Annotated in this window: 241 protein-coding genes, 1 tRNA gene, 5 pseudogenes, 3 riboswitches and 1 other annotated feature (2 of these 251 cut by a window edge); of the genes and pseudogenes, 99 read left to right on the forward strand and 148 right to left on the reverse strand. The window is 44.6% G+C overall.

Annotated features, from left to right (window positions below):
- A protein-coding gene (locus tag H7F27_RS14210; protein WP_185848056.1) for an N-acetylmuramoyl-L-alanine amidase crosses the window boundary here: on the reverse strand, positions 1-340 show its start. The gene continues 608 nt to the left of window position 1, outside the view; 340 of the gene's 948 nt are visible here — the first part of the coding sequence; it begins with the start codon at positions 338-340; its stop codon lies beyond the left edge, outside the window.
- A 109-nt stretch (positions 341-449) separates the two neighbouring features.
- On the opposite strand from H7F27_RS14210, the gene H7F27_RS14215 reads away from it, so the two are divergent.
- Complete coding sequence (locus H7F27_RS14215; RefSeq protein ID WP_024121048.1) at positions 450-704, forward strand: YciI family protein; 255 nt, start codon at positions 450-452, stop codon at positions 702-704.
- 41 nt (positions 705-745) lie between these two features.
- On the opposite strand, the gene phrA is transcribed toward H7F27_RS14215, so the two are convergent.
- Both phrA and rapA read right to left on the reverse strand, forming a co-directional pair.
- Positions 746-880 (reverse strand): phosphatase RapA inhibitor PhrA, encoded by a 135-nt coding sequence (phrA, locus tag H7F27_RS14220; protein ID WP_024121047.1) that lies wholly within the window; start codon positions 878-880, stop codon positions 746-748.
- On the reverse strand, positions 870-2,006 hold the full coding sequence (gene rapA / locus H7F27_RS14225) for a response regulator aspartate phosphatase RapA (RefSeq protein WP_081638280.1): 1,137 nt from the start codon (positions 2,004-2,006) through the stop codon (positions 870-872). The genes phrA and rapA overlap by 11 nt, the downstream gene beginning before the upstream one ends.
- A 203-nt stretch (positions 2,007-2,209) precedes the next feature.
- Here rapA and H7F27_RS14230 point away from each other — a divergent pair, with 203 nt between their 5' ends.
- Positions 2,210-2,674, forward strand: coding sequence for a DinB family protein (locus H7F27_RS14230; RefSeq protein WP_101860768.1), 465 nt, complete (start codon positions 2,210-2,212; stop codon positions 2,672-2,674).
- A gap of 337 nt (positions 2,675-3,011) precedes the next feature.
- Entirely contained in the window at positions 3,012-3,776 is a 765-nt protein-coding gene (locus H7F27_RS14235) for a sulfite exporter TauE/SafE family protein (RefSeq protein ID WP_044156273.1), read from the forward strand.
- A 38-nt stretch (positions 3,777-3,814) separates the two neighbouring features.
- Here H7F27_RS14235 and H7F27_RS14240 read toward each other — a convergent pair whose 3' ends face one another.
- The 13 genes from H7F27_RS14240 to H7F27_RS14300 form a co-directional block, all read right to left on the reverse strand.
- Positions 3,815-5,308, reverse strand: a complete 1,494-nt coding sequence (locus H7F27_RS14240) for a UxaA family hydrolase (RefSeq protein ID WP_185848057.1) — start codon at positions 5,306-5,308, stop codon at positions 3,815-3,817.
- Positions 5,305-6,744 (reverse strand): tagaturonate reductase, encoded by a 1,440-nt coding sequence (locus H7F27_RS14245; protein ID WP_185848058.1) that lies wholly within the window; start codon positions 6,742-6,744, stop codon positions 5,305-5,307. The genes H7F27_RS14240 and H7F27_RS14245 overlap by 4 nt, the downstream gene beginning before the upstream one ends.
- Positions 6,745-6,822: 78 nt before the next feature.
- Entirely contained in the window at positions 6,823-7,824 is a 1,002-nt protein-coding gene (locus H7F27_RS14250) for a LacI family DNA-binding transcriptional regulator (protein ID WP_024121041.1), read from the reverse strand.
- 87 nt (positions 7,825-7,911) lie between these two features.
- Positions 7,912-9,180 carry an MFS transporter gene (locus H7F27_RS14255; RefSeq protein WP_185848059.1) on the reverse strand — a complete coding sequence of 423 codons (1,269 nt, stop codon included), beginning with the start codon at positions 9,178-9,180 and terminating at the stop codon, positions 7,912-7,914.
- 45 nt (positions 9,181-9,225) lie between these two features.
- On the reverse strand, positions 9,226-10,062 hold the full coding sequence (locus H7F27_RS14260) for an SDR family oxidoreductase (RefSeq protein ID WP_095713512.1): 837 nt from the start codon (positions 10,060-10,062) through the stop codon (positions 9,226-9,228).
- On the reverse strand, positions 10,059-11,138 hold the full coding sequence (gene uxuA / locus H7F27_RS14265) for a mannonate dehydratase (protein ID WP_185848060.1): 1,080 nt from the start codon (positions 11,136-11,138) through the stop codon (positions 10,059-10,061). The genes H7F27_RS14260 and uxuA overlap by 4 nt, the downstream gene beginning before the upstream one ends.
- Before the next feature lie 23 nt (positions 11,139-11,161).
- Complete coding sequence (locus H7F27_RS14270; RefSeq protein ID WP_185848061.1) at positions 11,162-12,181, reverse strand: zinc-binding alcohol dehydrogenase family protein; 1,020 nt, start codon at positions 12,179-12,181, stop codon at positions 11,162-11,164.
- A 4-nt stretch (positions 12,182-12,185) separates the two neighbouring features.
- Positions 12,186-13,199, reverse strand: a complete 1,014-nt coding sequence (allD, locus tag H7F27_RS14275; RefSeq protein ID WP_185848945.1) for an ureidoglycolate dehydrogenase — start codon at positions 13,197-13,199, stop codon at positions 12,186-12,188.
- 105 nt (positions 13,200-13,304) lie between these two features.
- On the reverse strand, positions 13,305-14,684 hold the full coding sequence (locus tag H7F27_RS14280) for an MFS transporter (RefSeq protein WP_095713516.1): 1,380 nt from the start codon (positions 14,682-14,684) through the stop codon (positions 13,305-13,307).
- Positions 14,685-14,762: 78 nt separating this feature from the next.
- Positions 14,763-16,184 (reverse strand): glucuronate isomerase, encoded by a 1,422-nt coding sequence (gene uxaC / locus H7F27_RS14285; RefSeq protein WP_185848062.1) that lies wholly within the window; start codon positions 16,182-16,184, stop codon positions 14,763-14,765.
- A gap of 200 nt (positions 16,185-16,384) precedes the next feature.
- Entirely contained in the window at positions 16,385-17,563 is a 1,179-nt protein-coding gene (locus tag H7F27_RS14290) for an NAD(P)/FAD-dependent oxidoreductase (RefSeq protein ID WP_024121033.1), read from the reverse strand.
- Between the two features lie 39 nt (positions 17,564-17,602).
- Positions 17,603-18,019: a helical membrane plugin domain-containing protein gene (locus H7F27_RS14295; protein WP_010333866.1), complete on the reverse strand. Its 417-nt coding sequence runs from the start codon at positions 18,017-18,019 to the stop codon at positions 17,603-17,605.
- A 374-nt stretch (positions 18,020-18,393) separates the two neighbouring features.
- A complete protein-coding gene (locus H7F27_RS14300) occupies positions 18,394-18,906 on the reverse strand; it encodes a cupin domain-containing protein (RefSeq protein ID WP_373271218.1) in 513 nt (170 codons plus the stop codon).
- A 129-nt stretch (positions 18,907-19,035) separates the two neighbouring features.
- On the opposite strand from H7F27_RS14300, the gene H7F27_RS14305 reads away from it, so the two are divergent.
- The 3 genes from H7F27_RS14305 (at position 19,036) to H7F27_RS14315 (ending at position 21,633) form a co-directional block, all read left to right on the forward strand.
- Complete coding sequence (locus tag H7F27_RS14305; RefSeq protein WP_095713517.1) at positions 19,036-20,007, forward strand: DMT family transporter; 972 nt, start codon at positions 19,036-19,038, stop codon at positions 20,005-20,007.
- A gap of 121 nt (positions 20,008-20,128) precedes the next feature.
- Complete coding sequence (locus H7F27_RS14310; protein WP_024121030.1) at positions 20,129-20,881, forward strand: ABC transporter ATP-binding protein; 753 nt, start codon at positions 20,129-20,131, stop codon at positions 20,879-20,881.
- On the forward strand, positions 20,881-21,633 hold the full coding sequence (locus H7F27_RS14315; RefSeq protein ID WP_185848063.1) for an ABC transporter permease: 753 nt from the start codon (positions 20,881-20,883) through the stop codon (positions 21,631-21,633). The genes H7F27_RS14310 and H7F27_RS14315 overlap by 1 nt, the downstream gene beginning before the upstream one ends.
- Before the next feature lie 76 nt (positions 21,634-21,709).
- Here H7F27_RS14315 and H7F27_RS14320 read toward each other — a convergent pair whose 3' ends face one another.
- The gene (locus H7F27_RS14320; RefSeq protein WP_095713520.1) at positions 21,710-22,528 is read right to left on the reverse strand and encodes a uroporphyrinogen-III synthase; all 819 of its coding nucleotides are present in this window, start codon (positions 22,526-22,528) and stop codon (positions 21,710-21,712) included.
- Positions 22,529-22,706: 178 nt separating this feature from the next.
- Between H7F27_RS14320 and H7F27_RS14325 the strand changes: the two genes are divergently transcribed.
- Entirely contained in the window at positions 22,707-22,892 is a 186-nt protein-coding gene (locus tag H7F27_RS14325; protein WP_024121027.1) for a DUF8096 family protein, read from the forward strand.
- Between the two features lie 67 nt (positions 22,893-22,959).
- Here the strand turns inward: H7F27_RS14325 and H7F27_RS14330 are convergent, their stop codons facing one another.
- The 3 genes from H7F27_RS14330 to H7F27_RS14340 all read right to left on the reverse strand — a co-directional run bounded on the left by H7F27_RS14330 (position 22,960) and on the right by H7F27_RS14340 (position 25,955).
- Entirely contained in the window at positions 22,960-23,499 is a 540-nt protein-coding gene (locus tag H7F27_RS14330; RefSeq protein ID WP_101860776.1) for an AAA family ATPase, read from the reverse strand.
- 63 nt (positions 23,500-23,562) lie between these two features.
- Entirely contained in the window at positions 23,563-24,741 is a 1,179-nt protein-coding gene (locus H7F27_RS14335; protein WP_095713521.1) for a macrolide family glycosyltransferase, read from the reverse strand.
- Positions 24,742-24,764: 23 nt separating this feature from the next.
- Positions 24,765-25,955, reverse strand: coding sequence for a monooxygenase YjiB (locus H7F27_RS14340; RefSeq protein WP_095713522.1), 1,191 nt, complete (start codon positions 25,953-25,955; stop codon positions 24,765-24,767).
- A 389-nt stretch (positions 25,956-26,344) separates the two neighbouring features.
- On the opposite strand from H7F27_RS14340, the gene H7F27_RS14345 reads away from it, so the two are divergent.
- Positions 26,345-26,623, forward strand: coding sequence for a hypothetical protein (locus H7F27_RS14345; protein ID WP_101860777.1), 279 nt, complete (start codon positions 26,345-26,347; stop codon positions 26,621-26,623).
- A gap of 31 nt (positions 26,624-26,654) precedes the next feature.
- Here the strand turns inward: H7F27_RS14345 and H7F27_RS14350 are convergent, their stop codons facing one another.
- From H7F27_RS14350 to fdhF, 4 genes and pseudogenes are all read right to left on the reverse strand, one after another.
- Positions 26,655-27,281, reverse strand: a complete 627-nt coding sequence (locus H7F27_RS14350; RefSeq protein ID WP_101860923.1) for an NUDIX hydrolase — start codon at positions 27,279-27,281, stop codon at positions 26,655-26,657.
- A gap of 76 nt (positions 27,282-27,357) precedes the next feature.
- Positions 27,358-27,999, reverse strand: a complete 642-nt coding sequence (locus H7F27_RS14355) for a DUF4352 domain-containing protein (protein WP_101860778.1) — start codon at positions 27,997-27,999, stop codon at positions 27,358-27,360.
- Between the two features lie 197 nt (positions 28,000-28,196).
- Positions 28,197-28,758, reverse strand: a pseudogene (locus tag H7F27_RS14360) (DUF1641 domain-containing protein).
- Entirely contained in the window at positions 28,751-31,708 is a 2,958-nt protein-coding gene (gene fdhF, locus H7F27_RS14365; protein WP_101860780.1) for a formate dehydrogenase subunit alpha, read from the reverse strand. The pseudogene H7F27_RS14360 and the gene fdhF overlap by 8 nt, the downstream one beginning before the upstream one ends.
- A 146-nt stretch (positions 31,709-31,854) precedes the next feature.
- Between fdhF and H7F27_RS14370 the strand changes: the two genes are divergently transcribed.
- Together H7F27_RS14370 and H7F27_RS14375 are read left to right on the forward strand one after the other, a co-directional pair.
- A complete protein-coding gene (locus H7F27_RS14370) occupies positions 31,855-32,421 on the forward strand; it encodes a YjgB family protein (RefSeq protein ID WP_101860781.1) in 567 nt (188 codons plus the stop codon).
- A 101-nt stretch (positions 32,422-32,522) separates the two neighbouring features.
- Positions 32,523-32,915 carry a ribosomal maturation YjgA family protein gene (locus H7F27_RS14375; protein WP_185848064.1) on the forward strand — a complete coding sequence of 131 codons (393 nt, stop codon included), beginning with the start codon at positions 32,523-32,525 and terminating at the stop codon, positions 32,913-32,915.
- Positions 32,916-32,929: 14 nt separating this feature from the next.
- Here H7F27_RS14375 and H7F27_RS14380 read toward each other — a convergent pair whose 3' ends face one another.
- Positions 32,930-33,829, reverse strand: coding sequence for a DUF2268 domain-containing putative Zn-dependent protease (locus H7F27_RS14380; RefSeq protein WP_185848065.1), 900 nt, complete (start codon positions 33,827-33,829; stop codon positions 32,930-32,932).
- A gap of 125 nt (positions 33,830-33,954) precedes the next feature.
- On the opposite strand from H7F27_RS14380, the gene H7F27_RS14385 reads away from it, so the two are divergent.
- Together H7F27_RS14385 and H7F27_RS14390 are read left to right on the forward strand one after the other, a co-directional pair.
- Positions 33,955-34,122 (forward strand): YjfB family protein, encoded by a 168-nt coding sequence (locus tag H7F27_RS14385; protein WP_101860783.1) that lies wholly within the window; start codon positions 33,955-33,957, stop codon positions 34,120-34,122.
- Between the two features lie 127 nt (positions 34,123-34,249).
- Positions 34,250-34,723, forward strand: coding sequence for a YjfA family protein (locus H7F27_RS14390; RefSeq protein WP_059336143.1), 474 nt, complete (start codon positions 34,250-34,252; stop codon positions 34,721-34,723).
- A gap of 50 nt (positions 34,724-34,773) precedes the next feature.
- On the opposite strand, the gene H7F27_RS14395 is transcribed toward H7F27_RS14390, so the two are convergent.
- Positions 34,774-36,174, reverse strand: a complete 1,401-nt coding sequence (locus H7F27_RS14395; RefSeq protein WP_101860784.1) for a polysaccharide deacetylase family protein — start codon at positions 36,172-36,174, stop codon at positions 34,774-34,776.
- A gap of 276 nt (positions 36,175-36,450) precedes the next feature.
- Here H7F27_RS14395 and H7F27_RS14400 point away from each other — a divergent pair, with 276 nt between their 5' ends.
- A complete protein-coding gene (locus tag H7F27_RS14400; protein ID WP_024121014.1) occupies positions 36,451-36,687 on the forward strand; it encodes a hypothetical protein in 237 nt (78 codons plus the stop codon).
- 125 nt (positions 36,688-36,812) lie between these two features.
- On the forward strand, positions 36,813-37,799 hold the full coding sequence (gene cyoE / locus H7F27_RS14405) for a heme o synthase (RefSeq protein WP_101860924.1): 987 nt from the start codon (positions 36,813-36,815) through the stop codon (positions 37,797-37,799).
- Positions 37,800-37,825: 26 nt separating this feature from the next.
- Here the strand turns inward: cyoE and H7F27_RS20925 are convergent, their stop codons facing one another.
- Positions 37,826-37,948 (reverse strand): hypothetical protein, encoded by a 123-nt coding sequence (locus H7F27_RS20925; protein WP_257963045.1) that lies wholly within the window; start codon positions 37,946-37,948, stop codon positions 37,826-37,828.
- 349 nt (positions 37,949-38,297) lie between these two features.
- Between H7F27_RS20925 and H7F27_RS14415 the strand changes: the two genes are divergently transcribed.
- A complete protein-coding gene (locus H7F27_RS14415; protein ID WP_101860785.1) occupies positions 38,298-38,606 on the forward strand; it encodes a YjdJ family protein in 309 nt (102 codons plus the stop codon).
- Between the two features lie 326 nt (positions 38,607-38,932).
- Complete coding sequence (locus tag H7F27_RS14420) at positions 38,933-39,127, forward strand: DUF4177 domain-containing protein (protein ID WP_024121010.1); 195 nt, start codon at positions 38,933-38,935, stop codon at positions 39,125-39,127.
- A gap of 182 nt (positions 39,128-39,309) precedes the next feature.
- Here H7F27_RS14420 and H7F27_RS14425 read toward each other — a convergent pair whose 3' ends face one another.
- The 3 genes from H7F27_RS14425 to H7F27_RS14435 all read right to left on the reverse strand — a co-directional run bounded on the left by H7F27_RS14425 (position 39,310) and on the right by H7F27_RS14435 (position 41,336).
- Positions 39,310-40,077 carry a MerR family transcriptional regulator gene (locus tag H7F27_RS14425; RefSeq protein ID WP_095713534.1) on the reverse strand — a complete coding sequence of 256 codons (768 nt, stop codon included), beginning with the start codon at positions 40,075-40,077 and terminating at the stop codon, positions 39,310-39,312.
- A 126-nt stretch (positions 40,078-40,203) separates the two neighbouring features.
- Entirely contained in the window at positions 40,204-40,347 is a 144-nt protein-coding gene (locus tag H7F27_RS14430) for a YrzO family protein (RefSeq protein WP_024121008.1), read from the reverse strand.
- 17 nt (positions 40,348-40,364) lie between these two features.
- Positions 40,365-41,336 carry a DMT family transporter gene (locus H7F27_RS14435; RefSeq protein ID WP_101860786.1) on the reverse strand — a complete coding sequence of 324 codons (972 nt, stop codon included), beginning with the start codon at positions 41,334-41,336 and terminating at the stop codon, positions 40,365-40,367.
- 128 nt (positions 41,337-41,464) lie between these two features.
- Here H7F27_RS14435 and H7F27_RS14440 point away from each other — a divergent pair, with 128 nt between their 5' ends.
- Together H7F27_RS14440 and H7F27_RS14445 are read left to right on the forward strand one after the other, a co-directional pair.
- Positions 41,465-42,331 (forward strand): LysR family transcriptional regulator, encoded by an 867-nt coding sequence (locus H7F27_RS14440; RefSeq protein WP_185848066.1) that lies wholly within the window; start codon positions 41,465-41,467, stop codon positions 42,329-42,331.
- A 312-nt stretch (positions 42,332-42,643) separates the two neighbouring features.
- Positions 42,644-43,150: a GNAT family N-acetyltransferase gene (locus tag H7F27_RS14445; RefSeq protein WP_024121004.1), complete on the forward strand. Its 507-nt coding sequence runs from the start codon at positions 42,644-42,646 to the stop codon at positions 43,148-43,150.
- Between the two features lie 51 nt (positions 43,151-43,201).
- Here H7F27_RS14445 and H7F27_RS14450 read toward each other — a convergent pair whose 3' ends face one another.
- The 7 genes from H7F27_RS14450 to H7F27_RS14480 form a co-directional block, all read right to left on the reverse strand.
- Positions 43,202-43,615 carry a YjdF family protein gene (locus H7F27_RS14450; RefSeq protein ID WP_024121003.1) on the reverse strand — a complete coding sequence of 138 codons (414 nt, stop codon included), beginning with the start codon at positions 43,613-43,615 and terminating at the stop codon, positions 43,202-43,204.
- A gap of 432 nt (positions 43,616-44,047) precedes the next feature.
- Positions 44,048-44,335, reverse strand: a complete 288-nt coding sequence (locus H7F27_RS14455; RefSeq protein WP_101860788.1) for a YozQ family protein — start codon at positions 44,333-44,335, stop codon at positions 44,048-44,050.
- A gap of 89 nt (positions 44,336-44,424) precedes the next feature.
- Positions 44,425-44,547, reverse strand: coding sequence for a biofilm-forming protein (locus H7F27_RS14460; RefSeq protein ID WP_095713538.1), 123 nt, complete (start codon positions 44,545-44,547; stop codon positions 44,425-44,427).
- Positions 44,548-45,044: 497 nt separating this feature from the next.
- The gene (gene csn / locus H7F27_RS14465; RefSeq protein ID WP_095713539.1) at positions 45,045-45,881 is read right to left on the reverse strand and encodes a chitosanase; all 837 of its coding nucleotides are present in this window, start codon (positions 45,879-45,881) and stop codon (positions 45,045-45,047) included.
- A 349-nt stretch (positions 45,882-46,230) separates the two neighbouring features.
- Positions 46,231-46,950 (reverse strand): NPP1 family protein, encoded by a 720-nt coding sequence (locus tag H7F27_RS14470; protein ID WP_101860789.1) that lies wholly within the window; start codon positions 46,948-46,950, stop codon positions 46,231-46,233.
- Positions 46,951-47,286: 336 nt separating this feature from the next.
- Positions 47,287-47,553 (reverse strand): hypothetical protein, encoded by a 267-nt coding sequence (locus tag H7F27_RS14475; protein ID WP_024120997.1) that lies wholly within the window; start codon positions 47,551-47,553, stop codon positions 47,287-47,289.
- Between the two features lie 370 nt (positions 47,554-47,923).
- Positions 47,924-48,364 (reverse strand): DUF805 domain-containing protein, encoded by a 441-nt coding sequence (locus tag H7F27_RS14480; RefSeq protein ID WP_024120995.1) that lies wholly within the window; start codon positions 48,362-48,364, stop codon positions 47,924-47,926.
- A 283-nt stretch (positions 48,365-48,647) separates the two neighbouring features.
- On the opposite strand from H7F27_RS14480, the gene H7F27_RS14485 reads away from it, so the two are divergent.
- On the forward strand, positions 48,648-49,043 hold the full coding sequence (locus H7F27_RS14485; protein WP_024120994.1) for a hypothetical protein: 396 nt from the start codon (positions 48,648-48,650) through the stop codon (positions 49,041-49,043).
- 411 nt (positions 49,044-49,454) lie between these two features.
- Positions 49,455-49,682 carry a spore coat protein CotU gene (locus H7F27_RS14490; protein ID WP_185848067.1) on the forward strand — a complete coding sequence of 76 codons (228 nt, stop codon included), beginning with the start codon at positions 49,455-49,457 and terminating at the stop codon, positions 49,680-49,682.
- A 357-nt stretch (positions 49,683-50,039) separates the two neighbouring features.
- Here H7F27_RS14490 and H7F27_RS14495 read toward each other — a convergent pair whose 3' ends face one another.
- A complete protein-coding gene (locus H7F27_RS14495; RefSeq protein ID WP_223203927.1) occupies positions 50,040-50,327 on the reverse strand; it encodes a putative quinol monooxygenase in 288 nt (95 codons plus the stop codon).
- Positions 50,328-50,603: 276 nt separating this feature from the next.
- Between H7F27_RS14495 and H7F27_RS20930 the strand changes: the two genes are divergently transcribed.
- Positions 50,604-51,239: a response regulator aspartate phosphatase gene (locus H7F27_RS20930; protein WP_260627274.1), complete on the forward strand. Its 636-nt coding sequence runs from the start codon at positions 50,604-50,606 to the stop codon at positions 51,237-51,239.
- Between the two features lie 53 nt (positions 51,240-51,292).
- Positions 51,293-51,748 (forward strand): hypothetical protein, encoded by a 456-nt coding sequence (locus H7F27_RS20935; RefSeq protein WP_257963047.1) that lies wholly within the window; start codon positions 51,293-51,295, stop codon positions 51,746-51,748.
- 279 nt (positions 51,749-52,027) lie between these two features.
- On the opposite strand, the gene H7F27_RS14505 is transcribed toward H7F27_RS20935, so the two are convergent.
- Positions 52,028-52,100 (reverse strand) — tRNA-Val (locus H7F27_RS14505).
- Positions 52,101-52,272: 172 nt separating this feature from the next.
- Between H7F27_RS14505 and H7F27_RS14510 the strand changes: the two genes are divergently transcribed.
- Together H7F27_RS14510 and H7F27_RS14515 are read left to right on the forward strand one after the other, a co-directional pair.
- Positions 52,273-53,463 (forward strand): DUF819 family protein, encoded by a 1,191-nt coding sequence (locus H7F27_RS14510; protein ID WP_101860792.1) that lies wholly within the window; start codon positions 52,273-52,275, stop codon positions 53,461-53,463.
- A gap of 57 nt (positions 53,464-53,520) precedes the next feature.
- A complete protein-coding gene (locus H7F27_RS14515; RefSeq protein WP_101860793.1) occupies positions 53,521-54,066 on the forward strand; it encodes a GNAT family N-acetyltransferase in 546 nt (181 codons plus the stop codon).
- Positions 54,067-54,098: 32 nt separating this feature from the next.
- Here the strand turns inward: H7F27_RS14515 and metC are convergent, their stop codons facing one another.
- Both metC and metI read right to left on the reverse strand, forming a co-directional pair.
- Positions 54,099-55,271, reverse strand: a complete 1,173-nt coding sequence (gene metC, locus H7F27_RS14520) for a cystathionine beta-lyase (protein WP_101860794.1) — start codon at positions 55,269-55,271, stop codon at positions 54,099-54,101.
- A complete protein-coding gene (metI, locus tag H7F27_RS14525; protein WP_095713630.1) occupies positions 55,264-56,385 on the reverse strand; it encodes a cystathionine gamma-synthase/O-acetylhomoserine thiolyase in 1,122 nt (373 codons plus the stop codon). Before metI ends, metC begins: the two co-directional genes overlap by 8 nt.
- Before the next feature lie 67 nt (positions 56,386-56,452).
- Positions 56,453-56,573, reverse strand: a riboswitch (SAM riboswitch).
- A 166-nt stretch (positions 56,574-56,739) separates the two neighbouring features.
- On the opposite strand from metI, the gene H7F27_RS14530 reads away from it, so the two are divergent.
- Genes H7F27_RS14530 through H7F27_RS14540 form a run of 3 tightly spaced genes read left to right on the forward strand, consistent with a single transcriptional unit; the run spans position 56,740 to position 58,433 of the window.
- On the forward strand, positions 56,740-57,462 hold the full coding sequence (locus tag H7F27_RS14530; protein ID WP_024120954.1) for an esterase family protein: 723 nt from the start codon (positions 56,740-56,742) through the stop codon (positions 57,460-57,462).
- Between the two features lie 28 nt (positions 57,463-57,490).
- Positions 57,491-58,006 carry a YjcG family protein gene (locus H7F27_RS14535; protein ID WP_010333788.1) on the forward strand — a complete coding sequence of 172 codons (516 nt, stop codon included), beginning with the start codon at positions 57,491-57,493 and terminating at the stop codon, positions 58,004-58,006.
- Positions 58,007-58,010: 4 nt separating this feature from the next.
- On the forward strand, positions 58,011-58,433 hold the full coding sequence (locus tag H7F27_RS14540) for a GNAT family N-acetyltransferase (protein WP_024120953.1): 423 nt from the start codon (positions 58,011-58,013) through the stop codon (positions 58,431-58,433).
- 71 nt (positions 58,434-58,504) lie between these two features.
- On the opposite strand, the gene H7F27_RS14545 is transcribed toward H7F27_RS14540, so the two are convergent.
- Positions 58,505-58,759: a hypothetical protein gene (locus tag H7F27_RS14545; RefSeq protein WP_024120952.1), complete on the reverse strand. Its 255-nt coding sequence runs from the start codon at positions 58,757-58,759 to the stop codon at positions 58,505-58,507.
- A gap of 115 nt (positions 58,760-58,874) precedes the next feature.
- Between H7F27_RS14545 and H7F27_RS14550 the strand changes: the two genes are divergently transcribed.
- Positions 58,875-61,154: an ATP-dependent helicase gene (locus H7F27_RS14550; RefSeq protein WP_185848068.1), complete on the forward strand. Its 2,280-nt coding sequence runs from the start codon at positions 58,875-58,877 to the stop codon at positions 61,152-61,154.
- 65 nt (positions 61,155-61,219) lie between these two features.
- Here the strand turns inward: H7F27_RS14550 and H7F27_RS14555 are convergent, their stop codons facing one another.
- The 4 genes from H7F27_RS14555 to H7F27_RS14570 form a co-directional block, all read right to left on the reverse strand.
- Positions 61,220-61,474 (reverse strand): sporulation-specific transcription regulator SpoVIF, encoded by a 255-nt coding sequence (locus H7F27_RS14555; protein ID WP_024120950.1) that lies wholly within the window; start codon positions 61,472-61,474, stop codon positions 61,220-61,222.
- A 163-nt stretch (positions 61,475-61,637) separates the two neighbouring features.
- A complete protein-coding gene (locus H7F27_RS14560; RefSeq protein WP_024120949.1) occupies positions 61,638-61,778 on the reverse strand; it encodes a YjcZ family sporulation protein in 141 nt (46 codons plus the stop codon).
- Between the two features lie 81 nt (positions 61,779-61,859).
- A complete protein-coding gene (locus H7F27_RS14565; RefSeq protein ID WP_024120948.1) occupies positions 61,860-62,066 on the reverse strand; it encodes a hypothetical protein in 207 nt (68 codons plus the stop codon).
- A gap of 285 nt (positions 62,067-62,351) precedes the next feature.
- Positions 62,352-62,708: a DUF1360 domain-containing protein gene (locus H7F27_RS14570; protein ID WP_010333781.1), complete on the reverse strand. Its 357-nt coding sequence runs from the start codon at positions 62,706-62,708 to the stop codon at positions 62,352-62,354.
- A 155-nt stretch (positions 62,709-62,863) separates the two neighbouring features.
- Between H7F27_RS14570 and cotV the strand changes: the two genes are divergently transcribed.
- From cotV to cotZ, 5 genes are all read left to right on the forward strand, one after another.
- Complete coding sequence (cotV, locus tag H7F27_RS14575; RefSeq protein ID WP_185848069.1) at positions 62,864-63,250, forward strand: spore coat protein CotV; 387 nt, start codon at positions 62,864-62,866, stop codon at positions 63,248-63,250.
- Positions 63,251-63,290: 40 nt separating this feature from the next.
- Positions 63,291-63,608 carry a spore coat protein gene (locus H7F27_RS14580; RefSeq protein ID WP_185848070.1) on the forward strand — a complete coding sequence of 106 codons (318 nt, stop codon included), beginning with the start codon at positions 63,291-63,293 and terminating at the stop codon, positions 63,606-63,608.
- Positions 63,609-63,707: 99 nt separating this feature from the next.
- Entirely contained in the window at positions 63,708-64,217 is a 510-nt protein-coding gene (gene cotX, locus H7F27_RS14585; RefSeq protein ID WP_101860797.1) for a spore coat protein CotX, read from the forward strand.
- Positions 64,218-64,367: 150 nt separating this feature from the next.
- The gene (cotY, locus tag H7F27_RS14590; protein WP_003239243.1) at positions 64,368-64,856 is read left to right on the forward strand and encodes a spore coat protein CotY; all 489 of its coding nucleotides are present in this window, start codon (positions 64,368-64,370) and stop codon (positions 64,854-64,856) included.
- A gap of 127 nt (positions 64,857-64,983) precedes the next feature.
- A complete protein-coding gene (gene cotZ / locus H7F27_RS14595) occupies positions 64,984-65,433 on the forward strand; it encodes a spore coat protein CotZ (RefSeq protein WP_185848071.1) in 450 nt (149 codons plus the stop codon).
- Between the two features lie 86 nt (positions 65,434-65,519).
- Here cotZ and cotO read toward each other — a convergent pair whose 3' ends face one another.
- The 10 genes from cotO to H7F27_RS14645 all read right to left on the reverse strand — a co-directional run bounded on the left by cotO (position 65,520) and on the right by H7F27_RS14645 (position 74,558).
- Positions 65,520-66,245: a spore coat protein CotO gene (gene cotO / locus H7F27_RS14600; protein WP_081638279.1), complete on the reverse strand. Its 726-nt coding sequence runs from the start codon at positions 66,243-66,245 to the stop codon at positions 65,520-65,522.
- A gap of 100 nt (positions 66,246-66,345) precedes the next feature.
- Positions 66,346-67,122: an enoyl-ACP reductase FabI gene (gene fabI, locus H7F27_RS14605; protein ID WP_024120941.1), complete on the reverse strand. Its 777-nt coding sequence runs from the start codon at positions 67,120-67,122 to the stop codon at positions 66,346-66,348.
- Positions 67,123-67,258: 136 nt separating this feature from the next.
- Positions 67,259-68,074: a bifunctional hydroxymethylpyrimidine kinase/phosphomethylpyrimidine kinase gene (gene thiD / locus H7F27_RS14610; RefSeq protein WP_185848072.1), complete on the reverse strand. Its 816-nt coding sequence runs from the start codon at positions 68,072-68,074 to the stop codon at positions 67,259-67,261.
- A gap of 18 nt (positions 68,075-68,092) precedes the next feature.
- Positions 68,093-69,103: a thiazole biosynthesis adenylyltransferase ThiF gene (gene thiF / locus H7F27_RS14615; RefSeq protein WP_185848073.1), complete on the reverse strand. Its 1,011-nt coding sequence runs from the start codon at positions 69,101-69,103 to the stop codon at positions 68,093-68,095.
- A complete protein-coding gene (thiG, locus tag H7F27_RS14620; RefSeq protein ID WP_185848074.1) occupies positions 69,100-69,870 on the reverse strand; it encodes a thiazole synthase in 771 nt (256 codons plus the stop codon). The genes thiF and thiG overlap by 4 nt, the downstream gene beginning before the upstream one ends.
- Positions 69,867-70,067, reverse strand: coding sequence for a sulfur carrier protein ThiS (gene thiS / locus H7F27_RS14625; protein WP_185848946.1), 201 nt, complete (start codon positions 70,065-70,067; stop codon positions 69,867-69,869). The genes thiG and thiS overlap by 4 nt, the downstream gene beginning before the upstream one ends.
- On the reverse strand, positions 70,067-71,176 hold the full coding sequence (gene thiO, locus H7F27_RS14630) for a glycine oxidase ThiO (RefSeq protein WP_024120936.1): 1,110 nt from the start codon (positions 71,174-71,176) through the stop codon (positions 70,067-70,069). Before thiO ends, thiS begins: the two co-directional genes overlap by 1 nt.
- Complete coding sequence (gene tenI / locus H7F27_RS14635; protein ID WP_185848075.1) at positions 71,160-71,777, reverse strand: thiazole tautomerase TenI; 618 nt, start codon at positions 71,775-71,777, stop codon at positions 71,160-71,162. The genes thiO and tenI overlap by 17 nt, the downstream gene beginning before the upstream one ends.
- Positions 71,755-72,462: a thiaminase II gene (gene tenA / locus H7F27_RS14640; RefSeq protein WP_185848076.1), complete on the reverse strand. Its 708-nt coding sequence runs from the start codon at positions 72,460-72,462 to the stop codon at positions 71,755-71,757. The genes tenI and tenA overlap by 23 nt, the downstream gene beginning before the upstream one ends.
- A gap of 80 nt (positions 72,463-72,542) precedes the next feature.
- A riboswitch (TPP riboswitch) is annotated at positions 72,543-72,651 on the reverse strand.
- Positions 72,652-72,713: 62 nt separating this feature from the next.
- Positions 72,714-74,558, reverse strand: coding sequence for a monovalent cation:proton antiporter family protein (locus H7F27_RS14645; RefSeq protein WP_024120933.1), 1,845 nt, complete (start codon positions 74,556-74,558; stop codon positions 72,714-72,716).
- A gap of 162 nt (positions 74,559-74,720) precedes the next feature.
- On the opposite strand from H7F27_RS14645, the gene prpE reads away from it, so the two are divergent.
- Positions 74,721-75,479, forward strand: coding sequence for a bis(5'-nucleosyl)-tetraphosphatase PrpE (gene prpE / locus H7F27_RS14650; protein ID WP_101860803.1), 759 nt, complete (start codon positions 74,721-74,723; stop codon positions 75,477-75,479).
- Positions 75,480-75,496: 17 nt separating this feature from the next.
- Here prpE and H7F27_RS14655 read toward each other — a convergent pair whose 3' ends face one another.
- The 4 genes from H7F27_RS14655 to H7F27_RS14670 are packed head-to-tail and all read right to left on the reverse strand — an operon-like array spanning position 75,497 to position 78,263.
- A complete protein-coding gene (locus H7F27_RS14655) occupies positions 75,497-76,396 on the reverse strand; it encodes an RluA family pseudouridine synthase (protein ID WP_185848077.1) in 900 nt (299 codons plus the stop codon).
- 14 nt (positions 76,397-76,410) lie between these two features.
- On the reverse strand, positions 76,411-77,211 hold the full coding sequence (locus tag H7F27_RS14660; RefSeq protein ID WP_010333761.1) for an NAD kinase: 801 nt from the start codon (positions 77,209-77,211) through the stop codon (positions 76,411-76,413).
- 19 nt (positions 77,212-77,230) lie between these two features.
- Positions 77,231-77,866: a GTP diphosphokinase gene (yjbM, locus tag H7F27_RS14665; RefSeq protein WP_024120930.1), complete on the reverse strand. Its 636-nt coding sequence runs from the start codon at positions 77,864-77,866 to the stop codon at positions 77,231-77,233.
- Positions 77,867-77,894: 28 nt separating this feature from the next.
- The gene (locus H7F27_RS14670; RefSeq protein ID WP_095713617.1) at positions 77,895-78,263 is read right to left on the reverse strand and encodes a UPF0738 family protein; all 369 of its coding nucleotides are present in this window, start codon (positions 78,261-78,263) and stop codon (positions 77,895-77,897) included.
- 123 nt (positions 78,264-78,386) lie between these two features.
- Here H7F27_RS14670 and H7F27_RS14675 point away from each other — a divergent pair, with 123 nt between their 5' ends.
- From H7F27_RS14675 to H7F27_RS14695, 5 genes are all read left to right on the forward strand, one after another.
- Entirely contained in the window at positions 78,387-78,959 is a 573-nt protein-coding gene (locus tag H7F27_RS14675; RefSeq protein WP_024120928.1) for a CYTH domain-containing protein, read from the forward strand.
- 14 nt (positions 78,960-78,973) lie between these two features.
- Entirely contained in the window at positions 78,974-79,705 is a 732-nt protein-coding gene (locus H7F27_RS14680; RefSeq protein WP_255238335.1) for a bifunctional muramidase/murein lytic transglycosylase, read from the forward strand.
- 256 nt (positions 79,706-79,961) lie between these two features.
- Positions 79,962-80,360, forward strand: a complete 399-nt coding sequence (locus H7F27_RS14685; RefSeq protein ID WP_010333756.1) for a globin domain-containing protein — start codon at positions 79,962-79,964, stop codon at positions 80,358-80,360.
- Positions 80,357-81,256: a protease adaptor protein SpxH gene (gene spxH, locus H7F27_RS14690; protein WP_024120926.1), complete on the forward strand. Its 900-nt coding sequence runs from the start codon at positions 80,357-80,359 to the stop codon at positions 81,254-81,256. The genes H7F27_RS14685 and spxH overlap by 4 nt, the downstream gene beginning before the upstream one ends.
- A 313-nt stretch (positions 81,257-81,569) precedes the next feature.
- Complete coding sequence (locus tag H7F27_RS14695) at positions 81,570-81,737, forward strand: hypothetical protein (protein ID WP_024120925.1); 168 nt, start codon at positions 81,570-81,572, stop codon at positions 81,735-81,737.
- A 35-nt stretch (positions 81,738-81,772) separates the two neighbouring features.
- On the opposite strand, the gene pepF is transcribed toward H7F27_RS14695, so the two are convergent.
- The 4 genes from pepF to H7F27_RS14715 all read right to left on the reverse strand — a co-directional run bounded on the left by pepF (position 81,773) and on the right by H7F27_RS14715 (position 85,890).
- The gene (pepF, locus tag H7F27_RS14700; protein WP_185848078.1) at positions 81,773-83,602 is read right to left on the reverse strand and encodes an oligoendopeptidase F; all 1,830 of its coding nucleotides are present in this window, start codon (positions 83,600-83,602) and stop codon (positions 81,773-81,775) included.
- A gap of 229 nt (positions 83,603-83,831) precedes the next feature.
- Positions 83,832-84,983 carry a competence protein CoiA family protein gene (locus H7F27_RS14705; RefSeq protein WP_185848079.1) on the reverse strand — a complete coding sequence of 384 codons (1,152 nt, stop codon included), beginning with the start codon at positions 84,981-84,983 and terminating at the stop codon, positions 83,832-83,834.
- 158 nt (positions 84,984-85,141) lie between these two features.
- Positions 85,142-85,798: an adaptor protein MecA gene (gene mecA, locus H7F27_RS14710; RefSeq protein WP_024120921.1), complete on the reverse strand. Its 657-nt coding sequence runs from the start codon at positions 85,796-85,798 to the stop codon at positions 85,142-85,144.
- Complete coding sequence (locus H7F27_RS14715; RefSeq protein ID WP_120698858.1) at positions 85,765-85,890, reverse strand: hypothetical protein; 126 nt, start codon at positions 85,888-85,890, stop codon at positions 85,765-85,767. Before H7F27_RS14715 ends, mecA begins: the two co-directional genes overlap by 34 nt.
- 186 nt (positions 85,891-86,076) lie before the next feature.
- Between H7F27_RS14715 and H7F27_RS14720 the strand changes: the two genes are divergently transcribed.
- A complete protein-coding gene (locus tag H7F27_RS14720; protein WP_044156385.1) occupies positions 86,077-86,733 on the forward strand; it encodes a TerC family protein in 657 nt (218 codons plus the stop codon).
- A gap of 42 nt (positions 86,734-86,775) precedes the next feature.
- Here the strand turns inward: H7F27_RS14720 and spx are convergent, their stop codons facing one another.
- The 8 genes from spx to oppA form a co-directional block, all read right to left on the reverse strand.
- Positions 86,776-87,171: a transcriptional regulator Spx gene (spx, locus tag H7F27_RS14725; RefSeq protein ID WP_024120919.1), complete on the reverse strand. Its 396-nt coding sequence runs from the start codon at positions 87,169-87,171 to the stop codon at positions 86,776-86,778.
- Positions 87,172-87,350: 179 nt separating this feature from the next.
- The gene (locus tag H7F27_RS14730; protein WP_010333747.1) at positions 87,351-87,929 is read right to left on the reverse strand and encodes a GNAT family N-acetyltransferase; all 579 of its coding nucleotides are present in this window, start codon (positions 87,927-87,929) and stop codon (positions 87,351-87,353) included.
- A gap of 165 nt (positions 87,930-88,094) precedes the next feature.
- Positions 88,095-89,312 carry an MFS transporter gene (locus tag H7F27_RS14735; RefSeq protein ID WP_185848947.1) on the reverse strand — a complete coding sequence of 406 codons (1,218 nt, stop codon included), beginning with the start codon at positions 89,310-89,312 and terminating at the stop codon, positions 88,095-88,097.
- A 106-nt stretch (positions 89,313-89,418) separates the two neighbouring features.
- Positions 89,419-90,336: an oligopeptide ABC transporter ATP-binding protein OppF gene (gene oppF, locus H7F27_RS14740; RefSeq protein ID WP_024120917.1), complete on the reverse strand. Its 918-nt coding sequence runs from the start codon at positions 90,334-90,336 to the stop codon at positions 89,419-89,421.
- A 1-nt stretch (position 90,337) separates the two neighbouring features.
- Positions 90,338-91,414: an oligopeptide ABC transporter ATP-binding protein OppD gene (oppD, locus tag H7F27_RS14745; RefSeq protein ID WP_081638274.1), complete on the reverse strand. Its 1,077-nt coding sequence runs from the start codon at positions 91,412-91,414 to the stop codon at positions 90,338-90,340.
- 4 nt (positions 91,415-91,418) lie between these two features.
- Positions 91,419-92,336, reverse strand: a complete 918-nt coding sequence (oppC, locus tag H7F27_RS14750; RefSeq protein WP_024120915.1) for an oligopeptide ABC transporter permease OppC — start codon at positions 92,334-92,336, stop codon at positions 91,419-91,421.
- Positions 92,337-92,339: 3 nt separating this feature from the next.
- A complete protein-coding gene (gene oppB / locus H7F27_RS14755) occupies positions 92,340-93,275 on the reverse strand; it encodes an oligopeptide ABC transporter permease OppB (protein WP_024120914.1) in 936 nt (311 codons plus the stop codon).
- 107 nt (positions 93,276-93,382) lie between these two features.
- Positions 93,383-95,020: an oligopeptide ABC transporter substrate-binding protein OppA gene (gene oppA / locus H7F27_RS14760; protein ID WP_024120913.1), complete on the reverse strand. Its 1,638-nt coding sequence runs from the start codon at positions 95,018-95,020 to the stop codon at positions 93,383-93,385.
- Between the two features lie 471 nt (positions 95,021-95,491).
- Positions 95,492-95,703 (forward strand) — a binding site (T-box leader).
- 58 nt (positions 95,704-95,761) lie between these two features.
- On the opposite strand from oppA, the gene trpS reads away from it, so the two are divergent.
- Positions 95,762-96,754, forward strand: coding sequence for a tryptophan--tRNA ligase (gene trpS, locus H7F27_RS14765; RefSeq protein ID WP_185848080.1), 993 nt, complete (start codon positions 95,762-95,764; stop codon positions 96,752-96,754).
- A gap of 38 nt (positions 96,755-96,792) precedes the next feature.
- Here the strand turns inward: trpS and H7F27_RS14770 are convergent, their stop codons facing one another.
- From H7F27_RS14770 to fabH, 9 genes are all read right to left on the reverse strand, one after another.
- The gene (locus tag H7F27_RS14770) at positions 96,793-97,545 is read right to left on the reverse strand and encodes a YjbA family protein (protein ID WP_024120912.1); all 753 of its coding nucleotides are present in this window, start codon (positions 97,543-97,545) and stop codon (positions 96,793-96,795) included.
- Between the two features lie 203 nt (positions 97,546-97,748).
- A complete protein-coding gene (gene appC / locus H7F27_RS14775; RefSeq protein WP_024120911.1) occupies positions 97,749-98,660 on the reverse strand; it encodes an oligopeptide ABC transporter permease AppC in 912 nt (303 codons plus the stop codon).
- A gap of 16 nt (positions 98,661-98,676) precedes the next feature.
- On the reverse strand, positions 98,677-99,627 hold the full coding sequence (locus H7F27_RS14780) for an ABC transporter permease (protein WP_024120910.1): 951 nt from the start codon (positions 99,625-99,627) through the stop codon (positions 98,677-98,679).
- A 74-nt stretch (positions 99,628-99,701) separates the two neighbouring features.
- Positions 99,702-101,330, reverse strand: coding sequence for a peptide-binding protein (locus tag H7F27_RS14785; protein ID WP_095713625.1), 1,629 nt, complete (start codon positions 101,328-101,330; stop codon positions 99,702-99,704).
- An 88-nt stretch (positions 101,331-101,418) separates the two neighbouring features.
- Complete coding sequence (gene appF / locus H7F27_RS14790) at positions 101,419-102,408, reverse strand: oligopeptide ABC transporter ATP-binding protein AppF (RefSeq protein WP_024120908.1); 990 nt, start codon at positions 102,406-102,408, stop codon at positions 101,419-101,421.
- Positions 102,405-103,391: an oligopeptide ABC transporter ATP-binding protein AppD gene (gene appD / locus H7F27_RS14795; protein ID WP_185848081.1), complete on the reverse strand. Its 987-nt coding sequence runs from the start codon at positions 103,389-103,391 to the stop codon at positions 102,405-102,407. Before appD ends, appF begins: the two co-directional genes overlap by 4 nt.
- Before the next feature lie 190 nt (positions 103,392-103,581).
- Positions 103,582-104,367, reverse strand: a complete 786-nt coding sequence (locus H7F27_RS14800; RefSeq protein ID WP_185848082.1) for a DUF2268 domain-containing putative Zn-dependent protease — start codon at positions 104,365-104,367, stop codon at positions 103,582-103,584.
- A 79-nt stretch (positions 104,368-104,446) separates the two neighbouring features.
- Positions 104,447-105,685, reverse strand: a complete 1,239-nt coding sequence (gene fabF / locus H7F27_RS14805) for a beta-ketoacyl-ACP synthase II (protein WP_185848083.1) — start codon at positions 105,683-105,685, stop codon at positions 104,447-104,449.
- A 22-nt stretch (positions 105,686-105,707) separates the two neighbouring features.
- Positions 105,708-106,646 (reverse strand): beta-ketoacyl-ACP synthase III, encoded by a 939-nt coding sequence (gene fabH / locus H7F27_RS14810; protein ID WP_185848084.1) that lies wholly within the window; start codon positions 106,644-106,646, stop codon positions 105,708-105,710.
- A 165-nt stretch (positions 106,647-106,811) separates the two neighbouring features.
- On the opposite strand from fabH, the gene H7F27_RS14815 reads away from it, so the two are divergent.
- A complete protein-coding gene (locus tag H7F27_RS14815) occupies positions 106,812-107,042 on the forward strand; it encodes a spore coat protein YjzB (RefSeq protein WP_081638273.1) in 231 nt (76 codons plus the stop codon).
- A 29-nt stretch (positions 107,043-107,071) separates the two neighbouring features.
- On the opposite strand, the gene comZ is transcribed toward H7F27_RS14815, so the two are convergent.
- From comZ to H7F27_RS14835, 4 genes are all read right to left on the reverse strand, one after another.
- A complete protein-coding gene (comZ, locus tag H7F27_RS14820) occupies positions 107,072-107,263 on the reverse strand; it encodes a ComG operon transcriptional repressor ComZ (protein ID WP_003224559.1) in 192 nt (63 codons plus the stop codon).
- A 14-nt stretch (positions 107,264-107,277) separates the two neighbouring features.
- A complete protein-coding gene (locus tag H7F27_RS14825) occupies positions 107,278-108,231 on the reverse strand; it encodes a BMP family ABC transporter substrate-binding protein (protein WP_024120903.1) in 954 nt (317 codons plus the stop codon).
- Between the two features lie 90 nt (positions 108,232-108,321).
- Positions 108,322-108,885, reverse strand: a complete 564-nt coding sequence (locus H7F27_RS14830; protein ID WP_185848085.1) for a hypothetical protein — start codon at positions 108,883-108,885, stop codon at positions 108,322-108,324.
- A gap of 82 nt (positions 108,886-108,967) precedes the next feature.
- A complete protein-coding gene (locus tag H7F27_RS14835; protein WP_095713629.1) occupies positions 108,968-109,705 on the reverse strand; it encodes a hypothetical protein in 738 nt (245 codons plus the stop codon).
- Between the two features lie 258 nt (positions 109,706-109,963).
- Here H7F27_RS14835 and H7F27_RS14840 point away from each other — a divergent pair, with 258 nt between their 5' ends.
- The gene (locus tag H7F27_RS14840) at positions 109,964-110,149 is read left to right on the forward strand and encodes a YjzD family protein (RefSeq protein WP_010333727.1); all 186 of its coding nucleotides are present in this window, start codon (positions 109,964-109,966) and stop codon (positions 110,147-110,149) included.
- Between the two features lie 45 nt (positions 110,150-110,194).
- Here H7F27_RS14840 and H7F27_RS14845 read toward each other — a convergent pair whose 3' ends face one another.
- The 13 genes and pseudogenes from H7F27_RS14845 to H7F27_RS14905 all read right to left on the reverse strand — a co-directional run bounded on the left by H7F27_RS14845 (position 110,195) and on the right by H7F27_RS14905 (position 123,463).
- Entirely contained in the window at positions 110,195-110,374 is a 180-nt protein-coding gene (locus tag H7F27_RS14845; protein ID WP_003239319.1) for a YjzC family protein, read from the reverse strand.
- Positions 110,375-110,458: 84 nt separating this feature from the next.
- Positions 110,459-111,416: pseudogene (gene argF / locus H7F27_RS14850) on the reverse strand (ornithine carbamoyltransferase).
- A 2-nt stretch (positions 111,417-111,418) separates the two neighbouring features.
- Positions 111,419-114,511 (reverse strand): carbamoyl-phosphate synthase (glutamine-hydrolyzing) large subunit, encoded by a 3,093-nt coding sequence (locus H7F27_RS14855; protein WP_185848086.1) that lies wholly within the window; start codon positions 114,509-114,511, stop codon positions 111,419-111,421.
- The gene (locus H7F27_RS14860; RefSeq protein WP_103672311.1) at positions 114,504-115,565 is read right to left on the reverse strand and encodes a carbamoyl phosphate synthase small subunit; all 1,062 of its coding nucleotides are present in this window, start codon (positions 115,563-115,565) and stop codon (positions 114,504-114,506) included. The genes H7F27_RS14855 and H7F27_RS14860 overlap by 8 nt, the downstream gene beginning before the upstream one ends.
- Positions 115,566-115,635: 70 nt before the next feature.
- On the reverse strand, positions 115,636-116,793 hold the full coding sequence (locus H7F27_RS14865) for an acetylornithine transaminase (protein ID WP_103672312.1): 1,158 nt from the start codon (positions 116,791-116,793) through the stop codon (positions 115,636-115,638).
- Complete coding sequence (gene argB / locus H7F27_RS14870) at positions 116,790-117,566, reverse strand: acetylglutamate kinase (RefSeq protein ID WP_024120896.1); 777 nt, start codon at positions 117,564-117,566, stop codon at positions 116,790-116,792. The genes H7F27_RS14865 and argB overlap by 4 nt, the downstream gene beginning before the upstream one ends.
- Positions 117,567-117,580: 14 nt before the next feature.
- Positions 117,581-118,801: a bifunctional ornithine acetyltransferase/N-acetylglutamate synthase gene (gene argJ / locus H7F27_RS14875; RefSeq protein ID WP_024120895.1), complete on the reverse strand. Its 1,221-nt coding sequence runs from the start codon at positions 118,799-118,801 to the stop codon at positions 117,581-117,583.
- Between the two features lie 19 nt (positions 118,802-118,820).
- Entirely contained in the window at positions 118,821-119,858 is a 1,038-nt protein-coding gene (gene argC / locus H7F27_RS14880; protein ID WP_185848087.1) for an N-acetyl-gamma-glutamyl-phosphate reductase, read from the reverse strand.
- A gap of 204 nt (positions 119,859-120,062) precedes the next feature.
- Complete coding sequence (locus H7F27_RS14885) at positions 120,063-120,557, reverse strand: MFS transporter (RefSeq protein ID WP_081720795.1); 495 nt, start codon at positions 120,555-120,557, stop codon at positions 120,063-120,065.
- Between the two features lie 44 nt (positions 120,558-120,601).
- Entirely contained in the window at positions 120,602-122,032 is a 1,431-nt protein-coding gene (locus tag H7F27_RS14890) for an FAD-binding oxidoreductase (protein WP_185848088.1), read from the reverse strand.
- A gap of 58 nt (positions 122,033-122,090) precedes the next feature.
- The gene (locus H7F27_RS14895) at positions 122,091-122,261 is read right to left on the reverse strand and encodes a YqaE/Pmp3 family membrane protein (RefSeq protein ID WP_003224527.1); all 171 of its coding nucleotides are present in this window, start codon (positions 122,259-122,261) and stop codon (positions 122,091-122,093) included.
- Positions 122,262-122,323: 62 nt separating this feature from the next.
- Complete coding sequence (locus H7F27_RS14900; protein WP_185848089.1) at positions 122,324-122,632, reverse strand: metal-sulfur cluster assembly factor; 309 nt, start codon at positions 122,630-122,632, stop codon at positions 122,324-122,326.
- A gap of 63 nt (positions 122,633-122,695) precedes the next feature.
- Positions 122,696-123,463, reverse strand: coding sequence for a prolyl oligopeptidase family serine peptidase (locus H7F27_RS14905; protein ID WP_024120892.1), 768 nt, complete (start codon positions 123,461-123,463; stop codon positions 122,696-122,698).
- 119 nt (positions 123,464-123,582) lie between these two features.
- On the opposite strand from H7F27_RS14905, the gene H7F27_RS14910 reads away from it, so the two are divergent.
- The 3 genes from H7F27_RS14910 to H7F27_RS14920 all read left to right on the forward strand — a co-directional run bounded on the left by H7F27_RS14910 (position 123,583) and on the right by H7F27_RS14920 (position 124,850).
- A complete protein-coding gene (locus tag H7F27_RS14910) occupies positions 123,583-124,395 on the forward strand; it encodes a Cof-type HAD-IIB family hydrolase (protein WP_103672314.1) in 813 nt (270 codons plus the stop codon).
- A gap of 104 nt (positions 124,396-124,499) precedes the next feature.
- Positions 124,500-124,652 (forward strand): hypothetical protein, encoded by a 153-nt coding sequence (locus H7F27_RS14915; RefSeq protein ID WP_024120890.1) that lies wholly within the window; start codon positions 124,500-124,502, stop codon positions 124,650-124,652.
- Positions 124,653-124,850 carry a DUF3813 domain-containing protein gene (locus H7F27_RS14920; protein WP_003224518.1) on the forward strand — a complete coding sequence of 66 codons (198 nt, stop codon included), beginning with the start codon at positions 124,653-124,655 and terminating at the stop codon, positions 124,848-124,850.
- 31 nt (positions 124,851-124,881) lie between these two features.
- Here the strand turns inward: H7F27_RS14920 and H7F27_RS14925 are convergent, their stop codons facing one another.
- The gene (locus H7F27_RS14925; RefSeq protein ID WP_024120889.1) at positions 124,882-125,337 is read right to left on the reverse strand and encodes a BsuPI-related putative proteinase inhibitor; all 456 of its coding nucleotides are present in this window, start codon (positions 125,335-125,337) and stop codon (positions 124,882-124,884) included.
- An 18-nt stretch (positions 125,338-125,355) separates the two neighbouring features.
- A complete protein-coding gene (locus tag H7F27_RS14930) occupies positions 125,356-126,198 on the reverse strand; it encodes a YitT family protein (protein WP_024120888.1) in 843 nt (280 codons plus the stop codon).
- A gap of 138 nt (positions 126,199-126,336) precedes the next feature.
- Here H7F27_RS14930 and H7F27_RS14935 point away from each other — a divergent pair, with 138 nt between their 5' ends.
- Positions 126,337-127,191 (forward strand): DegV family protein, encoded by an 855-nt coding sequence (locus H7F27_RS14935; protein WP_185848090.1) that lies wholly within the window; start codon positions 126,337-126,339, stop codon positions 127,189-127,191.
- 42 nt (positions 127,192-127,233) lie between these two features.
- Here H7F27_RS14935 and H7F27_RS14940 read toward each other — a convergent pair whose 3' ends face one another.
- The 4 genes from H7F27_RS14940 to H7F27_RS14955 form a co-directional block, all read right to left on the reverse strand.
- A complete protein-coding gene (locus H7F27_RS14940) occupies positions 127,234-128,856 on the reverse strand; it encodes a M4 family metallopeptidase (RefSeq protein ID WP_101860821.1) in 1,623 nt (540 codons plus the stop codon).
- A 136-nt stretch (positions 128,857-128,992) separates the two neighbouring features.
- The gene (locus H7F27_RS14945) at positions 128,993-129,286 is read right to left on the reverse strand and encodes a DUF3784 domain-containing protein (RefSeq protein WP_101860822.1); all 294 of its coding nucleotides are present in this window, start codon (positions 129,284-129,286) and stop codon (positions 128,993-128,995) included.
- 19 nt (positions 129,287-129,305) lie between these two features.
- Complete coding sequence (locus H7F27_RS14950) at positions 129,306-129,893, reverse strand: HAAS signaling domain-containing protein (protein WP_101860823.1); 588 nt, start codon at positions 129,891-129,893, stop codon at positions 129,306-129,308.
- Positions 129,890-130,237: a PadR family transcriptional regulator gene (locus H7F27_RS14955; RefSeq protein ID WP_010333707.1), complete on the reverse strand. Its 348-nt coding sequence runs from the start codon at positions 130,235-130,237 to the stop codon at positions 129,890-129,892. The genes H7F27_RS14950 and H7F27_RS14955 overlap by 4 nt, the downstream gene beginning before the upstream one ends.
- 181 nt (positions 130,238-130,418) lie before the next feature.
- Between H7F27_RS14955 and H7F27_RS14960 the strand changes: the two genes are divergently transcribed.
- From H7F27_RS14960 to H7F27_RS14970, 3 genes are read left to right on the forward strand one after another with little or no spacing between them, the layout of a single operon-like run.
- A complete protein-coding gene (locus H7F27_RS14960; protein WP_024120883.1) occupies positions 130,419-130,955 on the forward strand; it encodes an SdpA family antimicrobial peptide system protein in 537 nt (178 codons plus the stop codon).
- Positions 130,940-131,875 (forward strand): sporulation-delaying protein SdpB family protein, encoded by a 936-nt coding sequence (locus tag H7F27_RS14965; protein WP_024120882.1) that lies wholly within the window; start codon positions 130,940-130,942, stop codon positions 131,873-131,875. The genes H7F27_RS14960 and H7F27_RS14965 overlap by 16 nt, the downstream gene beginning before the upstream one ends.
- A complete protein-coding gene (locus tag H7F27_RS14970) occupies positions 131,872-132,456 on the forward strand; it encodes a sporulation delaying protein family toxin (RefSeq protein WP_024120881.1) in 585 nt (194 codons plus the stop codon). The genes H7F27_RS14965 and H7F27_RS14970 overlap by 4 nt, the downstream gene beginning before the upstream one ends.
- Before the next feature lie 53 nt (positions 132,457-132,509).
- Here the strand turns inward: H7F27_RS14970 and H7F27_RS14975 are convergent.
- Positions 132,510-133,408 (reverse strand): annotated as a pseudogene (locus tag H7F27_RS14975) (S1 RNA-binding domain-containing protein).
- 98 nt (positions 133,409-133,506) lie between these two features.
- Here H7F27_RS14975 and H7F27_RS14980 point away from each other — a divergent pair.
- From H7F27_RS14980 to H7F27_RS15010, 7 genes are all read left to right on the forward strand, one after another.
- Positions 133,507-133,998, forward strand: a complete 492-nt coding sequence (locus H7F27_RS14980; RefSeq protein WP_044156433.1) for a YajQ family cyclic di-GMP-binding protein — start codon at positions 133,507-133,509, stop codon at positions 133,996-133,998.
- Between the two features lie 107 nt (positions 133,999-134,105).
- Positions 134,106-134,224: riboswitch (SAM riboswitch) on the forward strand.
- Between the two features lie 90 nt (positions 134,225-134,314).
- Complete coding sequence (locus H7F27_RS14985) at positions 134,315-136,153, forward strand: bifunctional homocysteine S-methyltransferase/methylenetetrahydrofolate reductase (protein WP_185848091.1); 1,839 nt, start codon at positions 134,315-134,317, stop codon at positions 136,151-136,153.
- 98 nt (positions 136,154-136,251) lie between these two features.
- The gene (locus tag H7F27_RS14990) at positions 136,252-136,701 is read left to right on the forward strand and encodes a GNAT family N-acetyltransferase (RefSeq protein WP_101860826.1); all 450 of its coding nucleotides are present in this window, start codon (positions 136,252-136,254) and stop codon (positions 136,699-136,701) included.
- 4 nt (positions 136,702-136,705) lie between these two features.
- The gene (locus H7F27_RS14995; protein ID WP_185848092.1) at positions 136,706-137,557 is read left to right on the forward strand and encodes a GNAT family N-acetyltransferase; all 852 of its coding nucleotides are present in this window, start codon (positions 136,706-136,708) and stop codon (positions 137,555-137,557) included.
- 88 nt (positions 137,558-137,645) lie between these two features.
- Positions 137,646-138,914: an MFS transporter gene (locus H7F27_RS15000; protein WP_101860828.1), complete on the forward strand. Its 1,269-nt coding sequence runs from the start codon at positions 137,646-137,648 to the stop codon at positions 138,912-138,914.
- 8 nt (positions 138,915-138,922) lie between these two features.
- The gene (locus H7F27_RS15005) at positions 138,923-140,038 is read left to right on the forward strand and encodes a mandelate racemase/muconate lactonizing enzyme family protein (RefSeq protein WP_101860829.1); all 1,116 of its coding nucleotides are present in this window, start codon (positions 138,923-138,925) and stop codon (positions 140,036-140,038) included.
- 95 nt (positions 140,039-140,133) lie between these two features.
- Positions 140,134-140,763 carry a YitT family protein gene (locus H7F27_RS15010; protein ID WP_010333695.1) on the forward strand — a complete coding sequence of 210 codons (630 nt, stop codon included), beginning with the start codon at positions 140,134-140,136 and terminating at the stop codon, positions 140,761-140,763.
- Positions 140,764-140,808: 45 nt separating this feature from the next.
- On the opposite strand, the gene H7F27_RS15015 is transcribed toward H7F27_RS15010, so the two are convergent.
- Positions 140,809-141,567 (reverse strand): phosphosulfolactate synthase, encoded by a 759-nt coding sequence (locus tag H7F27_RS15015; protein ID WP_095713651.1) that lies wholly within the window; start codon positions 141,565-141,567, stop codon positions 140,809-140,811.
- Positions 141,564-142,247 carry a 2-phosphosulfolactate phosphatase gene (locus H7F27_RS15020; RefSeq protein WP_024120871.1) on the reverse strand — a complete coding sequence of 228 codons (684 nt, stop codon included), beginning with the start codon at positions 142,245-142,247 and terminating at the stop codon, positions 141,564-141,566. Before H7F27_RS15020 ends, H7F27_RS15015 begins: the two co-directional genes overlap by 4 nt.
- Positions 142,248-142,447: 200 nt before the next feature.
- On the opposite strand from H7F27_RS15020, the gene H7F27_RS15025 reads away from it, so the two are divergent.
- From H7F27_RS15025 to cysC, 3 genes are all read left to right on the forward strand, one after another.
- On the forward strand, positions 142,448-143,158 hold the full coding sequence (locus H7F27_RS15025) for a phosphoadenylyl-sulfate reductase (protein WP_024120870.1): 711 nt from the start codon (positions 142,448-142,450) through the stop codon (positions 143,156-143,158).
- 134 nt (positions 143,159-143,292) lie between these two features.
- Positions 143,293-144,462: a sulfate adenylyltransferase gene (gene sat, locus H7F27_RS15030; RefSeq protein WP_185848093.1), complete on the forward strand. Its 1,170-nt coding sequence runs from the start codon at positions 143,293-143,295 to the stop codon at positions 144,460-144,462.
- Positions 144,459-145,058: an adenylyl-sulfate kinase gene (gene cysC, locus H7F27_RS15035; protein ID WP_185848094.1), complete on the forward strand. Its 600-nt coding sequence runs from the start codon at positions 144,459-144,461 to the stop codon at positions 145,056-145,058. Before sat ends, cysC begins: the two co-directional genes overlap by 4 nt.
- 25 nt (positions 145,059-145,083) lie before the next feature.
- Here the strand turns inward: cysC and H7F27_RS15040 are convergent, their stop codons facing one another.
- A complete protein-coding gene (locus H7F27_RS15040) occupies positions 145,084-145,887 on the reverse strand; it encodes an alpha/beta fold hydrolase (protein ID WP_059293068.1) in 804 nt (267 codons plus the stop codon).
- A 207-nt stretch (positions 145,888-146,094) separates the two neighbouring features.
- Between H7F27_RS15040 and H7F27_RS15045 the strand changes: the two genes are divergently transcribed.
- Positions 146,095-146,733: a pentapeptide repeat-containing protein gene (locus H7F27_RS15045; protein ID WP_024120865.1), complete on the forward strand. Its 639-nt coding sequence runs from the start codon at positions 146,095-146,097 to the stop codon at positions 146,731-146,733.
- Between the two features lies 1 nt (position 146,734).
- Here the strand turns inward: H7F27_RS15045 and H7F27_RS15050 are convergent, their stop codons facing one another.
- The gene (locus H7F27_RS15050) at positions 146,735-148,192 is read right to left on the reverse strand and encodes a MocR-like pyridoxine biosynthesis transcription factor PdxR (protein WP_185848095.1); all 1,458 of its coding nucleotides are present in this window, start codon (positions 148,190-148,192) and stop codon (positions 146,735-146,737) included.
- A 116-nt stretch (positions 148,193-148,308) separates the two neighbouring features.
- On the opposite strand from H7F27_RS15050, the gene H7F27_RS15055 reads away from it, so the two are divergent.
- Positions 148,309-148,917 carry a LysE/ArgO family amino acid transporter gene (locus tag H7F27_RS15055; protein WP_185848096.1) on the forward strand — a complete coding sequence of 203 codons (609 nt, stop codon included), beginning with the start codon at positions 148,309-148,311 and terminating at the stop codon, positions 148,915-148,917.
- Between the two features lie 56 nt (positions 148,918-148,973).
- Positions 148,974-149,483 carry a DinB family protein gene (locus H7F27_RS15060; RefSeq protein WP_101860838.1) on the forward strand — a complete coding sequence of 170 codons (510 nt, stop codon included), beginning with the start codon at positions 148,974-148,976 and terminating at the stop codon, positions 149,481-149,483.
- Between the two features lie 51 nt (positions 149,484-149,534).
- Here H7F27_RS15060 and H7F27_RS15065 read toward each other — a convergent pair whose 3' ends face one another.
- The 3 genes from H7F27_RS15065 to H7F27_RS15075 form a co-directional block, all read right to left on the reverse strand.
- On the reverse strand, positions 149,535-150,563 hold the full coding sequence (locus H7F27_RS15065) for a scyllo-inositol 2-dehydrogenase (protein ID WP_185848097.1): 1,029 nt from the start codon (positions 150,561-150,563) through the stop codon (positions 149,535-149,537).
- Between the two features lie 204 nt (positions 150,564-150,767).
- Positions 150,768-151,790 (reverse strand): LacI family DNA-binding transcriptional regulator, encoded by a 1,023-nt coding sequence (locus H7F27_RS15070; RefSeq protein ID WP_185848098.1) that lies wholly within the window; start codon positions 151,788-151,790, stop codon positions 150,768-150,770.
- A 17-nt stretch (positions 151,791-151,807) separates the two neighbouring features.
- Positions 151,808-152,671: an AraC family transcriptional regulator gene (locus H7F27_RS15075; RefSeq protein ID WP_095713660.1), complete on the reverse strand. Its 864-nt coding sequence runs from the start codon at positions 152,669-152,671 to the stop codon at positions 151,808-151,810.
- 123 nt (positions 152,672-152,794) lie between these two features.
- On the opposite strand from H7F27_RS15075, the gene H7F27_RS15080 reads away from it, so the two are divergent.
- Entirely contained in the window at positions 152,795-154,162 is a 1,368-nt protein-coding gene (locus tag H7F27_RS15080) for an MATE family efflux transporter (RefSeq protein ID WP_059293074.1), read from the forward strand.
- A gap of 28 nt (positions 154,163-154,190) precedes the next feature.
- On the opposite strand, the pseudogene H7F27_RS15085 reads toward H7F27_RS15080, so the two are convergent.
- Positions 154,191-155,020 (reverse strand): annotated as a pseudogene (locus tag H7F27_RS15085) (phytoene/squalene synthase family protein).
- Positions 155,021-155,306: 286 nt separating this feature from the next.
- Here H7F27_RS15085 and H7F27_RS15090 point away from each other — a divergent pair.
- Positions 155,307-155,786 (forward strand): DinB family protein, encoded by a 480-nt coding sequence (locus H7F27_RS15090; RefSeq protein WP_024120855.1) that lies wholly within the window; start codon positions 155,307-155,309, stop codon positions 155,784-155,786.
- Between the two features lie 144 nt (positions 155,787-155,930).
- Here H7F27_RS15090 and asnB read toward each other — a convergent pair whose 3' ends face one another.
- Positions 155,931-157,775 carry an asparagine synthase (glutamine-hydrolyzing) gene (gene asnB / locus H7F27_RS15095; RefSeq protein ID WP_024120854.1) on the reverse strand — a complete coding sequence of 615 codons (1,845 nt, stop codon included), beginning with the start codon at positions 157,773-157,775 and terminating at the stop codon, positions 155,931-155,933.
- 174 nt (positions 157,776-157,949) lie between these two features.
- Here asnB and H7F27_RS15100 point away from each other — a divergent pair, with 174 nt between their 5' ends.
- Complete coding sequence (locus H7F27_RS15100; protein ID WP_101863829.1) at positions 157,950-158,507, forward strand: DUF2777 domain-containing protein; 558 nt, start codon at positions 157,950-157,952, stop codon at positions 158,505-158,507.
- A gap of 29 nt (positions 158,508-158,536) precedes the next feature.
- Here the strand turns inward: H7F27_RS15100 and H7F27_RS15105 are convergent, their stop codons facing one another.
- From H7F27_RS15105 to H7F27_RS15115, 3 genes are all read right to left on the reverse strand, one after another.
- Positions 158,537-161,221: a S8 family peptidase gene (locus H7F27_RS15105; RefSeq protein WP_185848100.1), complete on the reverse strand. Its 2,685-nt coding sequence runs from the start codon at positions 161,219-161,221 to the stop codon at positions 158,537-158,539.
- Between the two features lie 168 nt (positions 161,222-161,389).
- Positions 161,390-161,746: a YisL family protein gene (locus H7F27_RS15110; protein ID WP_044156468.1), complete on the reverse strand. Its 357-nt coding sequence runs from the start codon at positions 161,744-161,746 to the stop codon at positions 161,390-161,392.
- A 114-nt stretch (positions 161,747-161,860) separates the two neighbouring features.
- Positions 161,861-162,766, reverse strand: coding sequence for a fumarylacetoacetate hydrolase family protein (locus H7F27_RS15115; protein WP_044156469.1), 906 nt, complete (start codon positions 162,764-162,766; stop codon positions 161,861-161,863).
- Between the two features lie 157 nt (positions 162,767-162,923).
- On the opposite strand from H7F27_RS15115, the gene H7F27_RS15120 reads away from it, so the two are divergent.
- The 8 genes from H7F27_RS15120 (at position 162,924) to H7F27_RS15155 (ending at position 166,618) form a co-directional block, all read left to right on the forward strand.
- Complete coding sequence (locus H7F27_RS15120) at positions 162,924-163,880, forward strand: CotH kinase family protein (protein ID WP_185848101.1); 957 nt, start codon at positions 162,924-162,926, stop codon at positions 163,878-163,880.
- A gap of 152 nt (positions 163,881-164,032) precedes the next feature.
- The gene (locus tag H7F27_RS15125; RefSeq protein WP_024120848.1) at positions 164,033-164,197 is read left to right on the forward strand and encodes an aspartyl-phosphate phosphatase Spo0E family protein; all 165 of its coding nucleotides are present in this window, start codon (positions 164,033-164,035) and stop codon (positions 164,195-164,197) included.
- Positions 164,198-164,683: 486 nt separating this feature from the next.
- Positions 164,684-164,905: a spore germination protein gene (locus tag H7F27_RS15130; RefSeq protein WP_010333672.1), complete on the forward strand. Its 222-nt coding sequence runs from the start codon at positions 164,684-164,686 to the stop codon at positions 164,903-164,905.
- Between the two features lie 14 nt (positions 164,906-164,919).
- Positions 164,920-165,153, forward strand: coding sequence for a spore germination protein GerPB (locus tag H7F27_RS15135; protein WP_105953769.1), 234 nt, complete (start codon positions 164,920-164,922; stop codon positions 165,151-165,153).
- A 24-nt stretch (positions 165,154-165,177) separates the two neighbouring features.
- A complete protein-coding gene (locus H7F27_RS15140; protein ID WP_105953770.1) occupies positions 165,178-165,795 on the forward strand; it encodes a spore germination protein GerPC in 618 nt (205 codons plus the stop codon).
- Entirely contained in the window at positions 165,792-165,974 is a 183-nt protein-coding gene (gene gerPD / locus H7F27_RS15145) for a spore germination protein GerPD (protein ID WP_024120844.1), read from the forward strand. The genes H7F27_RS15140 and gerPD overlap by 4 nt, the downstream gene beginning before the upstream one ends.
- Complete coding sequence (locus H7F27_RS15150) at positions 165,967-166,368, forward strand: spore germination protein GerPE (RefSeq protein WP_105953771.1); 402 nt, start codon at positions 165,967-165,969, stop codon at positions 166,366-166,368. The genes gerPD and H7F27_RS15150 overlap by 8 nt, the downstream gene beginning before the upstream one ends.
- Before the next feature lie 31 nt (positions 166,369-166,399).
- On the forward strand, positions 166,400-166,618 hold the full coding sequence (locus H7F27_RS15155) for a spore germination protein (RefSeq protein ID WP_095713669.1): 219 nt from the start codon (positions 166,400-166,402) through the stop codon (positions 166,616-166,618).
- Positions 166,619-166,651: 33 nt separating this feature from the next.
- Here H7F27_RS15155 and H7F27_RS15160 read toward each other — a convergent pair whose 3' ends face one another.
- The 5 genes from H7F27_RS15160 to addB form a co-directional block, all read right to left on the reverse strand.
- Positions 166,652-166,954 (reverse strand): HNH endonuclease, encoded by a 303-nt coding sequence (locus H7F27_RS15160; RefSeq protein WP_185848102.1) that lies wholly within the window; start codon positions 166,952-166,954, stop codon positions 166,652-166,654.
- 13 nt (positions 166,955-166,967) lie between these two features.
- Entirely contained in the window at positions 166,968-170,360 is a 3,393-nt protein-coding gene (gene sbcC / locus H7F27_RS15165; RefSeq protein ID WP_185848103.1) for an exonuclease subunit SbcC, read from the reverse strand.
- Complete coding sequence (sbcD, locus tag H7F27_RS15170) at positions 170,357-171,535, reverse strand: exonuclease subunit SbcD (RefSeq protein ID WP_185848104.1); 1,179 nt, start codon at positions 171,533-171,535, stop codon at positions 170,357-170,359. Before sbcD ends, sbcC begins: the two co-directional genes overlap by 4 nt.
- A 71-nt stretch (positions 171,536-171,606) precedes the next feature.
- Complete coding sequence (gene addA, locus H7F27_RS15175; RefSeq protein WP_185848105.1) at positions 171,607-175,311, reverse strand: helicase-exonuclease AddAB subunit AddA; 3,705 nt, start codon at positions 175,309-175,311, stop codon at positions 171,607-171,609.
- Positions 175,298-178,798 (reverse strand): helicase-exonuclease AddAB subunit AddB, encoded by a 3,501-nt coding sequence (gene addB, locus H7F27_RS15180; protein WP_185848106.1) that lies wholly within the window; start codon positions 178,796-178,798, stop codon positions 175,298-175,300. The genes addA and addB overlap by 14 nt, the downstream gene beginning before the upstream one ends.
- A gap of 183 nt (positions 178,799-178,981) precedes the next feature.
- Between addB and H7F27_RS15185 the strand changes: the two genes are divergently transcribed.
- Complete coding sequence (locus H7F27_RS15185) at positions 178,982-179,419, forward strand: ferritin family protein (protein ID WP_044156482.1); 438 nt, start codon at positions 178,982-178,984, stop codon at positions 179,417-179,419.
- 128 nt (positions 179,420-179,547) lie between these two features.
- Positions 179,548-179,862: a four-helix bundle copper-binding protein gene (locus tag H7F27_RS15190; protein WP_185848107.1), complete on the forward strand. Its 315-nt coding sequence runs from the start codon at positions 179,548-179,550 to the stop codon at positions 179,860-179,862.
- 33 nt (positions 179,863-179,895) lie between these two features.
- On the opposite strand, the gene H7F27_RS15195 is transcribed toward H7F27_RS15190, so the two are convergent.
- Positions 179,896-181,626 carry an SgrR family transcriptional regulator gene (locus H7F27_RS15195; protein ID WP_185848108.1) on the reverse strand — a complete coding sequence of 577 codons (1,731 nt, stop codon included), beginning with the start codon at positions 181,624-181,626 and terminating at the stop codon, positions 179,896-179,898.
- Between the two features lie 115 nt (positions 181,627-181,741).
- Here H7F27_RS15195 and H7F27_RS15200 point away from each other — a divergent pair, with 115 nt between their 5' ends.
- Together H7F27_RS15200 and H7F27_RS15205 are read left to right on the forward strand one after the other, a co-directional pair.
- Entirely contained in the window at positions 181,742-182,944 is a 1,203-nt protein-coding gene (locus H7F27_RS15200; protein WP_185848109.1) for an MDR family MFS transporter, read from the forward strand.
- A 107-nt stretch (positions 182,945-183,051) separates the two neighbouring features.
- Positions 183,052-184,206 (forward strand): AbrB family transcriptional regulator, encoded by a 1,155-nt coding sequence (locus H7F27_RS15205; protein ID WP_185848110.1) that lies wholly within the window; start codon positions 183,052-183,054, stop codon positions 184,204-184,206.
- Positions 184,207-184,617: 411 nt separating this feature from the next.
- Here the strand turns inward: H7F27_RS15205 and ntdR are convergent, their stop codons facing one another.
- The gene (gene ntdR / locus H7F27_RS15210; RefSeq protein ID WP_024120832.1) at positions 184,618-185,607 is read right to left on the reverse strand and encodes an NTD biosynthesis operon transcriptional regulator NtdR; all 990 of its coding nucleotides are present in this window, start codon (positions 185,605-185,607) and stop codon (positions 184,618-184,620) included.
- A gap of 103 nt (positions 185,608-185,710) precedes the next feature.
- Between ntdR and H7F27_RS15215 the strand changes: the two genes are divergently transcribed.
- The 4 genes from H7F27_RS15215 to glcP all read left to right on the forward strand — a co-directional run bounded on the left by H7F27_RS15215 (position 185,711) and on the right by glcP (position 190,200).
- Positions 185,711-187,036 (forward strand): 3-dehydro-glucose-6-phosphate--glutamate transaminase, encoded by a 1,326-nt coding sequence (locus tag H7F27_RS15215; RefSeq protein WP_185848111.1) that lies wholly within the window; start codon positions 185,711-185,713, stop codon positions 187,034-187,036.
- Entirely contained in the window at positions 187,008-187,856 is an 849-nt protein-coding gene (gene ntdB / locus H7F27_RS15220) for a kanosamine-6-phosphate phosphatase (RefSeq protein ID WP_185848112.1), read from the forward strand. Before H7F27_RS15215 ends, ntdB begins: the two co-directional genes overlap by 29 nt.
- Before the next feature lie 14 nt (positions 187,857-187,870).
- Positions 187,871-188,923: a glucose-6-phosphate 3-dehydrogenase NdtC gene (gene ntdC, locus H7F27_RS15225; RefSeq protein ID WP_185848113.1), complete on the forward strand. Its 1,053-nt coding sequence runs from the start codon at positions 187,871-187,873 to the stop codon at positions 188,921-188,923.
- 71 nt (positions 188,924-188,994) lie between these two features.
- Positions 188,995-190,200 carry a glucose/mannose transporter GlcP gene (gene glcP / locus H7F27_RS15230; protein WP_103672334.1) on the forward strand — a complete coding sequence of 402 codons (1,206 nt, stop codon included), beginning with the start codon at positions 188,995-188,997 and terminating at the stop codon, positions 190,198-190,200.
- 231 nt (positions 190,201-190,431) lie between these two features.
- Here glcP and H7F27_RS15235 read toward each other — a convergent pair whose 3' ends face one another.
- The 4 genes from H7F27_RS15235 to H7F27_RS15250 all read right to left on the reverse strand — a co-directional run bounded on the left by H7F27_RS15235 (position 190,432) and on the right by H7F27_RS15250 (position 193,858).
- Positions 190,432-190,959 carry a MarR family transcriptional regulator gene (locus H7F27_RS15235; protein WP_185848114.1) on the reverse strand — a complete coding sequence of 176 codons (528 nt, stop codon included), beginning with the start codon at positions 190,957-190,959 and terminating at the stop codon, positions 190,432-190,434.
- A 76-nt stretch (positions 190,960-191,035) separates the two neighbouring features.
- Positions 191,036-192,535, reverse strand: coding sequence for a monooxygenase (locus H7F27_RS15240; protein WP_185848115.1), 1,500 nt, complete (start codon positions 192,533-192,535; stop codon positions 191,036-191,038).
- Positions 192,536-192,735: 200 nt separating this feature from the next.
- Positions 192,736-193,236 (reverse strand): signal peptidase I, encoded by a 501-nt coding sequence (lepB, locus tag H7F27_RS15245; RefSeq protein WP_105953786.1) that lies wholly within the window; start codon positions 193,234-193,236, stop codon positions 192,736-192,738.
- A 1-nt stretch (position 193,237) separates the two neighbouring features.
- Positions 193,238-193,858, reverse strand: coding sequence for a TVP38/TMEM64 family protein (locus tag H7F27_RS15250; protein ID WP_024120823.1), 621 nt, complete (start codon positions 193,856-193,858; stop codon positions 193,238-193,240).
- A 155-nt stretch (positions 193,859-194,013) separates the two neighbouring features.
- Between H7F27_RS15250 and H7F27_RS15255 the strand changes: the two genes are divergently transcribed.
- From H7F27_RS15255 to H7F27_RS15265, 3 genes are all read left to right on the forward strand, one after another.
- A complete protein-coding gene (locus H7F27_RS15255; protein ID WP_024120822.1) occupies positions 194,014-194,376 on the forward strand; it encodes a YhjD family protein in 363 nt (120 codons plus the stop codon).
- Positions 194,377-194,601: 225 nt separating this feature from the next.
- Positions 194,602-194,802 (forward strand): DUF3311 domain-containing protein, encoded by a 201-nt coding sequence (locus H7F27_RS15260; RefSeq protein WP_010333642.1) that lies wholly within the window; start codon positions 194,602-194,604, stop codon positions 194,800-194,802.
- Positions 194,799-196,268, forward strand: coding sequence for a sodium:solute symporter family protein (locus H7F27_RS15265; protein WP_185848116.1), 1,470 nt, complete (start codon positions 194,799-194,801; stop codon positions 196,266-196,268). The genes H7F27_RS15260 and H7F27_RS15265 overlap by 4 nt, the downstream gene beginning before the upstream one ends.
- Positions 196,269-196,308: 40 nt before the next feature.
- Here H7F27_RS15265 and H7F27_RS15270 read toward each other — a convergent pair whose 3' ends face one another.
- Positions 196,309-196,578, reverse strand: coding sequence for an excalibur calcium-binding domain-containing protein (locus H7F27_RS15270; protein WP_010333640.1), 270 nt, complete (start codon positions 196,576-196,578; stop codon positions 196,309-196,311).
- A 202-nt stretch (positions 196,579-196,780) separates the two neighbouring features.
- Here H7F27_RS15270 and H7F27_RS15275 point away from each other — a divergent pair, with 202 nt between their 5' ends.
- Complete coding sequence (locus H7F27_RS15275; RefSeq protein WP_101863809.1) at positions 196,781-197,680, forward strand: SDR family oxidoreductase; 900 nt, start codon at positions 196,781-196,783, stop codon at positions 197,678-197,680.
- A gap of 45 nt (positions 197,681-197,725) precedes the next feature.
- Here H7F27_RS15275 and comK read toward each other — a convergent pair whose 3' ends face one another.
- On the reverse strand, positions 197,726-198,304 hold the full coding sequence (gene comK / locus H7F27_RS15280) for a competence transcription factor ComK (RefSeq protein ID WP_024120818.1): 579 nt from the start codon (positions 198,302-198,304) through the stop codon (positions 197,726-197,728).
- Between the two features lie 292 nt (positions 198,305-198,596).
- Here comK and H7F27_RS15285 point away from each other — a divergent pair, with 292 nt between their 5' ends.
- The gene (locus H7F27_RS15285) at positions 198,597-198,830 is read left to right on the forward strand and encodes an IDEAL domain-containing protein (RefSeq protein ID WP_010333637.1); all 234 of its coding nucleotides are present in this window, start codon (positions 198,597-198,599) and stop codon (positions 198,828-198,830) included.
- 28 nt (positions 198,831-198,858) lie between these two features.
- Here the strand turns inward: H7F27_RS15285 and H7F27_RS15290 are convergent, their stop codons facing one another.
- Entirely contained in the window at positions 198,859-199,716 is an 858-nt protein-coding gene (locus tag H7F27_RS15290) for an SDR family oxidoreductase (protein ID WP_059293097.1), read from the reverse strand.
- A 111-nt stretch (positions 199,717-199,827) separates the two neighbouring features.
- Between H7F27_RS15290 and H7F27_RS15295 the strand changes: the two genes are divergently transcribed.
- From H7F27_RS15295 to H7F27_RS15320, 7 genes and pseudogenes are all read left to right on the forward strand, one after another.
- Positions 199,828-201,357 (forward strand): FAD-dependent oxidoreductase, encoded by a 1,530-nt coding sequence (locus H7F27_RS15295; protein WP_185848117.1) that lies wholly within the window; start codon positions 199,828-199,830, stop codon positions 201,355-201,357.
- A gap of 257 nt (positions 201,358-201,614) precedes the next feature.
- Positions 201,615-201,992 (forward strand): annotated as a pseudogene (locus H7F27_RS21155) (protoglobin domain-containing protein); the annotation flags it as partial.
- A 9-nt stretch (positions 201,993-202,001) separates the two neighbouring features.
- Entirely contained in the window at positions 202,002-202,796 is a 795-nt protein-coding gene (locus tag H7F27_RS21160; protein WP_373271219.1) for a methyl-accepting chemotaxis protein, read from the forward strand.
- 134 nt (positions 202,797-202,930) lie between these two features.
- Entirely contained in the window at positions 202,931-203,488 is a 558-nt protein-coding gene (locus tag H7F27_RS15305) for a biotin transporter BioY (RefSeq protein ID WP_101860863.1), read from the forward strand.
- A gap of 6 nt (positions 203,489-203,494) precedes the next feature.
- Positions 203,495-204,934 carry an acyl-CoA synthetase gene (locus H7F27_RS15310; RefSeq protein WP_185848118.1) on the forward strand — a complete coding sequence of 480 codons (1,440 nt, stop codon included), beginning with the start codon at positions 203,495-203,497 and terminating at the stop codon, positions 204,932-204,934.
- Positions 204,931-206,025 (forward strand): acetyl-CoA C-acyltransferase, encoded by a 1,095-nt coding sequence (locus tag H7F27_RS15315; protein WP_185848119.1) that lies wholly within the window; start codon positions 204,931-204,933, stop codon positions 206,023-206,025. The genes H7F27_RS15310 and H7F27_RS15315 overlap by 4 nt, the downstream gene beginning before the upstream one ends.
- A gap of 71 nt (positions 206,026-206,096) precedes the next feature.
- Positions 206,097-206,678, forward strand: coding sequence for a histidine phosphatase family protein (locus H7F27_RS15320; RefSeq protein WP_024120811.1), 582 nt, complete (start codon positions 206,097-206,099; stop codon positions 206,676-206,678).
- A 29-nt stretch (positions 206,679-206,707) separates the two neighbouring features.
- On the opposite strand, the gene H7F27_RS15325 is transcribed toward H7F27_RS15320, so the two are convergent.
- From H7F27_RS15325 to H7F27_RS15335, 3 genes are all read right to left on the reverse strand, one after another.
- A complete protein-coding gene (locus H7F27_RS15325) occupies positions 206,708-207,679 on the reverse strand; it encodes an ABC transporter substrate-binding protein (protein WP_024120810.1) in 972 nt (323 codons plus the stop codon).
- Positions 207,680-207,904: 225 nt separating this feature from the next.
- Positions 207,905-208,897 (reverse strand): NADPH:quinone oxidoreductase family protein, encoded by a 993-nt coding sequence (locus H7F27_RS15330; protein WP_024120809.1) that lies wholly within the window; start codon positions 208,895-208,897, stop codon positions 207,905-207,907.
- Positions 208,898-208,968: 71 nt separating this feature from the next.
- Positions 208,969-209,418, reverse strand: coding sequence for a GNAT family N-acetyltransferase (locus tag H7F27_RS15335; RefSeq protein WP_024120808.1), 450 nt, complete (start codon positions 209,416-209,418; stop codon positions 208,969-208,971).
- Positions 209,419-209,859: 441 nt separating this feature from the next.
- On the opposite strand from H7F27_RS15335, the gene aprE reads away from it, so the two are divergent.
- Positions 209,860-211,005 carry a subtilisin AprE gene (gene aprE / locus H7F27_RS15340; protein ID WP_024120806.1) on the forward strand — a complete coding sequence of 382 codons (1,146 nt, stop codon included), beginning with the start codon at positions 209,860-209,862 and terminating at the stop codon, positions 211,003-211,005.
- A 40-nt stretch (positions 211,006-211,045) separates the two neighbouring features.
- Here the strand turns inward: aprE and H7F27_RS15345 are convergent, their stop codons facing one another.
- Positions 211,046-212,338: a M48 family metallopeptidase gene (locus H7F27_RS15345; protein WP_024120805.1), complete on the reverse strand. Its 1,293-nt coding sequence runs from the start codon at positions 212,336-212,338 to the stop codon at positions 211,046-211,048.
- A gap of 142 nt (positions 212,339-212,480) precedes the next feature.
- Between H7F27_RS15345 and H7F27_RS15350 the strand changes: the two genes are divergently transcribed.
- Positions 212,481-212,876 (forward strand): YhfM domain-containing protein, encoded by a 396-nt coding sequence (locus H7F27_RS15350; protein WP_024120804.1) that lies wholly within the window; start codon positions 212,481-212,483, stop codon positions 212,874-212,876.
- Between the two features lie 41 nt (positions 212,877-212,917).
- Here H7F27_RS15350 and H7F27_RS15355 read toward each other — a convergent pair whose 3' ends face one another.
- The 4 genes from H7F27_RS15355 to H7F27_RS15370 form a co-directional block, all read right to left on the reverse strand.
- The gene (locus H7F27_RS15355; RefSeq protein ID WP_185848120.1) at positions 212,918-214,459 is read right to left on the reverse strand and encodes a fatty acid--CoA ligase family protein; all 1,542 of its coding nucleotides are present in this window, start codon (positions 214,457-214,459) and stop codon (positions 212,918-212,920) included.
- 118 nt (positions 214,460-214,577) lie between these two features.
- Positions 214,578-215,222 carry an SDR family oxidoreductase gene (locus H7F27_RS15360; RefSeq protein WP_101860868.1) on the reverse strand — a complete coding sequence of 215 codons (645 nt, stop codon included), beginning with the start codon at positions 215,220-215,222 and terminating at the stop codon, positions 214,578-214,580.
- Positions 215,223-215,285: 63 nt separating this feature from the next.
- On the reverse strand, positions 215,286-216,281 hold the full coding sequence (gene lplJ, locus H7F27_RS15365) for a lipoate--protein ligase (RefSeq protein WP_185848121.1): 996 nt from the start codon (positions 216,279-216,281) through the stop codon (positions 215,286-215,288).
- 12 nt (positions 216,282-216,293) lie between these two features.
- On the reverse strand, positions 216,294-217,028 hold the full coding sequence (locus tag H7F27_RS15370) for an MBL fold metallo-hydrolase (protein ID WP_095713699.1): 735 nt from the start codon (positions 217,026-217,028) through the stop codon (positions 216,294-216,296).
- 157 nt (positions 217,029-217,185) lie between these two features.
- Between H7F27_RS15370 and yhfH the strand changes: the two genes are divergently transcribed.
- On the forward strand, positions 217,186-217,320 hold the full coding sequence (gene yhfH, locus H7F27_RS15375) for a protein YhfH (RefSeq protein ID WP_024120799.1): 135 nt from the start codon (positions 217,186-217,188) through the stop codon (positions 217,318-217,320).
- Positions 217,321-217,589: 269 nt separating this feature from the next.
- Entirely contained in the window at positions 217,590-218,879 is a 1,290-nt protein-coding gene (gltT, locus tag H7F27_RS15380) for a glutamate/proton symporter GltT (protein WP_024120798.1), read from the forward strand.
- A 41-nt stretch (positions 218,880-218,920) separates the two neighbouring features.
- On the opposite strand, the gene H7F27_RS15385 is transcribed toward gltT, so the two are convergent.
- The 4 genes from H7F27_RS15385 to H7F27_RS15395 form a co-directional block, all read right to left on the reverse strand.
- Positions 218,921-219,328 carry an ASCH domain-containing protein gene (locus tag H7F27_RS15385; protein WP_024120797.1) on the reverse strand — a complete coding sequence of 136 codons (408 nt, stop codon included), beginning with the start codon at positions 219,326-219,328 and terminating at the stop codon, positions 218,921-218,923.
- 14 nt (positions 219,329-219,342) lie between these two features.
- Positions 219,343-220,383, reverse strand: a complete 1,041-nt coding sequence (locus H7F27_RS15390; RefSeq protein ID WP_106020612.1) for a M42 family metallopeptidase — start codon at positions 220,381-220,383, stop codon at positions 219,343-219,345.
- A 133-nt stretch (positions 220,384-220,516) separates the two neighbouring features.
- Positions 220,517-220,699 (reverse strand): hypothetical protein, encoded by a 183-nt coding sequence (locus tag H7F27_RS20940; protein WP_081638270.1) that lies wholly within the window; start codon positions 220,697-220,699, stop codon positions 220,517-220,519.
- 96 nt (positions 220,700-220,795) lie between these two features.
- The gene (locus tag H7F27_RS15395) at positions 220,796-221,572 is read right to left on the reverse strand and encodes a YhfC family intramembrane metalloprotease (protein WP_095713702.1); all 777 of its coding nucleotides are present in this window, start codon (positions 221,570-221,572) and stop codon (positions 220,796-220,798) included.
- A gap of 121 nt (positions 221,573-221,693) precedes the next feature.
- Here H7F27_RS15395 and fabHB point away from each other — a divergent pair, with 121 nt between their 5' ends.
- The gene (fabHB, locus tag H7F27_RS15400) at positions 221,694-222,671 is read left to right on the forward strand and encodes a beta-ketoacyl-ACP synthase III FabHB (RefSeq protein WP_185848122.1); all 978 of its coding nucleotides are present in this window, start codon (positions 221,694-221,696) and stop codon (positions 222,669-222,671) included.
- Positions 222,672-222,713: 42 nt separating this feature from the next.
- Here fabHB and H7F27_RS15405 read toward each other — a convergent pair whose 3' ends face one another.
- From H7F27_RS15405 to hemE, 5 genes are all read right to left on the reverse strand, one after another.
- Positions 222,714-225,041 carry a YhgE/Pip domain-containing protein gene (locus tag H7F27_RS15405; protein ID WP_185848123.1) on the reverse strand — a complete coding sequence of 776 codons (2,328 nt, stop codon included), beginning with the start codon at positions 225,039-225,041 and terminating at the stop codon, positions 222,714-222,716.
- Between the two features lie 70 nt (positions 225,042-225,111).
- On the reverse strand, positions 225,112-225,687 hold the full coding sequence (locus H7F27_RS15410) for a TetR/AcrR family transcriptional regulator (RefSeq protein ID WP_010333611.1): 576 nt from the start codon (positions 225,685-225,687) through the stop codon (positions 225,112-225,114).
- Positions 225,688-225,837: 150 nt separating this feature from the next.
- Complete coding sequence (gene hemY, locus H7F27_RS15415; RefSeq protein ID WP_101863793.1) at positions 225,838-227,250, reverse strand: protoporphyrinogen oxidase; 1,413 nt, start codon at positions 227,248-227,250, stop codon at positions 225,838-225,840.
- A 14-nt stretch (positions 227,251-227,264) separates the two neighbouring features.
- Positions 227,265-228,197 carry a ferrochelatase gene (gene hemH, locus H7F27_RS15420; protein ID WP_010333609.1) on the reverse strand — a complete coding sequence of 311 codons (933 nt, stop codon included), beginning with the start codon at positions 228,195-228,197 and terminating at the stop codon, positions 227,265-227,267.
- A gap of 74 nt (positions 228,198-228,271) precedes the next feature.
- On the reverse strand, positions 228,272-228,440 hold the final stretch of the coding sequence (gene hemE / locus H7F27_RS15425; protein ID WP_106022384.1) for a uroporphyrinogen decarboxylase. It continues 893 nt past the right edge of the window; 169 of the gene's 1,062 nt are visible here — the last part of the coding sequence; its start codon lies off the right edge, out of view; it ends in the stop codon at positions 228,272-228,274.

Genomic DNA, 228,440 nt, shown 5'->3' on the forward strand with positions numbered 1-228,440 from the left:
AAGAGATCGCCAATGCCTCGGCTGCCTCGTACTTTGGGCCTCCCGATTTGCTGTAGCAAATTTCAACGCCAATCGACTTGCGGTTTCCTGTACCGTTTGTGCCGTCACCAGTATGCCAAGCGTTACGGTTAAGCGGCAATCCCTGAATCACCTCTTTATCATCAACCGCGAAATGAAAGCTTGTCGAGCTGGTGTTCCCAATCATGTAGCTAATTTCGTTGGCAGCGGACGCGTCGTTTGCCGTGTTGTGAATGGTAATGTATTCAGCGGACATCGCATTCGGGCATTTCAGCGCGTACTTCGCCTCAGAAACCACATTTTTCTTCACTTGAATGCTCACCTATCATCTCTCCTTTTTCTTTTTTCATCAATAGGTGGCATTCGTAGGACGAAAAGCACCGCTATATGGATAATTGTGCTAAGCTAAAGTTCAAAAGGGGGAGACATTCTTGAATACGTACTTAATGCTGACTACGAGAACAGATCAATTCAATCAGGAGCATGCAGCCGGACACTATGAATTTTTGGACCGCCTGCAGGCAGAAAAACGCTTAAAAATGTTCGGGCCTTTCAGCGATGCCACAGGCGGAGCATACGTCATCAAAGCGGGCTCACTGGAAGAGGCGCGCGAAATCGGACAAGCTGATCCATTGGTGTTCAGCGGGTCCTCTGAGCTGACCATTAAGGAATGGAAGCTGAAATAAAAAAGACCCTTCCGCAACCGGAGGGTCTTTTTTTGTCATCATCATGTTTGATTGCGTGCCGCAATATGAAATGTTTTTCCCTCTGTATCTGCTGTTTCTCCTGCATGGACCATCACCTGAGTAAAGCTGAACCCGACCGCAACGAGCAACAAACCTGTCATCCATTTAGATTTCATATAAACAATCTCCTCTCTGGATTTGTTTTTGTGCGTGTACCATTTTCTCATAAAAGGAAAGTGCTTTTTCAGGCTGTCCATTCTCTATATAGTATTGGGCAGCATCATGCGCCAGCTCTTCAATGTAAGGATACAGCATATGTTCTTCAAGAAATTGAAAGGTGTGTGAGACTGATTCTGTGTCAATGTTTTTTCCGTATAACGCATGTAAAAATTGAAAAAGCTCCACGAATAATTCATCACTATACTGACGGGCGATTTCCAATCCTTGACGATATTGCTTTTGCGCTTCGGCATCATTTTTTTGTTTATACAGAACTTGTGTTAATGAGTAGATAGAATGCGGAAGATTATCGAACTTTTCCGACTTGCAAATAGAAACAGATTTCTCAAAGTATTCGGCTGCCTTTTGCAGTTCACCCATTTTCTCGTAACAGTTCCCGAGATTGTAAAGGGCCGAACTGATCAGGCGGGGATTGCCTTCTTTCTTTGCAAGATCTAAAGCCAGTTCTAAATGGGGCAATGCTCTTTCTGGATACTGCATATCATCATAATTACCTGCAATAACGAATTCACATTGGATTCTGCGGACAGTGTACGTTTCATACATCTGATACGTTTCTAACGCCTGAACGGCATAGCTCATAGAGACATAAGTCTGCTTTAAATTGTAAAAGATCTCAGCCATTTTAAAAGCAAATTCAGCTTTTTCAATGTCGTCTGACACAAGGGCAAGGTTCTTTTCTGCCCTCTTATAGTACATCATGGCACTGACAAACATTTTCTGCTTAAATTCATACATCCCGCGAAAAAAGTTAAAGTAGTATTCGAGCAGTCCTGTCAGCTTGTACTGATTCCCCTCGATGTCTTCTAATAATTCTGAAAACTCCAGCTGCGAGGTGTCCTCTCCCAAAGGCTTAATGTAATCCAGCATAACACGGTGCCTAAATTCCATTAAAGAATAATACAGCAGCAAATCTTGATCTTCTTCCATATCCTCGATTTCTCTTTCTACTTCGAGCTTGACCCGTTCGGCTTCAGCTACGTGAAACTGCCGGATATGGGTATACCATTCATTAATTTTAAGCCCGACATAAGAGGACGGAATAGTCTGCTTCATCCTCAATTAATCCCCCCTTTTATATACCCGAGATATGTCATATTTTATCATATTTACAAGAAAAAGAAGAACGCAAAAAGACCGCAATTGTCGAATTTCGGCTAACCGCAAAAAAATACAATCACTTCTCAGCATATTGCTTGTTAATTTATGCCCATTGATATAGGATTTCATTGCACCATTTATTTTTACATATGGAGGAGATTCTATTGAGCCAATCCACTCAAATTGTGAGTCACTTTTTGTCACATCGCAATGTGACGATTGAGCTGACAGAAAAAATCAGCAAAAATCATTACAGCTACAAACCGACGGAAACATCAATGTCAGCAGAAGAGCTTGTCAAGCACATCCTGACGACTTTCCATCTGTTCGCAAATGTCATTAAAGAAGGCAATGCCTCACCTTTTCAAAACCAGCAGGAAGAAACGGAAACAGATCTCAATGTTTTGGCTAAAGCGTTTACAGAAAAAACGGCTGCCATCCTTGAGCAGCTCACTGAGGAACACCTTGACAGAGAAATTGACCTGACAGCCACTTTCGGAAGAAAAGTCACTGGCAGCGCATTGCTTCAGCTTGCGATGGAGCATGAAATTCACCATAAAGGCAACCTGTTTGTTTATGTAAGAGAAATGGGCCATACGGAGCTGCCGTTTTATCAGCAGCGTATGTAACCTAAAGAAAAGATACCTGATCTAAAGGTATCTTTTTTTATTGCCTTCAGTTCACTACCGTATCCAACACACCGCGATTCCCAGTGACAGCCGATATTTGCATATAGCTGACTGGTTGACCTCATTCAGCCAAATACCGACCGGAATTACCTGTTTTAACCGGTCAAACTCAATCCCATCTCGTCCTGACACTCATTATAGGGCAAATGAATAAAGATATTGAGCATACAAAAATCAATGAAACACACGTACAAATATTCAAAAAATTTAATTGATTAAAGCGACCTAATCATATATAATCTGATAAAAATAGTCGGGTTTTCAGGAGGCCTTTATCATGAGTGTTAGCATCATTTTGATGGGTTTGTTAGTCGGTGTCTTAGTCGGATTGACAGGTGTAGGCGGAGCTGCGCTTTTAACTCCTCTTTTAATAGTGCTTGGAATCAATCCTTCCATTGCAGTCGGTACGGACCTTGTCTATAACTCGATCACCAAGCTGTTTGGTGTTGCGTCCCATTGGCGGCAGAAAACAATCAATTTTAAATTGGTAAAATACTTAGCCATCGGCAGTATTCCGAGTGCTTCTATAGCCATTGGCATACTTCATTTGTTTCCCGCCTTCCACCAGCATCAGGAAGAGATTATTAAACACGCTCTTGGTTATGTGTTGACCCTAGTTGCCATTTCGATCATCGTCCGCCTGTTTCTGGACAAAAAACTTCGCCCGAACCGCTGGCAGCTGATGCCGCTCGAAGACAAGCGAATGCTTACGATTCTTATCGGTGTCGTGTTTGGGTTTATCGTCGGCTTAACGTCGATCGGTTCCGGCTCGTTGTTTGCGATTGCTATGCTGTACTTATTTAAAATGAAAACATCCGACATTGTCGGAACAGATATTGCGCATGCTTTTCTGCTCGTTACTGCGGCAGGTATTTTAAACGCAAGCTTCGGGAGCGTTGATTATTTGTTAGCGGCCAATTTGCTTATCGGTTCCATTCCGGGGGTGCTGGTTGGCAGTCATCTCTCACCTAGATTTTCACCCCGTCCGCTGCAATTTATTATGGCATCCATTATCTTAATCAGCGGTTTGAAGCTGATTTAACCAAGAAGGCTATCCTGAACAGGATAGCCTTTCTTGGTTTATAGCGTCACACCCGATTTAAAAATGGCAAGCTCTCTGAAGTCATTTTTTTCGTGATTCACTAGCTCTCCGCTTGCAACCTTCGTGATATAATCGATAAACTCACGAAGCACAAATTCCTCATGAACATCATCCTCTGCTAAGAGACCTGCGTTAAAATCAATCCAGTGCGGCTTCGTCTCGTACAGCTGTGTATTCGTCGCCACCTTTACCGTTGGAACAAAAGTGCCGAACGGCGTGCCTCGCCCCGTTGTAAACAAAACAATGTGGCAGCCGGCTGCAGCCAATGCGGAGGAGGCGATTAAATCATTGCCGGGTGCGCTCAATAGCGTCAGTCCGTTTGTCTGAAGCACTTCACCGTATTTTAATACATCTGAGACAGGAGAAATCCCCGCCTTTTGCGTGCAGCCCAGCGATTTATCCTCAAGGGTGGAAATGCCGCCTGCTTTGTTTCCTGGCGAAGGGTTTTCGTACACCGGCTGATCATGCTGTATAAAATATTGTTTAAAATCATTGATTAAATCGACAATCTTATGGAATACCTCTTCATTGGCAGCCCGCTGCATCAGCAGCGTTTCCGCACCGAACATCTCCGGCACCTCCGTCAGCACCGTGCTGCCTCCCTGCGCAATGATATAATCAGAAAATCGTCCGAGCAATGGGTTCGCTGTGATGCCGGAAAAACCGTCAGACCCCCCGCATTTCAACCCTATTTTCAGTTCAGAAAGCGGGATGTCTTCCCGTTTATCCCCTTTGGCCGCTTCATGGATGTCCTTCAGCAATGCGACACCTGCCTCCATTTCGTCTGTCACCGACTGGGATTCAAGAAACTTCACCCGATCCTTGTTGACATCCTGAAGCGCTTTTTTCATTGCTGCCAGCTCGTTATTTTCACAGCCGAGCCCCAGCACCAAGACACCGCCGGCATTTGGATGGCGAATGGCGTTCAGCAGGATTTGCCTAGTATTTTCGTGATCATCGCCAAGCTGTGAGCATCCGTATTGATGTTTTAGCACTAATACGTTGTCAAATGGGGCAATATCCCCCGTTTCTCTGACAAACCGCTGAAGCATTTTTTCGGCAATTCCATTGACACAGCCGACGGTTGGCACGATCCACAATTCATTGCGAACACCGGCATTGCCGTTTTCTCTTCTATATCCTTTAAATGTCCGATCCTCATGTGTGTATGGATTTTGTTCAAATCTCGGTGTATAACTGTACGTTTGGATATCAGATAAATTTGTTTTTGCATTATGAACATGAATATGCTCCCCAATAAAAATATCTTTTAACGCATGCCCGATCGGAAACCCGTATTTGATGATGCTGCCGTTTTCCTTTATATGCTGCAATGCAATCTTATGGCCTCTTTTAATATCATCTTTTACTTCAATCGATATGCCGTCCGCGTTCAGCAACTCCCCCTTCTGAATATCACGCAGAGCAAGCAAGACATTATCCTGTCTATGAATTTTTATAAATGATTTCACAGCACTTTCCCCCTTTGCAGACAGCATTGTTCAAGAGCCCGCTCCATTCCCAGTTCTTGAATATCATTCAAGTAATCAGCGACTCTCTCAGTCAGCTTCGGAATTTCATTCAGATTTGCTCCCCACAGCCATTGTTCTCCTAATAAGGCTGAAGCGATACGGAGCATATCTCCGGTCTCCTGATTCCAAACCTCTTGGAAAAATTGAAGAACAGCCGGGTCATCCTGCATTTCCTTATTTCGATAAACATACAGAAGCGCGCTGAATGAAAACACTAAACGTGCAGGAAGCTGACCCTTTTGTTCAACATATTCCTGAAGGGTCGGCAGGTTTCTCGTTTTGAACTTTGACACTGAATTCAGTGCAATGCTTTCCACATAATGTTTGATGTACGGGTTTTTAAAGCGATTCAGCACATCCTCCGCATATTGAGCAAGCCCTTCCATTTTCAAAACAGGAAGTATTTCATCATGAATCAGCTCCTCAACAAAGCGCCCCACTGCCGGATGTTCAACTGAATCACGCACCGTTTTCAAACCGTATAAAGAAGACACTGACGTCATTGCCGTATGCGCGCCATTTAAAATTCTCACTTTTTTCGTCCGGTATGGGGTCAGATCGCTTACAATCTTTGTATGAAGACCGGCTGCCGCAAAAGGCAATTCTTCTCCAATCCAATTCGGCCCTTCAATCACCCATAAATAATACTGTTCTCCCACAACAACCAGTTCATCTTGATAGCCTAATTCCGCAGTGATCTCATTAATGCTGTCTACAGGAAAACCGGGAACAATGCGGTCTACTAAACTATTACAAAACGTGTTGGCGTTCTGAATCCATTGCGTAAACCCCTCTTCCAGCTCCCATAGATCAGCATAATGCAGAATCGCTTCCTTCAGCTTTTGCCCGTTATTCTCAATCAGCTCACACGGAATCAAGACACACCCTTTTGTCTCGTCTCCAGCAAAAGCCTGGTAGCGAAAGTACAGAAAAGCTGTTAATTTCCCTGGAAATGTTTTTTGCGGCCTATCCTCTAAGCGGTCTTCTTTCTCACAAACAATACCAGCTTCGGTCGTATTAGAAATGATAAAACGCAGTGCTTCGCTTGAAGCCAACTTTTTGAACTCGTCATAGTCGGAAAACAGATCAATCCCGCGGCTGATTGAATTGATAATCATCTTTTCGTTTACCGCTTCTCCATCCTTCATTCCCTGTAAAAAAAGAGTATACAAGCCATCCTGGTCATTTAATCTTTTGATTTTCTCTGAACCTCTCGGCTGTACAACCGCCACACTTCCATTGAAATCAGTATGCCGATTCAATTGTTCAATTTGCCAATCGACAAACGCCCGCAGAAAATTTCCTTCTCCAAATTGGAGAATCCTTTCCGGATACTGTGTATAGCTTTCGTACAATTTTTTATTCAGCTTTTGCACCGTCATTGCCTCCCTTTCGGATTTATGCACACGTTAACATTTTTCTGTATAAAGAATGCCCGCTGGAAAAACGGGGCATCATGTCGTGATATCTTTTACTGAATCACGCACCATAAACTCTGTGTTTTCAAAGATTTTTTCTGCCTTCGTATCAGGTGTGCTGATCAGCTTCAATAATTTTTTTGCACCGAGCACGCTGATTTTTTCAACAGGACGTTTCACTGTAGAAAGCCTTGGCGTGATATATTGCGAAAAACCAATATCATCAAATCCGATGACAGATATATCATCAGGCACGCGCATCCCCTTGGCAAATATGGCATTCATTGCTCCGATCGCCATGTCATCATTCGAACAAAAGACAGCGGTTGGAGTGTTCGGAAGCGCCAGCAGGCGTTCCATCGCCTGAAAGCCGCTCTCCATATCGTATTGCCCTTTTACACTGTATTCATGTTTGATCGGTATATGATGGCGAATCAGCGCTGCTAAGTAGCCTTCCTTTCGCTGCTGAGAGGATTTAAATCCTTCGATTCCCTCAATGATGGCGATGTCTTGATGTCCGTTTTTAATCAAGTATTCTACAGCTTCCTGAGAACCTTCCTTGTCATTGGACAATATGTTGGTAATGCCCCTGTCATCGACATCCCGGTTCAGCACGACGAGCGGGATCTTTTTTTCCCGAATATGATAAATAAAAGAATTATCAATATCGCTTTGACTCATTAAAATAATGCCGTCATATCTCATTGGTGTTACAGAGTCATAGCTTTTCAGATCATCAATGCCGCGCACATACAGATTGTACTCCTCGCTGATTGCCTGGTTTACGCCTTTTATGGTATCAGCGAAAAAACTGTGTGAGGTTCCGTTTGTGATGCTTGTAAAGAAAAGCCCGATCGTATGGGATTTTTGCATTGCAAGGCTTTTTGCATTCACATTCGGTGTATAGTTGAGCTGTGAGGCAAGCTCCAATATTTTTTTCTTTGTGTGTTCTTTAATATAAGGGCTGTTATTGAGTGCTCTGGAAACGGTTGTGTGGGATACGTTTGCAAGTTTTGCGATATCTTTAATGGTTACCATCTATTTCCCTTCCTTATCATACCGGCTGCGATTCGTTATTACATATTGTATCATCAAACACACCGCCTCTCCCACCATATTTCCAGATTAATAAGAAACCGTATCATCAGCATGCGTTCCTGCTGCGCTGCCGATGATCGGCCGCACAAAACGGATGACAGCCAGTGAAGCGAAGACGGCCAGCCCTCCGGCAAGTAAAAATGTGCCAGAAAAAGTACCCGTCCGGTCAACAATAAAGCCGGTTAAAGCGGGACCGATGATGCCTGCGGTGTTGGCGAGAAAATGCATGAATCCGCCAACAGAACCGACATTCTTTTGGTCGACTACATCCTGAATAACAGCCCAGTAGATCGCGCCCGTCAAATATAAAAAGAAGACAGACAGAGCCACGAGCGTAACAGCGCTTACAGTTGTGGTGACAAGCCCAGCTAAACCAATCAATACCGCGGAAGAAAACAAACACGTGACGAGCACGACTTTACGCGAAAACAGCACGCCTTTCCGGACTGTTTTTTTGTATACATAGTCCGAAACAAATCCCCCGGCTGCCAGGCCGATAAATCCTAAAATCCACGGAATGACTGTGATGACACTCATTGACCCAACACTTAATCCCCGCTCCTCGACAAGATAGCTCGGAAACCACGTCAAAAAGAAGAAGAGGATGTAGTTGTAAGCGAAAAAAGCAAACGCCGTGAACAAGACTGTTTTTTGTTTCAGATAAAAGGTCAGCGGAATTTTCTCCTCAGGAGCGGCTTCAACTTTCATCGCAGGTGCATTGCCCATTGGCTCAGCCGGCTTTTCTTTTACGAATTTTAACCAGAGAAAAGCCCAAATCAATCCGATGATCATGATGAGAACGAAGGAAACCTTCCAGCTGAATGCAACGGCGATCATGCCGACAATTGGTCCGGAAATGGCTCCGCCAAGGGGCGTTCCGCTATTTGTAACTCCGACAACAGACGCCCGCTGAGTCGGCGGAAACCAGTTATTGACCATTTTATTGATGGTCGCCGAAAGCGGCCCTTCCCCCATTCCAAACAAAATTCGTATGATCAGCAGGCTGACAAAGCCAAAAGCCAATGCAACTGCTCCGCTGAACAGCGACCAAACGACCATGGCCACAAATAAGGTCAATTTTGCTCCATAGCGGTCGGATGCCACACCGCCAAGAAAATTGAAAACGGCATATCCAATCGAAAAACTGCTGAAAATCAAGCCCATTTGTGTAGCGGACAGTGTGAGATCATCCTGAATGAATGGAGCTGCAATGGACAATGCCGAACGGTCCAGATAGTTAATCACACCAGCCAGGAACAAAAAAAGAATGACTGGAAGCTTATCTTTTGAAAACATCTCAACCTCACCCCTATGTTGGTTCAGTATCTGTATCTGCTTTCGTCACACTCCTGAATAAGCCATAAAACCTCCATCGACAGGAACGGTGATGCCGGTGACAAAGCCTGAATAGGAATCATCCGCCAGCCAAAGAAGCGTGCCGAGCAAGTCCTCCGGTTTTCCAAATCGCTTCATCGGTGTTCCCGCAATAATTTTTTTAGAGCGGTCTGTAAAGCTTCCATCCTTATTGATCAGCAGATCGTGATTTTGTTTTGTCAGAAAAAAGCCTGGTGCGATTGCGTTAACCCTCAGTCCGGTTTCCGCAAAATGCACAGCCAGCCACATTGTAAAATTATTGATTGATGCTTTGGCCGCACTGTACGCCGGAACCTTCGTCATAGGTGAATAAGCGCTCATTGATGAGATATTCACAATGGCTGGTGAGTCTGCCTTCAGCAGTTCCTTTCCAAATACTTGGGTAGCCAGAAATGCCCCAGTGAAGTTGGTTGAAAAAACAGTTGAAAATCCGTTTTCATCCATGTCAAAGAATGATTGCCCTTCTCCTTCTGCTTCATATGTCTCCACATCAGTAATCGCAGCGGGATGATTTCCTCCTGCTCCATTGATTAAGAGATGAACAGCGCCAAATCGGTCAAGGATATCAGTCTTCGCCTTCTCTAGCGACGTCCTGTCCAGCACATCAGCAGAAACGGAACATGCCGTGCCGCCAGCTTTCGTAATTTCCCTCACAACCTCTTGTCCTGTTTCAGCTGACCGGTTCAGTATCGCCACCTTCATGCCATGGCGGGCAAGCTCCCGGGCCATTGCCGAGCAGAGCACACCGCTGCCCCCTGTGATAACAGCAACTTTACCTGCCAGTCGATGATGAAGAGGAATCATAATTCCACCTCTTTTTTCGCCATTGATTCGTACGCGTCCCACAGTCCGTTCAAATACATGATGCCTAAAGCGCGATCGTATAAGCCGTAGCCCGGACGGCATTGCTCTCCAAAAATATGGCGACCGTGATCCGGCCTGACATATCCGCTGTAATCCTGCTTGTGCAGTTCTGCCATGACCCCTTGAATATTAATCGAACCGTCCTTTGTCAGATGAGACGTTTCAATAAAATCCCCATTTTCAAAAATCTTCACATTGCGGATGTGTGAAAATGGAGCAAGCCCGGCATATGTTTTAGCAATTTCCACCATGTCATTGGCGGGATTGGCCCCCATGGAACCGGTACATAAGGTGATGCAGTTAGAAGGTGAGTCTGATATGGCCCGCAGCTTCTCATAGCTTGCCTCTCCTGTGATAATACGCGGCAATCCGAAAATCGGCCAAGGCGGGTCATCCGGATGAATGGCCATTTGAATGCCATGCGCTTCAGCAACCGGCAGAATTTCCTTCAAAAAAAATGATAAATTGTTCCACAGCTGTTCTTCATCGACCGTCCTGTAGGCCTTAAACAGTTCTTTGATCCGAGCCATTTTTTCAGGCTCCCACCCTGGGAGTGTCAGGTCAGACGCTTCTTCCACCGTCCGGATCAGCTCTTGAGGCTCCAGGCTCTCCACTTTGGCTTTTTCAAAAAACAGAGCGGTTGAGCCGTCTTCCAGCGGACGGAACATGTCGGTGCGTGTCCAGTCGAAAATCGGCATAAAATTGTAGCAAATCACTTTCACGCCAAAAGCAGACAGATTGCGGATGGTCTGCTTATAATTTTCAATGTACCGGCCGCGTTCTTCGCTGCCCAGTTTAATCGCTTCATGAACGTTCACGCTTTCGACAACCTCTGCATGAAAACCATGGGATTGTATATATTCCGTCTCGGCTTTGATTTCCTCTATTTCCCACACTTCCCCGGCAGGTTTGTGATGGAGAGCCCAGACAATGCCTTTCACCCCGGGAATTTGTTTCACGTGTTCAAGTGTGACTGTATCGTTGCCTCGTCCATACCATCGAAATGTAATATTCATCCTACACCTCCGGATTGAGCCTTTTAATCAAATGTGATCACTGCCTTCCGCACCTGATCGGGATGCTCCTTGATAAATTGAAACGCGTGATGGACATCTTCAACTGAAAACGTATGGGTGACGAGCCCGTTATGCGCTAACCGGCCTTCATTCAGCAGCTTTACAACTTTCGGAAACTGATTTGTCTGGAGTCTTGAGCCGGTAATCGTGACTTCTTTTTTTGTAATGGGGAGCTGAGAAATTTGTGACGCTCTCTCATCAAATCCAAGCACCACCACACGCCCTGCCGGAGAAACAACATCAACGGAAAGCTCAAAAGTCGCAGGGAGACAGACAGCATCAATGACTACATTGGCTCCTTCATTGCCCGTCCATTCCCGAACCCGCTCAGCCGCATGTTCTGTTTGAACATTCACAACAGCGTCGGCACCGTTTTCTGTAGCAAGTGTCAGCCGCTCATTATTTAAGTCGGTTATCATGACGGAAGCACCCGCTAGCTTTGCCATTTTTAACACACAGATGCCGATAGGCCCCGCCCCCTGAATCAGAACGCGATCACCCTTTTCCACCTGTCCCCGCCAAACAGCCTGGGCACCTATTGTATAAGGCTCGGCCATAACTGCCTCCTCCCAAGGCAGCTCTTTTGAAACCGCGTGAAGCTGCTTTTCAGGAAGCACAACATATTCCCGCATCCCGCCGTCTTCATGAACGCCAAACACAGAAAGCTTCGCACAAACATTTGGCCGGCCTTTACGGCAGGCATAACAGTTTCCGCAATAAGAAATCGGTTCAATCACAACATGGTCTCCGGCTTTCAGGCCTTTAACATTCGCACCAACCTCCTCCACTTCTCCCGTTACCTCGTGTCCGATTACTCTCGGAAGGGTCGCAAGCGGATTCGTGCCATGATAAATATGCATGTCAGAACCGCAAATTCCGACTCGTTTTACTTTGACGAGCACCTCATCAGCCTTTGAAAGAACAGGCTTTTCCATGTCTGCTGTCACCAAATCATACGCTTTTCGCACTTGAACCGCTTTCATTTTCTCACCTGCTTTTTAAAAATTCATACACGCTCCGAGCAATTGAAATTCCGTGTTTCCTGTTTCTTTCCTCATGCAGCTGCTCCAATTCGCCAGGCACATACACTCGCTCGACTCCTCTAGCTGAAGGTGATTGCTGCAGTTCATCAAGCATGGCGTCCATCTGCTCTAAAAACGTATCTTGTCCGGTAAAATAGGACGGATGGATCGCGCAAACATAATGTCCAAGCTTCCTATTTTGATCAAGATCGCCATACATTTTAGCGATATGCGGACCAAAAGCCGCCCCAGCCAGCAAACCTGAAAACACATCCACCACAACAGATAGCCCGTAGCCTTTAGGACCCCCGAACGTTGAAAGTGAGACGACCTTGTGAGGGTCTGTTACCGTCTCTCCGTTTTCATCGACTCCCCATCCTTCTGGTATTTCTCTGCCCTCTTCACGCGCCTGCAGAATCTTTCCAAATGCCACTTTTGACGTCGCCATATCTAGGATAAACGGTTTTTTATGCTTTGCCGGCACACCGTAAGCAATTGGATTCGTGCCTAAAAAAGGAGACCTCCCGCCAAACGGGACTACAATACTGTCAGTATGAGACATAACGATTCCGATCAGTTTTTCCTCAGCCGCTTTTTGCACAAAATAACTTAACGCTCCGCAATGGCTGCTGTTTGTCGCGGTGACCATGCCAACACCATTTTTCTTTGCCATTTCAATGGCATGAGCCATCGCCTTATCGGCAATCACATGGCCGAACCCGTCATCACCGTCCAGCACTCCTGTCACCGGCCCCGTTTCTTTAAAAATGGGACACGCTTTTGGATTGATGCCTCCAGCCCTCAGCCTGTTCACATAATGTTCTGTTCGCAAAACACCATGAGAATTCACATTGCGTAAATCGGCGTGTATGAGCACGTCTGCTACTTTTTCGGCATCTCGTTCATTCAAATTGGCGCCGATCAGCTTTTGCTGAACCAGTTCCTTCGCTTCTTCAGCGGAAATCGTTACCGTATTCAATTCAATAAAGAGCCTCCTTTCTTTCAGTTTCATCACTTAGCGAAAACCCTTACAAATTATTATTACTTGCGAACTATTCAAAATATTCTTTATATGATTGTTTGATCAGTTTCTATGCTGAAGCTCTTCGACAATCTGTGCATGCTGCTGATCTGTCAGTTTATAAAGAAAACCGATAATGACCATAGCTAATGCCAAAGCAATGGCGGGATACAGAAGAAGAAGCGCTTTAATGCCGAGCAGCGCCTGTGCCGTCTGGGCTACGTTCGGCATATATCCGACAAGCCCCAATCCGATCCCGGAGAGAAAACCAGACAATGACTGAGCAAGCTTTCGCGAGAAGTTAAAGAGGGAATATGTCGTTGCTTCTTTCCGCTCACCGGATTTCCACTCGCCGTAGTCAATGATATCTGAGACAAGCGCCCACGTAATGCCATTGGGAATACTGATCCCAATAAACGCGATGCTTGCAAGGATGGTAAACACATATACATTTGAAGGAAGCATAAAGTTGATCAGATCCGCGGCAACGCTGATGCCGAAACCGATCATTGCGGTTTGTTTCTTTCCAAACATCTTGACGAGCTTCGGCAGAAACACGACGCCCAAAAAGGAAGATCCAATAATGATAAAGTTCATATAAGCCATCAGTTCGACATTGCCTAGGTTATATTGTGCGAAGTATACGAGCATTGCGGATTTAATGTTGTAAGCGGAAATCGAAAAAATGGTCATCAGGACAAGGGTTAACAGCGGTTTGTTCGTTATAAACGTTTTGACGACAGATGAAAATGTTAATTTCTCTTTTGGCGCTTCCGCAATAACAATACGTTCCTTGCAGTTGCGATAGCAAATATAAAACCAAAGCACACCGAGAACAGCAAACAATCCCATGACCACCGGATAGCCTACCTTCGGGTTATCAAACTTGACGAGCAGCGGCATGACGGCCACGCTCGTGATAAACAAAGCCCCGAGTGAACCGATTTGGCGAAAAGTAGAGATAGAAGTCCGGTCTTCAGTATTTTGAGTCATCGCCGCTCCCAATGAACCGTACGGAATGTTTACAAATGAATAGCCCACGCCCCACAGTATATAGGATGCATACGCATAAATCAGCTTGCCTGTCGTTGATACATTCGGGGACAGAAAAATAAGAACAGTAAGCACCGCAAGAACAATGCTTCCGATTAATAAATAAGGCCTGAATTTCCCCCGCCTGCCGATGTTTTTGCGATAATCAATTGATGAGCCGACAATGGGGTCTGTTACAGCCGCAAAAAGCTTGCTGACTAAAAAAATACTTCCCGCCATTGCGGCCGGAATTCCCGCCACATCAGTAAAATACTTTAATAAATAGATTTGGCCTAAATCAAACATAAAACCGTTCCCAAAATCACCAAAACCATAGGAAATTTTCTCCTTCAGCGAAAGCCTCTTCTCCGTTTCAATCGACACAACCTTATTTTCCAGTTCTGCTCGCATCTTCCACCTCTGTGTCTTAAGAATTTTCGATGAGATGTCCGCTCAGTATGACGCTGGCTATTCTGAGCGGAACTTATTTTATACGTTTGCCTTTTCTTCTTGAAATTGAAAATATTGTTTCGCATTGTGATAGCAAATGCCTTGTACGATACCGCCAAGAAGCTCCATATCTTTCGGCACTTCACCGTTTTCAGCCCATTCGCCGATCAGATTGCAGACAATGCGTCTGAAGTATTCATGGCGTGTATACGACAAAAAGCTTCTGGAATCAGTCAGCATGCCGATAAAACGGCTGAAAAGCCCGACGTTTGACAACGCTTTCATTTGATCGAGCATCCCACCCTTGGAATCGTTAAACCACCATGCTGTGCCAAATTGTATTTTCCCAGGCGTGATGCCGTCTTGAAAGCTATTTATCATGCTGGCAATGACATAGTTATCATTTGGGTTGAGCGAATATAAAATCGTTTTCGGCAGCTGGTTTTTCATTTCGACTGAATTCAGCAGCCTGTACAAAGGCTTCGCAATTTCTTCGTCATTCATAGAATCATAGCCTGTATCCGGCCCCAATTTCTTCATCATTTTCGTATTCGTATTTCTGAGTGCATTGATATGAAACTGCATCGCCCAGTCAAGCTCAGCATACAATCCGCAAAGAAATTGAAGCGTATATGTCTTGAATTTCTTCTCGTCTTCGTAAGAAACCTGTTCCCCGTTTAATCTTGAGGTAAAAATGAGGCCCGCTTCCTCTTTGTCCGTTTCGGCAAACACCATTGAATCAATCGCATGATCAGATACTCTGCCTCCGACTGAATGGAAGAAACGCACTCGTTCTTCAAGAGCCTTCAAAAACTCATCATAGGTTGTAATCGAAAGTGACGCAGCCTTTTCAAGCGCCTGCACCCAATCCGGGAAGCCTTCGCGATTGATTTCCAGCCCTTTATCCGGCCGAAATCCCGGCAGCACACTGACAGGAAAATCTTTGTCCTCTTTTAATAATAGGTGGTACTCGAGGAAATCGACAGGGTCATCGGTTGTGCATACTACTTTTACATTTGATTTCACAATGAAATCCCTTGCCCCGAAGCCTTCTCCTTGCAGCAGTTCATTCGTCCGTTTCCAAATATTTGGCGCCGATTGCTCATTTAATATCTCGTAAATCCCAAAAAATCTCTGCAGCTCTAAATGGGTCCAATTGTAGAGCGGATTGCCAATCGCCATCGGTACTGTTCTCGCCCATGCCATGAACTTCTCCTCATCAGCTGCATCGCCTGTAATGTATGTTTCTTCAATTCCATTGGCTCTCATGATGCGCCATTTGTAATGGTCTCCATACAGCCAGGCTTCTGTCATGTTTTGAAATCTCTTATTTTCATAGATTTCTTTCGGACTCAAATGGCAGTGATAATCAATAATCGGCATGTCTTTCGCATAATGGTGATAGAGGTTGACAGCGGTTTCATTTTTCAGCAAAAAGTTTTCTCCCATAAAGGGTTCCATGTCCTCACCGTCTTTCATTCTATTTCAAAATGTTAACGTTAACATTTTGATTTGTTTTTATTTTACCTTTATATTCCTCTGGGATCAATCTCTTTTTAAAATTTAAATGTTAACGTTAGCAAATAAGCGCAAAAAAGACATTGCCGTAAAGCTGCCTGAAAAGACCTCTTTTTGGCAATGTCCGATTTTACAAGAAAGGATTAGTAAGCCAGGCTGAATAGTCCTTTAATGTGTGTTAAGTAGCGTACGTTACTTGCTTCTTTCATCAAGGAAGCAGGAAGACCTTTAAGCGGTGTAGAATTAGCACCAATGATGGCTACCGCATCTTTGCGTCCAAGGCTTGCAAGTGTACCAGAGTTTACTGGCTGGAATGTTTCAAGTGTTTTTCCTTCTAAGTAAGCGAATAGGTTGTAACCGATCAGCTCACCCATTTGCCATGCGATTTGTGCAGTTGGCGGGTATGGACGGCCGTCTGCCGCAAAGTAAACTGCGCTGTCACCGGCAACAAATACATCTTCATGAGATGTAGATTGAAGGAAATCGTTAACTGTCGCACGGCCGCGGTTCACTTCAAGACCTGATTCGCCGACTAAAGGATTTCCTTGTACGCCGCCAGTCCAAACAAATGTGTTGGCAACAACTTTTGATCCGTCTTTTAGATCAATCACGTTTCCTTCTACATTTGTAACAGGAAGGCCTGTTAAGAACTCAACGCCGCGTTTTTCAAGGCTTTTAGTCGCGCGTTCGATAAGATCATCCGGAAGAACAGGAAGGATTTTCGGACCTGCTTCAACCAATTTCAATTTGATTTCTTTGTGGTCTACGCCGTATTTTTTCGCAAGGTTCGGCATGATGTCAGCAAGCTCACCGACAAGCTCAACGCCTGTTAAGCCGCCTCCGCCGATAAGGATTGTTGCATCCGCTTCGTTTTTCGTTTTAGAGTACTCACGCACACGGTCTTCAACGTGGTTGAAAACTTTGTTAGCATCAGCAGCAGATTTAAGAACCATGCTGTTTTCTTCAAGTCCTGGGATGCCGAAGTAAGCAGTGACAGAACCAAGGCCTACTACTAGCGCATCGTAAGTTAATGCAGAACCGTCAGCAAGCGCAACCTCTTTTTTATCAACAGAGAAAGAGCTGACTTCCGCGATTTTAAGATCAATGTCTTTGCCTTTGAAAAGTTTTTCTAACGGCATTGCAACCGCTTTTTCAGACACGTTGCCTGCTGCAAGACGGTGTAATTCCGTAATGATTTGGTGAGTTGGGTATTTGTTTACCACTGTCACGCGTGCTTGTTCTTTTGTGTAATGTTTGCGAACTGTTAAAGCAGAAAGAACACCGCCATAACCAGCGCCTAAAATGACAATATGTTTTGACATCGTATATCCTCCGTCCTTTATATCAATTTGAATCTGAGATTATTTTTGTTTTTCGTTCATGATTTCAAGGTAGCTGTTAGCAAAACGGAACAGCTTTTGAGCTTGAGGATCTTTCAGCATGCGCAACAGGCCGAAAAGTCCAATCGTTTCGTTGCTAGCATCCGCGCGGTCTTTCGCTTCGATTGCAGTCGCAGCCACTTCTTTTGCTGTTTCTTTTACAGGCTCAAGAATTTCAGTGATTGCACCGACTGTATCGCTTTTCAATACTTCGTCAGTCGCAACAGACTGAGCGAAATCGTAAGACTTCGTTAAAATATTCACTAACTCAGTCAGCTTTGGAAGCTGGTCAACTAAAACAGTCAGTGATTCTTGAACTTCTGGCTTTAACAGCTGATCAATAAGATCTTGCTGGCTTTGGCTGACAGACGCATTTGTTTGATCGATTGTTTCTGGCATATCCAATTCTCCTTTACTATAAGCAGTATGCTGATTTTTTGGAAAGGGTAGTGCCTCTCCCTGATCTCATGTTTGAAAGCATGAGAAGAAGGATTGTGAATTCGTGCACAATCATTCGCAAAAATAAATGTTTACTACCCAGTTTTTCATCTTGCCATATTCAGTATTATTTTTATCTCAAAAATAAACCATTGAATAAGTCAAAATCCTTTACTCTCTCTGAAAATAGCAAACATAAAAAACTCCAATTTGATTACCTTCTATATGATAACACTTTTTGAACAAAATTTGAACGTGAATTGCTTCGATTATGAAATTAATTTATATGGTGCCCGTGTCATAACATTTCTTCAGCACTAGTTATTGACAATCCATCAATTTTCTCCCCTACGCGTTACCCATATGTCTAATAGAGGTTCTCTTTTTCCTGTAACTGGATCCAATGCCGGAAGTACTGCTTGCTCTATATTCTCTAGCGCAGCCGCTCTTTCATCCGGCTTTCCCGTCTTCATATCATACCGAGAACCGTCTGGATAAGCGCCGATCACGGTAAAATCGGGGCTCGCGCTTAGCTTTTTATGGCCGACACCGGCTGGGATGACCGCTGCGTCGCCCGTTTTGATAGGAACAGCAGCTCCTTTTTCTCCCCCAAATTGAATAACAGCCTCCCCTCGGACTGCGATTAGGACTTCATGCGTGTTGCTGTGATAATGATGGTACGGAAAAACACTGCCCGACCAGCTGTTTAGCCAGCCATGCCGATTGACGATCCGCTCTGCCTGTTCAGCACGTCCCATAAAAACATTTTTATAGATAACGAGCGGAAAATCAGGGTGATTTGGAACCCTGCCGTCATCCTGAAAAAAGTACGTTTCTGTTTCCATCATTTTCACCTCCCTATTTCTGTCTTCCACATATATTGATCCGTAAAACATCATTATTTTCTCACAATTCCGTTGATCTGTATCATCCCGGGTAGTATAGTATAAAAAAATAATGCCAGAATGAGGGATTTGATGAAAGCGATCATAATCGGAATATTGGCTTCTCTCTTTTTCGCCGTTACCTTTATTTTAAACAGGGCGATGGAATTATCCGGAGGCAGCTGGCTTTGGAGCGCCTCGTTACGCTTTATTTTTATGGTTCCGTTTTTATGTCTGATTGTCATAATGAAAGGGAAGTTCGTTCCTCTTTTACAAGAGATGCGGAAAAAGCCGTTTTTTTGGATAAAGTGGAGCTTTGTCGGCTTTGTTCTTTTTTATGCGCCGATCACGTTTGCCGCCGCATTCGGGCCGGGCTGGCTCATAGCCGGAACATGGCAAATTACCATTGTAGCCGGTGTGCTGCTGTCTCCATTTTTCCATGAGAAAAAAGACACGCCTGGAGGCACTTTGCTCGTTCGGCAAAAGATTCCCCTTGTTTCGCTGGGCACTTCCGTCGTCATTCTGATTGGGGCAGCGCTGATTCAGCTCCAGCATGCAGAATCGCTTTCCGGAAAAATGCTGCTCTTCAGCGTGCTGCCGGTTGTCATTGCGGCTTTCGCCTATCCGCTGGGAAACCGGAGAATGCTTGAGCAATACGGAGGCAGGCTTGATACGTTCCAGCGTGTGCTGGGAATGACCCTTGCAAGCCTTCCATTCTGGCTTGTATTGGCAGCTTACGGCTGGTGGTCAGATGGCCTCCCGACCGCGGGACAAACCGTTCAATCCTTTATCGTTGCCGTCAGCTCAGGCATCATTGCGACCGTTTTATTTTTCTGGGCAACGGATATGGTAAGAGATAATCCGCAAAAGCTTGCTGCTGTTGAAGCAACACAATCCGGGGAAGTGATATTCGCTTTGCTTGGTGAAATAATCCTGCTGTCAGGTGTTTTCCCTTCCATTTTATCGTTTGCCGGATTAATGATCATTATTGCCGGAATGGTGTTACATACCTTCGCTTCCCAACAAAAACCTAAAGAGAAAACTCAGTCAAATCTGACTGCTTAGCAGCTTCTGGAGAATGGGCGAAAGCCCGTTCTCCTTTCTTTTTAACGCCTTCCAAAAGAGACCTGTTTCACGTTATATTTATGTATAGTCTAAGCCCACTTAACTGAAAGGTGATATTTTAATGGAAGCAAACAATCAAAAAGACGATATACCAGCAATCTCATTCACATCTGTGCGAAAAAGCTATGAACAAGAGGGACAAACCTATGATGTATTAAAGGATGTCACCGGAGACATTCAACAGGGTGCAATCGTGGCACTTTTGGGCCCTTCCGGTTCAGGAAAAAGCACACTGCTGTCAATGTGTAATTTGATGAAAACACCGGATCACGGTGAAGTGAAGATTTACGGAAAGGAAGTCAGAGACTGGAATGTGAATGAACTGAGGCGGACGGCCTCCCTTGCCTTTCAATCCGCCCCCGTCCTTGACGGAACGGTGCGTGACAATCTGAATCTGGTACAAAAGCTCCACCAAACCCAGCTTTACTCTCCTGAAGAGCTCGCTTCACTGACAGGCCTGTCTCCAGAGCTGTTAGACAGAAGCGCCAAGGATTTATCAGGCGGACAGCGGCAAAGGCTTTCACTTGCCAGAACACTCGCAAACCCTTCCTCCATCCTATTATTGGACGAAATTACATCTGCCCTGGACCCTGTTTCTGCTCTGGAGATTGAAGAGCTGATCAAAAGGCAGCATCAAGAGAAAAAACTGACGGTGATGTGGGTGACCCATAACATGGAACAGGCGAAACGAGTAGCCGATACCATTTGGTTTATGGCTGATGGCCGGCTGTTGGAAATCGCGGAGACAGACACATTTTTCTCGCATCCTCAGCATGAAGCAGCCCGTGAATTTTTGAAGGGAGGCACACGGTAATGGATTACCTTTCTCTCTCATTCACCATGATCTTTGTGCTGATTGCCTTGTTTTTATCAAAATCCTTTAAAGCCGGCGTTGAAAAAGATATGATGATTGCAACGATCCGGGCGGCGGTACAGCTGCTTGTGATCGGTTATGTGCTGTCGCTGATATTTCATGGGGATCACCCTGTGTTTATCCTGCTGATGGTGCTGTTAATGCTGGCGGTGGCGGCGCAAAACGTCGTCAAACGAAAGAAAATGAAAATCGGTTCTTTTTGGAGGGTGTTTGTAGCGTTAGCGATTGTAGAAACCGTCACCCAAGGCATTCTTCTGGCGCTTCACATCATCCCGCTTACCGCACGGTATGTCATCCCGATCAGTGGAATGGTCATCGGAAATTCAATGGTGCTCGCGAGCCTGTTTTTAAACCGGCTCAGCTCCGAGGTCGGGGTGCGCAAGGAAGAAATTCAATTGATTTTGTCGCTTGGCGGCACACCAAAACAATCCATACAGCATATCCTGACTTCCGCCATGAAAATGAGTATGATCCCAACGCTCGAAAGCCAGAAAACATTAGGGCTCGTCCAGCTTCCCGGCATGATGACCGGCCAGATCTTAGCGGGCGCCGATCCGATTCAGGCGGTACGCTTTCAGCTTTTGATTGTTTTTACAACGATGGCGTCCGCCGCGCTGACTTGTGTCCTACTCAGCATGCTGACATACCCGTCATTATTTACCGCGCATCAGCAGCTGAAGCAAAATGGTTAACATTATGACAGCGATTTCGGGATTTGCAGATTACACAAAAGCCGCTTCTCAACAGAAAAAGCGGCTTTTGTGCTGGTTATTCCCCAGCCATTTCTTCATAATACCGTGAAAGTTCAATAATCATCGCGCCCATCCGCTCAATCTCCGGAGCAAGCAGCCTTGTGATGCCTTCTTCCCGCAGCGCTTCAGCAGTCACTTTTCCGACAGCCGCTGCGATGGCACGCTCTTCGAATACAGCCTTCACTTCATTGATAAAGCCGCGCTCCTTGGCAAATTGAAACAGAGAACGAACCTGAATCGCCGTGGTAAAACAAACAGCATCCAATTCACCATTCAGCAGTTCCCGGCATAACTGTTCTACCGTTTCCTCCTCTGGCGGGATATGCTGATAAGGGAGAATCGGCAAAACTGAAGCTCCTTTTTCCTCCAAAAATGCTATGAGGGCAGGTGCATTTTCTCCGTGAAGCTGCACCATTACTTTTTTTCCTGAAAAGTCGTAAGGCTCCAAGGACCGGATCAATCCGCTGGTTGTCCCATCTTCATCAGAAGCCTCTGCGGTGATTCCAAGCTTTTTTAACGCAGACAATGTTTTGTACCCTCGGCACGCCGCTTTAGCCTGGCGAATCGCCAGCAGAAACTCGTCCTTTACTCCGATTTTCTCTGCCATCTTCACAAGCGTCTCCGTACCGATGCCTGTCGTAAAGATCACCCAGTCGGCTTTTTCTTCCGCAAATTTGCGCAGCTCCGGCTCCACCTGCTCCTCTGCCAAGTACACTGTTCCTTGGAGAGGCCGGACGACAGGAATTCCGCCCTGTTTTTCAATGATTGTGCTGATTTCTTCCGTTTTCCGAGAACCGCCGATCGCAACGCGTTTTCCATGTAAACCTTTACCCATATCCGTTCCTCTCCTCTTTGCCAGCTTAGGCTTTATATGTATATAACCTTTAATAAAGCTATTGTGTCGCAAACCAAGGGAGAAATCAAGATGAACCAAATGCCTCTCATTACCCGTTGAATACACCGGATGCATGCTGTAATATAAACAACAGACACGCTTTAACGGAGGATCGACCATGGAAACAAAAGAAGAATACGAAACAAAAGGCTACGACACATCGGTTATTTATGAATTCAACGAATATCCCGACGTCCATAGCGGACGCTGTGATAATTGTAACTATACGCTTTTTAAAAGCTCCGTAAAAGGCGGAAAATTTTTGAGAGAATGCCGGAGATGCGGGATGAAAAAGAATATTTAATAGATGGTGTTCGCGGGTCAGGGGTTAGCCTCTGCTCCCGAGAACAAGCTGGAGAAAGCGGGATTCATTATTTTATTTTCGCTGCAGTCTCCAGCCCTTTGTATATCATTCCCACCGTCTCTTCCGGCGTCATCTCTGACGAATCCAGCCACAGGCCAAGACGCGGTGTTTCTGACTGCAAGACGGCATCGAGAGATTCAATGCTGATATCTCCATATCCTTTTTTCTTGCGTGCTGATTCTCTTGCGGCTATTATGTCAGCTCGGGGTGCCAACACGATCACATACAATGGACGATAACTGATCAACTTCACCATTTCTTCTAACATAGGTCCGATGATCACATCCTGCACCACCGTATGAAACCCCGCTTCAGCATACATATCCGATACGTTAGCCGTTAGCCGGTAGCGAAGACGCAACTGTTCCAGCGCCTCAGCTGAAGGAGTGTCTGACATTTGCATTTCGCCGTTTACAATCATTTTTCTAAATACATCTCCCCTGACATGAACGCTCTTGTCTAAACGCTCAGAAAGAAGCTGGGCAACTGTGGACTTTCCCGCTGCCATCACCCCTGTAATCAGATAGACGGCGTTTTCTTTACTCATTGCATCCCATCCTTTTTAAAAGAAGAAAAACCGAAATCTCAGCAGATTTCGGGTGCAAATATGTTATTGCGGAACGACAGACTTTTTTATGAAGGCTTCAATTTCCGCGGCTGCCTTCTCCGCTCCGCCTGCTTCTTTTACGTCTTTCTGCATGTCTTTTACGCGGCTGAGCATTTCTTTATCTCCGGATACGTCCTGAACTGCCTTCTGCAAACGGGAGACGCTGACCTCTTCTTTCGGCAAATAGACGCCGAGGCCTAATTCATCAACACGCCGGGCAGTGAGCTCCTGCTCATACATTTGCGGAATCACAACAAGCGGTACCCCCGCATTCATTGCCTCCATCGTACTGTTCATTCCCCCGTGAGAAACAAACAGATCGGCTTTCGCTAAGATATCCAACTGCGGAACGCGCTGGCGTACTGTAAAGTTGTCAGGAATGTCACCTAGACTGTCAGGTTCAATTGATATCCCTGTTGACATCACAACATGCCAGTCGGAATTCCGAAATGCATCTATACACATACGATAAAATTCCGGCCATGCGTTAAAAGCGGTTCCCAATGAAATCAGCATGAGCGGACGATTTCCTGTTTCCGGCAGCAGGCTCTCTTGTTCACCTCGTTTTCCAAGTGAAGGGCCGACAAAGCAGAATCGCTCATCAAAGGTTTCGTTTTTAATCTGAAAAGACTTCGGCATAAAGACAATATTTAACGCTTCCGGTATAGCCAAGTGTTCAAATGAGACAGCCGGTAAGTTTTCTTTCTCAAGGTAAACCTGGAAATCGGCCTCCGCTTGTTTGAGTTGCTTGAGCATCTCTTCACTTCCAAGCTGGAAGGATTCATTTTGCGCATAGGAAGAACAGAGCCTGATGGCCGGCACATTCAGCTTATCAGCAAACAATTTTCCCGCAAATGCGATAAAATCATAAACGATAAGATCAGGCTGGTCATTTTGATATAATTCTTCAAGCTGAGGCAAGATTTCGAGCGATTCTTTTAAAATGCTAATCGGTGTTTCATTTTTCTCTATCATTTCCTTAATGCGTTCCGGTTCCACGTTAATCGTAGTTTGATATAAAAGCGGGCTTGCCCCGGCTTGCTTCACCGCAGGCGCGAATTCCTCAGTCGTCGCATAAGTGACACGGTGCCCTTTTTCACAAAGCTTCTCCACTAACGCAAGAGTGGGATTCACATGTCCGTATGCCGGGATATTAATAATTGAGATATGATGCTGTCTCATCATTTCAGCCTCCAATTTTCATATTATATGTTGACGCGAAAACTCTTTAGTCCGTAAATCACGCTATTTTCAATCGGGGTGATACTGACCGGCTCCATACGAGAAAACGTTTGAGTCAATGCCGTTAACGCGATGGCTGCTTCAAGCCGTGCAAGCGGAGCCCCAAGACAAAAATGAATGCCGTGGCCAAACGCAATATGCGGATTGGGATGGCGGTGAATATCAAACATGTGCGCCCTGTCAAACTTCGCTTCATCACGATTTGCAGACGCCACAAACGCTAACACCATGTCGCCTTCTTTCATCTGATGGCCACCAATCTCCGTATCCCTCTTGGCAATTCGCCGCAAAACAGGTGCAGGCGCCCTGAAACGCAGAGCTTCTTCCACCGCCTGAGGCATCAGCTCTGGATGCCGCCGCAATTCGTCATAAACGCCCGGCGTGTCTAAAATGCTGTACATCGCGTTTGAAATCAAGTTCGTTGTCGTTTCATTTCCCGCCACCAGCAGCAATGTACAAAACGGAATCAGCTCTTCTCCGGAAAGCTTCTCACCGGTTTCTTCCGCTTTAATTAAAATGGAGATGATGTCCTGTTCCGGTTTCTTCCGTTTTTCTTCTATGATGCCGGCAAAAAACGCGGCTAGCTCTTCCTCGCACTTGTTCCGCTCTTTCAGAAAGGCTTTCTCCGCTTCCTCACTTCCATCTCTTGGTGTGCTCACCAAAATATCAGACCATGTCTTAAACGCATCCATATGCTCTGAAGGAACGCCTAAAAGCTCAGATATCACAATGACAGGAAGCGGATATGAGAAATCCTGAACCAAATCAAACTCGCTTCGTCCATGAAAACGATGTATCAGATCATCTGCGATGTCTTGAATTCTTGGTTCCCACTGCTTCATGACACGCGGTGTAAACGCTCTATTGACAACAGAACGGATTTGCGTGTGTCTTGGCGGGTCCATATTAATGATCGAATTCCCGATAGAACTTGTCTGCTCCGGCATATAACTGGAGAAAAGCTCTTTATCCCCAATCACTTTTTTGACATCATCATAAAGAAAAACACTCCATACTTGATTGTCTTCATCATAGGTAACAGGAGCTTCCTTTCTCATCGATTCGTACCACGGAAACGGATGATAAGCATCCTGTTTATTTTTTCCGTTCATCAGTGCACGCTGCAAAGCTTGTCGCCGATTTACCACATTCATGCGTTTCCCCTCCCCATGAAAGAAAAGATTCAGCAATTGACGAACTTCACCACCTCCTGCTATCGAAAAAGAGAGGGACATCCATTTTGTCGTCTGAAACAGCAGGCAGGTCTTCAAGATGCCGGTGCAGGCATCATATAATCCCCCTCGAATGTTGTTCATCTTACCATAATCTTTCAATTTTTTTCTATTACGCACACCCAATTTGGTTCACAACGTGACCTTAGGCATGCTCATCGATTTTAGAAACGCAATCAATAGCTTATGAAAATCTCACACGTCGCCCTCATCCGCAACGTAAGCACTACTCTAAAAGATGACTTTTCCATTATGTAAAGCATGCTGAAGATATGATTAAATAGAAAGTAAAATGGTGAAGGAGAGAACAAATGACATCACAGATCAACCGTAAAAAACTAGTTGTCGGCATCGTACTTTCACTTGCATTTGTATTGTTTGTGTTCTCTTTTTCTGAGAGACATTCAAAACCGCTCGTTGAGGGAAAAAAACAGGAAAACTGGCATACTGTCGTCGACAAAGCCTCTGTCGATATATATGGAAGCCGTTTAGTGGAAGAAAGCAAACTAAAACAAAAGCTCGGCCATAAACAAGCCGATTCGGTACTAACCCTTTTGAAGCTAGCCAGCGAAAAACATATTGCCCTGTAAAAACAAAAAAGAGCCTCCGGCTCTTTTTTGTTTAATCCAATACAGTTTTTTTATCCGGATGACGCTGAAAGTCAAAAAGCATACTGAGCTGTGACTGTGTGTTTCGTTTTGGAGAAAGCGGAGGGAGCCTGTCTTCCGGAAAAAAAGCGGCATGGTTCGTCTCAATTCCGGTTTTCTGCTGCCCGCCCGTTATGCTGCATTCAATGAAGATCTTATAGTAATGATAAGGCTGAGGGGGGTGAGGATGCTTATGGCTGTCCAGCACGGCCAGTAATCGAGAAGGCACTGTATCGTAACCCGACTCTTCTTTGATTTCCTTGATCACATTTTCAGCGGGTGATAAACCAATTTCACAAAACCCGCCTGGGAGTGACCACAGCTCGTCATGCTTCTCCCGGACAAGCAATATGCGATTCTCTCGAAATACCGCGCCGCGAACATCCGCCTTCGGTGTCGGATAGCCTTTCTCGCCTTTCCATAAATCAGTGATGACTTCAATGTCCTTCTCCGAGTAATCCGCCATCATCTCTGCGCTGAGCTTCATCAGCTCTTCGTACCTTTCCCTGTCATACACATCCTTGGAAAAAGCAAGCCCCGCCTGTGCGATCGCCTGAATCCGCTGGGCCCGTTCCAGCCATTTGGTTTGCACGTTTATCACTCGTCCTTTCAAGTTATTTTTCTCTATAAAAAATGCACGTTTCACTAATGAAAAACGTGCAGCTGTAAATCAAGTTCTAATCTAATTTCACCAAATAATCAATATCGTCCTTTACTCTCTCTTCAGTATTACTGCTATTTGTATCAGCTAAAAACGGATTATATACCAGTGTGTAATGTTTCTGTTCTCCTTTAGGGATGACATAACTGAGTACACCTGTAACCTTTTTCCCTGATGTCAGTGTTCCTGTCATCAGGATCCTGCCCTTCTCTTCTATTGAAAAAACCGGCTGGACTGATTGATTTTTCTTGTCTTTTAAGTCTAACCCGAGAAAATTGTATTGCATTGAATCTTTCCCTATGTTTTCTATCGTAACTTCTATAATGAGCCGTTCCTCATCATCTTTTATTGTTTTTAGCTTCGAGTCTACAGCTCCCCCAAATTCCGAATATTCACCTTTTTGTACTCTATCAACTTTATTCACTGTAAAATTCGTATGTCCCGCTTTAAACGTTTCTCCTATTTTATGTATTTGATCATCTTTTTTAATCTTCGGCTCACCGCCTTTTTTCAGTTCCTTATCAAGTTCCTTTTCAAGCTCTTCTTGCGATTTTTTTTCTTTCGGCTTTTCCTTTTCAGACGCATCGCTTGATTGGCTGCACGCAGAAAGTGCAAACCCGATCGTCAAGACAAATAATAACAATAAGACTTTTTTCATGATCGTTCCCCCATCTAAAGTAATCGTTTTCTATTATAATCAGATTTTTCCTTTTATTAACAGGTAAGAAAGCATCATTTTTTTCTATTTCATTCGTTACAAACTTACTCATTCCTAGAATATGAATATTTTTTACTAGTCCATTAGACCTTTTCATCAAAAAAACCCGAGCTGGCATCAGCCGGCTCGGGCGGGTGTCAATCTCGCTTATCCATTCCCCTTTTCTTTCGGGGGTTCCTGATGATGCTTTTGATGTTCCGGAGGCTGAGTTGTGCGTTCCAGCTCCTTTGTATCTTGTCCCATTCCTTTTAAAAAGGAGAACAGCAGCGTAACCGCTTTGTTGATTTCCGGGTCTTTAAGCGAACGGATGATATCAAAATAACCTGTTTTCTCTTCGCTGTTCTTCTGTTCTACCGCGTTCGCCACACCGGCATTCACTTTCAAAATGAGCGGCTCCAGCTGTTTGACATCCAGCATGCCAAGCGTTCCAAACAGGAGAAGCAGGTTTTTAAGCATATTGGCCGTTTCCTCTGTATCTGCCTTTTTCACTAGGATGTCAAGGACTTTATCACCTTGGCCAAAAAGACCGCGGAGCAAAGGCAGTACGCCCCGATCGTTCATGTGCCTAAGCATTTGCAGCGTCTCCAGAATGGCTTCTTTGTTGTCGACTAAGGCATCTTCGATTTCTTCTAAATCACGTTTGCGCTGATCTTCTTCGGTCACCTGTACTTTCTGAATGCGTTTAATCGCTTTAGCCATTGTGCCCAAGCCCCCTTTTCACTGCGTCGCCAGGGAAAATGTAGTCCTTCCGCGCCCATTTCTTATGAACCTGCACACCAATTTGCGGCTGCGGATTTCCGTTGCGGTGATTGATTTTAGGCAGCGGATTGATTCCATCCTGCTTCAAGATTTCCATCTTCGCTGATGTTTCTTTGTAAGCAGGCGTGTCGGTATCCTTGTCTGCGTGGCTGCCTGTTAACAGGTTAATCGCCGCTTCCCCAGAATCGTTCATTGGCAGATACACTTCCTTCCCTTTGACACGATCGGTGATCAGGCATTTCACCTTCACATTTCCAAAAGGCGATGTGAGTCTGACAAAGGTCCCGTCCTGAATCCCCCGTTCTGCCGCAAGCTCTGGAGAAATTTCTAAGAATACATGCGGCGTTTTTTCAGAAATGCCTTTTGATTTATACGTCAGGTTTCCTTCGTGGAAATGCTCCAAGAGCCTGCCGTTATTTACATGGATATCATATTCTTCACCGAACTCCTCGGGCTCAGTCCATTGAACCGGATAAAGAATCGCTTTGCCGTCCGGGAAAGGAAAACGCTCTGTAAAGAGTAAAGGCGAATCCTTCCCATCAGCACGAACAGGCCATTGCAGGGAATTGTAGCCCTCAAGACGTTCATAGGTTACTCCTGCATAAATTGGTGACAGCATTGCAGCTTCTTCCATTATGTCGGAAGGATGCTCATAATTCCAATTGGCCCCAAGCTTATTCGCTATCTCCATAATAATCTGCCAGTCCGGCTTTGATTCACCCAGAGGTTCAAATACCTGGTCTAAACGCTGAATACGGCGTTCAGTATTTGTAAAGGTGCCTTCTTTTTCAAGGCTCGGGCTCGCAGGAAGAACAACATCTGCAAATTCTGCCGTCCGAGATAGGAAAATGTCCTGCACAACAAAGAAATCAAGCTTTTCATATGCGGCGTGCACATGATTGATATTTGAGTCGACAAGACCCATTTCCTCCCCTTTTACATACATCGCTTTCAGCTGGCCGGAATGGATTTTTTCAATCATTTCATGGTTGGTCATGCCCGGCTCCTTCGGCAGCTGCACACCCCAGGCTTGTTCGTATTTCTTGCGGACTTGTTCATCCTTCACTTTTTCATAGCCCGGCAGGCTATCAGGCATGCTTCCGAAGTCACTTGCTCCCTGGACGTTGTTATGGCCGCGTAATGGATAAGAACCCGCACCCGGTTTTCCGTAGTTACCTGTGACAAGCAGCAAATTTGAAATCGCAGTGCTTGTATCGCTGCCTCCAATGTGCTGGGTCACACCCATGGCCCACAACGCGCACACACTGTCAGCCTCATGAATCATTTCAGCCATTTGAATCAGGGTTTGTTTATCAATTCCGGTTTTCTCCTCTGCATATTCAAGTGTGTACGGCGCAAGGCTTTTCACGTATTCATCCCGGCCGTTGACCCTTTCCTGCAAAAAGCGTTCATCAGCCTTGCCGCTTTCAATCAGATATTTGGCGATGGCATTCAGCCAGACGATATCTGATCCGGCACGCGGCTGGACAAATAGATCAGAACGCTCAGCCATTTCGTGTTTTCTGATATCGGCCACGATGACCTTCTGCCCTCTCAGCTTGTGAGCCCGTTTAATGCGGGTAGATAATACCGGGTGCGACTCTGACGTGTTCGAACCGATAATCAAAACTAGATCTGCCTGGGCGATATCTGTAATCGATCCTGAGTCACCGCCATATCCAACTGTCCGGAACAGTCCGGCAGTAGCCGGAGACTGGCAATAGCGCGAGCAGTTATCCACATTATTTGTGCCGATAACCCCTCTGGCCAACTTTTGCATCAGGTAGGATTCTTCATTCGTACATTTAGACGACGTGATAAAAGCAAGTGAGTCAGGGCCACATTCTTCTTTCAATTCAGTGAACTTGCTTGCGATCAGTGTTAAGGCTTCCTCCCACTCTGCTTCCCGGAAATGGTCGCCTTCGCGGATGAGCGGTTTTGTCAGACGCTCCTCACTGTTTACAAAATCCCAGCCGAACTTGCCTTTTACACAAGTGGAAATGCCATTGGCAGGCGCCTCCTCCTGCGGCTCCACTTTCAGAATATCTCTGCCCTTAGTCCAAACATCAAAACTGCAGCCGACACCGCAATAGGTGCAGACGGTTTTGGTTTTTTTGATTCGTTCATCACGCATGGCAGATTCCATGTCAGAAATGGCGAGAATCGAGCCGTATCCTGTCTCTACGCCTTTCGTAATCTCGATCATCGGGCGCAGTGATTCGTTATTGATGCCTGTTAAATATCCGGCTTCCCCTTCCATTCCTTTTTCCATCATCGCGTTGCACGGACATACGGTTGAGCAATGGCCGCACGACACACATGACGACTCGTTAATCGGCACGTCATGATCCCAAATGACGCGCGGGCGTTCCCGCTCCCAGTCAATCGTCAGTGTTTCTGTCACCTGTACGTCTTGGCATGCTTCGACACAGCGGCCGCACAAAATACATTGATCAGGATCATAACGGTAAAACGGATGGGATTCATCCTTATGATAAGGCTTTTGATCAAACGGGATGCTTTGGTGATTGATTTTCATTTCCTTCACCGTATTATGTATTTCGCATCCTCCATTGTTGTAATCGCAAACTGTACAGTAAAGCTCATGATTATATAAGATTTTATCCATCCCGATGACCTGTGCCTTTTTCACGTCAGACGAAAGCGTATCAATGACATCGCCATCCTTTATTTCAGCAGAGCACGATCTCTTCAGCTCACCATTGATGCTGACAATACACGTATCACATGTTTCTATCGGCCCAAGGCTCGGATGATAGCATACTTGCGGCACTTCGATTGAACTGTTATTCAAAAGCTGCAGCACCGTCTGGTCTCCGGCTGTCTCCATCTCAACGCCGTTTATGGTTACTTTTTTTGTGTCCGCCATCTCCATTCCCCTTTCTTGCGTTTATATACCGAATTACCCATTTCAGTTCCCTTACATGTGCTGATTAAAACATACAGAGCGCATACAAATGTTTTAATGCACGAACATCGGGAAACGTCATGATAGACAAAAAGGGAGGGATAACCATGAAGAAAACCATTTCCGCATTAACAGCGGCGGCAGCACTGTCAGGCACTGTTTTTGGCTTCGGGACGGCAATTCCGGCAAAAGCTGCCGCTCAGGCAAATCCGCCTGCTGAAGAAACAACCTCATCATCCGCTGAGCTTGTAAAAAATCTTTATAACACCGCTTTTACAGGTGAAATGCCGCAGCAGGTACAAGGTCTTACGATTAACAAAAGCACAAAAGGGGATGTCCATGCCAAGATGGGAGAACCGGAAAGACCGGCTGGAGGAAACAATATGTTTGATCTATACAGCTGGAATATGGGAAATCCCGGCTACGGCTTTTCCTATAACAAAGACATGACCATTTCAGAAATCCGTTACTTTGGAACCGGAGTAGAACGCCGTCTGAATCTTGGAGGGGTTACACCGGATGTGCTGAGCGGTCAAATTGGCCCCGCCGACCGAATTTTAACCGTCCCATTCACGGATGAAATCGACTATATCTATGATACAGGCCCTTATGAGCTCCATTTCGTCATTGGGAAAGACCAGACAGCCGACCATGTCAATCTAAGAGCAAGATAAAAGTACCTGCGGCTGTTCAGCCGCTTTTTTTATGGACAAAGTGAGGATGGATTCCTTACAATACATGGGAGGGAAAATGCGGGAAGAGGTATCAATCATTCATGAGAAGGAACCGGTTCATATATGCGGCCTTTACAATCCTCATCATTGGGTTGGGACTGGGGTCAAGAGCGTTCTCCTGTTTTCTCCCGGATATCGTCAATGCCTATCTCGGAGATGCACTGTGGGCCGCAATGATTTTTACGGGCTGCGGCTTTCTGTTTCATACGATGAAAACCATCACAACAGGCATTATCAGCCTTTCATTTTGCGTTATTATCGAATGCAGCCAGCTGTACCATGCTGAGTGGATCGACCGGACCAGGGGCACTTCGCTCGGCGGCCTCGTGCTGGGGTACGGATTTTTATGGAGCGATATCATAGCTTATACGATGGGAATTGTCACCTGCACACTCATAGAGCTGATCCATCAAAACATCAAAAAGCGCCGCTGACGTGACGCTTTTTCTTATGTCGAGAACAGCCCGCACTGAGACAGAATCGTCTCTGTATCCAAGAGTGTGGCCTCCTTTATATCGACCCGGTGTTTATTCATAAAAGACTGAACAGCGTGATATCCAACCGCATATCCGGCAAAAGCAGATAATCCCGCCGGCTCAAAGCCTTGCGCTTTCGCTATTTGATCTCCAAACATGTAACGGCTCACCTCCGAAAAGCCTTTTACATCAATCACCTCTTTTATGACTTCAATGGAATATTGCAAATCGTCCCGATCAAAGCGAGTAACCCAAGGACCTAATTGTTCTTCGCCAAAGAGCTCCCGCGCAAATGACTCAGCCAGCCCTTCAATGACAAGATAATCCCCGACTGACACAGAACCTCGGTGAAAATCAAAATACGAAAACCGCAGATTATGGTGAAATTCATGGGCAATCATCGATGAAATCCTAAGAAGGTTATAGCTGTTCGGATACATCCAAACGTGAATAAAGCCTGGAATTCCCCCAAACCCGCAATACCCTTTTTGCAGCTTCAGCTTGCTTGGATCAGCAATGTAAAGCCCGAACCTCATTTCTTCCGCATTTACTCGCAGCTTTTCACGCTCGGCAAAATGTATACACTGCTGCAGCGCAGATTCAGCAGTCTCGGCAATATGCAATTGCTGCAGTTTTCTTAATGCTGTCTGTCCGGGTTCAGCATTACACACATCCAAATAACCAAGCATCTTTACAGCCATGATCACATCATATCCATTTGGTGTCTTCGCTTTTAGGGGAACCTGTATGGCGCTCCACATTTTTTCAAACGGTCCCATCATCGTATACCGAAACTCGTCCTCTCTTTCGTGTTCTTCCATCGAAAACAGCTTTTCATATTGCTGAAAGGTCTGTTCTATTACGATATTCATCCTAATCCCTCCTCACGAAAAATATACGGTATGCCGCAGCGTAAAGGTCAACAGAAAAAATTAAGCCTTTCTGCCCTATAAAATCAAAGCCGGCCGCCGATAGGTAAGGCATAGGAGGTGTAGCAATGGATATTCCTGCATTATCAGTTGCCATGCATCAAGCAAATCTGGCGCAAAATGTTAATATCGCTTTAACGAAAAAGATGCTGGACACTGCCCAGCAAAATGCTGACCAAACCCTTAAGCTGATTCAGCATCCGACACTCGGACATAAAATTGACCTGAAAGCTTAGCTCCACACCCCAGGCGGCCAAGAACTCCATCCTCCCGGCCGCCTTTATCTTTCACAAAAAAGCATGCATGTTTTGGCCTTTCCTCCGTATGATTTATTGTTTGTCATTTTAAGGAGGTCAGGAAGAGATGAAAAGAATGGTTAAAAAGGTGTCTTTGGTGTTGTTCGCATTCGTATTTATTTTTGCCATCAAGGGAGCACCCGCTCATGCGGAAACACATGCCTACGATGGAAAAAGCCCTTATTACAATGATTGTGCGTCCAGCGCCGCCACAAAAAAATCTTCTAACTTAGTGAACGCAAACAATCAAGTCATCGGAGTCGTCGAGCTCAAGTTCAGCAGTACATGCAAAACGGCATGGGCAAAAATAACGATGAACAACACCTTGACAACAGGCTATGAAGCAAACGCGGAAATAACCCGGAACACAGACAAAAAGAGATATAACTGTGACTCTGCAGGCGGCAATGGCAAAGCGGTGGCAGGCCAAAAATCTTGTTATACGCCTATGGTCTATGACTTAGACCCGAGAACCTCCTACGCTTTCGGTAAATATTCAGGCCCCAACCTGAATGTATGGGCAACCACAGGCTCTTATTAAAAAGAAAAAAGGCTGTCCAACGGGCATTTCCCGCGACAGCCTTTCCACATTTATTTAGCTTCCCTTTGTTTTTTTACCTCTTCAAGCTGAGTGACCGTCACCAATTGATAGCCTTGATCGGTCAGTCTTTTGATAATCTCATCGGCCGCATCAGCAGAAGTGCCGTAAATGTCGTGAATTAAAATCGTCTTTCCGTCAGCCGCGTGGCTCATGACTCGGTTGACAATTGTATTTTTATTTCGGTCTTTCCAATCTTCCGGATCAATGTCCCATAACGCGACATCCATTTTCAGCTTGCTGCGCAGTTCATCATTAATGCCGCCATATGGAGGACGCACAAGCGTCGGACGATACCCGCTTATTTTTTCAATCATGTCCTGCGTGTCATTGATCTGCTTTACAGCCTCTTTCACTGAAAGCCTTGTGAGAAGCGGATGGCTCCATGAGTGGTTCCCCACTTCATTTCCTTCTTTCAGCATTCTTTTTAACGTTTCCGGATAATATTGAACCCTGCTGCCCAGCACAAAAAACGTTGCATGCCCTTCATATTTCTTCAAGGAGTCCAGAATCTGATTTGTTGTCGCAGGATTCGGGCCGTCGTCGAAAGTAAGCGCAATGACTTTTTTATTCGGATCAACTGTTTCTTCTTTAGGTAATGAAATGACTTCGTGCTTCGGTTTTTGTTCTTTGATTTTATTTTTGTTTTTCGCTTTATCAATATATTGTTCTTTCAATATATCTTTTAAAAGATTTTTCTTAATCGCAATCGACTGCTCTCCAAGATAGCCCGCAGCGACTTGATATGTATCAAAATAAAACTCGATATAATCTTCCTTGACGGCAAAACGGCTGAAATTTTCTTTTGCCGGTGCAGTTCCTTCTTTTAACAATTCGTCGTCCGCTGCAATGTCCTTATTCTTTTTAAGCTCATGATAAGCGATCAGCGAAAGCTTTTGTAAATAATCAGAGTCCTTTATGAAAATATCATCAATAGAAAGAAAGGCTTCCTTGCTAAAATCAAAGTTAAATGTTTTTTTTACGGTTTGTCCATGCGCGCCGCCTATGTATTTATATTCATTAAAGACCACTGCCGCTGTCTGCTTGGCATAATGAACAATTTCATAATCGATGTTGAGTTCATTGCGCTTTTTTGTATGCTCCTGGTCAGCATCTTTCGTTTCCTTCTGAAATTGGCGAACCTCTTTCTCTGCGAAACTCTTTAATGCCGCATCCATTTTTTTATTTTTAAAAACAGGGTAGTTGACCGCGTAATTGAAGGTTTTCCCGTCATTCACAAGCGTTGCGATCTCCACATCTCCATACTGAGAATCGGTTTTCACTTGATTCATGACCGTTTCTTTTTTTGATGTATTATGGCAAAAGCCAATAAGCCCTGCCGCACAAACAACTGCTAATAATACTTGAAACCATTTGATTCTTCTCGCCAACAACACAAACTCCTTCTTTCGTAATCACTTCGATTTATATCCCATCAAAAGATTCAGATGATGTTCTTTATGCTCATTCGTACTCAATTAGAAATATTTTTGTAACATTAAAGTAACATTTATTTCACTTTTGTAATAATAGGAGATTTAGAAGTTCTTGTCAATCCCTTTCTGAGGATTTACTCAATAAAAAAAAACAATTTGGTCGATGGACATACACCCATTTCTCATATCAGGAATAAGGTAAACAGAATAAAAAATGCTAGGGAGGTAACCCTCTTGGAATTTCCTGTTAATTACGATCAGTTTGAGCAAGTTTCACCTTTTGATGAAAGACAGCCATATTACTACCCGCGTCCGCGCCCTAGACCGCCATTTTATCCGCCTTATTATTATCCAAGACCGTTTTATCCGTTTTATCCGCGTCCGCCTTACTACTACCCGCGCCCTCCTTACTACCCTTGGTACGGATACGGCGGCGGATACGGCGGCGGATATGGAGGATACAACAGATAGCAGGCGGTGTTTACCGAGAATGGGGGCAGTCCAGCTCCCCTTTTTTTGTATAAAAATTGACAATATCATGACAAATACAGGAAATAATTGTGATCTGGATGGCCTCTTGGTACGATAACAAAAGCATGCAGTTTTGGGGGAGGCGTCTATTTTTGGAGAATTCAAGAGTTTCTGCTCCGATTTCTGAAACAAAATACATAAAAGCCTCGAACCGGGTATCCGTTTACGATTTTATAAAGCTTGCAAAACCCGGCATTATCGTATCAAACTCGATAGCAGCCTTCGGCGGATTTTGGATCGCATTTGTGGGCTCAGAAAAACCATTAACAGGACTCGCTTTTTTTATGACAATGATAACGGCAATGCTTGGAACCGCGTTCGTCATGGCCTCCGGCACTGTCTACAACAACTATTTTGATCGGCATATGGATGCAAAAATGGAGCGCACCCGCAGCAGGGCCTCAGTCACAGGAAAAATGCCGCCTGCTTTGATCTTAACGTATGGCTCTGTTTTAGGAATAGCAGGTCTTGCCATGCTGTATTCCCTCAACCCTTTAACTGCAATTCTCGGACTGGCCGCCTTTATTTTTTATGCCATCATCTATACAGTATGGGTGAAACGGGCCTCGGTATGGAGCACGTTTGTCGGAAGCTTTCCGGGAGCTGCTCCGCCACTGATGGGTTATTGTGCCATCACAGGAGAAATCAGTGTAACCGCCGTCATGTTATATGCCATTATGTTTCTGTGGCAGCCCCCGCATTTTTGGGCTATTGGGATAAGACGCAAAGAGGAATATCGGGCGGCTGGTGTCCCGCTCTTGCCTGTTGTAAAAGGAAATCATGTAACGAAAGTAAAAATGATTCAATATATTGCAGTCCTGGTGCCGGTTACGCTATTATTTCCTTTTTCTCTCGGCACCGGCCATATAAGCCCATTTTATTTTTTAACTGCCTTGGTTCTCGGAGGTATATGGATCAAAAAAAGCATGCAAGGATTCAAAACAGACGATGACGTAAAGTGGGCAAAGGATATGTTTGTCTACTCACTCATTTATTTTTGCTTGCTGTTTTTTGTCATGATGATTGATTCATTTGTAATGTTATTAATCTGATGATTTTATGCAAAAAGAGCCACACATTAATGTGACTCTTTTTTGTTTGTGAAAACAGTCTCTAATAGAAATGTCAGGATAATAAACACAGCCGCGCAAATCAAAAATCGTACGATTTCAGTCAAAATCCAGCTATGGGCAATACTCATATCATCGGTTTCCTGGAGGGCTGCACATATTGAAAAAATAGTGAGTATGTATTTTAGGATTTCTTTGTTCATGGACACCACACTTTCTGGATATGATCACCAATATCCAAAATAACACATAGCTGAGAGCGGCAAAAGCCGAAAGAGCAAAAAAATACCAGCCCAGTCTGAACTAAAGCTCCAATGAAATACATACTGGCTCTCCATTCTAAGATATGAAATATTACAGATTGAGATCCTTTCCATTGTCAGCTATCCCAATCCGGAATAAAGAAAAAATTGTCCAACCACCTACATTATGGTTATATATGATCTGCTTTTCTCATGTTCATTGATTTGGAGGCGTACGATGAAAGGGATTGTTTTAGTTGTTCAGCTTGGATTTTCATTCATGGCTTTTCTGTTTTTAGCCGCTGTCAATTGGTATCAAGGAAGCGAGCTTGTTTCAGATCAATTCGATTGGAATTACACAGCCAAATTTTCAAAGCTCCTTAACGGCATTGACACCATCACCAGCCCCAAACAAATTTCACAGCTGGATTTTTTCATATACTCTGCGAAACACTATCCGGTCATAAGTATACTGATGATCTGTTCGTTTTTATATGTGTTATTATCACTTTTTTTGCTGATTCGCGATTGCCACACGGCTCGGTAAAGAATATGTCATTTCCCATGCCCCATTGAAATACCATAAAAGGAGCACCGTTATGATCCTCCCCCTCTTTTTTCTTTAATCGCCAGTTCATCTAAAGGATATGGCAAGGCGTATCTCGCTCCGCGTACTTGATTTCTAAGCATTCCACGATTAGGTGCACGATTTACATCTTCTCTATATTCGTATGGTCAATCAGAACTGCGTTTATATGATCCGAACTTGAATGTTCTTGCCTCATTGGTTATTTTCGGTTTCACCTTTTGTTTTTCCATCTTTCGGAACTTTTCTCTCGCTCTTTCGTATAACCTTACAGGAGGTATCACATGATGAAAGAGTATGAATTCGTTAGAGTCGAACTTAGTACCATGAGAAGAAGACCCAAAGAAGACTACCAACAAATCATTCGTGACTATGCTCAAAGAGGATGGAAGTTTATTCAGATTTTCGCCCCTAGTATAGACGGGTATGGAGCAGCTGCTTATTTTGAAATGATATTTGAAAGAGATGTGGAAGATGCTTAGTCTTTATGGCTAAGCATTCTTACCATTGAGTAACTTACATTTATAAATGACAAATCATAAAAAGCTTACAATTAGTAAGCTTTTTTGACCCTTCATGACAAAGAAAGACTCTAGTTTTTTCAATCGTGCTTCAAACTTCGCTTTCGTTCTCGCTCGATAAAGTCCATGCATCAGTTCGATGCTTAATCATTTACTTTCCCAGTATACACATAGATCACCTGTCTTAGAAATTCAGCTAATCCCTCACCATGTTGATCGTAATATCGCTTAAAGCGCTCATCTGATACATACATCTCCCCTAGACCTGCATGAGCTTCTTTGCTGTAGTCGCTCCAATGATAAAGAAGCCATTTTTTGTGCAATTCCGCCGCTTTCAAGGCATCTTCACTTTTTGGATCTCCTTCTTCAAATGCTTTTTTAAGTTTTTCAAACATTTCTTTTTCTGTAGCGGTCAGCTCTTCATATTGCTCCTTTGTCATATTCAACACTTCTTGGTTAGTTTCTTCCACCGCTTCTTCTCCATACTTTTGGCGTATTTCCGCTCCGTATTTCCGCTCGTTTTCTTCCACAAGCTCTTTTTTAAATCCTTTAAATTTCTCTTCATCTCTCATTTTTTCGTTTCTCTCCTCTGCATGAATTGTTTTCTCTACATTTTGTATAAGGCTATCAATCCGGGCTCTTTCTTCTAGAAGCTCTGCATGATGATCCTTTAATGCTTTATGACGATTAAAAGATGGGGAAAAGATTAATTTTTTTATCTCCTCTAATTGGAAGCCTAACTCTCGATAAAATAAAATGTGCTGTAATTGGTTGACTTCTTTTTCCCCATAAATTCGGTATCCAGATGAATTAATCCGTGCTGGCTGTAAAAGGTTAATCTCATCATAATACCTAAGCGTTCTTGTGCTGACTCCCGCTAATTTGGCTAACTTCTGAACGGTATATTCCATTTCTTCTCCCTCCTTATACATTAACCGTACACTTTGACGTAACGTGAATGTCAAAGCTTTTTTTAAAAAAATCTCCTTGAATGTTTCAAGGAGATGATTTATCTGCAACATGTCATATACCGAAACTTATTTGATGTCTCTATTAAGAAGTTCTTTTAAAAGTTGATTGAACTCCTCCTGCTGTTTTATATTTTTGCGGCCATTCCGATTAATTGCTGCTAGTTCACAGACAATGCCAGCCGAAATGAAAAACAATAAACCTTCAAGCATATAGCATCCTCCAACGTTTAAGAGATAGTCAACTGTGTTTGTTCACTTTCTAAAGACTGCTTATCATTTTTATCTTCCTTACGCTGAAAAATGTTATTTAGAATAAGCGCTGTCATGACAAGCAGTGTTCCTGCTACATCAAAAGTGGTTATTTTAGATCCTTGTATCATCATGATTAACAATGTAGTAATGGGAACAAAGTTAATAAATAAAATCCCGTTAATGGGTGATAAAATTTTAACACCATAGTTCCAGCTAAGGAGAGCTACGATACCTGGTAAAGTAATCATAAATATTAAGTCATACTTAATTTCAGCAATCACATTTATACTAGGTATGGACACGTATCCTTGAGCGGTGAGCACAGCTGTTAGAATACCTGTTACAGCTGTACCGAATAAACACGTCAATGTTGAATAACGCAGCGTAGACCATTCTTGAAATAGCTGTCCCCCCATTGTATAGATTACCCATCCCACAACCCCCATTAAAATAAAGGTTAACGAAAACAGATTATCTTTCAATGTATAAAAGAAACTCATATCGCCTTTGGTAATAACGAATGCGGCTCCAAAAAAAGCAATCATAATAGATATAATCTTATATTTTTTCGGTTTCACATGTTTATATCCCCACAGGATAAAAATAGAAATGATTGGCATAAGTGCCTCTGCAATAGACGCAGTCATGATTCCAGACTCCCCCATCAATCTTTGGCCCCAAAAAATAAAAACATTGTATACAGTAAACGCCATCACACCAAAAAAAACGAGCAGTTTTGCTTTACCCTCTAGACGAAATGATTTCTTCCCCTCCCTCACCAATAATAAAATCACTAAGATAACTGCTACAACACCGTATCGAATAGATGAAAAATAAAATGGATCAACAAATGCTAATGCATGATCTGCAACTGGAAACATTGCGCCCCACGACATACTTGCTACTAAACATGTGAGGACACCAATGAATAATTGACCGTTTTTCATTGTCATTCCCCTCCTTTTCTTGTATTGACAATGAGAATTATAAAAAGAAGGGTGACATCATGTAAAATGAATAAAAATGATGAAAAACATCATTTATAATGATATTTTAAATGAAGGAGGGATACTAAATGGAACTGCGAGACTTACAAATTTTCCAAAGCGTTGCTCATCACAAAAGTATTACCGGCGCTGCAAAGGAATTAAGCTATGTACAATCCAATGTAACAGCACGTATTAAGCAATTAGAAAACGAACTCAAAACACCTCTTTTCAATCGGCATAAAAAAGGGGTAACATTAAATCCCGAGGGCCGAAAAATGCTTGAATACGTGAACAAAATCTTGATAGATGTTGAGGAGCTAAAACAAGTCTTTCTTGATAGTGATATACCGTCGGGAATATTAAAAATCGGGACAGTGGAAACAGTGAGGATACTGCCGCCCATCTTAGCCTCCTATTATAAAAAGTATCCTAACGTTGATTTATCATTGCAGGCTGGTTTAACGGAGGAGCTTATTGAGAAGGTAGCTAACCACGAATTAGACGGGGCTTTTATATCAGGGCCAATTAAGCATTCCATTCTCGAACAATATGATGTCAATACTGAAAAACTCACTCTAGTAACAGCAAATAAAACGTTTCAAATAGAGGATTTTATGACGACGCCGATCCTTGTGTCTAATCAAGGATGCGGATATCGTTCCAGGCTGGAACATTGGCTCAAAGATGAAGGTTTACTGCCAAAAAGAATTTTGGAGTTTAACATTCTAGAGACCATTTTAAATAGTGTTGCACTTGGTCTTGGAATCACAGTCGTACCCGAATCTGCCATAACACATCTTTCAGCCGCAGGTAAGGTTTATTGTCACCCGCTGCCTGAGAAATATAGCATGATCTCAACCATCTTTATTCGGCACAAAGACGCTTACATGACAAATTCGATGCGCAGCCTGCTGAAGACGATTAGTGAGCATCAAAGTATGAGTATGTCTTAAGGAAGTCTGCTACTGCTTTGTTCTCACCGCCAAACTTATGCATATTCCTGTTAGCCGCAAATATCTTTTCATAATAAAGAGCAGGCACCATCTCTGCTCCCCCTTTACTCCTTAACATCCGTTTATTTCTGTTATCAAGTTCATGAATTTTTCTGGTGCGGCACATATTACGGATACGTTATAGAGAGAGAAAATAATGAATATGCATTGTGACAAACTTGTTATAGAGAGGACAATTAATTCTCGATTCATGGTAAATGAATATAAAAAGAATCACATGTATGGATATCAAATAGAAGAGAGGCTAAAGAGATGGTTCTCCTTGAAACGGATCGGTTACTATTAAAAACGATTGATGTTAACCTTCTAGACGCTGCATCTAAACTGGATCATCAGGCTATTATAGACCTGGGTTATAAAACAAATGGGGAATGGCCAAACTCCGATTTTTTTGAAGCAATTCCTTATTTCCGCGAGATTTTAATCAAAAATAAAGGAACAAGAGGATTTGATTCATGGATCATTTTAAAGAAGGATGATTATGAAATTGTCGGAGGAACTGGGTTTTTAGGTGACCCGGATACGGATGGCATGGTTGAAATCGGTTTTGCAACAAATAAAAGTCACCGCCGTAAAGGTTATTGTTTTGAGGCTGCTCAAAAGTTAATAAACTGGGCATTAAGCGAAGAGAATGTTAACTGTATTGCGGCAAGATGTGATCATGGCAATATGGGATCACAACATATTTTGAAGAAGTTAGGGTTTAAACTGGACCGTGAAGAAAAAGACTTTATCCATTGGAGATACGCTAAAGTGTAAAAACATATTCTTCACTTATAAGAAAGCAGGCTCTATGCCTGCTTTTTCAAGTTATTTTCCTCTATGCTTTTTTTTAGCTTTTTGCTTTCTGATGAGATACTTTTGTTCTTTTATTTTTTCTCTTTGTTCTTTCGTTATTTGTTTTTTCCTTTGCTTCTTCGCTTCCAACTCTTGTTTCATCGCATCCTGTGCCTTTAAGGATGCTCCGGCACGTTTCAATTCCTTCGAAACCTGACGTTGCAATCTTTTCGGATTTATCTTTTTCTGATCTTGGGCCTTTACACGAACTCCTTCCTGCTCAGACTGGGACAGAGTCTTTAAGAGTTGTCTATTAACAAAATCGAATACTTCAGAATCCTTCGGCTCTTTTCCAAACAAATGCTGAGAGGCCTTTAGTTTTCCGTTTTTCACAACCTCAATAACTCCTACCCAAAACTGACCATTGTAGTAAATCGTTAATTTCATAACGATTCCCCCCTCTTTTAAATGATGAAAGAATGACGGACATCCCGAGGAGGGGAAGGTTACTGACATGATAAAAATGCATTCGGACTACCAACCGAATCGTGTTTTTTCATTCTTCCGCATAAATTTTATCAATTTTTCCCTTTAGAGAAAAGATATTGAGTGCATACTTCAAGAATAAGTCATGCATCAGCTTGAACCTTTTTTCTCTATTCAAAATCAAGGAAACCAAAGAAGACTGAAAAAAATTAAATAGAATTGCATTCTCTTCTTTCAATAGAATATCAAGCTACGGTTTCCTTTTGTTTCGCAAAAGCGAGGATCCCATTATTTGCATGCCCCTTTATGAAAGCAGCCTCTGCCGAACCAGTTTCATCTTTGTACGAAAAACGGAACTAACTCAAGTTCATTCGAGTCAGCTCCGCTTGATTATTAGTCCAAGTTTTGGTCGATGGTTCCCTCAAAATAGTCATCACTGACTTGTTCATGCGTTTCAGCCAAACCCTGTTCCAATTGAGTGGTTCCTTTGTAATCTGACAGTTCAAAATATCTTCCTGCAACATCCATATTTTCGTTTGCTTCTTCTTTGTTATTGGTTTGCTCGTTCTTGCCTAATGTCTCTGACTTAGGATCGCCATTTTGATTAAAATCAAAATCCTTGTCGATTTCCGAAAATCTTTTATAATCATCAGGTCTGTCTGCTCCATTTTTTTGAGTCACATCATCCACTCCCATTCCTTATCAATCAATATGACAGGCCAAAAACAATTGGCCCTATCTTGATATTAGGCTTTCCATTGAAACAAAACTTATTTGGTCCTCTTTGAACCTGTGCCACGTTTTTTAGGGTCATCTGCCTTGAATGCTGTTTCAGTCTCATGATCATTTCTTATTTGTTCAATACTTGAATTTTGAATCCCTTTTTTAGTCATGCTTTCACCTCTTTTCTGAAAACATTGGAATATCAGCTTCACCCTTATTCTGTCTTTTGAGCAGGCATTCATTCACCCCTTTTGACCAATAACAAAAAAATCATTCGTCATTAGTTCTGTATCTGCCAAAGCATAATTTATCTTTCAGTCAACACAATAAGTTTAAAGAATGTAATATGACAGAAACTGTTCCCTTTACTGTAAGAAAAACACTCTTTATTTAGAGGATCAGCCAGCATGAAAACAAGTCTAGAATTATGTATTAAGCCTAATTGCTGATGTGACTGCCGTTGGATCGGATACATTCATGCTAGTGAATCTGGTTTTTTTCATTGAATCGGAAAAGCAGATTAGATTGAAAAAAGCCCTTCTCTCTGAGAAGGGCTAAGTAATAGTAATGACATTTACACAATCGGTTCATACCTTAAACCCCGCCATATTAATGAAGGCGGCGGGTCTATACGCAAAGGTGCAGCCTGTTTCTTTACACTCGCTGCTTATTTGATTACGAAATCACCGTATTCTGCTGAATGGATATTGATCGGTCCGTTCAGATTGTAGTTGTTCGACTTGGCGATAGAGCGAAGCACATCCACACGGGCAACAGATTCTCTCCACTCATCACGGGTGTCCGGATCTGCTGGATTCATCAGGTCGTCATAACGCACGTCCAGAAATTTATTTAACCATTTCTTCTCATCTATTCCGTCTTTAGGTGAGCCGCCTGCCTTTTTGTTCGTGCGTTTGATCAAGGCATAAAAAGAGTCAGGGTCATCACCATCGCCATGCTGAATAACTGTATCGTACATCACAGCTCTTGCCAATGCCGTTTTCAATCCGGCATTCTCTGATCGTTTCATGGCAGGCTGATAATACAAGCGATCATTTACCTTGTCTTGGGCAGCACGGAAATCTTTATCATTTCCAAGCGAACGCCAGGCAGAAGCAAATCCCTTGAGGTTGCTTATGTCATCGCTTTCTTCTTCGGCCAGACGGCGCAATTCAGGAAGATACTTTTTCAGTTTGTTATTCGGTACTGCCTTTGTGTATACTTCAACTACTTCCAATGCATCCCCGGTAGCCGTTGTAAAGCCTGCCCGTCCGCATGTATAGCCTCTTCCATCACCCAAGGGTTCCACATATCCGTATTGGATTTCCGTCGTGCCGTTTTCAAAGATACTGGTCAGCTGTTCCGCCCGGCGCTTTTGATCCTTGTTCAGTCCGGCCGCAAAAACCGTATCACTCATCATCAGGGTAAAAAACATGGTGAAAATAAATGATGAAATCGCTGCCTTCTTCCAGAAACCTGCTTTTTTCTCCAAACTGATTTTCATTCTATTACCCCTTTCTACATATTGTAATTACGGACTCAGTATACATGAAGGGGCTGACCTTTTGTTGAAAATACATCGATTTGTCAATTTTTTGAATCTTAATTACTACTCTTAGAAGATTGCGGCTTGAACCTTATCCTCTCATTTAAAAGACAGACATCATTTTCACCACAGAGAGATTCTTGAGAGAAAAGGCTTTCCGACAAGGACTTCTCTTATTATCATTCGTTCCATTTTTAAAAGTAATCATTGCCAATCAGCTATCGTAGAAACTGTAACTAATAGGAATTCATGTAAGTCAAAAAAAGAATCCTTCTTTGTAAGGACTCTTCCCAATACCAAGATGTTTTTATTTAAACCATGCTTTCTTTAAATTGCTGGTAAAGTTATTATCATTAATAGGAACATTTGCTTTACCGAAATCTGTTGTATGTAATGCATTCCTTGCGGCAGGAGTTAAATCATCCCATCCGATTAACGGTTGAGTTCCGCCTACTACATCATCGCTCATAAGTAATTCATGGTTCAGCGGCCAAGTGCTGTCATATGCAATCAAAGGATGATGACCTCTCATGTTGCTTCCACTTGGTGCTGCATTTGTGAATTTTCCGTGTCCGGAATATGCAATGGATAAAACTTTTGGATGTTGATTTGCTGGATTATCAATCCATACAACGATTCCTTCCCAGTCATGTCTGTGACCTAATTTTGGAGAGGCTTCATCTTTTGGAAAATACCAGGAATACATAATTGCCCAAACACCATTGTACCAAGCAGAACGCGAATATACTTGTCCTGTATTTTTGCTGCAATGTCCTTCAGGCGCTCCAGTAGGCTCTAAACCTCCACTTGTATTGCCTTGTGCATCGACTGCAGGAAAAGGCACGCACCCGCTATAAACCTTCAAATATGGCTGAAAACGTTTCGCCGCTTTTTGAGTAACAGTGGCAGGCGCTGCCTCTTTAAAGCCGACAACCTTGTCATGATCGATTACTGCTGCATTTGCTGTTGAAACAATGCTGACAGAAGCGAAAACGGATAAAAAGAGAGCCAAGAAAAATTTGTTCATGATTCCAACTCCTTTTGACAATATAGACAATTATTAGTTATCAAAAATTCGAGTTGAAATCAATGTCATTTTTACAAACTTCACACATTTTGTTTCTAAAGTATTATTTGAATTTTTCTTATGTTTTAAATTCTGTAAATCATATTCATTTCAAAAACGTGTCACAAACACACAATAAGCCCCATCCGCTAAGGACAGAGCTTTTTGTCATTTTAGAGCCTTTCAAGCACGTTTTTCGTCTGTAGCACCGCCAGCAGAAAGCATCAGAAAAGAATACTAAAACTTCTCTGCACGAAGTGTCGGTTCTTCTGCAAACAATGATGATGTGCTGTTTCCTTACTCATCTTTTTTATCTTTATCGGCATCTTCATTATCCTCAACCGGATCTTCGGGATCAGTCTCATTATCTTTTTCATCATCTTTATTGATCGTATCGTCCTCATCAACACCCGGCGCATTGTTACCATTATTATCTTGATCGTTCTCCTCAACATCTGGAGTATTGTTATCTTGATCATTATTATTTTGATCATTATTACAGCCCATTAATATAAAAGTGGATAGACATAACGCAGTTATTATTTGCAGCCATTTTTTACTCATTTCCACCCTCCTCTCTTCTTTTTAATCCATATAAGTTTGTCCATTAAGTTCACTTTGATTCGTTCCATTCTAAATGTCTTCTTGATCAGCATATTAATTCAATCCTTTGCGAAAACTATAAACAAAGGTGCTTAGGATGTGGTTAAGAAGAAAAATAAATAACTATTCAAAATGCAGTTAACCACGTTAAACCAAATAATGTAAGATCATTCATGCCGATATCCTGGCACAATATTCTCTAAGGTTGATTTATTCCTCCCTCTTTGGTGAAGTTGTTCTCTATCTTGAATATGTAGTTTCCTTATGAGTTTTTCAGGCTATAAAAAACACCCCAATCGCTAAACTCATTGTCTAACAATTGGGGCGCAATTTACGATTCATTTATAATCTTAGGATTTGCTCCATATTGATTCTCTATTGTTTCACTATCTTGGCAGTTAAAGATCAGCATAATAATAGGACCGACCACCGGAATAAAGCCTATAAATATCCACCAGCCACTTTTGCCGATATCATGCAATCTGCGGATACTGAGAGCAAGAGACGGAAGAAAAACAGCTAACTGATAAAGAAAGATCAGAATATATGCCAGTAATCCCCCGCCATATCCAATTACATATCCTACTTGAGAACCGGCATATCCTTCTGCCGCCAATGGGCCTGATGTTAATAATCCAACTAGTATTAATGATAGCAGTAATAAAATAAAACAAATGATGCCATTAAAGAGATGAAACATCCAATATTCCTTTCGCCGAGCTCTCCCTTCAAAATTGACATAGTTCTTTAAGCCATTCCAATACCATTTCATATAGTTTCCTCCATTACCGACACTGTAAATTACTGAAAAACATATCCATTATATCATAAAAATGATTAAAAATAGGGAGGGCTATAAAACTAGTCAATGGCAAAAAGACCTCAATATCAAAGAACTTGCTATACAAAAAATGAAGGCAGTCGTAAAACAAAAATGGACAAGCTGATTGTCCTCACTCCTTTAGTTCCATTCTTAGTCAACTGACAACAAAACAGGAATTAACGAAATACGCCAACATACACTTTGTATGAATGTAAACGAAGGAGTGGTTGCTTTGTATCATTACTTTTATGTTCCTGTGTTAATTCCTCACTTACCACCTGCTCATCACACGCAAAGAAATCAAGACTTTTCAGAAAGACAGCGAAGAAGAGAAATAACATTGAATGTAGATGGCTTTATACCGCCATCTTCCACCGAGGATCTCGGAGACGGCTTTTATTCTTACGCATGGACTAACCAACAGGTCATAGATCCCGGTGAATACCTTGTTTGTTATCTTGAAGGAAGAGATATAAAGGTAATAAATGGCGGGTTTACTCCACGTGATTATGCTCCAATGTATGCAATAGGCAGTTTTCCGAGGCGAAGAAACCAGTGGGTGATTACGATTCATAATCCTCTTCAAACCCAAAGAGCCATATCACTTTATCTCATTGCGAAAAGATAACACAAAACAAAAACGGCAGGAACGCCTTTATCAGCGTTTCCTGCCGTTTTTTTCGTGTATGATTCCGCCTGGGTTCGAACCAGTGGCCTCTACCTTGTCAAGGTAGGGGCTATATGCCGTTACGAACTGACGTTTTATATTATAGGGTTTTCTGACAAGAATTTCTGATAAAACCTTTTGTTTTGACTAAAAAGTTTGTCCCCTATTCGTCCTCATCTGTTCCCAAATGGCATTACAACATACTTCGTCTATTCACTGTGACCGAATCCTTTCACCTAACTTATCTTCATAAACAGTTTATCATTTGGCTATCAAAAACAGCCCTATTAATAAATTATTAGTAAATTTGGCCATACCATATCATATAAACTTCATATATTAATATTGATTAAAATAATAGGAGGGCTTAAATTGGGTTATTATAAAAAATATAAAGAAGAGTATTACACTTGGAAAAAAACTTATTACAAAAAGTATTATGACCACGATAAGAAGCATTATGATTGTGACAATAAGTATTATGATTTTGATCATGACAAGAAGTATGATGATGATCACGATTATCATTACGATAAAAAGTATTATGATGACGATGATCATTATTATGATTTTGTCGAATCGTATAAAAAACATCACTAAATCTCTTAAACATCTATAAAAGTTTCTGCTTTATATCAAGTGATGTGAAAATAGAAAAGCTCCCTATTGTGTGGGAGCTTTTCTTAGAAAATTGAGATTTTATGTTCCTATCCAGGTTCAAATTAAACACCGCTGAACTTTTCAATGATTTTGACCCTAAAAAGAGACACGCTCAATGAATTTCTAAGCCAAAAAATCAAGTTTGCCCTTTTATTTCAAAGCCTATTGAATTGTACATCTGATGACTTCTGAATGAAAATGATGATTGTTGGCAGAATTGGACAACAATCCGCCAACACTTTACTACTTAATTACAGGTGGTTGATTCTTAGCCATTGAATGTTTTTAAGGAACCTTTTACTCATTCACATTGCTTTTCATTAACCATTCTACTTCCGTTAATTCTTGTTTTTGAACGTCTTTTGTGTGTTTTTTCGTGAAATGTTCTTTAACAGCTTCTTCGTTTTCCCAAATCTCCCAAAGCATTATTTTGCGTTCTGATGGTTCAAGCGGATAAGCATGGAATGTAATACACCCTTCTTCTTTGTTTGTTTCTTCCTCAAGTTTTTTAAATTCCTTCATTATTTCATTAAGGTCTTTATCACTGATGATTTTTAAGCATGCAGTTATGTAATGCACCGAAATTCCTCCTCACATCATTTTATGACTTTTCATTATAACATTTTCTTGAAAAATGTAGATGTCATTTATACATCATTAAACGACATCGATAGCCTTTTAGACCAATTTTCTATAAATTCTAAAGCAAGCTAAAGGGTCGATATCAGACGATATGGTCCTTATTTATGTTTATTCCGACCCTTTTTAATCTAAATAGAGGGACTTTTCAAAAAATACTCTATTAGAGGGGGTCCTTAGCGGTATAATATTAAATATATGTAAATAAAAGGAGGTATTTGATTGTCTGTTTCGGATTTAATCCCATATCATTATGTAACTACAGACATTAATCATTGGTATGTTGTAATAAAGCAGGGTCGAGTTGAGAAAGCAAAAGAAATGAAAAGAAAAGTTGAAAAAGAATTCGATATGATGGAGAAAAATGAAAAGGTTGCAGTCTATCTTCAGCTATTAAAGCTACGGCACGAAATAATGCTGTCGTATCTCGAACCTGACTCTGAAAATATAGATGGTGTTTATGCTTACCTCAAAAAGACAAGGGAAAATATGGCCCCTGAATCCCTCACCAATACAATAGAGTTCTATTATCATTTTTTTACCGGCATGTATCATTTTAGAACGAGAGATTTAGTTATTGCTTTAACATATTATCGCGAAGCCGAATTAGATAAAAACGCAAATACAGATAAGGCAGAGTTCTATTTCAAAATGTCAGAAGTCTATTACTATATGAAAGAGACTCATTTTTCAATGAATTATGCCCAGCGAGCATACTCTATATTTAAAGAGCAAAAAGATGCTCAGGGGAACCTTACATATGGCAAAGAAATGGTCCAATGTCAGTTTGTTATCTTTGGGAACTGGCTAGATAAAATGTGTTATGAGGACGCTTTAGAAACAGCTGAAAAGCCTTAAATGATGCTATAAAAATAGGGGAGCAACATTTAATTGGTTCAGCTCATTTTAATGTGGGATTATGTTATAATAATCTTGAAGAACTTGACAATTATGAGAAACATTTTCAAATCACCTATGAAATTCATAAGAATCGAAAGCACATTTATGAGTCCAAAGCGATTTTTAATCTGGCATATGTCAAAGCAAAGAAAAATGATTTAAAGACTGCATTAGAATTATACCAGGAAGGTCAGAAGGTTGCTGCCCGACACAACAACCAGGAAGTAACCGAGAAATTAAAACTGGTTAAAGGTCTTTATTTATCATTCGACTTACAAACACTTAGAGAAGTGTTCAAGTTCTTCGAAGAGAAAAACCTTTACGGTGATATGGAAGAATACGCTGTTGCTGTTGCTGATTTTTTGACCAACAAAGAAGACAGACATGATGCGGTCGATTTTTATCAAATGGCAATTGAAGCACGCAAACAAATTCAAAGGGGGAAACATTTAAATGAAAAAATGTAAAATTGCAATTTGTTTAGCGCTCTTGCTTGGCGTTGTTGGAGTATCTAGCGCTTCATACGCTCTTTCTGAGCAGTCCACTTATAAGGTCGCAGATAGAGCAGCAACTTAATATGAAATCTAAGAAATAACCCCATTTTGGACTTTACAAATGGGGTTTTTACTTTATCTTCTCAACTCAATTTTTATTCTTGGGTTTTCATTTAAATCATATTCTGCATTAATAAAACCGACAACCCCTATAAAAAGTAAAAAACCCTTGCTACGCAAGGGTTTAAGCTATGATTCCGACTGGGCTCGAACCAGCGACCTCTACCCTGTCAAGGTAGCGCTCTCCCAGCTGAGCTACGGAATCATGATATGTATGTGTTGCTGGGTATGTTGTTGTCTTTCTGACAAGTTCTATTATATAACCTTCCCTTCTATTCGTCAACTGCTTTTTCAGAAAAACTTTTTTCGGACTTGCTGTTATGTTCATCGGCTATTATAATATGTCTTAATTTTCTAACAATAGGGGTGATGGGGTTTTGCATTCTTTGATTTCTTCTGATGATGTATGGGTATTATGGGGATTTATTGCGGTGTGGGCGGCAGTGAGCATCGGGCTGGAGCAGCGGTTTAAGTGGGCTTCCGCTGTGTCTGGCGCTATTATCGCGCTGGCAGGTGCAATGGTGTTTACAAATATAGGAGTGCTTCCTGTTGAATCCCCTGTATACGATACCGTATGGTCATATGTGGTGCCGCTTGCGATTCCTCTTTTGCTGTTTCAGATCAATGTGCGGCAGATTTTTAAGGAAAGCAGGCGTTTGCTGTTTATTTTTCTTATAAGCTCCTTAGGGACAGTGGTTGGCAGCATCTTCGCTTTTTTTCTATTAAAACAGCATATTCCCTATCTAGATAAGATCGGCGGGATGATCAGTGCCTCCTATATTGGCGGCGGGATTAATTTTGCGGCGATGGCTGCGAAATTTGAGACACCGGGCGAATATGTGTCGGCAACGGTTGTGGCAGATAACTTTATGATGGCGCTGTTGTTTTTTATTTTAATCAGCATTCCCTCACTCAAATGGTTTCGCCGTCATTATGCGATGCCGTTTGAAGATCAGGCAAAAGCGGAAGGAAACAATGGTAACAGCGCGGAAAGCTATTGGAAGCGGAAGGACATTTCATTAAAGGATATTGCCTTTAACGCTGGAGCTGCTTTTGCCCTTGTTGCGGTAAGTGGTAAGATTTCCGGCTATTTCAAAATTACGTTTTCTCATCCCCTTTTGACCGGGACGCTTGGCGATCAGTACCTTGTGCTTACGTCTTTAACCGTTCTTATCATCTTTCTGTTCCCTCGTTTTTTTGAAAGGCTCAATGGATCTCAGGAGCTTGGCACCTACTTGATTTATTTGTTTTTTGTGGTGATTGGCATTCCTGCAGATCTCCGGTTAATCATCACAAATGCGCCTCTTATTCTCTTATTTGTCTTTATCATCGCCATCAGCAATTTAGCGGTTTCCTTAGCTGTCGGTAAATTGTTCCGCGTGCGCCTTGAGGAAATTCTGCTTGCCGTAAACGCCACAGTCGGCGGCCCTACGACAGCAGCTGCGATGGCGATTGCCAAAGGATGGCGGGAGCTTGTTGCACCGATTATGCTGGTCGGCACACTCGGCTACTTGATCGGCAATTATGTTGGCACCTTTATGGGAAATTGGTTTTCTTCCTTTTTATAAAAAGGATTTTCACACTTTCCTCAGAATACTATGTAAGAGAAACGGAGAGATCACTGTATGTTAAAAGGACATACCATTTATATAAGACCTTTAGAAACAGAAGATGCTGAAGAGAATCTTCGGCTGCAAAGCGAAAACCGGGCATTTTTTGAACAGTTCTCCATGATTCGCGCAGACGATTACTATACGATTGAAGGGCAGAGAAAAAGGATCGAACAATATCAGCAAAGGCTGGTAAATGACCAAGAGTATCACTTCGGCATCTTCACAAATAAAGACCATACATTAATCGGGACGGTTTCCCTTTTCCAAATCATCCGCGGAGCGCTGCAATGCGCGTTTATTGGATACTTTTTAGATAAAGCCCATAACGGAAAGGGCCTTATGACAGAGGCGGTCAGACTGATTGTTGATTATGCGTTTCACGATCTGAAGCTGCATCGCATTGAAGCCGGTGTCATGCCTCGCAATCTGGGGTCCATGCGCGTATTAGAAAAAGCGGGATTTCATAAAGAGGGTATTGCCCGAAAAAACGTGAAAATCAATGGAAAATGGGAGGATCATCAAGTACTGGCGATTCTGAATCCTGATGATGAAAAATAAAAAAGAAGCCGGGATATCGCCCGGCTTCTTTTTTAACGCGCAGCTACGGGCGCAATTTCTTTCAGCGCTTGTTCGAAATCACGTTCTAAATCATCTGCATGTTCGACTCCCACACTTAGACGGAGCAGGCCGTCTGTGATGCCGCGTTTTTCACGCTCTTCCTTAGGCATTGCCGCGTGAGACATCGTTGCCGGATAGGACAAAATCGATTCGACGGCGCCAAGGCTCACAGCAAAGACCGGAAGTGATACATTCTCTACTAATTTCTTAACGGCCTTTTTGCTTTCAAGCTCAAAAGAAAGCACAGCACCCGCTCCCATCGACTGACTTTTATGGGTTTGGGCCCCCGGATGATCAGACAGCCCCGGATAATACACGCGTTTCACCGCCGGATGCTTCTGGAAAAATTCCGCAAGCCGCTGCGCTGTTTGGCTCGCTTTTTCTAAACGGACCTGCAATGTTTTTAAGCCGCGCAGCACGAGCCAGCAATCTTGCACGCCAAGGACGGCGCCGAACGAGTTTTGCAGCTTATACAGCTGCTTCCCAATCTCTTCATCCTTGACAGCAGCCAGTCCTGACAGCACATCGCTGTGTCCGCTCAGGAATTTTGTTGCGCTGTGAAGCACAATATCCACGCCGAGATCAAGCGGACGCTGCAGTGCCGGTGTCATGAATGTATTATCCAGAAAGGTCAGACAGCTGTTTTCTTTTGCAAGCTGGACAACCGCTTTAATATCAGTAATTCCAAGTGTCGGATTTGACGGTGTCTCCATATAAATGACCTTTGTGTTTGGCTGGATATTCCGCGCCACTTCGTTGATATCCGTCATATCAACAAACGTGTGCTCAATGCCAAAACGGGTCAAAACCTCTGTCACCATGCGGAAGGTTCCGCCGTATACATCTTCTGTCACAAGAACGTGATCGCCCTGTGAGAGAAGTAAAAATGCTGTTGAGATCGCAGCCATGCCTGAACTGAAAGCAAACCCTCTCGTTCCGCCTTCCAGTGCGGCAATTGTTTCTTCGAGAGCTGTTCTTGTCGGCGTGCCTGAGCGGCTGTAATCATATGCGCCAAATTCTTCAAATGAAGATTGATGGAAGGTCGAGGCGTGCTGGATCGGTACACTGACCGCCCCGGTTGCACCGTCTGTTTTAAATGGATTGTGCACGAGCTGGGTTTCCAGCGTCCAATTGTGATTACTCAAATGAAACAGCTCCCTCTTTGACCTGACATAAAGCCTGTTTTAGGTCCTCTTTTAAATCTTCCGCATGTTCAATTCCGACTGAAAAACGCAGCAGACGGTTGCAGACACCGTTTGCGATACGGATTTCTTCAGGAATATCCATGTGCGTCTGTGTGGCAGGGTATGTAATAAAGCTCTCCACCCCGCCGAGGCTTTCTGCAAAGCAAATCGTTTTCAGTGTTTTTAGAAATGGATTCACCCACTCTTCTTTTTGCAGACGGAAGGATAGCATGCCTCCTTTTCCCGGGTAAAGCACATCCTTGATTTCTTCTTGCTCTTCTAAAAAGGCCGCAAGCTCTTGCGCGTTCTCCTGATGCTGGCGCATTCTGAGACTGAGCGTCTTCATTCCTCTCATCAAAAGCCATGAGTCAAACGGAGGCAGGACCGCGCCGATGGCGTTTTGATGCTGAAACATTTCTTCTCCAAGCTGTTCATCCTTTACAACAACAAGGCCTGCGAGCAAATCGTTATGGCCGCCTAAATATTTGGTTGCGCTGTGAATGACAATGTCGGCTCCGAGCTCAAGCGGACGCTGCAAAACCGGTGTATAAAATGTGTTATCAACAATCACCAGAAGACCGTGCTCTTTTGAGATCCGGGCGATCTTTTCAATGTCCGCCTCCTGCATCAGCGGATTTGTCGGTGTTTCCACAAACACCGCTTTTGTATTTGGTGTAATCTTGGAGCGTAAACAGTCCTCATCGCTGAAATCATCATAATAAAAGGTCAAGCCGTATTTTTTCCATTCATTTTCAAACAGACGGTACGTGCCGCCATACAAATCCGATGAAACGATCAGTTCATCCCCGCTTTTAAACAGCGCCATAATCGTTTGTATCGCTGCCATTCCCGAACTGAAGGCAAGCCCTCTCGCTCCATTTTCTAAACTGGCAATCGCGTCCTCAACAAGCTGGCGTGTCGGGTTTTTTGTCCGAACATAATCAAATCCGGTCGATTCGCCGATCCCTCTGTGGCGGTATGCAGTTGATAAATAAATAGGGGGACTCACTGTTCCCGTTACTTCGTCGCTTCGGTTTCCGATTTGGGCTAATTTCGTTTCAACGTGCTGTGACATATAGCTGACACCTTCCCTTTTCAAAATAAAAACCCCTTCTTCATAAGAAGAAGGGGTTTAACGCTTCTTCTTATCTTCCAAGCATAGTACGCTTGCTGGATTTAGCACCTTGGCGCTTTGCACGTATGCAAAACAAGCCGGTTGCTGAGGTTTCTAAGGGCCAGTCCCTCCACCTCTCACGATAAGAAATATCGATTTCAATTTTCTGATTGTTTTATATTAGCGCAATTTGCAGTTTATTTCAATACTTTTTTCTTCGGGCACCGAACTGTTTAAAGAGAGAAATTTCTAATAATTCATGGTACAATAATTTCAAACGCAAGAAAGTCTAGTGATGTCCTGGAGGAATGTATTATGGCACCGAAAAACGGCACAGTTCAAGAAAAGAAGCTCTTTTCAAAAGAGCTTAACGAGGAAATGACAGTACTCGTTTATCTGCCGTCAAACTACTCCCCTCTTTATAAATATCATCTTATTATCGCGCAGGACGGCCACGATTATTTCAGGCTGGGGAGAATCGGCAGACAAGTGGAGGAATTGCTGTCCAAAAGAGAAATAGACCGATGCATTATTATCGGTGTTCCTTACAAGGATGTAAAAGAACGCAGAAAAACCTATCATCCGGAAGGTTCTAAGTTTTCGGCTTATAAACGATTTATTGCCCACGAGCTAGTTCCTTTTGCGGACCATGAATTTCCGACGTACCAAGTCGGCTACGGGCGGACACTGATCGGTGATTCTCTCGGAGCGACCGTTTCTCTTATGACAGCGCTTGATTATCCGAATATGTTTGGTAACATCATCATGCAGTCTCCCTATGTAGATCAACATGTATTAGAAGCCGTGAAACAGTCAGACGATATCAAACACCTCTCTCTTTATCACCAAATCGGAACAAAAGAAACAGACGTCCATACGACAGACGGCAATATTTTGGACTTCACAGAACCGAATCAGGAGCTGAAAAAGCTTTTGGAGGAAAAGCTTTCCGATTATTATTTTGAGCCATTTGACGGAGACCACAAGTGGACATACTGGCAGCCGCTCATTACGCCGGCTCTGAAAAAAATGCTCTAACATACTTTATTTTCAGGAGGGACATACTATGAAATACGGAATTGTTTTATTTCCATCAAAAAAACTGCAAGATCTCGCGAACTCTTACAGAAAGCGCTATGATCCGAGCTATTCCCTGATCCCGCCTCATTTGACGCTGAGATCTTCATTTGAATTTACAGAAGAGGAAGCCGGTGAATTGGTATCACAATTGAGAGAAATCGCTAAAGAATCTCATCCGATTGTTCTCAAAATGACCAAATACAGTTCTTTTGCGCCTGTCAATAATGTCATTTACATTAAAGCAGAACCGACGGAAGAATTAAAAACACTGAATGAAAAACTTTACACCGGTGTATTAGCCGGTAATCAGGAATACAATTTTGTTCCGCATGTGACGGTCGGCCAAAACCTTTCCGACGATGAGCATTCGGATGTATTAGGGCAGTTAAAAATGCAGGAAGTATCTCATGAAGAAATTGTTGACCGTTTTCATCTGCTGTATCAATTGGAAAACGGTTCGTGGACGGTATATGAAACGTTCCTGTTAGGCGGAGGAGAATAAACGATTGGAAGCAGTTATCGCAAAAAATGAAGAACAAATGAAAGATGCATTTTATGTAAGAAAAGAAGTCTTTGTCAAAGAACAAAACGTACCAGCTGAAGAAGAAATTGATGAGCTAGAAAACGAATCAGAGCATATTGTGGTGTATGACGGAGATCAGCCGGTCGGCGCCGGAAGATGGCGGCTAAAGAACGGATACGGCAAATTAGAGCGAATTTGTGTCTTAAAAAGCCACCGCTCAGCCGGTGTCGGCGGCATCATTATGAAAGCGCTGGAAAAAGCGGCAGCAGACGGCGGTGCTTCAGGTTTTATGTTAAATGCGCAGACACAAGCAGTGCCATTTTACAAAAAACATGGATATCGGGTGCTGTCTGAAAAGGAATTTCTCGATGCTGGCATTCCCCATTTGCAAATGATTAAGGATTAAACACCATCCGGGTCTTCTGAGATCCGGATTTTTTCGCATATAAAAAACCGCTCTCTCATGTGAACGGTTTTTTATACATATCGATTAATAGATGTGCCTATCCCTTTTTCTCGCAATCTTTTATAAAGAGAGCGCTTACGTTTCGCCTCGTTTACTTTCCTTTCAGCAGCCGTTAGATTCTCCTGCTGCTTTTCAAGTTCCTTGTATACCCGCTGAAATGGGACATAGCTGATCTTCTCTGTTCCGGCATAATCCTGTTTATGGCCTATTGTGCGATTGGCATATTGAGCGTATTGCTGGTTCTGAATTTGACCTGCATATATCATACGATCCCCACCCTTCTGCTGTTCTTTTCCCTTAAACTTACTTTTTGAAACACGTTTCTTTTGATATGATAGTCTTTGTCTGTAATGAACACCTTTTTATTGGGAGGACCCCTTTTTGAAATGCGCCCGACTGAATGATCGAACAATACATTTACATACATATTCGAGAGAACATTATCAATTCCTCTATGAAGAAGGAATAAAAGGGAATTTATTTTGTTCTCATTGCGGAAAGCCTGTTTTGTTAAGGCTCAACATCGCTGAACCGCCTGCATTTATTCACCGGCAGCCTGGTGATTTCCCGGCGTGTGAGGAAGCCTGCGAACCGAAACCGGCGAAAGAAGAGAGAAAAGAAGACTTTCAGGAATCCGGCGTCTTTCGTTTGCCTAAAGGAAAAGCGATATCAGCTGATTCGGCACCCGGTGTCACGGATTGGCAGACTCCAAGACATATTAAACCTGGTACACCTTTTATAAAAAGACCGGAAACACCTGATATGAGCCTTTTTCCGACTGTCGGCTTAAACACAGATCAGCTGAAAGCTGTCACGGAAACGGAAGGCCCTTTATTGGTGCTTGCCGGTGCAGGAAGCGGAAAAACACGTGTGCTGACCGCGCGCGCTGCCCACATGATCGAACACTTAGACATACCGCCGGAACATATGCTGCTTGTCACCTTTACAACAAAAGCCGTCGCGGAAATGAAAGATCGCATGGCGAAGCAGTACGGATTACAGCCGTCAAAAGTCAGAAGACTTGTCACCGGAACATTCCACAGCTTGTTTTATAAAATCCTATATCACTATGATTCTGCCAAATGGAATGGCGAACATTTGCTGAAAATGGAGTGGCAAAAGGAACAATATATGAAAAAAGCACTCTATGAAGAAGGCGTAGATGAGAAAGAGTTTCCCGTCGATCAGGCTTTGCAGCAAATCGGCTTCTGGAAAAACACTTATTTGCCGAATGAACGTATTCCTTTAAAGGATGAGTGGGAAAAACAAGTTTACCGCCTATACGAATATTATGAGCGCCAGAAAAAAGAACACCGCCAATTTGATTTTGATGATATGGCATCAGCCTGCTATGAACTGTTTATCGAACGGCCTGACCTTCTGGAGCAATATCAATCTAGGTTTACGTATATTTTAATCGATGAGTTTCAGGACATTAATCCGGTTCAATATAAAATCATGCAAATGCTGGCGAGTCCGGAACAAAACCTGTGCTGTGTCGGTGACGACGATCAGTCAATCTATGCGTTTCGCGGCAGCAGCCCTTCTTTTATTCTGGATTTTCAAAAGGATTATGCCGGTGCCAAAACAATCTATTTAACAGCGAACTACCGTTCAACACATCCGATCGTTTCCAGTGCTGATATTGTCGTGAAAAAGAACAAAAACAGGTATGCCAAGATGCTGGAAGCCGCACGTGACGACGCGCAGGTCCCTGTGCTGTTTTATCCTTATGACGAAGAAGAAGAAGCGACAATGGTGGTTTCCGATATGAAAGAAAAAATTCAAAACGGCGCAAAACCTGAAGATTTTGCGGTTCTCTACCGGACAAACAGCGCCGGCCGCGCCATTTATGAAAGGCTTCATCAATCATCAATTCCGTATACCGCAGATCGCGGCGTCCAGTCCTTTTACAGCAGAAGGATCGTCCGCCAGATACTCGCATACTTGTACGCAAGCCAAAACGAGGATGATGCTGAAGCGATTAAACACTTGCTGCCTGCCTTATTTCTAAAGCAGTCTGCTTTAAACACGCTGAAGGCGCTATCGATTACGGAGGATTGCTCCATGATCAAGGCGCTGGCCAAACTGCCGGATCTGAAGCCGTTCCAGCTGGATAAAATCAAAAAAATCGTGCCCTTTTTCGCAAGCATCCGCACCATGAAGCCGGTGGAAGCCATTACCTTTGCCGAAGGAAAAATGGGCTTCTCCGAATACTTAAAAAAACGGGGCAACGAAGGAAATAAGCTGGAAAAAGGCTCTGATGACCTGCGTGACGTCAAGGTTGTCGCCAAAAAATTCAAAACCATCCCTGACTTTCTCGCCCATGTTGATCACATGCGGGCTGCTGAAAAAAACAAAACGGATGAAAACGGCGTGCAGCTGATGACCATTCACCGGTCAAAGGGCCTCGAATTCCAAACCGTCTATGTATTAGGCACGGTAGACGGCTCCATCCCGCATGATTTCTCACTAGAAACAGCGAGAAAGGGAGACGAAGCTCCGCTTGAGGAGGAAAGACGCCTTCTGTACGTTGCAATGACACGGGCCAAACAGCATTTATATTTGTCTTGTCCCGCAAACAGGCGCGGCAAAACCGCCCACCGTTCAAGGTTTTTGTATCCTCTTTTGCAGCAAACGAGACAGCCTTTGCCCAAATAAACAGCCCGGCAGTGATACTGCCGGGTTTTTCACTGTAAAAAAGGCCCGCTGCCCAGGCCATCCGCTTATTTACTATCCAGCATTTTAGAAATCGTTCCAAAATCAAGCTTTTCTTTTCCGCTTGTAATGGACTGGACAATCTTATCTTCCAGTTCTTTCGGCACGCGTCTGTTTGCCAGCTGCGCCACGCGTTTAATGACGCTGCGGACTGTGTTTTCATCTTTAAAATTGGCGTTTTGAAGTGATCCAGCAAGATTCATGACATCCTGCATGTTCACGCCTGTTTTCTTTTCAATGTTCTTAAAAAATTGATTATCCATGATACGCCTCCTTTTGGCGGAGTAATACAGTATTGTATGAACGCTTTACGCATAATGTGATAATTTGCAATCAAAAATAAGTTACTGATTTAAAAAGCAGCAAAGGGTACATAAAGTAGGAAGAAGCACGGGAATCATCCGCACTTCCTCCTTCATTCATTTCTTAGTAGTTAAAAAAAGATGCACCTACGATGATGAGAAGAATGAACAGTACAACCACAAGAACGAATGTTGAACCGTAACCGCCTGAATATCCTCCAGCATAACCGCCGCCGTAGCAGCAGCCTCCGTAACCAAAGCCCATAACTAAGCACCTCCTTTACTCTCTATACACTATGTGAGATATCATGATCGGCTTGGATATCCGCATAGGGCGTTTGCGGATTTATGATGGATCATGCTGAGCCTGCCGTTTTTTCAGTAAGTCTTCCGTCTTTTCAGCCAATTCTTCAATTTCTTGTTCAAACGACAGGCCGGCTTCGTCAAATAAAGCCAATTCCTTTTCAATATGTTTGATCGTCTTGTCATGTTTGTTTTGCTTTTGATCGTGCGTGCCATACCTGCCCTCTATGAATTTTTCAAACTCGTTCATGAAATCCCCCCCTCTCATGACATATGCTGAGCGAATCAGCATTGTTAAAAAAACAAAAAACCGGACATCTCCGGTCTCTTGTCAGGGTCAGGCTATTGAGGTTTTTTCTTTTTACTGCCGCACCCGCAGCCTTTCTTTTTGACCTTTTTTGTTTGATACGATGAATCTGTATATGGAGTTTTTTGGGAAGGTTTGTTAAATTGATTCACTTTGATCCCTTCCTTTCCTTATGTCATATATGCTACTTTATGCGGATACTGACGGAAAGTTGCTGATGGGAATGCCTTATTCCTGCAGCCATTTTGATACAAGGGTTTCAATAATACCGGCCAGCCCTGCGATCGCCAGCAGCAAAACCAGCCACTGGGCCGCCTCTGGAATAAAGGCCTGGCACAAAATCAAAAAGCCGGCGCACCACACGCCTGTGCACCAATAGCAGCTCAGCAATTCACCGATAAACGCCCTCACACCCGTTCCCTTTATGACAATATACGTTTCAATGTTCCCGTCCGCGTCCTTTTCCTCCTTCTCTTCATGAAAAAGGCTGCGCAGCGGCGCCATAATCGTATCAAACACGAAAAGACGCGCGAGCCGGAAGACCGCAAGCGAAAGAAGGAAAAGAGACAGCCAATTGATAACCACTGGTTCACTCCTTTCATCATCCCCTTCACATATATGCAGAAACCCTAGCTTTCATGAATTTGTATCTTGTCCTGTTGAAAATTGGTTATTTTTCTTATTCCGCTCTGCACCTCTTCTGCATTATATACAGTATGGATAAGAAAGGAGTGAAGGTTATGTCATTTGAAGAAAAAGTTGAATCCCTGCATCCTGAAATATTTGAGCAATTATCTAGCGAATTCGAGCAGCAGATCGAAGTCATTGATTGCGAAAATATCACAATAGATACGTCACATATAACAGCTGCCCTTTCTATACAAGCCTTGGTCACAACAATGATTATCCTGGCAACACAGCTCGTCATCGCCGACGAGAACTTAGCTGACGCAGTCGCAAGCGAAATACTCATCCTCGATAACTCCCAAATCAAAAAAAGAACCATCATTAAAATTATCAACAGCCGAAATATCAAGATTACTTTGTCTGCCGATGAAATAATAATCTTTGTACAACTTTTGCTTCAGGTGCTAAACAGCATTCTCCTTGAACTTGACGTCCTTTAATCCTTTCTTTTCACAAACTAAAAAGTCGAGGTGAAAACAAATGTCAGATAACGATAAAATCAAAGAAGAACTTGAAAAGCTTCCGGAAGTTGATCCAATGATGAAAATGCTGGTTCAAAATATATTTGTTAAACACGGCATCACGAAAGACAAAATGAAAAAAGTATCAGATGAAGAAAAGGAAATGCTTTTGAATATGGTAAAAGACTTGCAAGCGAAATCAGCGGAGCTAGCTGAAAAACAAAAGAAGAAAAACGAAGAAGAAGCTGTGCAAGAGCAAAAGAGCGATAAACCGCTTAGCCGCAGAGAGCAGCTCATTGAACAGCTCAGAAAAAGACGGCAAAACAATAACAATTAACACCAATTATAAAAATAGGGAACTTCATCAGGATATATGCCTCAGTCAAAGTAAGAGGCTCGATCATTTAATAACAGTAAAAGAAAAGGAGGAATAGATATGGAAAGCAGACCATACTCTTGGGTTGCACTTGATCCTGACTGTGACCATCCGTTAGATCACAAAGAGAAAGAAAAAGAAGATAGAAAATGTAATTGTGATATTTGTTGCAATGGCAATGGTTTTGGCGACGACAATGCTTTTATCAATCAAGATCTGGCACAGGCAAATCTCAACAAACAAGTCTCCGATGAGACAATTATTATCAGAGACTCTTGTGACATCAACGTTTCGTCTACAGACGTTCAAGCCGTAACATCTGTTGTAACAGCACTTAATGCAGCTGTCCTTACAGTAGCTCTTACCTCAATTGCAGACGGAGTTATTGCCGAATTAGTCGCACAAGATTTATTGCAGCTGACAGCCAATAAGCAAGTAAACCGCCAGAAACTTCTTATCGAATGCTCCCGCGGCGTAAACGTTACAACAGTAGATGCCGATATCGCAACCCTTATCTCTACAGCAACAAACGTTCTTATCGCCGTCCTAGTTATCACTCTTGTCCTCTAGAACCTAAAAGCAGAGCTAAAAACGCTCTGCTTTTTCTTATTTTCCCGCATATGATGAATATATAGACGTTCACCCACACCAAGTGAGGCACAAGTACATATGTTGTTAAGGACTAAAGTCAAATACCCTATAAAGAAGGAGCTGAAATCAATGAGCTGCGGAAAAACCCATGGCCGGCATGAGAACTGTGTATGCGATGCAGTGGAAAAGATTTTAGCAGAGCAGGAGGCAGTTGAAGAACAGTGTCCGACTGGCTGCTATACCAACCTTTTAAACCCTACGATTGCTGGAAAAGACACAATTCCGTTTCTCGTTTTTGATAAAAAAGGCGGATTGTTCTCCACATTCGGAAACGTGGGGGGATTTGTGGATGATATGCAATGCTTTGAATCCATTTTCTTCCGCGTTGAAAAATTATGCGATTGCTGTGCAACACTTTCTATTTTACGCCCGGTCGATGTCAAAGGCGATACCTTAAGTGTTTGCCACCCTTGCGACCCGGATTTCTTCGGGCTAGAAAAAACAGATTTTTGCATCGAAGTGGACCTCGGATGCTTCTGTGCGATTCAATGCCTGTCACCAGAGTTAGTTGACAGAACTTCGCCTCATAAAGATAAAAAGCATCATCACAATGGATAAACACTTGTAAAGAGGAATCCCCTTCCAAGCTCTATTACAGGTGCAAATTATTCAGCTGCTTCGAAAGTGAGGCAGCTGACTCTCCATCATTTCGCCAGTCTCAAAATTACAAGGCAGGAGGGATAATATGAGCCAGAAAACATCAAGCTGCGTGCGTGAAGCGGTAGAACAAATTGAAGATCTGCAAAACGCGGTTGAAGAGGATTGCCCGGTCGGCTGCCATTCCAAGCTTTTGTCTGTAAGCCATTCATTAGGCGATACAGTGCCTTTTGCAATATTTACATCAAAATCAAAGCCTTTAGTCGCCTTCGGTAATGTCGGCGAGCTGGATAACGGACCTTGCTTTAATACAGTATTTTTTAGAGTGGAAAAAGTTCATGGCAGCTGCGCGACACTATCCTTATTAATCGCTTTTGACGAACACAAACACATTTTGGACTTCACCGATAAAGACACGATTTGTGAAGTGTTCCGACTTGAAAAAACGCACTACTGCATTGAAGTGGATTTAGACTGCTTCTGCGCGATCAATTGCTTAAATCCCCGTTTAATCAATCGTACACATCATCATTCATGATAAGGCGGAAAAGCTTGCAGATTTGCAGGCTTTTCTCTATGTAAAAAAGCTGCCGGAACGATCTGCCGGGCAGCTTTTTGCTTTCATTAAAAACCTAACGGGTGCAGAGATGTGATATCATCGATCGCCAGCTCAGTCGGAGCGCCGTTTCCGGTCGTCCGAAGCAGAACGGAATCATTTCTTCTTCCGACAATCACGCCTCTGTACGTTTTCCCATTGGCTTCAATCAGACAAAGCGCTCTCGGCATGTTATGCGGCAGTTTTGTTAAAAAGTCGATTTTTTCATGGATGGACATCTTGCTCATCGGTTTTTTCACTTTTCTGGCCGGCGGTGTCTTTTCTTCAGCTTTAGCTGCATTATGCACAGCCTCCGGTTCCTTTTCAGGCTTACGGGCTTCAGGTGCAGGCTCTTCCTTTTTTTCCGCTTCCTGAGGTTGCTGTTTGGCGGTGTCTTCAATTGCCTGCGGCTCTTCTAACGGTTCCTGCTGCTTTTTCTGGTTCTCCGGCTCTCTCGCCTCTTGTTTTTGCTGACTCACTTGTTCCTCTGCCTGTTTTTTCTCTGTTTGCTGAGCATCTTTTGCCTGAATGTCTTCCCTCTCTTTTTCCTCTGTTTCAATTGCACCTTTTACCTGAATGTCTTCCCGCTCTTTTTCATGATAAACCGGCTGTTCCTCTGCTTTTGTCGGAGCCGGTTTGGCTTTTCTTTTAATGACGATCTCCTGCATGGACGAGCGTGTTTCCATATAATCCGGCTGAACAATATACATGAGCGGTTTTTTATCCGCGTTTCTTTTCTTATTAGACATCTTCATCCCTCCGATTCTGTCATATTCTATCTATATGACAGAATGCTGAAAATCAGAAGAAATAAAAAAGCAATCCCTATTTGGGACTGCTTGATGGTGAATCTGCTTAGCGGGCAGTGATATGGAAACCTGAATCAACATGAAGATTTTCACCTGTGATGCCTCGGGACATATCGCTAAATAAAAATGCTGCTGTATCTCCCACCTCTTCAGGTGTAGTCGTGCGGCGTAGCGGCGCACGCTCTTCAATGTCTTTTAAGATGGAGTTGAAGTCACTAATGCCTTTAGCAGACAATGTTCTGATCGGACCAGCAGAAATGCTGTTAACGCGGATATTTTCTTTTCCTAAGTCAGCAGCTAAGTACTTCACACTTGCGTCAAGAGAAGCTTTCGCTACACCCATCACGTTGTAGTTCGGCATAACGAGCTCTCCGCCAAGGTAAGTCAGCGTTACGATGCTTCCGCCTTCAGTCATCATCGGACGCGCCGCTTTTGCGACAGCGGTCAGTGAGTATGAGCTGATGTTGTGAGCTAGAAGGAAGCCCTCACGATTTGTGTTTAGGTATTCGCCGACAAGCTCTTCTTTGTTGGCAAACGCGATACAATGCGCAATACCGTGAATCACACCGACCTGCTCCTTAATGCTTGCGAAACAAGTTTCGATTTCCGCGTCGTTTGTCACGTCGCAAGGAAGGATAATGGAATCGTTCCGCTCCAAAGTTCCAGCGAGTTCATGAACAGATTTCTCCAGGCGTTCACCTGCATATGTGAAAATCAATCGTGCGCCCGCTTCATGTAAAGAGCGCGCAATTCCCCAAGCGATACTGCGTTTGTTGGCTACTCCCATAACAACAATGTTGCGGCCTTCAAGTGAAAAATTCATATGTATAAAGCCTCCTATATTTGTTAAAGACATAGTATTAGTACCTGATCTTAATACCTATCATATCATAACCTTGTCCAGATGAAAAGCGCATACCAAAGTCAAACATGAAAGAGACCACCATAAGCAGGTGGTCTCATCGGTTTATTTTTATACTGTTTCGTTTAAAAGCGAAATGATTTGTCGGTCCGTGGCCCGATCCGATGCCGAGCGTATTTTCCACAGCTTCGCGGACAAAGTTGGCAGCAACCTCGAATGCCTGATGGATGCTGTCTCCTTTAGCGGTTTGGGCTGTTAAAGCCGCAGCAAAGGTGCAGCCTGTGCCATGCGTATGCTTCGTATCGATATAAGGATGGCTGATTTGCATAAACATGTTTCCATCAAAAAGAAGGTCAGTAATGTGATTGTCCTCAGGCTGGTGCCCGCCTTTGATAATCACATGCTGCGCACCCATCTTCACCAGCTGTTCCGCAGCTTTCTTCCGGTCATCAAGCGAACGGATCGCCATACCCGTCAGCGCTTCTGCTTCCGGCACATTCGGCGTGATCGCATAGCTTCTTGGAATCAGCAGCTCCTTCAGCGTAGCGATTGATTCATCGCGAAGCAAGGACGCCCCGCCCTTCGCGATCATAACCGGATCAACGATCACCCGGCTTAATTCGTATTGATCAATTTTCCTTGCCACTTCTTCAATCATTCCCGCATTCCAAAGCATTCCTGTTTTTACGGCGTCCGGTCTCAAATCCTCCGCCACAGCGTCAATTTGCTCTCTCAATGCCTCTGCAGTCAGCGGGTACACGCCGTGGACGCCAAGTGTATTTTGAGCAGTTACCGCCGTAATGGCAGACATTCCGAATACATCAAGCTCCTGAAAGGTTTTAATATCTGCCTGTATCCCCGCGCCGCCGCCTGAGTCAGAGCCGGCGATCGTCAAGGCTTTATATATACTCATTACACTACACTCCTTTTATTACCCGATCCATTTATGATAGATGGATTTTGCCCTGGCAATATCATTTGTTCCGTGGATCAATGCTCTGCCGTCCCTAAACAGCACCATTTTCATGTCATCCGAGCGGCAGGAAATTAAATACGGATTCGCTGCTACTTCCAGCCCCGCCTGCCTCAGCTGCCCCGCCAACACGTCAAGATCTGCTTCTTTTGTGAAAGAGGATCTGATTTGCACCGTGTTTCTGCCGCACAATACTGCTGCTTTCGTTTGGTTTTCGTATGATAAAAACGGAAAATCCTTTGTGCCGCAGCTTGGACACGAGTCATCTTTAAGTCCCGCTGCTCCTACCTCTGACCGCTCATTGTTCCACAGGTCAAAGGAGCGCAGCACAGGCTCGCATTCCTCTCCCGTCAGCAGTTTCAGGGCGTCTGTCACCTGAAGGACAGCAACCTGCAGAACAGCCGGGCTGATAATGCCGGCTGTGTCGCATGTCGCACCGCCAATCGGAAGAGTATCGAGTAAACAATGAAGGCAGGGTGTTACTCCCGGCAATACAGTAAACGTGAGACCGTAGCTCCCCACACAAGCGCCGTAAAGAAACGGAATGCCTTCTTTCACCGCAGCATCGTTAACAATGAGCCGGGTTTCAAAATTATCGGCGGCATCTACAATGATTGATGCGCCGCGAATCAGCTCGGATACGTTTTCTGCTGTGACATCCATGACAAGTCCGGTCACATCCACATCACTGTTAATGGAACGAAGACGCTGCTCAGCTGCTGCTGCTTTCGGCAGTTCCTTTTTGACATCATTTTCTGTGTAAAGCTGCTGGCGCTGAAGATTGCTCCATTCGACGTAATCTCTATCGGCGATTTTCACCGATCCGACGCCCGCTCTCACCAGCATCTCTGCGCTGGCTGTTCCCAGTGCGCCGGCGCCGATGATCACAACGCGCGCCTCTCTCAGTTTCTTCTGGCCTTCGCGGCCGATTGGAGCAAACAGCTCCTGTCTGGAATACCTGTCCGTCATACAGGAAGACCTTCTCCCGGACTGCTTGCCGTCCCATATGACTTGGCTGGAATGCGGCCTGCTTCATAAGATAGACGGCCTGCTTCTACCGCGAGCTTCATGGCGCGCGCCATTTTCACCGGATCGTTCGCACCTGATACGGCCGTATTCAGCAGTACGCCGTCCGCTCCAAGCTCCATTGCATATGCCGCATCTTTTGGCGATCCGATTCCGGCATCCACGATGACCGGCACTTTCGCCTGTTCAATGATAAATGACAGATTCAGAGGATTTAAAATTCCCTGCCCCGATCCAATCGGAGAAGCCCCCGGCATAATGGCATGAACACCAAGCTCTTCAAGCTTTCTCGCCAGCACCACATCATCCGAGGTGTACGGCAGCACAATGAACCCTTCTTCAAGAAGCTGTTCAGACGCTTTTAACGTTTCCACAGGATCGGGCAGCAAGGAACGGCTGCATCCAATGACTTCGACTTTAATCATGTCACAGAGCCCGGATGCTTTCGCGAGCCGTGCAATTCGAACTGCTTCTTCCGCCGTGCTGGCGCCTGCTGTATTTGGCAGTAGCGTATATTTTGATAAATCAAGCTGCTCCAGAAAATTAGGCTGAGACGCTTCAAAGATATTCATTCTCCGCACAGCAAATGTTAAAATATCAGACTCTGAAACAGCCACCGCTTCCTTTTGAATGTCAAACGATGGATATTTTCCCGTGCCCAGCAGCAACCTTGATTGAAATTGTTTCCCGCCAATTGTTAGCATTCTCATCCGCCTCCTACAAAATGGACAATTTCGATGACATCACGATCACACAGCTCTACCTCGTGATATTGTTCTTTGCCGATAATTTCTTTATTTCTTTCAACGATCACGATTTTATTTTCAAGCTGATAAGACGCAAGCAAATCCTGAATCGTACCTGTGTCTCTACCCCACTCAACTTGTTTACCGTTCAGCTGAAGCATCATATCTGAACCGCCTCCTTGCGATCAATTCGAAAGGCGTGCAGCCAGTCTGCCTTGACCTCTTTATTCATAATGAGATCACCGATTAAAGCACCCGTTGCAGGAGCAAGCAGAATCCCGTTTCTGAAATGGCCCGCCGCAAATAAAATGCGGCTGTCCTCAGGGTGTCTGCCAATGTATGGTTTTCCGTCCTTTGTCCCCGGACGCAGTCCCGCCCAAAAACGATCAACCTTCATATTCTGAATCGCCGGCAGCATCGTTTTCGCTTTTTCCATAACCGACTGAAGTCCGCCAAGATCCGGCTTATCGCTCCAATCACCAGGCTTCATCGTCGCGCCGACAACCAGTCTGCCGCTTTTTCTCGGTACGATATAGCAATGATCATGATAAAGTGTTTTTGTCAGCGGAATATCATCATTCCAAACAGACAGGCACTCTCCTTTTACAGGAAAAAATGACTGGTTCAACCCGAGCTGTTTAAAAAACATCCCGCTCCAGACCCCGCTGGCAACCACGACATGGTCCGCATGCACGTCACCGGAACCCGTTTTGATCAAAATGGATTCACCGCCACGCGTCACATCGAGAACGGGAGTATGCTCAAAAATGTCCGTACCAAGCGCTTTAGCCGATTTAGCGTATGCCTTGCATACAAAATAAGGCTCAACATGAACATCGTCCTGAATAAAGCTCGCCCCGTAAATCTCACCGGCCGTATACGGCTCTTTTTCCAGCACTTCTTCTTTTGTATGCCAGCTGACAGAATCCAAATCGTCCATCCGTCTCAAGCGGGACACGTCTTCTTCGGAGAATGCAAGCTTAAACATACCGCCATCATGCCTTCTGATATCAATGCCGGATAATGCAAATAGCTCCTCTCCAAGACCCTGATACAAACGCTGACTGTGCATGGCGAAATCAAAAAACACATCCCGCTCCTCGCACTCAGCATGGGCGCCAAGCATCCCTGCCGCGGCGCTTGTTGTTCTGCTGCCGATTGTTCCGCTTTCAAGCAATGCGGTGTTTTTCTTTTCTTTTGCCAACTGATAAGCGATCGCAGAACCAATAATTCCGCCTCCAATGACAACTGCATCATAATGCCTTTTCATACTGAATCTCCTTTAGCTTGCGGGAATATCGTCTGGCAGCTTCCAAAGGATCATCGGAAGAAAAAATTCCGGACATGACAGCGATACCGTCTGAACCTGCTTGTTTCACTTCTCTTAATCTGGCAGGTGTCATTCCGCCAATTGCAATAACCGGAATCGAGATCCTCTGTTTGATTTCTGAAAGCAAAGACACGCCTCTGCCATCAAGGCCTTGTTTGCAATCCGTTTCAAACACATGGCCGAACAAAACATAATCAGCGTCTTCCTTTTCTGCCTGAAGCGCTTCCTCAAGTGAATGCACCGATCGCCCAATGTGCAGGTGAGGAAATCTCGCTCTTACTTGTTTCGGCGAAAAGCTGCTGCTCGGCAGCTGAACGCGATGAATATTTGAAAAAAGCGCAATATCAACCCGGCCATTCATCACCAGCTTTTGCTTATCAACACCGCCTTGAGAAATAAGCTCCAGCAGTTTCAAAATGTCAGCCGCCGATTTAGACCGTTCACGAATATGGATGAAATCAACCTCATCCTGAATGGCTATAATTGATCTCGCTAGATCTTCAACCGGCTTGCGGTCATCAGTTATGGCGTGCAGCTCCAAGCCCTTCCACCTCTTTTACGCCGCTGTCTGACCAGCCTTCTTTTCGATAAGCCATTCCCCAGAACTGATATTCATAATAGCTGGAAATAACAAAATTCTCTTTCATCTTGGCACGCACTTCCTCGGTGCTGTTTTCCGCCAGCTCATCCAAACGGTTAATTTGTTCTTCCACCTGCTGTCTGAACCAGTCACCGCCGTAGGTACAAATCCACTTCTGATAGATCGGATGCCCCGGATCACATGTCAGCAATTTCTCACCAACCTCATAATAAAGCCAATAGCACGGGAGAAGAGCTGCCAAGATTTCTGCAAAATTCCCGCTCAAAACCGAACGGTACATATGGGATGTATAGGAGTAAGCGGTAGGAGATGGCTTAAATGACTTCCGTTCTTCCTCACTGATTTCCAAAAGCTCCGTAAACTCGCGATGAAGCGCCATCTCCGCTTCATATGTACCTTGAGCATGGCTGGCCATGCGTCCTGTTGTATAAAGATCCGTTGCATAAGCGGCACCGAACGATTGCACCTTTGCAAAATGAGTTAAATAGTAAGAATCCTGAAGCACGTAATATTTAAAGCGGTCGATCGGGAGAGTTCCGTCACCGATCCCCTGAACAAATGGATGGACAAAGCTGCCTTCCCACCATTCTGCGGCTGCACTGCGGCATTCTTCTGAAAACTTCACACGTCATTCCCCCTGTCTGATAATAAAAAAACCACTTTCCCGCAAGGAAAAGTGGTTTGGAATTGGCATAGTTGTATAACACAAATACCGCTCCACTTCCCTACGCAGGTCTGAACCTGTTCAAGTTATGAGGGTCTAAAAGTCACACTTTTATCTCAGCCCTTATAAAGGACACCCCTAGTGGTTTTACGAATACATATTGAATTGTTCTGCACCTCTATATTAACACGAATCCTTATTTGGTCAAGATATTATCCTTCCAATGTTTTCTTAAGATCCGTTACGTACCCGCGTGATCCGGTGACAATTAAGCGGTCTCCGATTTTCAGCCTTGTATCGCCGTGAGGAACGATGCTGTCGACACCTCGGAAAATCCTGACAAAAATCACGTCGCCTGTTAAAGGGAATTCACGGAGAATCACGCCGTCGTATTTGCTGTTTTCCATATTAATTTGATACAGCGAGGACTCCTGGTTCGTGAGCAGTTTCATGACGCCAGGCGCTTCTATCAGCGCGCGAAGCAGCGTTTTGGTCGACAGCAAGATGGAAAAGATGCTGATGCCCTGCTCTTTCAATTTCGCTTCGTTCTCCGGTGATCCGGTGCTGGCAATGACTCTTTCTGTTCCTTTTTCTTTGGCGTATAATGCGATGTCTGTATTCATGTCTTCATCCCCTGTCGCCACTACAAGGATTTCTGTATCAAATATACCGAGTGATTCAAGGGTTTGATGCTCATAATCAGAAATCGTTTCGACGGAAAATACTGAGTCTGACAGCTTTTCCTCAGCGTTTTCTTGATAAACGTGCACGACACGCACTTTATACTCGCTCTCAGGCAATTCAAGTGTCACAGGCAGTGTCATTTGATTAGCGCCGATAAATGTGATCTTCTTTTTCTCCTCCGGCTGCTCCTGTTTTTTGTACAGCTTTTTAAAACCGACCGGCGTAAAAATACTTGCAATAACCGCCACCAGCGTAAGCGCTCCTGACATATTTGCGCTGATTACATGAAGCTGCTGGCCGATTGTCGCAGCGGCAATCACAAGAGAAAGCGTTGATGTCAGCAGGAAACCAGACGCCAATATTGTGCGGTTATCATACCATTTCTTCAAGTACAGGACAGGAAGAATTTTGCTTACTAACAGCGCCATAAGCAACAGCGGAATCATCACTAAAATTTTCGGGTCCTGAAAAAGTGTCCAAATATCCAATTTTACACCGACCATCACAAAGAAAATCGGTATTAAGAACCCGTAGCCGAAGGAATCAAGCTGCTGAACCAGTTCCTTGTTCGGCGAGAGCAGGGAAACAAGCACGCCCGCTAAGAAAGCGCCGAGAATATTTTCTGCCCCCAGTGATTCAGACAGAGCCACCAGTACGATAATTAAGGTGAAAATAGCACGAGTCCCGATCTGGATCGTCCCTTTTGACATGGATTGAACAAAAGAACGGTGTTTGAAGACCCGGCCGAAGAAGTAAAGCACTACTCCGGCTGCGAACAGGATCATCAAGAGCCACATGTTTCCGCTGTCCTCTCCGTATAGAGAAGAAAATACAGCAAGAAGAATCATAGTGACCAAGTCAGCAATCACAGCAACAAGCAGGATGATCTGCCCGATGTTTGAATCCATGATCCTTTCTTCCTTTAAGGTTGGAACAACAACACCTAACGAAATCGTAGAAATAATAAGCGTCATTAAGAAAGCATTTTGGATAAATCCGGCCAAGACGAACCCATAGGACAGCAGCAATGATAAAATAAAAATACCGATAAAAATAATGGATGCTGTGGCAAATGTATTGGGTGCTTCCTTGCCGTTTTGCAGAAACTGTTTTTTCTTTCCTCTCTCAAAGGATGAAAAATCAATTTCAAGCCCGCTTAAAAACATTAAAAAGATAAATCCCAGCATAGAGAGCGTCTGAAGCCAAGTATCACTCTCCACAACTAAATTAAGACCGCTTTTTCCTATAATCAATCCCATAATAATTTCAGCAACTACAACAGGGATGCTGAGTTTAAACCGATGCAAAAGGATGGGAGTTAAAAATGCAACGATAAGTACGACAACTAATGATGCGACAGATGTATGCGCCATAATCTGAACCTCCTTTTAAAAAAACATAACGCGATTTTAACAAGGGTGATGATGAAAAATAAAGTAATAAGGTCTCATTTTTTTTAGAAAATGATTCTTCTATAATTTGCACATAAAAGCTGGTGATGACTCACAGCAATTTGCTTCATAATAAATAAAATCATGAGTAAGGAGGATGCTGCATTGGCTTACTACGATATTATCAGCGATATTCATGGCTGCTACGATGAAATGACAGCCCTGATAGAAAAACTTGGATACACAATAAAAAATGGATTGCCTGTACATGATGAAGGCAGGATGCTTGTTTTTGCCGGGGATTTGACAGACCGAGGCCCTAAATCAATTGAAGTCATCCGCTTTGTAGCCGGCGCTTATGAACAAGGAGCAGTGCGTTATGTCCCGGGAAATCATTGCAATAAGCTGTACCGCTACTTAAAAGGAAATCCCGTTAAAGTGATGCACGGTCTTGAAACAACTGCGGCAGAGCTTAAAGCACTTTCTGAAGAAGAAAGAAGAAAAGTCAGCGAACAATTTATGAAGCTGTATGAAACTGCGCCGCTTTACGACATTTTACATAATGGGGAATTGGTTGTCGCCCATGCTGGCATAAAGGCTGACGATATCGGCAAAAACACAAGGAGAGTAAAGGACTTTGTACTTTACGGCGATGTGACGGGTGAAACGTATCCGGACGGCAGACCCGTCAGGAGGGATTGGGCCGCCGCCTATAACGGGAAAGCATGGGTTGTATACGGACACACACCTGTTAAAGAGCCCCGCATCATAAATCGCACCATTAACATTGATACAGGCTGTGTGTTTGGGAATGAACTGACGGCCTTGCGTTTTCCCGAACTGGAGACAGTCTCCGTTCCAAGCTCTATGCCCTATGACGAATCTAGATTTCGCCCCATATAAAAAAGGAGAGAATCGTTTTAATGATTCTCTCCTTTAACTAATTCTTGCATATCGTGCGGCAGAGCCGCATGAAACGTCATTTTCTCCTGCGTCAGCGGGTGGATAAACGACAGCTGCTCACTGTGCAGCGCCTGCCTGTCAATCTTTTGTCTCGTTCCGCCGTACAACGTATCGCCGCACAGCGGGTGTCCGAGATAGCTCATATGGACGCGAATCTGGTGGGTCCGCCCTGTCTCAAGCTGCAATGCCACCGAGGTTAAGTCATCTGTTATACGTGTGACACGAAAGTGAGTAACAGCCTTCTGACCGCCCGGTGTCACCATCCGTTCAATGATACTGTCAGGATGTCTGTCAATCGGGGCATCTATCTTTCCCTCTGTCTCTGTCATACGTCCATGCACAACCGCAACATATCTGCGTTTCACAAGGCCGTTTTTTTGCGCCGACGATAAAATGGAGTGGGCAAAGCGATGTTTGGCAATCAGCATGACACCAGACGTGTCCCGGTCTAGCCGGGTGACAAGATGCACCGTGGCCCGCACTCCGTTTTTTTGGTAGTGATGGATGATGCCATTTGCTATGCTTCCCGCCGGGTGCTCTCGCGACGGAATAGATGACACATACGGCTGTTTGTTTATCACAAGCACGTGTTCATCCTCATACAGAATATCGAGCAGAACTGGCTCGGCCAAAAGCGTCTCGCTCACCTGTTCCTCAGGAAACTTTACAACAAGAAGGTCTCCCTCTCTCAATACGTATTTAACAGTCACATGCTTACCGTTAATGAGAAGATCTCCTCCGCTAAACTTGATGTCGGTCAGCAGACGTTTAGAAATCCCCAGCTCGCCCGCATATTCCTTTAAGGTCATTCCGTCTTCAGCGGAAGTGATGTTCTTTTCAATAATAAATTGCTCCACGATACGTCCTCTTTCTACTCACCTTTTCCGATAAATGAATCCTGGACTCTTTTCCAAAACGGAAACGGACGGAATCTTGCAAATCTTACATTTTCGGATGCAACCTGGCAGCGGATGGACTTTACATCCTTATGAAGCAGGGTTAAATGGTCAATTGTTACTTGAAAGTCAACTTCGTTTCTCGGTTTAATCATGCAATCATGATGGGATGGGAGAAGGAGCGGTGATCCGACCGTCCGGAATACGCGGTTATTGATAGATGCCATTTCCGCCAGCTGAATCGCTCTGATGGATGGGTGGATAATTGCTCCGCCCAGCGCTTTATTATAGGCTGTGCTCCCGGAAGGCGTGGACAGGCAAAGGCCGTCGCCTCGGAACGTTTCAAAGAGCTGCCCTTTGATTTCCACATCCGCCACAAGGCTTCCTTCTATGCTTTTAATCGTACATTCATTTAACGCCAAATATCTTTCCTCTCGCTCATTTTCATGATAGGTCACTATCACTTCAAGGAGCGGATATTCCACAGTATGATACGGTGTTTTGGCAATTGCGAGCACGAGTTTTTCAATTTCATGAGGAACCCAGTCCGCATAAAACCCAAGATGACCCGTGTGAACGCCGACAAAAGCCGTTTTATCTAACCTGTCGCTGTATCTGTGAAAAGCGTATAAAAGCGTCCCGTCGCCCCCGACTGAAATGACGATTTCCGGTTCATTTTCATCCAGTTCCATGTCAAAATCCAATAAATACGCCTGTATTTTGCTTTTCAGCGTATCAGAAACATTATCTCCTTTTGACGATACGGCAAATTTCATGCTTTTTCTTCCCCTTTACCTATTGATGCTCGCTTCCTTTTTTCTTTCTAGAAAAGGCAGCTTGAGCTTCCTGTATTTCACCCTTGATCTCCGACATCTCTTCATCAAGCCGTGAAGCCGCTTCAGAAGCGCGCTGAAGCCTCAGTTTTACTTTTTCAGGAATGTTTCCGCTGTATTTATAATTTAATGAATGCTCAATGGTCGCCCAAAAATTCATCGCCAGCGTACGGATCTGTATTTCAACAAGAACATGTTTCTCTCCAGATATCGTCTGCAAAGGATACATTACGACAAGGTGATATGACCGATACCCGCTCTCTTTATGTTCTGCAATATAATCTCTCTGATCCACAACGGTGAAATCTTTTCGGGCAAACAGCATTTCCTTTACAAATTGGATGTCATCGACAAATTGGCACATGATCCTAAGGCCTGCGATATCCTGCATGGTTTCAATTTCATGTAACGGTATGCTTTTCCGTCTGGCTTTTTCGAGTATACTCGCCACAGGCTTGACGCGTCCTGTCACAAACTCAATCGGTGAATGGTCATCCTCATATTCATAAAGCGTGCGGATCCCCTTAAGCTTCACTTTTAATTCTTCAACAGCCTGGCGGTACGGCACTAAAAAACGCTCCCATTGCTTGTCATCCATCATACATCCCCCAATTCAGCACCAGTTTCTATAGAAATACGCGTTTCACTTTTTCTTCCATTTCTTCTCCGTAGTTCGCATTATCTTTAATATTTTCTAAAAGATACTCCAGCTCCTCATAGAGGCCTGACAGCTCAATGCTTTCCTTCCCTGCCTCTAAAACAATCGGTTTTCTTTGATCATGGGCCTGCTTCAGTTCAGGCCATATATGTTCCTTTATCATGACATATTCAAAAGAATCAGCTAATTCAAGTATGTATACAAAAGCAATGTTGTCAGAATCAACAAGCATTTGACCTGACGGCTTGCGCTCTGCTTCGATTCCTTCTGTCTCACAGGTAAGGCGAAGCTCATCATCCGATAGTGTTGCATTTAAGATTTCGATTCTGTTTTGCATAATGCTCTCCTTTATAAACAAAGTACAGATTCATTTTATCATATCAAGCTCGATATTGATAAACCTAACATCTAAAGAGATAATAGTAAAAATGAGATTTACAGAGCTGAAAGGAAGACAATCATGAGCCAAGAAATTGAAATTGAATTTAAAAATCTGCTGACAAAACATGAATTTGAAAACATAGCTGCAGCACTGCACTTGACAGAAAAAGAATTTACAAATCAAGAGAATCACTATTTTGATACAAACAGCTTCGCACTGAAACAAAAACATGCGGCGCTTCGAATACGCAAGAAAAATGGCGAGTATGTGCTGACGTTAAAAGAACCGGCTGAAGTTGGACTTCTGGAAACCCACCAGAAACTTTCCGGCGTATCCGACTTTACACGTTTCACGATTCCGAAAGGCCCTGTCGAGGACCAGCTGAAGAAGCTTCACATCGATACAGACGCCATTCATTATTTTGGATCTTTAGCAACAAATCGTGCAGAAAAAGAAACAGAAAAAGGTTTAATAGTTTTAGATCACAGCCGATATTTAAATAAAGAGGATTATGAAATCGAATTTGAGGCGGCTGACTGGCATGAAGGCAAACTGGCCTTTGAAAAGCTGCTTCAGCAATTCAGTATTCCTCTGCGCGAAACCAAAAATAAAATTCAGCGTTTTTATGAAGAAAAACGAAAGTCTATATAAGGTGGAATGACATAGTGAACGTAACGAATTGGGCGGCTCTCCTTCAGCTTCAGGCATTACAGTCTATATCAAATGCAAGCAGCACGGGCAGTCAGAGTGCCGAAAGCCCGCTTTCAAGCTTCAGCTCCTTGCTCAGCCAATATACAAATGGACTGTCCCAGCAAACAACAGCGTCAGCAGCATCTTCAAGCCCGCTCAGCCAGCTGAACAGCGTTTACGGGACATCGCCGTCACTGCTTTCAGCTTACGGGCTTAACTCCTATTCAAACGGCAATGTCGCCCAAATGACAAAAGCGAGTGAAAGCACTGAAACAGCTGCTGTTGATGTCTCCTCAAACAAACAAGAGGATAAAACCGTCAGCTCGGGTGACTTCTCAATCGACAGCGCTATAAAAAAAGCCTCTGACAAATACGGAGTCGATGAAAAATTAATCCGCGCTGTCATTAAACAGGAATCAGGCTTTAATGCAAAAGCCGTCAGCGGTGCAGGCGCAATGGGCTTAATGCAGCTGATGCCGTCAACAGCAACCTCACTTGGCGTTTCCAATCCGCTTAATCCGCAGCAAAACGTTGAGGGCGGAACGAAGTATTTAAAACAAATGCTGGATAAATATGATGGCAATGTATCCATGGCGTTAGCAGCTTATAACGCCGGACCGGGAAACGTTGATCGATACGGAGGCATTCCGCCCTTCAGAGAAACTCAAAACTATGTAAAAAAAATAACAGCAACCTATTACGCGTAACCGGAGCGGCTCTTGCCCTCCGGTTTTTTTGCGGAGTGAAATCTTACACATTCATGATTTGTATGTGATATGATATGAAATACAAACCCGGCTCTAAAGCCGAACCCTGTCTTCAAGCACATAAAAGGCAGTTTGTTTGTAGAAATGATGCCTTGTTGCTAAAATAAATCATAGATGAATTGAAATAAATACAGAAAATAACTTTTTGCAATAGGAATTATGATTCCTATTAGCCATATTTAAAGGAGTAGTCAACATGGGACAATCGTTTAACGCACCTTATGAAGCGATTGGAGAAGAACTTCTATCGCAACTTGTTGATACTTTTTATGAGCGTGTCGCGTCTCATCCTTTGCTTAAGCCCATATTTCCGAGCGATTTAACAGAAACGGCCAGGAAACAGAAGCAATTTTTGACACAGTATTTAGGCGGGCCTCCCCTTTATACTGAGGAACACGGCCATCCCATGCTCAGGGCAAGACATCTTCCCTTTCCAATTACAAACGAGAGGGCCGATGCGTGGCTCAGCTGTATGAAAGACGCAATGGACCATGTAGGACTAGAGGGCGATATTCGTGAATTTTTGTTTGGCCGGCTGGAGTTGACAGCAAGGCATATGGTGAATCAAACGGAAGCGGAGGATCGATCATATTGACAAACTATCAGCATGAGCAATACTTCGCCCATTGCCACGGCCATCCAAAAAAACCGCTGGAAATCTACATGTTTGTTGACCCTTTATGTCCCGAATGCTGGTCCTTAGAGCCTGTCATAAAAAAAATGAAAATCAGATACGGACGTTTTTTCACCTTACGCATCATCGCATCCGCAAGCCTTACAGCGTTAAATAAGAAACGCAAAAAGCACCTTCTGGCAGAAGCCTGGGAAAAGATCGCTAGCCGCTCCGGTATGCCGTGTGACGGCAGTGTATGGTTTGAGCAAGATCAGCCGCTCTCTTCTCCATATATGGCCGCTCTCGCATTTAAGGCAGCCGAACTTCAAGGAAGAAGAGCCGGTATGCAATTTCTTCGGAATATGCAAGAGAGTCTGTTCGTTTCGAAGAAGAATATTACGGATGAAAACGTGCTTTTGGAAATAGCGTCAAAAACAAGCCTAGATCTCGAGGAATTTCAAAAAGACCTTCACTCCCAAAGCGCGGTAAAGGCGCTTCAATGTGACATGAAAATCGCGGCTGAGATGGATGTTACAGCCACACCGACGCTGACGTTTTTTAATACGCAGCATGAAGACGAAGGACTTAAAGTCCCCGGCAGCTATTCATATCATGTATATGAAGAAATCTTATTTGAGATGCTTGGCGACGAGCCGAAGCCGTCAGAAACACCGCCTCTTGAATGTTTTATTGAATATTTCCGTTTCGTTGCCTCTAAGGAAATCGCTCTTGTATATGATTTGAGTCTTGAAGAGGTAGAAAAGGAAATGAAAAAATTGGCGTTTGCTAAAAAGGTTGCCAAAGTAGAGGCCAAGCACGGAATGTTTTGGCAGTCCCTCACAAGCAGTTCTGATGAATACCAATCATGTGAAAAATAGCCGCAGGCGTGTATATGCTTGAGGCTGTTTTTTTGCGCAAAAATCAAACATATGTTCTGTTCAAAGCACTAAAGAAACCGCGCCGGGATAAGCGCGGTTTCATATGTCTTAACGACAACAAAGGGGATGGGAGAAATTTTTCACGGTCAAACAAAGGGGTAATGTTTGTTTGTGATCAATTTCACATCCTTATCATATCAAAAGTTGTCGACTGTTGACAACCATTAAGCTTAATGTTCATATTTTTGTCACAAAACATAACTGACAGATTTCATTCATATGCTTGTAAGGAACAAGGACGAGGAGGATCGCCATGATGTTTAATGTGATCTCAATTGTGTGCATTGTTGTTTTTTTCTGTTTAAATTTATTAGCTATGATGCATATGCTGCCTCTTTACATTACATCCCCTCTGCTGTTTCTCTCTATTCTGTTTACCTTGTACCGCCTGAACCATCGGAAAACCTTTAAAGGATTTTAAAAAGCCTGTGCATCATTTATGCACAGGCAATTTTTTTAAGACTGCTTTACTTTTAACAGCAGTTCTTCCATCTCATCAAGTTTTTCCTCAAACATTTTGCACGCAGCTTCAATCGGTTCTGGAGACGTCATATCAACGCCCGCTTTTTTCAGGATGTCGATCGGATATTGTGAGCTGCCCGCTTTCAGGAAGTCAATATAACGGTCAACAGCAGGCTTGCCTTCCTTCAAAATTTGGCTGCTTAACGCCTGGGCCGCACTGTACCCTGTCGCATACTGATATACATAGTAGTTGTAATAGAAATGAGGAATCCTTGACCATTCAAGTCCGATTTCTTTATCAATCACCATGTCGTTTCCGAAATACTTTTTATTCAGATCATAATATACATTGGTCAGGAGCTCAGGTGTCAGCGGCTCTCCTTCTTGCGCTTTTATATGGATAAGATGTTCAAATTCTGCAAACATCGTTTGTCTGAAGACGGTTCCTCTAAAGCCCTCAAGCATATGGTTGAGAATATATAAACGCTGTTTTTCGTCCTCTAAATTGTTCAGCAAATATTCACCAAGCAGCGCTTCATTTGTCGTGGAGGCAACTTCCGCGACAAAGATGCTGTAATTGCCGTAAGGATATGGCTGGTGTTTTCTCGTATAGTAGCTGTGAACAGAGTGGCCGAACTCATGGACCAGCGTAAAGAGATTATTGACGTTATCATGCCAGTTCATTAAAATATACGGATTTGTGCCGTATGTTCCAGAAGAGTAAGCGCCGTTGCGTTTCCCTTTATTTTCATAAACATCAACCCAGCGGTTTTCAAGCCCCTCTTTTAAGATAGAGCGGTATTCTTCTCCTAAAGGTGCAAGCCCCTTTAGCATATAATCTTTAGCTTGTTCGTACGTAACCTTCATCCCCGCATCCTTCACAAGCGGTGTATACAGATCATAGATATGCACTTCATCCAGCTCAAGCACTTTCTTTCTCAGTGCAATATAACGATGCAGCAGCGGAAGATGCTTGTTAATCGTTTTGACGAGATTGTCGTATACCTCTTCAGGGATACTGTTGTTAGAAAGCGCAGCTTCTCGTGCTGATTTGTACTTTTTCATTCTTGCGTAGAAGTTGTCTTTTTTCACAGTCCCGCTCAAGGTAGTCGCCATTGTGTTTTTATATTGGCCGTATGTTTTATATACAGCGTCGAACGCATTTTTGCGGACTTCGCGGTTTTCGCTTTCTAAGAAATTAATAAAATTGCCGTGAGTGATCTGTTTTTCATTTCCCTCTTCATCTTTAATAGATGGGAATGTAATATCGGCATTATTTAACACGCTGAACGTATTTGACGACGAAGACAGCACCTCAGAAGCTTCAGCCAGCAGCGCTTCTTCCTTCTCGCTCAGCACGTGCGGGCGTTCCTTTGTGATTTCTTCAATCGCGTGTGAGTAAAGCTTCAGCTCTTCTTTTTCAAGAATAAACTGCTGCAGTTTGTCTTCCTCTATGGATAAAATCTCCGGAACAAGATAGGCTGTTGCGCTTGCGGCCTGTGTATACAGATTTCCAGCCTTATCATTAAGCCCCTGATAAAAGGAGTTCCCGGTATCTTGGTCTGAGCGCATATGCGCGTATGTGTAAAGTTTGCCCAAACGCTCCATCACCTTATCTTGGTAAGTAAGGGCTTCGTATAAATGATCAGCTGAATCAGCCAGCTTGCCTTTATACTTAGATAAATCCGGTATTAATTCTTTGACAGCTTGAAATTCTTTATTCCAGGCCTCATCACTAGGAAAAATATCCTCTAGTCTCCATGTGTCCTCTACCTTTACCTCGCTTCGGTCAGGCAGTTGATTAGCTTTTTTTGCCTCAGCCATGGTGATCCCCCTCGTTTTCTTTAATTCAAGCCAATTGAAAAAACGGTTGTTTCTCAATAAACTTGTGTTGTGAATATCTTCCGGTTTTTCACTGCCATTTGTCAAATCATATGCAGTTATGAAGAGAACGAATGCCAAAAAAGCAGTAAAAACACGAAAAACCTTTCCTTTTGTGCTTCTCACAACCAGCCCACCACCTTTGTCTTAGGTTGAGCCAAATCAGGAAAACTCATTCGATAAAACAGCTTCTGTCTTTTTCAATGAGATCCTGTAATGATTGGCTGCGCTTTGCGGGCTGATTCAGCACATATACTTCTTTCTGAGTCTCCCTCAAAAATCCCTTCTTGCACAAAAACTCAATGTACTGTTTAACCGCCTCAATGAAATCCTGATTCCTGTATACGCCTCTTAGCAAAATGTTCTTTTTATGAATGTGTATTTTGCAGTGCTGCAAAACGGCTGAAAAGCGAATAGGCGCATGTTTGTATCCAAGATCCGTAATAAACAGATAAAGATAGCCCTGCCATACAAAAACGGGACTCTTAAAAACAGCTCCTTTCTTTACAGGAACAAACACCTCTGTCGGAAGAAAAGAGAGAGGTGTTTGCCGTTTTTCATAAAACAGAAGCCTGATCCGAATCATATCTTTAGAGAGAAAGCGATGAGTTTTGCGGCGAAAACGGAGAATGGCTCCTGTCCAATCTGAGTGCTTAAATGACGAATCTGGTTCAGTGCAAAATAAATCTTCAGCCGCTGCCTGGCGGATTGGAATCGTTTGGACGGAGCAGTAAAAATGGGTTGTGTAAAACGGGATCATGCGGCTGAGCCTCAGGAAAGAATGTGTTTCGGGGCAGTAACATAACAGATCGCTGTTCGGACTGGCATTGATAAACTGCCAATGGAAAGCGGACAGCTGGTAAAAGGATGATGATGTCCGTTTTAAGCGGCTGCCTCCAAGAATCCACTGCGGTATCATTCCTGCTTGTTTGAAACCGGCTGTTCTTTTTTGAAAGACATCTGGAGCGAGAGTCGCGCATTGGTATTCAACTGCAAGCGTATCCCCCTTTACTTTTGCCAAGATGTCGGGCCTTTGTTTAATCTCTTTCACGTACGGCTCTAAGAGCGGGGAAGACTTTTGCGTTTTCAGCCATACATAAAGCTGCCGTTTTCCTTCTAAGTGATAGGCGCTCTCAGGTTCTATGTCTATCGTGCAGGACTTGTTCTGTTTATGGGCAAAATGCGGCGCTTTCTGAGACCCTAGCTTCACATCGAGCTCCTCTGCACACACCGGGCAGAAAAACCTGGTCTGCTTTAATTGTTCTCTCCTCTGCCTGCCTATGAGGTGAAACACTTGGCCGTCTTCTGTCACAGCACTAAACAATTGTCATCTCTCCTTTCCAGATTCATAACTCTTTCTGGAAATAACCGATGAACTCCTGTTCGCTGATGTTTTGCCTATATGTATGTTTTTGATTTTCCAGCTTCAATATGTTGTTTTGAAATAGAAAAAAAACCGATTTCCGGCAAGAAATCGGTCTGCTATGATGCAAAGTGTTTTTTTATCGTTTCAAGAGCGTGCTCTGATACAACCAGCTTGCCGTATTCTTCAAGACGGTGTATGCTGATTGAGGATTCAGACGCGTACTCCAACAGGATGCTTAGCTGATTTTCAACCTCTTCATCAGTCAAATTGTAAAAATCCACATATAAATAATATCGGTTCTCAAACGAATATAAAGTCGTTTTACTTCCGTTAACGTTTAATTTAGATAGAGAAATTACATCTTCGAAGTCATCAAACCGCAAGACAAATTGAAGCTTTTGCTCCTTCTCTTCCTGATTGACTTCTTGCTCTTCTTTTTGAAAATCATCCAGCAAGGCGTCAAGATCCTCAGATGCTGGTTCTTGCTTTTTATCCTCAGGAATCGGCAGTTCGAGCTTTTGTCCGTCTTTGGAAAGCTGGGCTTTGGTGACGATAATTTCTAATCCTTTGTCCAGTGCCTGAACTTGAATCCAAAGAGGACCTTCAACAGCGAATTCCTCTTCCTCATGAACTTCATCCATAACTTCCCAGAATAGTTCTTCACTGCGCTCACGGTTATACCAAATTTCTTCTCTGTCAAAACCGCGATCTTCAATATCTCCATAAGACATATAAAATTTTACTGTATGCTCGTTAATTCTTTCAATTTCCATTTGCCAACCTTCCCTTCTATATAAGATGTTGAAGGGACATCTAAGCTCCCGATTAATAGTACTTTACTACACTTTACCCATTCCGTCCACATCTTAACCTTGAACCAAGGCAAGTGTGAATTCCTTTGTATTTCTATTTTATGATAAATCAGTCACAAAAGAAATAAAAATGCATCTTCGGCCAAAAAATGGCTTGTCTTCCGCACCGCTATCATAAATTGCGTCCCGCTTCATATATTAGTGGTACAAGCGATGGAACGAAAGCGAGGTGCCGATTCATGGAGCATGACTATCTGATATCGCTGCTGCTTATCGTCGGAATTGATCTGATTCTCGGCGGCGATAATGCAGTCGTGATCGCCATGGCCAGCCGAAATTTACCGGACAAGCAAAGACAGCAAGCCATTATTCTCGGAACATTTATCGCCGTTGCGATGAGAATCGGATTAACAAGCGCAGCGGTTTACCTTTTGAATATTCCTTTCCTGCAATGCGCCGGAGGAATTTTCCTTCTATATTTGGGATACCAGCTATTAATTGAAAAAAAAGATGCCCAGCACGTCAAAAGCAGCACATCTCTGTGGAAAGCCATACGAACAATTGTACTCGCAGACCTGTTTATGTCGCTGGACAATGTTATTGCTGTCGCAGGAGCGTCGCACGGTGAGCTTTCTCTCGTTATGATTGGTCTGTGTGTATCGGTGCCTGTAATTATTTGGGGCAGCAAACTTATCCACATCGCGCTTGAGAAAATACCTTTATTGATTTATGCGGGAAGCGGATTATTGGCTTATACAGGCGGAGAAATGATTGTCCGGGATAAAAAGCTGTCTTTTTTTATGGCTCAGCACGGCGCCGTTGAAGCGCTTCTCCCCATTTTAACCGTCGTCTTTGTCATCCTTGCCAGCATTTATTATCAGCAGGTTGAAAAATAAAAGAAGGCTGATGTCTCAGCCTTCTTTTTAACGTGCGATCTATTAGTTTGCCAAACGCTGTGCTTCTCTTAATTGGAAAGAGCGGACTTTTCTTGGCAGGAAACGTCTGATTTCGTCTTCGTTGTATCCGACCTGCAAACGTTTTTCATCGATGATGATCGGACGGCGAAGCAAACCTGGGTGCTCGTTGATCAAGCGGTACAAGTCTTGCAGCGGCATTGATTCAACGTTCACATTCAATTTTTGGAATACTTTTGAACGGGTTGAGATGATCTCATCTGTTCCGTCCTCAGTCATTCTTAAGATTTGTTTTATTTCATCAATTGATAAAGGTTCAGAGAAAATGTTTCTTTCTACATAAGGAATCTCATGCTCCTCGAGCCACGCTCTCGCCTTTCTGCATGAAGTACAGCTTGGTGATGTGTATAATGTAACCATTCATCTTCACTCCTCTAATTAGTAGGATGAACATCTATTTTATTCTTAAATTGAAATTACTCTAAAAAAGGAATCTTTATAGGTATTATACTATAAAAAAGTAAGTGTGAACAGTGTCCTAAGAAAAAAATGTGTCAATCCAGCAAATTTTTATTTTATTCATGTGTTTGCATTCTCAATTAGCTTAACTCATCGAAAATATTTTTTTGCTTTTCTTCATCAATGAGTGTCAGGACTTCATCCGTTTTTTCGTATGATTCCCCGTACCATTTCTCATCTTTATAAGTATGAATGTTTTCATATGTCTGTTTCATGGCTTCAAGAATTTCTTCTTCTGATTCTGTTTTCGGTGACCAGTACAGAATCTCCATCTTGTTGACTTCATTCGTAGCCAATGACCGGCGCCGGTACCCAATTGACTGAGCATGCTTAAAATGCTCTCTTTGATAAAATCTCAGGCGTTTTTCTGTATCAGCATCATCTTCATCCACAGGCTCCACCTCAAGCAATATCGGCTTATTTTTCTTTTTCAGCTTGGCAATCAGTTTGCCCCCAAGCCCCTGCCCTCTTGCATCTTTTGACACATACAGATAATCAACGAAGATAAAAGATTCAAATTCCGCAAACATTAAAATATGATGCTTGCCTTCGTCTTTATGATAAATATCGCTTCGCTCTTTCAAAAGAGCTTCCATATGCGCTTTTGATTTCAATTCTTCAATTGGAAAGTACTCGCTAAGCTTTTCGTACCAGTTCATTGATTTGCTCCTTATGAGTTCGTTGTCTTCATACTTTTAGATATACCCCATTTCTTCTTGTTTAAACAGCCTTACATCTATAAAGACGTACGAACGTTCCGCATGGTTTCATTTTTTTTCGGCAAGTAAGACGATTCGTCGTTCCACCGGAGATGTTTGTCATGCTCAATTCGCGTGTTTTTCCCGTTTGTAACGACTCAGGCCGGGCTGTGCCAACGCAATCAAAAAAGTCATGCCATATAATACACCCGCCGAAATAAAAGCTGTTTTTGCACCAGCAGCATCAGCCAGCAGTCCCATGATGGAATAAGTAACACCAGACCAAGGAGTCAACAGCGCGTTTTTGGCAGCCATGATCCCGATGCGCTTATGTGCCGGAATGACCTCCTGCAATACGGTTTCCTGACAAATATCTCTGACCTGATAAAAAGGCCCCATCGCCGCGCAAGCCAGGGCGCATAAAAATGGCAAGGGAGAAACCGCAAAGAAAAATGTCAGCACTGACATTACAAGTGAGCTGAATATAATCGCGTACCCCATGTTTCGCTCAAAAAATGCAGAAAAATGGATGGCGATGACACTGCCGATCATAGCACCTATAAAATAAGAAGCGTTAAAGATTCCCCACCACACTTCTGTTTCATGCAGAACAGCCACTGTAAAAGCCAAAAGAATAGCAGATGACCAAACTGAGCCGGCAAGAGCTTCTATCATGTCCATTACAGTGATGTCCCTTACAATCGGGGTTGTTATCAAATCCTTCCATACACTTCTGGCAGATGCTGTTTCAGCTGTACTTTTCGTTCCTTCATCGTTCACATGAAGCAGGCTGATGAAAGCTCCGGAAAAGACAAACAGGCATATGGCACTGCCGACAACGAACTCAAAAGATACAGCATATGTAAGAAAACCTCCAAGTCCCCAGCCAGCTGTTAAAAACAATTGATTAGCGAGTGAAATCACGCCGTTCGCTTTCACGTAATGCTCTTTTGAAACAATGACAGGCAGCAGCGCGAACCTTGCCGGCTGAAAAAAGGCGCCCGAAAATGAAAAACAAAAAACAAACAGCAGCGTCATGATCAAGGAGGAAATTCCGTTTTGGCTGACACTGTATGCGATTAGCATCGCAAAAACCGCTCTCAGCAGACTTGCACCGGCAAGCACCTTTTTAAAATCAAGCTTATGGAGTGCAGCTGAAATGCAAAAGCTTGCCGCAACACTTGCAAACGACATGAATGATAAAATAAGACCCGAAAAAAAGACAGAATCGGTCATTTGATAGACCCTTACCATTAAAACGATTGTCACCAGTACTCCAGCTAAAGATTGCAGAGATTGCGACAGAAGCAGCGCAAAGACATTTTTCTGATGAATAATTTGAATAGTGTCCGCCTCCGTTTTTCCTCTAATTGTAAAAGATATGACTCTTACTTTCTATCAGCCTGTATAAAAAAATCCTTCAAAACATTTGTTTTGAAGGATTTTCAACTTATGAATAGGCTTTAAATTCTTCTTCCGTACACATCACAAAATGACCTGGTTTTACTTCACGGAATTCCATCTTTTCTCCATCCTTTAACCGATGCACGGACGGATCGTATTTCTGGCGGACACGATTTCTCTCATAATCCGGGTCAGGAAGCGGAATGGCAGAAAGCAATGATTTTGTATACGGGTGTAGCGGGTTTTCGTAAAGTTCATCTGCCGGCGCAAGTTCAACCAGCTTTCCGAAATACATCACTCCGATACGGTCGCTGATGTATTTGACCATTGATAAATCATGGGCGATAAACAAGTAGGTGAGTCCTTTTTCCTTTTGGAGTTCTTTCATTAAGTTCACGACTTGTGCCTGAATAGACACATCCAATGCAGAAATCGGTTCATCCGCGATAATAAATTCAGGATCAACGGCAAGAGCTCTCGCGATCCCGATTCTTTGCCGCTGTCCGCCGGAAAATTCATGCGGATAACGGTTGGCATGCTCCTTGTTTAAACCGACTGTTTGCAGGAGCTCATGAACCCGCTGCATACGCTCTTTCTTCGTTTTCGTCAGCTTATGAATGTCGAGGCCTTCTGCAATAATATCTGCGACTGTCATTCTCGGATTCAGCGATGCATATGGGTCCTGGAAAATCATTTGCATTTTGCGGTTGAATTCGAGCAGCTTTTTGCGGGATTTTTTACCGTGAACATTTTCACCGTTAAACAGCACCTCGCCATCAGTTGCTTCGTACAGCCGAATGATACTTCGGCCTGTTGTCGATTTACCGCAGCCAGATTCACCAACCAGACCTAATGTTTCGCCCCTATAGATATCAAACGACAGGTCATCTACGGCTTTAACCGTTCCCCTCGGCGTAACAAAGTGCTGTTTTAAATGTTTGATTTCTAATAGTTTCTCCGTCAATTTATTCACCTTCTCTCACTAAGACAGGTTTTTGATACGTATTCGCCAGCGTCCGCATTTTCGCTTTTACCGTTTCAGGCGGCTCTACCTTTGGCGCATCAGGATGAAGCAGCCACGATTTCACATAATGAGTATCGGAAACCTTAAACATTGGCGGCTCCTGTTCAAAATCAATTTTCATCGCATATGAGCTCCGGAGCGCAAAGGCATCTCCTTTTGGAGGATTTGTCAAATCAGGCGGCGTGCCCGGGATTGCCGTCAGCTGTTCGTCTCCTGAGCTGTCAAGTGTCGGCATGGATGCCAGCAGCCCCCAAGTATACGGATGTCTCGGATCGTAAAAAATTTCGTCTACCGTACCGGTTTCTACAATCTGTCCCGCATACATCACGGCAACTCTGTCGGCTACGTTAGCCACAACACCGAGATCGTGAGTGATAAAGATAATGGACGTGTCAATTTTCTTTTGCAATTCTTTCATCAATTCAAGAATCTGCGCTTGGATGGTCACGTCGAGAGCAGTTGTCGGTTCATCGGCAATTAACAGCTTCGGATTCGCCGCAAGTGCCATCGCAATGACAACACGCTGTCTCATCCCGCCTGAAAACTCGTGCGGAAATTGGTTGACCCGTTTTTCCGGCATTGGGATACCTACTAAATCAAGCAGCTCAACAGCACGTTTTTTCGCAGCTTCCTTTGAAATGTTTTCGTGTTTAAAAAGCACTTCCGTAATTTGTTTACCGACTTTCATTGTCGGGTTTAAAGAGGTCATCGGATCCTGGAATATCATTCCGATCTCTTTCCCCCGTACATTTTGCATCTCTTTTTCGGACAGCGGCACTAAATCCTTGCCGTCAAATAAAATCTCACCGCGTTTAAAATAACCCGGAGGCATCGGTATCAGCTTCATGATCGCTTGAGATGTCACACTTTTTCCGGAGCCTGACTCCCCGACGATTGCTAATGTTTCTCCTTTATTCAGATGGAAATTCACTCCGCGGATCGCCTGGACCTCTCCGCCGTATGTTTTAAATGAAATCGCTAAATCTTTTACTTCTAATAGGCGTGTCACCCGTATCACTCCCTTATTTACGTAACTTAGGATCCAGTGCGTCTCTTAATCCGTCACCGACAACGTTAAAACCAAACATGGTAATGCAGATAAAACCGGCAGGGAAAAACAAACGCCACGGATAATAGGTCAATGCAGGCAATCCGTCAGAAGCCATCGTTCCCCAGCTTGCAAGAGGAGCCGGAACACCAAGTCCTAAATAGCTTAAAAAGGCTTCTGTAAAAATCGCGGTTGGAACAGTTAGTGTCATCGTGACTAAAATAGAGCCCATTGCGTTCGGCACGATATGTTTAAACAGCAAACGGGATGTTTTCGCCCCGAGTGTCTGCGACGCAAGCACGTATTCCTGGTTCTTCAGCTGCAGCACTTGTCCGCGAACGATTCTGGCCATGTTAATCCAGCCCGTAATCGTCATGGCAATAATAATCGTTAACAGCCCTTTCGGAAGAACGACCATCAGCAGGATAACCATTAATAATGAAGGAACAGCCCAAAGGATGTCGGCGATACGCATCATAATCTCATCTGTTCTGCCTCCGCGGAACCCTGAAATACTGCCCCAAATCACACCGATCAGCAAGTCAAGAACAGCGGCCGCGACACCGATAAAGATTGAAATTCGCGCACCTACCCATGTACGGACGAAAATGTCCCTTCCTAGATCATCAGTCCCGAACCAGTGATCCTTTGAAGGCGGCTTATCCGCATTTAAGAGATTAGTAGTCGAATAATCATATTTTGAGAAAACAGGCGCAAAAATCGCCATGAGAATAATGAGAACAATAATAACAAGCCCGACCATCGCAAGCTTATTGCTGCGGAAGCGTAGCATCGCATCTTTCCAGAGGGAAAGGCTCTTTTTACTTATTTTCTCAGCATCGCCGGCATTCGCTGCGGCTGGTTCAAACATGTTTTTTGGAATGTTCTGCATGGCCTAGGCTCCTTTCTTTGCTTTGGAAAGCTTGATTCTTGGATCAATAATGCCGTATAACACGTCTACGATTAATACACATAAAAGCAGGATGACACTGAAGAACACCGTTACACCCATAATGACCGTATAATCACGGTTTGTAATACTGTTTACGAAGTGTGAACCAAGCCCCGGGATACCAAAAATAGTTTCAATGATAAAGCTTCCAGTTAAAACTTGAGCGGCCATAGGGCCCATATATGTAACGACTGGCAACAGCGCGTTTCGGATGGCGTGCCGCACTGTAACTGCAGGACGCGACAGCCCTTTCGCTTTCGCTGTACGAATATAATCACTGTTTAACACTTCAATCATGCTTGAACGGGAAAGTCTGGCAATAAACGCCATCGGCATGGAAGCAAGTGCGATGGAAGGCAAAAAGGTGTATGACCAGGACTCCCACCCCGCGACCGGAAACAGCTCAAGCTTCATGGAGAACACATATTGCAGCACAGCCGCCATGATAAAGCTCGGAACTGAAATACCAAAGATCGTTAAAATCGCGACGGTATAATCCTGCCATTTATTATGATAAAGGGCTGCAATCACCCCAAACAGTACACCAAACGCTAAAGCGAGGAGAATAGCTTCTGCTCCAAGAGTGAATGAAACGGGGAAACCTGAACTGATCAGGTCGTTAACACTCTGACCTTTATATTTAAATGACGGTCCGAAATCCCACATTGCAACTGATTTCAAATAGCTCGCATATTGTACAAACAGCGGCTTGTCCAGGCCATAATGCGCATTTAAGTTTGCTTCAATTTCAGGCGGAAGCTTTTTCTCACCTGAAAATGGCCCGCCCGGTGCTGCTTGCATTAAGAAGAATGTCACGGTTACAATCACAAATAATGTGATAATCATATAGACTAAACGTCTTCCGATATATTTTAGCAAGGGGGAACACCTCCATGGTTTTTACATTTTTACAATCCATCAGTAATAAAGGTATATGGGAAATAGGTCCCCATATACCTTGAGGTTTTTGTTTTCACAAATAAGACTTATTGAAAGTACGAGTTTCTGAAATAAATTTCTCCGGTTCCAGTAATGATGGTTCCTTTCAGATTTTCGTCTTGCACCCAAGGAATCGTATAAAAATAAACTGGCGCTACTGGCATTTCATCAATGAAAATACCTTCTGCTTTTTTCAGCAGCTCAGCACGTTTAGTTGGATCAGTTTCAGTTTGTGACTGGTTCAGAAGTTTTTTGAATTCTGGATTTTCCCAGCCGGTATCGTTATTTCCTCCGTCTTTGTCACGGAACAGCTCAAGGAAGTTAATCGGATCGTTGAAGTCTCCAAGCCAGCCCATACGGCCGATTTGATAATCTTGGCTGTGAAGCTTATCAATATATACATTCCATTCTGAGTTATCAAGCTCTACATCCACGCCTAAATTTTTCTTCCACATTTCTTGCACTGCTTGAGCGATTTTTGCATGTGCATCATCAGTGTTATAAGACAATTTGATTTTCGGCAGGTCAGATGCCTTGCTTAAGCCCATTTCTTTCAGGCCTTTTTCAAGGTATTCTTTTGCCGTTTTGACATCGTTGTCTTTGTAGTAGCCTTCTTTGTTATCTTCAAATCCCTTCATTGTCGGCGGCACCGCAGCCATTGCCGGGATTTGTTCACCCTGTGTAATGTTTTTAACAATCGATTGGCGGTCAATCGCATAAGATAATGCTTTACGGATATTGACGTTGTCTAACGGCTTCGCTTCAGTATTGAATTTGTACCAATACACACCTGCCATCGGCTCAACATGTAAAGAACCGTCTTTTTTCAAGCTAGGGAGCGATTCAGTCGGAAGCTGTCCGAGCGGCAAACCAGCCCAATCAAGTTCGCCAGCTTGGAATTTTTTAAGTTCAGTATTGTTGTTGTTGATCATAACCATATTGATTTTCTTCAGTTTGACTTTGTCTTTATCCCAGTATTGATCATTCTTTTCAAGATCGATAGATCCGCTGTGTTTCCATGCCGTCATCTTAAATGGCCCGTTTGACACATAATCGTCTCCGGCATTTGTGTTCCACTTTTTGTTTTTCTCTGCAATTTTTTTGTTAATCGGCATATAAGTATAAAATGCTGTTAATTCAGTGAAGTATGGAGTCGGGTTGTTTAGTTCAACCTTTAATGTCTTATCGTTTTCAGCTTTTACTGCCACATCATCAAGGCTGCCTTTACCGGTATTTGCCGCCTCAGCACCTTTTATGTAGTAGAGCTGGTAAGCGTATTGTGATTCGTTATTAGGATCAAGCGCCCATTTCCATGCATATTCAAAATCTTGCGCTGTGACAGGGTCACCGTTTGACCATTTGGCATCATCACGAATCGTAAACGTATAGGTTTTTCCATCTTTGCTTGTTTCAATTTTAGAAGCTGCGCCTTCTTCAGGTTCACCATCTGCATTAATACGTGTCAATCCTTCAAAAGTCTGACGGATAACCCCGCCTGATACCGAGTCATTTGCCAATCCGGGATGTAAGGAGAACGGCTCAGTTTTAATATTAATGTTAAGAGTCGTCTTCCCTTTGCTGTCTTTTTTCCCATCACCGTTTGAACCGCTGCCGCCAAAGCCGCATGCGCTCAGCACGAGAGTGAAAATGAGCATTAACGTGACAATCGACCAACGTTTTTTCATATCCACAAACCCCCTAATAATCATTTTTTCAGCTCCTTACGGCTAAATCCTCAGAAATATCAGACAAATGAACCTAAGTTTACATAACTTTTATTCTGTTCCGTCTTTTCTGATTATTTTTGTAAAAAAGCTGTAACAATAGAGTGAACAAGTTCATTATAATGAAACAAATTCTTTATTGCAATATTATTTTATCAATTTAAAATTTTTAAACTTCGTTAGTTTTTCTGCCAATAACGCGATATCCTTCTGCCGTTTAAAGCATAAATTGATTAAAAACTATTTTAGGAGTTTCCAATCCATATTGCTTTATACATATAATATCTGGCTGTTTAACTGCTGAGAGCGGTTATCATTTGGGCGATTTATAACTGTTCTTTTATTTATATCATTACAATTTTCATGCAAAAAGAACGTTTTTTCAGGATGACAATTGGTTATAATTGATTTATAATGAAGCAATCAAAAGAAAAGCTTGCTATGAAAAAGAGTAGTACACATTTCACCCGTTTGAAGAGAGTCTGCGGTGCTGGGAGCAGATATCGGGCAATGTGGAATGGACTTTGGAGCAGCTGACCGAACCAAAAAGTAGGCTCAGCCGGAGCAGTCTCCGTTACAAACGTCAGAGTGATTCCATTTTAATGGAATAATCAGGGTGGTACCACGGTTCATTCGTCCCTTTTTTACAGGGGAAGAATGAGCCTTTTTTATTATGTTCTAAGAAATGAGGTTGATTTTCCAATGAAACAGACGATTTTTTCAGGCATCCAGCCAAGCGGTTCCGTTACACTCGGCAACTACATCGGTGCAATGAAGCAGTTTGTCGAACTGCAGCATGATTATAACAGCTATTTTTGCATCGTAGACCAGCATGCGATCACAGTGCCTCAGGATCGGCTTCAGCTGAGAAAAAATATCCGCAGTCTGGCTGCGCTTTATCTAGCTATCGGTCTCGACCCTGAAAAGGCAACACTGTTTATTCAATCAGAGGTTCCCGCACATGCACAGGCCGGTTGGATGATGCAGTGCGTCGCTTATATTGGTGAGCTTGAACGAATGACTCAATTTAAGGACAAGTCAAATGGCAAAGAAGCTGTTGTCTCGGGCCTGTTAACGTACCCGCCGCTGATGGCTGCAGACATTCTGCTGTACGGAACAGATCTTGTGCCTGTCGGCGAGGATCAAAAGCAGCATCTTGAGCTGACCCGAAACCTTGCAGAGCGATTTAACAAAAAATATAACGACATCTTTACAATTCCGGAAGTCAAGATTCCAAAAGTAGGCGCTCGGATCATGTCTCTGACTGACCCGCTGAAGAAAATGAGTAAATCTGATCCGAACCAGAAATCTTTTATAACATTGCTGGACGAACCAAAGCAGCTTGAAAAGAAAATCAAAAGCGCTGTGACAGATTCTGAAGGTATTGTAAAATTTGACAAAGAAAACAAACCGGGCGTTTCCAATCTTCTTACGATTTATTCAATTCTCGGCAATACGACGATTGAAGAGCTTGAAGCGAAATACGAAGGAAAAGGCTATGGCGAGTTCAAAGGTGATTTGGCAGAAGTGGTAGTCGGTGCATTGAAGCCAATTCAAGACCGTTATCATGAACTGATTGAGTCCGAAGAATTAGACCGGATTCTTGATGAAGGCGCTGAGCGGGCGAACCGGACAGCAAACAAAATGCTCAAAAAAATGGAAAATGCCATGGGTCTCGGCCGAAAAAGACGATAACAAAAAGACCGCTCTTGCGATTTGCAAGAGCGGTTTTTTTAATTTACCTTTGATTCATTTTCTATTTCCCAAAGCTTCTCGAAAAAAGGCTGTCCTTTGATCAGGTTTTCGCAAAAAGCCAAATGCTTGTCCGACCAGCCTTCAATGGTTTCGTTATACAGCATGTCCCAAATCTCTTCAAAGCTCATCCGTTTGATTTGTTCATACATATGCGGGTTCCACTCTGTGTACCAGTAGCCAATCTCCGCACGGTTTTTCAGCCCTTTTAATTGATCCAGCGCCATAAACATAAGCTGCTTAATTTGCCGCTCTTTTCTCGTTAATCCTCTGACGTGCTCTGGTGCCAATGATAAGATATGATATTCTTTTGAAGACTCCAGCTTCTTCGGCTCAAATTCATACGTTTCCGGCTCTACATCTTTCACCATTTCATACACGAGCTGCTCCTGGCGCGGAATAAGGCGGCTTTTTCTGACAGGGATCGTGTAGCCGATTGTATCAACAGCCAAAATGCCGATTCCGTCCGTCACAACAAAACAATACTCCAGCTTTGTGCGTTCATGATTTTTGCGAATGTACGATTTTTGATGAACCTCTTCAAGCAAATCTTTTGGAAGCTCTGACAAATCGTTTTCTATGTAATGAAACAATACTGACGGCACCCTTAAGAGAGGCACCTGATCCAAAAGCTCAACCGTATCTTCCTTGCGCCATTCATGAAAGTGGCATACATTGTAGCCATTTTCTTCCCCTTCAAACCAATTGACCCACACATCATGAAGAAATAACATCTCTAACCCCTCACTTTATAAAAACTGTTGTCCACAGTATAGGCAAGGTGCAGAGAAATTATTCCATAGAGATTGAGGAAATCTGGAATAACTGGGTTTCTGTTATAAACACAAAAAGCAGACTTCCTCGTATATTTTCTGACAAAGGAAATCTGCTTACTCTAGGAATTCGTTACATTTTCTAACGAACATGATTTTCATTTTTATTTAATATTTTTAGGATCAAGAGCATCCCGCAAACCGTCTCCGACAAAGTTGAAGCACAGCACGGTAATTAAAATAAATAGCCCGGGAAATAATGGGTACCACCATGCTTGAATCATCACTGTGAAATTTTGTGCGTCTTGAAGCATATTTCCCCAGCTTGCGATTGGCGGCTGAATCCCGAAGCCTAAGTAGCTCAGCGCGGACTCAGCGAGAATAACTGAACCTACCTTTAATGTTGCTGACACAATAATCGGTCCTAATGCATTGGGGAGAATATGTGAAAAGATAATTTTGTGAGTCTTCGTTCCGATTGTTTTAGCAGCCAGAACGTATTCCCTTGAACGAAGCGATAGAAACTCTCCTCTTACCAATCGTGCCGTTGTTGTCCAACCGGTGAGACAGAAAATTAAAATTAGTTTGTCCACGCCAGGCTTAAAAATGGTAACCAGCGTGATCAGCAAGAAAATATCCGGAATGGATAATACAATGTCGACTAAACGCATAATGACAGCGTCGACAATTCCTCTGAAATAACCTGCTAACGCCCCTAATACAGTTCCGATTAAAATAGAACCGACTACAGAAGCAAAACCGACCAATAAAGAGACGCGCGCTCCATACAAAATCCGGCTGAAAATATCGCGGCCGAATTTATCCGTTCCCATCAAATGTTCAAGGCCCGGCGCTTTATACTTATCAAGCAAGCTTTGCTGTTCTTGGGGGTAAGGTGCAATCAAAGGAGCGAAAACAGCCGACATAACAATGATAAACAGAATGACGGCACCTAGAATGGCCAGCTTGTTTTTCGAAAATTTTTCCCAGAAGATCTTGGTCATCGTCTCTGGTTTTTTCGAAATGTTTTCTTTTAGTCTGATCTCCGGCGAGGGAGTTGTTTGCAGCTCTGACATCTCTGTTTCCCTCCTCTTAATATTCGATCCGCGGATCAACAATCGCGTAAAGGATGTCTGCAATGAGGTTTCCGACCACGACAAGCACTGCCGAAATCACGGTCATTGCCATAATAACCGGATAATCACGCTGGAATGCCGAATCGACAAACAGTTTTCCCAGCCCCGGCCAAGTGAAAATCTGCTCTACGACAACCGCTCCGCCGATAAAAGAGGGAATCATTAAACCGAAGATCGTAATAACAGGCAATAGCGCATTCCGCAAGCCATGCTTAAATAGCACGCGATTTTCTTTAAAGCCTTTTGATCTGGCTGTTCGGATATAGTCTTGGTTTAACACATCAAGCATATTTGACCTTGTATATCTCGTTAAGCCAGCCATATCTGCCGTAGCTAACACAAATGCGGGTAATAACAAATGATGAATCCGGTCTAATAAGCTAAAATCCGTGTTAAGAGTAGCGACTCCCCCAGTTGGGAACCAGCCGAGGTTCACAGCAAATACCATAATTAAAATCAGACCGAACCAAAAGTTCGGAATGGCTAAACCGATAAATGAAGTAAATGTAATGCCATAATCCAGCTTTGAATAAGGTTTTTTTGCAGAAATCACACCAAATGGGATTGAAATGATCAGCGCCAAAATCGTCGACACCAGCATAAGGAGGAGTGTGTTAGGCAGCCTTGCTATAATCAGCTCTGAAACAGGCGTTCCTTTTCTGATAATGGACGTTCCGAAATCCCCTTGAACCATATTGCCGAGCCACTTTAAATATTGAACGTATTCCGGGTCATTCAGGCCGTATTTTTCAATAAACTGCGCTCTGTCTGCCTGGCTGATGGTAGGGTCCATCATAAGCGTCATCGGATCTCCAGGAGCCGCTTTCATAATGACAAAAGACAAAATTGTAATTCCTAATAAGATAGGAATCGAAGCTAATGTTCTTCGAATGATATATGTAACCATATTCTTGTCCCCTTTGTGGTTCTTTTTCAATATAGAAGGGGAAGGAAATTCGCTCCCTCCCCTTCAAGGGAAAATTATTGGGCAAGCCACCATTTTTCAATCTGATATAGTTCACGTTTCGGATGATACACATACCCCTCTAAGTTAGCTGGCATCGCCATATGGTTGTTTGGATAATAAAGGAAGGTATACGGCTGATCTTCAGCAAGCTTTTGGTAAATCTTCTCATACGCTTTAGAGTATTGCTCACGGTCACTGATCGATTTTGCAGCTTTCAGAAGTTTATCGACCTCTGGATTTTTATACCACATGTTATTTAAGCCTTTTTCAGACTGGCTTGAATGGAAAATATCGTAATGATCCGGGAATGTGGACAGGCTCCAGCCTAATACCATTGCGTCATAGTCCCAATTAGGGGCGCTGGTTTGCTCAACAAGCGCACTCCATTCCACGATTTGCGGCGTTACTTTAATACCGACTTTCTTCAGCTGCTCTTGAACAACAACTGCAATATCTTCACGCACCTTATTTCCTTGGTTCGTTTTCAGCGTAAACTCGAATTTTTTGCCGTCTTTATCTAAGATGCCGTCACCGTCAGTATCTTCCCAGCCGGCTTCTTTCAGCATCTTCTTCGCTTTCTTCACATTGTATTTAAATTTAGGCACTTCTACGCCTTTCGGATAGTTCCAGGAAGCCGGACTTTCCGGGATATAAGCGACCTCTCCGTCGCCATCCAATACAGTTTCCACCATCGTTTCACGGTCTAACGCTGTGGTAAGCGCCTGGCGCACTTTTTTGTCTTTAAAGAGCTCGTTTTTCTCATTCCAGCCGATATATGAGTAGCTAAGCGCCAAGTCTGTTACAACCTTGACATTATTAAACGATTCAGCTGTCTTATAATCAGTTGACGGAACGTTAAAGAAATCAATATCCCCCGCTTGAAGCTGGGCAACCGCAGCATTGGCATCAGGAATGATTTTATACGTGACACTGTCTAAATACGGACGTCCGTCATAGTAGTCATCATTGGCAACGAGCTTGACGTATTGCCCATCTTTCCATTCTTTAAATTTGAAAGGCCCTGAGCCGATCGGATTTTTCCTGTTAAATTCATTATCTTCAAGCTGCGCAACCGGTACATCTTTTAAAATATGCTCCGGAAGAATGCCGTAGCTGTCTAATGTATTGTTATAGAAGTTAGGGTCTTTGTATTTCAGGGTAAATAAAACCTCGTAATCTCCCTTTTTCTCTACTGATTTCAGCATTTCAAAGTTAGATCCGCGCTCACCTTTGTAATCCTTGTTCAGCGGGATGTTAAACGTAAATACTACATCGTCAGCAGTAAGTTCTTCTCCGTCATGGAACTTAACGCCTTTTTTGATTTTTACATCATATTTCAGACCGCCATCCAGCTCTTTGACACTCTCAGCCAATGACATTTTGACATTTAATTTTTCATCTGTTTTTGTTAAATAGCTGTAAATCATTTGTTCTATATCCGTACTCGATTCATCTGTTGAATATAATGAGTTGAAAAGTGTCGGGGCACCGATTGAACCAACAACCAAGTCCCCGCCCTGCTGCGGTTTGCCGGTTGATTTTTTCTCGCTGCTGCTTGACTTCGATCCCGAGCAGGCCGATAAAAAGATGGCCATCACCATTAATACACTTAGCATCATCAGTGCGGTTTTACGTCTTTTCATTAGATATTCCCCCTCTTGAAATGTTCGTTCTTCTTAGCTGCTGTTTATGTAGTATGCATACCCCCTCTCAAAGCTGTGCGGGCGACAGTTAGCTATAAAGGTGACAAGCCACAAAATGGCTGGGAGCAGCTTCTTTGAATTCTGGTATTTGTTCCTTGCATATCGGTTTTGCAACAGGACATCTCGTATGGAAAACACAGCCTTTAGGCGGATTGGCCGGGCTGGGCAGTTCTCCTTTCAGGACGATGCGTTCGCGTTTGACAGATCCTTTTTTTCTTGTAACCGGGACAGATGATAAAAGTGCCTGGGTGTATGGGTGTAGCGGGTTTTCATATAACTCATGCTTATCGGTCAGTTCCATCATTTTGCCGAGGTACATTACTCCGACCCTGTCACTGATATGGCGGACGACACTTAAATCGTGAGAGATAAATAGATACGTCAGATTAAATTCTTCCTGCAATTCTTCCATTAAGTTGATGACCTGGGCCTGAATCGATACATCAAGTGCAGAAACCGGTTCGTCTGCAATGATAAGCTCCGGATTCAGCGTGAGGGCTCTCGCAATGCCGATCCGCTGACGCTGCCCGCCGGAAAATTCATGGGGATAGCGTGAGGCAAACGACGGATGAAGGCCTACTCTCGCAAGCAGCTCTTCGACTTTCTCATTTCGTTCTCGCATCGTGTACATGTGATGTGTGTTAAAAGGCTCCTTAATAATAGAACGCAGCGTTTTTCTTGGATTCAGCGAAGCAAATGGATCTTGAAAGACCATCTGAATATTTTTGCGGACGTTTTTTCGTAAATTCTCCTCTGACAGATTGGAAATATCCTGTCCCTTAAAGAGAATCTGGCCTTCAGTCGGTTTGTACAGCCTGATCATCGTTCGGCCGGCAGTCGATTTTCCGCAGCCCGACTCTCCAACGATTCCGAGTGTTTCTCCTTTTTTTAAAGAAAACGAAACACCGTCCACCGCTTTCACATCACCAACTTTTCTTTGAAAAAAGCCTGAGCGGATTGGGAAATATTTTTTTACGTCTCGAAGTTCTAAAATTGTTTCCTGATTAGCTGCTGTCATGATTGTTCGGCACCTTCTTCCTCATATAAAAAGCATCTCACTGACCTTCCGCTTTTGTGCGTCAAAAGCGAAGGCTGATGGGTCCAGCATTTATCCATCGCTTTTGGGCACCTTGGAGCAAAACGGCACCCCGGCGGCAGATTATCCGGTGTCGGCACGCTGCCTTTAATCGCATTTAATTTATCAATCTCTCCATCTATGACAGGAATAGACATAAGCAGGCCTTCTGTATAAGGATGAAGGGGCTCTAAAAATAACTCATCGACTGAGGCATTTTCTACGACTTGTCCGCAGTACATGACAATGACTCTGTCGGCTGCTTCCGATACGACACCTAAGTCATGTGTAATCAGCAAAATTGAAGTATCGAACTTCTGGCAGAGATCCTTCATTAGCTCCAGCACCTGGGCTTGTATCGTCACGTCTAACGCCGTTGTCGGTTCATCGGCAATCAGCAGTTTTGGATTACAGCTGAGCGCGATGGCAATCATTACCCTCTGTCTCATGCCGCCAGATAGACGGTGCGGGTATTCCTTCATAATTTGCTCCGCTCTTGAAAACCCAACCATCTTCAAGAGGTCGACGGCTCTTTGATACGCTTCTTTTTTCTTCATGTTTTTATGGTAAATCAGCACTTCGGTAATTTGTTCTCCGATCGTTAACACCGGATTAAGGGAGGTCATTGGTTCTTGAAAGATCATGGATACTTCGTTTCCGCGGATTTTACAATAGTCATTTTCAGTGAATGTGGTGAGGTCCTTGTCTTCGAGTTTAATCGTACCGTCCATGATTTTTCCGCCTGAGCTCTGGACGAGACCCATAATAGACAATGAAGTAATACTTTTGCCGGAGCCCGATTCGCCTACAAGCGCGACGGTTTCGCCTTTTTTGATGTAGAAATCGACTCCGTCCACCGCAGGGATCGGCTCCTTTTTTCTAAAAAAATAAGTCTTTAAATTATTCACTTCTAAAAGTGTGCTCATGCTAGCTCCCCTTTCCCCCTCTTGTCGCCAAACGTTTTCAAGAGAAAGTAATCCCTCTATTCAGAAATAATAAACAATATTGAATTATCGAAAAATTTTATAGTTGTATATTATTACAATCATTTTGCAAAATCAAGAATTTTTTAGGATAATTGTAATATTATTAATGGAATTCCATTATTTTATTCTTTTAAAGCGTTGCTTTCAAAAAGGTTTCAGGAGAGATGGACAACCCTTCTGTTGTACTGGCTCTGTTCTCTGTTAAATATTTTTTTACAATATTGAATCCGACTGCGTATCCAAGCATTTTCGGCTGATATCCTTTGCCGTATAAAAGCTGATCGAACAATCGATGACCCCGTTTGATGTTCAGATGGGGCGCAATCTTTTTTTCGTAAAACACCTCAAGCTGCAGAGGGGTATACCAGGTGGTCCATTCAGCCGTTTGGCTTTGGCCTAACCTCTCATAAACAGCATATTCTGCCAGCCCCTCCATGATGATTGTATCAAGTAATGTGACGTCTTTTTCCTCTTTTGTCATATGATCTAACCGGCAAACATGATGATATTCATGTGTCATAAGGGCTGAAACCGAGGACAATTCGATATCTGACGAGAGAAAGAGAAACATTTTATCTGGGAAGGCGAGCCCTGATTTTGACCCGAATTCTAAACGGATTCTTCTGTTACGTTCATCAACCGGCAGTGCTACGATTGGCACGTCAGGTCCTTGCCACTTCTTTCTGAGATACTGCTCCTCTTTTTGTATATGCCTGAAAAGTCCTTTTTCTTTTAGAATGGAAGACGTGCTTATTCCCTCTTTTATGTTTTTAAACATTCCGTGATGCTGCAAATGTCCCAAGATGCCTTTCCAGTCTTCTTTCTTCGTTCTTGAAAAGTACGGGACAATGTAATGCGCCAGATCATCTATTGAAGCGGCTTTTTCAAACCATTTGTATGTTTGTTCCACGCTCATGCTATCGCCTCCTCTTTTTTATCCTATGCGCACGAAAAAAACCGGCTACCCTTTTAGGGCAGCCGGTTTGGCGTCATGATTACTGATATTTTTTGAAGATTAGCGTTGCGTTATGTCCGCCGAATCCCAGTGAGTTGCTGAGAACATAGCTGAGATCCTCTCTGCGTGCTTCATCAGGCACATAATCTAAATCGCATTCTTCGTCAGGCGTTTCAATATTGATTGTTGGCGGGATCATGCCTTCTTTAATGGCAAGGATAGAGAAAATGGCTTCAATACCGCCCGCCGCGCCTAGAAGGTGGCCCGTCATAGATTTTGTAGAGCTTACCGCAAGTTTATAGGCATGCTCGCCAAAAACTGTCTTAATCGCCATTGTTTCATATTTGTCATTGTAATATGTGCTTGTGCCGTGAGCATTGATATAGTCAATCTCTTCAGGCGCAATGCCCGCATCTTTAATGGCTTCTTGCATCGCTCTCGCTCCGCCTTCGCCGTCTTGGGCAGGCGCTGTGATATGATAAGCGTCTCCCGTCGAACCGTAACCGACGATTTCTCCGTAAATTTTGGCGCCGCGTGCAAGTGCATGCTCAAGTTCTTCAAGAACGATAATACCCGCACCTTCACCCATAACGAATCCATCACGGTTTTTATCAAACGGACGGCTCGCAGTTTTCGGATCCGGATTTGTAGAAAGCGCTTTGTTGGCACTGAAGCCCGCGAATGACATTCTAGTCAGCGGCGCTTCTGTTCCGCCTGTGATCATAGCGTCTGCATCGCCGCGCTGAATCACTTTAAATGCGTCACCGATAGAGTTTGTTCCTGTTGCACATGCAGTTACCGTACAAGAGTTAACTCCCTTTGCTCCTAAAGCGATAGAAATTTGGCCTGTCGCCATATCAGGAATCATCATCGGCACAAAAAACGGGCTTACCCGTCTTGGGCCTTTTGTTAAGAAGATTTCAAACTGAGACTCAAGCGTTTCAAGTCCTCCGATTCCGGAACCAACCCAAACACCGACTCTCGGCGCGATTTCATCAGTAATTTCAAGACCTGCGTCTTCAACTGCCATTTTCGCAGCGACAACCGCATATTGAGTGAAACGGTCCATTTTTCTTGCTTCTTTTTTGTCCATGTAATCTTCAACATTAAAGTCTTTTAATTCAGCGGCTACTTTAGCCGGATATTCTTCAGAATCAACACGAGTGATCGGACCGATCCCGGACACACCGTTGATTGCGTTATTCCAACTTGTATCGACGTCGTTGCCAAGCGGAGACAATGCTCCGAGTCCTGTAACAACTACTCTTTTTTTACTCATCTTGTGTGCACCTCACCTTTTTTTATCGGCCCCAGCGGATTGCAATGGCGCCCCAAGTTAATCCTCCGCCGAATCCTACCATGACGATCACATCGCCATCTTTGATTTTACCAGCTTCCAATTCTTCTACTAGAGAAATAGGAATGGATGCGGCAGAAGTGTTTCCATATTTATGAACAGTTTTAGACATCTTTTCGACAGGAAGCTCTAAACGCTCACGTGCAGCTTCCATGATGCGGATGTTCGCCTGATGCGGAATCAAAAAGTCGACGTCCTCTTTTGAGAGTCCGGCTTTTCCAATGACATTTACGCATGATTCACCCATTTGGCGGACCGCAAATTTGAAAACTTCACGTCCATTCATGATTGTATGTCCTTTTTCATTCAGATACAAGTGCTGACCGCCTGTGCCGTCTGCTCCTAGTTCAAATGAAAGAATTCCTCTGTCATCACTGACTGGCCCGACTACCGCAGCGCCCGCTCCGTCACCAAACAGAACGGCTGTGTTGCGGTCTTCCCAGTCTGTAATGCTTGAGAGCTTTTCTACACCGACAACAAGGACATGCTTATAAGTTCCGGATTCAATAAATTGTTTACCCGTTACAACCCCGTACATAAAGCCTGCACAAGCCGCGCTGATATCCATGGCACATGCTTTCTTTGCGCCGAGCTGTTCTTGAATCATACAAGAAACTGTAGGAAATGACTGATCAGGTGTGACAGTCGCAACGAGAATCATATCGAGATCCTCAGCGGACACTTCAGCTTGTTCCAGCGCTTTTTTCGCTGCTGCAACAGCCATATGTGATGAATATACGTCATCAGCGGCAATTCTTCTTTCTTCTATTCCTGTTCTTGTACGAATCCACTCGTCAGAAGTTTCAACCATTTTTTCTAAATCATGATTTGTTAAAACCTTCTCAGGGATATAACGTCCAACTCCAAGTATTCCAGCTTTCATAAGGGAAGACTCCTTTATATAGTTAATTTAGAAGATCAATCAGGTTATGATCAATTATTAGTATCAGGTACTAATTCTATCTTATTTTTTTTCACATGGCAATATATTCGTCTAAACTATCGGTTCATCTTACTCATAGAGTATGGTATATGGAAAAGGAGGCGTATGCAGGTGGATGTGTTTTCAAAAATGATGTTCGGCGATAACGCCAAACAAAAAACAGAAAAAGAAGAAGTGCAGGAGGAGGAGGTTTCCCCGACAAACGAAGAAGAGACGATTGATTACATGTATATTATGAACCAAATCGGTTCGATTATGAACTCTCTCGATCAAATCAAGCCCGCTCTGAAGGAACTCGCGCCTATGGTATCCGCTATTAAAAAGAAAATCATGTGAAAAGCCACTTTCGAGAAAGTGGCTTCTTCTTATTCGGTTTCAGATTTCGCGTCGGATTTACCCAGCTCATAGGCTTCCGCCATTACCGTTGTAAATAAATTCATAAACGGCTGAATGGCCTCCATCGACAGCTCTATTCCTGATTTTTCAAGCTGCTCTTTCGCTTCAGGCAGATATTTCATTGCTATTTGCAGAAACTCAAGTGATTTTTCGTGCTGCATGTAAAGTCACCCCGTTACTCGTTTTTTGGCAGTTCACCTGTTTTGTTATATGTTTTGACCAGTTTGGCGATTTTTTTCTGAAAGGCTTTGTCCACAAGCGGACTGAAGGTTCCCATTTCGACAACTCGGCTTTTCAGATCGTAATAGTGATCGCCGCCTTTTAAAGTCCCTTTGTCGAATTGCTCAGCTATAATTTCATAGGCCTTGTCCACATTTTGCACCGTGCTGGTTAACACGGTGTTTTCGCCAAGATCGGATTGATCTGTGACATAGCCGATCGCATATAGGCCGTCTTTTTTGATTTGCTGAATGACAGGAACATTATACCCGTCTCCGGCAGGATACACAACATCCGCGCCTTCGTTCTTCATTTTTTGATAAAGGTTCACCGCAGTCGAATCATCATCCCAGTGATCCGTATATTTTGTATTCACTTCTATATTAGGATTTTCATACTTAGCCCCTTTTATAAAGCCGTCCACTTCTGGCTGCCATGAAAAAGAAGCGATGACGCCGACCTGATTGGTTTTTGACATATGGGCAGCGGTCATTCCGCCGAAAAAGCCGATTGCTTCCCCGCTGAGATGAACGCTTGTGACATTGTCCGCTTTTGCTTTTGCATTTGAAATCACAAACTGCATATCCGGATAGTCTTCACTGACCAAGTTAAATACTTCTTCATACTCACTTCCATGGCCAAAGAGGAGATTGACGCCGCGCTTATGAAAATCTTCAATCGCATTTATAATATCTTCATCTGTTTTTACGCCTTCTTTATAGTAGACGTCCACATTGTATTTAGATTGTATATTCAGTAATCCTTTATACCCTTTTGTGCCCCATACGAGGTCATTAATCGTATCAGGAAAGAGCATGCCGACCTTCTCAATTTTTCCTTTAAACGGAGTTTGTCCACATCCGCTTAATAAAAGGAGGACAGAAAAGATCATGACAAGCCTTGTGATCAAGTCATGTTCAACTCCTTTTGACAAGCTATCACATGTATTAAAATGATACGTTTATTGTATCTAGAAAACTCGAAACATGGAAGGTTTTTCTTAATATTTGTCGAAAATTGATGAAAATTGTCTTTTCCACTCGAGAATTTTTGTTTTCGCTTCATCTTTTGAAGTTTTTTTCGTGACTTGCAAATCAAAAATGCAATCTTTGCCGGTATCACGGCCGGGCTCAAGCAGGAATCTCAACAGCTCGTCAGCTACATCTTCTGTATAAAAGCCCTCTTCCTCCTGTTCTTCTTTCCACGGCCCATACATTTTAGGAAGGATCACCGCTTTTTCTGAACCTGTCTTTTCACGTTTCTCCCACTCTTTTCGGTCTTGTTCGTATACCAATACATAAGCGTATTTATATTGGTCCAAAGGCAAAAAGCCGCAGTCATATTGGATACAAATTGTATCATACTTTTGATCCTCAATGTGCTCAAGCTGCCGAAAGTGTTCGTTTCTTCCAAGCCACATGAGTCTTTCTTCTAAGTACATTTGTCTGTTTTCATCATCTGTTTCAGCCAAAACGACATCGACGTATATGCCTTCATCCATCATTCGCTCGCATAAAGAAAGGCCGAAAAATTCATCCGCCCCTACAATCAGCGTTGATTCCATTTCATCTGCCGCCCTTCCGGTTTTTCATTTATCCAAAGCAAAACAGCCTCCGCAAAAGAGAAGGCTATTGTTATTGTATTCTTTATAACTCTTTTTCATGCCTGTGAAAGAATTTGCAGATTGATGCATAGATCCTGCTTGGGTGCTCAAATAAATGAAACGTTATGTCAACCGGACAGCCTTGGTTTTGCTGCTGCTTTTCCTTAAATACTTCCGCATGCAGGCTGTACGGATACGGTGCTCCGGTCATCCGCTGCCATATATGAACCGGTACGCTGCTCGGATAGCTTTCGATTGTTTTATAACGGAGTGAAGCCGCTTCTTTTTCGGAGATTTCGTAGCTTTCCGATACCTCTTTCAAAAATTGTTTATAGAAAAATTTATTTTCTTTTTCTGATTCATAATGTGCCTGAAGATCGAGACAAGGATTCAACATCGCGGCTGATCGGATATGATCCGGGGAAAAACGAAGCAGTTCATCGGCCACGAGAGCGCCCATCCCTTCTGCTAAAATATGAATCTTCGGATTGAGTATTTCCTGCTTCAACACGAAATGTATCAGCTGTTTGGCATAGGTGACCGCTTTTCCCGCGCCCCAGTGCCTTCCGAACAGATTGCTGTTAAAAATGGTATAGCCTTCGTCCCTCAGCATATTTAAAAGCTGATTTCTGCCATAATGCTGAAGCCAAAAACTTGAATCATTACCGACAAAGTGGGTTCTGTCCCCGAGGACAAAGATGCCAAAGCCGTTCGGACGATAGGGCAGATGAATCACGTTATGCTCCGTTCCCAATTGAAAATACCTTTCCGTTATTCCCATCGCTTGCCCGCCTCCTTTCACACTTCATCTCACGCTATCTTATGTAAAAAGAAAAGAAACGAATAAGGTAAAGTCCTAGCCTTTCTATGTTTTGGCTATTATACCAATTGACGATATTTATTTTTTATATTTTACCATTAAAAATGTGACGAATCAGACTCTTTTGTCACCTCACTTTCTTCTAAAATTAGATTCCCCCTTCGCTTTATGTATGGTATGATAACTTCTAGAATAGAATGAGAAGGACGAGGTGGAAACGTGCGATTTATTATTGCTTTTATTTGGACGTTCCTTTTATCGCATATGGCATGCTATTTGATTGCCAGCATGAACAGTGTAGCGTATAACTTCACAACATCATCCGTAATTGCTGTCGTTTTATATGTGCTGATCATGGCGCTAGCAGCAATCATGCCTATGAACAACAATGCCAGCCAGCATTAATAAGCCAAAAACCCAAAACATGTATTGTTTTGGGTTTTTTCGTGATCACGGTTTTCTTTTATACGTCCACAGGCGGTTGTGATTAGATGTTTCAGGAAACATATCTCCTGCTGACAGATGGACCTTTTGCGGGTTTTTGACCATACTCCCCGTCTCGCCGATTTCTACGTAGATGCCGTTGTTGGGCGCTTTCTGCCCGGGCCGGAATTGATGCTGCTGTCCCACTGTTTTTCCTCCTTTTCCTTTTTCGTGTAGTATGCGCCTAAGCGGGTGTGAATATGTTTCCATAAAAAAACTGCTGAGACCGGCTCAGCAGTTTTTTCGGTTATTCCCCTTTGTAAAGGATCGCCTTTAACAGCGCTTTTTGCACATGGAGACGGTTTTCGGCCTGCTGGAATACAGCGGAATTCGGACCGTCAATAATCTCTGCCGTCACTTCTTCTTCACGGTGTGCAGGAAGACAGTGCAAAAATGTATAGTCAGGTTTAGCATGGCTGACAAGCGATGCATTCACCTGGTAAGGCGCGAAGACTGCGAGACGCTCTTGTTCTTCCGCTTCCTGTCCCATGCTTGTGAATACATCTGAATAAATGACGTCCGCATTTTTTACGGCTTCAATCGGATCAGCTGTAAGTGTAATGGAAGCACCGGATTGAAGGGCAAATGCTTTGGCTGCTTCCGCCGCTTCGTCTAACACTTCGTATCCCTTAGGCGAAGCAATCGAGATATCACAGCCCATTTTTGCGCAGCCGATCATCAGGGAGTGCGCCACATTATTTCCGTCACCGATATATGCGACTTTCACACCTTTGAGATCGCCTTTGATTTCCTTGATCGTCAATAGGTCCGCCAGCGCCTGGCAAGGATGATATTTATCAGTAAGCCCGTTGATGACCGGAATATCAGCGTGTTCAGCAAGCTCCTCCACCTTTTCATGCTCGAAGGTCCGGATCATGATTGCATCTACATAGCCCGAGAGCACTTTTGCCGTGTCAGCCACAGTTTCACCGCGGCCCAGCTGCAGATCTTTCTGGCTTAAAAAGAGGGCATTTCCGCCAAGCTGCGCCATGCCGGCCTCAAATGAAACACGTGTCCGTGTGGATGATTTTTCAAAAATCATCGCAAGGGTTTTGCCTTGAAAAATAGGCTGAATCTTGTTTTGTTTCAGTTCACTGGCTTCAGCAAGCAACGCGCTGATATCCTGTTCACTGAGATCTTTTAGCGTTAATAGGTCTTTTCCGAATAGATTGGTTTGCATTTCTCCCATATTCACTGTGTGCATGATGCCACTTCCTTTTTATAAAGATCTCTGAGGGAAACAGGGTGCGGACTGCCTGATCCGCTTTGCAAAAACGCCCGTACGGTTTCCTCTTCAGTAAAGACGGTAATGCCGTGTGTCATGGCTTCCAAACGCTCTTTGCGTGCTTCTTCAGAGCCATTCAAATGGATATGGAGCGCTTTTTCATCCTGTTCCATCCATGAGGCGAATGTGCCTTCATGAACCGTAAAGCCGGCGTTTTCCGCTAATGTCTTCAAATCTTCCGGTCCGTTTTGCAAATAAATGCTTCCTTTTTGATTCCAAACACGCGTGTAGATTTTTTTCAACGCGCTGTCGGCGTCGTATGCAACACACATGCCTTCTCCTGTCGATTTCATCTCCGGTCCAAGCTTGACATCTACATCTTGAATCGCATGTGAGGAAAAGACCGGGAACTTTACAGCAACGCCGTGGTGATTTTGAACTGCCGGGTTTACATCTTTTAGAGATGCCCCCGCCAGCAGCCTTGTGGCGAGCGGAATCATCGGGACGCCCATGACTTTGCTGACGACCGGAACTGTACGGCTCGCTCTCGGGTTCACTTCAAGGACGAGAATGGTTTCGTTATCGATCACAAATTGGATGTTCATAATACCTTTAAATGAAAGCTTTTGGGCAATTTTTTGAGCAGCATCTTTTATTCCCTGCTGCAGTTTGTTTGTGACAGAAGGCCCCGGGAGAATGGCGAAGCTGTCTCCTGAGTGGACGCCCGCCCGCTCAATATGTTCGGTATATGTCGGGATAAAGACTTCTTCGCCATCGGAAATCAGATCAATTTCGACTTCTTTTCCTGACACGTACTGATCAATCAAAATCGGGTACGGCATGCTGTCTTCTCCGTCCAGCAGCTGAGAAAGCGCAGCTTCCGATTCAACGATGATCATGCCCATTCCGCCAATGACATAAGAAGGACGGATTAATACAGGATAGCCGATGCCGTTTGCTTTCTCTGCAGCCTCTTCTTTTGTATAGGCAATTTCTCCTTTAGCGTGCTGCAATCCGAGTTCATCAAGAAGCTGATAAAATTGATCGCGATCCTCTAACACGTCAAGCGTTTCAAACGATGTGCCGAGAAGCGTGATTCCGGCTTTTTCGAGCGCTTCAGCAGCATTGATCGCGGTTTGGCCGCCGAACTGCACGATCGCAAAGTCAATGTTTTCCTGCTCCGCCACGTTTAATATGTGCTCCGTTGTCAGCGGTTCAAAATACAGGCGGTCCGCAATTTCATAATCTGTGCTCACGGTTTCCGGGTTGTTATTAATCATAATCGTTTCGAATCCAAGCTTTTGCAGCGTTAACACCCCATGAACAGCACTGTAATCGAATTCAACGCCCTGCCCGATGCGAATCGGTCCTGAGCCGATAATCAGCGCGCGCTTTTTCTCTTTGCGGCTGATGTCTCCATCGGTTTCTCCGAAATACGTGGAGTAAAAATAGTTGGTTTTCGCATCAAACTCAGCTGCGCAAGTATCAACAATTTTGAAGGAAGGCGTAATCCCCTTCTCTTTGCGAAGAGCGCGCACCTCTGCCTCTGTCTTGCCGATAAGTGAGGCAATCGTTGCGTCTGAAAACCCTTTTTCCTTTGCCTTTTTCAATAAATCAAAAGAAAGGTCGCTCCCCGCTTCCATGATCTGATTTTCCAGCTTGATGATATTGTTAAAGGTGTGAAGGAAAAACGGGTCGATTTTTGTTTTTGCATGGATTTCTTCTATTGATATGCTTCGGCTTAACAGCTCCATCACAACGAAAAATCTTCGATCGTCAGGTGTGATTGCCAGCTCCCAGAGCGCTTCAATTGATAAGCCGCCGAGCTCCGGCAGATGCGTGCCGACGTTTTTCAGCTCAAGAGAGGCTGCCGCCTTTTGGAGCGCCGCTTCTACATTACGTTCAATCGCCATCACTTCTCCGGTGGCTTTCATTTTTGTGCCGAGCTTGCGATCCGCGTTTTTGAATTTATCAAACGGCCAGCGCGGAAACTTGACGATGACATAGTCCAATGCCGGTTCGAAGCTCGCATAAGTGGAGCCTGTAAGCGGGTTTTTTAATTCGTCAAGCGTGTATCCGACCGCCAATTTCGCAGCCATTTTCGCAATGGGATAACCTGTTGCTTTTGACGCGAGAGCAGATGAACGGCTCACACGCGGATTCACTTCAATGACGTAGTATTGCTTGCTGAACGGATCAAGCGCAAACTGAATGTTGCACCCGCCTACGACATCAAGTGCCGAAATGATCGTCAGACTTGCCGTCCGGAGCATTTGATAGTCTTCATCAGTTAATGTTTGTGAAGGCGCCACTACGATCGAATCGCCTGTATGCACACCGACCGGATCGATGTTTTCCATATTACAGACGGTAATGCATGTGTTGTTGCTGTCGCGCATCACTTCATATTCAATTTCTTTAAAGCCGGCAATGCTCTTTTCTACCAGGCATTGATTGATCGGGCTAGCCAGGAGCGCTTGCTTGATCATGGCGGCAAATGCTTCTTTCGTAGGCGCGATGCCCCCGCCTTTTCCGCCTAACGTGTAAGCAGGCCGGATAATGACAGGAAAGCCGATGGATTCCGCAAAACGAAGGGCATCTGTTTCGTTATCGACAATTTCGCTTTCTGGAACTGGCTGATTCAGCTCGTTCATTAAAGAACGAAATTTTTCCCGGTCCTCTCCTTTTTGAATTGTATCAACGGATGTACCCAGAAGTTTGACGCCGTGCGCCTTTAAAATACCCGCTTCTTCAAGTTCAACCGCAAGATTCAGTGCAGTCTGCCCGCCTAAATTGGCCAGAAGTCCGTCGGGCTTTTCTTTCTTAATAATGTCTGTCAGGCTTTCTACCGTCAGCGGTTCAAAATAAATGTCATCCGCGAAAGCTTCATCGGTCATAATTGTTGCCGGGTTGTTGTTGACGAGAATAACCCGATAGCCTTCTTCCTTGAGCGCGATGCAACCTTGAGTGCCTGAATAATCAAATTCTGCCGCCTGGCCGATGATGATCGGGCCTGAGCCGATTACTAATATGCTTGAAATACTGGTGTCTTTAGGCATGGGCGATTTCTCTCCTTGCTGGTATCACATTCTTTAAATAATCATCAAAAATCCATTCGCTTTCCGCCGGTCCGGGATGGGCTTCCGGGTGGAATTGCACACTCATGACGGGCAGTTTTTTATGGGAAAGTCCTTCAACTGATGTGTCATTGACATGATGGAATCTGATCGTCAGCTCTTCTTGATTAATAGTTTTTTCATCGACCACATAGCTGTGATTTTGGCTGGTCATGAACACCCGCTTCGTTTCACGGTCGATGACCGGATGGTTTGCGCCCCTGTGTCCGAACGGCAGCTTAAACGTATTTCCGCCGAAAGCGAGCGCAATCAGCTGGTGGCCGAGACATATGCCGAGTGTCGGAAAGCGGCTGACAATGTTTTTGATTTGTTCCATATACGGTGTAATGGCTTTCGGATCTCCGGGTCCGTTGGATAACACGACACCGTCGGGCTTTATGACGTAAACCGATTCCATTTGCTGATACGGTATAACAGTGACCTTACAGCCTCGTTTCACGAGGGATGATGCAATTGATTTTTTATAGCCAAAGTCAATGAGAGCAATATGTTTATTTCCTTCACCGATTGTGCTGATGTCCTGTGCGGTCGCCTGTTCTGCGACGTTCTCAGGCTGCAGGGCAATCTCAGCCGCTTCTTTAGAGGCAGTGACAGACGCCCCCATCGTTCCGTTCGCGCGGATTTTTTTGACGACAGCCCTCGTATCGACATGGGACAAGAGCGGGATGTTCCATTTTTTCAGATATTCCTTAAGACTGTATACCGCTTCATGATGAGAAAAATGATCGCACGCCTCGTAAACAACCGCTGCTTTCACTTGCGGTTTTTTGCTTTCAAAGTCGTTTTCATTAATACCGTAGTTGCCGATCAGCGGGTACGTAAATACGATAATCTGTCCTTTGTATGACGGGTCTGTCAGCACTTCCTGATAACCCGTCATTCCTGTGAAAAACACAGCTTCGCCCGTGCAGTTTTCATGTCCGTCCAGTTCTCCGCTGAACACTGTTCCATCTTCTAATACTAAATAACCTTCCATCTAAAAGCCCACCTCTTGATGAATAATTAATTATAAAAATGAATTTTTATGCTTTTATATCGAAAAAAAATTACAGATTGACAGCGGAATGCTGAGCAATCGCTTGTTTCAGCTTGCTGACGGCTTCTGTTATTTCATCCTTTGTCACGGTGAGCGGCGGCAGCAGACGAATCACGTTCGGTCCGGCCGGCAGTACGAGCAAGCCTAATGTCTGCAATTCAGCAATGATGTCTGCAACCGGCCCATCACACTCAATTCCAAGCATTAATCCTTTGCCGCGGATTTGCTTCACAAAAGGACTCTTCAGTTCAGCCTCCAGCTGTTCTTTCAAAAACGCACCCTTATCAGCAGCCTCTTGCAGAAATTCAGGCTGGAATACAACCTGCAATGTTGCATTGACGGCGGCCATCGCCAGCATATTCCCTCCGAAAGTCGTTCCGTGAGATCCAGGAGTAAACGCTGCTCCCAGCTCTTTCTTGCCGATTACCGCACCGACTGGAAAGCCGTTCCCCAATCCTTTTGCAGCTGTGATGATATCAGGTGAGAGGCCGAAGTGTTCGTATGCGAAGCCCTTTCCCGTCCGTCCAATGCCGGTCTGAATTTCATCTACAATCAGAAGCGCCTGCTTTTCCTTGCAAAACGACTGTACGGCTGTTAAAAATTCTGCACTGGCCGGATTGACTCCGCCTTCTCCCTGTACGGTCTCAAGCATTACCGCGGCTATGCCGTCTTCCTCCCCAAGAGCATCAAAAGCGGCAGGATCATTGTACGGGAGGTAATGAAAGCCTTCCAGCATCGGGCCGAAGCCTGTTTTGATTTTATCCTGTCCGGTAGCTGCCATCCCTGCATAGGTGCGGCCGTGGAATGATTGAAGAAATGTGATGATTTTCGTTTTTCCAGTTGCTTTTCGCGCCAGCTTAATCGCTCCTTCATTCGCTTCCGCTCCGCTGTTGCAGAAAAAAACGAGATCTCCGGCACTGTTTGCTGCTAACTGCTGTGCCGCTTGCTCCTGAAGACTGTTTTCAAACAGATTGGATACGTGCCATACGCTGTCGAGCTGTTTTTTGACCGCTTCTGTGACCGCTTCATGGCAGTGACCTAGGTTGGAAACCGCAATCCCTTGAATGAAATCGAGGTATGTTTTGCCGTTTTGATCCTCAACGCAAGTTCCCTTCGCTTTCTTTATCTCAATGTTCCACCGTCCGTAGGTTTGAAACAAGCTGCTCATGAAACAGCCTCCTTTGCTTTGACGATTTTTGTTCCTTGAAATGTTTGATTTGAGAAAAACGATCCTTTTCCATTTACGATCATCACTTCTGATACCTGGTCCGATAATGCTGATAAGGCTGAATTGACCTTTGGTATCATCCCGCCTGTGATCACTTCCTGTTTAATGAGAGTCTGAATTTCCTCAGGGGTCAGGATGTCGAGACGCTGTTTTTCCTTCATAATTCCTTCCACGTCTGTGACGAACATCAGCTTATCGGCTTTCAGCGCCCCGGCGACTGCCGAAGCAGCAAGATCAGCATTAACATTCAGTGTTTTGTAATCGCTCGTCAAGGACAGGGGCGCGATTACCGGGATAATGCCTTCATCCATCAGCGCGTTTACCATAGAGGCATTAACCTTTTTAATTTCTCCGACTTCCCCGTATGTGTCCGGATCAAGATAGTCTGCTTCGAGAAGGCCTCCATCCTTGCCGGACACTCCCGCAGCCCGGAGCCCGTGTTTTGCAAGCTCGGCAACGAAAAATTTATTCACTGAGCCGGACAGTACCATTTCAGCGACTTCCAAAACCGGTTTGGTTGTTTTCCGCTGTCCGCCTGCAAACTCTGTTTTGATGTTTAACCGTTTCAGCATATGTGTGATTTCCGGTCCGCCGCCGTGCACGATTGCCAATTTCCATCCTGATTCCATCAATTCTTTCAGGTTTTGAAAAAATTCTTCCGACAGCTCACGGATGACACTTCCCCCGCATTTAAAAACGATTGTTTTCTTCATTGTGCTCCCCTTTATTACGTGCGATAGCTCGCATTAATTTTGATATAATCATAAGTCAGATCACAGCCCCATGCTCTTCCGTTCCCGTCTCCTTCATGCATCTTGATGACAATGGCAATCTCGTCTCCTTCGAGATATTCTTTCGCGAGAGATTCAGAGAATGGCTGAGGCTCGTTGTTTTTAAACAGGCATTGGCCCCCGAGATAAACCTCTACTTCTTCAGCCTTCACCTGAGCCGCGCTGTGCCCGATAGCCCCGATAATGCGCCCCCAGTTCGCGTCTGTTCCGTATACAGCGGTTTTTACGAGGTTCGACCCGACAATTTTCTTGGCAATTACGTTTGCATCAAGATTGTTTTTCGCCCCTTTTACTTGGGCTTCGATTAGTTTTGTCGCGCCTTCTCCGTCTCTGGCAATCTCCTTAGCCAAATCTTCGCAAGCCATAAGAAGTGCTTTTTTAAAGAGCGGCCAGTCTTTATGCTCTTCCGTAAGGCACTCATTTTCCGCGCAGCCATTTGCCATGACCAATACCATGTCATTGGTGGAGGTTTCTCCGTCAACTGTAATTTGATTAAAAGAGACGTCAGTGATGTCGCGGAGCGCTTTTTGCAGCGTTTTTTCTTCGATTGCCGCGTCTGTTGTCACAAACCCCAGCATCGTTGCCATGTTTGGGTGAATCATTCCGGAGCCTTTAGCCGCTCCGCCGATGGTGACTTTTTGACCGCCGATTGTCAGTTCATAGCACGTTTGCTTGATGACGGTATCTGTCGTTAAAATCGCTTCCTCGAAATCTCCAGATCCCGCAGGCGTTTCTTTCAAAAGCTCGATGCCGGCCTGAATGTTTTCCATATTTAAATGTTCGCCGATGACACCAGTTGAAGAAACGGCGACAAGCTCCGGCTCAATGCCCAGCTGTAAAGCAAGGCTCTCCCGCATTTTGTATGCATCCTCTAAGCCCTGTTCCCCTGTACAAGCATTGGCAATGGCGCTGTTGACAATGACTGCTTTCAGAGCTGATCCATGCTTTAAGCTGTCCTGTGTGACTTTAATCGGAGCCGCCTGAAAGTGGCTTTGCGTATAAACTGCCGCGCTCACTGCCGGTGTCTCGCTGATGATGACGCCAAGGTCTTTTTTCGAGTAGCGCAGCCCGCAATGCACGCCCTTTGCCTGAAATCCTTTTGGCGAGGATACATCGCCTTTTACTTTCACTATTTGATCTTCACTCAACTGAATCATGGTTCGATTCTCTCCTGTTCTATGGATAAATTGGTGTCATGGTAAGACCTGTCTCTTCGTTCCAGCCATTCATGATATTGAAATTTTGTACTGCCTGCCCAGCGGCACCCTTCATCAGATTATCAATTACCGATACGATCGTGACCCTGTTCGTTCTTTCGTCGAGGGTAACAGATACATCGCAGAAATTGCTGCCGAACACTTCCTTCGTTTGCGGGTAATGACCCTTTGGCCTCACTCTCACAAAATATGAATCTTGGTAAAATTCCGAATATAAATCGTGCAGATCTTCTGCAGATAGGTCAGATGTTAACTGCGTATACATTGTCGCCATGATTCCCCTTGTCATCGGAACCAAGTGAGCAGAAAATGTAATAGCCTTCAACTCTGGCTGCCATTCTTTTAACGTCTGTTCAATCTCAGGGATGTGCTGATGTTCATTTACTTTATAAATTTTAAAATTGTCGTTAAGCTCAGAAAAATGGGTTCCCATGGATGCTTTCCTCCCCGCACCGGAAACGCCTGTTTTCGCATCAACGATAACGAACGATTCATCAAGCAGCTTTTTTTGAGCCAGAGGCGCGAGGCCTAGCAGTACAGCCGTCGGGAAACACCCCGGATTGGCGATGAGCTTCGCCTGCTGAATGTTCCTTTGATTCAGCTCCGAAAGACCGTAAACCGCCTCTTGAATTGTTTCTTTTGGTGCCGCTGTCCGTTTATACCACTTTTCATATACAGCAGGCTCTTGGATCCTCAGATCACCTGACAGATCAATAACCGAAATTCCCGCCTCTGCAAGCTGCGGAGTCAGTTCACTTGATACTCCCGGGGGCGCAGCAAGAAACATGACATCGATTTCCTGTTTGATTGTATTCATATCAATGGGCTTCAGCTTCTGCTCAGCAAAGCCGGTTAGATGAGGATAAACATTACTATAGACCTTTCCTTCCCCGCTGGATGAATAAAGTATACATTCTTCTGCATGAGGATGATGTGTAAGAATCCTGACAAGTTCGGCGCCCCCATAACCCGTAGCACCTACAATTCCTATTTTCAAAACGAATTCACCTTCTTGGTCTTTGTGAAATTATTTAACATTATAACATGAATAAAAATTAATTCAATCGTATATTTAATATTTTTATTCATTTATAAATTTTCTGTTCAACAAAAAAATCCACTCTTAAAAAGCAAACAGAAATCGCTTCAAATTGTTGTTCCAGCGCCTTTTGCAGCTGCATAAAAAAACAGGCTGACCGTGTCAGCCTGTTTTCATCATCATCAATCCGCTTAGAAAATATAGAATAGAGCTTGTATAAAAAATCATTTGCACCGTAAAAAAGTCGGCGAGAAAACCACCGAGCATAATAGCAGCCGCTGAAAAAACAGCGGTCCAAAAATGATAATTTCCAATCTTTTTTCCGCGTTCCCCAGTGTCTGTAAAGTCGGCGATTAATACTTTTTCTCCGTGCTTTTGCATCGCCCCAAAGAGACCTAACAGCACTTGCACGATGTACACTTGAAGAACGCCGTTAACATGCGGGACATACAAAAGCAGAACCGCCATGCCCCATGAGTTCGCAAGCAGATAATAGCGGCTGTCGATCCTTTCAGACAGCCGGCCGAGGAGCGGGTAAATGAGCGCTCCGCTCAGTCCGAATAATCCATAGGAAAACCCGAACTGCGTATAGCTTGAGCCGATATTTTTCACAAACAGAATGTAAAATGGAAAAATTAAACTGCTTGCGAAAAACACGCTGCTTTGTGAAAGTGTCAGCCATTTTAATTTGTTTTTCCCCATTATTTATACCTCTGATAAAAGTAATTCATAAACCGCTCATCCGGATCGTACGTGCGTTTTTTTTGAAAAAACGCTTCGGTTTTCGGGTACGCCTGTCTCATTTGCGCTTTTGTCTGATATGTCATATACGGCAGATAATAGCTTCCTCCGTGTTTGAGCGCAACGTCTGTCATGCGCCTGATGATCCGAGCAGTGTCAGCCTGGTCTTCTTTTAAGAAGCCCTCGTTGATTAAGAGCACGAGCGAAAACATATCTTCCTTCGCATAAGACAGGTCGGCCTTTTCGTTTTTTTGCACATATCGGATCGTGATATTAAGCAGATTCAGGTCTTCATGTGACAGCGTTTGTCTCAGGTCATCAATATAGGAAGCGTACTCCTTCACCGGCACAAAGTATTCCTGCAGCACGTCTGTATTTTCATTGTTTTCGTATTCGAGAAATTTTGATTCTGACCGCATGACGTTATTGCGTGAGATCTTTGTTCCATTTTGGCTTAGAAAATAGGATTGCTGGGTGTTCCAGAGCCAGTTTCTGCCCCACTCGTACCGTCTTGACAGGCCGAGCGCGAATTTCGTCACTTGTGTATGCTCGTCTTCTTTGAGATCGCTGTAAGATGTCAGCTGATTCTGCTCCTCTGCTAATGCGTAATTTGTGACATACATGTCTTTCAGAAATCCTTTTTCTGCTGTTGAGATGCGCGCCAGATGCATGCGGACACCGGGATTGCCTTTGACATGCTTTGCAAAATAGTCGGCGTATGTACTGTAGTTCATTTTTTCCGTTTGCATGACGTACAGCTCGTCATCCGTTAATTCAAGCTCAACATCGAGAATCACGCCAAAAAGACCGTACCCGCCGATGACTGCTGAAAACAAATCATCTTTTGGAGTGACGGTGACAATTGAACCGTCGGCTTTTAATAGACGGAATGATTTGACTGTATCAATCAGCGATCCGTAGCGAATATCACGCCCGTGGGCATTGGCGCTGAGAGATCCTCCGATTGTAAAAATATTTTGTGATTGCATAACTTTTACCGCAAGCCCGTATGGATTCACGTATTTCTGTATGTCATTCCACGTCGCCCCGCTTTGGATCCTGATGGTTTTTTTCTCTTTATCGAAAGCGAGGATTTTGTTGTAGCCTGTCATGTCGAGAACGATGCCGTCCTCGTAATATGTATGGCCGCCCATCGAATGCTGGGTTCCGGCTATTGAGATTTTTATGTTTTTTCGATTGGCCTCTTTGACTGTGTCAATGAGGTTATTTTCTTCCTGCCCTTTCACTGTCTGCTTAATTTTCACCGGCATCAAACGGCTGACATCCGTCATCTCGCTGGAGTCGTTTTTTTGCTCCGAGTGAACAGAGTACGCAAACAGGGCAGCATACGCACCAGTACACAGCGCGAATGCAAGCAATTTCTTTTTCATGGCGCTCTCCCTGTTTTTTATGGCCATTATACCATGTTTGCGTCCTCTTTTTTCCAGATTAACGTCTTGCCCGTTTTTCAGCGCGGCGGTCAGCCACGATAAAACAAGCGTGAATGGCGCCCGGCAGCCAAAAGATACATGTCAATATGAGATTGAGCAGTGCCTGAAACGGCTTCCCCGTAAACAAAACAGCAAGCGGCGGGCATAGAACGGCAAGCAGGTACATCATTTCGCTTCACTCCTTTCAGTTTTAAAAAGGACAGCCTCACAGTAAGGCTGTCCTCTTTTGTTTTATTGTATGCCAAGCGCGATTTTTGCATATCTTGACATTTTGTCACGAGTCCAAGGCGGGTTCCACACAATGTGAACTTCCGTCTCTTTCACTTCTGGAAGGTCCGATAACGCTTTTTTCACTTCATCCACGATAATTGGCGCTAAAGGGCAGCCCATTGATGTCAGTGTCATCGTAACGTGCGTTAAGCCGTCTTCATCCATATCAACATCGTATACTAACCCGAGGTTTACGATATCAACGCCAAGCTCAGGGTCGACAACCTGTTCCAGGGCGCCCATAATGTTTTCTTTTAATGCTTCTTCCACGTTCCCTCACTCCTTTTTTCTACAGTATAACGTAAATCCGGCCTGTGTTTACACCTTTGTGCTTTATAAATGCGTTTCAAACCATTCAACGGTTTTTAACACAGCGGCCCGCGGCACTTTGTGATCGGCTCTTTCATCCGCAATGAACTGGAGATGTTCCGGCTGCTCGCTGTAATAAGATTTAATCGTGTCATAAAATTTCCGGGTCGGCGCGTAAGGCACGACTTGATCTTTAACACCATGCCAAAATAAAAGCGGGCGCTGGCGAAGTTTCTCCGGCTGAAGGCTGAGATCCAGCACTTTAAGGCGCTCCATGAGCTCCCGCACCCTTTCCTCCGGCACATCGATATCGATGCCCTGAGATTTGATGTGGTCGATCTGCTGCTGAAACAGCTCGACATAATTCGGGCTTCCCATCAGGCTGACGCCGGCTTGTACCCAGTCATAAACCGTTAAGGCGCCAAGCGTTGTAATGCCGCCCATTGATGTACCCGCAAGCCCGATACGGCCGCCTTCTATCAGGCCTTCCTTCTCAAAATGGTTCTTGAGTACTTCAAGCTCTTCAATCTCGTTTAGCACGATGTCCCAGAAATGGCCGGCCAGCTTTTCAACAGCCATTTGCTCTCCCCGTTCACCATGGTGCAGAGCCTCCGGCAGAACGGCTCTAAAGCCCTTCTCCGCAAGCAGATAAGCAATATGAAGGTTGTGTTCCTTTGCGCTTGCAAAGCCATGTATAAAGAAAACAAGAGGAACAGCACGGTGCCGGTTCTCTTCTTTTACAATATGTAAAAACGGAATGCCGGAAACGGTCTGATTTTCAATTTGAATCACAATGTCCCCTCCTTAGGATAACCATAATCATAAGTGTAACATGTAGACAATAAAGATGGTAAAAAGCTACACTGTCATTAAGGCAACTCGCGTAAAATCTTAGGTTAAAGGAGCTTTTCATGGAGACAAAACCCTATGTAATCGCATTAGATTTAGATGGAACATTATTAAAGGACGATAAAACAATATCAGAAAACACCCTTCAAACGATACAGCGCCTAAAAAATGATGGACATTACGTCTGCATCTCCACCGGCCGGCCGTACCGTTCAAGTTCCATGTACTATGAGCAGATGAATCTGACAACGCCGATCGTCAATTTCAATGGAGCGTTTGTCCACCATCCGCAAGATGACAGCTGGGGACGGTATCATACCTCACTGCCGCTTCAAGTTGTCAAACAGCTTGTGGATATCAGCGAGACCTACAACGTACATAATATACTTGCTGAAGTCATCGATGATGTGTACTTCCATTATCATGATGAGCATCTGATTGACGCCTTTAACATGAACACAACAAATGTCACCGTCGGCGATTTGCGTGAAAATCTCGGTGAGGATGTCACCTCTGTGCTCATCCATGCGAAAGAGGAAGATGTGCCAGAGATACGAGCTTATTTAACAGATGTGCACGCCGAGGTGATCGATCACAGAAGATGGGCAGCCCCGTGGCATGTGATTGAGATTATTAAAAGCGGCATGAACAAAGCGATTGGCTTGCAGAAAATCAGCGATTACTACGGCGTGCCGCGAGAACGGATCATCGCTTTTGGCGATGAAGATAACGACCTGGAAATGCTCGAATTTGCAGGATGCGGCGTCGCCATGGGAAATGGAATTGACGCAGTCAAGCAGATCGCTGACAAAACGACGGGTTCCAATGAAGAAGATGGGGTCGCCCAATTTTTGAAAGAATATTTCTCAATATAAAGAGCGGAGTGTTTTAATTTTTCCCACTTATAAACCTTTACCCGCCCCAGCATACTATGGGAGACGACTCATCTCGTCAAAGTATGGAAGGGGGCAGTCTCACAATGGGTAAACGAAGCAAATCCAAAAGGTTTATTCAGCAGGGTAAAGACTCCATCGGGCAACACGCCGCAAGATTTCCATATCGGTCTACTTTAGAAGAAGCTCACCAGCATGCCGCGGCACGAGACTCGGCTGAAAGGCAGTATGAATATTAAATGAGAAACGAACTGTTTCAGCAGGCGAAATCATTTGTTCAACAGGCTGTCATGGTGACAAACGGCTTTGAGGAAGGCGATCAGGAGCAAGCGATTCTGAGGGCCAAAAATGCTGTGTCTTCTGCGTATGCCAATTCGACAGATGCGGAACGTCAACAGCTTCATCAATTTCAAGATCAACTGGATAAATTGCAATAAAAAAAAGGCTATGGCGATTCGCCATAGCCTCTTATTTGACTTCAAATTGCTGAACCGACTGAACCTGCTTGAGATTTTCCGCTTTGCCCTTAAATGTTACCTTCACCTCGTAAGTTCCCGGCTCCGGTACTTCCTTCCACTCATCAGTGAAATCATAGGTTTCTCCCGGTTCAAGCGTCAGGTTTTGAAAAGCCTGTGTAAACATTTTGTCTTTCGAATAACGGTATCTTTCTTTGTGTTCTGAATCGTACACGACAAGTTCAAATTTTTGTCCCGTGCTGAATTGAAACTCCACACTGCGTTCGCTTTGGTTCTTCAGTGACATGTTAAACTTGATTTGTTCAGGCTCCTGAATTGCGTCAACAGATAAAACAACCTCTTGATTCTCCATTCCGCCTGATACCTCCTTATCGGGTTCTGTCTGCTCATTTTTCCCGCAGCCTATTAATAGCACCACAGGCAAGAGCATCACAAGCAGCCGTTTCACGACTTCCACCTGCTTTCGTCAGTCTTTTCTAAAGAAACCAAAAATCCCGGTCGTTTGGACAATGTTTGTAAATGCTTTCGGGTCCACTTCTTTTACGATTTTTTCTAAATCGTACAATTCATACCTCGTGATGACGATAATCATCATTTCTTTCTGCTCGTTTGTAAAAGCTCCTTTGGCTGGGACAGTCGTTATGCCCCGCACCATTTTTCCATAAATGGCTTCTTTGATTTCGTCCGCTTTTTTCGTCACAATCATTGCTGTCAGCTTCATGTGCCTGGTATGAATCGCGTCGATCACCCTCGTTGTCACATACAAAGTAACAAGGGTATATAAAGCTTTCTCCCAACCTTGCAATAATCCTGCCGTCAGAATGATAATCCCGTTCAGAATAAAGAAATACGTGCCGACGGGTTTATCCTTCCACTTGGCCAGCACCATAGCGACGATATCAAGGCCGCCTGTCGAAGCGCCGTACTTTAATGTTAAACCGATTCCGACCGCGGAAATCACGCCGCCGAATACCGCGTTCAGCAGGATGTCATGAGACAGTCTCATTTCCGGCAGGATTCCCATAAACAATGTGGTCAGTGCGACACTCAAAATGCTGTACACCGTAAACGATCTGCCGACCTTCAGCCATCCTAAAATACCGACCGGAATATTTAAGAGGAACAAGAGCGTTCCCGTCGATATGTAGAAAGGGGCATATTGGTCAACGACGCTTGATAAAAGCTGGGCGACACCCGTGAATCCGCTGGCATATACATCTGCCGGAATCAGAAATAAGTTCAGCCCGGCCGCATTAAGTAAGGCCCCGATGATGACGATGAGTAATTTTTTTGTTTGATCTAGTACCATGGCATGTTCCTCCGCTCATTCTTCTTTATTATGTTTTCCCTTAAAACAAATATTTGAACACGATTTTGACAAATTAATATGATATAGTTGGCTTAAATCACATGATGACGAGCGATAAACGGAAAGAAGGGAAGCAAAATGACAGTTCATCTCATCGCTGACAGCGCCGCTGATCTGCCTCGTTCTTATTTTGAGGAAAACGGCATTGGCTTTATCCCGCTTAGGGTTTCTCTCGGCGACAAAGAATATGAAGATGCAGTCACGATTCATTCGGAACAAATATTTGAAGCGATGCAAAATGGGGAAGCGCCAAAGACGTCCCAAGCCTCACCGCAAACAATTAAAAATGTATTTTTGCAATATGCCAAAACAGGAGAGCCCGCACTTTACATCGCTTTTTCCTCAGGACTCTCCGGCACCTATCAGACAGCCGTCATGATCGCCAATGAAGTGAAGGAAGAATTCCCCGATTTTGATTTGCGGGTGATTGATTCCAAATGCGCTTCATTAGGCTGCGGTCTGGCCGTCCGGCATGCACGCGAACTCTGTATCAACGGAAATACAATACAAGAAATTGAAACGTCTGTAAAGAGCTTTTGCGCACAGCTTGAGCACATTTTTACAGTCGATGATTTAACGTACCTCGCCCGGGGCGGCCGAATTTCAAAAACGTCCGCTTTTGTCGGCGGTCTGCTTAATATTAAACCGCTTCTTCATATGGAGGACGGCAAGCTTGTGCCTCTTGAAAAAATCCGCGGACAGAAAAAGCTGTTCAAACGGATTATTGAATTAATGAAAGAGCGAGGAGACAATTGGAGCGAACAAACCGTTGGGATCAGCTATGCCGCTAACGAAGGAACAGCCAATGAAATGAAACACTTGATCGAAGACGCGTTCAAGCCGAAAGACATCATCATACACTCCATCGGCTCTGCTGTCGGATCCCATTCCGGGCCGGGCACACTGGCCATATTTTTTCTGGGTAGATCATAATAAAACAGCCAGGCTAAAAAAGCCCTGGCTGTTTTTTCATTTTTATTGAATTCCGACTGCGTCATATGCCTTTTCGACAGAAGCTGATTGCTTCGAGTCTTCACCGTATAAATCATTGGCAGCTTCGATTGCCGCTTGCTTCATCATGCTGAAGTCTGAAGAAGGCGTTACATAATATGTCAAAGCCCGGTAATAAATTTGCTCACAAGCTTCACGCCCGATCCCCTCAACCCGCACATCATGGTGCACGCCGCCTTCTGCGAGAAGATATGCCGCTTTATTGTGGATCGACGAATTGATATGCACCCCGCCGTAATCCTCTGTGCCCGTATAACGGTTTGAATAATGATCCGGATTCCCCTGCTTGGAAGGGTCCTCTAACGAACGTAAAGCATCCCCGCGTACATCCGGCGTATATACATCCTCGCCGATTTCCCAGTCATCCCGGTCTGTCATCGCCGCCATAATATCAGAAATGGATTCGTTTAACGCGCCGGGTTCTCCCTGATATAAAAGGCCGGCGGAATACTGGGTGACCGCGTGTGTCATTTCATGCGCCACAATGTCGAGCGATCCGGACAGCGGCTTAAACCTAGCGCCGTCACCATCCCCGTACACCATCTGCACACCGTTCCACGCCGCATTGTTCCACTGTGTTCCCACATGTACGGTAGACGTAATTCTCGCGCCGTTTTGATCAAAAGAATGGCGGCCGAACGTGCGGCTGTAATAGTCGTAAACGGTTTGTGCGTTTGCATGGGCATCTACAGCCGCCGGATCATGAAATACGGACGTGCCGCTGACCACTTCACTGCCTGTATACCCGATCAATTGAGACAAAAGGGTAAACAAGGTTTCGTTCAGGTTCTTTGCGTCAAAAGTATTTATCCCTTTTCCCCTTGTTTCGTCAGCCAAATAATAACGCCCATTCTGTTCAGTTACTTCAAAGCTTTTTTCTTCGCCTGATACGCCGATCCCTGTACCGGCTGCTTCATGAATGGCATTAAAAGAATCGATGACCTTTCCGCTTTTGGCATTAATGAAATAATGCCAATAACCAGGCTCAGGTTCAGACGTCGAAAGTCTTACAAGGTAGGCAAGGTCATATGCGCCTTCGTGCGGATAAATATATAATTCGGCTTTCGGTTCCCCGTCAACATACTCGATTTTTCCAATGGAGGCCTCAAGCGCACGGCGCGCTGTATGTATGGCTTTTTTCTTAGATACAGACGGTGTGACAGATATGTCATTTATTTGCGGGTGCACCTTCCCGAAGAAACTTTTCACTTGTTTGTTTTCCTTCATCGCGACCGCCTGTCCAAAGCCGTAAACAGGAATCCCTTTATACACTTCCTCTAATTTAAAAAATGTTTGTTTTGTCTTTTTATCCTTTATTGTTTTTGAAATGCGAAAATGTCTGTTCGCGTTTCCTTTGAGCTTAAAATGCGTTTGTTGCTTGTCCAGATATGAAAATAGCGCTTCTTTCTGCGTTAGGTTTTGAGCTGGCTGCCATGATGGCTGTGATTTTTCGATGATGTATGAAGGGGTTTGATACGTATGGTCGTATTTGATGCTTTGATCTGCTGAGGCATTTGATGCAAAAACACATTGAGCCGCCGCGCATAAGCCGGCCATAAACAGAGATGTTTTGAACAGTGTACGCAAAACACCACATCCTTCCTGTTTTGGAATCTATTTTTTCGTTCATCCTAACAAAAAAACCGAAACTTGTATGTGGTGCTTCGTTCCTATTTTCAGGAAAAAGAAAGAAGGACAGAGGTTTCGCTCCGTCCTTCAGCTCCTATTCTGCCAGTTTTTTATTCACGTAAATAATAACCCCTGCGCCATATGCCAAAATAAGCGGCGGAATCAGCTGCTCCTGGCCTTGAAATGAGATAAAGCTGTTCAGCAGAATGAACAAACCGGAATTCAAGAAAAAGTAGCCTGCTATTCTGGCCAGCCGATCCTTATCCCGGATACGTGCCTCATTAAAACCCGCCAGCATCCACGTCTGTTTTTTGATCCCGACAAAATAGGCTACCACAAAGAATAAAAGCGAAATGACAATTAATAGATAATTGATGCTGATCTCCATATTACAGCCTCCTACAACATTACTTGACGTTTAAATAAAGAAAAAAAGCGGCACAGCTAACCACAATCAGCAGAAGGACGACGAATGCATTGATGAGCGGCTGCACAAGAAGCAGAACAGCCAAAAACAGCAGATAGCCCGCACCGACCCTAGAAATCGTGACAATCTCATGTTGAGAGCGCATTTTGTTTTTTCTTACACCCGCAAACATCATTAACTTCTTCCGCTTCCACACATAGCCTGCGAGCACCGCCAAATAAAGAGCCAATGGCACATATCTGTATGAGGGCGGCAGCAGCGGCAGGAGTATGATTACAGCAATAAGAAAGACTGAAAGTCCGCTTTTTCCTAACACAGAACCCCTCCGTTTCTGTTCCTCCCCTTCACCCATCATCGCTTCGGCAAGCTCTTTCGGATGAGAAAACTCATTTTCGACAGCTTCCCGCAGATCCTCTACACTATGGCCGGCATTCATTCTGTCTTGTACAAAAGCGGTTAAATGGCCCTTCAATTCGGCTATCGTATTTTCTCTCTCTACTTCAGGCATATTCGCCAGCTCAGCGTTTAGTTCCTCCGTATAGCGGTCAATGATGTGCTGTGCATTCATAGCAAATCCCCCGATAAAGACAATAAAGCTTGATGGGTTTCCAGGTACTTCTCCAGCCGTTCTTTTAACATCTCTTCTCCTTTTTGCGTCATTTTGTAGTACTTCCTTTTCGGGCCGTCCAAAGAATCTTGCCAAAAAAATTCGACCCAGTCCTTCTCCGTCATCCGTTTCAAAATCGGATAAATCGCACCCTCTGAAATAGCCAGTGCCGGGGTTGTTTTTAAGGACGATGTCAGCTCATAACCATACATCGGTTTTGAGCGCAGCAGGGATAAAATAGCCAGCTCGAAAATCCCTTTGCGAAATTGAACAATCCAGCGGTCGTTAATTTGATTCGTTTTCATGGTTTAAATATATCGAAAAAATCACTATATATCAATGACATATAGCTATGAAAAATGTCCTATTTTCCCCATTAACAAAAATGGAATTTCTCATACTTTTTAACCTTTTTATTACAAAAATGTTTTTATATTATGAAAAGTAAGAAAAGTGAATTTCTTCAGTTTGAAAAGGAGCAGTCGAATGCAGAAATCGATATCATTTTTTATCATTTTTTCAGTCCTCTGGGGGTCTTTATTTCTGTTTTCAATCATTGGCAGCTTAGGGACAACCCCGATTCCGCTGACAAAGGACTCCAAATTTCTCATGTCCAGCGTCATTCCTCAAGGCTGGGGCTTTTTCAGCAAAAACCCCCGTGATACCGCCATCGGCTTATATGAAGATGGAGATGCCAGCGCCAAGGTCAGGTGGCCTAATATGAGGGCTGATAATCTATTCGGCCTGTATCGTTATGGGCGATCGCAGGGCGTAGAAATGGGCGTGATCTACAGCCAAGTCGGCAAGGAACAGTGGACAGAATGTAAAGAAACGGACCTGAGTGCCTGCAAAAGCAAAGCCAAAACCGTTCAGCTGCAAACACCGGCGCCCCGCCCGCTGCTTTGCGGCAGCTATTATTTGACGAAAGAGGACATCGTTCCATGGAGCTATTCTAAATACACCGCTTCATCTTATCAGGTAAAAAGCATAGTCAAGGTTGTGATCTCATGCTCGAAAACATAAAACAGACCATCACCGGATGGGACAAAAAAAACCCGTGGACAAATGTATACGGACTCGCGCGAAGCATTATTGCTTTATCCAGCCTGCTGACGCTGCTTGTCAATCATCCGAGCCTCATTATGAAGCCAGCCAGCGGAATCAGCAGTTACCCTGCTTGTAAAATGAATCTCAGTCTCTTTTGCCTCGGCGAAAATAACTATATGATGTTAAATCTGTTCAGGTGGGTCTGTATTGCCATTCTGGTGCTTGTTGTGATCGGGTGGCGCCCCAGAATCACCGGGATTCTCCATTGGTATGTCAGTTACAGCCTGCAGTCGTCGTTAATTGTCATCGACGGAGGCGAGCAGGCAGCCGCGGTTATCACATTTTTGCTGATTCCTATCACGCTGACTGACCCGAGAAAATGGCATTGGAGCGGGAGGCCTGATGACCCAGAGGGCCAAAGAACAATTGGTAAAATCACAGCTTTTATTTCTTATTTTGTCATCAGACTTCAAGTAGCGGTACTTTACTTCCACTCTACTGTCGCTAAGCTGTCTCAGCAGGAATGGGTGGACGGAACGGCCGTCTATTATTTCGCCCAGGAAAAAACCATCGGCTTCAACGGCTTTTTTCAGGCTTTAACGAAGCCGTTTGTATCAAGTCCGTTTGTGGTGATTCCGACATGGGGGACGCTTCTCGTTCAGATTGTCATCTTTGCGGCACTGTTCGCGCCGAAGAAGCATTGGAGATTGATTTTAATCATCGCTGTTTTTATGCACGAGATATTCGCGGTTATGCTGGGTTTAATCAGCTTTTCACTCATCATGGCCGGCATTTTGATATTGTATCTCACTCCAATTGATTCCACGTTTCAATTTACATATATACGCAGACTGAAGTGGAATAAAAAAGAAAAGAAGGGAGAGGTTTCAGTTTGAAGAAGGCGTTTCTTGTATTTTTGTCGGTTGTATTGGTGACGACAGTGTTTTTGGTGAAGCAGCAGGAAAGTGTAGCACAGGCGAAGCAGCTTGAGTATTCAGGTGAAGAGATTTTTAAAGGGTTTGTGTTTGCTCAGGGTGAAGTGGGCAAAAAGCTTCCAGAGGTATTTAATAAAGCCATGACTGACAAGCTCAACACAAAACAGGCAAAGGCTTTTGCCAATCAGGTTGTTGCTGATATCAAAAAAGAGGATGCTGACTTTTTTGACAATCTGAAGAAAGCTGTTTACAGCAAAGATGCAATGAAGGTGGATGAACTGCTGAAAAAAGCAGGTCAAATCGTTGAAGAAAAAGTAGAAGCTGCAAAGGACATCGCCGCTTCCAAGGATGATACGTCCAGAGTTCAAGCCGAGCTCGTCAACACGGTCGATACCGCTAACTATTTCTATTATGTTTCTTATGTTGCCGCAGCCGGTGCGCTGATTCTTGTCATTCTTGCCATTGATATTACGCCGATCGCGATTTCAGACAATGTGGATCGCGAAATGGCAATCAGAACGCTGGTTGATGAATTAAATTAGAAATAAAAAAGGCTCGCTCCGCAGTTCTGCTGCAGGTGAGCCTTTTTCATGCACTATTTTTTCTCGTATGTCCAGCCGTCTTCCTGATACACTTTTCCGTTTTTCATTAAGTGGCCAAGCGCCCGTTTAAAGGCAGCCTTGCTCATGTTAAAACGTTCTTTGATATCATCGGGCTGGCTTTTGTCGCTGTACGGCATGGCGCCGTTTCTCGTTCTTAAATACGTAAGAATATACTCGGCATCAACAGACAGCGCATCCTGCTTTCTCGGAAGAAGCGACATATTCACTGAGCCGTCTTCCTTCACTTGAATCACACGTCCTGTCACTTTTGAGCCGAGTCTAGGCTCTTCTTTTCTTTCTGATGAATGAATAAAACCGCGGATTCCGTCATCCGTAATGATGAACGATCCTGAAGCGATCAGCCTGTACACCGTTCCGGTCAGCTCTTTATTCATCAGATCGTCTGAAGCGTCCGTAAACAGCTCGCTGATGATGTCCTCCGGTGCGGGTTTGGCAAACATGCGCCCCCGATTTGTCACCTTCAGCATACAGTAGAGCTTATCCCCTTTTTGCGGCCAGACATCTTCATACGGCGGCAGATGCTCTGTTGCGACAAGCGCGTCTTTCGAAAGGCCGACATCGACGAATACGCCCATATCATCTACCGTGTCCACCACTTCTACCCATCCGTACTCATCAGCGCTGATGACCGGAATTTTCATCGTTGCTGCAAGCCGTTCCTGCTGGTCAACGTATATAAAGACCTCTACCTCATCTCTATCTTCTATATCCTCTGTCACTTCACTGTTATGTAAGAGAATCGTATCTTCTCCATCGGTTAAAAAGTAACCGAAGTCCGTTTCGTGATCTATACTCAAGGTTAATTGCTGCCCTGGTCTCATGCTATCGTCCTTCCTCTTCCCGCTGATTTCACTGCGGATCTTGTTAACATTTTTTCCAATCATCACAAATTGATTCTTTGTTCTGTTGGAAGTTTCTCTTTATTCTACTATAATCAACACATAAGTTAAATGTTATGGAGGTTTTCATATGGCAAAAGAAAGTTCATTTGATATTGTATCCAAGGTGGAACTCCCTGAAGTGCAAAACGCGATTCAAATCGCACTGAAGGAAATCAGCACACGCTATGACTTCAAAGGGAGCAAAAGTGACATTTCATTAGATAAAGAAGAGCTTGTTCTTGTTTCCGATGACGAATTCAAATTAAGCCAGCTCAAGGATGTGCTTGTCAGCAAATTGATTAAGCGCAGCGTGCCGACAAAAAACATTGATTACGCCAAAATTGAGAACGCGTCCGGCGGCACCGTACGCCAGCGCGCAAAGCTTGTTCAAGGGATTGACAAAGACAACGCCAAAAAAATCAATACCATCATCAAAAACTCCGGACTGAAAGTAAAGTCTCAAGTGCAGGATGATCAAGTGCGTGTCACCGGAAAAAACAAGGATGATCTTCAGCAGGTTATCGCAGCCGTTCGAGGTGCTGATCTGCCAATTGACGTTCAATTTATAAATTTCAGATAAATTTTCTGATTCCTATTGATTATTGTCTTTATTTTCGGTAAATTTGGAGAAAGGGAAAATGCCAGGCATCTTTTGGCAGCTCCTGAACATGTAAAATTTCATATCCGTTCTTATCAAGAGAAGCAGAGGGACTGGCCCGACGAAGCTTCAGCAACCGGTGTAAATGGCGCATTGCCATGACCAAGGTGCTAAATCCAGCAAGCTCGAACAGCTTGGAAGATAAGAAGAGACAATATCACTGACAAAGTCTTCTTCTTAAGAGGACTTTTTTTATTTCTCTTTTTTCCTTGCTGAATGTGAATAAAGGAGGCAGACAATGGGACTTTTAGAAGATTTGAAGAAACAGGTGTTAATCGGTGACGGCGCAATGGGCACGCTGCTTTACTCCTTCGGAATAGACAGGTGCTTTGAGGAGCTCAATCTTTCAAAACCTGAGGAAATTCAGCGTATACATAAAGCCTATGTCGAAGCGGGAGCAAACATCATTCAAACCAACACGTACGGAGCGAACTATATTAAATTATCGAGACACGGCCTTGAAGATGACATCAAAAAAATGAATCAGGAGGCAGTAAAAATCGCGCGGGCTTCCGCCGGCGATGCGTATGTGCTCGGGACGATGGGCGGCATCCGCACGTTTAACAAAAATGCGTACAGCCTTGACGAAATCAAACGAAGCTTTCGCGAACAGCTGTACTTACTGCTGCATGAAGAGCCGGACGGTTTGCTGTTAGAAACGTATTATGATTTGGAAGAAGCCCGTGAAGTGTTGAAAATCGCCCGGAAAGAAACCAATCTCCCGATTATGCTGAATGTATCCATGCATGAGCAAGGCGTACTTCAGGATGGAACGCCGCTTTCTGATGCGCTGCGCTCGGTTGCGGATCTCGGTTCCGATATCGTCGGCATTAACTGCCGGCTCGGCCCTTACCACATGATTGAAGCGCTCAGTGAAGTGCCGATTTTTGATGACGTGTTTTTATCTGTCTACCCGAACAGCAGCCTCCCCTCACTCGAAGAAGGCCGCCTTGTATATGAAACTGCCGACAAGTATTTTCAAAACAGCGCGGCTGAGTTCCGCAAGCAAGGCGCGCGGATTATCGGCGGCTGCTGCGGCACCACGCCAAACCATATCCGGGCTATGGCAGAAGCTGTGGGCGGTCTCGTCCCTGTTACGGAAAAGCATGTAAAGGTTCGGGCAAAGGAATTGGTGACTGTTCAGCACGAACGGACAGAGCCGGGATTAAATGAAATCGCTGCGGAAAAGCGCTCAATTATTGTTGAGCTGGACCCGCCGAAGAAATTGAGCTTTGACAAATTTCTGTCCGCCGCTGCCGAATTAAAAGAAGCGGGAATCGATGCCCTGACGCTCGCCGATAACTCACTGGCAACCCCGCGGATCAGCAATGTTGCCTGCGGCGCCCTTGTCAAGCAGCAGCTCGATATGCGGTCTCTTGTCCATATTACATGCCGGGACCGAAACATTATCGGACTCCAGTCACATTTAATGGGACTCGACACATTAGGGCTGCATGATGTGCTGGCGATTACCGGCGATCCTTCTAAAATCGGTGATTTCCCGGGTGCAACGTCTGTCTATGATTTAACATCCTTTGATTTAATCAGGCTGATTAAACAGTTCAATGAAGGGCTGTCTCTGTCCGGAAAACCGCTCGGAAAGAAAACCAATTTCTCAGTGGCCGCTGCTTTTAATCCAAACGTCCGCCATCTCGATAAAGCCGTAAAACGGCTGGAGAAAAAAATAGACTGCGGCGCTGATTATTTTATCTCACAGCCCGTCTATTCGGAGCAGCAGCTTGTCGATATTCATAATGAAACAAAGCATTTGAAGACTCCGATTTATATCGGCGTTATGCCGCTGACAAGCAGCCGGAACGCTGAGTTTATCCATAACGAAATTCCCGGCATCAAGCTGTCCGATTCCATACGCGAAAAAATGGCGCGCGCCGGCGAAGATAAAGAGAAACAAAAGGCGGAAGGCCTTGCGATTGCACGCTCCCTGCTGGATACTGCCTGCGAGCTGTTTAACGGCATCTATTTAATCACGCCTTTTCTCAGATCTGACTTGACGTCGGAACTTACTTCTTACATTAAGCAAAAAGATGAACAGCGTCAGAATATTTATTTGCATTAACATCGCTTTCTAAGACTGTCCGAACCAATTGGGCAGTCTTTTTCAAACCCGATTCGTGTTACGATATAGAAAATAAATCACATAGGAGGAGGAACATCATGCTTGAAGTGAAAACCATACCCGCAGAGGATACATATGAAATCAGGAACCGCATTTTGCGTCCCCATCAATCAATTGAACAATGCAAATATGAACAGGATCAAGCAGAAGGCTCTTTCCATCTCGGCGCTTTTTTTGAAGGAACGCTGATCAGCATCGCTTCCTTTTCTCCCGAAAATCAGCCGCTATTGACTGATTCACCCGCATATCGGCTTAGAGGCATGGCAACGCTCGAAGAATACCGTGATCAAAAAGCCGGAAGCACACTGATCACATACGCGGAGCAGAAGCTGGCCGATATGGGCGTGCAGGCGGTCTGGTGCAACGCAAGATACCATGTGAAAGGCTATTACGAAAAGCTTGGCTGGAAAGAACTTGGCGAGCCGTTTGAGATTTCCGGCATTGGCACCCATATTGTGATGTACAAAAAAACAGGAACAAGCAGGTGATGACATGCATTCAGCAATTGAGCTGATTCAGCTTACTGAAAAACATGCGCCCGGCCTATTGCGTCTGTGCCGGCAAGCCGGGTGGCCGGATTACGGCGAACGAGAGCTGCAGTTGCTTGTAAAACATGGACGCTTCTTCGGGTATCAAAACAGCCAAGGAGACATCATCTCCTGCATCGGTTTGTTTTTGTATGGCCGACTTGCTTCTATCGGACTTGTTATCGTCGACAACGAGTACAAACGGCGAGGTCTGGGGCGGCGTATGGTGAACGCGTGTATCAGCCAAGTCGATGAAAACACCGCCATCATGCTTTGCGCCACGAAGGAAGGTTTGCCGCTTTATGAAAAAGCCGGATTTCAAACAGCGGATTCAATCCGCAAATACAGCTGTCAAAGCTTCAAGCCGCTTACAAAGCAGCATGACATTGAACTGACATCTTTTACAGAAAAGGATTTTCCGGAATTAATCGCGGCTGATCAAGCCGCCTTTGGCGGAGACAGAGCAGCACTCCTGCATCATTTGATCTCTCAATCAGCGGAATGTGTAATTGCCAGAAATATTGAAGGCGAATTCATTGGCTATGGCTTATCTGTACAGACACCGGCCAATCTGAAATTAGGCCCGCTTATCGCACCGTCACCGGGTCTCGCTGCTGTATTGGTCAACAGGCTGGCCGCAGGAAAACAAGGACCGATGCGAATCGACGTGCCTGGTGCCAACGCATTTCTGCATGACAGCCTGGAAGCAATGGGATTTCACTTAGACGATGAGCCCCCGCTTATGATGTACCAAAAAAAGATGCTGCCTGCACGAAACAGACAATTATTCGCTGTCATCTCACAGGCGCTCGGTTAACCTTTTTTACCCGAACAGGAAGATTCTGTTCGGTTTTTTTAATGCCTTCAGGGACACTCTAAGCAGAAGAAAAGGAGTGTGCTTTGAGATGGAAACATCAAAACAAAATAACGGAATGACGATTGTAGCTATCGGTTCAATCCCTTTAATATTAACCCTTGGAAACTCTATGCTTATTCCTATACTGCCAAAAATGAAATCTGAACTTCATTTATCCCAATTTCAAGTCAGTCTCGTGATCACGGTGTTTTCCCTGATTGCGGCGTTTGCGATTCCGATTGTCGGCTATCTCGCAGACCGGTTTTCACGGAAAATCATCATTATTCCCTGCTTATTTTTGTATGGAGCAGGCGGATTGCTGGCCGGGTTTGCGGCAGGTTTTTTTGACAATGCTTATCCGTGGGTCATGGCTGGCCGGGCTCTTCAGGGTATCGGAGCAGCCGGAACGGGACCGATTGCGATGGCGCTGTCAGCGGACCTATTTAAAGGCGCGCAGGAAAGCAGAGTGCTCGGCCTTGTTGAAGCGTCAAACGGAATGGGGAAAGTTCTATCGCCGATTATTGGCTCACTTATCGCCCTGATCGTTTGGTATGGCGCATTTTTTGCCTTTCCTGTGTTTTGTATCATTTCAATCGTGCTGACTTGGATTTTTATTAAAGAAAAGGAAAAAGAAAAAGAACCGCCTCCTATCGGAAAATATGCAAAAGGGCTGTTAAGTGTATTTAAGCATGAAGGCAGATGGCTGTTTACCGCTTATTTAGCCGGGGCTACCTGTTTGTTTACCTTATTCGGCATTTTGTTTTACCTATCAGACGTACTGGAAAAAACATACGATACAGACGGCGTCAAAAAAGGGCTGATTTTGGCGATTCCCCTTTTGGTCATGTGTGTGACATCCTATACGACGGGCAGCAAAATCGGACAAAAGCAATCGTTAATGAAAAAACTGATCGTCATCGGTTTAGCGTTTATGACTGTGTCTTACGCGGCACTGTCATTCATTGAAAATCTTGTCCTGTTTATCAGCGTTCTCGTGCTGAGCAGTATCGGTTCAGGCCTTGTCCTTCCTTGTATTAACAGCTTTATCACAGGCGCTGTCGGCAAAGAACGACGGGGTTTTGTGACATCGCTGTACGGATCAGTGCGTTTTCTGGGGGTGGCGATCGGGCCTCCTATTTTCGGGCGCTTGATGCAGTGGTCAAGACCCGGCATGTTCTTAAGCATTGCGGGCTTGACACTGGTTGTCGGTATTCTTGTGCTTACGCTGATTCATGTCAAACAAAATAAAGAAGAAACGAATGAAACCGAAGAGCCTGCAATGAATGGCAATCGGCTTCAGCCGGCTGAGGAAAGGTAGCGTCCGGTTTGAAAATCGAACGGATCGAGACCTTTCCGCTCTTGCACCGATTAGAGAAACCTTACGGAGATGCAAACGGATTTAAACAATACCGGACATGCTATCTGATCAGAATTATCACAGAAAGCGGCATTGACGGCTGGGGAGAGTGCGCGGATTGGCTCCCGGCCCTGCATGTCGGTTTCACAAAACGAATCATTCCCTATCTCTTAGGTAAACAGGCAGGCAGCCGCCTGCCTTTAGTGCGCACAATCAAAAAATGGCATCAGCGGGCGGCATCGGCTGTAAGTATGGCACTGACGGAGATTGCGGCAAAAACAGCAGGTTGTTCCGTATGCGACATGTGGGGCGGGCGGTACAGAGAAGAACTCCCTGTATATGCCTCTTTCCAATCATATTCAGACCAGCCGCAATGGATCAGCAGCTCGCTTACGAATGTTGAAGTTCAATTGAAACAGGGCTTCAATCAAATCAAAGTCAAAATTGGCGGGACAACCTTTGAGGAAGATGTGCGGCATATCACTGCCCTGCAAACCACGGCCGGCAGCTCTGTTTCTATTATTCTGGACGCAAACCAAAGCTACGATACAGCAGCAGCTTTAAAGTGGGAGCGTCTTTTTTCGAAATGGGCCAATATTAGCTGGCTGGAAGAGCCTCTGCCTTTTGACCAGCCGCAGGATTACACTTTGCTGCGGAGCCGTTTATCCGTTCCTGTCGCCGGCGGAGAAAATATGAAAGGCGCGGCACAATTTGCGCCTCTCCTCTCACAGCGCTGCCTGGATATTATTCAGCCTGATGTCATGCATGTCAATGGAATCGATGAGTTTCGCGACTGCCTCCAGCTCGCGCGTTATTTCGGTGTGAGAGCGTCTGCCCATGCCTATGACGGTGCTCTTTCCCGGCTTTATGCTTTATTTGCGCAGGCCTGTCTGCCTCCGTGGTCAAAAATGGAGAACGACCAAATTGAACCGATTGAGTGGGACGTAATGGAGAATCCTTTTACAGAACTGATCAGCCTTAAGCCTTCAAAAGGTATCGTGCACCTCCCGAAAGGAACAGGGATCGGCAAAGAGATCAATATGGAGATCATCAATCGGTATATGTGGGATGGTTCAGCGTTTTAAGCTGTCCCATCCCTTTATTTATAGACATAAATCATGGACAGCCTCATAAAATGGTAACAGCGGACAAGTCTTTTCATAAAGGAGCAAATGACTTAATGGCTGAACTGCTGATGAAAGCAAAACTCACGTTTATGATTGTCACAGGCGGTGTATTACAGGGACTCGGCATGTCCTTATTTTTATTTCCGCATGATATTCCGACAGGCGGGGCGGCAGGTATTGCGGTCTTATTGCACCATTTGTTTCACATTCCCCACGGCTTCTCGGTATGGGCTGTGAATGTGTCAATGCTTTTCACTGCTTTAAAATGGCTGGAGATGAGAACATTCACCGGCACTCTCGCCTCGATTACCGTCACCTCTGTATCGGTATTGATCTTCGATGTCATTTTTCCGGACATCACCTCAAACCTGTGGCTTGATTTGGCAAGCGGCGCTGTTTTATTAGGACTCGGCATCGGACTTTTATACAAATATAAAATTTCTAACGGAGGGTTTGGAGCCCTTGCTCTTATGATCTCAATTTACCGGGGCGGAAACCCGGGAACCATCTTGCTCATTATGAATTGCATCATTTTTATGATTACCGCATCAATTATTGCCTGGGGCATTGTGATTCAAGCTCTGATTTGCCAAGTGATATCAACAAGAGTCATCGACTTCATCTATAACATCCGCCTGACCTCTCTTCCCATACTTACGCCTATGTACCGTCATAAAAAATAATAGGCAAGAGGCTCTCCCGATACAGAGAGCCCCGCAGCCGCTGTTTTACAAATAAAAGGTATCGGATCTTAACCCCAAGCGCAAAGTCTCCAGAGCAATCGCATCATGAAATGAGATATTCGCCAGATTGACATTCGGCCCGATCCTTTGAATAAAACCTTGCTGGAGCGTTTTGTTCGGTGCTTCAAATATCATTCTGCTGATATCAATATCCGACAAAATGATATCATCAACGATTTGAAACCGGACATCTCCGCTGCTGGAACAGATCCCCCCTGTCCCGCTTTCCCTTGCTTCCGTAATCACTTTCTCTGCGCCTGCCTCCATATCTTCGAGAATATACTCAAGCCATTCCTCAGAGCACTGGCAGCTTGATACTTCCTCATCCTTGCTGCCCACCTCGCTGAGCACAAGAAATTCATCAGAAAAATCAGCAATATAAGCCGCTTTTTCTTTATTCGTCATCGGGAGAGTGCCATTTGAAATCTCAATATATTCACACCCGAAGTAGGTGCAGTACCGATGAAATTCGTTGACTTTATTCTGGCTTACATATTTCTCAAACAGCGTGCCGCCGAAGAAAAACTTCACGTCATGCTCTTTCAGGGAGCTGATTTTTTCTTCAAGGTCTTTCGTAAGTAATGAAGTGCCCCAGCCGAACTTCACAAAATCTATATAGTCGGATGCCGCGCCTATCACATCTTTGAAAAACTGTAAGGGGTAGCCGTTGTCGATTAAAATGGTCTGTCCGTTTTCCCTCGGTTTACTTGTTCTCATTGGCAATTCTAGTGAAAAATCATTCATATCATGACCCTCTCAATCGTTGGAACTTCTCTTTCTTGTTTTACTTTCATCACGAAATCGCCCATTATTTCTTTTGTACAGTACGCAATGTCTTCCGGTTCAAATAACGGCTGGCTCCTGTCAAAAAACTTCTCCGCAACGGATGAGTTTTTGATTCTTTCAATCACTTCGGCCGCCGCACCATTCGTCCCTTCTATGATGCCTTTGATATATTCCGCACACGCCATATCATCATCACCTGACGGATGGGAAGCCACAATGTTCAGCACACAATCTTTTGCAGCGAGCTTATTCACATATTCCGCTGTTGTTCTGGCATTAGAAAATCCGGTCACAAAAAGATGCTTGGCCTTCAGCGCTCCTAACGCCGCTGTGACGCCGTTTGTCGTTTTCTGGATCAGCCGCTTATCCGCCATATCCTGCTCTGCCATACGTTTTGGAGAATTATCCAAATCAAATCCTTTGATTCCGACCCCCTTTTCCTCTCCTGTTAATACATAATCCGGATAGGTTTCTTTCAACTTGAAAGCTTCTTCAGTTGTCCGGACCAAGAGAATTTCTTTCGCCCCGCCGATAAAAGCAAAATGGGCCACGGTAAAGGCTCGAATGACGTCAATAACGATATTGATATCTGCCGGGGCAAGTGAATGATGATGCCCCTGATAAATGGTAATCGGCATAATACCTCTCCTTGGGCATAAAACCATTTTGCTAAAAAGCATATTCAGCTGGTCTCTTATTGGTTCCGCCGCGCCTCCGTCTCCTCATTTTAGGCGGCCGCACACCTAAAAACCCTGAACCTTTATCTCAAAAGTGAATAGTCTGCCTATAACTCGATCAATAGATAAAAAACAGACAGATGCAAAACGGGGGGAAAATATTGAACGAACACATCACCTTTGACACATGGAACGAAACGCTGGCAAAAGAGATGACGGACCAATTGATCGATGAGCTCGATGTATTGAAATGGGCTTACAGGACATACGGGGATAAGATCGTGTATGCATGCAGCTTTGGCGCTGAAGGGATGGTGCTTCTCGACTTAATTTCAAAGATCAACAAACATGCGCACATCATCTTTTTAGATACAGGGCTCCATTTTCAGGAAACATATGAGCTGATCGAAGCCGTCAAACAAAAATACCCGGCATTTACGATCCAGCTGCTTGAACCCGAGCTGAACTTAAAAGAACAAGCGGCGCAATACGGCGATGAATTATGGAAACACAACCCGAATCTCTGCTGTCAATTACGGAAAATCGCACCTCTGCAAAAACACTTATCAGGCATGACAGCTTGGATTTCAGGTCTGCGCCGGGAGCAATCGCCGACGAGAAAACATATTCAATTCATCAATCAGGATCAGAAATTTAAGCTTATTAAAATCTGTCCGCTCATTCACTGGACATGGGATGATGTTTGGACGTACATCCGGCTCCACAATTTGCCTTACAACAAACTGCACGATCAAAATTACCCGAGCATAGGCTGTGAAATGTGCACATTGCCTTCTTCAAACCCAAATGATGAGAGAGCGGGAAGATGGGCCGGACGCGAGAAAACTGAATGCGGTCTGCACCAGGAATGAAAGACCGTATGTCGTGAGAATGGAAGCGCCGGCAGGTTTCAATCTACATTTTCTATTGATGAGAAAGCCCGTCCAGCGAAGAAATGGCAGACTATTAAAAAACAATGTAAAACGCAAAGATGGAGGTTAAGCACGTGAATGCAATCGAGCCCCATGGAGGGGTGTTAATCAACCGCTTCGATCCCGCATGCACTTTTGATGGCTGCACTTGCGAAGCTGAGCTTGATCAGCTGGCACTGAGCGACCTCGAGCTTATCGCGATCGGCGGCTACAGCCCGTTAACAGGTTTTTTGGGAGAAAAAGATTATCATTCCGTTGTGAAAGAGATGAGGCTGGCGAACGGTTTGCCGTGGAGCCTGCCTATTACGCTGCCTGTCAGCGAAGAAACAGCCAAACAGCTGTCTGTCGGAAATCACGTGAAGCTTGTGAAACACGGCGTGACGTACGGCATGATGACAGTGACCGATATCTATCAGCCAGATAAAACACAGGAGGCGCTGTCTGTTTATAAAACAAACGATCCCGCCCACCCCGGAGTAAAAAAACTGCTGGAGCGTCCGGACTTTTGTATTGGAGGGCCTATCCTTGTCAGCCGCCTTCCCGATAAGTCCTTCGAACAGTTTTATGCAGCGCCGGCACAAACGAGAACGGCCTTTGAAAAGCTCGGCTGGAAAACAATTGTCGGCTTCCAGACGCGGAATCCCGTTCACAGAGCCCATGAATATATTCAAAAAACAGCGTTGGAAACCGTCGACGGTCTGCTGCTTCATCCGCTAGTAGGAGAAACGAAATCAGATGATATTCCGAGTGATATCAGAATGGAAAGCTACCAAGTACTGCTTGACCAGTATTATCCAAAGGATCGGGTGATGTTATCGGTGTTCCCTGCCGCCATGCGGTATGCCGGACCGCGTGAAGCGATTTTCCATGCGCTCGTCCGCAAAAATTACGGCTGCACCCATTTTATCGTCGGACGCGATCATGCAGGTGTCGGCAGCTATTACGGAACGTACGACGCACAGACCATTTTCAAATCATTCACTGAAGAAGAGCTGGGCATCAAGCCGCTGTTTTTTGAGCATAGCTTTTACTGCCGGAAATGCGGAAATATGGGCACCTCCAAAACGTGTCCGCACAGCGCGAGAGATCACATCCATTTATCAGGCACCAAAGTGAGAGAGCTTCTCCGCCAAGGCAAAAAGCCGCCGAAAGAATTCAGCCGGCCCGAAGTTGCAAGCGTGCTGATAAAAGGGCTCCATCAGCAGCCTGTTGCCATTCAGAGAAACAGCGGGGGATCAGAATGACACACAACCCGAATATCGTTTGGCATCCAGCGGTGATCCAAAAATCTGACAGACAGAGCTTAAACGGGCATAAAAGCTGCGCCCTTTGGTTTACCGGTCTGTCCGGCTCAGGAAAATCAGTGCTTGCCAATGCCGTAGATGAAAAGCTCTATCACATGGGAATTCGGAGTTATGTTCTTGACGGCGATAATATCCGCCACGGATTGAATCGAGATCTCGGCTTTCGGGCTGAGGACAGAATCGAAAACATCCGCCGGATCGGGGAAGTCGCGAAGCTGTTTGTCGATAGCGGCCAAATGATCTTAACAGCCTTTATTTCTCCGTTCAGAGAGGATCGGGATATGGTCAGAGAGCTGTTTCCCGATGGAGAATTTCTCGAAATTTATGTGAAGTGCCCGCTCCAGATTTGTGAACAGCGGGATCCGAAAGGCCTTTATAAAAAAGCGCGCAACGGAGACATTAAACATTTCACGGGGATTGATTCTCCCTATGAAGCGCCTCTTTCTCCCGATTTGATCATTGAATCTGACCAAACTTCCATTGCGGATGGAGCTGATTTGATCATCAAAAAATTGCAGCACAAAGGCATCATTTAAAAAACCCGACATTGATCGGGTTTTTTTATTTAGCAAACTGCGCAATCAGGCTGTTTATTTTTTCTTTTTCCTCATAAAAGAGCCCGTGCCCATTGTTTTCAAACGGAACCAATTCTGACTGCTTTATGCCGCGTTTTAATTCTTTGGCAAAATCAAACGGAGCGATTTTGTCCTTTCTGCCATGCAAGATGAGTGTCGGCACCTTGATTTCCGCCAGATCCTTTCTGAGATCCTCGTCTCTTAACGCAATGCCTGAGTGAATCGTTCCGTAAGAGGAAGCATCCAGCAAAAGATTCTGAAACCATTGCTGGAACTCCGGAGAAACTTGTTTCTCGAAAAACTGTCTTCCCAGGTCAGCAAGCGTCTTCGGCCGATCGCTTTTGAATTGTTCAATCATGTCATCAATGTCCTGTTTCCTCATGCCGTACGGATAGCCCGGGCGCTTTGTAAATGCTGGCGCGGCCGCTGACAATAAAACCAGTTTATCGATATCGGCGCTCTCATGCCTTGCCATGTAGCGGATTGCAATCGCACCTCCCATCGAAAAGCCGGCGAGAATCGCATTCTCAAGCTGCAGCGTATAAATGACGGCCTTCACGTCATCTGCCATCGTATTATAATCGTAGCCTTCCCACGGGCGATCGGAATCACCGTAGCCCCGAAAATCGATGCCAATAAAACGGAATCCTCTTTTCGGCAGCTCATTCATTTGATATTCAAACATCTTATGGTTCAGCGGCCAGCCATGCAAGAAGATAATAGGCCTTCCATGCCCGATATCCTCCACAAACAGTGTCACATGCTCCTCGGTTTTTACGTAATGCCCCACTCCACATTCCTCCTATTCCCTTTTCTTTCCCGTCTTGTAAACGCCTTGACGTGCGGGAAGCTTTGCATTTATGCTTACAAAACAAGCGGGGTGCAGCACCCAGAAAAGGCTCTTCACGTTTTACTATATGTATCAATCCGCGGAAACGATCAATGAAATTGATCCTGATGGCTTTAGGTCATTCAGGAATGTAAAGGATGTCAAATGATGAATAAAACAGCGATTCAAAAACCGTACGTACCAGAAAACCTGCAAGCTGCCGATTTTCATGAAACGGCTGCAACAGATGATGTGATCAGCATGCATTTATTTGAAGATTGTTCAATTTCCGGTGAGGACATAGACAGGCTTTGTATTGAAAAAACCGTATTTCGGAATGTCGTGTTTATCGATGTTTCCTTTCGTTTTATTGAGCTGACAGATGTGATTTTCGAAAAATGTGATGTATCGAACGCCGATTTCAGCGGGGCTGTTCTGCACAGAACTTTATTCAAGCAATCGAAAATGGTCGGGATGAACCTGGCGGACTCAACGCTGCGGAATGTATCGTTCGAGGAATGTCACGGACAATTCAGTTCATTTTATTATTCGAGTATGAAACACGTTCTATTTCATCATTGTGTCCTTCTGCAAAGTGAATGCAGCAGCATGGCGCTTCAGCAGACACACTTTGATGCGTGCGAACTGGAGGGCGCCAACTTTACCGGTACGTCACTTCAAAACGTGGACATCAGTTCCTGCCGGTTTGAACAGATCCATGTCTCACTAGACAAATTAAAGGGCTGCAAAATTGCTCCGGAGCACGCAATGGCCTTTGCCAGAGCGCTGGGAGCTGTCATCGTCTAGCTTAAGCCTGCGTCATCAGGCGGCGGGCTGTATCTGCAGCCGCCTTGATGCCGATTTTCAGATCCTGAAGAGACGCATAGGAATACGACAGCCGGATGCTGTGCCGGTCTTCGCCGTCATAAACGGAACCGGGGTTCACCAGCACCTGCTGTTTCAATAATTCAAGAAACAGCTGCCTGACAGGCAGTTGTTTGTGGAATGTGACCCATATATAAAAGCCGCCGGCTGGGATTTCCCACTCGGCAATATCTCCTGCATACTGCTGAAGAAGCTGAAGTGCCGCGTCTCTCCTTTTCTTCAGCTCCTTTCTTACCCAAGCGAGGTGTTCTTCATAATATCCTTGTGACAGCCATTGCGCCGCGGCCCATTGAGAGAGGCCGCTCGATCCGTAATCCGTCTGCATTTTAATGTCAGCCAGCCTTTCAATAACTGGTTCCGGGCCGGCCAGCCAGCCGATTCGAAGACCGGGGCTTACTGTTTTCGAAAACGTGCCGAGATACAGGACATTGCCTTCCTGATCCATCGACTTTAACGGCAGCGGCGGCTGTTCTTCAAACCACAAATCACCGTACGCATCATCCTCAATGACCGGCAGCTGCTCTTTTTTTGACAGACTGACAACCTCTTCCCTTCTCTTCTCTGTCATGACAATGCCAGTCGGATTATGAAACGACGGGATCGTGTAAAGCAGCTGGCCACCGTATTGCTTCCGGTAAGCTGAAATCAGCCCCGCCTGCATTCCTTCTTCATCCATCGGCACACCGCGAAGCCGCATCCCTGCGGATTGAAAAACATGCAAAGAGTGAAGATAGGAAGGTTTTTCTGTCAAAATGACTGAGTCCCGCTTTAAAAGCCCGATCGAAATGAGCTGGAGCGCCTGCAGTGCGCCGGATACAATTAAAATGGCTGAAGGTGACACATTGATATGCTTTGTTTTTAAATGCTCAGCCACCGCCTCTCGCAGGTCTATATTCCCTTTCGGCTGTTCGTATCCTAAAGACAGAACATGCGGATTGATTTGCTGAAACATCCTGCGCATCGTTTCAGCCGGCAGCAGCTCTGGTGAAAGCTCTCCCGTCCCCAGCCGAATGATATCCGCTCGCGCCTCGTTTTTATTGATATCCTGAATGATAGAAGAATTGGGATGATGAATCCCTGAGCGGACATAGGTGCTCCAATCAAGCGGCGGAGCTGACGCAAGCACGCTCCATGTGCTGTTTACTACCTTTGTGCCGCCGCCTCTTCTCCCCTCTAACAGACCTTGAGACGTGAGTTCATCAATCGCCGATGTCACTGTGCTTCGGTTGACCTGAAACATATCCGCCAGCGTTCTTTGCGACGGAATTTTCGTCCCTACAGCCCACTCGCCATGGAGAATTTTTTCTTTTATATATTGTTCGATTTGCCGATGAAGCGGAATGTCCGATTCACGGCTTGGCTGCCAATGTGACAACGTCAAGCCCCCTTTTTTTACATTATACATTTGGCTGGTTTCAAAACCAACCAAATGGCCGGAGACATGTAAAATCTTCTCTATTATTATGAGAAAAACAGATGTGAAAGGAGTTTTTCAGCATGAATGCAATGATTCACGGAATCGTGCTGGCCTTCAGCTTAATTTTGCCGCTGGGGGCGCAGAATGTGTTTATTTTTCAGCAGGGAGCGTGGCAAAGGCATATTTGGCTGGCGCTTCCAGCCGTCATCAGTGCTTCTGTCTGCGATACCCTGCTCATTGTGTTAGCGGTTGCGGGTGTATCTGTCATTGTGCAGCAGGTGCCTGTTTTTGAGACGGGAATGATGGCCGTGGGATTTTTGTTTCTCATTTACATGGGCTGGGTGACATGGAACAGCCGTCCGAAAACGGATGACAAAGAAAACAATATATTCACAGCAAAGAAACAAGCCGCATTTGCCGCAGCCGTGTCTCTGTTAAACCCGCACGCCATTTTAGACACTGTCGGCGTCATCGGTACAAGCTCTTTACAATATTCTGGACTGGAGAAATGGCTCTTTATGGCCGCCTGCATCGCTGTGTCTTGGATTTGGTTTATCAGTCTTGCAATAGCGGGCCGGCTGTTTCAGACGATAGATACGAGCGGCAGGCTTATGTTGATCGTAAACAAATGTTCTGCGGTGGTAATGTGGACTGCCGCCGTCTATTTCTTGTTCTCGATCTTTCGTTAACTGGAGGAAACCACAGCCTAAACATCGAATTCTATTTAGAAAAGGGGGCGATGTTTGTGACTGATGCTAAACAGTTTTATGACTACCATTCCTGGGCGAACAAGCGAATCTTGAACCATATCGAACACCTGCCGGAGGAAACTGCTTATCAAGAAGTAAAGAGCGTATTCCCTTCAGTCAGTGACGTACTGCTTCATATGTGCAGGGCTGACTACATATGGCTGAACGTTCTTTCGGGAGTGGACTACCAAGAGATTATAGACGGCACAGGCAAATTCGAGTCCGCGCATGGCAATATGGAAGCGATTAAACAGCACGCTTCCGAGTTGGAATTACAGTATCATCATTTCTTCAGCCGCCAAACGGACTTAGAACAGACCTTCTCCATGCAGCATCCGAAACTCGGTACACTGGAATCAACCTATGCAGACACCATCCTGCATGTCGTCAATCACGGCACTTATCACAGAGGGAACGTGACGGCCATGCTAAGACAGCTGGGCCATTCAGGCGTACCTACTGATTATATGTACTATTTATATGAGAAAAGAGAAAGCAAGGGCTAAACTGTCCTTGCTTTTTTTGGCGGAAAAGCCTCAAATGGAACCTATTAACTTTTACATACCTGTATAAGCACGCTCCACATCAAGCTGTACAGGCCTGCCGCTTCGATACGAATCGGTCGCGGCGATGCCGACTTCTAAATTGATCGTCGCATCGACATCTGTCACAATCGGTGTTTTTCCATTCCGGACGCACTCTGCAAAATGCTGCAGTTCTAAGCAGTAGGCTTCATGAAAACGAGTTTGAAAGTCTGGGATGATCTCATAGCTGCTCCCTTTAGCGGTCAGGATGGTCACATTTTGGTTTCTCAATGCCCCTATGAAAATACTGCCTTCTGTCCCGATAATTTCTGCACGGATGTCATGGCCGTATGGAGAGGTTCTGCTTGCCTCGACGTCTCCCGCTGCGCCGGAATCAAACTCTAAATACGTCAGCGCCTGATCAACATCGCCGTATTGTTCCATAAACGGGTTGTTTAAAATCCGGCCGTGTCCGGAAACAGAAGTGATCTCCGCTCCGAGCAAATAACGGGCAATATCGTAATCATGGATGGAACAGTCGATAAAGATCCCTCCGCTATGTTTGATAAACTCAGCGGGAGGCGCTCCCTGATCGCGTGTAAAGCCTTTATAATAGATGGGTTTGCCGATCTCACCCGCGTCTATCCGCCGTTTCGCATCCGCATATGCAGGATCAAAACGCCTCATAAAACCGACTTGGCAGATGACACCTGTCTCTTTTATTTTTTCAGAAACTGATTTTGATTCCTCAAGGTTTAATGTCAGCGGTTTTTCAACGAAAATCTGCTTGCCGTTTTCCGCCGCTTTGATGATCATTTCCCCATGTGTGCTTGTCGGCGTTACGATGACCACTGCATCAATCTCGGAATCTGCTAAAATCTCATGCGGATCATCCGACCATTTTTCAAGCCCGAATTCTTTAGCGACCTGCTCGGCTCTTTCTGTCATCGGATCACCGACACTGACAAGCTCAGCTCCCGGAACGCTGGTCATAAGGTTTCTTGCGTGATAGTATCCCAGTCTCCCTAACCCTAATACCGTGCATCTTACTCGATTCCCCATGTCCTCATCTCCTTATTCTCCTTTTTTTTCGCCTAATGAAAGCGCTTTACCAGAATGATTAAAAAAATAGCGGTTCATCCACTAATTGGCCGATATATTTTTGCGCAAGCGCTTTCTCAAAAGGTGATTTCATTTTACAATGTCCTTTCTTCCCATGCAATATCTTTTTCGCCTTCGCTGTCAAAAAGAAAAGAACCCGCTGCATTATCGGATTCTTTTCTTGAACGGTGCTGTAGAATGTCTGATCACTAGCTCGGGTGATAACACTATTTTTTGTTTTGCCTTTCGTTTTCCTTCGATTTCTTCCGCCAGCAGTTCAATGACGCGCTGCCCCATTTCTTTAATCGGCTGGGCTACCGTTGTCAGGGGCGGATCGATCATTTCAGCAAGGATGGTGTTATCAAACCCGATGATGGACAGGTCATCCGGAACCTTGATGCCTCTTATTCTCGCCGCCTGAATGGCGGCACAGGCCAATACATCGTTAAAAGCAAAAATAGCGGTTGGCCTATCCCTGTCCAGCAATTTTCCCGCCTCTTCCTTTCCGCTCTCCAAAGAGAAGCGTGTCGGAACGATCAGCGACTCATCGACCGGCACATTCGCTTCCCCCATCGCCTGCCGGAATCCTTTGATTCTGTCTGTTTCACCTGTCGTTGACCCGTCACCCACAATGCAGGCAATCCTCGTGTGGCCCAGTGACAAAAGATGCTTGGCAGCCTCATACCCGCCGAGAACATCATCCATCACAACAATATCCATCGGAAGAAGGGGCTTATCCTGAGAAATCATGGCGAGCGGGATATGTTCGCTAATGATTTCCTCTAAAGCTGACATGCTGTCATGATTCTCAATTCCTGTCGCAAAAATGATGCCGTCTACGTTTTTTTGCTTTAGGACAGAAAAATATTTCGTTTCTTTTTTCGGATCGTAATCGGTACTGCAAATGATCATCTGAAAACCAAGCTCATCCGCTCTTTCCTCTATGCTTTTCGCGAGCTCGCCGTAAAACGGGTTTGAAATATCAGGCGTCACAAGGCCGATAATATTGGTCCGCTTTCCCGATAAAGCAGCGGCGTGGACATTGGGCGTGTACTCCATTTCCTTCATCACATTCATGACCCTTTGCCTTGTTTTGTCACTGATCCGGCCCGTATGGTTAATGACGCGCGATACGGTCGTGATCGAGACACCCGCCTTCCTCGCCACATCGTAAATTGTCGTTTTCATCTTCATCCCTCGTCTGCTCATTGAACTTTCCGGCTGACAATTTTCCGGTATTCAATTGGTGAAATGCCTTCAATTTGCTTAAAGAGCTTTGAAAAGTATGTCGGGTCCTCCATTCCAATCGTTTCCGCGATGACGCCCATTTTATCATTTGTCGAGGATAAAAGACGCTTTGCTTCAGTCATTCTCACCCGATTTGTGTATTGCCCCGGCGTGACACCAAGCACTTGCTGCATGCAGCGGGTCACATAATCCTGATTATAGTGCAGGGCGAGCGACAGATCCTTGATTGTCGTTTTCTCCTTATAATGCTCCTGTAAGTATCGGGCCGCCTCCCATGCCACCCGCTCTTTTGCAGACGGAATTTGAAACGCCTCCTTTTGAAGGTGCAGCATCAGCTCTTCAAACAAGATTTGTTTTCTGAGCGGCAAATCGGAGTTTTCTGCGGAGTAATCAATGAGCCTTTCAAACTGCTGCGCCATAAATTGCGGGCGTTGCACCTTGCCTTTTCTCGGCAATGCGAGCCCGTAGCGGGCCGGCTCCTCGAAGCTCCCCTTTTCCTGCTGAAGCTCTGCCCAATTGCTGCCCCCTTTTGCGGTAAATTCATATTGATGTTCATCAAAGTGAAGCCAATAATAGGAGGTCGCTTCATCACTGCCCTTTGTCCCATAGTGTTCAAGACCGGGAGAAAGCAAGATATATTCGCCCCCTTCAACAGAGAACGATTTTTCATTTTCAGTGATATATAACGTCCCCTGCTTGACGTATATCAGATCAAATACAGAAAAAACGCGTTTGACATGGGTTTCTCCTTTTTTAAAAACCCCTTCTCCGGCTGCAATAAACACCGGAAAAGGCGGGACTGTAAACAGGATGCGAGGCAATTTGATCACCCTCCTTTTTAAGTCGGATTTTTGCAAGAAGTATCGTTTCTCTCCCTTTTTATTATAAGGAAATGGAGGTACACTTTAAAACGTTGATTTTATTTACGAAAGGGGTTAGACACTATGAAACAAGCTGTCTTTAAATCAACTGCTTTGAAAAAACCCGCTGACAAATCGTTCTCATTATTTTCGCTTACTTGGCCGATCTTTATTGAGGTCTCATTATATATGTTTATGGGTAATGCTGATACACTGATGCTCAGCCAATACTCAGATAACAGTGTGGCGGCAGTCGGCGTCAGCAACCAGATTTTGAATTTAATTATCGTGATGTTCAGTTTTATCGCAACAGGAACAACTGTTGTCATCTCACAATTTTTAGGATCCCGGAAAAAGAAAGAAGCTATGGAAGTCGCTTATGTGTCAATCGCAGCCAACTTCTTCATCAGCCTTGCGATCAGCGCTCTCATCTTTTTTGCGGCAGTTCCTCTGCTTCATATGATGGGATTATCAAATGAGCTGATGCCTGACGCTAAAGTCTTTTTACAAGTTGTCGGAGGTCTGTCCTTTATTCAGGCTTTAATCATGACATTCAGCGCGATCTTAAAAAGCTATGGCTACACAAAGGATACAATGTTTGTCACAATCGGCATGAACATTTTAAACATTGCCGGAAACTTTGTTGTCATTTTCGGTCTGTTCGGCTTTCCAGTTCTCGGCGTAGCCGGTGTTGCCATGTCCACATCTATCGCGCGTGTTATCGGATTAATCGCGATGATTGTCATTGTAAACAAACGCATTCAGCTGAAGATGTCGTTGAAAAAAGTATTTCATATGCATAAAGACCATTTGCGCAAGCTGCTGAAAATCGGCATTCCTTCAGCAGGCGAACAGCTTTCTTATAACCTTTCGCAAATGATTGTCACTTATTTTATTGCCATCATGGGGGCGCAGGCTTTAACAACCAAAGTGTATACGCAAAATATTACGATGTTTATTCTGCTCTTCGGGACTGCGATCAGCCAAGGCACACAAATTTTAATCGGCCGCTATATCGGCGGCAAACAGTTTGACGCCGCTTATGAGCGCTGCATGAAAAGCTTGTATTGGGCGCTCGGAATCGCTGCGGCCACATCTGTTTTGATGACAATCTTTTCAAAAGACCTTATCGGCATCTTCACACAAAGCCCTGATATTATTGCTACCGCAAGCCTTTTGATTGCGATGACCATCATCCTTGAACCGGGCCGCTCGTTTAATGTGATTATTATTAACTCTCTGCGCGCCGCGGGGGATGCGAAATTCCCGGTCTACATGGCGATGATTTCCATGTGGGGCATCGGCCTTCCGCTTGCTTATCTATTCGGCATTCATCTCGGTTTCGGGCTTGCCGGCGTATGGATTTCTTTTATCGCGGACGAATGGGTCCGGGGAATCTTAATGTACAGAAGATGGCGCTCACGGATCTGGATTCAAAAAGGTATGGCGTAACACCCGGCAGAACAAGCCGGGTGTTTTTTTACAGCTCGGACAGAATCAATTTTGCTTCGCTGTCTGTTAAGGCATGCTTGTGTCCAAATACGTTGTACTGCTCTGCTCGGATTTTTTCCAGAATGGCTCGGTACAGCTGAGCTGCAGCTTTTACCGCTTTTTGAGAATACTGAGGGAAAATCGGCAGGGCATCCAGGCACTCTTCAAGGTAGGCCTCCGCTTCAAAAGCGATGTACTCCCACGTCATCGTGAACGCTTTATTGACGGTGCCTTTTTGGAGATCGTCTTCCGTATAGCCGAATTGCTGCATCACCTGGCGGGGAATGCGGTTTTTTTGATGCTGGTCCGTTCCGAGATTGTTTAAAATTCGAATCAGCTGTATGGCCAAGCCGAGAGAGACCGCTGCTTGTTTGAGCTGATCTTGATTTCGGCGCGTCAGCATCGGCAGCAGCATCAATCCCGCGTTTCCGCCCGTCTGATATGCGTCCATGAGCAGTTCATCAAGGGTTTCATGCGTCTTCGATTCATCTTTCTTTGCGGCAAGGAACTCCCGAAAAGGCTCGCTGTCTAATGTAAATGTCTGATACGCATGGTCGAACGCTTTCCACAAATCGTGTTTCCCGTTACTTGCCCTTTGAAAAACATGTTCAGCCTCAGCTTCAAATACAGGTATCGCCTTCTCGTCTGCACTGGCTGCCGTATGACAAAACGCCAAAACGGCCCAAGCAGCTTGTCTTTGCTTCAGCGGGAGAAATGAGAATGCCTGGTAACAGGCTGGCGCGTATTCGCTGACAATCTGTCCGCACTGCTGATAAGCTTCTTTTATCTCTTTCATTTCTTTTCACTCCTATGTATCACTGCTTCTTCAAGTCTATTATGTTTTCTCCTAATTGTATATGAAGAAAAAGCCGATTCTTACTTTGTAAAAGTAACAAGAATGAAAAATGCGCAACATGCTGCTTCAATCATATAAACCTCGAATACCTAGTCTGAACAGGACCATCAACGAGATATGCTTTTTTATTTTTAATGCCATACAACAGATAGAGATTAAACACTTCTCAATCACTGATTCAATAAAAGAGGAATCACGGAAAAAAGGGCTAATTGTTATTTAATACATTATAGTAATGGAGTGAGTTCAGTGATAAAATTTTTTGAATATAACTGGCAGGTTAGAGATCAATGGTTTACTTGGTGTCATCAACTAAGCACTGAAGAGTTACTTAAAAACCATCTTGGCGGGGTAGAGAATATTTTATATACCCTTTTTCATATTATTGACGTGGAATATAGTTGGGTTCGTGCTATCCAAGGAAAAGAAGATATCGTTGTTCAGTTCGCTGATTATCATACACTCGATAAAGTGAAATCCCTCTCAAATACATTCCGAACTGAAATTATTGATGTTTTAGAAACACATTCAGAGCAAATAAAAGATGAACTTGTAAGCGTTCCTTGGGAGAAAGATGTTCTATATACGCGAGATGAAATATTACACCATATAATCGCTCACGAAATCCACCATATTGGTCAACTTTCTGTATGGGCTAGGGAATTAAAGTTAAGCCCAGTATCAGCTAGTTTTATCGGCAGAACATTAAAACCTATTCATTCATATTGAAGGAACGTGGGGACTTTGGCGCAACAACACTTCGATATTGCTGTTGTAAAAAAAAGGATAGATAGAGCATATATTTCTCTGCCCATCTATCCTTTCTTATTTTAATCTATACATCTCCGGCTTTTAAAAACATTTGCATAGAACCTACCTCTCGTCAATATCAATCCGATACGCCTCAAACCATGTATGAATTTGGGCAAGATGGGCGATCAGCTGCGGTCCTTTCATCAGCTGTCCGTACCATGGGACCTGAAAGGAGGAGCCTTCCGTCTCTAAAAGCTGATCCAATTGGTTTCTGTCCAGCAAGGTATGGAGCACGGAGTCCTTTTGGCTCCTGATCGCTTTCAGCCACTCGCTGACGCCTTTTGTATATTCAGGATGGTGCGTTTTCGGATACGGGCTTTTTTTACGATATAAGATGTCATCAGGCAAAATGCCTTCAAGCGCTTTTCGCAAAATGCCTTTTTCCCGGTTGTCATGCATTTTCATTTCCCATGGGATATTCCAGACGTACTCAACGAGCCGATGATCTGCAAACGGCACCCGCACCTCAAGGCTCGCCCCCATGCTCATGCGGTCCTTCCGGTCCAAAAGATTGGTCATAAACCAAAGCATATTTAAATAGAACAGCTGTCTCCTTGCTTTATCCTCACCTGTTTCACCGTCTAATAACGGCGTTTCGGCCAGGGTTTCTTCGTATTTTGCATGTACGTATTCCTTCAAATTCAATTTTTTCTGCCACGTATCGGAGAGCAGCTTCACCCGCTCTTCAGTTGATCTCATCCACGGAAAACCGGACTCAACGTCTGCTGTATGGAACCACGGATATCCGCCGAAAATCTCATCCGCGCATTCTCCTGACAGGCTGACGACAAAGTCCTTTTTGATTTCACGGCAAAACCACAATAGGGATGAGTCGACATCAGCCATTCCCGGCAGGTCTTTGACCAGAACGGCTTCCTCCAAATGATCGACGAGATCTTTTTGGCTGATGACGCATTTATGGTGCGTCGTGCCGAAAGCCTCTGTCATTTTTTCAATCCACGGCCCGTCGTCATTCGGCTGAAAGGCGCTCGCTTGAAAAAATTTGTCGTTTTCTTCGTAATCAATCGAATAAGTATGAAGCGGGGCTTTTCCTTCCTTTTCAAAATGGCCTGCGGCAATGGCGGTAATCGCACTCGAATCAAGTCCGCCGGATAGGAACGTACAAACCGGAACATCCGACACTAGCTGCCGCGTCACCGCATCCTGAAACAACGATCTCACATTGGCCACACTGTCTTCAAAGCTGTCCGTATGTTTCTCGCTTTTGACATTCCAATAACGCCATATGTTCAGTCCGTCTTTAGAAAACGTCAGCGCATGGGCTGGACGGACTTCATTAATGCCTTTAAACACGCCTGTCCCCGGGGTTCTGGACGGTCCGAGCCCGAAAATTTCCGAGAGACCCGTTCTGTCCACCCGCGCCTTCACCTCGGGGTGTGCGAGGATGGCTTTGAGTTCTGATCCGAAGAGAAAAGAAGAGCCTTGCTCCGTATAAAAAAACGGCTTCACGCCAAGACGGTCTCTCGCCGCAAACAGCAGATCACGCTTTTCATCCCACACGGCAAAGGCGAAAATGCCGTTCAAGCGATCCACACAATTCTCCTGCCATTCAATGTAGCTGTGCAGCAACACCTCGGTATCAGATGTCCGCTCGAACTGATGGCCCCGCGCCCGCAGCTCTTTGCGCAGATCTTCCGTGTTATACAGCTCACCATTGTAAATAATTGTGTACGTATCCCCTTTATAGGTGCATGCCATCGGCTGGCGTCCGCCTTCAATATCAACAACCGCAAGCCTTTTATGTCCGAATAAAACATGGTGCTCTCCCCAAACGTTAGAATCATCAGGCCCCCGTTTGGAAAGAGTGTCTGTCATTCTGTTCATCGTTTGTTTTTCTTGGACGAGCTGCTTTTTAAAGTCGACCCAACCCGTAATTCCACACATGTGATATCAGCTCCAATCCCGTTTCTTTCGGTATCAAATTCGTTTCTTTCAGCACCTTAGTAAGTTTATGCATCTATAGACAGATAGTTGATTTGTCCACAAAAGAGTTGTATGGGACAGGCTTGTATTGGAAAGAAAAGAGAGGAACGAAGAAAAAAGGAGAGCACTTCATTTATGAAACGAAAACAATTTCTATATAAAGATGAACAGAAATGGGAATACGGCACCATTCTGGTCGAAGAAGGCATATGCTTAATCGAAAACCAGGAAGGTGATGTGCTGCTGGCGGAAAGTCTTCAAAACAGACCGATCTGGATTCAGCGCGAAGGGAAGTGGGAGCAGGCCGATTTTCAGGACAAAATGGTTCTGACATGTTGCGGAGAAGACATCTCCCTTTCCGGCGGAGAATGCATACGCTATGAAAAATCGGTAAAACGTCCGCTTATGACGCTTCTGGATTCGCTGGATGATGAAACCTTTCTCGCTTTTTTGCAGCATTTGCACAGCTTTGGTTTATCGGTATTCGATTGCGTGTTTTCTTATAATAAAGAGGTCTTTTCAAATATCTCAGAGGAACATGGTGTTTCCTTTTATCACTTTTCAAATGATACCGCCCAATGCGCGCTGCAGCACCACTACAGCAGAGGAGCGGCTGGCGACCGGTTCGAATGGACGGCTTCCGATGGAAAACGTTCCATTATGTATTCAGCGGTCCAGCGGGGACGCAAATAAAAAAGCGGTGCTTCAGCACCGCTTTTTCTTTATTTTTCTACAACAACCTTTACAGCCTTGCTTTCTTTTTTATCCGTATCAGCTGCCGTGACGTACAGCACCGTACCGGCTTTTTGTTTTTTGATTTTTACCGTAAAGGCACCTTTTGCGTCAGCTTTACCAGAAGCGATCACTTTTTTCGATTTGTTTTTCACTTTGATTACCGCTTTGCTGTTGGCCGTGCCTTTTACTGCTGTGTCTTTCGTTTTGACAGCCTTTACTTTCGGTGTGCCGGATGGTTTTCCTTTCACGACAACCACTTGTATGGATGTTTTTGCATCGCCTTTTGAGGCTTTCACATGCAGGACTTTATCTTGTTTCTGAGTCGGGATGCTGACTTTAAATGCACCGTCTTTTCCCGCTTTGGCACTGCCGAGTTTTTTCTTGCCGCTCATCACCTCGATCAGCGTGCCTTCTTTCGCTTTTCCTCTGACGGCTGTTTGCGTGCTTTCCAGCTTATTGACCTTCACCTGTAAATCAACAGCGCTGACAGCCTGCATCACATTCAGCCGGCCGAATCCGGAATGCCAGTCAACTCCTGGAATGCGGGGAATTTCGATTGGATCGCCATTATCGTCATACATTTCCTCTTCTTCACCGTCGGCGCTTTCAAAGGAAATATCGTCCGCTGTCTTTTTCAGGATATCCTCTGCTTCTGTTCTTTTAAGTTTCGGATTTTGCGCAAACAGCAGCCCTGCCGCAGCTGCCGCATAAGGCGTCGCCATGGACGTTCCGCTCATGTACGTCACATTTCCGTTCGGCACCAAGCTCGGGATATCAGAACCCGGCGCACTGATGTCGAGACCTTTCCCGTAGTTAGAAAAGTCTGCTGTCATATCCATGCGGTTCGTCGCTCCGACTGACATGACATATTTAGAGGAAGCTGGGTAAGATAAGGAATTGGCTCCGTCATTTCCGCTGGCTGCCGCAATCAGGACGTTTTTGTCAGCCGCGTATTTCAAAGCAAATTCAAGCACGCGGCTGTAGCCTCCGCCTAAGCTTAAGTTAATGACCTTTGCTCCTTTGTCAGCTGCGTATTTGATGCCGAGGGCAATTTGTTCAGTATCTCCGGAGCCTGTTGAATCAAGCACCTTAACCGGTATAATTTTCGCTTTGGCGTTCAGGCCAGTCATGGAATAGCCGTTATCACTTTGGGCGGCGATAATGCCGGCGACATGCGTTCCATGCCCTTGATCATCCATTGCATTGTTATTCCGTCCCACAAAATTGTGTCCCAGATCGGTTCTTACTTTCCCTTTTAAATCAGCAAGCGTACTGTCTACACCTGTGTCCACAACCGCAATCAATGTATCGTTCAGCTTGCGCTTGGACAGCAATGTGCTGGCAGGCTCATATTTGACATCTGCATTTTTGATGCCGCCGTTTTCACCATTGTTTCTAAGCGGCCACTGGTAAGAGTACTGAACGTCGTTAGACATGCTTTTGTATTCCTGAACCGGTTCAGCAAATTCTACGTTAGACATTTTGGATAATGTCGCGGCAGCGCTTTTCACACGTTTTGCGCTTGCCGTGTATGTCCCGCTTTGCTTTTGATCCTTCGGCAGTTCAAAAGAATAGAGGTTGTCAAACAGTTTCTTTGCCTTTTTCACATTGGAAATGTCTTGTTTCGATTGCGCGCTGGCAGAAAAGCCCTTCATTTCGTTATGTACTGATGAGAGGCTTTTATTGTCTTTTACCTTAAAAATCACCTTTGTTGTCTGAACTTCGCTTTTTGCCGCCAGACTGTTTTCAGATAAAACCGCTCCTGCCGTCTTGCCCTCAAGCTTTTTGATGTTTAATCGCTCCGCCTGTTTCTTTATATCCCCTTTCAGGAAAGACGGAACGGATTGTAAAGCTGTTTCATATAACCGATTGATTGCTTTTTGATCCTTTTCGGTTACCTTATATGCAGACGCTGCGCCATTTTCTGACACATCGTCAAACATCGGTTTTAACGTCACAAGATCTTGATAGACTTCATTTCTCTCTGTTTTATTGAGTGCGAGTTTTGCAGCAATAAATGGAGCCGCTTTGTAGTAAAGGCTTGTCAGTTCTTTGCCCTCTGCTGTTTGGCTGAGCTGCTCATCACGAATCGCTCTCAGCTTTGCCAGAATGCCTTTTCCCGATTTTTTCTGATCGACACTCATTTCCACCGGGCAGGCTTCTGCCTCTTCCAGATCTGAGGGCTGCTTTTTGGTGCCTGTATATCCAATCGTATATTTGGCTTCGGCAGCTGCTTCTGCGCTTCCTCCGTCTTCCGTTTCCTCTTCCCCAAGGTTCTCAACCTTTACATAGTAAGGGCCGCTCCATGCATAAGGAAAAACAATTTCACTCTTTCCATCCTCTGCTGTGTAGGAACGGTACATGTCAAACGTCTCATCTTTAAGCGCTTTTTCCTTGCTTGGGTAGACAGATACATTCAGAACAGCATCACTCTTAACAGTCAGTGCCATATGAGAGTCTTTCTGAATATCTGCCTTTCCCGGATTCACTTGATACCATTTCGCCTGCTCCGGTTCCTTCATGGTTCCCGTTTGTTCTTTTCCTTTTTCCAGCACACCAGCTACATCAATGGTTCCGGCAGCAGCTGCTTTGGTGCCTGGAGAAAAAAGGCTGAAGATCAGTGCGAAAATGAGCACTGCCGCCAAAAAAGAGCTGAATTTTCTTCGTTTCATGTTATCCCTCCTGTAAAATAATGAATCTTTTTGAAGAGTATCATAATTTCATAGGCCGAGATACCGCTTACAGGGAATTTTAAGGTTATTTTAAATGATTTGGAATATCAGGGAGGAACCATATAAAAAAACCCGATTCTCTTTAGAACCGGGTTCAAGCTTTTTCTATTAAAATAATCGGAATCCAATCGGCAGATGAAGACCGAGCAGCACTGTCAGCACAAGGACAATGATAAAGCCGATCCACAGTCCGCCAGTTGATTTTTCTTTTTTCTTGCGGATCAATAGCATTTCCATCAGGCCGATGGTGATAATGCCAAGCAGCATTTTTCCAGCGTATTCCCCGTTCCAGTTGGCGAAACGGACAAACAGCTCAGCACCTGTCAAAATAATAATGATATAGAATAACCGCAGAATCATATGAGTGATTTTGGCGCCCTTCGCACTTCCTGATGAATACAGCGAGTAGCTGACGAAAAGCAGGATCAGCGCTACCACCCATGATGTAATATGCATGTGTGTCATACATGTTCCCCCTATCAGATAACATTACCCCACTTATAGTACCACGAACTTGTCCCTTGCTACAAAGATGATTCACAGAAAAAGCGGGCGGTTCCTGTGCCGCCCTCCTTATGATCAGCCGATTTGATTTGACAGCGTTCCGATGGGTTCAATCGTGATGTCGATTTGATCGCCTCGCCGCAGAAATTTCGGCGGTGTAAAGCCTTTTCCTACACCAGACGGCGTGCCGGTCGCAATGATGTCCCCCGCTTCAAGCGTCATCCCCATTGAAAGAGTTTCGATTAATTCCGCGACAGAGAAAATCATATCGCTTGCCGAGCCGGATTGGCGCAGCTCGCCGTTGACCCTCGTTTCAACCTTAAGGCGCTCCGGATCGGGAATTAACGATTTATGTACAAGCACAGGTCCCATCGGACATGTCGTATCCAGACTTTTTCCGATAAAAAACTGCTTATGTCTTTTTTGCAGATCCCGCGCCGTGATATCATTCACAATCGTATATCCGAAAATATGGTCATAAGCTTCTTCTTTTGAAATGCGGGTGCCGCTTTTTCCGATGACGACAGCAAGCTCTCCTTCGTAATCGAGCTGAGAGGTGACCTCCTCATGGCTGTTTACCGCATCACCGTGGCCAGTGACTGTTACAGGCGATTTTGTAAATACCATCGGATGCTCCGGAATGTCAGCCTCGCTGCCCATTTCAATTGCGTGATCCCTATAGTTTTTGCCGATGCACATGATATTTTTTGACGGCTTAGGAATAGGCGCATGGAGCTTCACGTCAGATAATGAGTAAATAAATGATCCAAGCTCATCATTTGGTTTCTTCGCCCACTCGGCCAGCTGCCTTGCATGCGCAACAAATTTATCCCCTTCTGCGATACACTCAATCAGCGAACCCGGAATCGTCTCAAGTTCAAACAGTTTTTTTTCAGCCCTTTGCAAGTCCATAATTTTGTCATCTTCAATGATCAGGCCGACAAACATTCGGTTGTAAAGTTCCCCTGTCGCAAATTTCATGTTATTCCTCCATCATCTTTTAAATCAGAGTTCTACTTCAAGTTATTCTCTGTCGAATGCTGAAATTCCTTTTTATCAAATGCGTGTTTTCATTCCCGTTTCGGGACTGGCTCGCTGTACATATCATACAAATGGCTTCTGAGGAGGAGGAAAGAATATGGAAAGCATACATTTATTTTTTCGTCGGCAGCAGCTTAACAGAACGGGGACTGCCAAAGGACTGATGATGACAGACAGAATCGTTTCTCCCATTCTTCTCACACAGCGTGACAGCCTGCAAAAGGCGTCCTATGAAATAAACTGTGATCAGTCTCCGCTCGGTGAAAAAAAGTTTTATCTGAATGCGGAACAAGATGATCCTTCACTGATGCGGCGCAGGCTTGCTTATTGTTTTTTTCATCAAATCGGCGTCGCTTCCCAGGATGCTTCTTACATCTTTCTGATCATCAATGGCCAAAGGGAAGGCATTTATTTAAAAATTGATGGGCTCGATGAGAATCGCCGGCTTCCGAAAGGAGCCATTTATGAAGTGAAGGATACCGATCCGAGGGTTCCGCTGTCTGTTTTCAACCACGACGCTTCCATTGAAAACAGACAGCGCACCGCATACTTACGTGAATTTCTCACGCTGATCTGCACAGCGGAGGATGACGAATTTGCCGAACGAATTAAATTATATCTTGATGTAAAGCTGTTTTTCCTATGGCTGATCGGCAGCGCCTGCACCCGCCAAGCCTTTTATTACGGCTTTTGTTTGAACGAGGCCGGCCGCTTTCACATCGCTCCAATGGAAACAAAAGCGCTTGCCGCATACGGATTTACAGAAGAAGACCCTCTATTGACAAACGGCCGTACACTTGCGTCAAGACTTCTCTCCATCCCAGCTTTCCGGGCACAATATCACGCGCTAATGAAAAACGTACTGAGCCGGGAGTTTACGATCGACCGTCTGTCTCCGTTTATCAGGGACTGGCATTTTGACATTTGTCAAAGAGCAAGCGATGATCCGCATATGAAAAAAAGCCCCTTACAATTAGAGAAGGAGCAAGCAAATATCCTGCGCGAAATCGAAGAGCGGCAGGACTTTTTACAAGTACACCTGGCGAGACTATAGTCCTTTCTCCACCAGAGCAAGTCAAAAAGACCGCAGCAAAAATTGTCGCTTTTTTAGTCAAATTGACGAAAGGCAACCTTTTCAGCCAAAATAGGTTATACTATCTATATCCTGTATGCATCAAAATAAAATCTAGAATTGGAGATTGTTTCATGAATACAAAAATTGAAGAAATGAGAGTTATGCTAATTGAAACAGCACAAAAATACGGTATGAATTCGAAAGAAACGATTCAATGCAGCCAAGAGCTGGACAGTCTGCTCAATATTCGAATTAAAGAAGAAATCACCTCTTGGGGGCAAAACGCCCGTGTGTGATCATATGATATGTATTTAAAGGCTTCCCGCCTCACCCGCCGCTATTGCTCATCAACATCCTGAGATATGCTTCAGGGCGAGAATTTGCCGTCCGAAAACAAGAACAATTCAGCAGACCCTTTCAGGATCAGCATGAAATATCACGGCAGATAACACTCCAGCAGCACGAATTACTCCGAAAGACATTTCCTGTACCTCTTTTGCACATACACCAACGCAACACACTATACAATCACGCAGGCGGACAGCGGCAGCATCGCCGCATTTCCGCTTGGCCATATACAATACCCAGCTTCTGAAATGTGTAAATCTTCATCTGGAAAAAATAAACGGATTTTTTTATACATCTCTCCGGCATGTCCCCATTTAATTTTCTCTCACACAAATGTGCGTTTGTCATAAGCTATCGTGAATAGCCCAGCAGAAACAAATCTTGTCCTTACTTTACCTGCCTTTTTTCAATTTTACAACAAAGGATGTGCTCGTATGCCGGCAATCGTCGGAGCGTTTAAAATTAATGCGGTCGGTACGAGCGGAGTCGTTCATATCGGAGACTGCATTACCATTTCTCCTCAAGCCGAGGTCAGAACGTTTGCCGGGGCAGGCAGCTTTAATACCGGTGACAGTCTGAAGGTGATGAATTATAAAAACGCAACGAATGTGTACGACAATGATGTGGTTGATCAGCCGATCGCAGGCAATGCGTAAAGGAGTGGTGCTTCATGAATTTTTATATCAATCAAACCATCCAAATTAACTATCTCCGGCTGGAATCAATCAGCAACTCCTCCATACTGCAAATCGGGAGCGCCGGATCTATTAAGTCTCTTTCAAACTTGTATAATACGGGCAGCTATGTGGAACCCGCACCTGAGGTTTCCGCTTTGGGGGAACAGGTTGAATCGGAAGGGCCCGATACAGGATCATTGGTGCCGCTCCAGCCCCCTGGCCGTTAATAATAAGATGAGAGGTGAAAGAACATGTATGATCAATCCATTTCCTCTTACTTGCAAAATTTGAATTCCTTCGTTCAGCAGCAGGCGCTGCATATTCAGCAGCTCGAACGCCAGCTGAAAGAGATGCAAACTGAAATGAATACGATGAAACAGCGGCCGGCCACAACCATTGAGCGTGTGGAATATAAATTTGATCAGCTGAAAATCGAACGGCTCGACGGCACGCTGAATATCGGTTTAAATCCGACAGACCCGAACAGCGTTCAAAACTTTGAAGTGAGCCAGGCTACACCGGAAATCGGAATGATGCAGCAGGAAGAGAGCGCACAGCTCATGCAGCAAATCCGGCAGAACGTCGACATGTACTTAACCGAGGAAATCCCGGCTGTTTTGGAGCAGCTAGAAAACCAATATGACAGCAGGCTTGACGATACAAATCGGCATCATGTAATTGAGGACATCAGAAAACAAATAGACAGCCGGATTCACTATTATATGTCCCATATCAAAAAAGAAGAAAACACGCCGCCCAAACAATATGCGGAACATATCGCTGAGCATGTGAAGCGTGACGTAATCCGTGCTGTGGAACATTTTCTCGAACATATCCCCTCCGAGATGAAAGGAGATGAGCAAGCATGATCTTTACCGTCGTCAACCGCAGCCTGGAAGTCGGAGATATCCGAATGAACGGTGTATCCAGTTCCTCTGTTTTCCAAATTGGAGACGCAGAATCCATCTATTTATCGTCTATTTTCGATACGCCGCCTGAATCTCTTATTATCGGTCCGTTTGCTCCGCTGCCGTCGAATCATGCTTAAGCGTATATCACGCATCAGACAGATTAAATTTAACTCGCTCGGTATATCAAGCGTATTTCAAGCAGGCGATACAAACGAAATTGATATGAAAATAAAAGTGCTCGCTGTTCAGCGCTCGCTTTCAACGTTTTATGAAAATGAGGGCTCATTTAACAGAAAGGAGTACCCTATTTTTGATCAGCACGCTGTGAAGCTTCTTCCGGAAACGGGCGTGCAAACCGCTTTTTGCCATGAGATGCCTGTCATTCATGTCCGCAACATCAAAATTCAAGGGGTCTCATCCTCTTCCGTTTTTCATGCAGGCTCAGCTTCGGTCGTACGCGGCGACGCGCGGATTAAACATATCCGTCAGATTCTCCCTCCAAACTCACAATCGTCCGGCACGGGCATATAATAAACAGAGACTTCTATAAAGGGTGTCGTCTATGCCAGCAATTGTCGGGCCTATAGCTATCAATTCCATATCGGGCGGAGTCGTGAACTTTGGTGATTCCTTTTACCTTTCTCCGAAAAGCTCTTCAAAATCTGCGCTCGGTTCGGGAGCAGGAAACACGGGAGATTTCCTTCTTTTAAACAACGTAGTCAACGCGACAAATTATATAGACCCCGATGTCAGCGATCAGGATATGGTTGGAAACGGATAAAAAGCAGCCGCTCTGCAAAGAGAGGGCTGCTTTTTATTTTTTCTTTTCCCGTTCATTGGACTTCTTTGTTTTAATCAGCTTTTCAGGCGGCTGTTTTCTGATCCATTTAACAAACCGGGCAAGCTGCGGATCGTTTCTGAGCGCTTCTATTCCGGACAGTCGAACTGCCAGCTCCTGATTTGTATACAAGGCGTGGATCTGTTTATGGCAAGGGATGCAAAGCATCGCAGTCGGCAGGAACGTTCCGCCTTCTTCCTTCGGTGTGAGGTGGTGCTCTGTCAGCTGGACATCGCTCCGGCCGCACAGCTCACATATCCCGACAGTCTGTTTTGCCACATCCGCGTCCCCCTTACATCATCTCAAGTGTTACCCTTGTGCCGCGTCCGCTAGGTTCAGCCGGATGTACGATCAGCTTTTTCGGAAGCCGCGCCCGCAGTTCCTGCACATGGCTGATCACGCCGACAGACAGATTGTCTGACTGCAGTTTTTCCAAAGCGGTGACAACCGTATCAAGCAGATCTTGGTCAAGCGTTCCAAACCCTTCATCCAAGAAAAAGAACTGCAGCGGGTATTCACCGCGAAGCTGGATCTGTGCAGAAAGTGCGAGAGCAAGAGAAAGCGAGGTAAGGAAGGTCTCCCCTCCTGACAAGCTTGATACCGGGCGCTTAACGCCTCCATTGGCATCATCCCGCATCACAAATCCGCCTTCTGAATCCACTTCAATGGCATAACGCTGTCTTGTCAGCACGCCGAGCCGTGCTGACGCATCCCGTGCAACACTTTCAAGCTGTTCCTCAGCTAAAAATTCAACGAACGTATTGCCTTTAAACACCGCTTGAAGCTTGTCCAGCCTGTCGATATGGGTCTGCCATTTTTTCAGCTCAGCTTCAATTTCATTGAAACGTTTGTGATGGTCGCGGATTACAGCCAGTGCTTTGGCCGCCGCTCCTTTTTCTTCCATAGCAGTCCCAAATGCCTCATCGGCTTCTTTTAAGGACGTGACGGTTTCGTTCCATTCACTTTCGGATAAGGATCTGCCGGCGAGCTTATCAGACACACGTTTTAAGTTTGCGGCATTTTGCTTACATTTATCCAGAAACTGGTCAATGCTGCCTTTGATCTTTTCAAGCTCATCGGCTGGGATGAGACTGCGCTCCACCTCGTCAGCCCGGACAAAGCGGGTGCTTTTCGCATGTTCAAGCCAATCCGCTTCCGCTTTTTTCAACCTTTCTTCCGCTTCCTTAAGCGTATGCTCGCTTGCTGAAGCGCGGCTTTTTGCCTGATTGAGCATCATTTGGGCGGTTTGCAACTCTTCATATAGAGATTGCTCTTTTTCCTTTAAACACTTCAGATCCTGCTGAACTGAGCGGAGCTTCGATTGGATGGAATCCTCTTTTACATAGTCTCCGAGTTCCTGCTTATAATCAGCTATGACGCCCTTCGTACGTTCTGCGGCATAGTGAATCTCCAATTTTTCCCTTTCAAGCTGATAGCTCGATTCCCGCAGCTGATCCTTTTGTGACTCATGCTCAGAAAGAAAAGCGATACTGCGTTCAATTCGTTTCTCGCATTCTTCCGCAGCCCGGTCCTTTTCTTCGATGGCTTGCTGCCATTTTTCCGCTTCATCCAGAGATTGGCCTTCAAATGCTTCATGAAACATCTTCTGCTGGCTGTCCATCGAGGACTGAAGCTCTGCGATCATGCTGCCAATACGGTCAGCCTCTCTTTTTTCAAAACTCATTCTCTCGTTAAGCTGTTCAGCTTTTTTTAATGATTCCTGATATGTGCCGATCATTTGGGTCATTCGTGTTTTGACCGACAGGATGTCCTGTTTGATTTGCTTCCATTCTATTTTTGCGGCATGAAATGCTTCCTGCACCGGCTGATTCTCGTAGGAAGCAGCTGCCTCAAGAGTCGGCGCTTGAATCGATTTCAAAAACGGACACTGCTCGAGAAAGCGGGCGGACTGCTCTTCAAGTGTGATTTTGGCAGAAAGAATCTCCTGACTGAGCGTCGCCGCTTCTGACAGCAAATCTTCTGTCTGTTTGATTTCTGCTTCAACGTTGCGATCCGGCTCATATGTCCCATGTGCTGAGGCAGACGGATCATGATCGGTTGAACCGCAGACCGGGCAAGGTTTTCCGGCAATCAGTTTTTCCGATAACTCCTTGGTAAGTGCCGCCATTCTTGCTTTCTCACGCTGAGTATGAAGTGTGTTTTGTCGCTGTTTTGCCTGATCAGCAGTACGCGTAAGGGACCGTTCCGTCTCGCAGACCATATGATACACAGCTTGAACAGCCTCATATGCCTGTATGATTTTATTTTCTTCCGCTTCAGCCTTTTGAACAAATGTGTTCTTTTCCTCATTCATCTTCTGTAATACAAGGTTCAATGCGTCAATGCGTTTTTTCTCTTTTCCCAGCTGCTCCTCAGTCTGTCTGATCCGCAAAGCCATTTCAGCGGCCTGCTGGCAGCTTTTCCGCTCATCAGTGGTTACCTGCAAGGTTTTGAGCTGCTGTTTTAATTCCGTCTGTCTGTTTTGTCCCCTTGAAAGACGGTCGGTTACGGTTTCTAATTCCTTCATGACAGATTGAAGATTTTCGGCCTTCTGCTGAAGTTCAGCCTGTTTGCGCTCTGCCTCCTGCTGGGCCTCTCTCAATTTGATTTCGATCTCCTGCAAACGGAAGAGCTGTTCCTGCTCAGCTAAAAGCTCTGGCTCTTTCTCGCTTTTATGGCGGCGCCACGCTTCATATTCTTCATTCTTTTGCTGAAAGAAAGCGGTGCGTTCTGTTAAATCCTTTTGGGCAAGTACTTCTTCCCTCGCGGCCTTCTCCTCATGCTGTACCGCTTCCAAGTACCGGTCCGCATACGGCTTTAAAGCGGCTGCTGTTTCCGCTTCCGCCAGGCGTTTTTGCATGCTGCCGACATGCGGTTCTTCCTCTTCAAGCTGCTTTTTCTCTGCTTCATAAACGATTTTTTCCTTTTGGACATTCCAGATCTCTTGATGCTCCGCAAACCGTTCTTTTATTTGATCACGATTTTTCCGCACTGATTCCAGTTTGCCTTCCGCTTGTTCAACCGCTTGTTCAGCTTGTTCAACCGCTTCTGAACTCGCCTCGCCGAGACCCGATTGCTCTGCAAGCATTTCGTTTTTTCTCGCATTGGCTTCTTGCGCCTGCCGTCTCAGCTTTTTCACAAGGCGGTCTCCATACTGTTCCAAATTGAATAAACGCTGAAGCATATGCCTGCGTTCCGCCCCTTTTAAGGAAAGAAATTCAGCAAACTTCCCTTGCGGCAGCACAACCGCTCTCGTAAAGTCGTCGATGGTCAGCCCCAAGAGCTCCTCGACTCTTTTGTTCACTTCATTGGCCTTATCAGCAAGCACAGTTTGCTCATCCTTGATCTCGATGAAACGGCAAAGCGCTGTTTTCACTTTCATTTCATCCGTTCTCTTAAACACGCGCTCGACTTTGTAAGAGGTTTGATGATTGGTCTGAAGCGCAAAGGTAAAGGAAACAGTCAGCGAATCTTCCGCATGGTTTAAGATCCCGTGCGTATTGTTCGCCGCCCGCTCTACCTTTCCGTATAAAGCAAGGGTCATCGCATCAAGGATCGAGGATTTTCCGCTTCCTGTCGGCCCGAAAATACCGAAGACACCTGCACCGGAAAGGCTGTCAAAATCTATCGTCTGCTCCTCCCTAAAGCTGTGGAGCCCTTTTATCGTTAAGGCGATCGGCTTCATCTTGCTTCCTCCTCATCTTCTGTGCCTGATGCAAGCTCTAAAAACAGCTTCACCATTTCATCATCCGGCACTGCGCCGCCTGTCTGTTTTTCATAAAATTTCTTAAAACGGTCTTCGATGGACACCTGCTTAACCTCGATCCGTTCGCGCTCACTATTTTGTTCTTCAAAGACCGGCCTGATATGGATAAAGCCCGGATGTGCTTTTCGCAGTCTGTGAATGTCTTCAAGTGACAGCTGGTCCGTCACACGGATTTCAAGATCAATCCAGGCATTCTGATCCCTGCCTTCATCGAGCCAGCTGTATACCTCGCTTAAACCATTTGCCGCTTTCCATTTTACGAGAGACTTGCCGCTTGATAATAAAACCTCATGCCAAGAGGCCTCTTCGCCCGGCTTTGCGTCTACAATGGTCACCGATTTGGCGTAGCCTGCCTCAGAAAAGCTGTAGGCCAGCGGAGATCCAGAATACCGCGCAAGCGTTCGCGCCCGTTTAATCGTTTGCGGCCGATGCAAATGGCCAAGCGCCACGTAAGCGGCATCCGCCGGCAGGCTTTCAGCGGCCACCGTATAAGCGCCGCCGACTTCAATCGGCCGCTCCGAGTCTGTTTGGTTGCCGCCCGCAACATAAATATGGCTGGCGGCAATCTTTACGGCGTCTTTTCGGAAGCGGCTTGTAATCTGTTCAAATGCCTGCCTGATTTTCACATCATAGTGATCACGGAGAAGTTTCTCATCAAATGTATCGGAAAGAACTTCATTTAACCGTGCCTCAGACGGATATGCCAGCGCTCCGACAGCCAAAAGCTCACCTGCTGAAGGCACTTCTATATGAAGCGGTTCAGTTGTCGGATAGCCGATTAAATAAATGCCGTTCTCATGTGTCAGCGGTGAAGCAGCGGACAATCTGTCAGGATTATCATGGTTTCCGGCAATGACAACGATCGGGCGCTTTCCTCTGTCACTGAGAGCGGACAGGCTTTCATAAAATAACTGCTCGGCTAAAGCCGGCGGGTTCACGGTATCAAACGCGTCTCCCGCCATCACAATAGCATCGATCTGCTCTTCCTTTACGATTGTATTCAGTTCGTCCAATACATCCGCCTGTTCACTCAGCCTGCTTCTTCCTTCAAGGGTTTTTCCTAGATGCCAGTCAGCCGTATGTAAAATCCGCAAATGCGTTCACCTCTCTTTTGTATAGAAAACGAGATCCGCTCCGTCTGAATTCCCGGAGCTTATGGATCTCGTTATAAAGTCAGAATGTGCCCTCCGTCAAAGAAATAAAGCGCACACCCTTTTACCTTCGTTTGAGCAATTTGTTCAACGGCCCTTGTGTACAGCTGAATTTGCGTTTCATATCTCTTTTTCAGGATCGGGGCTGCTCCTTCAAAGCCGTGCTGGAATTTACCCTCAATTCGGTCTGTTTTATAGTCCAGCAAATATAAGCCATCCTCTGTTTCGTAGAGACAATCGATGATCCCCTGCACCAATAGCGGCTCATCCGCCTCTTTCGCATCAGGATAAATCTCTTTTGCCGGAAGCGCCAAACTGAATGGAACTTCGCGGTTCTTCCATTTAGCGCCGATCAGTTTTTCGCCAATTTCCGTATGGAAAAATTGAACGATTTCCTCAATATTGATAGCGGATTGCTGTTCTTCGGTGAGCAGCTCTTTTTCATAAAGATGCTGCACTGTCCGTTCCGCTTCTTCTATCGTCGGCACATGTGTCAGCGGAATATGCTGCATGACCGTATGCATAGCTGTTCCTTTTTCTGCTGCTGTCAGGCCTTTTTTCATCATGAAAGCCGGGCGTCTGTACAGAATGCTTCCATCAGCCGGTTTAACGGGCGCCCGTCCGCTGTATTCGTCTTCGTACTCTCTTCTTCTCTTAATCTCAGAAACGGACTGCTTCGTGCGAATTTGTGTCACCTCGTGATACGAATACTTCCAGGCCAGGCGCTCGCGAGCTTTTTCCTCAAATGCAAACGGGCCGGGAACCGGTTCACCACGGCGGATCGCTTCAAGACGTTCGCTTTTTTCTTCCAGTCTCTCTTCCAGCTCATCATCAAGCAGATCATATGAATGGATCATTTGAATAGCAAAGCGGGCCGGATGGCCTGATATATCAGAAACCGCTGCCGCGCCGCCCTCAGCCAAAGACTCCAAGTCTCTGTGTCTGACAAGAGCAGGTCCGATGAAATCCAAATACGTTTTCGCCTGATAGCGGTCAAATTCCGGCAGAAGCCAGTCAGCTTGGGACGCGGATGCCTGCCATTTTGCCAGCTGTTTCTGATGATCCTTGCATGAGCCTACAAGAAACAGCTTTTCCTTTGCCCTCGTTAAAGCAACATAGAGGACACGCAATTCCTCAGACAGCAGTTCCCTGCGCATTTTTTTCTTCATCGCGATGAGCGGAAGCGTCGGATAGCTGATGCGCCATTCAGGATGGATAAATTTCGTGCCAAACCCAAGCTCCTTGTCCAGCAGGTAGGATTTGTTGAGATCCATCATGTTGAAATTCCGGCCGAGTCCCGCTGTGAAGACGACTGGAAATTCGAGTCCTTTGCTGCTGTGAATCGTCATTAAACGGACAACATCCTCCTGTTCGCTTAACGCTCTCGCCGTTCCTAGGTCATCGCCGCGTTCCTGCATGCGTTCGATAAACCTCAAGAAGCGAAACAGGCCGCGAAATGCCGTCGATTCATATTGGCGCGCCCGGTCATAAAGGACACGCAAGTTAGCCTGGCGCTGTTTTCCGCCCGGCATCCCGCCGACATAATCCATATATTTTGTGTCGCGGTACACTTCCCAGATCAGCTCGGACACCGAATGGTTTTTCGAAAATGCGCGCCACTTTTGCAAATGTCCGTAAAACGTTTGCAGCTTTTGGTAGAGCTCATCGTTTCGGTCGCCGGCTGCCAGATAGTCTTTCATTGCTTCATAGTACGGCGCCTTTTTGTTTTCAAGCCGGATCAAAGACAGTTCGTTCTCGTCAGCACCGACAATCGGTGAACGCAGAACGGAAGCAAGCGGAATATCCTGATACGGGTTATCAATCACCTTCAGGACAGAAAGCACCACAGACACTTCCACCGCCTCAAAGTATCCTGATGTTAAATTGGCGTAAACCGGTATGCCCTGAGCTCGCAGTTCTTCCATGATTTGCGGCGCCCAAGGCATGGATCGCAGCAAAATCACGATATCGCGGTATTGAATATTGCGGTGTGTTTTCGTTTTCCCGTCATATACCTTAAATGGCGATGAGATCAGCTTGCGTATTTCCTTGGCGATCGCTTTTGCTTCGAACTGCACCGTTTCCAGCTCTTCCGCTTCCTCGCCTGCGTCCGCCTCCTCTGACTTGTCAATCAGCAGCAGCTCTGTTTCCGTTTCGTTGTTTTCCGGATACGCCGCTCCGAGTTTCAGCTCAGCCTGATCATCATAATCGACCTCGCCGATTTTGCCGCCCATCAGCTGTTTGAACAAAAAGTTTGTGCTGTCTAAAATATCAGCCCTGCTTCGAAAGTTTTTGTTCAAATCGATTTTCCGGCCCGTACCTTCTCCGCTCTCTGTAAACCGTTTGTACTTGGAGAGAAAAAGAAGCGGCTCCGCAAGCCTGAATCGATAAATTGACTGTTTGACATCTCCTACCATAAACAGGTTTCCTGTCTCTTCCGGCCCGCTTGTGACGAGCTGAAGAATGGATTCCTGCACCAGGTTGGTGTCCTGATATTCATCGACAAGCACCTCATGAAACTGCTCTTGATAAAATCTTGCCGCCTCACTCGGCTCACGTTCGCCTTTTTCGTTCACAGCGGTCAAGATGGACAGGCAATAATGCTCCAAATCAGAAAAATCAATGAGCGATTTCTCCTGCTTCGCGGCTTCAAACCGTTTCCCGTAGCTGATCACAAGCTGGACGAGTGTTTCAATGACAGGCTCCATCTCAGCCAAACTTTTTACATGCTGCTCCGGGCTTCTGGTGAAGTAATCGGTTTTGAGTTTTTCAAGCAGTTTTTTGGCGCCATTTCGTAAGTCTGTCGCTTCATCAAGCAAGACGGGATCAAACTCGTCCCCCTTCACCGCTTTTGCACGCTTAAAGGAGACAGCGGGCACGCGCTGATAAAGTTCATTGAAGTCATCCTGATGCTGAATCAGGTCATCAATCTGCGCGAGATCATCGAGAAAATTTTCAGCGCGCGGCGCCGGTCCTCCCGGCGCTTTTGTCAGCTCAAGGGCACGCTGGAGCTTTTCCTTTGCTCCGTCCAGCACCATCGCAATATCTTCTTTGACATACGGATAAAACGGCAGTTCCTCGATCGCGCTCTTTTCTGTTACATCATACAAATGAACAAAACTTTTCAGCCATGTCTCCGGATCAGGGTGGGAACGGGAATACTCGTACACCTGTTTCACGAGATATTGCAGATCTAAGTCATGCCGGTCAGTCGTGTAGCGGTCGACAAGCTCAAAGAACGCCTTATCACCCTTTGCATATTCCTCCTCAAACAGCTCATCCAGCACCTCGTCCCCGAGAAGCTCGCCTTCTGTCTGATCAGCAATCCGAAAGCCCGGATCAAGATCAATCAGGTAGTAATATTTTTTCAGCACCTGCAGGCAAAACGAATGAAGCGTTGAAATGCTGGCCCGGTTTAATAGGGACAGCTGGCGTCGGATATGCAGTGATCCTGGGCGTTTTACCAGCTCTTTTTCCAGTGCATCCGCGATCCGGTGTTTCATCTCTGCCGCTGAGGCGTTTGTAAAGGTGACAACGAGAAGCCGGTCTACATCAACCGGATTTTCTTCCGCCGTGATTTTCCGGATCATTCTTTCGACAAGAACAGCGGTTTTACCGGAGCCTGCCGCCGCTGCCACAAGAATATCCTGGCCGGTTGAGACGATGGCATTCCACTGGTCATCTGTCCATGTGCTGTCTGCCGGTTTAGGAATGTTCATTGCCATCAGCCTCCTTCTTTATCCAATCAAGTACCGTCTTGTCCTTTTCGGCCTTTAACAGACGATACTCGTTTTCTTCTAATGATTCATCAAATTGGCATACTGATTTGAACGCACAGTATGTGCAAGGCGTCTTGTTCTTCATTTTATACGGCTCAATGGATACGCGCCCGTCAGTGATTTGCTCGCCTGCTTCTTGGAAGGTGCGGCGCACATGCTTCGTCAACAGCTCAAATTCTTTTTCACCGACTGCCGCTGAATCCGATCTGAGTGAGCCGTCTTTCTTCAGGCCCGCATTGATGATATTTGATCTTCCTTCTTGAAGGGTTGTATCCATGAGGCGAATCGCTTCCTGATCACCGAGGAGGAGGCCCTTCATCTTAAATTTCTTAAAGATTTCCTGTTCAATTTCATCAAGTCCGAGCGGAAGATTCGATTGTATCATCGGGTCATGAATATGGAAATACAGCACTCCGGCCGGCGTGGCTTTCATCCCTAGCCAGTCTAACGAATGTGTAATCGATAGATCCAGATACGTCAGCATTTGCAGCGCAAGTCCGTAATACACTTCCGCCAAGTCAAGGCCTTTATCGCTGGATTTATAGTCGACAATTCGGAGGAGCAGGCCTTTAGAGCTTTCCGCTTTATCCACGCGGTCAATCCGCCCGACGAGCTCCATCGTACAGCCGTTTTTCAGCTTAAAGGTAAGCGGCGGGAGCGGGCCCTTTCCGCCAAAGCCCAATTCAAGGCCGATCGGCACGAATCCGCTCGCTTTCGCATGCTCGCTTAAAATGCCGGACACGCGCGTGACAATTTTTTGCAGTTTTTCCTTCACGTAATAATGTCTGTTTGAACTGAGCAGAATTTCTTTTTGCAGTTTCGGAGCCAGCCGCTCGACCGCATCATAAGAAAACAGCTCGCACTGCTCCTTCGTTAGGTCGCGCCAATCTATTTTGTGCTCACGCAGCCGGTCTGAAATCAGTTTTAAGCTGGAGTGAAAGAGCTGCCCGATATCCGGTGCTTCAAGCTTGAAAAATTGACGTTCCTTCAGATGCAGCCCGTGAGACGCAAAATGGGAGAACGGGCAAGCGTTAAAGGTTTCCATCCTCGACACGCTCCCTTGAATGCGTTCCCCATAGAGCTGTCTCGATACAGAGCGTTCAAGCTGCTTGACTTCATTTCGGAAAAACAGGCTAGAGAAGAGCTTTTTCGACTCCAGCCTGTCAGGTTCATTCATCAGCGCATTGTACGCGCTCCACCAGACATCACTGATCTCATATTCCCTCGTCCATAATCTGAGCTGGCTAGCGGTGTATGATTGTGCCACGCTTTTATTGACAAGGTACATAAGCTGTTCCTCATCGCTGACCTGCTCCGGTTCATTTGTCAATAGACGCTCACGATGCTGCGGAAACAGTTCTTCCAGCCTCTTGATTATAATCGACGGCAAAAGCGTTTTTCCTTCCGCATCAGCAATCGGATACGTCACATAAAGGCGGTCAGACGGGCTTGAAAGCGCCATATAGATGAGGAAATGCTCATCAAGCAGACGCTCCCGCCCGCCGGAGGAAAGCTCAATACCTATCGTTTTCAGCCACTCACGATCATCATCCGACAGCACCCCGTTTTCGTCAGGGCGAGCCGGCAGGACGCCGTCGTTTGCCCCGATCACAAAGGTGCATGAGGTGCCGTATATTCTGGACAAATCCATATTGCCGACAAACACCTGATCAAGCGCCGGAGGGATGAGAGAGAATGTCAGCGACTCTGCACCGGTCTCCATCATTTGCTGAAACAAATCGAGAGAAATGTCATCTTCGCCCATCATTTCCACAAACTCCTCAAGCAGCTGAATGACTGCATCCCACGCCTGCTGGTGCTGCTGCGCTTCAATGATTCTGCCGTCTTCCTCAGCCCGCTGTCTTTCCTGATCCAGCTTCAGCGGCACATCCGTCTCTTCTAAATAACGGTAAAGCGCCTCCGCCTTCTCTTGAACCGTTTTTGCTTTTTTCATTCGTTTCTGCAGCTGGAACAGCGGCGGAACAATCCAATCGCGCGTGTCATTCAGCATGTTTTCCATTTCGATTTCTTGATCGGTCTGCGCAAATTCATCATCTAACGACACAAAACGTCTGTAATGGAAACGATCGCCCTTTGTCCAGCGATCGCCTTTGATGCCGTAAGCGATACAGTAATTCTCCAGCTGATCAACCTGCTCTCTTACCTTGGCCTTCGGCTGGTTAAGCGGGAATAACAGTTCGGTTTTCACGCAGCGGAACACCGCTTCATAACGCCAATTTCCCTTTAATACGTCAAGGCTTGACCGGATAAATTCTACTAACGGGTGGTTCAGCATAGATGTTTTCCCGTCAATAAAATAAGGAATCTCGTAATCTGCAAATACTTCCTTGACCATATCCTTATAGTCTTCAGGCTGACGCGCTAGAATCGCCATATCCTTGTAACGGTAGCCCTTCTCTCTGACAAGGCTGTGGATTTCCCGGGCAATACCTTCCAGCTCTGCTCGTCTGTTAGCGGCCTGCATCACGGTAAAAGCCTCTTGTTTCTCAGCAAACGGAATAACCGGACGCGCTTCATACTGTGCTTCTAAATGGGCTAATTCCGGTGTGCGCTTGTGCCGCTTTGATTCATCAAGCTCTTTATAGGTGATGTCCAGATTCAGTTCCTTTGCCGTCTGGTGCAGGCGATAATACGTTTTTCCCGTCATTCTGAACAAATCAAGTTCCTGCGGCTCCCCCTCATGTGACGGCTTGTCCGCTGTGAGTGAAAACGTGATATGCTCTGCCTGAAGCATAAGCTGCTCTAACACCCTGAATTCCTGCGGTGTAAACTGATAAAAGCCGTCTACATAGACATGTGCCCCTTTCAAATCTTCCGCCTGCGGGATATGCTCTGCCAATAGCGTCAAATAATCCTCAGAATGAAGATACTGATCCTCAAGGCTTTTTTCCATCTGCTGGTACAGGATCGATAAATCATGAAGCTTTTCAGATAAAACACGTTCCCTCCGATACTCGGAAGCTGTTCCGCTATCCGCCATCCGGCGAATATCTTCCGGTTCCAGACAGTATCTCTTAAACTCAGTCAGCATCCGTTCTACCTGTGCGGTAAAACCGCTTTTATCACTTGCTTTTTGATAGACTTTAAACTCCTGTTTGTGCTCTTCAATGAGCTTCCGCAGGAGCATCTGTACGCCCGTGCTCGTAAGAAACGGCCTGCTCATTCCTCCCGTATGCTGGAGGACGCGCCAGGCCAGTCGTGAAAAGCTGAAGACTTGAGCACGAATCATGCCGCCCGTATCAGGCGTTTTAGCAAGCTCGTATTCCATTAAAAACGTCATTTGATCCGGGACTAGAAAAATGATCGGTTTCCCGAATGGAGCCCGGCGCAGTTCATCTTGAATGCTGTCGATGATCAGCTTCGTTTTTCCACTCCCGGACCTGCCTACTAAAAACTCTGCTCCCAAATTAGAAGACCCCTCTCTTTTTATCTGTTTATATTTTATCGAATATTGACGAAAATGACCAATCTGATCTATTGGTAAAAACGGCCTTTTCATTATAAGAAGCTGAATTTCTCCGCACATGTTTTCTGGCCTCACATATACTTTTACAGAAGCCCAATTCCTTAAGAACGGAGTTGAACCCCCTTGTATTACAGCTATTTTCCTTATCCAGCGCAATACCGGGAAGACCCTGTTTTGATTCAAAATCTCCAGAAAGCCATCAACGGAGAATTCAGCGCGGTTCAATGCTACCGCAGGCTTGCTGAACTTGCCCACCCTGCTGATGTCAGAAAACAAATTGAAGAAATCAGGCGCGATGAGATCCGCCATCTCCGTGATTTCTCCTCATTATACGGAGCCATTACAGGCAAACCTATCATGCCGAAACAAACAGAAAAATGCCCGGACACTTTTACAAGAGGACTTGATGCCGCTTTTAAAGATGAACAGAAAACCGTTGACTTTTACTTACGCGCAGCTGAGGAAACCTCAAATGTAAAGGCAAAGGGTATCTTTACGCGCGCCGCACGAGATGAACAAAACCATGCTGTCTGGTTTTTATACTATTTGATGGATCGCTAGCACCCGATTTTGATCGACACGATCAGATTATATTTACACCCTCTCCCCCTAAAACACACTCCACTGTTTTTCTTAACCTCAGCCGGGAAACATAAAATCATACACGAACATATGAGGGGGAATCAAGCATGCAGCAAACCATTGAAGCTTGTATCGAATGTATGGAAGCTTGCAACCATTGTTTTACAAAATGTTTGGAAGAAAGTGCGCACCACGATCTAAGCGGCTGCATCCGGCTTGACAGGGAATGTGCGGATATTTGCACGCTGGCAGTGAAAGCCATGCAAACGGACAGCCCCTTTATGAAAGAAATTTGCGCACTTTGCGCCGATATTTGTGAAACCTGCGGCACTGAATGCGAAAAGCATGATCATGATCATTGCCAAGCGTGCGCGGCGTCTTGCTTTGCCTGCGCCGATCACTGCCGCAAAATGGCTGCGTAACGAAGCATGAGAGGGGTCAAATGAGAGCCCTCTTCACTCTTTTGACAGCCATACAGAGTAAAAATCAATCCACCCCTCTTCATCGAGCATCAGACCCTCAACAGTTTCACTCGATGCAACCTCAAGCACATTTTGATACAGCGGAATCGCGCTGACATCGCCTATAAGCTGACAGTCAATTTGTTTTACTATATTCATTCTGGAAGACCTGTCGGGCAATGAGAAAAACCGTTCTATCATTTCTGAAAATGTCCGTTTCTGTTCATCTGAAAGATGCTGATGCAAAAAGCTGTTCTCCGAAAGCAGCAAATGCAAAAAACCAAACTCGCTTTCTTCATAAAACGTTGCGCTGTCATGAATGATGTCAGCCATTTGTACGATTTCCGGGCGGCGCAAATCGGCAGCAGCACAAAATTCCAGGTCAAGCCTAATACCGTTCCGTTCACAAACCTCTTGAATCCACGCTGCGTCCTCGCGATGATCCGTTTCAGAAAAGGTAAACAGTGACAGCGTTTCCCCCGCATATCCGCTTTTTTTCATTAATTCCGCAGGGGAAGCATCTCCCCAGTCAAAAGGCGCCGGGTGGAAAAAAGATGATACCGGAATGCTTCTGTGTCCTCCCGCCTCACGAACGAGCTGTTCAGATGAAATCAGCAGCCGAAGGGTTTTTCTCAAGCTTGGATGTTGAAGCGGCCCTTTCTTTCTGAGGTTTAGTGACAAATATTGAACATGCCGTTCTTCAAAAACAGTTTGCCGCTCAGGATGTTTCTGTTTTTCTCGAAGGGTAAAACCGTACATATCATCTGCTTGCTCAGAAAACACAAACTCAATACGATCTAAGAATGCCCGGCCTTTAAAGTACCGCTCGTTGGCTTGAAGAATGAGCATGTGTTCGTCATGCTGAACAAGGCAAAAAGGCCCCGTCCCATTCACCCCGCCGTTCGTTTCTGCCGGCAGGATAGACAGCCGTTCATCACAAAGGATATACGGCAAAAGCTCATTCGGCTGATCGAGCTCAATGTCCACGCAAAAAGGCCCTTTCTCTGAAATCCGTTCAACACCTTTCAGCAGCCACTTATATGGATTTTCATCATGATCCATAAAACGCTGAAACGTAAATACAACATCCCTTGACGTCAATGGCTTTCCATTATGAAAAGAAACGCCTTTCCGAAGAAAAAATCGCCACCGTTTTTTCCCCGCCTTATTCCATCCGTGGATTAAATGCGGCTGCGGCTCTCTCTTTTCCCGATCAAATCGGAGCAGTGTATCATAAATCTGCTTGACAAAATGGCCCTCTGACCGCAGAAAGATCCTGCACGGATCAAAACTGCTTACCGCTGCTGGGGCTATAAACAAGCGCAGCACATCCTGTTCACCATCCTGTCCGGTTTCTGTTACAAAACCGAACACCTCAGAAAACCACATGTCATACATATTTTGAATCCCCGGAAACGCCTGCTGATAATGGTCAAGCAGTCCTTTTGCTTTTTCAAGCTTTCCGGCTGTTGTATATTCCTTGGCAATTTGAAGCAGCAAATCTTCCGGATGACGGAGAAAAGCGATTTTTGATTTATGGCCGCGCCCCGATCCGCTTTCGCGAATGATCCACTTTTCGCTCTCCATCTTATGTAAAATCAGCTTCGCATTTCTCTCTGTACAATATAAACATGCCGCAATCTCACTGAGCGGCATTTCCTTCATCTGTCCCGGTTCGCCGCTCTCAGCTTTTGCGAGCGCCACATAATGGTCAATCAGCTTCAATCCCTGCACCTCCTGACAAAAAAGGGGAATCTTTTTCTCTTATTTTCTTCTCTTTTTGGCCCGCCGCCCCTTCTATACACTACTACTATATCAAACAGCGAAAGGCGGAAATCATATGTTTATCCTCTTCCAATCAATTAAATCCCGCTACACAGCACCCGTTTGGCTCCGATTTTTCGGCGAAATGCTGACAAGCCTGACAGGGGCCATGATGGGGCCGTTTATGGTGCTGTATCTGCATGAGCAATTAAACGGAAGCGTGATGCTTCCCATGCTTATCATCAGTCTTCAGCCCTTCGCTGATATTTGCCTGACACTCATAGCGGGACGGGTGACAGATCAGCTCGGACGGCGAACAGCGATCCTTACTGCCCTGCTTCTGCAAACAGCGGCAATGGCGGGTTTTGTTTTTGCTCACGATGCATATTTTTTCGCTTTCCTTTATATCCTCAACGGCATCGGAAGATCCCTGTACATTCCTGCATCACGCGCACAGATTGCCGAAAGCACGCCGGAAAGCAGACGTTCGGAAGTTTTTGCCGTCATCAATGCCATCTACTCAGCAGGCTTGACGGCAGGTCCGCTGCTTGGGCTGCTGCTGTACGCTCATGATCCCGTTTGGATATTTGCACTAGATGCCGCGGCGCTGTTCATTTATTTTCTTATCGCCGCCTTTAAATTACCAGAAACAAAGCCGCTAAAAGCAGATCATCCCGCAGCATTATCCGCGAGTTTCACAAGATATCGGCCTGTTTTGATCCTTTTGCTGCTTTCTCTCCCAATCAGCATGTTATACGCGCAAACAGAAACGACATACAGGCTGTTCAGCAAAAGTATGTTTCCTGATTACCTGTCCATGCTGGCAATCTACTCGGCGGCAAAAGCTTTATTAAGCTTTGTTCTTCAAGTCCCTTTAGTAAAATGGACAGAAAAGTTTCCGATGAAAACGATTCTTCTCATCACCTATATCAGCTACTCACTTGCGGCCGCCGGCTTTGCATTCTCAACATCTTTGACGCTGCTTATGCTGACTGCGGCCGTGATGACGGTTGGAGAAAGCATCGGACTCAGTCATATCCACACCTTTATTTCCCGGCTGGCGCCGCCCCATATGCTCGGCCGTTTCTATGCGATATACGGCTTGCATTGGGATATTTCACGGTCAATCGGACCGCTGGCCGGCGGACTGATCCTGACTTCGTTTGGCGGAGAAATCATGTTTTCCACTCTTTCCGTGTGTCTTCTCACCGCCGGTTTCTTGCAGTCTCATATCACGGAGAGGATTGAATATAAGGTCATAAGAAAAATCAATGGCTGACAGAAAAAAATTCATAATTTCATTATCAACAAAAATATACTATAGTAATCATACATTCACTACATGAACAATTGGAGCTGTAAGTTAATAGGAAGAAGGGTTTTATATTGAAGAAAGACAAAAATCTCCTCACAGATCTATGGTTTATCGCAATCAGTGCAGCCGGGGGGTTTATTCTTTCGTTAACCGGAATATCGATCGGGTGGATGATCGGAACGCTGATTGTCGCCTGCTGTCTTGCTATGATACGGCCGGCTTGGCTGATGATGGCGCCAGACCAAAAAGGAATTAACCGCCGGTGGCTCGCTCTCGGGCAGATGATCCTCGGCATTGAATTGGGCCAAAAGCTGAATCTATCCGTTCTGTCTGTCCTCAAAGATCATTGGTTTTCGGTCGGCATCATGCTGATTTTATCGATACTTCTTGCCATGCTGTCAGGCTATGTGCTTTGGAGTTTCAGCAAAACGGATATGATGACCAGCTTTGTCGGCACGGCTCCCGGCGGACTGTCCGCCATGCCGAGTATTGCTCAGGAGGTCGGTGCCAATACCGCTATTGTCAGTCTCGTTCAAATGATGCGGGTGCTGCTCGTGGTCCTGTCTATTCCGTTTTTGGTTATCCTGATTTACGCTAAACAAGATGGCCCTGCAAATGCCGCAACACAAACGGTATCCGCTGCCACGACAGAAATCGGGCTCGCTCCCGTACTGTGGACCGGCGTTCTCATTTTCGTTGCCTGGGGAGCTTGTAAAGCGGCAAAATATTTAAAATTTCCCGCTCCGTGGCTGCTCGGCAGTATGCTCGGTGTAGCGGCCGTGCACATAGGCGGCGCTTCAATAACAGGCCATGACATGCTTGCATGGTGGCCGTCACAGGCCAACCATCTTTCGCAGATATTTCTGGGGGCTACAATCGGTTCTAAGATGTACAAAAGCATGTTTGCCGGCGTTACACGTATCATGATCGTCGGTTTCATTTCATCAGTCGGCTTAATTGCCGCTATGCTTTTAAGCGCGGTGATCGTTTCCAAACTGACAGGGATTTCGCTGATCACCTCTGTTTTGGCATTTGCACCCGGCGGCATTGCAGAAATGGCGACGACGTCTGTTACATTGCATGCCGATTCCACCTTTGTCGTTGCGGTTCAGGTCATACGCGTCATCCTTGTCATCGCCCTCTTGCCGCCGTTTTATCGTCTGCTTCACCATCTTCACGGTGAAAAAAAAGGCAAAGAGAGTTCGATAAGCGGCAGCAATGCCTAGTTGAAAAAAATCTCCATATGGTAGGCTTTAGGAAGAAAAGGTTTGGGGTGACTCTATTCTGTAGAGTATGGAAGATTTCAAAATGGAGAAGGTAAGTGAAATAAAAGGGTTCAAGAACTTTTAAATCGCAAACCATCAAGATGGGGAAATGTAAGTGTAAAAAGCGTCAATCAAGATATTTCGTTGTTGAGAATGCGTTGATTGAAATTGCTGACACAAATGAATGATAAGTAAAAGTGGATACAGCGTATAGAGCAATGAGTAATGAAGAATCTTTAAATAGAGCGACTTTTGGTATAAGAGCATCCATAAGAATTCCAAAAAACAGGCTTCCTGATTGAAAAAGAGGTTACATATGAATAACCTCTTTTTCTATACAAAGATAAAATGATAAAGGAGTGAAAATCTTAGTTACGTTGATTCTCTTATAATAAGATTTGTTGGCAGTTTAATAATTTTTCTGTTTAAAGAAGTGTTACCCGAAATATACTCGATTATTTTCAACACAGCCTGTTGACCTAATTCTATTATGGGAATATCAATTGTTGTTATGGTCGGAGTAACGACTTGGCAAATCGAATGGTTGTCAAAACCAATTACAGCTAAGTCTTCTGGAACTTTAAAGCCATTTTTTATCGCCTGTTTAATAATCCCTGCGGCGACTTGATCATTTCCTGTAAATATTGCTGAGGGTCTGTCCTTTAGATCCTTTATCTTATGAAAAACACGAAAGCCATCCTCGATATTAAACAATTCGCCGAATATCCATTCGTTTCTATGATGTAAATTGTAATCTTGTAAAGCTTTCAAGTAACCCTCTCTCCTCTGACATTGAGCTTCGCTATATGGAGTATCAAAACAAAATCCAATTTTTTTATGTCCTCTTTCAATTAAATGTGCTACCCCCATGTATGCGGCTTCAAATTCATCATACCCAATGATCGTTATGTCTGCTGAGTGATGATATTCATTACACAATAAGATAGGACCATACTTTAAGAAAGGGGATATCTTATCCCATTCATTTTCTAAAGTTCCAAGAATAATGCCATCAACTTCTTTGTGTTTCAATAACTCTAATAGCTCTAGCTCTGTCTGTTTGTCATAAAAGGTTTGAAATACAATGACCTTGTAATTCTTAAACAGTGCTTCATGAGAGACCCCTTTTATTAATTGAGCAAAAAATGGATGATCGATACTCGGAACCGATAAAGCTATCGTTTGTGTCTTATTTCTCCTAAAATTCCGAGCTAAATAATTGGGAGTGTAGTCAAGGTCGTTAATAGCCTCTAAGATCATATCTCTTTTTTCTTTCGACACATAAGGATGATTATTCAATACTCTTGATACTGTGGTTTTAGACACATTGCACAATTTTGCTATTTCATCAATTGTAGGCATATTTTCCCTTCCTTAAAAAAGTTATTGACATGTTATCGGTTTCAGAAATTAGGATAAATTTGTAACAAATTTTCCAGATTAAAAATCATTGGAGGTACTGTTCATGCAAAAACAGGTTAAAGTTTCAGGTAAAAGTAAGGAAAACATGTTACTACTAAAACACTTAAAAGGTGACTTACAAGGAAAAGAACTTGTTATTGAAGACAGTATTGTAAACGAGCGGTGGAAACAAGTATTAAAAGAAAACACAGATATTGAAAACGACCTTTTCAACTACCAAAAGAATCGTGAAATCAGTAAAGTCCCTTTTATGCCTGTAGATAGATTAATAACCAATGATGAAGTGGATGATATCTTAAATACTTTAACTAAAGTTTTGCCAACTGGAAAATTTACGAGTGGTTCCTTTTTAGATCAATTCGAAAAGGTTTTATCAACATATTTACATAAAAGGTATGTAATTGCAACCAGCAGTGGAACGGATGCTATTATGATAGGATTATTGGCTTTAGGGTTAAACCGCGGGGATGAAGTGATCATGCCAGCTAATAGCTTTTCAGCTACTGAAAATGCTGTGTTAGCTTCGGGAGGCGTTCCTATCTATGTAGATATTAACCCACAAACATTCTGCATCGATCCTAACAAAATTGAGGAAGCAATAACTCCTTATACAAAGTTTATTCTACCTGTGCATTTATACGGAAAACATTCAGAAATGAAGCATATCCGTCAAATAGCCAATCGTTATCAATTGAAAGTAATTGAGGATGCTTGCCAAGGAATTGGACTGACAGACTTAGGAAAGGATGCAGACATAACCACATTAAGTTTTAATCCATATAAGAATTTTGGTGTATGTGGTAAGGCTGGAGCAATAGCAACTGATAATGAAGAACTCGCTAAAAAATGCATTGAATTTAGTTATCATGGTTTTGAAGTAAATGTGAAAAATAAGAAAGTCATCGATTTTGGACTTAACTCAAAAATGGACAATTTACAGGCAGCAATTGGTTTAGAGAGGATTAAGTATCTTTCATTAAACAACTTCAAAAGACTATTTTTGGCGGATAGATATATTACTCAATTAGCAGAATTACAGAATAAAGGTCTTATTGAATTACCAGAATTAAGTGAAGATCATGTGTGGCATCTGTTTCCTATTAAGGTAAGAACAGAAGATAGGACAGATATAATGTCTAAATTAAATGAAGATTTTGGTGTTCAAACAGATGTATATTATCCAATACTGTCTCATATGCAAAAAACTCCTTTAGTACAGGACAAGTATACAAAACTCCAATTGGTTCATACGGAAAAGGCTCATAGTCAGGTACTGCATTTGCCATTATATCCGTCATTTACTTTAGAAGAACAAGACAGAGTAGTGGAGGGTCTGTTTCATGTTATTAAGCAAGAAGTCAGAGTTTAAAACATTATCCAAGGTTGACCATCCTAAGTATATTGTTTTTTGTGATTTTGATGAAACGTATTTTCCGCATACAATCGATGAACAAAAGCAACGAGACATATATGAACTCGAAGATTATCTAGAACAGAAAAGTAAAGATGGGGAACTACTCATCGGATGGGTTACCGGGAGCAGTATAGAATCTATTCTCGATAAAATGGGACGAGGAAAATTTAGATATTTCCCGCATTTTATAGCTAGTGATCTTGGAACTGAAATTACGTACTTTTCAGAGCATAATTTCGGACAGCAAGATAATGAGTGGAACAGTCGTATAAATGAAGAGTTTAGTAAAGAAAAGATTGAAATACTTGTGAAACAGTTACATGAAAATCATAACATTCTTTTAAATCCCCAAACTCAATTAGGAAAGTCACGGTATAAGCATAATTTTTATTACCAGGAACAAGATGAAATAAACGACAAGAAAAACCTATTAGCAATTGAAAAGGTCTGCGAGGAATACGGAGTTTCAGTTAATATAAATCGTTGCAATCCCTTAGCAGGTGATCCAGAAGACAGCTATGATGTAGATTTTATACCCATGGGAACAGGAAAGAATGAAATTGTAAAGTTTATGTTAGAGAAATACAACCTAAATACTGAAAAAGCTATCGCATTTGGAGATAGCGGAAATGATGTTCGTATGTTACAGGCAGTAGGAAATGGATATCTACTAAAAAATGCAACACAAGAAGCCAAAAATCTGCACCAATTGATAACCGATAGTGAGTACTCAAAAGGAATTACGAATACCTTAAAAAAATTAATTGGATCATGAGGAGGAAATAGAGTATGAAGAAGATTGGTATCATAGGTGCAGGTGGTATTGCAAGAGCGCACGCAACTGCTTTATCTACAATTAAAAATGCAGAGTTAGTAGGAGTGTATGACATAAATCAACAAAATGCGGAAAGCTTTGTGAAAACTTTCGGTGGGAAGACATATGAAAATGTAGATGAACTAATTGATGTCTCAGAAGGTTTAATTGTAGCATCTCCAAACTTTTGCCATAAAGAACATGCTTTGCAAGCATTAGCAAAACAAAAGCATGTATTGTGTGAAAAGCCTATGGCTATTTCTCTTGAAGAAGCAAGCATTATGAAAGATACTGCTGAAAGGTTAGACGTAAGAGCTAGTATGGGATTTAATTATAGATATTTGTCTTACGTAAATATCTTAAAAAGCTTAATTATCAATAATGAATTAGGTAACATCCTGTCCATAAAAGTACACTTCAAGAAAAATAGTGCACTTAGACGTAAGAAGTTTACTTGGAGAGATGACGCTAATAGTAAGAAGACCAGCGGGTCATTGGGGGATTTGGGTATTCACCTTATCGACATGGTATGGTATTTGTTCGAGAGTGATTTCATCACAGAATCAGTAAGGGCAAAGATGAACACAAATGTAAAAACAAAAGAGGATAAACAGGTACTTGTAGATGACTATGCAGAAATATACGGTCAACTGAAGAACAAGGTATTTGTAAATATCATCACATCAAAATGTTCTGTACCTGAAGACTGCGGTTTTAGCATTGAGGTAGTTGGACACAAAAAAGAGTTTAAATACCACACAGGCAACCCTCACGTTTACAAGCTCATAGATGGCTTGAACGTGGCAGACTGCCCAGTGCCGCAAAGTCTATTAAACGATCCGCCAAACGAATTTTATGGTTGGGCTGATTCTTTTAGAAGCGAGTTAATCAATTGGATTTCATCAACTCAGAAAGATTGGGTTGAGATCCCTTCTTTTAACGATGGTTTTAGATCTCAGGAAGTATTAGAAATGTTCTTTGAGAAAGATAGCAACTCTCAAACAATGTCTGTTTTAGCAGTCAACTAGTATTTCGAAGAGATAAGTTACTGAAAAAGCAGGAATTTATTTTCCTGCTTTTTCATATAGGGGTGTAATGAATGTTAAGAGGGACATATTTATTTGGATATGCTTTCTTTTTCACAGTGGGTATTATCCATATATCAACAGGAAGTTTGACACCATTTCTTTTAGAGTCTTTTAACAAGACAACAGATGATATTTCGATCATCATTTTCTTTCAGTTTACCGGATTCCTAAGCGGAGTATTAATCGCACCGTTAATGATTAAGAAATACAGTCACTTTAGGACACTTACTTTAGCTTTGACAATAATGCTTGTAGCGTTAAGTATCTTTTTTCTCACTAAGGATTGGTATTATATTGTTGTAATGGCTTTTCTCTTAGGATATGGAGCAGGTACATTAGAAACGACAGTTGGTTCCTTTGTTATTGCTAATTTCGAAAGTAATGCAGAAAAAATGAGTAAGCTGGAAGTCCTCTTTGGATTAGGCGCTTTAACTTTCCCATTATTAATTAATTCCTTCATCAATATCAATAACTGGTTTTTACCGTATTACTGCATATTCACCTTTTTGTTCGTCCTATTAGCAGGGTGGTTAATTTTCTTATCCAAGAACCGAAAGTACGCTAAGAATGCTAACCAGCAAGTGGCCTTGCCAAATGTAGGAGCATTTCAATACTTTATAGGAGATAGAAAAAAATCAAAGCAATTAGGCTTTTTTGTATTTTTTGCTTTTCTATATGCTGGTATCGAAACAAATTTCGCCAACTTTTTACCTTCAATTATGATAAACCAAGACAATGAACAAATCAGTCTTATCAGTGTCTCCTTTTTCTGGGTAGGGATCATCATAGGAAGAATACTGATTGGTTTCGTAAGCAGAAGGCTTGATTTTTCTAAGTACCTCCTATTTAGTTGCAGTTGTTTAATTGTTTTATTAATCGCCTTCTCTTATATAAATAACCCAATACTTCAATTGGGTGGCACATTTTTGATTGGTCTAAGTATAGCGGGCATATTTCCCATTGCTTTAACACTAGCATCAATCATTATTCAGAAGTACGTTGACGAAGTGACAAGTTTATTTATTGCTTCGGCAAGTTTCGGTGGAGCGATCATCTCTTTCTTAATTGGATGGAGTTTAAATCATGATACGATCTTATTAACCATGGGAATATTTACAACGATGGCGGTCATTCTAGTAGGTATTTCTGTAAAGATTAGGAGAACTAAAACAGAAGACCCTATTTCACTTGAAAGCAAAGCTTCAAAAACACAGTAAAAAACGTGTAAATGAAAGATACTAATAGACATATCGTAAGTAAGAAGAGGACTTAATGTCCTCTTTTTTATTTTAAATATAAATAAAACATTATTGAAAACTCTTGTTGCTGAAAAAAGTGAGTATGGAAGCAAAGAAAATGTTCTAATTCGTAAGCACCACCAACGCGCAGACCAGACTACGAACCAGAGTTTGCCGACACGCTGAGCCACGCATCCTTTGTATGGTTTTTTATTCAAAAACGCTATGGAGACCCTCTTCCATTTCTTCTGAGGACGGATACCATTTCGTCGCCAGATCCCGGAACAGCCTTTCCGCAAACAGAATCTCTTCCTCTGTATAACGGTCAAAAAAGGAGAGAAAACGCTGCTCAACCTTTTGATGATAGTATTGATGCAAGCTGTGCAGCTTCTTCCCTGCCGGCGTCAAACGGAAGTAGACCTCCTTCTTATTATCGCTGAGCTGTGTTCTGTGAAGGAAGCCGGCGCCAAGCAATTTTGTGCTGATGCGTGACACCGTCGCTTTTGTCGTATTCATTTTGTCGGCAATCGAAGTGACATTGATCGGCTCATGCTCCCCCACACAGGAAAGAACATGAATTTCTGTCATCGTCAATTGAGATTTTTGTCCGTGCTCCTGATCCAGCTTCTTCATTTCATCAGCCAAAAAGGCTTTTATGAGCCCCTCCCATTTCTCCTGCTGATGAATGAGTTCCGCATATAATTCAAAAATGTTGCGTTTCGTATGGTCTGTATTCATCGGATTTTCCAACCTTTTTCATTCAATTGTTTCTTCTATCATACCGTTTTGTTACAGATGAAACAATCGATTTGTGTTACACACAGCTGGCAATCGGCAGCCAGCGCCTGATACCTATTTGAATCACTTCTGCCGCATCTGGTCCGGCGGCATCGACTGCCCAGGCGGCATGGCCATCAGGCCGAACCAATACAGTATGCACGTCTCTCCACTCTTCACGCGGTTCTGCAAGAGAAGCACGCACTGTGTGTAAGCCTTTAAATGGGATATGGTCATTATCTGCTCCTTGTTTCAGTGACAGCAAAACGTATGACCCATTATGCAGGCAGTTATAGAGGCGTTCCATACTGCCATCAGGAAGCCGCAGTTCCACATCCGGAAGTCTTTTGCCGTTCAACCGATGCGGCGGCATGTTTTGGTCAGCTTCATACCCGACATCGATTGCAGAAATTTGGCCCGCTACAAAGCGATTCACATCGGGAAAAGCAAGCATATCGGACACCATGCTTCGCAAATGGAGACCGGCCTTCGTGAAATCCATCAGCTGCGTCTGCGCCTCTGTGTTCCGAAGAAGATCTTCCGCCACCGGATGCCGCTCTGCGTGATAGCTTTCCAAAAGCCATGAAGGTGCAGAGCCGCCGACAGCCGCCGCAAGCTTCCACCCAAGGTTCATGGCATCCTGAAGACCGACATTCAGCCCTTGGCCGCCAGCAGGAAAATGAATATGCGCTGCATCGCCCGCAAGAAAGAGTCTGCCGCTCCGATACTGTTTCGCTTGACGGAAGGCATTCCCGAATCGGGACATCCACGTAGGCTCGTTTAAGCCAAAATCAGTTCCGCAAATCCGGGTGAGATCTGTTTTCAGCTCCTCTTCTGTGACAGGAGCATCCTTCGGCGTCTGCGTGCGATAAGGGCTGATCATCACAACACGGTACCGGTCAGGAGAAATCGGAACAATCATGACTCCCCCCTCTTTCGTACAAAGCGACATGACTTCTGATGGCGGCGGAGAAAGAAGCTTCACATCACCAAGAGTTGCAGTAATAGTGCTGTCTGTTCCAGGAAACGCAATTCCCGCCTGTTTCCGAACGACGCTCCCTGCTCCGTCAGCGCCAACGGCAAACAGGCTGCTCAGCGTCCGCACAATGCCGTCGCGATCCTTGAAAATGGTTTGCACCGCCTCTTCGTTTTGCGTTACCGCTAGCACCTCTGCCCCTCGTAACACCTCTGCTCCCAGGCTCCGCGCACGTTCCTCAAGCAGCTGTTCAGTCTTGGCCTGCGGAAGCAAAAGCGTATAAGGACAACTCGTATCCAGACTGGAAAAATCAAGACGGGTATCGAGCATTGAAAAATGGCCGGAAGATATCTTTTTCCCACGAGACGTAAAACGCTCAAGCAGCCCTCTCATTTCAAAAAGCTCAAGCGTGCGGGGGTGCAGCGTCAACGCCTTCGAATACGGCACTGGCTGTTCAAGCCGCTCAAGCACGCATGTTTTCACCCCTGCCAATGCCAGCTCAGAACCCAGCATCAATCCAACCGGTCCGCCTCCGATAATAACTGTTTCGTAATCCATCATGAGCTCACTCCTTTTGTTTTATCTGTAACTAAACAAAAAGCCTAAGAAAAAAAAGAAATAAGTGTTATTACATATTTCATTTAGTTACGCGCGTAACAAAAATAATTATATCGGGTGACAAATGATCTCGCAACATATTTTTCCAACCAGCACAAAAAAGACGCCTTTCAAATGGCGCCTTTTTCTCAGTGTACAGCTTCCTAATCCGAAATGACTCCGACAATGTCTTTTTCCCTGATCGGACCGAAATGCCGGCTGTCAAAGCTATATATGCGATTATCTCCGATTACAAAATATTGCCCCTTCGATAACGTCTTTTTCCCTGTCGTTTCTTTCAGCGAAAAATCTCCCGTTACATGGCTTCCGGCAGATACAGATTTCAATGGTTTCAAAAATGGTTCAGCCACCTGTTTTCCGTTCACATACAGCTGATCGTCCTTATATTTGATCGATTCACCGGGCAATCCAATGACTCGCTTTATCAGCACTTTTTGATCAGGGCCTTTAAACAAAACAATATCAAAACGATGGATGGTTTTGAATCGATGTGAAAATTTATTGACCAACAGTTCGTTCCCTTCCTGAAAAGTCGGGTTCATGCTGATGCCTTCTACTTTGTAATCAATAAAGACGGCATTTTTGACTTGAATGGCGAGAACTACGGACACGACACCGGCAAGAAACCAAAACCGTTTTTTCATGTTACTGTCTCCCTCCATCATGCTCACGCTGGCTGGCTCTCACATGCAGATGCCGTTCCACCCTTTTGCCGACATACCATAAGACAGCAATCACCAGAACGGCAATAACCGTGCGAATCGGCTGTGTGATCAGCGCGTGAAGATCATATCCGATGAAGCTGATCATAAAAATCATGACGAGCTTTCCCGAGGCTGCCGCCAAAACAAACGGCCGCGTCCCGATCCTTGACAAACCGGCGACAACATTCACCGCGGCAGACGGTGTAAATGGAAAACAAAGCAGAAGAAACATCGGGCCAAAACCGTGTCTTTCCACCCATAACATAAGCTTTCTGACAGACGGATGCCTGCGGATGAATCCAAGAGCCCTTCTTTGTCCATAATGACGGACAATGAAAAACACGAGAATGGACCCCGCTGTTGATCCGGCCCATGACAGGATGAAGCCTTCCCACAATCCAAACGAATTTGTATTCGCCACCACAAAAACGATAAGCGGCAAAAACGGAAGAAATGCTTCAACTAAAGGCAGCAGCACAGCAATAAGCGGACCGAAAGCCCTATAGCTTTGAAATAATTCAGTTAAACGATCCTCTGTCAAATAGGATAAAAATTGCTCCAACGTTTATACTCCTCACCGGGTTTGTCTATCCTTATTCTACACATTCTCGGCGAAAAACTAAAAAGTTTTGGTGATTTTTTCTGTCTTGAAACATTTCACCAGCCGATATAGAATATAACAAGAACAAACGTTCCCTTGAGAAAGAAGGAGTTACCATGCCGCATTTGCAGCCGGAAGGATATGAATTGATAGAGCGGGCTCTCTTTTTGCCTATGGTCATTACCATTTTAAACCGCGATCTCGGCGGAATTGAGAAAAGCTCATTAAAATTGAAACACCCTTATATACAACTTATCAACGAATCATTAAAAATAGCACAAAAGGATCTGATTGAGGTCAGAAAAGAGCTGAGGAAAAGAAAAATCGCCATCCACGAGGCTGAGCGTGATGAAGCCTTTACGCTTTATTTATTTGTCATCGATGGCTACGAAGAAAAACACCGCTATTTTAACCCGCGAATCCGGGAGCAAGTAAGCAGTTTGTTAACATACTATTTATTTTCGCCGGACTCGCCATGAGTCTTTCGAATCATTCTGTATTCCCCTCCTTGCGCCCGTCCCCTCTTCTAGCTCCTCAAGAATAAATTTCTGACAATTCGCACTATACAAACAAAATAAATTTATTTATAATTCGTACCACAGCCTTTCACTCCCCAAAAAATGACATGTGCCGCCAAATTAGCGACATGATTTGCAGCCTGCACATGACACGCACCGCCCAACTTTTGATCAAAGGAGGATTTTATGAAACTGATTCACATTCTTGCCGCTTTGCCCTTCATCGGACTTTTGCTTGGCATCCCTTTTGCAAACAAAGTGACACCCTATCTGTTTGGCATGCCATTCATTCTCGCCTATGTCGTCATGTGGGCTTTGCTGACCTCTGTCCTGATGGCGATCGTGTATGTCCTCGACAAAGAAAATAAAAGGGAGGAAGCAGAATGAACGCAGCTCTCATCATCATTTTTGGTGTCCTGCTATTCAGCATGTTTCTCGGCGTACGCGCCCAAAAAGGAAAAGACATGGACCTTGAGCAGTGGACGGTTGGAGGCCGCGGCTTCGGTACTGTTTTTGTTTTCCTATTGATGGCAGGAGAGATTTATACGACGTTTACATTTCTCGGCGGAAGCGGCTGGGCTTACGGAAAAGGCGGGCCGGCCTTTTACATCATCGCCTACGGCTGTCTGGCCTATATTCTTTCTTATTGGCTCCTGCCGGCGGTATGGTCCTATGCGAAACAGCATAAGCTGATGTCGCAGTCCGATTTTTTCATCAAAAAGTACAACAGCCCGCTGCTTGGTGTGCTCGTCTCACTTGTCGGCATTGCCGCGCTTATTCCTTATCTTGTGCTGCAGCTGAAAGGGCTTGGATTGATTGTATCGGAAACGTCTTACGGAAAAATTTCTCCTACTGCTGCCATTTGGATCGGCGTCATTTCAATCACAGTTTACGTTATGGTATCCGGCATCCACGGGTCCGCCTGGATATCCGTTGTCAAAGACATCATGATTTTGGCCGTCGTTTTATTCTTAGGCATATATCTGCCGATTCATTACTACGGCGGATTTCAAGACATGTTTCAGCAGATTGAAAACGCAAATCCCGGTTTTATTACCCTGCCCGAAACAGGGCAAAGTGCTGCATGGTTCAGTTCAACCGTGCTGCTGACGGCGCTGGGCTTTTACATGTGGCCCCATACGTTTTCCGCTTCCTATTCAGCAGAAAACCCAAAAGTCTTTCGAAAAAACGCCATTATTATGCCTTTATACCAGCTGGTCCTTCTATTTGTCCTTTTCGTCGGCTTTGCGGCTATCCTGCAAGTTCCCGGTCTGAAAGGCGCAGACGCGGATTTATCACTTTTGAGACTGTCTCTTCAAACCTTTGATCCTTGGTTTGTCGGAATCATCGGTGCAGCCGGACTGCTGACAGCGCTTGTGCCGGGTTCCATGATTTTAATGTCGGCCTCCACTTTGTTTGCCAAAAATGTTTATCAAGTGTTTGCTCCCCGCACGACGGAACAGCAGGTGTCATTATTGGCTAAATGTTTAGTGCCTGTGATTGCGCTGATTGCTGTGTACTTTACATTCAAAGGCGGGAACACAATCGTTACGCTTCTCCTTATGGGATACAGCCTCGTCACACAGCTATTTCCGGCCCTGCTGTTCAGCCTGTTCAAGCATAAGATCGTGACCAAACAAGGAGCCTTTACCGGCATTATAACGGGAGTCGGAGCGGTTTCTTATATTACGGTTACGGAAACAACAATCAGCACTTTATTTCCGGCGCTGCCGCAAGCGGCGAAAGACTTAAACGTCGGCATTGTCGCTTTGCTGCTGAATGTTACGGTCATGATAGCGGTAAGTCTCGTGACAAGAAAAACGAAAAGCACAGCTGCTGATCAAGCCGCTTAAACAAGAAAAAAGCAATCTGGACAACAGATTGCTTTTTTGTTTAGCGTTCGCAGGCGATAAAATCTTTATCACGGTCGCTCTTTTTATTGGCATCATAAAGCGCCTTAGATACGTAAGGCTTGTACTTCGTTTTTCCGCCTTTATTTTTCACCTTGGACGTACGGGCTACCCCGCCTTTGTACACTTTGTTTAATTCCTTGCAGTTCTTATACGTCTTTACCTTCGTTTTGGCTTCCGCCACATGGTCAGCTCCGTATGAAAAACCGAAAACGAGACCGAGTGACAGCAAAAGCGCCGCGGCTTTTTTCATGACAATATACTCCCCCATACCCAATATTTAGTTGTTTTATAGCGATTTTATCATAATTCAATTCGTCATATTTTACAAGATAAATATGGAAGGAGCGGCAGTTTCTTTGTCTTGCAGAGATGCAAACTGCCAAAACATGTTTTTCTCACTTTGCTCAAGGGTACACATACGAATGTACACCACACAAAAAGGAGCGTTGATGATGTCTGATACAAAACGAAACAATCCTTTAACAGCATTTTTTCACGATGAATTTCCTGAACAATACCAAGAACCGCCCGGTCTGCAGCAAAAAATGAAGCCGGTTCCGGACTGCGGAGAAAAAAGCTATAAAGGAGCTGGCAAACTAAATGGCCGAAAAGCTCTTGTCACCGGCGGTGATTCCGGTATTGGCCGCGCTGCCGCCATCGCTTATGCGCGGGAAGGCGCCGATGTGGCAATTAACTATTTGCCCGCGGAACAGCCTGATGCAAAAGAAGTAAAAGAACTGATTGAAGCAGAAGGACGCAAGGCAGTCCTGATTCCAGGTGATCTGAGTGACGAATCGTTTTGTCACGATTTAGTCAAACAAGCGCATAACGAACTCGGCGGGCTGGATGTGTTAGCGCTCGTTGCCGGTAAACAGCAAGCAGTGCAAAACATCGAAGACCTTCCTACTGAACAAATCTATAAAACGTTTGAAGTGAACGTCTTCTCGCTATATTGGGTTGTTAAAGCGGCGCTACCGTATTTGCCGGAGGGCGCGTCTATTATTACCACAACTTCAGTTGAAGGCTACAACCCAAGCCCGATGCTGTTAGATTATGCGGCGACGAAAAACGCCATTATCGGCTTTACCGTTGCGCTCGGAAAACAGCTGGCGCCCAAAGGCATCAGAGTGAACTCTGTTGCGCCAGGACCAATCTGGACTCCGCTGCAAATTTCCGGCGGACAGCCAACTGAAAACATTCCGAAATTCGGCAAAGGGACGCCGCCGTCACCATTAAACCGCGCGGGACAGCCGGTGGAACTGGCAGATGTTTATGTATTCTTAGCTTCAGAGAATTCAAGCTATGTGACATCTCAAATATACGGCATCACTGGCGGAATTCCGACGGCCTAGCGTTTTAGAAGGAGCTGCCCTATTTGGTCAGCTCCTTTCTATTTTCTAATACCGCTCCCCGAGCTCACGCAAAATAAAATCATAAATCATCTTCGTCCGCTCTTCCTTCGGGTACAGCATAAATTCCTGCCGTTTCGGGACACGGTGTTCGATTCTGTCCTGAAATTTGGTTCTGAGCCAGGCTGTCCGGTATACCTGATTCTCGAACGAATTGCAGGAGACCGGCAGTTCCATCGTTTTTCCGTTTGAAAACGTCACTTCCGTATCGTCGAATTCAGTCGGTTTGAATTCTTTTACATGCACATGGGAAATCCAGCCGCATTGGGGTCTAGTCGAAGAAAGTGTAGGGAATAAAAAGATTTGGTTCGAAGGGTCCACCATGATTGGCGGTTTGTGAGAAATTTTTGTCACTTCATAAGTTCCCGCTTTTCTTCCCGCGTAGCTTGATCCGAAAAATCGGCAGCTTCGGTCGACAATTTGCAGCGGCTTCATGCTGACGTAAAACATACAGTCTTTTTCAATGATTTTTGAACAGATTTTGCCGTCGATTTCTTCTGGCAAAACGGCAATTGTTGCGCTGTTTACTTCATACGATTCTAATGGTGCGTCAGTTTTCTGACTCATGTTATGGCCTCCATCCTTTTTCTGCAAAATTTATACTAATAATCTATCATCTGTGTTTATAAAACGACAGGATTTTTTAACAAATGAACTAAAATCATCTTTTATTTATATTTTTTAGTTCTATTTTACTAGTAATAAACCGATTTTACTTTACTGCATGATTTCAGATCACAGCATTTCGCAGGATATGTCGATAGATTGCCAAGTATTAGTTGTCTAAAGATTATAAAAATTTATTGATTTTTTCGACCGTTATCCATATACTATAAAAAAGGCATTGGGGGGATTCTTTATGAAAGAGAAAAAGTCGTACACTGAGCTCATGAAGTCCCGCAACACGCAAAAAACAAAAGAATTTGATGTAACAATGATGGATATTTACATTCAAATGGTGCTCGATGAATCCTTGTTTAAGCGTCGGTTGACCATGCTGACTGACCAAATCAACAAAGCCTTGGACGAAAAAGATAAAGATGCGTTTCTTACGCTCTCTAAAGAATATGCAGCGCTCAAACAGAGCGAATAAGCCAATCCTTAAGGATTGGCTTTTTTAATTACCCATTTACAATCGTTCCCCCGTTGACATGAATGGTCTGGCCGGTGACGTAAGTGGAATCATCGCTGGCAAGATATAAATAGCTCGGCGCCACTTCCACCGGCTGGCCCGGCCGTTCCATCGGCACATCCGAACCAAACACTTCCACATCTTTTGCAGCAAAGCTGGCCGGAATGAGCGGTGTCCAGATTGGCCCCGGCGCAACCGCATTGACTCGAATGCCTTGCTGAACAAGCGATTGGGAAAGGGATCTTGTAAAAGTGACAATGGCTCCTTTCGTCGCTGAATAATCGATCAGTGTTTTATTGCCTTTGTACGCGGTGATCGATGCTGTATTGATAATACTGCTTCCTTTTTTCAAATGAGGCAGCACAGCCTTCGTTAAATAAAACATAGAGAAAATGTTCGTCTGGAAGGTTCTGATCAGCTGGTGGCTAGTGATTTTTTCAATGCTCGGCTGCACATGCTGCTCAGCGGCATTATTAACCAAAATATCTATGGTTGGAAAAGCCTGGCTGGCCTGTCTTACCACTTCATTACAAAAGGCTTCATCTCCGACATCTCCTGCAATCAGCAGGCACTTCACCCCTTCTTTCTCTACATACTCCTTTGTTTCTTCGGCGTCCTGATGTTCATTAAAATACACAATGACCACATTCGCCCCTTCTTTTGCGAATAACACCGATACAGCGCGTCCGATCCCGCTGTCTCCGCCTGTAATAATGGCCGTTTTGCCCGCTAGTTTTTTTGCCTTCTTCGGCTTATCAAATACCGGACGGGGATCCATCAGATATTCGAATCCCGGCTGCTGGTCCTGATGCTGCGGCGGCAATGTTTTCTTTTTCTCATTCGCCAATGCAATCACTCCTTTTCAACCCTATTATGGTATGAACAAAGCCTGCTTCCTATGTATGAAAAGATAGAAAATGGAAAAATTAAGAATAAATGATATTGGAGGTACAATGGTTTGGCTAATCAACCTTTTTCAAAAGAAGCTCCCGAAACATATTGGAAAACATCGGCGGACTTGCCTTCTTTTCCGGCGCTGCAAGAAGATACGGAATGTGATGTCACCATTATTGGAGGAGGCATTACAGGAATCACGACGGCCTATGAGCTGTCCAAAAGAGGCTTCCGTGTCATTCTGATTGAAGCGAATCAGGTTCTCAATGGCACAACGGCCCACACAACGGCAAAAATTACAGCGCAGCACGACATGATTTATGATGAATTAATCCGCAATTTCGGACTGAACCACGCAAGGCTTTATTATGAAGCGAACCAGAATGCAATTGATTATATAAAAGGAATTGTTGATGAACTTCAGATCGATTGCGAATGGGCCGAACAAGACGCTTACCTTTACACAACAAGTGAAGATGCTGTACAAAAAATCCGCACTGAGCATGAGGCATACACAAAACTCGGGATTGAAAGGGATCTCTTAAAAGATCTTCCGCTTCCCGTCGGCTCTAAGCTGGCGCTCGTGATGAAGAATCAGGCCCAATTTCACCCGCTTCACTTTTTAACCGGGCTCCTTGATCAGATCGTGCAAAAGGGCGGACGGATTTATGAAGAGACTGTTGCGCTTGATATTAAAAAAGGAGAAATGCCTGAAGTTGTTACAAAAAGCCGGCACGCCATTAAAAGCCGATTTATCGTATGCTGCTCCCATTTCCCTTTTTATGACGGAGGCGGGTTATATGCAGCAAGAATGTATTCTGATAGATCCTATGTCCTCGCCGTCAAGCCGAAAATCGACTATCCTGAGGGCATGTATTTAAGTATAGACCAGCCGTCAGTTGCCCTTCGCTACACCATTGTGAACGGAGAAAAGCTGATTCTCTTCAGCGGAGTAAGCCATAAAACAGGCCAAGGCAAAGACATGTCGACCCATTACGAAACGCTGAGACAATTGGCAGAAAGCACAATTGGAATCGAAAGCATTCCCTATTACTGGTCCACACAGGATCTCGTGACAATCGATAAAATCCCATTCATCGGGCCTATGTCTGAAAACGAAGACAATATTCTCGTTGCGACCGGCTTCAAAAAATGGGGCATGACATCAGCAGCTGTCGCAGCTCAGCTTTTGTCAGACCTTGTGGAGAAAAAAGACAATCCATATGAGAGCATTTTTACACCGTCTCGTTTCCATCTGAATCCCGGCTTGCAAAAGGTGATTTCTTACAATGCAGATGTGGCTAAGCATTTCATTAAAGGGAAGCTTGAAAAACCGGACGTCGAGTTTGAAGAGATCGCGCCAGGTGAAGGAAAAGCCGTCACCATTAACGGCAGACGCGCGGGGGCATTCAGAGATGAAACGGGCTGCCTGCATCTTGTTGATACAACCTGCACCCATTTAGGCTGTGAAGTGGAATGGAACGATGGAGAGCACACATGGGATTGTCCGTGCCACGGATCACGCTTTAAACCAACTGGCGAGGTAGTCGAAGGACCGGCCATCAAACCACTAAAACAAATTGACCTTGATTAAACCGTTCATATAACTGAACGGTTTTTTTATAAATATTTTCTATCTGCCGTCTTCATTCGTGCTTCCCTTGACCGATAAAAAAGAAAAAGGCTTAAAAAGCCAAAAGATAAAATTATATTTTCCCAAGGGGGATCACTGTATTGTTATTTAAAAAAGATAGAAAAAAAGAAACGGCTTATTTTTCAGATTCAAACGACCAGCAAAAAAACCGCATTCAGCTCACAAACAAGTTCTCAGATGTGAAAAAACAGCTCAAAATGGTCAGACTGGGAGATCCAGAGCTGCACGTGCTGCAGGAGCTACAGCCCTTAATCCAACAAAACATTGTTTACATCGTTGACGCTTTCTATAAAAATCTTGATCATGAAAGCTCATTAATGGATATCATTAACGACCACAGCTCAGTTGACCGCTTAAAACAAACGTTAAAACGGCATATTCAAGAAATGTTTGCCGGTGTCATTGATGATGAATTTATTGAAAAACGAAATAAAATTGCTTCTATCCATTTACGAATCGGCCTTCTTCCAAAATGGTACATGGGGGCGTTTCAGGAATTGCTTCTATCAATGATTGACATTTATGAAAAATCAATTACAGATCACCAGGAACTGCTGAAAGCAATCAAAGCAACAACTAAAATCTTGAACTTAGAACAGCAGCTTGTCCTTGAAGCGTTTCAGAATGAGTACAACCAAACCCGCGATGAACAAGAAGAAAGGAAAAATCTTCTGCATCAGAGAATCCAAGAAACCTCCGGGTCGATCGCAAATCTGTTTTCAGAAACGAGCCGATCCGTTCAAGAGCTTGTTGACAAATCTGAAGGCATTTCCGAAGCATCCAAAGCCGGCACAGTGACATCCAGCACCGTTGAAGAAAAGTCGATTGGCGGGAAAAAAGAGCTTGAAATCCAGCAAAAACAGATGAACCAGATCGATACAAGCCTCGTCCAAATCGAAAAAGAAATGGTCAAGCTGGATGAAATCGCACAGCAAATTGAAAAAATCTTCGGCATCGTCACAGGCATCGCCGAACAAACGAATCTTCTGTCGCTAAACGCATCTATTGAATCAGCCCGTGCAGGCGAACACGGCAAAGGCTTTGCCGTTGTGGCAAATGAGGTGCGAAAGCTGTCTGAAGATACGAAAAAAACCGTTTCTACAGTGTCCGAGCTTGTGAACAACACCAATACACAAATCAACATCGTGTCGAAGCATATCAAAGACGTGAACGGGCTTGTCAGCGAAAGCAAAGAAAAAATGACACAAATTAACCGTTTATTCGATGAAATTGTTCACAGCATGAAAGTCAGCAAAGAACAATCAGGAAAAATTGACGTCGATCTGCAGGCCTTTCTCGGAGGGCTCCAGGAGGTCAGCCGCGCCGTTTCTCATGTGGCTGCTTCTGTTGATTCGCTTGTCATTCTTACAGAAGAATAATCATCAAAAACCGGCCGACCGCAGGGCCGGTTTTTTTGCACCCATTTGTAAACCCTAATTAAAATTAAGTTGACATAAAAGCTGTCTGCATTTATTGTATAACCATATTTTATTCGTTAGCTGGAGGATTTTATATGAAATTACTAGACATGATGCACATTGCAATCTTTACTGCACTGATGGCAGTGCTTGGTTTTATCCCCCCTCTTTTCTTATCCTTTACACCTGTTCCCATTACACTGCAGACGCTCGGTGTCATGCTGGCCGGCAGCATTCTCAGACCCAAAGCCGCTTTTTTAAGCCAGCTTGTCTTTTTGCTGCTCGTCGCCTTTGGAGCGCCGCTATTGCCCGGCGGCCGCGGCGGGTTTGGCGTTTTTTTCGGACCGAGCGGGGGTTTTCTGATTGCTTATCCGTTCGCCTCGTGGCTGATCAGCCTAGCTGTTCACAGACTGCGTAAGGTGACAGTGTTCCGTCTCTTTTTCATTCATATTGTATTCGGCATCGCCTTTATTTACCTGCTTGGCATTCCTGTACAAGCTTTTATCATGCATATTGATCTGTTACAGGCCAGTTTTATAAGTCTTTCATTTGTGCCCGGCGATTTATTAAAAGCGGCAGCATCTGCGCTGCTTGCCATTAAGATCACCCAAGCCTTGTCTCTTTCTGATACGATGTATACAAAAGGAGGCTGACATTCTGTGACCATTACACATACATATCTATCCTTTGCCAATAAAAATCCAAGCCGGATTGCGATCCAGACTGAATCTGAACATATTACATATCGGGATTGGAACCGGCTCGTCACCCAAGCTGCCAATTGGCTGCGGGCGCAGCCAAACGTTCCAAAACGTGTAGCCATCCTGCTCCCAAACAGCCTTGCATTTTTACAGCTGTTTGCCGGAGCTGCCGCGGCCGGATGTACGGCGGTTCCTATTGATACACGCTGGAGTGCGGCTGAATGCGGTGAGCGGCTGGCATTAAGCGGTGCTGATTTTGTGGTGGCTTCATCTCTTTTTAAGAACAAACTGACAGATTGTCTGACACCCGTAGTTTGGCTGGAAGACTGTATGGCGCATATCTCAGAGGCATCCGCTGCCCCGGCCCCAGCCGTTGATCCGGAGCTTCCCTTTTATATGGGCTTTACATCAGGCTCAACAGGCAAGCCGAAAGCATTTACGCGCTCTCATCGCTCTTGGATTGAAAGCTTTCATTGTACAAATACTGATTTTTTGGTCTCTTCAAATGACAAAGTTCTGATTCAGGGAACATTACTGTCCTCTCACTTTTTATACGGTGCTGTCAGCACTCTGTATCTCGGGGGTACCGTTTGTTTGCTTAAAAAATTCATTCCCGCTCAAACGAAGGAGTGGTTAACACAGAAATCCATCAGCGTACTCTATACCGTACCGACAATGACAGATGCCCTCGCCAACATTCACGCTTTCCCTGACAGCTCCGTTACAATCATTTCTTCGGGAGCGGACTGGCCGGCAGCATCCAAGGAGAAGCTTGCATCCAAATGGCCTCATTTGAAGCTGTACGATTTTTACGGCACATCTGAGCTTAGCTTTGTTGCGTATCTCTCACCAGAAGACAGCAAACGAAAACCTCATTCAGCGGGCCGCCCTTTTCATAATGTCCGCATAGAGATCCGCAGCGCAGCCGGGGACCTCTGTCAGCCGGGGGAAATCGGGAAAATATTCGTCAAAAGCCCGATGAAGTTCTCAGGCTATGTAAACAGCCGCACACCAGATCAATCGGAATGGATGACAGTAGATGACATGGGCTATGTTGATGAAGAGGGATTTCTGTACATAGCAGGCCGGGAAAATGGGATGATCGTATATGGCGGATTAAATATTTTCCCTGAAGAAGTTGAGCGCGTGCTTCTCTCCTGCCCAGAGGTTGAAAAAGCAGCTGTGGCAGGCATTCCGGACGAGTATTGGGGAGAAATCGCCGCGGCCGTCATTTGCGGGAATACAGACGCCAAAAAGCTGAAAGCCTGGTGCAAGCAGAAACTGGCATCCTACAAAATCCCGAAAAAATGGGTATTTACAGACAGTATGCCCGAAACAAGCAGCGGCAAAATTGCCCGTTCCAGCGTAAAAAAATGGCTGCGGGGTATGGTGAATTGAACGCGGTTATTGCAGATGCAAAACGAACGATTTTCGGAAAAGAAAACGGACTGCTGAAACAGTTTCTGCCGGAGGATTTGGCCGCTCCTCTCATCAGCTGTCTCGGCCGAAAGTTAGAGGATCAAATTGACGAGGTGATTTTGGGAAACGCCACTGGCAGAGGCGGCAACCTCGCCCGGCTGTCAGCACTTCAAGCTGGACTTCCTTTATCTGTTCCCGGCATGACGATTGATAGACAATGCGGCTCCGGGCTTGAAGCAGTGCGTTCCGCATGCAATCTTATCAAAGCGGGTGCCGGAAACATTTATATCGTAGGCGGCGCAGAAAGCAGCAGCCGATCGCCTTTTTCAGAAAGAGCCCGCTTTTCGCCGGAAACTGTTGGTGATCCCGATATGGGCATGGCGGCCGAATATACAGCAGCACGCTATGCCATCCCAAGAAACATGCAGGACGAATACGCGCTTCTCAGCTTTCAACGCAGCTGGAGTGCTCATACCGAAGGATTGTACCGTGAAGAGATTGTTCCTCTCGGGGAGTTGGAAACAGACGAAGCTTTTCTGAAAAGACGGCCGATGGAAGCGATCATTTCTCGTGCAAAGCCGGTGTTTGACACCAGCTCCGGAACGGTTACAGCCGCCAATAGCAGCGGCATATCAGATGGAGCGTCTGCACTCCTTGTCATGGAAGAGAAAAAAGCTGCATCCCTCGGCTATAAACCTGTGCTGCGCTTTATCGGAAGCGCCGTTAGCGGCATTCATCCCAACTATCCGTCCGCCGCGCCGGTTGAAGCGATCAAAAAGCTTTTAGCTGCAAACGCGTTGACAACTGACGATATCGGTTTATACGAAATCAACGAAGCCTTTGCCGTTAAAATATGTGTCTGCTCACAAGAACTTGGCATTCCCTATACGAAGATCAATGTGCGGGGCGGCGCGTTAGCTCTCGGCCATCCTTACGGCGCTTCCGGGGCGGCACTGGTCACCAGATTGTTTTATGAAGCGCAGAGACGGACAGGCTGTCAATATGCTGTCGCCGCCATCGGAAGCGGCGGCGGAATCGGCTTGGCTTTATTATTTGAGGTTTTGGCATAGGCTTTTTCATAGGATGCATGCCTCTGATTTAGTATAATAGCGATAAGATCAAAGTCAGGAAGGGGAATTTTATGACAGCCGTTTGCTTAGTAAGACACGGAGAAACCGATTGGAACCTGCAGCAAAAATGCCAAGGGAAAACAGATATCCCGCTGAACGCGACAGGCGAACGCCAAGCAAAAGAAACCGGAGAATACTTAAAAGATTTCTCTTGGGATATCATTGTCACCAGCCCGCTGAAAAGAGCCAGAAGGACCGCGGACATTATTAATGAATACCTCAATCTTCCTATCGTTGAGATGGATGACTTTAAGGAGCGTGATTACGGGGACGCGGAGGGCATGCCGCTTGAAGAACGGACAAAGCGCTATCCGGACAAGAACTATCCAAACATGGAAACGCTAAAAGAGCTCACGGACAGGCTGATGGGCGGATTGGTGAAAGTAAACCACGCATATCCAAATCAAAAGGTACTGATTGTCGCGCACGGCGCAGCGATTCACGCACTGCTGACAGAGATTTCCGGCGGTAATGCCGAGCTTCAAAATACGCGCCTTGTCAATGCCTGCCTCAGTAACATTGAATTTGCAGAAGAAAAATGGAAAATTAAAGATTATAACATCAATAGCCACTTATCCGGTTTTATTCAATAAGAAAAGACAGGCGTTTGCCTGTCTTTTTTTTATTTATTTTCTGCTGTCATATCATTTTGAAGCTCATCTAAAATCGCATTCGCTCCGTCCACGCTGCGGCGCAGAGACCATACCTGACGATCAACATGGTACACATGTCCGTTTTTCACTGCTTTCAGCTTCTTCCACAGAACATTTTTTTCGATCGGGCGTTTGCCGTACGCGTCAATGTCGTCTGTTTTTCCTGTCATCAGTATGATTACATCCGGGTCTGTTTTCAGCAGCTGCTCAAGTGTCATTTTCATGTTCACAGAGTCGCCGCCATTACCGGTTTTTTTGTTATCGGACGTGCTGATCGCATATTGATAGCCGACTTGTGTTAAAAGTCTCGATGTGAAGAAATTTTCATCTCTGGCCATAATCGTATCATTTGTATTTCCAATCAAAAGCACAGATTGGCTGTTCGCACTGATCTTTCTCTTTGTTTCATTCACTTTTTCTTCATGCGCTGTCAGCTTTTTCTCCATTTCCTTCTCTTTGCCGACTGCTTTGGCAATGGTAAGAGAAGCGTCAATTGTATCCTGATAATCAGCATTTAAATTATTAAGCGCGATCGTCGGCGCGATGTTTTTCAGCTGATCATATATCTTCTTATGACGGGTCGTGTCTGCAATAATCAAATCCGGTTTTAGCGAAGCGATTTTTTCCATGCTTGGCTGTGACCGTGTGCCGACAGAGGTGTAGCCGTCAATTTTTTTCAGTACATCCTTGTTGATCAGCTGCTTTGCTTTATTGTCATCCGCCACTCCAACAGGCGTAATGCCGAGATCAAGCAAAGTGTCGATAAAGCCAAGCTCAAGCACAACGACCCGCTTCGGATGCTCAGGCACGTTCGTTTTCCCTAAATCATGTGTTACCGCTGCTTTATTTTCTTCACTGTTTTGATGGCCGGCTGAAGAAGAACAAGCCGCTGTCAAAACAGAAAGAAGTAAAACTGTAAGAATAATCAGTGTTTTTTTCATAACATTCCAGTCTCTCCTGTATGTAGTTTCTCAATTAAGATGTCCAAAAGATAGTATAACACGGAATGATAATCATTATCACTATTATTATTGAAAATCAGTATAGAAAGTTTCACATCGAAGGAACGTTTCTCTGTTGCTATGAGATGCACTTGCATATTCTAGAATCAAACAAAAAAGCTTGCAGAAAAAGCATCGTTTTTTCTGCAAGCTGAAACTTCAATTTTACAGTTTTACAAGGACTCTTCCTTGAATGTGATTTTGCAAAATATCTTTTAGCGCATCAGGTGCTTCTGTTAATGAGACTTCCTTGTCTATGATTGTCAGAAGCTGTTCAGGCTTAAGATCGGAGGCCATGCGCTCCCAAACCGCCGCTCTAAGATCCATTGGACAATAGACTGAGTCTATCCCCAGCAGGCTGACTCCGCGAAGAATAAACGGATACACCGTTGCAGGAACCTCTCCCCCGCCCGTTAAACCGCTCACCGCGACAGATCCGCCGTATTGGATTTTGCTTAAAAGCGAGGCAAGCTGCTTACCGCCTACAGGATCGACAGCTCCTTGCCATTGCTGCTTGGACAGCGCCTTACGTTTACCGTCATAGACATCTTCCCTGCTGATTACTTCATCAGCACCGAGCTGCTTCAAATAGTCAGACGCCTCCCGGTTTCCTGTGCTTGCGACCACGTTGTAGCCGCGTTTGCTGAGCATCGTTATTGCAATTCCGCCGACACCGCCGGTTGCTCCGGTGACAAGCACGCTCCCTTTTTCAGGAGAGAGTCCGTTCTGTTCAAGACGATGCACAGATAACGCCGCTGTAAACCCCGCCGTTCCGTACGCCATCGCTTCCTGCAGCGAAAGGTTCTTTGGCAAAGGCACCAGCCAGTCGCCAGGCACTGAAACATATTCGCTTAATCCGCCATGACGTGAGACACCAAGCTCATAGCTTGTCGCAATGACTTCATCCCCTTCGGCAAAACGCGGATCATTTGAAGAGACAACCGTACCTGCAGCATCAATACCTAAAATAAGCGGATATTCTCTGACAATATTGCCGCCCGCTTTTCCGGCCAAGCCGTCTTTGTAGTTGATGCCTGAATATGCTGTTTTAATCAGCACGCCGTCTTTCGGCAAATCCTCTGTTGATATGGTTTTGATATTGACTGAAACATCATCTGCATTTTTTTCTGCCAGCAATGCTTGAAATAACGTTGACATTCGGCACACTCCTTTTCATTTTTATCGTAACCGAACATCGGCCAAAAAACCAAATCATGAGGCCTCTATTTTCATTTCTCCGGCACATTAAGGCTGTAATGCACAAATGCGGTTTCCTCTTCATAGCCGTTTTGCTCATATAAACTTCTTGCCGTCCGGTTGTGATGTTCCGTCTGCAGCTTTAAACATTTCGCTCCGTTTTCCGCGGCATAATCCTTTGCAGCGGAAAGCAGCCGCCGGCCAACTCCCTTTTTTCGTACAGAAGAAGCGACGAATAAATCATTTAATATGTAGATTCTTTTCATAGCCACGGAAGAAAAGGCTGGATAAAGCTGTGTAAAACCAATGAATTCCCCATTTTCTTCTGCGATAAAAATAACAGACTCTTCCTTTTCCAGGCGTGCTTTCAAAAAAGCCTCCGCTCCTTCCAGATCCGACGCCTGCTTATAAAATTCCCGATACTGATTAAACAGCGGTGCTATAGCTGCCGCATCTGCTGGTAAAGCTTGACGAATGTTCATCTCGTTTCCTTCTCTCTATATGCTGTTAAGAATTACATTTTATATTTAATAGAATTTTCTGTAAACCATATTGATCAGAATACTTTTTTCAGCATGCATGGAAAAAATATCACGATAATATCCATTGATCTCATAGAAAAACATGCAGGTCAATGGAACTGATTTATTCGACAGGTTTCTTTCTGGTCGCGGGAGGATTTAACCTGAAAAAACATGAAATTTCAACATAATGATTATTTACTCATGTCTATTTTCGTTCTTTTCTGTATGAATGCAGTTATTTCGAGTCTCTATAGAAATAACGAGAGATGATATACCTAAATAGAAATAAAACAATCTCAAAAAAATGGGTCTACTAAAATAGTATCCAATCTATTACAATAAATTCACAGAATAGTCTATTAATAGGCTGCTCTGAAATTGTAAAGGAGAGGGTAAAGAGTGAGAAGCAAAAAATTGTGGATCAGCTTGTTGTTTGCGTTCACGCTAATCTTCACGATGGCATTCAGCAACATGTCTGCACAGGCTGCCGGAAAAAACAGTGAAGAAAAGAAGTACATTGTCGGGTTTAAACAGACAATGGGAGCTATGAGCACCGCCAAGAAAAAAGATGTTATTTCTGAAAAAGGCGGGAAAGTTCAAAAGCAATTTAAGTATGTAAATGCAGCCACAGCAACATTGGATGAAAAAGCTGTAAAAGAACTGAAAAAAGATCCGAGTGTTGCTTATGTGGAAGAAGATCATGTTGCACATGAATATGCGCAATCTGTTCCTTACGGCATTTCTCAAATTAAAGCGCCGGCTCTTCACTCTCAAGGCTACACAGGCTCTAATGTAAAAGTAGCTGTCATCGACAGCGGAATTGACTCTTCTCATCCTGACTTAAACGTTCGAGGCGGAGCAAGCTTCGTACCTTCTGAAACAAACCCATACCAAGACGGCAGTTCTCACGGCACGCATGTAGCCGGTACTGTTGCCGCTCTTAATAACACAATTGGTGTTCTGGGCGTAGCGCCTAGCGCATCATTATATGCAGTAAAAGTGCTTGATTCTACAGGAAGCGGCCAATACAGCTGGATTATTAACGGTATTGAATGGGCGATTTCTAACAACATGGATGTCATCAACATGAGTCTTGGCGGACCTACTGGGTCTACAGCGTTGAAAACAGTAGTCGATAAAGCGGTTGCAAGCGGTATCGTCGTTGTTGCCGCAGCCGGAAACGAAGGAAGTTCAGGCAGCTCAAGCACAGTCGGCTACCCTGCAAAATATCCTTCTACTATTGCAGTAGGCGCAGTAAACAGCAGCAACCAAAGAGCTTCCTTCTCAAGCGCAGGTTCTGAGCTTGACGTTATGGCTCCCGGCGTGTCGATCCAAAGCACACTTCCTGGCGGCACATACGGCTCTTACAACGGAACCTCAATGGCGACACCTCACGTTGCCGGAGCAGCAGCTTTAATCCTTTCTAAACATCCGACTTGGTCAAATGCGCAAGTCCGTGATCGTTTAGAAAGCACTGCGACAAACCTTGGCAGCTCTTTCTACTATGGAAAAGGGTTAATCAACGTTCAAGCAGCTGCACAATAAGATAAAAGAGAAGCAGGTCACTCCATACCTGCTTCTTTTTTTATTGGTCGTCCCCCTGTTCTGAGGCCGGGTGTTCTGAGGTATTTTCTTCGGTTTCCGCATGTTGAATCCGCTCCATGATCGAAGGATGGCTCCCTCTGAAAAGTTTCACGAGAAAAGGCGGATCAACCTGGCTCAGCCCCGTAACAGCCAAATCTTGAAACGTTCTGACTGCGGCTTCGCTGTCCCCTGTCAGCTCAATCCCATATTGGTCAGCCTTATTCTCCTGATAGCGGGAAACAGCATTAGAAAAAGGCGTAACAGCAAAGCTCAAAACAGACACGATAAGCAATAACAGCGGCAATGCCGCAAGATCACGCCGGCCCTCTACATGAAACAGATTGCGTGCAAGCCGTACCCCCCGCTTGTAAAGCTTATCAACCACATAAAATCCAGCTAGCGACACAATTAAATAGCCAGCCAATCCGATATACACGTGCTTCATGACATAATGGCCCATTTCGTGCCCCATAATAAAGAGAATTTCCGAATCATCGAGTTTATTCAGCGTCGTATCCCATAGAACAATTCGCTTATTAGCCCCAATTCCTGTCACATAGGCATTAAGCGCGTTTGTTTTCTCTGACATATTCACTTCATATACATGATCAGCCGGAATATCTGCTTCTTCGGCCAGTGCTAAAATTTTGCTTTCCAGCTCTTTGTTTTTCAGCGGATAAAAATCATTGTATAAAGGATCAATAATCACCGGCTGAATAAAAAACAGAAACAGCGAAAACGGCACTGTTAACAGCCAGGCGTAAAACCACCATTTTTTTTCATGCTTTTTGATCAGCCAATAAAACACCAGCACGCAAAGTGTAAAGATCGGAAAACTGATCCAAAAATCAATGACTTGATCTTTAGCCCAGCTGGAGGCTGTCTGCGTCGAAATATTGTAATCAAGTGATACCTGATAGCCTATCCAATCCAAAGGCAGCGTCACCAGAGCCGTGATCAGCGAAAGCACAAACACGAAACCGATGATCTGCAAAAAACGAAAACGCACAGCCGCTTCCATCCATTGCTTGATTTTCTTTGAAACACCGCTGGTCAGCAATACAAAAAACAGAAACCAATCAAGAGGAATACTGATAAAAAATAAAAAGTTCTTCACATCAGAATACTGTTCGGCGACAGCCAATTGAGACGGCTTCATGAAAGAAGCCGGGTCAGCCTGTGTTCCTTTCACGGCCTCCGGCACAGCGGAATCGCCGGACATAAAGAAATACCAATAGAAAAAAAGCCCATACAGCACATATGCAAGCCCTGCACCCGCAATCCACTTGCGCATAACGCCTCACTCCTCACATCTAGACCCATTACTTCTATTGTAATCATAAATTCAATTTCTTAGAACCAAGCTGTGAGTTCGGACTTTTTCGCATGGAATCGCCCTTTGCTGGAGAAACTAGCAAATGTTTGGAGTGATGCAGATGAAAAAAATAGTAGCAGCCATCGTTGTTATCGGTCTTGTGTTTATTGCATTTTTCTACCTTTACAGCCGGTCAGGCGATGTATATCAATCGGTTGATGCGGAATTGATCACCCTGTCTTCAGACGGGCGGGAAAAGATTGAAATCGAAAAAAGACAGCACGTCAAAGATATGCTGGACATTATGAATCAGGGAAAGCAGCTGAAAACCGAAAAAACATCAGCTCCTGATTACGAAGGCACGATTAAATTTCATAAAGACAGATTTGACTCATTCAGATTATGGATTGACGACAGCCAGCAGGCCATTTTTTTGAAAGACGGCACGTATTACAAATTAACGCGAAACGATACCAAAGCGCTGCAAACTATCATTAAAAAAGAAGCAAAGGATTAACAATGGAAAAAGCGAAGCCCACTGGCTTCGCTTTTTTCACATTAATGAGGCAGCATATCTTTGAGCGCCCGTCTGAGCATTTTGCCTGTCGCATTTTTCGGAATCTCATCAAGAAAGATGATCTCGGCAGGCCGTTTGTATTTTGCCAGATGCTTTTCACAATGCGCCATCATTTCTTCTTCTGTGACACCAGACCGTTTCGGTACGACATATCCCTTTACCGCTTCGCCGCTTTCAGCATCAGGCACGCCGATGACAACAGCCTCCTTTACGTCCGGGTGGCTGTACAGGACCTCTTCCACTTCACGCGGATACACATTGTAGCCGCCTACAATAATCATGTCTTTTTTCCGGTCAACAATGTAAAAATAACCGTCCTCATCCCGCCTTGCCAGGTCTCCCGTATAAAGCCATCCGTCCTTTAAAGCGTGCTCCGTTTCCATCGGCATATTATAATAGCCCTTCATCACATTGGGCCCTTTTACGATCAATTCGCCCACCTGGTGATCAGGGACCTCTCGGCCGAGCGGATCGACGACCTTGTTTTCGACATGCAAAATACTTGTCCCGATGGAGCCTGGTTTTCTCCCTCTGTCAAACGGGTTAAAGCATGTGACAGGCGATGCTTCCGAAAGCCCGTAGCCCTCCAAAATGGTGACGCCGAATTTCTCTTCAAATGCCGTAAGCAGCGCGACCGGCATGGCCGCACCACCCGAGATGCACAGGCGAATAGAAGAAAAATCATCTGCCTTTCCTTCTTCATGCTGGAATAAATAGTTATACATCGTAGGCACGCCGGCAAAAATCGTTGCCTGCCGCTGCTTTACAAGCTTAAAAACAGATGCGGGGCTGAACTGCGGTTCAATCAGCACGCATGCGCCGCTCATCAGCGGAGCGTTCATGCAGACAGTTAAGCAAAAAACATGAAACATCGGAAGAGCGCAAACCACATTGTCTTTCTCATCCATTCCCAAATACCCGGCGACATCGTTTGCATTGCTGAACAAATTCTGGTGGGTCAGCATCGCGCCTTTCGGTCTTCCCGTTGTTCCTGACGTATATAAAATTACCGCAGTATCATCAGGCACAACCTCTGGATGGCGTGCAGCACCGGGTGTCGGACGCAACATTTTTGTAAACGTTGTCATTTTCATTCTGACTTCGGGATCTGAAGCTTCCAGCTCAGTTTCTCCCGTCCGGCATAAAATGACGAGTTCGACCTTTGGCAAAGATTCGTGCATGCTTTCATAAATCGGCAAAAGCTGATCTACTCCTACGATTGCTTTGACATCGCCGTTTGTCAGCATATAGCCGATTTCTGTCGGCGTGTACGTCGGATTGATCGGCACCACCACAATACCGGCCTTTAATGCGCCGAAAAATGCGATGACAAAATCAGGCGAATTGCCAAGCAGCAAAGCAAGGTGATCCCCTTTTTCCATACCCGCTTTTTGAAGGCCGTCCGCAAAACGCTGAATATTGTCATTCAGATCCTTGTAAATAATCACTTGATCCCTAAACCTGCATGCGATGCTGTCCGGCTTCTCAGATGCTGTCTCTTCTAATTTTGAAACCAGATTCATTCTCCCACCCCTTAAAGTGAATGAGTAGTCATTCATTATTGAAGATAAGCTTTCCTTTTCATTATAGAGAAACACAAAAAAAACACTCAAGAGCAAAAAGCCCCGAGTGTCAGTAGTGTTATAGATTCTTCAAAGCTTCGGCAATCGGTGTATCTCCTTCAGTGAGATCAAAAGCCCGATTTTCCGTGTTGGTTTCATCTAAAGAGGCAATGACTGCTGCCGCAACGTCATCACGTGATATATCACCCCGCTCTAGATCTGGGGCTGCGGAAACCGTTCCTGTTCCCGGTTCATTGCGAAGGCCTCCCGGACGTATAATCGTATAGGCTAAGCCGCTGGATTCCAGAATTTTATCAGCATAATGCTTGGCCACGTAATAAGGTTTAAGTGCCTCATTCCAATTTTCACGGCGGTGGGCCTGCAGGGCGCTGACCATAATAAAACGTTTGATTCCCGCGATTTCCGCAGCCTCTATAGCTTTTGCCGCTCCGTCAAGATCCACCAGCAGCGTTTTATCATAGCCTGTGCTGCCCCCGGAGCCCGCTGTAAAAATAATCGCGTCACAGCCTTTTGCCGCGGCTGCGATTTCTTCCGGGCTTCCTTCTAGATTTGCTAGCACAGCTTCCGCGCCGGCCGCTTCCAAAGATGCTTTCTGTTCTTCTTTTCTGACCATCGCTCTGACGGAATGATCAGCATTCTCTTTGAATAAAGAAACAAGTCTTTGTCCGATTTGTCCGTTCGCTCCGATTAAAAACACTTTCATGTGAATCCCTCCTGCCTCCATTATTCCAAAACACAAATTTCCTTTCAAACAATGTGTTTCACATTAATAAATCAGATCAAGAAAATCTTCTTTCGTAATGTTCCCAAAATAATGCTTCAGATTCACATCAGCCAGCGCATCAGCGATCACACTGCGCTCATATTGCTTTCCAATCAGCAGGTTTTCGATTTCCGACACATCGCCCACACCGAAGAAATCGCCGAAAATTTTGCAGTCTTCAATTTTCCCTTTTTTTACTTCCAAACGCAAATCAATGGACCCGACCGGATAACGCTTTGAATGGTTCAGGTTAAATTTAGGTGAGCGGCCGTAGTTCCAGTCCCAATTTTGATAGCGTTCTTCCGAGATTTTGCGAATGACTTCCCAATCTTTTTCAGTCAGCTTATACTCAGGCACATCTTGAATGTGATTTGTATTGAAAATATGTTTGAGCAAATGACTGCGGAATTCTTCGGTCGTCATTTTATCATCAAGAAACTCACTGATGTTTGCCACACGGCTTCTGATTGATTTGATGCCCTTTGATTCAATTTTATCCTTTTTGACTTTTAAAGCGGACACAACATGATCAATGGCTGAATCAAACATGAGGGTGCCATGGCTGAAGATGCGGCCTCTTGTGGCAAATTGGGCGTTACCTGATATTTTGCGGCCATCTACCACAATATCATTCCGGCCGCTTAATTCCGCTTCAACTCCGAGCTGATGTAGCGCTTGAATCACCGGCTCAGTGAATTTTTTGAAGTTATGAAAGCTTTCACCGTCATCCTTCGTGATAAAGCTGAAATTTAAATTCCCTAAATCATGATACACAGCCCCGCCGCCAGATAAACGGCGGACGACGATAATTCCGTTTTCCTCTACATACTTTGTATTGATTTCTTCTATTGTATTTTGGTTTTTTCCGATGATGATAGACGGCTGATTCACGTAAAAAAGCAAATACGGCTGTTCAGGGTCTAAATATTTAAGGCAATACTCCTCGATAGCAAGATTGATCCGCGGATCATTGATATTTTGATTGTCAATAAATAACATCGTGCTCCTCCTTTATCCTTCCCACACAAAACCAGATTTCGCAATGTTCACTTTCCCGTTAAAAACGGTCTTGGCTTCTTTGCGAAGATTGTCATGCACGCCGAAATGAGGCAGATGGGTCAGCAGCAGCTCGCCCGCTCCCGCTTCTTCTGCAATTCGCCCTGCTTCCAAGCTGTTCATATGGCCTGCGCTTGTCCCGTCTTGATCAGCATAAAAATTACATTCTGAGATCAATAAATCAGCGTTTTCCGAAAACGGAATAAATGAATCCTGATAGCTGGAATCAGCAGTATACACAACAGTATGGCTGCCGTCAGTAATCCGCATCGCATAACAAGTCACCGGGTGAACCGTTTTTAAAAAGGTGATCGTAAACGGACCGACAGTCAGCTGCTGATCAGGCTGATAGGCAATCCCTTTCGTATGCGTTTTATATGTAAGCTTTTGAAACTGTTCTATATCAGCATCATGTCCGTAAATCGGAAGCGAGTGCTCTCCTTTGCCGAGGAATGATCCGACTTGCTTCGCAAATTGCAGCGGCCCGATGTCGGCAATATGGTCATGGTGATAATGAGACAGAACCACCGCGTCCAGCTTTTCCGCCGGGACATATCCAAACAGCTTAGATAACACGGCACTTCCGCAGTCCACTAACAATGAAAAATCCCCCGATTGAAACAAGTAACCCGACGTTGCTTCATTTGCGGCCGGAAAACCGCCGTAGCATCCGATAACTGTAACTTTCATAATGTCCTCCTTCTTTTCAAAGAAAATTGATCCTCCTTCAATATACCCATTTTTCTAAAAAAAAGCATGTTTTAAACATTGTATCAAAACAGATGTTGAATTTTACCTTCTGTTATATTACAATGAAAACATTACAAAGGGGAAAGAGGGATTGGTTATGCTAGGGAAAATTACAGAATTTTTTAGAAACCTGCCTTCGAAAAAGTGCGCGGAATGCGGAAAAAAGATTGATGAGCAGCATGAGTGTTATGGTAATATTTGCAACGACTGTATAAAAGTAAGCGATATGTAAAGGGGCGAAAATCTCACCATACAGTGTGAGATTTTCTTCATTCTTCTAACTTCTCTTTATATTGAAATAATAGTCAGGTTGGGTCAAAGCTCACCTGTTTTTAGATAATTATGGTGATTCACTTTATATTTTGAATATTCTATATTTTCAAAATATAATTTACTATAGACGAACCTATTTCTTATCTATTATAATTTGATCTAATAGTGAGATTAAATATATGTCTATTCATGATATATGTTGATACTTTGTTTTTTGGGAGGTAATCTATGAAAAGAATTAGGTTTGGATTAGCCACGCAAATATTCGTTGGACTTATTCTAGGTGTTATTGCTGGCGTTATTTGGTACGGCAACCCAGCACTGCCTACTTATCTGCAGCCAATCGGGGATCTCTTTTTACGCTTAATCAAAATGATAGTGATTCCTATTGTTGTCTCCAGTTTAATCATCGGTGTAGCCGGAGCTGGAAATGGAAAGCAAGTTGGTAAATTAGGCTTCAGAACAATTCTGTACTTTGAGATCATTACGACCTTTGCCATCATTCTCGGACTAGCCCTTGCAAACATCTTCCACCCGGGTACAGGAGTTAATATACACGAAGCTCAAAAAACAGACATCAGTCAATATGTTGAAACAGAAAAAGAACAAAGCAATAAATCAGTGGCAGAGACATTCCTGCACATTGTGCCGACAAACTTCTTCCAATCCTTGGTCGAAGGGGATCTTCTTGCCATCATCTTCTTTACCGTACTATTTGCATTGGGAATTTCCGCGATCGGTGAAAGAGGCAAGCCAGTATTAGCCTTTTTTGAAGGCGTTTCCCATTCGATGTTCCATGTGGTAAACCTTGTGATGAAAGTAGCGCCATTCGGGGTTTTTGCTCTAATCGGAGTTACTGTCTCTAAATTCGGACTCGGTTCTCTTCTATCTCTCGGAAAGCTTGTCGGATTGGTATATGTCGCACTGGCTTTCTTCTTAATTGTCATTTTTGGGATTGTCGGAAAAATTGCCGGTATCAGCATCTTCAAATTCCTAGCTTACATGAAGGACGAAATTTTATTGGCGTTCAGTACGTCCAGCTCTGAAACCGTTCTTCCGCGCATCATGGAAAAAATGGAGAAAATCGGCTGTCCGAAAGGTATTGTATCTTTCGTTATCCCGATTGGATATACGTTTAACTTAGACGGCTCCGTTCTCTATCAATCTATTGCAGCGCTGTTTCTTGCACAAGTATACGGCATTGATTTAACAATTTGGCACCAAATTACGCTTGTATTAGTTTTGATGGTGACATCTAAAGGAATGGCTGCCGTTCCGGGAACTTCTTTTGTCGTCTTGCTTGCAACACTGGGCACGATCGGTGTTCCGGCAGAAGGACTTGCCTTTATTGCCGGTGTAGACCGCATTATGGACATGGCACGTACAGTTGTAAACCTGACTGGTAACGCACTTGCTGCTGTTGTCATGTCTAAATGGGAAGGCATGTTTAATCCTGCAAAAGCGGAAGCTGTCATGAGCCAATCTAAAGCAGATCAAAACGCAACCATTTCCGGTTAATCAAAAAGCCTGCGGGGTTCTCAACGCCCCGCAGGCTTTTTTTAATCTTGGACAAGCTCAAACAGCTCTGTAATCAAAACAGTGTCCTCATTCAGTTCCATTTCGCCATTTTTGATCAGATCCGCCCATGCTCTTCGATGATCCTCTTGAAATTCATCAATTCGGTCTCCGTTGCCCTCTCCTTTGACTAACCTCCTATCAGGCGCTCCAAAGGTCGTTTCAAACACATCTGTCACTTTTATATTGCATCTCGGATGATCATGTTTATCATAAACGGTTACAAGCTGTCCCGCTGTTTGATATACATCACTCAGTTCATCTTTTGAATATAATGATTTCGGCGCGCAGGTGGCCGTTTTTTCTCCAGCAAGGATTTGCTGGATCAGCTGTTCTCCAAGACCTTCATCGCCTTCCCAGCCGAAAGTGCTTTTCAGTTCATAGATTTTCATTTGTTTTCTCCCTCTTATACCATCGGTGATTGCACATAATAATACAGGAGCTTCGCTGTATGGCGGAGAGAAGACTTATGCGTTCGCTCAAAAGCGTGCGAAGCGTCAATTCCCGGCCCGATCAGGCCGTGCACAATATCATGCCCGGATTTGATCGCTGCTGAGGCGTCCGACCCGTAATACGGGTAAATATCAAGCTTATAGTCAATATGGTGCTTTTCAGCTAAATCGACCAAATGCTTTCTCAGCTGATAATGATACGGACCGCTCGAATCCTTCACACAAATCGAAACCGAATATTCGTCTGTCGCCTGGCCGTCGCCGATAGCCCCCATATCCACCGCCAAGTATTCAACAGTTTCAGCAGGAATATTAGAGTTCCCGCCATATCCGATTTCTTCATTATTAGAAATCAGAAAATGAGTCGTATACGGCAGTTCAATTTCTTCTGTTTGAATTTGATGGATTAAGCGAAGCAACAAGGCCACACTTGCTTTGTCATCTAAATGGCGTGATTTAATGAATCCGCTGGATGTGATCTCAACACGGGGATCAAACGAAACAAAATCTCCGACGCCAATGCCAAGCTCTTCCGTATCCTTACGGCAGTGTACAGGCTCATCCAGGCGGATTTCCATATTCTCTTGATTGCGCTCCGCTTTTCCCGCGTCTTTGTACACGTGCACAGACGTTTGATGCATTAAAATGGTGCCCGTATACGTTTTCCCTGAAGCCGTTTCAATTTGGCAATACTCCCCTTCGATCGAGTTATAGCGGAAACCGCCGATCAAATCGATTTTCAGCCGGCCGTCAGCTTTAATTTCTTTCACCATCGCGCCCAAGGTGTCAACGTGCGCCGTCAGCATTCGATGACGGGATGTATCGCGGCCCGGAAGCGTGGCAATCAAACCGCCCTTATGATTCAGAACCGTTTCGACCTTCCATTCTTTTAAAAGGTTTTCAACGTATTTGATCACCTCATATGTATTCCCTGTCGGACTTGGAATAGAAACGAGTTCTTTAATCAGCTCCATTGTTTTACGAACGGACGTCATAGGACATTCCTCCTTTTATTTTCTATTTAAAATATACTCTTTTCCTGATAGACCCGTCCAATCTTTTCCTATCAATCTAGCATATGCTGTAGAGAGCATGGGAAGAGGAGGGATATCTATGTGCTGTCGTCATTCACATGAACGGAAACATCATTGTAATTTTTGGTTTGATGATTTTTGGTTCTTTGACGAGTGGTTCGATAAGGATTTCCACGACCATTGCAAGAAAGAGAAAGAATGCCATGACCCTTGCGAGAAAAAGAAGAAAAAGAAAAGACATTGCTCTTGCAAAAAACGCTGCCACTCTTGCTGTCATTGCTAAGGACTGAATCAGAAATATTCTGATACCCATGCCTAAACGAATATTTCATTCACATTTTTCCAAGCGGGCTGTTACTGCTGCTTGGATTTTTTATTGAAACAGCCTTTTTGCCTTTACAATCCAAACCACTGATGCCGCGGCTATCCCAGCAACGATGAGTTCAACAGCCGCCGCATGTTCTATCACTCCTTTTTGGTATAAAACCGCCGGTACATTAAACAGCCCGTGTAAGAGAATCGAATACAGCAAAAACAGCGGCCGGCGGCTTTTAACCGCATACAGCACAAATAGTGACAGACCGATTTGAACAGAGATGGCGCTGATTCTTTCAATTCCGCCGAGCAGCCATTCATACGAAGGTGTATTCAGCAGCTGCGCCTGAATCGGCATAAGTGCCTGCTTCACATCTTGATTAATCAAAAGCTGTTCAAAAGTGCCGCTATTGATCGCAAAAGCGTACACGATAAGCGTAATGCTGGACAAGCCGGTTATTAGTATCGCCTCCAGACCGCCGTGGCCCGCTCCGAAGGCCAGACCGTCCGCCCAAGAAAGACGGCGCTTCATAAAGAAACGCATCATGATATACCTTCCGCACTCCTCAAAAATCCCGGCCATCAAGCATCCGTAAATGGCATACCAGACTGGATGCTTCATCACTTCTTTCGTCGTTTCATTCATTTGCAGCACATAAACATGAACGCCGCCCTCCAACAGCTGAGCAAAGACAAAAAACGTAAGAGCGCCAATAAAAAACACCTTAATCGGAGCATGATACTTTCGCCTAAACCATATCATCAGTCCGATCGGCAACAAAAACGCAATAACCCCGGAAATAATCATAGAGGCTATCGCTCCTTGACTGACCATTTTTTTCCTCCTTTTCTGGTTTTCTACTGACAGTTTCTCTTTTTTTATCAAAAATCCTCTTTTTAGTACCAGATACTAATATCTAGTGTTATAATCTGATAATAAAAGGAGTTGTGTTATTATGTCAAAAGCAAACATTACAGCAATCGGCACCTATGCGCCGACCCGGCGTTTAACCAATGCGAATCTGGAAAAAATCGTAGATACGTCTGATGAATGGATTGTTCAGCGCACAGGAATGAGAGAACGGCGGATTGCCGATGAGCAGCAGTTCACTTCAGACTTATGCATTGAAGCAGTCAAAGATCTCGAGAGCCGTTACGAAGGAACACTTGAAGATGTGGATATGATTCTCGTCGCCACAACAACAGCAGATTATGCCTTTCCGAGTACGGCTTGCCGGGTGCAGGAATATTTCGGCTGGGAGAACACCGGCGCGTTAGATATCAATGCGACATGCGCAGGACTGACATACGGTCTCCATTTGGCAAACGGATTGATTACATCCGGGCTTCATCAAAAAATTCTCGTCATCGCCGGAGAAACATTGTCAAAAGTGACTGATTATACAGATCGAACGACATGCGTGCTGTTCGGCGATGCTGCGGGCGCACTATTGGTTGAACGAACTGAAGAGGCACCGGGATTCCTCGCCTCCGTCCAAGGAACATATGGAAAAGGTGCAGATATTTTGTATAGGGCAGGACTGCGGAGCGAACTCAACGGCATGCCGCTTGCGGATTCCGGGAAAATGGTACAAAACGGACGCGAAGTGTATAAGTGGGCCGCAAGAACCATTCCCCGTGAATTTGAACATCTTTTACACAAAGCAGGGCTCAGCCGTGATGATCTTGATTGGTTTGTTCCCCACAGCGCCAACTTGCGCATGATCGAATCGATTTGTGAAAAAACACCGTTTCCGATTGAACAAACACTCACCAGTGTCGAATACTACGGAAATACATCTTCAGTCTCTATTGTTTTGGCCCTTGATCTGGCAGTGAAAGCCGGGAAGCTGAAAAAAGACCAAACCCTGATGCTTTTCGGATTCGGCGGAGGATTAACGTATACCGGACTTCTGATTAAATGGGGATGTTAAATCAAAAAAGACCTTGTTTCCTGAGAAACAAGGTCTTTTTCATTAGGAAGCCGGCTGTTCTTCTGAAGTGTCTTCCTTCCGGCTTAAGATCGTAAAGTAGGTAATGCTCAGCGCGATCATGACTAGAGCAATGCCGATTAAGACACCGGCCATCTGCCACATGTAGCCGAAATCTCCGTTTGAAATCACCGCTCTGAACCCGTTTATGCTGTAGGTCATCGGCAGCGCGCCATGGATCACCTGATAGAAATTCGGAAGCAATTCTAATGGGAAGGTTCCTCCGCTGGCCCCGAGCTGCAGCACTAAAATAATGACTGCAATAAACCGGCCCGGATTGCCCATCGTCGTGGCCAAAAATTGAATCATCGCAAGGAAAGCGAGACTCGTAATGATCGTAAACACGTAAAACCTCCACGTGCTCTCAACCTCGAGACCAATTCCCAGAAGCAAGACCGTCGCCACAATCAGCGATTGAATGATTCCAACGAGCATCATGACATTAAATTTGCTGAAGAACCACTCAAATCCGTTTCTCGGACGGCCTGATGCTTCTTTCAGCGGGAATACGACCGTCAGCATAATGCCGCCGACATACAAACCCATTGATAGGATATAAGGCGTCAGCCCTGTTCCGTAGTTAGGGACGGAATGAATCGCGTCGTCATTAGTTTTGACCGGATCCGCAAACATACCGTATGTTTTATCATCAGCGCTGATATCCCCTGTTTGATCAGCCGCATCATTCAGCTTATTAGACAGCTGTCCTGTGCCGTCCAATAGCTTGCCTAAACCTGTATCAAGCGATTCAGATCCCTCAGCGAGTTTTGATGATCCATTTTGAACTTGTTTAGAACCGTCTAACAGTTTCAGTAAGCCGCCCGACACTTGGCTGCCGCCTGTCACCAATTGTTCTGAGCCCGCTTTTGCTTTTGCAAACTGTTTATTGTATTCTCCAATACCGGCTGTCAGTTTATTTTGGCTATCTGTGATCTGCTGTGAACCGTTGTATATCTTCTCGGTTCCTTCAGTTAATTTGTCAATTGCATCTTGCGTCGCTTTTGCACCGTTATAAAGCTTAGATGTAGCTTCCGGCATTGCTTTCAGCTGTGCCGCCTGCTCTTTTACATCTTCCAGAGAGGCTTTAATTGTTGAAATGTCAGGAAGCTGGTCCACTGAAGGGAGCCGGCTAATGATTTGATCAAAATCAGGCGCATCTACTTGCGGAAGCTTCTTCTCAACAGAATTGATCAGCTGGCTTTTTTGCTCCGCTGTTAAGAACTCGCTTGAATTGATCACATTTTTAAATGCCTGATCACGGTTTTTTAAGCTGTTTTCAAACTCTGTCAGCTGCTTTTTAAATTCGTTCATGGCAGTTTCAGATTTTTCAAGGTTGCTGACAGCTGTTTCAAGCTGTGTCAAATCGACTGCGTTTATGACCTTCTCTGCTTTTTCTACTTTCTGTGAAGCCTCCGCGGCCTTTGTATTAAGCTGATCCAGACCGTTTGTAATCTTTGGAAAGCCCTGCTGCAATGTCTGCTGCCCGGCTAGAAGTTCATTCAGCCTTCCTGTCAGCTCACTTGATCCCGCGGCAATTTTTCCTGAATTTTCATAAATGGTATTGCTGCTGTCCTGGAATTTGCCGAGCGAGCTGTCAAGCGATTGAATGCCGCTTGTTACTTTAGCTGCTCCTGCTGCAAGCTGTGCCGTTTTGTCACTGATTGTCGCAGTGCTTTCTGTCAGCTTCTCCAGATTTTCTTTCAGCTGGGCGCTTCCGTTTTTCGCGTCCTTAGTGCCGTCATCAATTTTTTTCGCTCCGCTACTCGCGTCGCTGAGACCTTTGGCAATATCTTTAAAGTTATCAAAAATCACTTTCGTATATTGCTCGGTCACTTCTTTAGAAACAGAAGCTTTCAGTTTATCAATCGCTTTTTCGCCAATCGTTGCTCCTACATAGTTTGAACCGGCATTCGTATGGTATTTCAAATCCAGTTTTTTCGGATTTTTATCCATTACAGTGCTGGCGTTTTTAGAAAAGTCTTCTGGAATCTCGACTACTAAATAGTATTTTTGATTTAATAAGTCCTTTAACGATTGGTCGAGATCAGTGGAAAAATGCCAGTCAAAGCTTTTATTATCTTTTAATTCTTTTACCAGATCATCACCGATTTGTAGCTTTTCTCCCTCATATGTCGTTCCTTTATCCTGGTTGACGACAACGACAGGCAGCTGGTCAACTGTGCCGTACGGGTCCCAATAGGCCTTTAAGAAAACACCGCTGTAAATAAGCGGGACAAACAAAATGGCGATGATGGGAATCAATAATTTTTTACTCGTTACGATGTCTTTCCATTGACTTCGTATTGTGTTCATCCTGATGCCTCCATTCTAAAACTGACTCATCATGAAAAATGGTCATTTTCTTGTAAAGAGAAAGGATTATCTAGTTGGCTGACAATCCTTTGACAACATACAACTCAAGCAGTTCCGCAATCGTTTCTTTATCAAGCGGGGGATGCTGTTTTTCCCAATCAAAAATGAGCGCGATATAAAGCTTCAACATGACAAAAGCCGTCAGCTCAGGATCACACGGCTTGATATCTCCGTTTTCGACACCCTCTTCTATCTTATTTTTAATATAAGAAAGAATGGAACGCTCCATTTTCTGAATCACGTCCTGAACTGCCATTGTACCAATCTCAGCATTTTCTTGAAAAATTTTAATCGTCAGCTGATGTGTTTTCCTGAATTCAAGAATGGCAAACAGCGCTCTGTGAACATTTTCATGGAACGGGAGATCAGGCTCCATCGCTTCGTCAGCTTTTTGCTTCATTTCTTTTAATAACGTAGAGAAAATATCATCAAACAGCTCTTCTTTATTTTTGAAAAACGTATAGATGGTTCCTTTTCCCACGTTCGCAAGCTTCGCCACCAAATCCATTGTCGTCGCTTTATAGCCAAACTGTGTGAAAGACTTTGTGGCAGCCTCCAAAATGAGCTTTTTTCGATCTATTGACATTGTATATCACCTCAAAACTGACCATTTGAACATTTTAGTCAATAAGTACATATGCAAATGTATCATACCATGCTGAACAATTCAAACATTTTTTACACAATATTGCCATCATCTAGGCACAAAAAACCTCCGTACGAGGTACGGAGGTTTTTAGTCGAATAAATATTTCAGCGCGTCTGACACAGCTGCTTTTCCTTGATCGATACAGTCCGGGATTCCAACACCCTCGAAGGATGCGCCCGTCATGTACACACCAGGATATGAGGAAGCCAGCGCTTCACGGAGCTCATTGATACGGCGTTTATGGCCGACATGGTACTGAGGCATGCTTTCATGCCAGCGCGTGACACATGTCATTTCCGGCTCACCGTTGATTTTCATCACTTTCTTTAAATCTTCCAGCACAATATTGATAATGTCGTTATCTGAGAGGTCGACGATGGATTCGTCTCCGGCTTTTCCGACATATGCCCGAAGCAGTGTTTTTCCTTCCGGCGCTGCGTGCGGCCATTTTTTGTTCGTCCACGTACAAGCTGTGATCGCGAAATCACTGTTTCTTGAGATGACAAAGCCCGTGCCCTCATGTTCCATTTGGACGGCGCCTTCCGGGAAACCCAAGGCGACATTCGCCACAGATGTGGAATGCATGTTTTTCAGATTTGCAACAGCCGGCAAATCTGAAAGCATTCCCGCGGCAGCTTTATGCGGTGCTGTTACAATCACTGATTCGGCATCAAGTGATACACCGTTATCAAGATCAAGCGAGTAGCCCGTGCCCTCTCGGCTAATCTTGGTAACCTTTGTGCCTTTGTATACCTTTGTCAGCTTTAGTTGATTTTCGATCTCTTCGACAAGCGTCTGCAGGCCTGTTGTCAGCGTCTGAAACTGCCCTTGTTTTTTGGCTGTCAGCTGCTGGCCGGAGCCTTGAGGTCTTGTTTTTTTCATCCCAAGGATCAGGCTTCTGTGCTTTTGTTCCGTCTGATAGAATTGCGGGAATGTTGACATCAGGCTGAGTTTGTCGATATCACCTGCATAGATGCCTGATAAAAGCGGCTCGATTAAATTCTCGACAACTTCATCCCCGACACGTCTGCGGAAAAATTCTCCCAGTGACTGATCCTCTTTTGATTTACTTGCGGGCAGGATGAAATCCATTGCAGCTCGCGCCTTACCTGACAGAGAAAACAGCCCCGTTGACACGAACGGCGCGATTTTTGTCGGTATTCCCATTACAGCCCCCTTCGGCATCGGATGCAAAGTGCGGTTGACAAGCACGTAAGATTGTCCGGTCGCATTGTTCACAAGCAGATGGTCAAGACCTAAGTCTTTGACAAGCTGCGGAGCGCTTTTTTTCCGTTCCAGGAATGAATCAGGCCCTCTTTCGATGATATAGCCGTCCTTCTTGACTGTCTGGATTTTTCCGCCTACTCTCGGACTTGCCTCAATAAGCGTCAGCTCAAGCGGCAAATCTTTGTCTCTGATTTCTTTTTCCATGTAGAAGGCGGCGGCTAAACCGGTAATGCCGCCGCCGATGATGACTACATGTTTTTTGCCGTCACTCATGTTCATCGCCTTCTTTAACGTCCTAATTTTTTCAAAACGACTGTTGCTAAAGCATCAATAAATGCCGGCTTAGCGTTTGGCATTTCCGGCCGGTAATAGCTGGCGCCGATATCGTCAGTCACCACTTTGCATTCATAGTCATTGTCATAAAGCACTTCTAGATGGTCCGCGACAAATCCGACAGGCACATATACAAATGCTTGATAGCCTTTTTGTTCAAATAAATCACGTGTCAGATCTTGCACGTCAGGTCCGAGCCACGGATCAGGCGTATTGCCTTCACTTTGCCAGCCGACAGCGTATTCAGATACGCCTGCGCCTTCAGCGATCAGCTTCGCGGATTCATGAAGCTGATCCGGGTACGGATCTCCGTACTCTTTAATTTTTTCCGGAAGGCTGTGCGCTGAAACGATGAGCATCGCGTTTTCTCTTTCTTCCTTCGGCATTGACGCGTACGTGTCCTTTACTTGGTCAACCCAATATTTCACAAACTTCGGCTCATCGTACCAGCTTTCGACAGACGTAATTGTTAAGCCCCCGAGTTTTTCAGCCTCTTCCTTCGCACGTTTGTTGTAAGACTGCACGCTGAATGTGGAGAAGTGCGGTGCCAATACAAGGCTGACCGCCTCTGTAATGCCGTCCTTATGCATCTCTGCCACAGCGTCTTCAATAAACGGCTCGATATGCTTCAGCCCGATATACGCTTTAAACGTAATCTCATCCTGAATCTCGTTTAAGTGCTGTTCAAGCTTATAAGCCTGTTCCTCTGTGATTTTGGCAAGCGGCGAAATGCCCCCGATTGCTTCATATCTGTCTTTCAGATCCTGAAGCATTTCAGGCTCAGGCTTTCTGCCTCTTCTGATATGTGTATAATAACGCTCTATATCTTCTTCTTTGTAAGGCGTGCCGTACGCCATAATGAGAAGCCCCATTTTCTTTTTACCCACTGTTTACACCCTCTTTAGATGATCTATCACAAAACAATTTTGACAGGCTTTTATCCTGATACCAAAAAATATGCTCAGGAGTATTGGCCTATTTTCTTTGATTGAGAATATTCATGTACAAATGCAGTCAGCTTTTTCAGCACTTCCGGACTGACATCAGGAAATACGCCGTGTCCGAGGTTAAAAATGAAGCTGTCCGATTTTAAGCCTTGATCAAGAATCTCTTTCGTTCTCTTCTCGATC

The sequence above is a fragment of the Bacillus sp. PAMC26543 genome (assembly GCF_014250375.1).
Classification (GTDB): Bacteria; Bacillota; Bacilli; order Bacillales; family Bacillaceae; genus Bacillus; species Bacillus halotolerans.

What these genes read in the sequence shown, in the direction of transcription:
- phrA (WP_024121047.1), bottom strand. Translation starts at nt 880, where the DNA reads ATGAAATCTAAATGGATGACAGGTTTGTTGCTCGTTGCGGTCGGGTTC.
- H7F27_RS14235 (WP_044156273.1), top strand. Translation starts at nt 3,012, where the DNA reads ATGAGTGTTAGCATCATTTTGATGGGTTTGTTAGTCGGTGTCTTAGTC.
- H7F27_RS14250 (WP_024121041.1), bottom strand. Translation starts at nt 7,824, where the DNA reads ATGGTAACCATTAAAGATATCGCAAAACTTGCAAACGTATCCCACACA.
- H7F27_RS14255 (WP_185848059.1), bottom strand. Translation starts at nt 9,180, where the DNA reads ATGTTTTCAAAAGATAAGCTTCCAGTCATTCTTTTTTTGTTCCTGGCT.
- H7F27_RS14260 (WP_095713512.1), bottom strand. Translation starts at nt 10,062, where the DNA reads ATGATTCCTCTTCATCATCGACTGGCAGGTAAAGTTGCTGTTATCACA.
- uxuA (WP_185848060.1), bottom strand. Translation starts at nt 11,138, where the DNA reads ATGAATATTACATTTCGATGGTATGGACGAGGCAACGATACAGTCACA.
- H7F27_RS14270 (WP_185848061.1), bottom strand. Translation starts at nt 12,181, where the DNA reads ATGAAAGCGGTTCAAGTGCGAAAAGCGTATGATTTGGTGACAGCAGAC.
- H7F27_RS14280 (WP_095713516.1), bottom strand. Translation starts at nt 14,684, where the DNA reads ATGCGAGCAGAACTGGAAAATAAGGTTGTGTCGATTGAAACGGAGAAG.
- uxaC (WP_185848062.1), bottom strand. Translation starts at nt 16,184, where the DNA reads ATGGAACCCTTTATGGGAGAAAACTTTTTGCTGAAAAATGAAACCGCT.
- H7F27_RS14290 (WP_024121033.1), bottom strand. Translation starts at nt 17,563, where the DNA reads ATGTCAAAACATATTGTCATTTTAGGCGCTGGTTATGGCGGTGTTCTT.
- H7F27_RS14295 (WP_010333866.1), bottom strand. Translation starts at nt 18,019, where the DNA reads ATGCCAGAAACAATCGATCAAACAAATGCGTCTGTCAGCCAAAGCCAG.
- H7F27_RS14300 (WP_373271218.1), bottom strand. Translation starts at nt 18,906, where the DNA reads ATGATGGAAACAGAAACGTACTTTTTTCAGGATGACGGCAGGGTTCCA.
- H7F27_RS14305 (WP_095713517.1), top strand. Translation starts at nt 19,036, where the DNA reads ATGAAAGCGATCATAATCGGAATATTGGCTTCTCTCTTTTTCGCCGTT.
- H7F27_RS14310 (WP_024121030.1), top strand. Translation starts at nt 20,129, where the DNA reads ATGGAAGCAAACAATCAAAAAGACGATATACCAGCAATCTCATTCACA.
- H7F27_RS14315 (WP_185848063.1), top strand. Translation starts at nt 20,881, where the DNA reads ATGGATTACCTTTCTCTCTCATTCACCATGATCTTTGTGCTGATTGCC.
- H7F27_RS14320 (WP_095713520.1), bottom strand. Translation starts at nt 22,528, where the DNA reads ATGGGTAAAGGTTTACATGGAAAACGCGTTGCGATCGGCGGTTCTCGG.
- H7F27_RS14325 (WP_024121027.1), top strand. Translation starts at nt 22,707, where the DNA reads ATGGAAACAAAAGAAGAATACGAAACAAAAGGCTACGACACATCGGTT.
- H7F27_RS14330 (WP_101860776.1), bottom strand. Translation starts at nt 23,499, where the DNA reads ATGAGTAAAGAAAACGCCGTCTATCTGATTACAGGGGTGATGGCAGCG.
- H7F27_RS14335 (WP_095713521.1), bottom strand. Translation starts at nt 24,741, where the DNA reads ATGAGACAGCATCATATCTCAATTATTAATATCCCGGCATACGGACAT.
- H7F27_RS14340 (WP_095713522.1), bottom strand. Translation starts at nt 25,955, where the DNA reads ATGAATGTGGTAAATCGGCGACAAGCTTTGCAGCGTGCACTGATGAAC.
- H7F27_RS14345 (WP_101860777.1), top strand. Translation starts at nt 26,345, where the DNA reads ATGACATCACAGATCAACCGTAAAAAACTAGTTGTCGGCATCGTACTT.
- H7F27_RS14355 (WP_101860778.1), bottom strand. Translation starts at nt 27,999, where the DNA reads ATGAAAAAAGTCTTATTGTTATTATTTGTCTTGACGATCGGGTTTGCA.
- fdhF (WP_101860780.1), bottom strand. Translation starts at nt 31,708, where the DNA reads ATGGCGGACACAAAAAAAGTAACCATAAACGGCGTTGAGATGGAGACA.
- H7F27_RS14370 (WP_101860781.1), top strand. Translation starts at nt 31,855, where the DNA reads ATGAAGAAAACCATTTCCGCATTAACAGCGGCGGCAGCACTGTCAGGC.
- H7F27_RS14375 (WP_185848064.1), top strand. Translation starts at nt 32,523, where the DNA reads ATGAGAAGGAACCGGTTCATATATGCGGCCTTTACAATCCTCATCATT.
- H7F27_RS14380 (WP_185848065.1), bottom strand. Translation starts at nt 33,829, where the DNA reads ATGAATATCGTAATAGAACAGACCTTTCAGCAATATGAAAAGCTGTTT.
- H7F27_RS14385 (WP_101860783.1), top strand. Translation starts at nt 33,955, where the DNA reads ATGGATATTCCTGCATTATCAGTTGCCATGCATCAAGCAAATCTGGCG.
- H7F27_RS14390 (WP_059336143.1), top strand. Translation starts at nt 34,250, where the DNA reads ATGAAAAGAATGGTTAAAAAGGTGTCTTTGGTGTTGTTCGCATTCGTA.
- cyoE (WP_101860924.1), top strand. Translation starts at nt 36,813, where the DNA reads ATGCAGTTTTGGGGGAGGCGTCTATTTTTGGAGAATTCAAGAGTTTCT.
- H7F27_RS20925 (WP_257963045.1), bottom strand. Translation starts at nt 37,948, where the DNA reads ATGAGTATTGCCCATAGCTGGATTTTGACTGAAATCGTACGATTTTTG.
- H7F27_RS14415 (WP_101860785.1), top strand. Translation starts at nt 38,298, where the DNA reads ATGAAAGGGATTGTTTTAGTTGTTCAGCTTGGATTTTCATTCATGGCT.
- H7F27_RS14420 (WP_024121010.1), top strand. Translation starts at nt 38,933, where the DNA reads ATGAAAGAGTATGAATTCGTTAGAGTCGAACTTAGTACCATGAGAAGA.
- H7F27_RS14425 (WP_095713534.1), bottom strand. Translation starts at nt 40,077, where the DNA reads ATGGAATATACCGTTCAGAAGTTAGCCAAATTAGCGGGAGTCAGCACA.
- H7F27_RS14430 (WP_024121008.1), bottom strand. Translation starts at nt 40,347, where the DNA reads ATGCTTGAAGGTTTATTGTTTTTCATTTCGGCTGGCATTGTCTGTGAA.
- H7F27_RS14435 (WP_101860786.1), bottom strand. Translation starts at nt 41,336, where the DNA reads ATGAAAAACGGTCAATTATTCATTGGTGTCCTCACATGTTTAGTAGCA.
- H7F27_RS14440 (WP_185848066.1), top strand. Translation starts at nt 41,465, where the DNA reads ATGGAACTGCGAGACTTACAAATTTTCCAAAGCGTTGCTCATCACAAA.
- H7F27_RS14445 (WP_024121004.1), top strand. Translation starts at nt 42,644, where the DNA reads ATGGTTCTCCTTGAAACGGATCGGTTACTATTAAAAACGATTGATGTT.
- H7F27_RS14450 (WP_024121003.1), bottom strand. Translation starts at nt 43,615, where the DNA reads ATGAAATTAACGATTTACTACAATGGTCAGTTTTGGGTAGGAGTTATT.
- H7F27_RS14460 (WP_095713538.1), bottom strand. Translation starts at nt 44,547, where the DNA reads ATGACTAAAAAAGGGATTCAAAATTCAAGTATTGAACAAATAAGAAAT.
- csn (WP_095713539.1), bottom strand. Translation starts at nt 45,881, where the DNA reads ATGAAAATCAGTTTGGAGAAAAAAGCAGGTTTCTGGAAGAAGGCAGCG.
- H7F27_RS14470 (WP_101860789.1), bottom strand. Translation starts at nt 46,950, where the DNA reads ATGAACAAATTTTTCTTGGCTCTCTTTTTATCCGTTTTCGCTTCTGTC.
- H7F27_RS14475 (WP_024120997.1), bottom strand. Translation starts at nt 47,553, where the DNA reads ATGAGTAAAAAATGGCTGCAAATAATAACTGCGTTATGTCTATCCACT.
- H7F27_RS14480 (WP_024120995.1), bottom strand. Translation starts at nt 48,364, where the DNA reads ATGAAATGGTATTGGAATGGCTTAAAGAACTATGTCAATTTTGAAGGG.
- H7F27_RS14515 (WP_101860793.1), top strand. Translation starts at nt 53,521, where the DNA reads ATGTTAAAAGGACATACCATTTATATAAGACCTTTAGAAACAGAAGAT.
- metI (WP_095713630.1), bottom strand. Translation starts at nt 56,385, where the DNA reads ATGTCACAGCACGTTGAAACGAAATTAGCCCAAATCGGAAACCGAAGC.
- H7F27_RS14530 (WP_024120954.1), top strand. Translation starts at nt 56,740, where the DNA reads ATGGCACCGAAAAACGGCACAGTTCAAGAAAAGAAGCTCTTTTCAAAA.
- H7F27_RS14535 (WP_010333788.1), top strand. Translation starts at nt 57,491, where the DNA reads ATGAAATACGGAATTGTTTTATTTCCATCAAAAAAACTGCAAGATCTC.
- H7F27_RS14545 (WP_024120952.1), bottom strand. Translation starts at nt 58,759, where the DNA reads ATGATATATGCAGGTCAAATTCAGAACCAGCAATACGCTCAATATGCC.
- H7F27_RS14555 (WP_024120950.1), bottom strand. Translation starts at nt 61,474, where the DNA reads ATGGATAATCAATTTTTTAAGAACATTGAAAAGAAAACAGGCGTGAAC.
- H7F27_RS14560 (WP_024120949.1), bottom strand. Translation starts at nt 61,778, where the DNA reads ATGGGCTTTGGTTACGGAGGCTGCTGCTACGGCGGCGGTTATGCTGGA.
- H7F27_RS14565 (WP_024120948.1), bottom strand. Translation starts at nt 62,066, where the DNA reads ATGAACGAGTTTGAAAAATTCATAGAGGGCAGGTATGGCACGCACGAT.
- cotV (WP_185848069.1), top strand. Translation starts at nt 62,864, where the DNA reads ATGTCATTTGAAGAAAAAGTTGAATCCCTGCATCCTGAAATATTTGAG.
- H7F27_RS14580 (WP_185848070.1), top strand. Translation starts at nt 63,291, where the DNA reads ATGTCAGATAACGATAAAATCAAAGAAGAACTTGAAAAGCTTCCGGAA.
- cotX (WP_101860797.1), top strand. Translation starts at nt 63,708, where the DNA reads ATGGAAAGCAGACCATACTCTTGGGTTGCACTTGATCCTGACTGTGAC.
- cotY (WP_003239243.1), top strand. Translation starts at nt 64,368, where the DNA reads ATGAGCTGCGGAAAAACCCATGGCCGGCATGAGAACTGTGTATGCGAT.
- cotZ (WP_185848071.1), top strand. Translation starts at nt 64,984, where the DNA reads ATGAGCCAGAAAACATCAAGCTGCGTGCGTGAAGCGGTAGAACAAATT.
- cotO (WP_081638279.1), bottom strand. Translation starts at nt 66,245, where the DNA reads ATGAAGATGTCTAATAAGAAAAGAAACGCGGATAAAAAACCGCTCATG.
- fabI (WP_024120941.1), bottom strand. Translation starts at nt 67,122, where the DNA reads ATGAATTTTTCACTTGAAGGCCGCAACATTGTTGTTATGGGAGTAGCC.
- thiD (WP_185848072.1), bottom strand. Translation starts at nt 68,074, where the DNA reads ATGAGTATATATAAAGCCTTGACGATCGCCGGCTCTGACTCAGGCGGC.
- thiF (WP_185848073.1), bottom strand. Translation starts at nt 69,103, where the DNA reads ATGACGGACAGGTATTCCAGACAGGAGCTGTTTGCTCCAATCGGCCGC.
- thiG (WP_185848074.1), bottom strand. Translation starts at nt 69,870, where the DNA reads ATGAGAATGCTAACAATTGGCGGGAAACAATTTCAATCAAGGTTGCTG.
- thiS (WP_185848946.1), bottom strand. Translation starts at nt 70,067, where the DNA reads ATGCTTCAGCTGAACGGTAAACAAGTTGAGTGGGGTAGAGACACAGGT.
- thiO (WP_024120936.1), bottom strand. Translation starts at nt 71,176, where the DNA reads ATGAAAAGGCATTATGATGCAGTTGTCATTGGAGGCGGAATTATTGGT.
- H7F27_RS14645 (WP_024120933.1), bottom strand. Translation starts at nt 74,558, where the DNA reads ATGGCGCATACATCTGTCGCATCATTAGTTGTCGTACTTATCGTTGCA.
- prpE (WP_101860803.1), top strand. Translation starts at nt 74,721, where the DNA reads ATGAGTAAGGAGGATGCTGCATTGGCTTACTACGATATTATCAGCGAT.
- H7F27_RS14660 (WP_010333761.1), bottom strand. Translation starts at nt 77,211, where the DNA reads ATGAAATTTGCCGTATCGTCAAAAGGAGATAATGTTTCTGATACGCTG.
- yjbM (WP_024120930.1), bottom strand. Translation starts at nt 77,866, where the DNA reads ATGGATGACAAGCAATGGGAGCGTTTTTTAGTGCCGTACCGCCAGGCT.
- H7F27_RS14670 (WP_095713617.1), bottom strand. Translation starts at nt 78,263, where the DNA reads ATGCAAAACAGAATCGAAATCTTAAATGCAACACTATCGGATGATGAG.
- H7F27_RS14675 (WP_024120928.1), top strand. Translation starts at nt 78,387, where the DNA reads ATGAGCCAAGAAATTGAAATTGAATTTAAAAATCTGCTGACAAAACAT.
- H7F27_RS14685 (WP_010333756.1), top strand. Translation starts at nt 79,962, where the DNA reads ATGGGACAATCGTTTAACGCACCTTATGAAGCGATTGGAGAAGAACTT.
- H7F27_RS14695 (WP_024120925.1), top strand. Translation starts at nt 81,570, where the DNA reads ATGATGTTTAATGTGATCTCAATTGTGTGCATTGTTGTTTTTTTCTGT.
- pepF (WP_185848078.1), bottom strand. Translation starts at nt 83,602, where the DNA reads ATGGCTGAGGCAAAAAAAGCTAATCAACTGCCTGACCGAAGCGAGGTA.
- mecA (WP_024120921.1), bottom strand. Translation starts at nt 85,798, where the DNA reads ATGGAAATTGAAAGAATTAACGAGCATACAGTAAAATTTTATATGTCT.
- H7F27_RS14715 (WP_120698858.1), bottom strand. Translation starts at nt 85,890, where the DNA reads ATGTGGACGGAATGGGTAAAGTGTAGTAAAGTACTATTAATCGGGAGC.
- H7F27_RS14720 (WP_044156385.1), top strand. Translation starts at nt 86,077, where the DNA reads ATGGAGCATGACTATCTGATATCGCTGCTGCTTATCGTCGGAATTGAT.
- spx (WP_024120919.1), bottom strand. Translation starts at nt 87,171, where the DNA reads ATGGTTACATTATACACATCACCAAGCTGTACTTCATGCAGAAAGGCG.
- H7F27_RS14730 (WP_010333747.1), bottom strand. Translation starts at nt 87,929, where the DNA reads ATGAACTGGTACGAAAAGCTTAGCGAGTACTTTCCAATTGAAGAATTG.
- oppC (WP_024120915.1), bottom strand. Translation starts at nt 92,336, where the DNA reads ATGCAGAACATTCCAAAAAACATGTTTGAACCAGCCGCAGCGAATGCC.
- oppA (WP_024120913.1), bottom strand. Translation starts at nt 95,020, where the DNA reads ATGAAAAAACGTTGGTCGATTGTCACGTTAATGCTCATTTTCACTCTC.
- trpS (WP_185848080.1), top strand. Translation starts at nt 95,762, where the DNA reads ATGAAACAGACGATTTTTTCAGGCATCCAGCCAAGCGGTTCCGTTACA.
- H7F27_RS14770 (WP_024120912.1), bottom strand. Translation starts at nt 97,545, where the DNA reads ATGTTATTTCTTCATGATGTGTGGGTCAATTGGTTTGAAGGGGAAGAA.
- appC (WP_024120911.1), bottom strand. Translation starts at nt 98,660, where the DNA reads ATGTCAGAGCTGCAAACAACTCCCTCGCCGGAGATCAGACTAAAAGAA.
- H7F27_RS14780 (WP_024120910.1), bottom strand. Translation starts at nt 99,627, where the DNA reads ATGGTTACATATATCATTCGAAGAACATTAGCTTCGATTCCTATCTTA.
- H7F27_RS14785 (WP_095713625.1), bottom strand. Translation starts at nt 101,330, where the DNA reads ATGAAAAGACGTAAAACCGCACTGATGATGCTAAGTGTATTAATGGTG.
- appF (WP_024120908.1), bottom strand. Translation starts at nt 102,408, where the DNA reads ATGACAGCAGCTAATCAGGAAACAATTTTAGAACTTCGAGACGTAAAA.
- appD (WP_185848081.1), bottom strand. Translation starts at nt 103,391, where the DNA reads ATGAGCACACTTTTAGAAGTGAATAATTTAAAGACTTATTTTTTTAGA.
- H7F27_RS14800 (WP_185848082.1), bottom strand. Translation starts at nt 104,367, where the DNA reads ATGAGCGTGGAACAAACATACAAATGGTTTGAAAAAGCCGCTTCAATA.
- fabF (WP_185848083.1), bottom strand. Translation starts at nt 105,685, where the DNA reads ATGAGTAAAAAAAGAGTAGTTGTTACAGGACTCGGAGCATTGTCTCCG.
- fabH (WP_185848084.1), bottom strand. Translation starts at nt 106,646, where the DNA reads ATGAAAGCTGGAATACTTGGAGTTGGACGTTATATCCCTGAGAAGGTT.
- H7F27_RS14815 (WP_081638273.1), top strand. Translation starts at nt 106,812, where the DNA reads ATGCAGGTGGATGTGTTTTCAAAAATGATGTTCGGCGATAACGCCAAA.
- comZ (WP_003224559.1), bottom strand. Translation starts at nt 107,263, where the DNA reads ATGCAGCACGAAAAATCACTTGAGTTTCTGCAAATAGCAATGAAATAT.
- H7F27_RS14830 (WP_185848085.1), bottom strand. Translation starts at nt 108,885, where the DNA reads ATGGAATCAACGCTGATTGTAGGGGCGGATGAATTTTTCGGCCTTTCT.
- H7F27_RS14835 (WP_095713629.1), bottom strand. Translation starts at nt 109,705, where the DNA reads ATGGGAATAACGGAAAGGTATTTTCAATTGGGAACGGAGCATAACGTG.
- H7F27_RS14855 (WP_185848086.1), bottom strand. Translation starts at nt 114,511, where the DNA reads ATGCCTAAAGACACCAGTATTTCAAGCATATTAGTAATCGGCTCAGGC.
- H7F27_RS14860 (WP_103672311.1), bottom strand. Translation starts at nt 115,565, where the DNA reads ATGGAAGGTTATTTAGTATTAGAAGATGGAACAGTGTTCAGCGGAGAA.
- H7F27_RS14865 (WP_103672312.1), bottom strand. Translation starts at nt 116,793, where the DNA reads ATGAGCAGCTTGTTTCAAACCTACGGACGGTGGAACATTGAGATAAAG.
- argB (WP_024120896.1), bottom strand. Translation starts at nt 117,566, where the DNA reads ATGAAGAAAACAATCGTTTTTAAATGCGGGGGAAGTGTCATCCGTGAG.
- argJ (WP_024120895.1), bottom strand. Translation starts at nt 118,801, where the DNA reads ATGATTCAGTTGAGTGAAGATCAAATAGTGAAAGTAAAAGGCGATGTA.
- H7F27_RS14890 (WP_185848088.1), bottom strand. Translation starts at nt 122,032, where the DNA reads ATGAAAAAGAAATTGCTTGCATTCGCGCTGTGTACTGGTGCGTATGCT.
- H7F27_RS14895 (WP_003224527.1), bottom strand. Translation starts at nt 122,261, where the DNA reads ATGATGTACCTGCTTGCCGTTCTATGCCCGCCGCTTGCTGTTTTGTTT.
- H7F27_RS14910 (WP_103672314.1), top strand. Translation starts at nt 123,583, where the DNA reads ATGGAGACAAAACCCTATGTAATCGCATTAGATTTAGATGGAACATTA.
- H7F27_RS14915 (WP_024120890.1), top strand. Translation starts at nt 124,500, where the DNA reads ATGGGTAAACGAAGCAAATCCAAAAGGTTTATTCAGCAGGGTAAAGAC.
- H7F27_RS14920 (WP_003224518.1), top strand. Translation starts at nt 124,653, where the DNA reads ATGAGAAACGAACTGTTTCAGCAGGCGAAATCATTTGTTCAACAGGCT.
- H7F27_RS14930 (WP_024120888.1), bottom strand. Translation starts at nt 126,198, where the DNA reads ATGGTACTAGATCAAACAAAAAAATTACTCATCGTCATCATCGGGGCC.
- H7F27_RS14935 (WP_185848090.1), top strand. Translation starts at nt 126,337, where the DNA reads ATGACAGTTCATCTCATCGCTGACAGCGCCGCTGATCTGCCTCGTTCT.
- H7F27_RS14945 (WP_101860822.1), bottom strand. Translation starts at nt 129,286, where the DNA reads ATGGAGATCAGCATCAATTATCTATTAATTGTCATTTCGCTTTTATTC.
- H7F27_RS14950 (WP_101860823.1), bottom strand. Translation starts at nt 129,893, where the DNA reads ATGAATGCACAGCACATCATTGACCGCTATACGGAGGAACTAAACGCT.
- H7F27_RS14955 (WP_010333707.1), bottom strand. Translation starts at nt 130,237, where the DNA reads ATGAAAACGAATCAAATTAACGACCGCTGGATTGTTCAATTTCGCAAA.
- H7F27_RS14960 (WP_024120883.1), top strand. Translation starts at nt 130,419, where the DNA reads ATGCAGAAATCGATATCATTTTTTATCATTTTTTCAGTCCTCTGGGGG.
- H7F27_RS14965 (WP_024120882.1), top strand. Translation starts at nt 130,940, where the DNA reads ATGCTCGAAAACATAAAACAGACCATCACCGGATGGGACAAAAAAAAC.
- H7F27_RS14980 (WP_044156433.1), top strand. Translation starts at nt 133,507, where the DNA reads ATGGCAAAAGAAAGTTCATTTGATATTGTATCCAAGGTGGAACTCCCT.
- H7F27_RS14985 (WP_185848091.1), top strand. Translation starts at nt 134,315, where the DNA reads ATGGGACTTTTAGAAGATTTGAAGAAACAGGTGTTAATCGGTGACGGC.
- H7F27_RS14990 (WP_101860826.1), top strand. Translation starts at nt 136,252, where the DNA reads ATGCTTGAAGTGAAAACCATACCCGCAGAGGATACATATGAAATCAGG.
- H7F27_RS14995 (WP_185848092.1), top strand. Translation starts at nt 136,706, where the DNA reads ATGCATTCAGCAATTGAGCTGATTCAGCTTACTGAAAAACATGCGCCC.
- H7F27_RS15000 (WP_101860828.1), top strand. Translation starts at nt 137,646, where the DNA reads ATGGAAACATCAAAACAAAATAACGGAATGACGATTGTAGCTATCGGT.
- H7F27_RS15010 (WP_010333695.1), top strand. Translation starts at nt 140,134, where the DNA reads ATGGCTGAACTGCTGATGAAAGCAAAACTCACGTTTATGATTGTCACA.
- H7F27_RS15015 (WP_095713651.1), bottom strand. Translation starts at nt 141,567, where the DNA reads ATGAATGATTTTTCACTAGAATTGCCAATGAGAACAAGTAAACCGAGG.
- H7F27_RS15020 (WP_024120871.1), bottom strand. Translation starts at nt 142,247, where the DNA reads ATGCCGATTACCATTTATCAGGGGCATCATCATTCACTTGCCCCGGCA.
- cysC (WP_185848094.1), top strand. Translation starts at nt 144,459, where the DNA reads ATGACACACAACCCGAATATCGTTTGGCATCCAGCGGTGATCCAAAAA.
- H7F27_RS15045 (WP_024120865.1), top strand. Translation starts at nt 146,095, where the DNA reads ATGAATAAAACAGCGATTCAAAAACCGTACGTACCAGAAAACCTGCAA.
- H7F27_RS15055 (WP_185848096.1), top strand. Translation starts at nt 148,309, where the DNA reads ATGAATGCAATGATTCACGGAATCGTGCTGGCCTTCAGCTTAATTTTG.
- H7F27_RS15065 (WP_185848097.1), bottom strand. Translation starts at nt 150,563, where the DNA reads ATGGGGAATCGAGTAAGATGCACGGTATTAGGGTTAGGGAGACTGGGA.
- H7F27_RS15070 (WP_185848098.1), bottom strand. Translation starts at nt 151,790, where the DNA reads ATGAAAACGACAATTTACGATGTGGCGAGGAAGGCGGGTGTCTCGATC.
- H7F27_RS15080 (WP_059293074.1), top strand. Translation starts at nt 152,795, where the DNA reads ATGAAACAAGCTGTCTTTAAATCAACTGCTTTGAAAAAACCCGCTGAC.
- asnB (WP_024120854.1), bottom strand. Translation starts at nt 157,775, where the DNA reads ATGTGTGGAATTACGGGTTGGGTCGACTTTAAAAAGCAGCTCGTCCAA.
- H7F27_RS15100 (WP_101863829.1), top strand. Translation starts at nt 157,950, where the DNA reads ATGAAACGAAAACAATTTCTATATAAAGATGAACAGAAATGGGAATAC.
- H7F27_RS15105 (WP_185848100.1), bottom strand. Translation starts at nt 161,221, where the DNA reads ATGAAACGAAGAAAATTCAGCTCTTTTTTGGCGGCAGTGCTCATTTTC.
- H7F27_RS15110 (WP_044156468.1), bottom strand. Translation starts at nt 161,746, where the DNA reads ATGACACACATGCATATTACATCATGGGTGGTAGCGCTGATCCTGCTT.
- H7F27_RS15115 (WP_044156469.1), bottom strand. Translation starts at nt 162,766, where the DNA reads ATGAAATTTGCGACAGGGGAACTTTACAACCGAATGTTTGTCGGCCTG.
- H7F27_RS15120 (WP_185848101.1), top strand. Translation starts at nt 162,924, where the DNA reads ATGGAAAGCATACATTTATTTTTTCGTCGGCAGCAGCTTAACAGAACG.
- H7F27_RS15125 (WP_024120848.1), top strand. Translation starts at nt 164,033, where the DNA reads ATGAATACAAAAATTGAAGAAATGAGAGTTATGCTAATTGAAACAGCA.
- H7F27_RS15130 (WP_010333672.1), top strand. Translation starts at nt 164,684, where the DNA reads ATGCCGGCAATCGTCGGAGCGTTTAAAATTAATGCGGTCGGTACGAGC.
- H7F27_RS15135 (WP_105953769.1), top strand. Translation starts at nt 164,920, where the DNA reads ATGAATTTTTATATCAATCAAACCATCCAAATTAACTATCTCCGGCTG.
- H7F27_RS15140 (WP_105953770.1), top strand. Translation starts at nt 165,178, where the DNA reads ATGTATGATCAATCCATTTCCTCTTACTTGCAAAATTTGAATTCCTTC.
- gerPD (WP_024120844.1), top strand. Translation starts at nt 165,792, where the DNA reads ATGATCTTTACCGTCGTCAACCGCAGCCTGGAAGTCGGAGATATCCGA.
- H7F27_RS15150 (WP_105953771.1), top strand. Translation starts at nt 165,967, where the DNA reads ATGCTTAAGCGTATATCACGCATCAGACAGATTAAATTTAACTCGCTC.
- H7F27_RS15155 (WP_095713669.1), top strand. Translation starts at nt 166,400, where the DNA reads ATGCCAGCAATTGTCGGGCCTATAGCTATCAATTCCATATCGGGCGGA.
- sbcC (WP_185848103.1), bottom strand. Translation starts at nt 170,360, where the DNA reads ATGAAGCCGATCGCCTTAACGATAAAAGGGCTCCACAGCTTTAGGGAG.
- addA (WP_185848105.1), bottom strand. Translation starts at nt 175,311, where the DNA reads ATGAACATTCCTAAACCGGCAGACAGCACATGGACAGATGACCAGTGG.
- H7F27_RS15190 (WP_185848107.1), top strand. Translation starts at nt 179,548, where the DNA reads ATGCAGCAAACCATTGAAGCTTGTATCGAATGTATGGAAGCTTGCAAC.
- H7F27_RS15200 (WP_185848109.1), top strand. Translation starts at nt 181,742, where the DNA reads ATGTTTATCCTCTTCCAATCAATTAAATCCCGCTACACAGCACCCGTT.
- ntdR (WP_024120832.1), bottom strand. Translation starts at nt 185,607, where the DNA reads ATGCCTACAATTGATGAAATAGCAAAATTGTGCAATGTGTCTAAAACC.
- H7F27_RS15215 (WP_185848111.1), top strand. Translation starts at nt 185,711, where the DNA reads ATGCAAAAACAGGTTAAAGTTTCAGGTAAAAGTAAGGAAAACATGTTA.
- ntdB (WP_185848112.1), top strand. Translation starts at nt 187,008, where the DNA reads ATGTTATTAAGCAAGAAGTCAGAGTTTAAAACATTATCCAAGGTTGAC.
- ntdC (WP_185848113.1), top strand. Translation starts at nt 187,871, where the DNA reads ATGAAGAAGATTGGTATCATAGGTGCAGGTGGTATTGCAAGAGCGCAC.
- glcP (WP_103672334.1), top strand. Translation starts at nt 188,995, where the DNA reads ATGTTAAGAGGGACATATTTATTTGGATATGCTTTCTTTTTCACAGTG.
- H7F27_RS15235 (WP_185848114.1), bottom strand. Translation starts at nt 190,959, where the DNA reads ATGAATACAGACCATACGAAACGCAACATTTTTGAATTATATGCGGAA.
- H7F27_RS15240 (WP_185848115.1), bottom strand. Translation starts at nt 192,535, where the DNA reads ATGATGGATTACGAAACAGTTATTATCGGAGGCGGACCGGTTGGATTG.
- lepB (WP_105953786.1), bottom strand. Translation starts at nt 193,236, where the DNA reads ATGAAAAAACGGTTTTGGTTTCTTGCCGGTGTCGTGTCCGTAGTTCTC.
- H7F27_RS15255 (WP_024120822.1), top strand. Translation starts at nt 194,014, where the DNA reads ATGCCGCATTTGCAGCCGGAAGGATATGAATTGATAGAGCGGGCTCTC.
- H7F27_RS15260 (WP_010333642.1), top strand. Translation starts at nt 194,602, where the DNA reads ATGAAACTGATTCACATTCTTGCCGCTTTGCCCTTCATCGGACTTTTG.
- H7F27_RS15265 (WP_185848116.1), top strand. Translation starts at nt 194,799, where the DNA reads ATGAACGCAGCTCTCATCATCATTTTTGGTGTCCTGCTATTCAGCATG.
- H7F27_RS15270 (WP_010333640.1), bottom strand. Translation starts at nt 196,578, where the DNA reads ATGAAAAAAGCCGCGGCGCTTTTGCTGTCACTCGGTCTCGTTTTCGGT.
- H7F27_RS15275 (WP_101863809.1), top strand. Translation starts at nt 196,781, where the DNA reads ATGTCTGATACAAAACGAAACAATCCTTTAACAGCATTTTTTCACGAT.
- comK (WP_024120818.1), bottom strand. Translation starts at nt 198,304, where the DNA reads ATGAGTCAGAAAACTGACGCACCATTAGAATCGTATGAAGTAAACAGC.
- H7F27_RS15285 (WP_010333637.1), top strand. Translation starts at nt 198,597, where the DNA reads ATGAAAGAGAAAAAGTCGTACACTGAGCTCATGAAGTCCCGCAACACG.
- H7F27_RS15305 (WP_101860863.1), top strand. Translation starts at nt 202,931, where the DNA reads ATGAAATTACTAGACATGATGCACATTGCAATCTTTACTGCACTGATG.
- H7F27_RS15320 (WP_024120811.1), top strand. Translation starts at nt 206,097, where the DNA reads ATGACAGCCGTTTGCTTAGTAAGACACGGAGAAACCGATTGGAACCTG.
- H7F27_RS15325 (WP_024120810.1), bottom strand. Translation starts at nt 207,679, where the DNA reads ATGAAAAAAACACTGATTATTCTTACAGTTTTACTTCTTTCTGTTTTG.
- H7F27_RS15330 (WP_024120809.1), bottom strand. Translation starts at nt 208,897, where the DNA reads ATGTCAACGTTATTTCAAGCATTGCTGGCAGAAAAAAATGCAGATGAT.
- H7F27_RS15335 (WP_024120808.1), bottom strand. Translation starts at nt 209,418, where the DNA reads ATGAACATTCGTCAAGCTTTACCAGCAGATGCGGCAGCTATAGCACCG.
- H7F27_RS15345 (WP_024120805.1), bottom strand. Translation starts at nt 212,338, where the DNA reads ATGCGCAAGTGGATTGCGGGTGCAGGGCTTGCATATGTGCTGTATGGG.
- H7F27_RS15350 (WP_024120804.1), top strand. Translation starts at nt 212,481, where the DNA reads ATGAAAAAAATAGTAGCAGCCATCGTTGTTATCGGTCTTGTGTTTATT.
- H7F27_RS15355 (WP_185848120.1), bottom strand. Translation starts at nt 214,459, where the DNA reads ATGAATCTGGTTTCAAAATTAGAAGAGACAGCATCTGAGAAGCCGGAC.
- H7F27_RS15360 (WP_101860868.1), bottom strand. Translation starts at nt 215,222, where the DNA reads ATGAAAGTGTTTTTAATCGGAGCGAACGGACAAATCGGACAAAGACTT.
- lplJ (WP_185848121.1), bottom strand. Translation starts at nt 216,281, where the DNA reads ATGTTATTTATTGACAATCAAAATATCAATGATCCGCGGATCAATCTT.
- H7F27_RS15370 (WP_095713699.1), bottom strand. Translation starts at nt 217,028, where the DNA reads ATGAAAGTTACAGTTATCGGATGCTACGGCGGTTTTCCGGCCGCAAAT.
- yhfH (WP_024120799.1), top strand. Translation starts at nt 217,186, where the DNA reads ATGCTAGGGAAAATTACAGAATTTTTTAGAAACCTGCCTTCGAAAAAG.
- gltT (WP_024120798.1), top strand. Translation starts at nt 217,590, where the DNA reads ATGAAAAGAATTAGGTTTGGATTAGCCACGCAAATATTCGTTGGACTT.
- H7F27_RS15385 (WP_024120797.1), bottom strand. Translation starts at nt 219,328, where the DNA reads ATGAAAATCTATGAACTGAAAAGCACTTTCGGCTGGGAAGGCGATGAA.
- H7F27_RS15390 (WP_106020612.1), bottom strand. Translation starts at nt 220,383, where the DNA reads ATGACGTCCGTTCGTAAAACAATGGAGCTGATTAAAGAACTCGTTTCT.
- H7F27_RS20940 (WP_081638270.1), bottom strand. Translation starts at nt 220,699, where the DNA reads ATGACAGCAAGAGTGGCAGCGTTTTTTGCAAGAGCAATGTCTTTTCTT.
- H7F27_RS15395 (WP_095713702.1), bottom strand. Translation starts at nt 221,572, where the DNA reads ATGGTCAGTCAAGGAGCGATAGCCTCTATGATTATTTCCGGGGTTATT.
- fabHB (WP_185848122.1), top strand. Translation starts at nt 221,694, where the DNA reads ATGTCAAAAGCAAACATTACAGCAATCGGCACCTATGCGCCGACCCGG.
- H7F27_RS15405 (WP_185848123.1), bottom strand. Translation starts at nt 225,041, where the DNA reads ATGAACACAATACGAAGTCAATGGAAAGACATCGTAACGAGTAAAAAA.
- H7F27_RS15410 (WP_010333611.1), bottom strand. Translation starts at nt 225,687, where the DNA reads ATGTCAATAGATCGAAAAAAGCTCATTTTGGAGGCTGCCACAAAGTCT.
- hemY (WP_101863793.1), bottom strand. Translation starts at nt 227,250, where the DNA reads ATGAGTGACGGCAAAAAACATGTAGTCATCATCGGCGGCGGCATTACC.